The 230,686-nt window shown below is 37.1% G+C and carries 211 protein-coding genes, 5 tRNA genes and 1 pseudogene (1 of these 217 cut by a window edge); 94 read left to right on the forward strand and 123 right to left on the reverse strand.

Annotated features, from left to right (window positions below; genetic code table 11):
- Positions 1-151 precede the first annotated feature (151 nt).
- Entirely contained in the window at positions 152-574 is a 423-nt protein-coding gene (locus tag BUA76_RS04920; RefSeq protein WP_072883713.1) for a hypothetical protein, read from the reverse strand.
- Between the two features lie 2 nt (positions 575-576).
- Positions 577-930, reverse strand: a complete 354-nt coding sequence (locus tag BUA76_RS04925; RefSeq protein WP_072883714.1) for a hypothetical protein — start codon at positions 928-930, stop codon at positions 577-579.
- On the opposite strand from BUA76_RS04925, the gene BUA76_RS04930 reads away from it, so the two are divergent.
- Positions 917-1,291 (forward strand): hypothetical protein, encoded by a 375-nt coding sequence (locus tag BUA76_RS04930; protein ID WP_143149863.1) that lies wholly within the window; start codon positions 917-919, stop codon positions 1,289-1,291. The two genes, BUA76_RS04925 and BUA76_RS04930, sit on opposite strands and share 14 nt — an antisense overlap.
- 23 nt (positions 1,292-1,314) lie before the next feature.
- Here BUA76_RS04930 and BUA76_RS04935 read toward each other — a convergent pair whose 3' ends face one another.
- The 6 genes and pseudogenes from BUA76_RS04935 to BUA76_RS04960 form a co-directional block, all read right to left on the reverse strand.
- Entirely contained in the window at positions 1,315-1,620 is a 306-nt protein-coding gene (locus tag BUA76_RS04935; protein WP_072883716.1) for a hypothetical protein, read from the reverse strand.
- Between the two features lie 11 nt (positions 1,621-1,631).
- The gene (locus tag BUA76_RS04940; protein WP_072883717.1) at positions 1,632-3,809 is read right to left on the reverse strand and encodes a hypothetical protein; all 2,178 of its coding nucleotides are present in this window, start codon (positions 3,807-3,809) and stop codon (positions 1,632-1,634) included.
- On the reverse strand, positions 3,796-4,164 hold the full coding sequence (locus BUA76_RS04945; RefSeq protein WP_072883718.1) for a hypothetical protein: 369 nt from the start codon (positions 4,162-4,164) through the stop codon (positions 3,796-3,798). The genes BUA76_RS04940 and BUA76_RS04945 overlap by 14 nt, the downstream gene beginning before the upstream one ends.
- Positions 4,165-4,202: 38 nt before the next feature.
- Positions 4,203-8,264: a hypothetical protein gene (locus BUA76_RS19175; protein WP_072883719.1), complete on the reverse strand. Its 4,062-nt coding sequence runs from the start codon at positions 8,262-8,264 to the stop codon at positions 4,203-4,205.
- 441 nt (positions 8,265-8,705) lie between these two features.
- Positions 8,706-9,746, reverse strand: a complete 1,041-nt coding sequence (locus BUA76_RS04955; RefSeq protein WP_072883720.1) for a patatin-like phospholipase family protein — start codon at positions 9,744-9,746, stop codon at positions 8,706-8,708.
- A 94-nt stretch (positions 9,747-9,840) separates the two neighbouring features.
- Positions 9,841-10,340: pseudogene (locus BUA76_RS04960) on the reverse strand (M15 family metallopeptidase).
- Between the two features lie 551 nt (positions 10,341-10,891).
- On the opposite strand from BUA76_RS04960, the gene BUA76_RS04970 reads away from it, so the two are divergent.
- Entirely contained in the window at positions 10,892-11,806 is a 915-nt protein-coding gene (locus BUA76_RS04970) for a helix-turn-helix transcriptional regulator (RefSeq protein ID WP_072883722.1), read from the forward strand.
- Positions 11,807-12,055: 249 nt separating this feature from the next.
- Here the strand turns inward: BUA76_RS04970 and BUA76_RS04975 are convergent.
- A tRNA-Asn gene (locus BUA76_RS04975) sits at positions 12,056-12,132 on the reverse strand.
- Between the two features lie 201 nt (positions 12,133-12,333).
- Between BUA76_RS04975 and BUA76_RS04980 the strand changes: the two genes are divergently transcribed.
- Positions 12,334-12,804: a hypothetical protein gene (locus BUA76_RS04980; protein ID WP_072883723.1), complete on the forward strand. Its 471-nt coding sequence runs from the start codon at positions 12,334-12,336 to the stop codon at positions 12,802-12,804.
- Positions 12,805-12,834: 30 nt separating this feature from the next.
- Here BUA76_RS04980 and BUA76_RS04985 read toward each other — a convergent pair.
- From BUA76_RS04985 to BUA76_RS04995, 3 genes are all read right to left on the reverse strand, one after another.
- A tRNA-Asn gene (locus BUA76_RS04985) sits at positions 12,835-12,908 on the reverse strand.
- A gap of 77 nt (positions 12,909-12,985) precedes the next feature.
- Positions 12,986-14,470 carry an RIP metalloprotease RseP gene (rseP, locus tag BUA76_RS04990; protein WP_072883724.1) on the reverse strand — a complete coding sequence of 495 codons (1,485 nt, stop codon included), beginning with the start codon at positions 14,468-14,470 and terminating at the stop codon, positions 12,986-12,988.
- A 104-nt stretch (positions 14,471-14,574) separates the two neighbouring features.
- Positions 14,575-15,015 carry a DUF6646 family protein gene (locus BUA76_RS04995; protein ID WP_072883725.1) on the reverse strand — a complete coding sequence of 147 codons (441 nt, stop codon included), beginning with the start codon at positions 15,013-15,015 and terminating at the stop codon, positions 14,575-14,577.
- Positions 15,016-15,114: 99 nt separating this feature from the next.
- Here BUA76_RS04995 and BUA76_RS05000 point away from each other — a divergent pair, with 99 nt between their 5' ends.
- Entirely contained in the window at positions 15,115-15,867 is a 753-nt protein-coding gene (locus tag BUA76_RS05000; protein ID WP_072883726.1) for a nitrilase family protein, read from the forward strand.
- A gap of 66 nt (positions 15,868-15,933) precedes the next feature.
- On the opposite strand, the gene BUA76_RS05005 is transcribed toward BUA76_RS05000, so the two are convergent.
- From BUA76_RS05005 to BUA76_RS05015, 3 genes are read right to left on the reverse strand one after another with little or no spacing between them, the layout of a single operon-like run.
- Positions 15,934-16,233, reverse strand: coding sequence for a thioredoxin family protein (locus tag BUA76_RS05005; protein ID WP_072883727.1), 300 nt, complete (start codon positions 16,231-16,233; stop codon positions 15,934-15,936).
- 29 nt (positions 16,234-16,262) lie between these two features.
- Positions 16,263-16,625 (reverse strand): rhodanese-like domain-containing protein, encoded by a 363-nt coding sequence (locus BUA76_RS05010; protein ID WP_072883728.1) that lies wholly within the window; start codon positions 16,623-16,625, stop codon positions 16,263-16,265.
- 3 nt (positions 16,626-16,628) lie between these two features.
- Positions 16,629-18,038, reverse strand: coding sequence for an MBL fold metallo-hydrolase (locus BUA76_RS05015; protein WP_072883729.1), 1,410 nt, complete (start codon positions 18,036-18,038; stop codon positions 16,629-16,631).
- Positions 18,039-18,303: 265 nt separating this feature from the next.
- On the opposite strand from BUA76_RS05015, the gene BUA76_RS05020 reads away from it, so the two are divergent.
- The 13 genes from BUA76_RS05020 to BUA76_RS05080 all read left to right on the forward strand — a co-directional run bounded on the left by BUA76_RS05020 (position 18,304) and on the right by BUA76_RS05080 (position 33,202).
- The gene (locus BUA76_RS05020) at positions 18,304-19,830 is read left to right on the forward strand and encodes a helicase HerA-like domain-containing protein (RefSeq protein WP_072884001.1); all 1,527 of its coding nucleotides are present in this window, start codon (positions 18,304-18,306) and stop codon (positions 19,828-19,830) included.
- 179 nt (positions 19,831-20,009) lie between these two features.
- Positions 20,010-21,233, forward strand: a complete 1,224-nt coding sequence (locus BUA76_RS05025; RefSeq protein ID WP_072883730.1) for a 3'-5' exonuclease — start codon at positions 20,010-20,012, stop codon at positions 21,231-21,233.
- A 283-nt stretch (positions 21,234-21,516) separates the two neighbouring features.
- Entirely contained in the window at positions 21,517-22,716 is a 1,200-nt protein-coding gene (lysA, locus tag BUA76_RS05030; RefSeq protein ID WP_178337301.1) for a diaminopimelate decarboxylase, read from the forward strand.
- A gap of 153 nt (positions 22,717-22,869) precedes the next feature.
- A complete protein-coding gene (locus tag BUA76_RS05035) occupies positions 22,870-24,603 on the forward strand; it encodes a thiamine pyrophosphate-dependent enzyme (RefSeq protein ID WP_072883732.1) in 1,734 nt (577 codons plus the stop codon).
- An 83-nt stretch (positions 24,604-24,686) separates the two neighbouring features.
- On the forward strand, positions 24,687-25,172 hold the full coding sequence (locus tag BUA76_RS05040; RefSeq protein ID WP_072883733.1) for an energy transducer TonB: 486 nt from the start codon (positions 24,687-24,689) through the stop codon (positions 25,170-25,172).
- A gap of 13 nt (positions 25,173-25,185) precedes the next feature.
- Positions 25,186-25,905: a hypothetical protein gene (locus tag BUA76_RS05045; RefSeq protein ID WP_143149864.1), complete on the forward strand. Its 720-nt coding sequence runs from the start codon at positions 25,186-25,188 to the stop codon at positions 25,903-25,905.
- A 152-nt stretch (positions 25,906-26,057) separates the two neighbouring features.
- A complete protein-coding gene (gene miaB, locus BUA76_RS05050) occupies positions 26,058-27,494 on the forward strand; it encodes a tRNA (N6-isopentenyl adenosine(37)-C2)-methylthiotransferase MiaB (RefSeq protein WP_072883735.1) in 1,437 nt (478 codons plus the stop codon).
- A gap of 118 nt (positions 27,495-27,612) precedes the next feature.
- A complete protein-coding gene (locus BUA76_RS05055) occupies positions 27,613-28,059 on the forward strand; it encodes a DUF1016 N-terminal domain-containing protein (RefSeq protein WP_072883736.1) in 447 nt (148 codons plus the stop codon).
- Between the two features lie 9 nt (positions 28,060-28,068).
- Positions 28,069-28,500, forward strand: a complete 432-nt coding sequence (locus BUA76_RS05060; protein ID WP_072883737.1) for a hypothetical protein — start codon at positions 28,069-28,071, stop codon at positions 28,498-28,500.
- A gap of 78 nt (positions 28,501-28,578) precedes the next feature.
- The gene (locus BUA76_RS05065; protein WP_072883738.1) at positions 28,579-29,871 is read left to right on the forward strand and encodes a sigma-54 interaction domain-containing protein; all 1,293 of its coding nucleotides are present in this window, start codon (positions 28,579-28,581) and stop codon (positions 29,869-29,871) included.
- Positions 29,872-29,876: 5 nt separating this feature from the next.
- Complete coding sequence (locus BUA76_RS05070) at positions 29,877-30,566, forward strand: hypothetical protein (RefSeq protein WP_072883739.1); 690 nt, start codon at positions 29,877-29,879, stop codon at positions 30,564-30,566.
- A complete protein-coding gene (locus BUA76_RS05075) occupies positions 30,556-31,107 on the forward strand; it encodes an LptE family protein (protein ID WP_072884002.1) in 552 nt (183 codons plus the stop codon). Before BUA76_RS05070 ends, BUA76_RS05075 begins: the two co-directional genes overlap by 11 nt.
- Before the next feature lies 1 nt (position 31,108).
- Positions 31,109-33,202 (forward strand): hypothetical protein, encoded by a 2,094-nt coding sequence (locus BUA76_RS05080; protein ID WP_072883740.1) that lies wholly within the window; start codon positions 31,109-31,111, stop codon positions 33,200-33,202.
- A gap of 255 nt (positions 33,203-33,457) precedes the next feature.
- On the opposite strand, the gene rnpA is transcribed toward BUA76_RS05080, so the two are convergent.
- Genes rnpA through BUA76_RS05100 form a run of 3 tightly spaced genes read right to left on the reverse strand, consistent with a single transcriptional unit; the run spans position 33,458 to position 35,204 of the window.
- Positions 33,458-33,835, reverse strand: coding sequence for a ribonuclease P protein component (gene rnpA, locus BUA76_RS05090; RefSeq protein WP_072883742.1), 378 nt, complete (start codon positions 33,833-33,835; stop codon positions 33,458-33,460).
- Positions 33,836-33,859: 24 nt separating this feature from the next.
- A complete protein-coding gene (locus BUA76_RS05095; protein ID WP_072883743.1) occupies positions 33,860-34,585 on the reverse strand; it encodes a tRNA threonylcarbamoyladenosine dehydratase in 726 nt (241 codons plus the stop codon).
- A complete protein-coding gene (locus BUA76_RS05100) occupies positions 34,578-35,204 on the reverse strand; it encodes a TatD family hydrolase (protein WP_072883744.1) in 627 nt (208 codons plus the stop codon). Before BUA76_RS05100 ends, BUA76_RS05095 begins: the two co-directional genes overlap by 8 nt.
- A 98-nt stretch (positions 35,205-35,302) precedes the next feature.
- Here BUA76_RS05100 and BUA76_RS05105 point away from each other — a divergent pair, with 98 nt between their 5' ends.
- The 9 genes from BUA76_RS05105 (at position 35,303) to BUA76_RS05145 (ending at position 44,836) form a co-directional block, all read left to right on the forward strand.
- Positions 35,303-35,932 carry a TetR/AcrR family transcriptional regulator gene (locus tag BUA76_RS05105; protein ID WP_072883745.1) on the forward strand — a complete coding sequence of 210 codons (630 nt, stop codon included), beginning with the start codon at positions 35,303-35,305 and terminating at the stop codon, positions 35,930-35,932.
- Positions 35,933-36,035: 103 nt separating this feature from the next.
- A complete protein-coding gene (gene bamD, locus BUA76_RS05110) occupies positions 36,036-37,031 on the forward strand; it encodes an outer membrane protein assembly factor BamD (protein ID WP_072883746.1) in 996 nt (331 codons plus the stop codon).
- 41 nt (positions 37,032-37,072) lie between these two features.
- Positions 37,073-37,396: a DNA-directed RNA polymerase subunit omega gene (locus BUA76_RS05115; protein WP_027378789.1), complete on the forward strand. Its 324-nt coding sequence runs from the start codon at positions 37,073-37,075 to the stop codon at positions 37,394-37,396.
- A 120-nt stretch (positions 37,397-37,516) separates the two neighbouring features.
- Positions 37,517-38,719 (forward strand): bifunctional phosphopantothenoylcysteine decarboxylase/phosphopantothenate--cysteine ligase CoaBC, encoded by a 1,203-nt coding sequence (coaBC, locus tag BUA76_RS05120; RefSeq protein WP_072883747.1) that lies wholly within the window; start codon positions 37,517-37,519, stop codon positions 38,717-38,719.
- A 37-nt stretch (positions 38,720-38,756) separates the two neighbouring features.
- Positions 38,757-39,665, forward strand: coding sequence for a type IX secretion system protein PorD (porD, locus tag BUA76_RS05125; RefSeq protein ID WP_072883748.1), 909 nt, complete (start codon positions 38,757-38,759; stop codon positions 39,663-39,665).
- A gap of 65 nt (positions 39,666-39,730) precedes the next feature.
- Entirely contained in the window at positions 39,731-41,380 is a 1,650-nt protein-coding gene (locus tag BUA76_RS05130; protein ID WP_072883749.1) for a DNA repair protein RecN, read from the forward strand.
- A gap of 534 nt (positions 41,381-41,914) precedes the next feature.
- Positions 41,915-43,381 carry a DUF5687 family protein gene (locus BUA76_RS05135; RefSeq protein WP_072883750.1) on the forward strand — a complete coding sequence of 489 codons (1,467 nt, stop codon included), beginning with the start codon at positions 41,915-41,917 and terminating at the stop codon, positions 43,379-43,381.
- Position 43,382: 1 nt separating this feature from the next.
- The gene (locus BUA76_RS05140) at positions 43,383-44,117 is read left to right on the forward strand and encodes an ABC transporter ATP-binding protein (RefSeq protein WP_072883751.1); all 735 of its coding nucleotides are present in this window, start codon (positions 43,383-43,385) and stop codon (positions 44,115-44,117) included.
- A gap of 86 nt (positions 44,118-44,203) precedes the next feature.
- Positions 44,204-44,836: an NAD(P)H-dependent oxidoreductase gene (locus BUA76_RS05145; protein ID WP_072883752.1), complete on the forward strand. Its 633-nt coding sequence runs from the start codon at positions 44,204-44,206 to the stop codon at positions 44,834-44,836.
- Between the two features lie 122 nt (positions 44,837-44,958).
- Here BUA76_RS05145 and hemE read toward each other — a convergent pair whose 3' ends face one another.
- From hemE to hemA, 4 genes are read right to left on the reverse strand one after another with little or no spacing between them, the layout of a single operon-like run.
- Positions 44,959-45,996, reverse strand: coding sequence for a uroporphyrinogen decarboxylase (hemE, locus tag BUA76_RS05150; RefSeq protein WP_072883753.1), 1,038 nt, complete (start codon positions 45,994-45,996; stop codon positions 44,959-44,961).
- Between the two features lie 40 nt (positions 45,997-46,036).
- Complete coding sequence (locus BUA76_RS05155; RefSeq protein WP_072883754.1) at positions 46,037-46,720, reverse strand: uroporphyrinogen-III synthase; 684 nt, start codon at positions 46,718-46,720, stop codon at positions 46,037-46,039.
- A gap of 37 nt (positions 46,721-46,757) precedes the next feature.
- A complete protein-coding gene (gene hemC, locus BUA76_RS05160; protein WP_072883755.1) occupies positions 46,758-47,669 on the reverse strand; it encodes a hydroxymethylbilane synthase in 912 nt (303 codons plus the stop codon).
- Positions 47,656-48,930: a glutamyl-tRNA reductase gene (gene hemA, locus BUA76_RS05165; protein WP_072883756.1), complete on the reverse strand. Its 1,275-nt coding sequence runs from the start codon at positions 48,928-48,930 to the stop codon at positions 47,656-47,658. Before hemA ends, hemC begins: the two co-directional genes overlap by 14 nt.
- 398 nt (positions 48,931-49,328) lie before the next feature.
- Between hemA and BUA76_RS05170 the strand changes: the two genes are divergently transcribed.
- The 6 genes from BUA76_RS05170 (at position 49,329) to BUA76_RS05195 (ending at position 55,690) form a co-directional block, all read left to right on the forward strand.
- On the forward strand, positions 49,329-50,354 hold the full coding sequence (locus BUA76_RS05170) for a rod shape-determining protein (protein ID WP_027381028.1): 1,026 nt from the start codon (positions 49,329-49,331) through the stop codon (positions 50,352-50,354).
- 27 nt (positions 50,355-50,381) lie between these two features.
- Positions 50,382-51,236 (forward strand): rod shape-determining protein MreC, encoded by an 855-nt coding sequence (gene mreC / locus BUA76_RS05175; protein ID WP_066438798.1) that lies wholly within the window; start codon positions 50,382-50,384, stop codon positions 51,234-51,236.
- Positions 51,229-51,735, forward strand: coding sequence for a rod shape-determining protein MreD (locus BUA76_RS05180; RefSeq protein ID WP_072883757.1), 507 nt, complete (start codon positions 51,229-51,231; stop codon positions 51,733-51,735). Before mreC ends, BUA76_RS05180 begins: the two co-directional genes overlap by 8 nt.
- Positions 51,732-53,768 carry a peptidoglycan D,D-transpeptidase FtsI family protein gene (locus BUA76_RS05185; protein WP_072883758.1) on the forward strand — a complete coding sequence of 679 codons (2,037 nt, stop codon included), beginning with the start codon at positions 51,732-51,734 and terminating at the stop codon, positions 53,766-53,768. The genes BUA76_RS05180 and BUA76_RS05185 overlap by 4 nt, the downstream gene beginning before the upstream one ends.
- Positions 53,765-54,994 (forward strand): rod shape-determining protein RodA, encoded by a 1,230-nt coding sequence (rodA, locus tag BUA76_RS05190; protein ID WP_072883759.1) that lies wholly within the window; start codon positions 53,765-53,767, stop codon positions 54,992-54,994. Before BUA76_RS05185 ends, rodA begins: the two co-directional genes overlap by 4 nt.
- Before the next feature lie 114 nt (positions 54,995-55,108).
- Positions 55,109-55,690, forward strand: a complete 582-nt coding sequence (locus BUA76_RS05195) for a pentapeptide repeat-containing protein (RefSeq protein WP_072883760.1) — start codon at positions 55,109-55,111, stop codon at positions 55,688-55,690.
- Between the two features lie 109 nt (positions 55,691-55,799).
- Here BUA76_RS05195 and BUA76_RS05200 read toward each other — a convergent pair whose 3' ends face one another.
- Both BUA76_RS05200 and BUA76_RS05205 read right to left on the reverse strand, forming a co-directional pair.
- Complete coding sequence (locus BUA76_RS05200) at positions 55,800-56,513, reverse strand: C40 family peptidase (RefSeq protein ID WP_072883761.1); 714 nt, start codon at positions 56,511-56,513, stop codon at positions 55,800-55,802.
- A 425-nt stretch (positions 56,514-56,938) separates the two neighbouring features.
- Positions 56,939-59,134 carry a glutamine synthetase III family protein gene (locus BUA76_RS05205; protein WP_072883762.1) on the reverse strand — a complete coding sequence of 732 codons (2,196 nt, stop codon included), beginning with the start codon at positions 59,132-59,134 and terminating at the stop codon, positions 56,939-56,941.
- Between the two features lie 809 nt (positions 59,135-59,943).
- Here BUA76_RS05205 and BUA76_RS05215 point away from each other — a divergent pair.
- From BUA76_RS05215 to BUA76_RS05225, 3 genes are all read left to right on the forward strand, one after another.
- Positions 59,944-61,635: a DUF6909 family protein gene (locus BUA76_RS05215; protein ID WP_072883764.1), complete on the forward strand. Its 1,692-nt coding sequence runs from the start codon at positions 59,944-59,946 to the stop codon at positions 61,633-61,635.
- A gap of 151 nt (positions 61,636-61,786) precedes the next feature.
- Positions 61,787-62,251 (forward strand): DUF1572 domain-containing protein, encoded by a 465-nt coding sequence (locus tag BUA76_RS05220; RefSeq protein WP_072883765.1) that lies wholly within the window; start codon positions 61,787-61,789, stop codon positions 62,249-62,251.
- 179 nt (positions 62,252-62,430) lie between these two features.
- Positions 62,431-64,272, forward strand: a complete 1,842-nt coding sequence (locus BUA76_RS05225) for a M1 family metallopeptidase (RefSeq protein ID WP_072883766.1) — start codon at positions 62,431-62,433, stop codon at positions 64,270-64,272.
- A gap of 284 nt (positions 64,273-64,556) precedes the next feature.
- Here the strand turns inward: BUA76_RS05225 and BUA76_RS05230 are convergent, their stop codons facing one another.
- Positions 64,557-65,159: a hypothetical protein gene (locus BUA76_RS05230; protein WP_072883767.1), complete on the reverse strand. Its 603-nt coding sequence runs from the start codon at positions 65,157-65,159 to the stop codon at positions 64,557-64,559.
- 150 nt (positions 65,160-65,309) lie between these two features.
- Here BUA76_RS05230 and BUA76_RS05235 point away from each other — a divergent pair, with 150 nt between their 5' ends.
- Positions 65,310-66,068, forward strand: a complete 759-nt coding sequence (locus BUA76_RS05235; protein ID WP_072883768.1) for a type III pantothenate kinase — start codon at positions 65,310-65,312, stop codon at positions 66,066-66,068.
- Between the two features lie 87 nt (positions 66,069-66,155).
- Here BUA76_RS05235 and BUA76_RS05240 read toward each other — a convergent pair whose 3' ends face one another.
- From BUA76_RS05240 to BUA76_RS05280, 10 genes are all read right to left on the reverse strand, one after another.
- The gene (locus BUA76_RS05240) at positions 66,156-66,587 is read right to left on the reverse strand and encodes a nucleoside deaminase (RefSeq protein WP_072883769.1); all 432 of its coding nucleotides are present in this window, start codon (positions 66,585-66,587) and stop codon (positions 66,156-66,158) included.
- Between the two features lies 1 nt (position 66,588).
- A complete protein-coding gene (locus BUA76_RS05245; protein ID WP_072883770.1) occupies positions 66,589-67,221 on the reverse strand; it encodes an energy transducer TonB in 633 nt (210 codons plus the stop codon).
- A gap of 45 nt (positions 67,222-67,266) precedes the next feature.
- A complete protein-coding gene (locus BUA76_RS05250; protein WP_072884003.1) occupies positions 67,267-68,187 on the reverse strand; it encodes a helix-turn-helix transcriptional regulator in 921 nt (306 codons plus the stop codon).
- Positions 68,188-68,425: 238 nt separating this feature from the next.
- Complete coding sequence (locus BUA76_RS19180; protein ID WP_178337302.1) at positions 68,426-68,593, reverse strand: hypothetical protein; 168 nt, start codon at positions 68,591-68,593, stop codon at positions 68,426-68,428.
- A gap of 118 nt (positions 68,594-68,711) precedes the next feature.
- A complete protein-coding gene (locus BUA76_RS05255) occupies positions 68,712-68,906 on the reverse strand; it encodes a hypothetical protein (protein ID WP_143149865.1) in 195 nt (64 codons plus the stop codon).
- 11 nt (positions 68,907-68,917) lie between these two features.
- Positions 68,918-69,259, reverse strand: a complete 342-nt coding sequence (locus BUA76_RS05260) for a hypothetical protein (RefSeq protein WP_072883772.1) — start codon at positions 69,257-69,259, stop codon at positions 68,918-68,920.
- Entirely contained in the window at positions 69,259-69,942 is a 684-nt protein-coding gene (locus BUA76_RS05265) for a hypothetical protein (RefSeq protein ID WP_072883773.1), read from the reverse strand. Before BUA76_RS05265 ends, BUA76_RS05260 begins: the two co-directional genes overlap by 1 nt.
- Before the next feature lie 68 nt (positions 69,943-70,010).
- The gene (locus tag BUA76_RS05270; protein WP_072884004.1) at positions 70,011-70,607 is read right to left on the reverse strand and encodes a DUF2589 domain-containing protein; all 597 of its coding nucleotides are present in this window, start codon (positions 70,605-70,607) and stop codon (positions 70,011-70,013) included.
- A gap of 341 nt (positions 70,608-70,948) precedes the next feature.
- The gene (locus tag BUA76_RS05275; protein WP_072884005.1) at positions 70,949-71,986 is read right to left on the reverse strand and encodes a patatin-like phospholipase family protein; all 1,038 of its coding nucleotides are present in this window, start codon (positions 71,984-71,986) and stop codon (positions 70,949-70,951) included.
- Positions 71,987-72,170: 184 nt separating this feature from the next.
- The gene (locus BUA76_RS05280; RefSeq protein WP_072883774.1) at positions 72,171-72,671 is read right to left on the reverse strand and encodes a M15 family metallopeptidase; all 501 of its coding nucleotides are present in this window, start codon (positions 72,669-72,671) and stop codon (positions 72,171-72,173) included.
- 184 nt (positions 72,672-72,855) lie between these two features.
- Between BUA76_RS05280 and BUA76_RS05285 the strand changes: the two genes are divergently transcribed.
- Complete coding sequence (locus BUA76_RS05285; protein ID WP_072883775.1) at positions 72,856-74,127, forward strand: Y-family DNA polymerase; 1,272 nt, start codon at positions 72,856-72,858, stop codon at positions 74,125-74,127.
- Here BUA76_RS05285 and BUA76_RS05290 read toward each other — a convergent pair.
- Both BUA76_RS05290 and BUA76_RS05295 read right to left on the reverse strand, forming a co-directional pair.
- Positions 74,124-75,260 carry a serine hydrolase domain-containing protein gene (locus tag BUA76_RS05290; protein WP_072883776.1) on the reverse strand — a complete coding sequence of 379 codons (1,137 nt, stop codon included), beginning with the start codon at positions 75,258-75,260 and terminating at the stop codon, positions 74,124-74,126. The genes BUA76_RS05285 and BUA76_RS05290 overlap by 4 nt on opposite strands.
- Before the next feature lie 98 nt (positions 75,261-75,358).
- Positions 75,359-76,900, reverse strand: coding sequence for a glycine--tRNA ligase (locus tag BUA76_RS05295; protein ID WP_072883777.1), 1,542 nt, complete (start codon positions 76,898-76,900; stop codon positions 75,359-75,361).
- A 274-nt stretch (positions 76,901-77,174) separates the two neighbouring features.
- On the opposite strand from BUA76_RS05295, the gene BUA76_RS05300 reads away from it, so the two are divergent.
- Both BUA76_RS05300 and BUA76_RS05305 read left to right on the forward strand, forming a co-directional pair.
- Complete coding sequence (locus tag BUA76_RS05300; RefSeq protein ID WP_072883778.1) at positions 77,175-77,870, forward strand: pseudouridine synthase; 696 nt, start codon at positions 77,175-77,177, stop codon at positions 77,868-77,870.
- A gap of 328 nt (positions 77,871-78,198) precedes the next feature.
- A complete protein-coding gene (locus BUA76_RS05305; RefSeq protein WP_072883779.1) occupies positions 78,199-79,236 on the forward strand; it encodes a quinone-dependent dihydroorotate dehydrogenase in 1,038 nt (345 codons plus the stop codon).
- A gap of 42 nt (positions 79,237-79,278) precedes the next feature.
- On the opposite strand, the gene BUA76_RS05310 is transcribed toward BUA76_RS05305, so the two are convergent.
- Positions 79,279-80,523: a DUF445 domain-containing protein gene (locus tag BUA76_RS05310; RefSeq protein WP_072883780.1), complete on the reverse strand. Its 1,245-nt coding sequence runs from the start codon at positions 80,521-80,523 to the stop codon at positions 79,279-79,281.
- A gap of 203 nt (positions 80,524-80,726) precedes the next feature.
- Between BUA76_RS05310 and msrB the strand changes: the two genes are divergently transcribed.
- The 3 genes from msrB to BUA76_RS05325 all read left to right on the forward strand — a co-directional run bounded on the left by msrB (position 80,727) and on the right by BUA76_RS05325 (position 82,444).
- A complete protein-coding gene (gene msrB / locus BUA76_RS05315; RefSeq protein WP_143149866.1) occupies positions 80,727-81,170 on the forward strand; it encodes a peptide-methionine (R)-S-oxide reductase MsrB in 444 nt (147 codons plus the stop codon).
- Between the two features lie 128 nt (positions 81,171-81,298).
- Positions 81,299-82,063 carry a murein L,D-transpeptidase catalytic domain family protein gene (locus BUA76_RS05320; RefSeq protein WP_072883781.1) on the forward strand — a complete coding sequence of 255 codons (765 nt, stop codon included), beginning with the start codon at positions 81,299-81,301 and terminating at the stop codon, positions 82,061-82,063.
- The gene (locus BUA76_RS05325; protein ID WP_072883782.1) at positions 82,064-82,444 is read left to right on the forward strand and encodes a cupin domain-containing protein; all 381 of its coding nucleotides are present in this window, start codon (positions 82,064-82,066) and stop codon (positions 82,442-82,444) included.
- Between the two features lie 73 nt (positions 82,445-82,517).
- Here the strand turns inward: BUA76_RS05325 and fabF are convergent, their stop codons facing one another.
- The 10 genes from fabF to BUA76_RS05375 all read right to left on the reverse strand — a co-directional run bounded on the left by fabF (position 82,518) and on the right by BUA76_RS05375 (position 92,685).
- Positions 82,518-83,759 carry a beta-ketoacyl-ACP synthase II gene (fabF, locus tag BUA76_RS05330; protein ID WP_072884007.1) on the reverse strand — a complete coding sequence of 414 codons (1,242 nt, stop codon included), beginning with the start codon at positions 83,757-83,759 and terminating at the stop codon, positions 82,518-82,520.
- A gap of 55 nt (positions 83,760-83,814) precedes the next feature.
- Positions 83,815-84,240, reverse strand: a complete 426-nt coding sequence (locus BUA76_RS05335) for a PaaI family thioesterase (protein ID WP_072883783.1) — start codon at positions 84,238-84,240, stop codon at positions 83,815-83,817.
- Positions 84,241-84,245: 5 nt separating this feature from the next.
- Positions 84,246-84,851: a TetR/AcrR family transcriptional regulator gene (locus BUA76_RS05340; RefSeq protein WP_072883784.1), complete on the reverse strand. Its 606-nt coding sequence runs from the start codon at positions 84,849-84,851 to the stop codon at positions 84,246-84,248.
- 196 nt (positions 84,852-85,047) lie between these two features.
- A complete protein-coding gene (locus tag BUA76_RS05345; protein WP_072883785.1) occupies positions 85,048-85,467 on the reverse strand; it encodes an OsmC family protein in 420 nt (139 codons plus the stop codon).
- 89 nt (positions 85,468-85,556) lie between these two features.
- Complete coding sequence (locus BUA76_RS05350; protein ID WP_072883786.1) at positions 85,557-86,423, reverse strand: helix-turn-helix domain-containing protein; 867 nt, start codon at positions 86,421-86,423, stop codon at positions 85,557-85,559.
- A 93-nt stretch (positions 86,424-86,516) separates the two neighbouring features.
- Positions 86,517-89,180, reverse strand: a complete 2,664-nt coding sequence (locus BUA76_RS05355) for a TonB-dependent receptor domain-containing protein (protein ID WP_083573165.1) — start codon at positions 89,178-89,180, stop codon at positions 86,517-86,519.
- Between the two features lie 104 nt (positions 89,181-89,284).
- Positions 89,285-89,653, reverse strand: coding sequence for a hypothetical protein (locus tag BUA76_RS05360; protein ID WP_072883787.1), 369 nt, complete (start codon positions 89,651-89,653; stop codon positions 89,285-89,287).
- Positions 89,654-89,672: 19 nt separating this feature from the next.
- Entirely contained in the window at positions 89,673-90,296 is a 624-nt protein-coding gene (locus BUA76_RS05365) for a hypothetical protein (RefSeq protein WP_072883788.1), read from the reverse strand.
- 65 nt (positions 90,297-90,361) lie between these two features.
- The gene (locus BUA76_RS05370; RefSeq protein ID WP_027380477.1) at positions 90,362-91,048 is read right to left on the reverse strand and encodes a response regulator transcription factor; all 687 of its coding nucleotides are present in this window, start codon (positions 91,046-91,048) and stop codon (positions 90,362-90,364) included.
- An 89-nt stretch (positions 91,049-91,137) separates the two neighbouring features.
- Positions 91,138-92,685 carry a sensor histidine kinase gene (locus BUA76_RS05375; RefSeq protein ID WP_072883789.1) on the reverse strand — a complete coding sequence of 516 codons (1,548 nt, stop codon included), beginning with the start codon at positions 92,683-92,685 and terminating at the stop codon, positions 91,138-91,140.
- 197 nt (positions 92,686-92,882) lie between these two features.
- Between BUA76_RS05375 and BUA76_RS05380 the strand changes: the two genes are divergently transcribed.
- On the forward strand, positions 92,883-93,371 hold the full coding sequence (locus BUA76_RS05380) for an SRPBCC family protein (protein ID WP_072883790.1): 489 nt from the start codon (positions 92,883-92,885) through the stop codon (positions 93,369-93,371).
- 140 nt (positions 93,372-93,511) lie between these two features.
- Here BUA76_RS05380 and BUA76_RS05385 read toward each other — a convergent pair whose 3' ends face one another.
- From BUA76_RS05385 to BUA76_RS05405, 5 genes are all read right to left on the reverse strand, one after another.
- On the reverse strand, positions 93,512-93,856 hold the full coding sequence (locus BUA76_RS05385; RefSeq protein ID WP_072883791.1) for a hypothetical protein: 345 nt from the start codon (positions 93,854-93,856) through the stop codon (positions 93,512-93,514).
- Positions 93,857-93,865: 9 nt separating this feature from the next.
- Positions 93,866-94,069 carry a hypothetical protein gene (locus BUA76_RS05390; protein WP_072883792.1) on the reverse strand — a complete coding sequence of 68 codons (204 nt, stop codon included), beginning with the start codon at positions 94,067-94,069 and terminating at the stop codon, positions 93,866-93,868.
- Between the two features lie 20 nt (positions 94,070-94,089).
- Positions 94,090-96,132, reverse strand: a complete 2,043-nt coding sequence (locus tag BUA76_RS05395) for a S9 family peptidase (protein WP_072883793.1) — start codon at positions 96,130-96,132, stop codon at positions 94,090-94,092.
- Between the two features lie 87 nt (positions 96,133-96,219).
- Positions 96,220-96,960, reverse strand: a complete 741-nt coding sequence (locus tag BUA76_RS05400; protein ID WP_072883794.1) for a uroporphyrinogen-III synthase — start codon at positions 96,958-96,960, stop codon at positions 96,220-96,222.
- A gap of 12 nt (positions 96,961-96,972) precedes the next feature.
- The gene (locus BUA76_RS05405; protein ID WP_317041286.1) at positions 96,973-97,542 is read right to left on the reverse strand and encodes a DUF4271 domain-containing protein; all 570 of its coding nucleotides are present in this window, start codon (positions 97,540-97,542) and stop codon (positions 96,973-96,975) included.
- Positions 97,543-97,718: 176 nt separating this feature from the next.
- Between BUA76_RS05405 and BUA76_RS05410 the strand changes: the two genes are divergently transcribed.
- From BUA76_RS05410 to BUA76_RS05425, 4 genes are all read left to right on the forward strand, one after another.
- Positions 97,719-98,435: a polyprenol monophosphomannose synthase gene (locus BUA76_RS05410; RefSeq protein ID WP_072883795.1), complete on the forward strand. Its 717-nt coding sequence runs from the start codon at positions 97,719-97,721 to the stop codon at positions 98,433-98,435.
- Between the two features lie 71 nt (positions 98,436-98,506).
- Positions 98,507-98,884, forward strand: a complete 378-nt coding sequence (locus BUA76_RS05415; protein ID WP_072884010.1) for a DUF4296 domain-containing protein — start codon at positions 98,507-98,509, stop codon at positions 98,882-98,884.
- Between the two features lie 8 nt (positions 98,885-98,892).
- Positions 98,893-100,026, forward strand: coding sequence for a tRNA guanosine(34) transglycosylase Tgt (gene tgt, locus BUA76_RS05420; protein ID WP_072883796.1), 1,134 nt, complete (start codon positions 98,893-98,895; stop codon positions 100,024-100,026).
- A gap of 174 nt (positions 100,027-100,200) precedes the next feature.
- Positions 100,201-101,310 (forward strand): LptF/LptG family permease, encoded by a 1,110-nt coding sequence (locus tag BUA76_RS05425; RefSeq protein ID WP_072884011.1) that lies wholly within the window; start codon positions 100,201-100,203, stop codon positions 101,308-101,310.
- Here the strand turns inward: BUA76_RS05425 and BUA76_RS05430 are convergent.
- Entirely contained in the window at positions 101,304-102,020 is a 717-nt protein-coding gene (locus BUA76_RS05430; protein WP_072883797.1) for a biotin--[acetyl-CoA-carboxylase] ligase, read from the reverse strand. The genes BUA76_RS05425 and BUA76_RS05430 overlap by 7 nt on opposite strands.
- 86 nt (positions 102,021-102,106) lie before the next feature.
- Between BUA76_RS05430 and rsfS the strand changes: the two genes are divergently transcribed.
- The 6 genes from rsfS to BUA76_RS05460 all read left to right on the forward strand — a co-directional run bounded on the left by rsfS (position 102,107) and on the right by BUA76_RS05460 (position 108,283).
- The gene (rsfS, locus tag BUA76_RS05435) at positions 102,107-102,475 is read left to right on the forward strand and encodes a ribosome silencing factor (RefSeq protein ID WP_029298073.1); all 369 of its coding nucleotides are present in this window, start codon (positions 102,107-102,109) and stop codon (positions 102,473-102,475) included.
- A 15-nt stretch (positions 102,476-102,490) separates the two neighbouring features.
- Complete coding sequence (gene ftsH / locus BUA76_RS05440; RefSeq protein ID WP_072883798.1) at positions 102,491-104,503, forward strand: ATP-dependent zinc metalloprotease FtsH; 2,013 nt, start codon at positions 102,491-102,493, stop codon at positions 104,501-104,503.
- Between the two features lie 133 nt (positions 104,504-104,636).
- Positions 104,637-105,215 carry an LUD domain-containing protein gene (locus BUA76_RS05445; protein ID WP_072883799.1) on the forward strand — a complete coding sequence of 193 codons (579 nt, stop codon included), beginning with the start codon at positions 104,637-104,639 and terminating at the stop codon, positions 105,213-105,215.
- Positions 105,216-105,242: 27 nt separating this feature from the next.
- The gene (locus tag BUA76_RS05450; protein ID WP_072883800.1) at positions 105,243-106,115 is read left to right on the forward strand and encodes a phosphatidate cytidylyltransferase; all 873 of its coding nucleotides are present in this window, start codon (positions 105,243-105,245) and stop codon (positions 106,113-106,115) included.
- Positions 106,116-106,119: 4 nt separating this feature from the next.
- The gene (locus BUA76_RS05455) at positions 106,120-106,773 is read left to right on the forward strand and encodes a phosphatidylserine decarboxylase family protein (protein WP_029298067.1); all 654 of its coding nucleotides are present in this window, start codon (positions 106,120-106,122) and stop codon (positions 106,771-106,773) included.
- Between the two features lie 181 nt (positions 106,774-106,954).
- On the forward strand, positions 106,955-108,283 hold the full coding sequence (locus BUA76_RS05460) for a peptide-N-glycosidase F-related protein (protein ID WP_072883801.1): 1,329 nt from the start codon (positions 106,955-106,957) through the stop codon (positions 108,281-108,283).
- 105 nt (positions 108,284-108,388) lie between these two features.
- Here BUA76_RS05460 and BUA76_RS05465 read toward each other — a convergent pair whose 3' ends face one another.
- The 4 genes from BUA76_RS05465 to BUA76_RS05480 all read right to left on the reverse strand — a co-directional run bounded on the left by BUA76_RS05465 (position 108,389) and on the right by BUA76_RS05480 (position 112,210).
- The gene (locus BUA76_RS05465; RefSeq protein ID WP_072883802.1) at positions 108,389-108,733 is read right to left on the reverse strand and encodes a DUF1801 domain-containing protein; all 345 of its coding nucleotides are present in this window, start codon (positions 108,731-108,733) and stop codon (positions 108,389-108,391) included.
- An 11-nt stretch (positions 108,734-108,744) separates the two neighbouring features.
- Positions 108,745-110,574: an ABC transporter ATP-binding protein gene (locus BUA76_RS05470; RefSeq protein WP_072883803.1), complete on the reverse strand. Its 1,830-nt coding sequence runs from the start codon at positions 110,572-110,574 to the stop codon at positions 108,745-108,747.
- Between the two features lie 153 nt (positions 110,575-110,727).
- Positions 110,728-111,648, reverse strand: a complete 921-nt coding sequence (locus BUA76_RS05475) for a M28 family peptidase (protein WP_072883804.1) — start codon at positions 111,646-111,648, stop codon at positions 110,728-110,730.
- Between the two features lie 172 nt (positions 111,649-111,820).
- Positions 111,821-112,210 carry a DUF4293 family protein gene (locus tag BUA76_RS05480; RefSeq protein ID WP_072883805.1) on the reverse strand — a complete coding sequence of 130 codons (390 nt, stop codon included), beginning with the start codon at positions 112,208-112,210 and terminating at the stop codon, positions 111,821-111,823.
- A 145-nt stretch (positions 112,211-112,355) separates the two neighbouring features.
- Between BUA76_RS05480 and rho the strand changes: the two genes are divergently transcribed.
- Both rho and BUA76_RS05490 read left to right on the forward strand, forming a co-directional pair.
- On the forward strand, positions 112,356-114,158 hold the full coding sequence (gene rho / locus BUA76_RS05485) for a transcription termination factor Rho (protein ID WP_072883806.1): 1,803 nt from the start codon (positions 112,356-112,358) through the stop codon (positions 114,156-114,158).
- Between the two features lie 257 nt (positions 114,159-114,415).
- Complete coding sequence (locus BUA76_RS05490; RefSeq protein ID WP_072883807.1) at positions 114,416-115,012, forward strand: superoxide dismutase; 597 nt, start codon at positions 114,416-114,418, stop codon at positions 115,010-115,012.
- A 51-nt stretch (positions 115,013-115,063) separates the two neighbouring features.
- Here BUA76_RS05490 and BUA76_RS05495 read toward each other — a convergent pair whose 3' ends face one another.
- Together BUA76_RS05495 and BUA76_RS05500 are read right to left on the reverse strand one after the other, a co-directional pair.
- Positions 115,064-115,486, reverse strand: coding sequence for a DUF6146 family protein (locus BUA76_RS05495; RefSeq protein ID WP_072884012.1), 423 nt, complete (start codon positions 115,484-115,486; stop codon positions 115,064-115,066).
- 45 nt (positions 115,487-115,531) lie between these two features.
- Entirely contained in the window at positions 115,532-116,722 is a 1,191-nt protein-coding gene (locus BUA76_RS05500) for an endonuclease/exonuclease/phosphatase family protein (RefSeq protein WP_072883808.1), read from the reverse strand.
- A gap of 248 nt (positions 116,723-116,970) precedes the next feature.
- On the opposite strand from BUA76_RS05500, the gene BUA76_RS05505 reads away from it, so the two are divergent.
- Both BUA76_RS05505 and BUA76_RS05510 read left to right on the forward strand, forming a co-directional pair.
- Complete coding sequence (locus BUA76_RS05505; RefSeq protein WP_072883809.1) at positions 116,971-119,850, forward strand: carboxypeptidase-like regulatory domain-containing protein; 2,880 nt, start codon at positions 116,971-116,973, stop codon at positions 119,848-119,850.
- A 16-nt stretch (positions 119,851-119,866) separates the two neighbouring features.
- On the forward strand, positions 119,867-121,264 hold the full coding sequence (locus BUA76_RS05510; RefSeq protein ID WP_072884013.1) for a M949_1556 family lipoprotein: 1,398 nt from the start codon (positions 119,867-119,869) through the stop codon (positions 121,262-121,264).
- 90 nt (positions 121,265-121,354) lie between these two features.
- Here BUA76_RS05510 and BUA76_RS05515 read toward each other — a convergent pair whose 3' ends face one another.
- From BUA76_RS05515 to BUA76_RS05540, 6 genes are all read right to left on the reverse strand, one after another.
- Complete coding sequence (locus BUA76_RS05515) at positions 121,355-121,903, reverse strand: inclusion body family protein (protein WP_072883810.1); 549 nt, start codon at positions 121,901-121,903, stop codon at positions 121,355-121,357.
- Positions 121,904-122,177: 274 nt separating this feature from the next.
- On the reverse strand, positions 122,178-122,591 hold the full coding sequence (locus BUA76_RS05520) for a DUF6702 family protein (RefSeq protein ID WP_317041287.1): 414 nt from the start codon (positions 122,589-122,591) through the stop codon (positions 122,178-122,180).
- 115 nt (positions 122,592-122,706) lie between these two features.
- Entirely contained in the window at positions 122,707-123,459 is a 753-nt protein-coding gene (locus BUA76_RS05525) for an LOG family protein (protein ID WP_072883812.1), read from the reverse strand.
- A 6-nt stretch (positions 123,460-123,465) separates the two neighbouring features.
- Positions 123,466-124,179 carry a nucleotidyltransferase family protein gene (locus BUA76_RS05530; RefSeq protein ID WP_072883813.1) on the reverse strand — a complete coding sequence of 238 codons (714 nt, stop codon included), beginning with the start codon at positions 124,177-124,179 and terminating at the stop codon, positions 123,466-123,468.
- Positions 124,180-124,260: 81 nt separating this feature from the next.
- Positions 124,261-124,668 (reverse strand): RapZ C-terminal domain-containing protein, encoded by a 408-nt coding sequence (locus BUA76_RS05535; protein WP_072883814.1) that lies wholly within the window; start codon positions 124,666-124,668, stop codon positions 124,261-124,263.
- Between the two features lie 174 nt (positions 124,669-124,842).
- Positions 124,843-125,856 carry an aminoglycoside phosphotransferase family protein gene (locus BUA76_RS05540; protein WP_072883815.1) on the reverse strand — a complete coding sequence of 338 codons (1,014 nt, stop codon included), beginning with the start codon at positions 125,854-125,856 and terminating at the stop codon, positions 124,843-124,845.
- A gap of 48 nt (positions 125,857-125,904) precedes the next feature.
- Between BUA76_RS05540 and xrtF the strand changes: the two genes are divergently transcribed.
- Both xrtF and BUA76_RS05550 read left to right on the forward strand, forming a co-directional pair.
- Positions 125,905-126,426 carry an exosortase family protein XrtF gene (gene xrtF, locus BUA76_RS05545; RefSeq protein ID WP_072883816.1) on the forward strand — a complete coding sequence of 174 codons (522 nt, stop codon included), beginning with the start codon at positions 125,905-125,907 and terminating at the stop codon, positions 126,424-126,426.
- The gene (locus BUA76_RS05550; protein WP_072883817.1) at positions 126,423-126,857 is read left to right on the forward strand and encodes an exosortase F system-associated membrane protein; all 435 of its coding nucleotides are present in this window, start codon (positions 126,423-126,425) and stop codon (positions 126,855-126,857) included. Before xrtF ends, BUA76_RS05550 begins: the two co-directional genes overlap by 4 nt.
- Positions 126,858-126,936: 79 nt before the next feature.
- Here BUA76_RS05550 and BUA76_RS05555 read toward each other — a convergent pair whose 3' ends face one another.
- The 19 genes from BUA76_RS05555 to BUA76_RS05645 all read right to left on the reverse strand — a co-directional run bounded on the left by BUA76_RS05555 (position 126,937) and on the right by BUA76_RS05645 (position 152,379).
- A complete protein-coding gene (locus tag BUA76_RS05555) occupies positions 126,937-127,935 on the reverse strand; it encodes a cation diffusion facilitator family transporter (protein ID WP_072883818.1) in 999 nt (332 codons plus the stop codon).
- A gap of 54 nt (positions 127,936-127,989) precedes the next feature.
- Complete coding sequence (locus BUA76_RS05560) at positions 127,990-128,982, reverse strand: aspartate-semialdehyde dehydrogenase (protein WP_072883819.1); 993 nt, start codon at positions 128,980-128,982, stop codon at positions 127,990-127,992.
- 32 nt (positions 128,983-129,014) lie between these two features.
- Positions 129,015-129,455, reverse strand: coding sequence for a hypothetical protein (locus tag BUA76_RS05565; protein WP_072883820.1), 441 nt, complete (start codon positions 129,453-129,455; stop codon positions 129,015-129,017).
- A gap of 86 nt (positions 129,456-129,541) precedes the next feature.
- Positions 129,542-132,187: a TonB-dependent receptor gene (locus tag BUA76_RS05570; protein WP_394332939.1), complete on the reverse strand. Its 2,646-nt coding sequence runs from the start codon at positions 132,185-132,187 to the stop codon at positions 129,542-129,544.
- Between the two features lie 231 nt (positions 132,188-132,418).
- A complete protein-coding gene (gene nadC / locus BUA76_RS05575; RefSeq protein ID WP_072883822.1) occupies positions 132,419-133,279 on the reverse strand; it encodes a carboxylating nicotinate-nucleotide diphosphorylase in 861 nt (286 codons plus the stop codon).
- A 97-nt stretch (positions 133,280-133,376) separates the two neighbouring features.
- Positions 133,377-134,948, reverse strand: coding sequence for an L-aspartate oxidase (nadB, locus tag BUA76_RS05580; RefSeq protein WP_072883823.1), 1,572 nt, complete (start codon positions 134,946-134,948; stop codon positions 133,377-133,379).
- Positions 134,949-134,978: 30 nt separating this feature from the next.
- Positions 134,979-135,605: an NAD(P)H-dependent oxidoreductase gene (locus BUA76_RS05585; protein ID WP_072883824.1), complete on the reverse strand. Its 627-nt coding sequence runs from the start codon at positions 135,603-135,605 to the stop codon at positions 134,979-134,981.
- A gap of 184 nt (positions 135,606-135,789) precedes the next feature.
- Entirely contained in the window at positions 135,790-138,048 is a 2,259-nt protein-coding gene (locus BUA76_RS05590; protein ID WP_072883825.1) for a T9SS type B sorting domain-containing protein, read from the reverse strand.
- A 112-nt stretch (positions 138,049-138,160) separates the two neighbouring features.
- On the reverse strand, positions 138,161-140,410 hold the full coding sequence (locus tag BUA76_RS05595; protein ID WP_072883826.1) for a T9SS type B sorting domain-containing protein: 2,250 nt from the start codon (positions 140,408-140,410) through the stop codon (positions 138,161-138,163).
- A gap of 163 nt (positions 140,411-140,573) precedes the next feature.
- Positions 140,574-141,050 (reverse strand): ribonuclease HI, encoded by a 477-nt coding sequence (gene rnhA, locus BUA76_RS05600; RefSeq protein ID WP_072883827.1) that lies wholly within the window; start codon positions 141,048-141,050, stop codon positions 140,574-140,576.
- A 66-nt stretch (positions 141,051-141,116) separates the two neighbouring features.
- Positions 141,117-142,709 (reverse strand): replicative DNA helicase, encoded by a 1,593-nt coding sequence (dnaB, locus tag BUA76_RS05605; protein ID WP_072883828.1) that lies wholly within the window; start codon positions 142,707-142,709, stop codon positions 141,117-141,119.
- Between the two features lie 166 nt (positions 142,710-142,875).
- Entirely contained in the window at positions 142,876-145,266 is a 2,391-nt protein-coding gene (locus tag BUA76_RS05610) for a T9SS type B sorting domain-containing protein (RefSeq protein ID WP_072883829.1), read from the reverse strand.
- Positions 145,267-145,349: 83 nt separating this feature from the next.
- Positions 145,350-147,419: a T9SS type B sorting domain-containing protein gene (locus tag BUA76_RS05615; protein ID WP_072883830.1), complete on the reverse strand. Its 2,070-nt coding sequence runs from the start codon at positions 147,417-147,419 to the stop codon at positions 145,350-145,352.
- A 30-nt stretch (positions 147,420-147,449) separates the two neighbouring features.
- Positions 147,450-148,058, reverse strand: coding sequence for a tetratricopeptide repeat protein (locus BUA76_RS05620; RefSeq protein WP_072883831.1), 609 nt, complete (start codon positions 148,056-148,058; stop codon positions 147,450-147,452).
- 87 nt (positions 148,059-148,145) lie between these two features.
- A complete protein-coding gene (locus tag BUA76_RS05625; RefSeq protein WP_072883832.1) occupies positions 148,146-149,381 on the reverse strand; it encodes an MFS transporter in 1,236 nt (411 codons plus the stop codon).
- Between the two features lie 93 nt (positions 149,382-149,474).
- Positions 149,475-149,840: a hypothetical protein gene (locus BUA76_RS05630; protein ID WP_072883833.1), complete on the reverse strand. Its 366-nt coding sequence runs from the start codon at positions 149,838-149,840 to the stop codon at positions 149,475-149,477.
- A 69-nt stretch (positions 149,841-149,909) separates the two neighbouring features.
- Entirely contained in the window at positions 149,910-151,409 is a 1,500-nt protein-coding gene (locus BUA76_RS05635; RefSeq protein WP_072883834.1) for a GH3 auxin-responsive promoter family protein, read from the reverse strand.
- A gap of 126 nt (positions 151,410-151,535) precedes the next feature.
- Positions 151,536-151,790, reverse strand: a complete 255-nt coding sequence (locus tag BUA76_RS05640; RefSeq protein WP_072884014.1) for a hypothetical protein — start codon at positions 151,788-151,790, stop codon at positions 151,536-151,538.
- A 196-nt stretch (positions 151,791-151,986) separates the two neighbouring features.
- Positions 151,987-152,379 (reverse strand): hypothetical protein, encoded by a 393-nt coding sequence (locus tag BUA76_RS05645; RefSeq protein WP_072883835.1) that lies wholly within the window; start codon positions 152,377-152,379, stop codon positions 151,987-151,989.
- Between the two features lie 238 nt (positions 152,380-152,617).
- Between BUA76_RS05645 and mfd the strand changes: the two genes are divergently transcribed.
- The 7 genes from mfd to pth all read left to right on the forward strand — a co-directional run bounded on the left by mfd (position 152,618) and on the right by pth (position 161,128).
- On the forward strand, positions 152,618-155,986 hold the full coding sequence (gene mfd, locus BUA76_RS05650) for a transcription-repair coupling factor (protein ID WP_072883836.1): 3,369 nt from the start codon (positions 152,618-152,620) through the stop codon (positions 155,984-155,986).
- A gap of 91 nt (positions 155,987-156,077) precedes the next feature.
- Entirely contained in the window at positions 156,078-156,893 is an 816-nt protein-coding gene (locus BUA76_RS05655; RefSeq protein ID WP_072883837.1) for a hypothetical protein, read from the forward strand.
- Positions 156,894-156,901: 8 nt separating this feature from the next.
- Positions 156,902-157,714: a hypothetical protein gene (locus BUA76_RS05660; protein ID WP_072883838.1), complete on the forward strand. Its 813-nt coding sequence runs from the start codon at positions 156,902-156,904 to the stop codon at positions 157,712-157,714.
- Positions 157,715-157,717: 3 nt separating this feature from the next.
- Positions 157,718-158,461, forward strand: a complete 744-nt coding sequence (locus tag BUA76_RS05665; RefSeq protein WP_072883839.1) for a hypothetical protein — start codon at positions 157,718-157,720, stop codon at positions 158,459-158,461.
- A 129-nt stretch (positions 158,462-158,590) separates the two neighbouring features.
- Entirely contained in the window at positions 158,591-159,442 is an 852-nt protein-coding gene (locus BUA76_RS05670) for a hypothetical protein (protein WP_072883840.1), read from the forward strand.
- Positions 159,443-159,544: 102 nt separating this feature from the next.
- A complete protein-coding gene (locus BUA76_RS05675; protein WP_072883841.1) occupies positions 159,545-160,477 on the forward strand; it encodes a hypothetical protein in 933 nt (310 codons plus the stop codon).
- Positions 160,478-160,564: 87 nt separating this feature from the next.
- Positions 160,565-161,128, forward strand: a complete 564-nt coding sequence (pth, locus tag BUA76_RS05680) for an aminoacyl-tRNA hydrolase (protein WP_072883842.1) — start codon at positions 160,565-160,567, stop codon at positions 161,126-161,128.
- 25 nt (positions 161,129-161,153) lie between these two features.
- Here the strand turns inward: pth and BUA76_RS05685 are convergent, their stop codons facing one another.
- The 9 genes from BUA76_RS05685 to BUA76_RS05725 form a co-directional block, all read right to left on the reverse strand.
- Complete coding sequence (locus BUA76_RS05685) at positions 161,154-161,594, reverse strand: hypothetical protein (protein WP_072883843.1); 441 nt, start codon at positions 161,592-161,594, stop codon at positions 161,154-161,156.
- Positions 161,595-161,816: 222 nt separating this feature from the next.
- On the reverse strand, positions 161,817-162,452 hold the full coding sequence (locus BUA76_RS05690) for a carbonic anhydrase family protein (protein ID WP_072883844.1): 636 nt from the start codon (positions 162,450-162,452) through the stop codon (positions 161,817-161,819).
- A gap of 47 nt (positions 162,453-162,499) precedes the next feature.
- Positions 162,500-164,092 carry a SulP family inorganic anion transporter gene (locus tag BUA76_RS05695; protein WP_072883845.1) on the reverse strand — a complete coding sequence of 531 codons (1,593 nt, stop codon included), beginning with the start codon at positions 164,090-164,092 and terminating at the stop codon, positions 162,500-162,502.
- A 145-nt stretch (positions 164,093-164,237) separates the two neighbouring features.
- On the reverse strand, positions 164,238-164,537 hold the full coding sequence (locus BUA76_RS05700) for a hypothetical protein (RefSeq protein WP_072883846.1): 300 nt from the start codon (positions 164,535-164,537) through the stop codon (positions 164,238-164,240).
- Between the two features lie 21 nt (positions 164,538-164,558).
- Positions 164,559-165,227 (reverse strand): carbonic anhydrase, encoded by a 669-nt coding sequence (locus tag BUA76_RS05705; RefSeq protein ID WP_072883847.1) that lies wholly within the window; start codon positions 165,225-165,227, stop codon positions 164,559-164,561.
- 276 nt (positions 165,228-165,503) lie between these two features.
- Positions 165,504-166,997 carry a phosphoethanolamine transferase gene (locus BUA76_RS05710; protein ID WP_083573169.1) on the reverse strand — a complete coding sequence of 498 codons (1,494 nt, stop codon included), beginning with the start codon at positions 166,995-166,997 and terminating at the stop codon, positions 165,504-165,506.
- Positions 166,998-167,028: 31 nt separating this feature from the next.
- Positions 167,029-167,583: a serine O-acetyltransferase gene (locus tag BUA76_RS05715; RefSeq protein ID WP_072883848.1), complete on the reverse strand. Its 555-nt coding sequence runs from the start codon at positions 167,581-167,583 to the stop codon at positions 167,029-167,031.
- 13 nt (positions 167,584-167,596) lie between these two features.
- Complete coding sequence (locus BUA76_RS05720; protein ID WP_072884016.1) at positions 167,597-168,745, reverse strand: glycosyltransferase; 1,149 nt, start codon at positions 168,743-168,745, stop codon at positions 167,597-167,599.
- Positions 168,746-168,779: 34 nt separating this feature from the next.
- Complete coding sequence (locus BUA76_RS05725; protein WP_072883849.1) at positions 168,780-169,349, reverse strand: acyltransferase; 570 nt, start codon at positions 169,347-169,349, stop codon at positions 168,780-168,782.
- A gap of 52 nt (positions 169,350-169,401) precedes the next feature.
- On the opposite strand from BUA76_RS05725, the gene BUA76_RS05730 reads away from it, so the two are divergent.
- From BUA76_RS05730 to BUA76_RS05740, 3 genes are read left to right on the forward strand one after another with little or no spacing between them, the layout of a single operon-like run.
- Positions 169,402-170,376 carry a 3-oxoacyl-ACP synthase III family protein gene (locus BUA76_RS05730; protein WP_083573170.1) on the forward strand — a complete coding sequence of 325 codons (975 nt, stop codon included), beginning with the start codon at positions 169,402-169,404 and terminating at the stop codon, positions 170,374-170,376.
- Positions 170,377-170,398: 22 nt separating this feature from the next.
- A complete protein-coding gene (locus tag BUA76_RS05735; RefSeq protein ID WP_072883850.1) occupies positions 170,399-170,632 on the forward strand; it encodes a phosphopantetheine-binding protein in 234 nt (77 codons plus the stop codon).
- Complete coding sequence (locus BUA76_RS05740; RefSeq protein WP_072883851.1) at positions 170,632-171,390, forward strand: SDR family NAD(P)-dependent oxidoreductase; 759 nt, start codon at positions 170,632-170,634, stop codon at positions 171,388-171,390. The genes BUA76_RS05735 and BUA76_RS05740 overlap by 1 nt, the downstream gene beginning before the upstream one ends.
- On the opposite strand, the gene BUA76_RS05745 is transcribed toward BUA76_RS05740, so the two are convergent.
- From BUA76_RS05745 to BUA76_RS05755, 3 genes are read right to left on the reverse strand one after another with little or no spacing between them, the layout of a single operon-like run.
- A complete protein-coding gene (locus tag BUA76_RS05745; RefSeq protein ID WP_072883852.1) occupies positions 171,391-172,545 on the reverse strand; it encodes a glycosyltransferase in 1,155 nt (384 codons plus the stop codon).
- On the reverse strand, positions 172,545-173,384 hold the full coding sequence (locus tag BUA76_RS05750) for a glycosyltransferase family 2 protein (protein ID WP_072883853.1): 840 nt from the start codon (positions 173,382-173,384) through the stop codon (positions 172,545-172,547). Before BUA76_RS05750 ends, BUA76_RS05745 begins: the two co-directional genes overlap by 1 nt.
- Positions 173,381-173,926 carry an acyltransferase gene (locus BUA76_RS05755; protein WP_072883854.1) on the reverse strand — a complete coding sequence of 182 codons (546 nt, stop codon included), beginning with the start codon at positions 173,924-173,926 and terminating at the stop codon, positions 173,381-173,383. Before BUA76_RS05755 ends, BUA76_RS05750 begins: the two co-directional genes overlap by 4 nt.
- Before the next feature lie 152 nt (positions 173,927-174,078).
- On the opposite strand from BUA76_RS05755, the gene BUA76_RS05760 reads away from it, so the two are divergent.
- Positions 174,079-175,113, forward strand: coding sequence for an acyltransferase family protein (locus BUA76_RS05760; RefSeq protein WP_143149867.1), 1,035 nt, complete (start codon positions 174,079-174,081; stop codon positions 175,111-175,113).
- Positions 175,114-175,160: 47 nt separating this feature from the next.
- Here the strand turns inward: BUA76_RS05760 and BUA76_RS05765 are convergent, their stop codons facing one another.
- From BUA76_RS05765 to BUA76_RS05850, 18 genes are all read right to left on the reverse strand, one after another.
- Complete coding sequence (locus BUA76_RS05765; protein ID WP_072883856.1) at positions 175,161-176,099, reverse strand: glycosyltransferase family 2 protein; 939 nt, start codon at positions 176,097-176,099, stop codon at positions 175,161-175,163.
- Positions 176,100-176,143: 44 nt separating this feature from the next.
- On the reverse strand, positions 176,144-176,812 hold the full coding sequence (locus BUA76_RS05770; RefSeq protein ID WP_072883857.1) for an NAD-dependent epimerase/dehydratase family protein: 669 nt from the start codon (positions 176,810-176,812) through the stop codon (positions 176,144-176,146).
- Between the two features lie 143 nt (positions 176,813-176,955).
- Positions 176,956-177,867, reverse strand: coding sequence for a glycosyltransferase family 2 protein (locus BUA76_RS05775; protein ID WP_072883858.1), 912 nt, complete (start codon positions 177,865-177,867; stop codon positions 176,956-176,958).
- Positions 177,868-177,959: 92 nt separating this feature from the next.
- Positions 177,960-178,781: a glycosyltransferase family 2 protein gene (locus BUA76_RS05780; protein ID WP_083573172.1), complete on the reverse strand. Its 822-nt coding sequence runs from the start codon at positions 178,779-178,781 to the stop codon at positions 177,960-177,962.
- A 65-nt stretch (positions 178,782-178,846) separates the two neighbouring features.
- On the reverse strand, positions 178,847-179,968 hold the full coding sequence (locus BUA76_RS05785) for a glycosyltransferase WbsX family protein (RefSeq protein WP_178337305.1): 1,122 nt from the start codon (positions 179,966-179,968) through the stop codon (positions 178,847-178,849).
- On the reverse strand, positions 179,965-181,077 hold the full coding sequence (locus BUA76_RS05790; RefSeq protein WP_072883860.1) for a glycosyltransferase WbsX family protein: 1,113 nt from the start codon (positions 181,075-181,077) through the stop codon (positions 179,965-179,967). Before BUA76_RS05790 ends, BUA76_RS05785 begins: the two co-directional genes overlap by 4 nt.
- A gap of 134 nt (positions 181,078-181,211) precedes the next feature.
- Positions 181,212-182,711, reverse strand: coding sequence for a glycosyltransferase family 4 protein (locus tag BUA76_RS05795; protein ID WP_072883861.1), 1,500 nt, complete (start codon positions 182,709-182,711; stop codon positions 181,212-181,214).
- Between the two features lie 3 nt (positions 182,712-182,714).
- Positions 182,715-183,815 (reverse strand): DegT/DnrJ/EryC1/StrS family aminotransferase, encoded by a 1,101-nt coding sequence (locus BUA76_RS05800; RefSeq protein ID WP_072883862.1) that lies wholly within the window; start codon positions 183,813-183,815, stop codon positions 182,715-182,717.
- Positions 183,816-183,818: 3 nt separating this feature from the next.
- Positions 183,819-184,751 (reverse strand): GNAT family N-acetyltransferase, encoded by a 933-nt coding sequence (locus BUA76_RS05805; protein ID WP_072883863.1) that lies wholly within the window; start codon positions 184,749-184,751, stop codon positions 183,819-183,821.
- Positions 184,741-185,229, reverse strand: coding sequence for an acyltransferase (locus BUA76_RS05810; protein ID WP_072883864.1), 489 nt, complete (start codon positions 185,227-185,229; stop codon positions 184,741-184,743). The genes BUA76_RS05805 and BUA76_RS05810 overlap by 11 nt, the downstream gene beginning before the upstream one ends.
- The gene (locus tag BUA76_RS05815) at positions 185,216-186,142 is read right to left on the reverse strand and encodes a DegT/DnrJ/EryC1/StrS family aminotransferase (RefSeq protein ID WP_072883865.1); all 927 of its coding nucleotides are present in this window, start codon (positions 186,140-186,142) and stop codon (positions 185,216-185,218) included. Before BUA76_RS05815 ends, BUA76_RS05810 begins: the two co-directional genes overlap by 14 nt.
- Positions 186,139-186,558 carry a sugar 3,4-ketoisomerase gene (locus tag BUA76_RS05820; protein WP_072883866.1) on the reverse strand — a complete coding sequence of 140 codons (420 nt, stop codon included), beginning with the start codon at positions 186,556-186,558 and terminating at the stop codon, positions 186,139-186,141. Before BUA76_RS05820 ends, BUA76_RS05815 begins: the two co-directional genes overlap by 4 nt.
- Positions 186,530-186,949, reverse strand: coding sequence for a sugar 3,4-ketoisomerase (locus BUA76_RS05825; RefSeq protein WP_072883867.1), 420 nt, complete (start codon positions 186,947-186,949; stop codon positions 186,530-186,532). Before BUA76_RS05825 ends, BUA76_RS05820 begins: the two co-directional genes overlap by 29 nt.
- Positions 186,946-188,205: an ABC transporter ATP-binding protein gene (locus BUA76_RS05830; RefSeq protein ID WP_072883868.1), complete on the reverse strand. Its 1,260-nt coding sequence runs from the start codon at positions 188,203-188,205 to the stop codon at positions 186,946-186,948. Before BUA76_RS05830 ends, BUA76_RS05825 begins: the two co-directional genes overlap by 4 nt.
- Positions 188,206-188,238: 33 nt before the next feature.
- Entirely contained in the window at positions 188,239-189,087 is an 849-nt protein-coding gene (locus BUA76_RS05835; RefSeq protein ID WP_072883869.1) for an ABC transporter permease, read from the reverse strand.
- 158 nt (positions 189,088-189,245) lie between these two features.
- Complete coding sequence (rfbA, locus tag BUA76_RS05840; protein WP_072883870.1) at positions 189,246-190,109, reverse strand: glucose-1-phosphate thymidylyltransferase RfbA; 864 nt, start codon at positions 190,107-190,109, stop codon at positions 189,246-189,248.
- Positions 190,110-190,121: 12 nt separating this feature from the next.
- Positions 190,122-191,201 (reverse strand): dTDP-glucose 4,6-dehydratase, encoded by a 1,080-nt coding sequence (gene rfbB / locus BUA76_RS05845; protein ID WP_072884019.1) that lies wholly within the window; start codon positions 191,199-191,201, stop codon positions 190,122-190,124.
- Between the two features lie 47 nt (positions 191,202-191,248).
- The gene (locus BUA76_RS05850; RefSeq protein WP_072883871.1) at positions 191,249-192,571 is read right to left on the reverse strand and encodes a UDP-glucose dehydrogenase family protein; all 1,323 of its coding nucleotides are present in this window, start codon (positions 192,569-192,571) and stop codon (positions 191,249-191,251) included.
- A 209-nt stretch (positions 192,572-192,780) separates the two neighbouring features.
- Between BUA76_RS05850 and rimP the strand changes: the two genes are divergently transcribed.
- The 6 genes from rimP (at position 192,781) to BUA76_RS05880 (ending at position 203,161) form a co-directional block, all read left to right on the forward strand.
- Positions 192,781-193,248 carry a ribosome assembly cofactor RimP gene (rimP, locus tag BUA76_RS05855; RefSeq protein WP_072883872.1) on the forward strand — a complete coding sequence of 156 codons (468 nt, stop codon included), beginning with the start codon at positions 192,781-192,783 and terminating at the stop codon, positions 193,246-193,248.
- A gap of 15 nt (positions 193,249-193,263) precedes the next feature.
- Complete coding sequence (gene nusA / locus BUA76_RS05860; RefSeq protein ID WP_072883873.1) at positions 193,264-194,499, forward strand: transcription termination factor NusA; 1,236 nt, start codon at positions 193,264-193,266, stop codon at positions 194,497-194,499.
- Between the two features lie 78 nt (positions 194,500-194,577).
- Positions 194,578-197,589: a translation initiation factor IF-2 gene (gene infB, locus BUA76_RS05865; RefSeq protein WP_072883874.1), complete on the forward strand. Its 3,012-nt coding sequence runs from the start codon at positions 194,578-194,580 to the stop codon at positions 197,587-197,589.
- 304 nt (positions 197,590-197,893) lie between these two features.
- Positions 197,894-200,767: a SusC/RagA family TonB-linked outer membrane protein gene (locus BUA76_RS05870; RefSeq protein WP_072883875.1), complete on the forward strand. Its 2,874-nt coding sequence runs from the start codon at positions 197,894-197,896 to the stop codon at positions 200,765-200,767.
- 24 nt (positions 200,768-200,791) lie between these two features.
- Complete coding sequence (locus BUA76_RS05875; RefSeq protein WP_072883876.1) at positions 200,792-202,333, forward strand: RagB/SusD family nutrient uptake outer membrane protein; 1,542 nt, start codon at positions 200,792-200,794, stop codon at positions 202,331-202,333.
- An 18-nt stretch (positions 202,334-202,351) separates the two neighbouring features.
- Positions 202,352-203,161 (forward strand): hypothetical protein, encoded by an 810-nt coding sequence (locus BUA76_RS05880; RefSeq protein ID WP_072883877.1) that lies wholly within the window; start codon positions 202,352-202,354, stop codon positions 203,159-203,161.
- A gap of 573 nt (positions 203,162-203,734) precedes the next feature.
- On the opposite strand, the gene BUA76_RS05885 is transcribed toward BUA76_RS05880, so the two are convergent.
- Positions 203,735-205,651 (reverse strand): S8 family serine peptidase, encoded by a 1,917-nt coding sequence (locus BUA76_RS05885; protein ID WP_072883878.1) that lies wholly within the window; start codon positions 205,649-205,651, stop codon positions 203,735-203,737.
- Positions 205,652-206,233: 582 nt separating this feature from the next.
- Between BUA76_RS05885 and BUA76_RS05890 the strand changes: the two genes are divergently transcribed.
- The 8 genes from BUA76_RS05890 (at position 206,234) to pckA (ending at position 219,814) form a co-directional block, all read left to right on the forward strand.
- Positions 206,234-209,095 carry a SusC/RagA family TonB-linked outer membrane protein gene (locus BUA76_RS05890; protein WP_072883879.1) on the forward strand — a complete coding sequence of 954 codons (2,862 nt, stop codon included), beginning with the start codon at positions 206,234-206,236 and terminating at the stop codon, positions 209,093-209,095.
- 11 nt (positions 209,096-209,106) lie between these two features.
- Complete coding sequence (locus BUA76_RS05895) at positions 209,107-210,570, forward strand: RagB/SusD family nutrient uptake outer membrane protein (RefSeq protein ID WP_072883880.1); 1,464 nt, start codon at positions 209,107-209,109, stop codon at positions 210,568-210,570.
- A gap of 122 nt (positions 210,571-210,692) precedes the next feature.
- On the forward strand, positions 210,693-212,630 hold the full coding sequence (locus tag BUA76_RS05900) for a putative porin (RefSeq protein WP_072883881.1): 1,938 nt from the start codon (positions 210,693-210,695) through the stop codon (positions 212,628-212,630).
- A gap of 12 nt (positions 212,631-212,642) precedes the next feature.
- Entirely contained in the window at positions 212,643-214,229 is a 1,587-nt protein-coding gene (gene bshC / locus BUA76_RS05905; RefSeq protein ID WP_072883882.1) for a bacillithiol biosynthesis cysteine-adding enzyme BshC, read from the forward strand.
- A 37-nt stretch (positions 214,230-214,266) separates the two neighbouring features.
- Entirely contained in the window at positions 214,267-216,204 is a 1,938-nt protein-coding gene (locus BUA76_RS05910) for a LysM peptidoglycan-binding domain-containing protein (RefSeq protein WP_072883883.1), read from the forward strand.
- Positions 216,205-216,274: 70 nt separating this feature from the next.
- Positions 216,275-217,150 (forward strand): ACP S-malonyltransferase, encoded by an 876-nt coding sequence (gene fabD, locus BUA76_RS05915; protein ID WP_072883884.1) that lies wholly within the window; start codon positions 216,275-216,277, stop codon positions 217,148-217,150.
- Positions 217,151-217,161: 11 nt separating this feature from the next.
- On the forward strand, positions 217,162-218,067 hold the full coding sequence (locus tag BUA76_RS05920) for a GYDIA family GHMP kinase (protein ID WP_072883885.1): 906 nt from the start codon (positions 217,162-217,164) through the stop codon (positions 218,065-218,067).
- 127 nt (positions 218,068-218,194) lie between these two features.
- Positions 218,195-219,814 carry a phosphoenolpyruvate carboxykinase (ATP) gene (gene pckA / locus BUA76_RS05925; protein WP_072883886.1) on the forward strand — a complete coding sequence of 540 codons (1,620 nt, stop codon included), beginning with the start codon at positions 218,195-218,197 and terminating at the stop codon, positions 219,812-219,814.
- Between the two features lie 133 nt (positions 219,815-219,947).
- Here pckA and BUA76_RS05930 read toward each other — a convergent pair whose 3' ends face one another.
- Positions 219,948-220,355: a type II 3-dehydroquinate dehydratase gene (locus BUA76_RS05930; protein ID WP_072883887.1), complete on the reverse strand. Its 408-nt coding sequence runs from the start codon at positions 220,353-220,355 to the stop codon at positions 219,948-219,950.
- A gap of 188 nt (positions 220,356-220,543) precedes the next feature.
- Between BUA76_RS05930 and BUA76_RS05935 the strand changes: the two genes are divergently transcribed.
- The 10 genes from BUA76_RS05935 to BUA76_RS05980 all read left to right on the forward strand — a co-directional run bounded on the left by BUA76_RS05935 (position 220,544) and on the right by BUA76_RS05980 (position 229,052).
- Positions 220,544-220,963: a Fur family transcriptional regulator gene (locus tag BUA76_RS05935; protein ID WP_072883888.1), complete on the forward strand. Its 420-nt coding sequence runs from the start codon at positions 220,544-220,546 to the stop codon at positions 220,961-220,963.
- A 42-nt stretch (positions 220,964-221,005) separates the two neighbouring features.
- Positions 221,006-222,955, forward strand: coding sequence for a heavy metal translocating P-type ATPase (locus BUA76_RS05940; protein WP_072883889.1), 1,950 nt, complete (start codon positions 221,006-221,008; stop codon positions 222,953-222,955).
- Between the two features lie 366 nt (positions 222,956-223,321).
- Complete coding sequence (locus BUA76_RS05945) at positions 223,322-223,684, forward strand: hypothetical protein (RefSeq protein ID WP_072883890.1); 363 nt, start codon at positions 223,322-223,324, stop codon at positions 223,682-223,684.
- Between the two features lie 229 nt (positions 223,685-223,913).
- On the forward strand, positions 223,914-224,189 hold the full coding sequence (locus tag BUA76_RS05950) for a YHS domain-containing protein (RefSeq protein WP_072883891.1): 276 nt from the start codon (positions 223,914-223,916) through the stop codon (positions 224,187-224,189).
- The gene (locus tag BUA76_RS05955) at positions 224,176-224,856 is read left to right on the forward strand and encodes an SCO family protein (RefSeq protein ID WP_178337308.1); all 681 of its coding nucleotides are present in this window, start codon (positions 224,176-224,178) and stop codon (positions 224,854-224,856) included. Before BUA76_RS05950 ends, BUA76_RS05955 begins: the two co-directional genes overlap by 14 nt.
- A 120-nt stretch (positions 224,857-224,976) precedes the next feature.
- A complete protein-coding gene (locus BUA76_RS05960) occupies positions 224,977-225,651 on the forward strand; it encodes a superoxide dismutase (RefSeq protein WP_072883892.1) in 675 nt (224 codons plus the stop codon).
- Between the two features lie 4 nt (positions 225,652-225,655).
- On the forward strand, positions 225,656-226,024 hold the full coding sequence (locus tag BUA76_RS05965; RefSeq protein WP_083573173.1) for a hypothetical protein: 369 nt from the start codon (positions 225,656-225,658) through the stop codon (positions 226,022-226,024).
- 182 nt (positions 226,025-226,206) lie between these two features.
- Positions 226,207-227,034: an MbnP family protein gene (locus BUA76_RS05970; RefSeq protein WP_072884022.1), complete on the forward strand. Its 828-nt coding sequence runs from the start codon at positions 226,207-226,209 to the stop codon at positions 227,032-227,034.
- Positions 227,027-228,103 carry a cytochrome-c peroxidase gene (locus BUA76_RS05975; RefSeq protein ID WP_083573174.1) on the forward strand — a complete coding sequence of 359 codons (1,077 nt, stop codon included), beginning with the start codon at positions 227,027-227,029 and terminating at the stop codon, positions 228,101-228,103. Before BUA76_RS05970 ends, BUA76_RS05975 begins: the two co-directional genes overlap by 8 nt.
- Before the next feature lie 7 nt (positions 228,104-228,110).
- Positions 228,111-229,052 carry a transporter gene (locus BUA76_RS05980; RefSeq protein WP_072883894.1) on the forward strand — a complete coding sequence of 314 codons (942 nt, stop codon included), beginning with the start codon at positions 228,111-228,113 and terminating at the stop codon, positions 229,050-229,052.
- A gap of 125 nt (positions 229,053-229,177) precedes the next feature.
- On the opposite strand, the gene BUA76_RS05985 is transcribed toward BUA76_RS05980, so the two are convergent.
- The 6 genes from BUA76_RS05985 to BUA76_RS06010 all read right to left on the reverse strand — a co-directional run.
- Positions 229,178-229,249, reverse strand: a tRNA-Glu gene (locus tag BUA76_RS05985).
- Positions 229,250-229,341: 92 nt separating this feature from the next.
- Positions 229,342-229,413: transfer RNA gene (locus tag BUA76_RS05990), tRNA-Glu, on the reverse strand.
- 11 nt (positions 229,414-229,424) lie between these two features.
- Positions 229,425-229,679, reverse strand: coding sequence for a 30S ribosomal protein S20 (gene rpsT, locus BUA76_RS05995; protein ID WP_072883895.1), 255 nt, complete (start codon positions 229,677-229,679; stop codon positions 229,425-229,427).
- Between the two features lie 68 nt (positions 229,680-229,747).
- Complete coding sequence (locus BUA76_RS06000) at positions 229,748-230,068, reverse strand: hypothetical protein (RefSeq protein ID WP_072884023.1); 321 nt, start codon at positions 230,066-230,068, stop codon at positions 229,748-229,750.
- A 286-nt stretch (positions 230,069-230,354) separates the two neighbouring features.
- A tRNA-Glu gene (locus tag BUA76_RS06005) sits at positions 230,355-230,426 on the reverse strand.
- 56 nt (positions 230,427-230,482) lie between these two features.
- A protein-coding gene (locus tag BUA76_RS06010) for an N-acetylmuramoyl-L-alanine amidase family protein (protein WP_072883896.1) crosses the window boundary here: on the reverse strand, positions 230,483-230,686 show its end. It continues 1,083 nt past the right edge of the window; the window shows 204 of its 1,287 coding nt (coding positions 1,084-1,287); the start codon falls outside the window, past its right edge; it ends in the stop codon at positions 230,483-230,485.

Consider the following 230,686-nt stretch of genomic DNA (forward strand, 5'->3'; position numbering starts at 1 on the left):
ATATATGACTGATTACCAGATAAATATACAAAATACTCGCTAATATTACAACTTTTTTTAATAAAAAAAACCGCCTCAGTTGTGAGACGGCTTCTATTATTTTGAGCGCCACCAAAGAAACACGCATATTTCTTTTTTATTTGCTCTTCTTTCATAATAAAGAATTTAATCGTTTTTCTTTTCCTGTTATAAAATCTTGAAAATAAACGTGAATTATTTTTATGGTATCCCAAATATTAGCTTCTGTAGCTTCTGGGGAGGCATATACAGAAGTGTCGTTATTTAAGCCTAGTTCTTTAAAAACATTAGCTTTCTTACCATAATCCTGAACTATTTTTTCTAATGCCGTGCTTTCATCAATGTTACAATCTCTGCCATTAAAAGATAACAATGTAAAAGAAACATCATTTTCATAACCATTTTCTATATATATTTCAGATTTAGGGAATATAATACTCACGCCATCAGCATCTTCCTCTAATATATATTCTGCGGGCCAACTAAATTCTTTCATTACTTTTTCGACTATTGAAATACTAAAATAGTTTTTTGGTATGTACATTTTATTTTCCATAATTATTTAATTTTTGTTGCTAAATGTCCTTCTATTTTGTAACCGTTTTGTGATAAATATTCTACTTCTCTGCTAAAGATAGTAGGTATCTTATTTCCTTTATTATCAAGGACAAATTCTTTTCCTACTTTAACATATTTTCCAGCATCAGAAATCGGATCGGTTACAAAACGTATTGGATCTCCTCTTTTTATAGCTTCGTCTAGCCAAGGTTTATTGGCTTGTTCCCAAAATTCATCAGTTACTTTTCTATAATATTTGTTTTTATCAATGCTCTCCAAATATTTATATTTTTCTAGCAACTCACCCCATTTGAAAGACCGAAGAATATTAATTCCCCCTTTGTTTACACCCATCTTGGTAACTCCTTCTAAAACTTCACCTCTTCTTGCAACGCTATTTACATCAGAAAGAATTCCTGTTACAGTAGTTGTTCCCTCTGCTGATAAAACTATAGTATTTCCACCAAATAATACGCTTTTTTTGCTTCCTATTAACTCTAAATACTTCCCTTTTAAAAACGTCCCAAACTCTTTTCCTGTCTCTGGGTTTATAATTTTTTGGGGAGAAGATATTCTAACTTCATCAAAAGGCGCTTTTTCTTCTATTTTCTTCTCTGCTTCTTTTACAGCCTGCTCTTTTGCTTCCTTGGTTTTTCCTGTTTCCAGAGCTTCTTTGGCAGATATGGTAATAACAAAGAGGCTATCTCAAAAGTGAAATAGCCTCTTATTCTAAAAAAATTATTCTGTTAATAACTTTTTTTCATTTTCCATAAATTTTTTGAACTTCGCTAAGTATTCATATATCTCTGAATTGGAAAAAGAAAGCTCTCCAACTACAGGAGCATTTTGCAAAACAGATTTAAATTCAAAATCTGCATTATTTGCTGCCCAAGTCAAGGCTTTATAAATTGCCTTTCTATCCGATAAGGCTTTTCTAGTCATAAGTTTATCTACCACTTTTTCATTGAAAATAACTTCTTCCAAAGTTTTAACGTGATACAGTTCAAATAAAAGACCTGCTATGTAAAATTTATTTTTATCCATTATAATTTAATTTAAAATCCGTCACTTAATTTAATATTTTTAGTATTTACACCTTTTTCTTCCAAGACTTTAATAAGTTGTTTATTAATATCTTCAGGAGGTCTATAATGTCCACTCTTTCTTGTTACTTCTTCAATAACACCTTTCGTTACCTTTAATTCACCTGCACTTGCTACAGGATTGCCTGATAAAAAACTAGAATGATGAAACTCACCAAACTCTTGATATTTGGATGCAAAAATTTGTCCGTTTTCATCCATTACAAAAATTGCTTTTCCATCACCGAATAAATTTCCAGCATCAGTTGTATCAAACAAATTTCCGGAATTATCATAAATCTTTCCTTCTTTTACAGACAGTTTAAACTCTATTCGTTCATATTTATTTAAATATTTCACTGCTTTTGGAGCACACCAACCTTTGCCAGTTTCTTCTTTTAGAAACATTTTATCCATTTCTTTGAGTTTTAATCTAAAAGGCAGCTTATGTTTTTTTATTTCTACCTCCTCAATCTCTTCATAAAGAGGTGTTTTTTCTTCTAACTTCTGCTCTGCTTCTTTTACCGCTTTCTCCGTTGCTTCTTTGGTTTTGCCAGATTCTAAAGCTTCTTTGGCAGATTGGGAGATGTGTTTTCCTTCTTCTTCTGTTAGTTCCTCTACCGTTTCTTTCACCAACTTTTCTTCGGTTTCTTCTATGATTTCCTCTACCGCTTCTTTTTCTACTACTGTTCCTATTTTTGCTGCTTTTGAGCCTTTTAAAACAGGAACAAGAAACGTAAGAATATCCGGAACTAATTCTCCCAACTCTTTCAGAAAAAAGTAGCTTTTCCCTTCATACGTTAAATACCATTTCCCAAAATCTAACAATATTTTGTAGAGCTTTTTGTAAATTTTACTTAACAATTCAAATGTATTATAAAAAAGAGCATTAACAAAATTTTCAAATTGTTCGGTGAGTTTATCCGTCATTCTGAAGCCTATTTCATCTCTTAATATAAGGATAACTATCGCAACCAAATCACACAACCCAGCCACAAATTCTAATATTCCGTTATAAAGCCCCACATAAAAAGCATGATAGTGTTTTATAATGGTTTGGAAACTTCCGTCAGGAATATAAATTTCAGCAAGATTTTCAAGATAGCTATCTGTTATCTTCTGGCATTTGTCTATATTTTGCTCAAGCCATTTTTTTACCACTTTGGAAACGGGATCGTCATGAGTAATTTTCTTATCAATCTCTGATTTCAAAGCGTCATAAGGTTTATTAAAATATTCTTTCAATGATTTCACCCGATCTTCCTTCTTGTCATAAAAAATATAATTAGGTAAAAAAGCGGGAGTATATTCTTTTTCGGGCAAATCGCCATTCCAATATTTAGCTTCTTTGTATTTTTTAGTTCTTAGCCAGTGTCCAATTCCAAAAGCCCAATCGTGTAATTTAAAATCTAAATATTCTCCTCCTTTTACAATAAGCATAAACCAAGAAAAGTCATCAAACTTGTGATTATTATATTCATACTGAATCGCTTTAATCATTAGATCTTTAAAATCTGGTGTACTCTGTTCTTGTTCCACCGCTTGTACTGTTTGTGCTGATACACTAGCTTCCCATGCTCTTTTAATAAATTCTTCTGCAATATCTTTAGGATCATTATCATTCCATGGCAGCTCTCTAAAATACTTATCCTTTAAATCATCTAATACGGCTGGTCCAAATTTTACCCTTACAATTTTCCCAAAATCAAATTTACCATCGTCTGTTTCTATGAAAACTAAGACTTCAAAAGGTCTATTAGAATTAGGTAGATTCTGTGGGTCTTCATACATTTTTATGACTTCTTCTCCATCAGGATGAGCATATACTATAAAATTATACTTTGATGTATCTGAAAAAGCACCATAAGCATCTGCTTGGCTATATGAAACCCTTTTTGAAATATCAGCAATCGTAAGATTTCTTTTCTCTATTATTTTTGAAGCTCCAAAAATATCTTTTGCCCATTCATGAATATTTTTTTCCCAGTATTGCCCAAAAGGACTATTCTTGAAAGAACTCATTTCCTCAAAAGATTTATTAGCAATCTCCTGCAATGGATTTTTATTTCCTTCAAACCCTTGTGTTACTTCTTCAAAAGGCAGTATTTTATATCCGGATAAATCTCCGAATTCGTCATCAAATTTTTCCATTTTCTTTGTTTTTAGTTGTTAGGCATTCTAATTCATTGATGGGAAAAAGTTCTTTGGTGGTCATATTTTCGATGAATTTTTTGGCTTGGCTTTCGTCCAACACCAAAAGATCCAGGTGATACTCTTCATCTAACAGAACTCTTGCATTTTTAAGCTTACATTGTGCCTGTACCAATACATCCCAGTCTTTCCCTTCCAGTTCGTTCCAGCGCTCCACAGGAAGCCTTCCCCTGCTCCCGAAAAGTAGTATCTTTTCTACGGCAGTAATCTCGCTAATCTTGTCTTTCAGACGCGTGAGGATATAAGGCAGCACTTTATCGTGCTGCCAAATAGCCTCGGGTTTTACCCGACTCATTTCTAGAAATTTTAGATTTTTAAGTTCTAAATTTTAGATTACACCAAGAATTTGCTCAAAGGAACTTTATCCAAATATTCCGCTTTTGGAATAACCTGTCCGTCCTTATCCAGAATTCTTTCGTATCCATATCGATCATATTCTGGAGATGCCATCTTCAAATAAGCATTATGTAAATCCACAGAGAATTTTAACAGTTCGTGTCCTCCCAGAGAATCATCTCCACCCGGTTTTGTGAACGTAAAGTTTTTAATTTTACTTACGTTGATTTTGAAAGTGATTCCATTGTTTCCGGTAGAGCGTGCTTCAACTCCTTCTATTTGAGAAATTTCCTCAGCCAAAGTCTTTAATACAATTTCTGACGATTGAGTTCCTAACCAAGATGCATCCCTGTCAATGTTAATGATATTGCCTAAACATTCGTATTTTCTTGGAAACACTTGGTAATTATCCATATCTTTTATGGTATTAAGATAATTATTCAATCCTCCCTGAAAACTAATCTCCATCCACTTGTCTCCGGATTGCCCGATTTGGTTTTGGTTCAGTTCAAAATTGCTTCCGCACATTTCGCCCAGATTATCATCGAACTTCACGCCCGGTTCGCAATTGCAAGGCAATGCTTTTTCTACTCTCAAACCGATAGAATCTGCCTGAAGAATGGTAAGCGATGTTGGTATTTTCTCTCTCCATGGTTCTCCTTCTTTGGTTGCTTTCGGAGATCTCATTTCATCTACAATAGACAAGAATAATGGATCGTCAATTACTGGAACTTCTCCACCATTCCAGATTTGTCCTGTTGCAAGGAAATGTCTTACTGCTTCTTCAAAGCCCGGTCTTACAGTTACAATCACTCTTGCCATCCCTGACTGCATAAATGCTCTGAATGTAGGATCATTATCATCAAACTGATACAAATCTGCCCACGATTTTCTCTCTCCCCAATAATATGGATAGAAATAGTAGCTCATGATTTCCCACTCAAAGGCCTGCTCCATAAACTTCACAAACGCAGCATACTGATCCAGTTTCCCGTCTACTTTAATATCTGTATTCAGGAAGGTTTCTTCTCCGGAAGAATATCCGTTGTTATAGTATTTCCCTCTACCGAATGTAAGGTCTACGTTAGGATTTTGTTCCAGCATATACGAAATACAGTTTCTTCTTAAGATCGTGTTTTCTATTTTTCTGTAGAAGCCCGGATTTGAACCTTTGATCTGTACTCCCATTGCTTTTGCGTCTGCTAATGCTTGTTCATACTTGGATAACTCTGCCTGATAGGCCTCAATAATTTTGTTGAAAGCTTTTTGTAACCAGGCATTTTTAAATTCCAACGTAGGAGTACATTCAGCAATTACAGTTAATGCAAATGTTCCACAGTCAAATGCTTTATAGGAAACTGCCATATTCTCTCTGATTCCTCCCAATCCGCTAAAAGCAATATCCTGCTGATTAAAGTGTCTTTCCCATTGTCTGTTATAGTATTTATTACCAATACAAACAGAAACTCCGGATCCTTCCATTCCATCAGGGTGGAAATCGAAAGCAACACTTGCTCTTGCTGTATGAACTTCATATCCTTCAGGTACAACAATATTATCACTTCCTGTTGTAAAATATCCCGGACTTGTATAATTTCCATGAAAACCTTTCGAAACATTAAATTTTGCAGATGGTTTCTCATCTATTTCTACATTATAACGCCCTAACCAATACTTTAGAATAGTTTCTCCTGAAGTCCCATCCAAAGACATGAAGTTTTCCATTTTATGGATGGTTGATTCTCTTGGATCTACCGGCTTTATTAATTGGTTTTCCGTATTTTTGGAAATCTTCATTCCTAAACTGTGAAGTTTCGCCGGTTCGGGAATCATAAATTCAAACATCATACGTTTGCCATAGTTGTAGATTTGGTTTTTCACTACCTTATCTATCCAACGGTAAACTCCAACTACGTGATTGCTCCCTTTGGTATTGTCAAATCCGTGCTTATTGTTTTCTTCATATTCTTCCAGAATTTTATCAATTCGCTCTTCTTTTACCTTGGTAATAATTCTGTCCAACGCTCTTGCAGTGATATCCTTGGCTTCAGTCACCGCCTGTCTGTTACTTTCTTCTTTCGAGTTGTGGGTAGCATAATTGGCACTTACGTTTAATCCAAACTCTGCAGGCGATGTCCTCCATTTCGCATAGAATCCTGCCTGAACTCCGAAATCTCTGGATTCCTGTAGAATTTTAGCCACTTCACTCTGCATTTCATGTCTTTCTGTAGAGGTAGTATCAGTCAGTTTTTCTTTTTCTGATTCTGAGGATTTTGTAGTTTGAGATTCGTTACGTTTTAATCTTCTTGTCGCTCTTTCCTTATACTCCCTTGCCATAATGTTTTCGATGTGCGCCACATCTCCTTCCACATAACAGTAGGTAGATTGTTCTACTTTTTTGTAATCGGTAATTCCGATGTTTTTCATCCCGAATCCTGATGGAATAAATGCTCCTGCAGAAGTAACTGTCGGATTTTCCGGGTTCTCAGGATTTTCCGAGTCGACAGGTTGCACAGGAGTAAATGCTGCACTTCCCTTGAAAACACCTTGCTTAAGCACTCGGTCAATATCAGAATTATCTCTGATCAAAGTAACATCCAGATTATAGGTTTTACCATCATCTAAAACCATTTCACCCTTTAGGATAAACCCACCTGTATTAGCCGTTTGTAAAGCAGGTATTCCCGTTCCGTTATAAAAAAGGAAATTCACTCCGTTTACTGCCTGAAATATATTGGTGGAGGTAATCTCCGTTCCGTTAATGGTTACTTTATAAGATCCGGAAACAATATTGTGGGTATAATTATCCACCGTAAGCATGATAAACCATTCTGAAGTTCCTCTGCTATACGTTTTTACACTATATGGGATCCACCCATTGGTGTTGGCAGAATTGGTTACCGGAATAACTACACCTCCTACCGTTGTAGAAACCTGCTGATTAAGCATCGTATTGTCTAAAATGGTTTGCTGTAATAGCTGATTATTCTGTGTAATACTTTGGGAAAGATCAGCAAAAGAAGAGATATCGGACAAAGCTGAACCGGGCTCTGAACTTCCTAAAACTCTGTTTAATGCAGAAATGTGTTCTTCATTTAAGTTTCTTAGTAATTCTTCTTCCTGTATTTCAGGTCTGAATTGAAAATCAAATTCAGGAAGCTCAGGAGCTGGAACATAAGGAAGTTTTGTCAATTCTTCTTTATTTCCCGCTTCAAGAATTAACTTCTTTTGATATTCTAATTCTGCTAAACGTGCTTGATATTCTTTTCTCACAGGTTTTACTTCTCTTTCGTAAGAACTTAAAGCCTCTTCATGAGCCGTTTGGTATTCTTTTTTGTAAGCTTTTTCCAGCTTTTCTAAAGCGGCAGATAAATTTTGATTTTCCTGAAGCTGAATTTTAGCTTCTGCAAACTTCATGCTTTTATCATTATATGCTACCTTTGGAGTGCTTTGTGCTACTTTAGAAGCTGTTCCGGATGACACGGAAGATCCCTTTACTACTTTGAATAGCTCTTTTGGAAGGACTACTTTTGCCTTGATTATATCATTATATGTTTCTTCATCCCCATGGGTATAAAAAGAGAGAATATGATTAAGATGTAAAAACTGCATTAAGGTTTCTTTTGCATAAAAATCTTTTTGGGTCACTACCTGATAAACCAAGTTGTCCCAAAGGCTCGAGTCTATCGCAAGCATTGATTTTTTAGTTGTTAGCAGATAGTTTCTGTATTCCGAAATTTTTGCATCAAATTCAACTTTAGTTGCTGTTGCTTTATTTCTCGCTACCCAAACGGCCAAGTCATAAAATACAGTATCTTTTACTTTTAATGTTTGTTCTGTTTCTATTTTTAAAGGAAGAGATGACGGAGTTTCGCAAAGCTTTTGTAAAGTCGTTGATGAATTAAGTTTAGCATCAAATATTCCTTTTTGGGCATCTTTTCTAAAGATAAACCTTCTTTCTAAATTTTTAGGATCAGATAATTCTACGTTTCTACTGGTTGCGAATCTGAATAATGTCTGCGACGCGTTATTATTGGTGTTTAAATTGTTTGTTGACATTTTTTTGTAAATTTGTTTAGTTATTGATTGGTAAAACCAATGCTTTTTTGCAGATCGATATTGGTTTTACGCTCGTTAAAGTTTTTAAAGGGCACTTTTTAGTAGTGTGATCTTTGAAAATTTAGCTTTATTTTTTAAGGTGGTTTCCGGCTAATGGATGTCCACCTTACTTTTTAATCGGGAGCATATTTTTAGTTGTTAATGATTAATTGTTAATTTTTTTTCTGTTTCTTTATTGTTTATGTTGCAAACCTAACGGAGTGGTTCGCCGATTTCTATGAGACAAAGAAATGTACTGTTGTATCAAATTGACGTTTTGAAAAAAAGGTTAAATTTTTTTTCTGCTTTTCAATTTTATTTCTTTTGCACTTTTTCTATTTGGTTTTACTTCATCGTATATAAGCTATCATGCTAATTTTTTGTATTTATAAGGTTTATCACTTATATTTCGTTTTTTGTGAGTTTCTGTACAATTTGATTCAGTTGTTCCTTGTTTTCGTCTATATAGGAAAGTCCTGCCTGTATCAGTTCTTCAATATTTTTTTCGCTTGCGTTATCCATTTCGGGAGAGGCTTTTCTCAGGGAAGGATTGATGCGAAAATAATTCTTTTGGTTTCTTGCTCCCAATGTTTGAAACATCTGATCCAGTTGATAATCCACCGTTTCGGCATTGGCTGACATCAGAATATCAATCACGGGAGAGATCCAACCGAGTTTTCCAGCTTTGTTCAATTTTTGAAAGGAATAGGATTTTGACTCCGTTCCTGTCCCTATAGAAACCATCATCATATCGTTTACAGAAGGATAATTGGGCTTCTGGTGGTTTTTAAAGAGTTCGGCAAAAGGCATCTTCCGAGCTTCTGCATAAGCACACAATGCCGGATTATTGGCAAACATTCCTCCGTCTATCAAACTGAAGTATTGTCCGTACATCGACTGTATTCTTGCAGGAGCAAAGTAGGTTGGTGCTGCTGAAGTTGCCCTGCAAATATCTTTTACCAAAAAATTATCGGTACTTTGCCTGGATGCTTCCACGGAATTAAAAAGTTTGGCTCTTCGGTTTTCGATATCGTAACTGGTAATTAGGCAGGGTTTTATCAGTTCCCTGAGTTCTATGTTTCCAAAAAAAACGGTGAGGTTTTTCTCCAGGGCTTCCTGTGAAATTTTCTCGCTAAACAATCCAAAAGGGTTGATGAGTTTTTGCCAAAAAGAAACCTGAAAAATGTCTTCTCCTTTTTCGGAATAGAGCTCCAATCCTCTTTTTATGGAATGCTTGGCTTTGCTGTTTTCTCCGGGACATAGGATAATTGCTGTAATCAATCCTCCGGTGCTGCTTCCGGCGACCATATCAAAATAATCCCCGAGCCTGGCTTCTGCACCTTCTTGCTTCTGAAGCTGTTCTTCAATATACTTGAGGACAATACAGGAAATAATTCCCCGGATTCCTCCGCCGTCTAATGATAAGATGCATATTTTTTTCATTGTGAATGGTTTTAGATATTGAGATCAAGTTGCCGAACCGAGTTTTTTGTTTTGATATTTAATCTCCTGATTTTTCAGCGTTTCAATTCTTTAGTCAAATAATTACATATCCCTGTTTGTCTTTTGGAAGTTTGAACAGGATTCTCCAATTGCAGAGTATTGTTCCTTTTTTTGAAGGCAGACTTCGTTTTTCAAAATGAGGAAGGTCTTTAAACCTGATCCAGTTTCCTCCCCAGTTCCAGCCATATTTGGCAAAGATTTTTACACACTCGTACCAATCCGCGATGGTATCGTTATCCCAATCTTTTACAGTATCCCAGCTAACGGTCTTTCCGTCAATGAGCATGCATATATCGACTGCCAATCCGTAATTGTGGATGCTTTGTCCTGCTTTGGCATTGGTTACTTTTTTTTCTTTATTGAGTCTGCCTTTTGCATAAAGTAATTCTTGTTCTTCAAAGGTTCTGAGCCCTTGTGTGATTCTTACTTTTGCTTTTCCAGTAAGGGATTCGTTGCATTCTTCGATTATTTTTTTACTTCTTCTCTTACTATAGGATAAAGTTTTTCTATTCGTTTTTGAGTGATGGTGTCCATATTTTAATTGTTAATTTTAAATTTTCTTTTCAAAACTTCTTTTTACAATGTTTCTGTTGCAAACCTGAGGGAGTCGTTTGCTGATTTCTATGAGGCAAAGAAAATGTACCGTTACGTCAAAAATCGACGTTTCGAGAAAAAAGTTTAATTTTTTTAAAAATTCACATAACTCATTTATAATCAGTGGGAAAAAATTAATTTCAGGCTCGTAACTCATTGATAATAGTTTCGTCTGAAAAAATGCTCATTTTTGGCGTTACGAAAACTGTTACGACATTGACTTTTGTGTTTTTTCAATATTGTGTTTTGTTTTTTGATAAATTCATACTGAAATAGAGGTTTCCTCAATGTTGTTTATAGATATCTCAATTTTTGAACAAAAAAGGAGTGATTTTTCTGATGTTTTGCCTTTTTCTATTTTGCAGTCATTTACTTTTCTTATTATTTTTTTGTCCAAACAGAATGGTCTGTTGCATTCTTGCGTGTCATAACAATTTGTATTTTTGCTTTAATTTTTCGGTAGGTTTTACTTACATCAACACAAACACCCCATGAAAAAAGATTTTTACCTGATGCGTTATGCACTCATCATCCGGAGACTGGAAAAGTCTCCTGCAACCTATAAGCAGTTGAAAAATTACTTGCTCAATTCTTTTGAATTTCAGGATGCAGGAATCAAGGAGTATTCTATCCGCACATTGCAAAGGGATCTTTTGGAAATTGATAAATTGTTTGGTCTCACGGTATCCAACCGAAGAAATGGAGACAACTGTTACTATATTGAAAGCCGTCCGGAAATGGAGATTGACGAGTATAATCAGAAATTATTAGAAACCTATCAAATGGGAAACGCTCTGAATGTCAGTCATTCCCATTCAGACGCTATTTTTTTTGATAACAGGAAACCGGGTGGGCTTAATCATATTTATAATCTATTTTTTGCTATCCGTAACCTAAGAATCAGCAAATTTCATTATTATAATTACCAGACCCGAAAAATTACACCAAGAAAAGTGCATCCTTTGGCATTGAAGGAGTCCAGAGACCGATGGTATCTCATTGCGGTGGATCGTAAGGATAAAAAACTAAAATCATTTGGGCTGGACAGAATCAGTAATTTATCGGTTACCGAAGCGATGTACGTCAATGAATATGATTATAATTTTCGGGAATATTTTAAAAATGCCTTTGGAGTAATGAAGCTAGAAGACCAGTCTCCCGAGAAAATTGTCATCGAGTGCTCCCGGCAACAGGGCGAATACATTATGGGATTTCCTCTGCATCATTCCCAGAAAGTGGTTGGCAAAATTGACAAAAACATTGTTTTTGAGTTTTTCCTGCATCCAACCTACGACTTTCTGCAGGAGATTCTTTCTTATGGCAAAGAGGTAAAAGTATTGGAGCCTCAAAGCCTGATTAACGAGATTAAAGTCCATCTCATGGAATCTATGAAGAATTATTTCTGAAACAGAATTGAATTTTTTGATACTATGATTTAATACTTTAAGGAATAATGCTTCTATTAGACTGATTGATTTTGAAGTATTTACAAGTTAAGGTCTTAACTTTTATATATTAATAACGGGTTCGAGAATTGTCCCCAAAAATTCCATAATTTTATTTTATACTTCTCGAACCGTTTGTAAGCGGGTATGTGAATTTGTTTATCAAAGGTTACAAACAAAAAAAGTCGCCAATTTGGCGACTTGTCAGTATGGCTCCTCCTGCTGGGCTCGAACCAGCGACCCTCTGATTAACAGTCAGATGCTCTAACCAACTGAGCTAAGGAGGAATTTCCTATTGTTTTAGTGGTGCAAATATAATATCATTTTCAATACCAAACAAATTTTTGGTTTGAAAAAATTTAAATTTTCCCTTTACTAGTGGGGCTTAAGATTTATTTTATTGTTTTTCAGTATCTTTATTAAATAGTAAAAATATAATGGTTTTATGATTTATTTAAAAAAATTAAATTTGAATAAAGTTAAATTTTATGAAAGAAGAGACAAATGAAAATCTTGATGAAGAAACAGAAAGATTATTAAAGGAAATTGAACAATCAAGAATAGAACTTGAAGAAACGTTTTTAGATATTGATAAAACAATGGCTTCTTTAGAAAAGAAATCTTATGATGGTGTTCGAGATATTTTTAAATATTTTGATAGGATTAATGATAAGCTTTTCAATTTTAATAATATTCTAATCGCTGGTTTTTTTGCAATAAGTAAACTTAAAGATGATGTTCCAATGTGGATGATTATTTTTCCAATAGTCAATTTAGGTGTTTTTATATTTATTGAATATATGATTATGGAAAAGAGTAGAATGGAAGCTTATATATTGGAAAATTTTAATGAGGAAAGATATCGGAAAAACATCAATAAAACAAATTTATATGTATTAATAGCCATAACTACAACATCAGTTGTTACTTTAGTTTTCCTGTATAATTTATTGAAATAAAAAAGACCTACATTTCTGTAAGTCTTTTTGCTCCTCCTGCTGGGCTCGAACCAGCGACCCTCTGATTAACAGTCAGATGCTCTAACCAACTGAGCTAAGGAGGAATGTCCTTTGTTTTAAGTGGTGCAAATATAGGACGAATATTTATACCCTGCAAATATTTTTTTAAAAAATTTAAATATTACAATTTCCCTGCAAATATCTTGAATATATCGCTTCCGAAAATCAGGATCATCAGCCCTAAAAGAAAGACCACACCGATCATCTGGGCATTTTCAAGAACTTTTTGAGGCACCGGTTTTCCAACAATGATTTCATATAAAGTGAAAAGAACGTGGCCGCCATCCAGTCCCGGAATCGGAATTAAATTCAGGAAGGCTAACCAAACTGAGAACATTGCCGTAAAGCCCCAAAATGCAGCCCAGTTCACAGAAAAATTACCATTTGCATCTTTGTCAACAGGCATGTTTTTCACGATGGCAATCGGTCCGCCCACATTTTTATATCCCTGGATTTTGGAATTAAACATGATTTTAAACTGCTTTACCTGCATTGTAAGCGCTTCAATCGTTCTTACAAAACCTCTCGGAATCGCTTCCCCGAAAGAATATTTTTTATTGGTAACGACACTTAAAAGACTTTTCTGGTCAACTGCGATTCCTAGTTTCCCATTTTTATCAACCGCTGCAGAAACCGTTTCCGGTTTACCGTTTCTCAGAACATAAATAGTTACTGTTTTTCCTTTATTCTGATTTAAAACAGTTCCTACTTCATCAAAATATTGCGTCGGCTGTCCGTTGATGGCAATTACTTTGTCGCCTTTCGCCAGCCCGGAAGCTTTTGCCGATGGACTTGACAAAGAATCTACGATCATCGGGAATCTCGGTGTAATGTATAATCTGGCTTCTTTCTGCTTTAGAACGTCTGCAACACCGTCTTTATTAATAGGGAAAGTGGTTTCTTTTCCGTTTCTGAGAACCGTTACATGATCTCCCAGTAAAATATTAATGGAAGCATTTTCCAGCCTTTCGGCAGGTTTGCCGTCGATGTTAACGATTTTATCACCATTCTGGAAGCCCATTTTTTTACCAGCCTCCGTTACCCCGATTCCACTGTCAAATTTCGTAAGGTCGGTATAGGTTTCACCATTAAATAAGGAAAGACAAGTGTAGATGAGCCAGGCCAGGAAGAAATTCACGGTAACCCCTCCCAACATGATAATCAGTCTTTGCCAAGCCGGTTTCGATCTGAATTCCCAAGGCTGTGCAGGCTTTTTCAGCTGCTCGATGTCCATGCTTTCATCAACCATTCCGGCGATTTTCACATAGCCGCCGAAAGGAAGCCACCCGATTCCGTATTTGGTCTGTTCGGGATGCTTTCTCCAGTCGTTATCCGGAAGTTTTGAAATATCGATTGGAACTTCTTTCTTTTCGCCGTTCACTTCAATGACTTCCGTATCCGGAAGGTTCTGGGAAAGAAATTTATACTCCCACTTTCCGTTGATTTTTTTCATTGAAAAAATAGAGAACCAGGGATCAAAAAACAGGAAAAATTTCTCTGCTCTGGTTTTGAACCACTTTGCGGGTAAGAAATGCCCAAGCTCATGAAGAAGGACTAAGATAGAAATGCTCAATATAAATTGAAACAGTTTAATTGCTATTTCCATTAATGCTTTTGTATGTTAATTTGCAAAGGTAACAATTCTCAAAACTATGCCAAATAAAAAAGCCTCCCGAAACGAGAAGCTTTGTCATATAATATGATGATTTATTATAAATTAATAGAAACACCAAGACTGCCATTGTTGCCGACTTCCGCAAAAACTCCGATTCTCTCCGTAAAAAAGTATCTTGCTCCGATATGCGCTCCGAGACCGAAATCTCTTCCGACAACACCAACGTCAATTCCGGGATAAATGTCCAGCTTCTCCGGAAGCTGCAATGCATCCTTTAAGTGAAAGTTCAGCCTTCCGAAAATAAAAACACTGTTGTCATTATCATTGTCTTTGTAGTTGCTGAAATAGCCGTTAAGCCCTGCTCCCACAGAAATAAGCTGATTCAGTCCGTAATCATACGTTCCTGTAATTCCGGTTCCGTATCCCCATGCACTCAGTCCGGCGTTGATTTTCTGATCTCCTTTGCCTGTCCACGCCTGTGCGCTTATTGTAGTTCCTGCAAAAATAAGCATCAGCATAAAAACCAATTTCTTCATAAAGTATACTTTTATGTTATTGTTAAAAAATATCTGCAACAAAGATAGAACTGAAATCATCTGAAAATCGTATTTTTAATGAAGTTTTTAACATAGTTTATGAAAATCACAGGATTGAATTTAGATATCATCTGGAAAGATAAAGGAAAGAATTTTCAAATAATTAAAAAAGAACTGCATCTTCAGGAAGCAGATCTTTTTCTTTTACCGGAAATGTTTTCCACGGGATTTTGTATGGATGCTTCGGAAGTAGCGGACAGGGATCAGGAATCTCTGGAATTTTTGAAACAAATGGCTAAAGATAAGAACGCTGCTTTTTGTGGGAGTGCTCCGGTGGAAGAAGGCGGTAAGTTTTACAACAGGATGTATTTTGTTCATCCGGACGGAAATGTGGAATTTTACGACAAACGCCATCTGTTTTCCTTTTCGGGTGAAGATAACGTGTATACACCCGGGAAAAATAGGATTATTGTTAATTATAAAGGCTTTAGAATTTTACTCCAGGTTTGCTACGATCTCCGGTTTCCCGTTTTTGCGAGAAATAATGACGATTATGATATGATACTGTATGTTGCCAACTGGCCGGAAAAAAGAGTAGGTGCTTGGGAACATCTGTTGAAAGCAAGAGCTATTGAAAACCTATCTTTTGTTTTCGGGCTCAATAGAATAGGAACCGATGGAAATAATCTTTTCTATCAGGAAAGCTCTCATTGTTTTTTCGCGGATGGAAAGGAAATTTCTAAAAAAGAAGCAAATCTCGTTACTGCAGAATTGAATTTAGAAGAATTAAAAGATTTCAGGAATCATTTTCAGTTTCTGAATGACCGGGATTCTTTTAAAATTGAGATGTAACTAAGATTGAGGCTAAGGTTTTATATGAAGGTTTCTTACCTCAGCCTTAGTCTCAACCTGTTGTTATTAAGCATATTGTTTTAAAAGCCGGGTCAGTGTATTGACATCATGGACACCGCTTTCCTTCCAGAGCATTTCTCCGTTTTTGAAGACTGCCAGCGTCGGTACACCGCGCACTCCGTACTGTGCTGCTAATGCAGGGTATTGGTCTACATCTACTTTGATGATTCTTGCGCTTTCGCCAACATTTTCTTTTACGGTATTGAGAACCGAAGACTGTACTTTGCAGGGTTGGCACCACGTTGCAAAAAAGTCGATTAAAACAGGTCTTTCAGAATTGATGATTTCCTGGAATTTTTGTGACATAGTTGGTTTATTTAAATTAAAATTCTGAATTATTTTTCGTCCTGAATGGCTTTTACATTCTTCCAGGTTGTTCCGTCGTAAGCTTCAATACCTTTTTTCTTTAAAATTTCCATGGCCTGATCCGCCTGGATTCCCTTATTACAGAAAACAACTACTTTTTTTCCTTTCAGTGATTCCGTTTTTTCCGAAAGTTCAGCTAAAGGAATATTGACGGCATTTTTTGCCGTACCTTCTGCATACTGCTCCGGAATTCTTACATCAACAAGAACTACATCCGCACTGTTCACTACTTCTTTGATATTTGTGTCAGGAAGTGTTGTTGATGAATGGATTTTGCATGAATTAAGCATCAGTACTAAAGCAATAAAAAGTCCGTAAAAAATTTTAGTCATTATTTATATTGTTTTAGACTGGCAGACAAAATCAGAAGTAGGGAGTTTTCCTGTTTTTTTAATTCCGTTAAAACCGCCTTCTACTTCAGTAAAGTTTCTGATTCCGTGGGAATTAAGGATGCTTGCGGCGATCATGCTTCGGTATCCTCCCGCGCAATGCAGGAAAAAATGCTCTGAATCATCAATGGTATTTACCCATTCGCTGATTTCATCCAAAGGTCTGTTGTAAGCGTTGTCAATATGTTCTGCAGAATATTCCGAAATTTTACGGACGTCGATCACTTTAGAGGTTTTATCAAACTGCTCTGCAAATTCTTCAGGAGAAATTCTTTTTATTTCGTCGGTTTCTTTACCGCCGTTTTTCCATGCCCCGAAACCTCCTTTCAGATATCCAACCACATGGTCAAATCCTACTCTGCTTAATCGGGTAATGGTTTCTTCTTCAGTACCTTCGTCTGTTACCAGCAATAAAGGATGCTTTACATCAACGATCAATGCTCCCACCCATGGTGCAAAATCTCCTTTCAAACCGATGTTAATGGAATTAGGAATAAATCCTTTATGAAATTCTGCGGGACTTCTCGTATCTAAAATCAACGCACCGGTATCTTCGGCGTAAGCTTCGAAATCTTCTGCGGAAATTGCGGTAAGCCCTTTATCCATCACCACGTCGAGGCTTTCGTAACCGCCTTTATTCATGGCAACATTCATCCCGAAATATTTAGGAGGCGCTGTGAGTCCGTCCAGCACTTCTTTTACGAAAGATTCCTTATCCGGCTGATTCAGCGCATAATTTGTTTTTTTCTGATTTCCTAATAGATCAACGGTTTCTTTCTGCATATTTTTTCCACAGGCAGAACCTGCTCCGTGTGCCGGATACACGGTAATGCTGTCGTCAAGCGGCATGATCTTCGTTTGTAGGCTGTCATATAAAATTCCTGCAAGATCTTCCTGAGTAAGGTTGGTTGCTTTTTGGGCGAGATCCGGTCTTCCGACATCTCCCAAAAATAAAGTGTCTCCGGTGAAAATAGCAGTTTCAACCCCGTTTTCGTCAATAAGAAGATAAGTTGTGCTTTCCATCGTATGACCCGGTGTGTGAAGCACTTTTATTTTTACTTTTCCAATCTCAAAAATCTGATGGTCTTCCGCAATAATAGCGTCGAATTCCGGTTGTGCAGTAGGCCCGTAAATGATAGGGGCGCCTGTTTTTTTACTCAGGTCCAGGTGGCCCGAAACAAAATCTGCGTGGAAATGCGTTTCAAAAATATATTTTAGCGTTACATTGTCTTTTTCCAGGCGATCAAGATAAGGCTTTACTTCTCTTAGAGGATCAATAATTGCTGCCTCGTTTTCGGATACGATATAATAGGCACCCTGAGCCAGACATCCGGTATATATTTGTTCGACTTTCATTATGTGGTGTAACTGTTTTAAGTTTTTTTTAATATCTGCAAAAATCGTGTTTATTTTCTGAAAAAAAGCAAAATAAAAAAATCTATGACAATAGAATAAATCTATAAAGTTCGGACCCTCTCATAATGCGGCAATTATCATACTTATCCATGATTTTGTGGTACTAAGTTAGGTATATTTGTTAATATGTGAGGCTGAAATTAATCATGATAAAAACTTAACCACTTCATATTTTAAAAAAAATTATATTTATGTAAAAAATCAAATGGCAGACAAAATACAATTTATTGAACAACTTAATGCGAAGTATGCTTCAAAGGGCGAATGTATTATTTTAGGCAAAGGCATGCTGGACGGAGAAGTTATTCCCGAAGTAAATGTTACGGTTCCTTTAAAGACTATTAACCGCCACGGACTGATCGCCGGAGCTACGGGAACCGGGAAAACCAAAACCCTGCAGGTATTTGCGGAACAGCTTTCCCACAAAGGAATCCCTTCTCTTGTATTAGATATTAAAGGGGATTTCTCCGGAATTGCAGAGGCGGGCAAAGAAAATCCGGCAATTGAGGAGCGTTACGCCAAAACACAGCTTCCGTATAATCCGCAGGCTTTCCCGGTGGAATTAATGACCATTTCCGGAGAACGAGGCGTGAAATTACGGGCAACGGTGACGGAGTTCGGGCCGGTTCTGCTAAGCAAAATCTTACAGCTGAACGAAACCCAGCAAAGCATCATGTCTATTATTTTCAAATATTGTGATGATAAAGGACTGCCTTTGATTGATTTGAATGATCTAAAAAAAGTCCTCCAGTACGTCACGGAAAATCCTCAGGGCAAAGCGGAACTTTCGGCAGATTACGGCTCAATAGCTTCTTCTTCGTTAGGTGCAATTCTGAGGTCTATTGTAGCGCTGGAACAACAGGGAGCATCTGAATTTTTTGGAGAATTAAGTTTTGATGTACATGATTTGCTGCAAACCAGAGACGGAAAAGGCGTGGTTAATATTTTAAGGGTAGCGGATATTCAGAGCAAGCCTCAATTGTTTTCTACTTTTATGCTTTCATTATTCGCTGAGATTTATATGACGTTTCCTGAAGAAGGCGATAGCGGCAAACCGAAACTGGTATTGTTTATAGATGAGGCGCATCTTATTTTCGATGAATCTTCCAAAGCTCTGGTTTCCCAAATCGAAACAATGGTAAAACTGATCCGTTCCAAAGGGGTAGGAATTTATTTTATCACGCAGATACCCGGAGATGTCCCGGAGGCCGTGCTCTCTCAATTAGGTTTAAAAATTCAGCATGCGCTGCGAGGTTTTACCGCAAAAGATAAAAAAGAAATTACAAAGGCGGTAGAAAATTATCCGACTACAGAACTTTATGATGCTCCTGCTTTAATCCAGAATCTGGGAATAGGTGAGGCTTTTGTAACGGCACTGGACGAAAAAGGAATTCCTACGCCTTTGGTGCATACCTATTTGATTTCTCCTGAATCCAGAATGGATGTTCTCAACGATGCGGAAATTTCCGAACTGACTGGCAAATCTGCTTTAGTCGCTAAATATGAGAAAGTTGTGGATCGTGATTCGGCATATGAAATGCTGGTAAGAAGAATGGAACAGGCTGCGGCGGAAGCGCCTGCAAATCAAAAAACAAAACCCGTAAAAGAAGAGCCGGGAATGTTTGAGCAGATTCTGCAGAGTAAAGCAGCGCGTACCTTCACCGGAACACTGATGCGGGAAGGGGCAAAAGCCGTCTTAGGGATGCTGGGACTTGGCGGCAGGAGAAGATAATCAATGTTTTTTATAATATTATGGTTGGGTATTCATGGATAATTTTGGTAAGATTGATAGAATTTTTCCTATTTTAGCAGGATTGTCTTAATGAAGATATGGCATGCGTTATGTTATTTAAGATAAGTACAGTCTGTACACGTTATAATTTAATCTAAAAGAAGTTGTATAAAGTTTAAATGTATTCAATTATTGATATAGAAAGCAATGGTGCAGGTTACAGGAAAGAATGCATTATAGATATTGCTATTTACAGGTACGACGGGCAGAAAATTATCGACCAGTTCATCTCGCTTGTAAATCCTGAAAGTGATATCACGCCTTTTGTGCAGAAACTCACCAATATTACCCCAAAGATGGTAAAAACAGCTCCGAAATTCCACGAAATTGCGCGCAGAATTGTGGAAATTACGGCCAATACTACTTTGGTGGGACACAATATCGATTTTGATTACAGAATGCTTCGCCAGTCATTTCAAAGATTAGGTTATGATTTTAAAATCAATACTTTAGATACTATTCCGCTGGCTAAAAAACTCATTCCGGATGAGGTGAGCTATTCACTTGGGAAGCTGGTAAAATCTCTTGGGATTCCTCTTACGAACCACCACAGAGCGGATGGAGATGCCCGTGCAACGCTTGAGCTTTTTAAGCTGTTGATTTCAAAAGATACCGAAAATGAAATTATTCAGAAACAGCATGAAGAATCCAATGCAAAAACCTATATCAATAAGATAAAGATTCTTACCCAGGATCTCCCGAACGAAAAAGGCTTCGTTTATTTCCAGAATAAGGAAGGGGAAATTATCTTTTCAGATCATGTACAGGATATCAATAAGTTTTCGAAAAAGGTTTTCAACTCCAAATCCAAAAGATGGGAAGAAATTCAGAAAGCGGTTGAACAGATCAATTATGAACTCACCGGAACCGATATTATTGCCAAACTGATCCTGAACTCAAAAGGCATCAGAAAGAAGGAGATATTGCCTTTCGGACTTTATCACAGAAATCAAAAATACCTGGTTGAAAAAAATAAACTGAACAAAGCAGAAAAGCCGATCCTGAAATTCAGGTCATTTACCCAGGGTTCAAAGGCTGTTGAGTTTATCAGTAAGCTGGAAGAATATGCAGATGTTGAGTTTTTTAAAAAGAAAATTGAATTTAAAAAAAGAAATGAGCTTTGGCTCGGACAAGGAAGGAAGCTCGGAGAAAAACTTTTCCTTATTGTAGAAAACGGGAAGGTGGTTTCGTATGGGTTCTACGAGCTTTTTACCCAAATACAGACACTGAGTAAAATTTCCAAATTAAAAATCGATTTGCAATACCAGTCCGGAGATTTGGTGAATGAGCTTCAGCTTGCCCTTCTTCGGGGTGATTTTGAAACACTGCCATTGCCTAAGTAACTGATTTTTACTAATCAAGATATTTGGTGCTATTCCTAAAAAGTAGCCAACCCTCTTTTATCCTGATAGAGCAGGTTTCAGACGTATGGTTAATTTCTGTTGTCCGATTTTCAAACTGTTATAAAGGTAAAAAATGCTTTTTTATGAGGTTTTAAAAGTTTTTTATTCTTTTAGATCCGAAATAAAAGAATAATCTTCCATGTAATTGATTTTAAATGATAAAGAATTTCTTCTTACCTTTGTGCTTTAATAATAAACACAAATACGTTTACTTAATTTAATTATGAATCCAAAAGAATTACTGAAGATTGCCAATGAGTTTGGTACACCGGTGTACGTTTACGATGCTGAATCGATTAAAACCCAATACGAAAAACTTACATCATCTTTTCTTAAACACACAAAGTTCTTCTATGCTGCGAAGGCGTTGACTAATATCAATATCCTGAAGTATGTCAAGAACCTGGGTGCTTCTTTGGATTGCGTATCGATTAATGAAGTGAAGCTGGGCCTAAAGGCCGGATTTACCAAAGAAAAAATATTATTCACGCCGAATTGTGTGGATCTTGCAGAAATTGAAGAAGCCATGACTTTCGGGGTGCATATTAATATCGATAACATCTCCATTCTTGAGCAGTTTGGAAATAAATATGGCAATACCTATCCGATTTTAGTAAGAATCAACCCGCATATTTTTGCGGGAGGAAACTATAAAATTTCAACAGGACATATCGACAGCAAGTTCGGGATTTCCATTCACCAGGTTCGCCACATCGAAAGGGTAATGAAATCTACCAATCTGAATGTGGAAGGCCTTCACATGCATACGGGAAGCGAGATCAAAGATCCGGATGTTTTCCTGCAGGCTTTGGAGATCATGCTTGAATTGTCTGAACATTTCCCGAATCTGAAATACCTGGATATGGGAAGCGGCTTCAAAATTCCATATCAGGATACCGAAGAAGAAACGGATGTAAAAACACTGGGCAAAAAAGTAGAAAAAGTAATTGCCGAATTCTCAAAATCCACAGGGAAAAAGTTTGAGCTTTGGTTTGAACCAGGAAAATTTTTAGTGGGGAAGAGCGGTTATCTTTTGGTGAAAGCGAATGTCATCAAGCAGACGACGGCAACGGTTTTTGTGGGAGTGAATTCCGGTTTTAACCACCTGATTCGTCCGATGTTCTATGATTCGTATCATGTTATTGAAAATTTATCCAATCCAAAAGGTGCGGAAAGAATTTATACCGTAGTGGGAAATATCTGTGAAACCGATACTTTTGCCTGGGACAGAAAACTAAATGAAGTGCGAGAAGGTGATATTCTGGCATTCCACAATGCAGGAGCTTACGGTTTTGAAATGAGTTCTAATTTTAATTCAAGACTAAAACCTGCTGAAGTATTATTCTTAGACGGAAAAGCACACCTCATCAGAAAAAGGGATGAATTTGAAGATCTTCTGAAAAATCAGATTGAAGTAATTTAATAATAACAAGGCTCCGCATTTTTTGCGGAGTTTTTTATTTTCAATTTTTATTTTGAATCTGATAATCTTACATTTGTTAATGGCATAATCTTTACAACATTAAGTTGACCAATTCCATAGTCACATTAAAAATAACACCAAAAAATATTAGTTATGGCCAAAAACATAGCAGAGCAGATTGTAGAAATGCTCGAAAACGCCAATGTTAAAAGAATTTACGCCGTTACCGGAGACAGTCTCAATCACTTAAATATCGCTGTTAAAAAAAGCAGTATCGAATGGATTCATGTAAGGCATGAAGAAGCCGGCGCATATGCCGCTGCCGCAGAAGCTGAACTGGACGGTTTTGCTGTATGTGCAGGAAGTTGTGGCCCGGGACATGTGCATCTCATCAACGGAGTGTATGAAGCCCATCGTTCCCATGTTCCAATGCTGGTTATTGCCTCCACAATTCCAAGTAATGAAATGGGAATGGATTATTTTCAGGAAACCAATACCATCAAACTTTTTGACGATTGCAGCCATTACAATCAGATGATTACAAGACCGGAGCAGGTGCAGAGAACGGTGCAGACTGCCATTCAGCATGCCGTTTCTAAAAAGGGAGTGGCGGTGATCGGTCTTCCGGGCGATGTCTCTGAACTGGATGCGGAAGAAGCGACCACATCAAACAAAATTTTTAAAACAAATCCGGTGATACGTCCGTCTGATGAAGAATTAAACCAATTGGCCGGGCTGATCAACGAAAGTAAAAAAGTCACAATCTATTGTGGAATTGGCGCAGAAAATGCCAATCCGGAAGTGGTAGAATTATCAAAACATCTGAAAGCACCGGTGGGATATTCTTTTCGGGGCAAAATGGCGATTCAGCCTAATAACCCAAATGAGGTAGGACTTACCGGGCTTTTAGGATTGCCTTCTGCCTATCATGCCATGCATGAAGCGGATCTCTTACTTCTTTTAGGCACCGATTTCCCCTATGAGAAATTCATGCCTGTTAAAAATAAAATTGTTCAGATTGATGAAAGTCCGGAACGATTGGGAAGAAGAGCAAAGCTGGAATTGGGACTTACAGGTGATGTGAAAGAAACCATTAAGGCATTACTTCCGTTACTAAAAGAAAAAACAGATACGGATTTCCTTAAACAGCAATTGGAATTTTATGATAAGGTGAAAGAAAATCAGTTGACTTATGTAAAAGATCCCGGAACGGAAAATGGTATTCAACCCGAATTTGTAACCTATACTTTAGATAAATTAGCAAAAAAAGATACAGTTTTTACGGTAGATACGGGAATGTGCTGCGTCTGGGGAGCAAGATATATTACCGGAACCGGGCAGAGAAAAATGCTGGGCTCCTTTAATCACGGTTCTATGGCGAATGCCATGCCGATGGCAATTGGTGCCTCCCTGGCTTATCCCGGAAGACAGGTCATTGCGATGTGTGGCGATGGCGGGCTTTCGATGCTTTTGGGAGATATGGCAACCATCTTTCAGTATAAACTTCCCATAAAACTTATTGTTTTTAACAACAGATCGTTGGGAATGGTAAAACTGGAAATGGAAGTGGGAGGCATGCCTGATAATGAAACGGATATGGTAAACCCGGATTTTGCAATGATTGCCCATGCTATGGGATATCCCGGAAAAAATGTTCATAAACCCGAAGACGTAGAAACAGCTATTAAAGAATGTCTCGATTACAATGGGCCTTATCTACTGAATATTTTTACCAATCCTAACGCTTTAGCTTTACCTCCAAAGATTGAATTTGACCAGGTTCTCGGAATGACGAAATCAATGGCTCAGCTGATGCTCGGCGGAAAAATGGAAGAAGCGCTGGATACCGTGAAAAGTAATTTTAAGCACATTAAAGATATTTTGTAAAGAAGCAGCTTCATACTTTGTATGGAGCTTTTTCTTTAAGCAGGATAAATAGTATCTTTGTTATATTAAATTGTAAATATCCTATGAAAACTATTTTGTTTTTATCAGCACTTCTAACGTCTGGCTTTGTATCTGCTCAGTTTGATGTAGAAGACAGGGACGATGATTTTATTACGGAAAATAACAGGAGCATTTTAAAAATAGAAATTAAAGAACCATTGCTGCAGGTGGCCGTAAAAAATTGTAATGACTTCAAAGCTGCTTCTTTTGAAGGAGGAATTCCTGCCTATAAAGAAATCCTCAGAAAATACATGTATGTCTATCTCAATACCGATTTTTATGTTCTGAACGGAGAGTTTACATTTACCATTACGGTAGACCAAAATGGGAAAGTTACCGATATTGAAGGATCTCCTAAAGTTGCCAACAGCCGTGTATTCTTTGATGATATGAAATATATTGTAAGAAGAATTAAAAAAAGCTGGATTCCTGCAACCTGCAATGGAAAGCCGGTAACATCGCAAATCAAAATTAAAATGAATTTATCTACCATCGCAACAGATGTGTAACTCAACTTTAACCATGAATAAATTTTTTCTATTAATTGGGCTCATTATTACCGCATGTATTAACGGCCAGGTTTTATATGAATATCCTAAAGATCAGGATTTTTATGAAGGAGGAAGACAAGGCTTTTACGGTGATCTTCAGCAAGTTGTTAAAAAAAACAATTACAAGGCTTGCGAGAAAACTGAAGTTCTGTTCATGAGATTTATCGTGTATCCTGATAATACCGTAAAGTATGTTTCTGATCCGGACACAAAAGCAGTGGAAAATAACAAATGCATGAAAGACAAAGTTCTGAATGCAATTAAACAAACAACAAAATGGAAAGCAGCCGAAGTAGACGGGAAAAAGACAGCTGCCATGTTTCTTGGGATCTTCTACGACGATCTTCTATTCAAAAATCCAGTGAACGAATCCGATTTTACAATGCCTGTTTATATGTACAAAGATAAAGAGAGCAACATTATGAAGTTTAGGGAAAATTTCACCAAATGTTTCGACATAAATGGATATAATCCTATTGGAGACTATTCATTTATCATCAATTTCGATGTAGATACCAATGGTGAAGCAGGCTTTTTTTATATTGAAAACCAATCTAATCTGGATCAGTTTAATGATATGGTTGTGAAATGTGCATCAAATACAAAAAAATCTTACTGGAAACCGGGCTTATATAAAGGGATTCCTGTGAAACGATACTTTAGATTTCCAATCAGATTCAATGCACAATAGACAATCTATTTTTTACATTAAAGAAAATTGATCTCCTGACATTCTGTCACAATATTTTGTATCTTTGCAAATTCATTGGTTTAGAGTTTTATGTTTAGAGTTCAAAGTAATGTGCTCTAAACCTTAAATTTAAAACCTCAAATTCGATTATCGTGCAGGAAAAATATATAGACGAAACAAAACAGGGGGAAGCTTTTGCCATTGCCGAAAAAGACGGCAATTCTAAGAAATTATTTCTGGAAAGCTATGGGTGTCAGATGAATTTCTCTGACTCCGAGATTGTTGCATCCATCCTCAATGAACAGGGATACAATACAACCCTTAAAGTTGAAGAAGCGGATCTTATTCTTCTCAATACATGTTCTATCCGTGAAAAAGCAGAGCAGACGGTAAGAATGCGTCTTTCCCAATTCAAAAACCTGAAAAAAGAAAAACCCAATATGACAGTTGGTGTTTTAGGATGCATGGCGGAAAGGCTGAAAACAAAATTCCTGGAAGAAGAACAATTGGTAGACCTTGTTGTGGGGCCTGATGCATATCGTGATTTGCCTAACTTGTTGAAAGAAACCGAAGATGGTAGAGATGCCATCAACGTGATTCTTTCCAAGGAAGAAACGTATGCGGATATCAATCCTGTTCGTCTCGGAGGGAACGGGGTTACGGCTTATGTGACTATTACCAGAGGCTGCGATAATATGTGTACTTTCTGTGTGGTTCCTTTCACCAGAGGTCGCGAAAGAAGCCGTGATCCGCATTCAATTTTAGAAGAATGTAAAAGTCTTTGGGAGAGCGGATATAAGGAAATAACACTTTTGGGACAGAATGTAGACTCTTACCTTTGGTACGGGGGCGGCCCGAAAAAAGACTTCGCCAAAGCATCTGAAATGCAGAAAGCTACGGCTGTGAATTTTGCCCAATTATTAGATTGGGTTGCAAAGGCGGTACCTCAGATGAGAATCCGTTTTTCAACTTCAAATCCTCAGGATATGAGTCTTGATGTTTTCAGAATGATGGCAAAGCATGAAAATATCTGCAAATATGTTCATTTACCGGTTCAGAGCGGAAGCAATAATATGCTTGCAGCGATGAACAGGCAACATACCCGCGAAGAATATTTGGATTTAATTAAAAAAGCCAAAGAAATCGTTCCTGAAGTTGCTTTTTCTCAGGATATGATCGTTGGTTTCTGCAATGAAACGGAGGAAGATCACCAGGATACCTTAAGCCTGATGAAAGAAGTAGAATACGACTACGGTTATATGTTTGCCTACTCGGAAAGACCGGGAACCCCTGCTCACAAAAAAATGGAAGACAATATTCCGGCTGATGTTAAACAGAGACGTTTGGCGGAAGTCATTGCTTTACAGGGAGAATTGTCCAGGAAAAGAATGAAGTCCTATGTAGGAAGAGTGCATCAGATTTTAATTGAAGGAACTTCCAAAAAGAACGAAAACCAATGGAAAGGAAGAAATTCCCAGAATGCAGTTTGTGTATTCGATAAACTGGAAGGTCAGAAAATTGGTGACCTGGTGGATGTTTTTGTTTTTGATAACACACAGGGCACACTTTTAGGAGAAACGGTAAAATAGATTATTTGGGCAGCTTCAGAGTTTATCCTAAGCTTGTCGAAGGACTATCTTTTTAGTCACTCAAGTCGTGCTGCGTGCAATTCAATGATAAAATAAAATTTAGAATATATTCTTTCAGATGAAAGATTTACAAAATACACAACTTTTACAAAATATTTCTTCATTACTCGATAATGCAAGAAAAAAAGTTGCTGTGGCTGTAAATCAAACCATCGTGCTTACCTATTATGAAATAGGAAGAATGATTGTGGAGGATGAACAGAATGGGGAAAATAGAGCAGAATATGGAAAAGCTGTTTTTAAAGATTTGTCTTTGCACCTTACCGATAAGAGGTTTGGAAGAGGTTTCTCAGTAGAAAACCTTGATAGAATGCGGTTTTTCTATAAAACTTATTCTGAACAAATTTCGTTAACACTGTTGACGAAATCATCAAATATAATTCAACAGACAACTTCTGTTAATTTCAATCTTTCATGGTCTCACTATTTAAAATTAATGAGGATAAAAGATCCTAATGAAAGAAAATTCTATGAAATTGAAAACCGGATTTTATTAACATTTTAAACTCAGACAATGGAAAAGCTTCATAAATATTGCCTAAGTGTATTGTTGGTAATCATCTGTACTAACATCTCGGCGCAGGTCAACAATAGTTCTGTGGAAAACGACGATTGTCAGCAGTTGTACAGGCTTTACAGCCAGATTTTGCAGCAGGACCATGAAGCTTCTAAAGGATTTGGTGTTCATAAAAGATCCGTAAGGAATTTTACAATCAGCCACAAAGAAAATGCTGTTGATCTTATTGGACGAAGCCATCCTGGTCAGGAACAAAAATTTTCTTTTAAAAATAAATACGGAGCAGATATTGCCGAAAAGCAAAAACATCAGCTGCTCCTTTACAATTTCGAAAAAAGCAGTAAAGAAAACCTCTTTGCTATTAATTTATATTTTAAAACTAAGGTTTCAAAAGTCAGAAATAAGGATTATTTAAGGGTAATAGGTTAATTCATTCAGACAAAAGTCAAATATTTTAACTTACATCTTACAGTAAAACTGTAAAAAAATAATCTAAAAACTTTACTTATGAGCAACGAGCTTCAAAATATAAAAAACCGTTTCGGAATTATCGGAAATTTTCCGGCTTTAAACCGTGCTTTGGAAAAAGCTATTCAGGTAGCACCAACAGACATATCCGTTCTTGTGATCGGGGAAAGTGGTGTCGGGAAAGAATTTATTCCTAAAATTATTCATTCAGAATCCAAAAGAAAACACCAGCCATATATTGTTGTCAACTGTGGAGCAATTCCGGAAGGAACCATCGATTCGGAATTATTCGGGCACGAAAAAGGAGCGTTTACAGGCGCCACGGCAACCAGAAAAGGATATTTCGAGGTGGCAGACGGAGGAACCATTTTCCTTGATGAGGTAGGAGAATTGCCATTACAAACACAAGTGCGTCTTTTAAGAGTGCTGGAGAGCGGGGAATTCATGAAAGTGGGCTCTTCACAGGTTCAAAAAACGAATGTAAGAATTGTTGCCGCAACCAATGTCAATATGATGAAGGCTATCCAGGACGGAAGATTCCGGGAAGATTTGTATTATCGTTTAAATACGGTTCAGATCGATATGCCGCCTTTACGAGAAAGAAAAGGAGATATTCATCTGTTATTCAGGAAATTTGCCATCGATTTTGCCGAAAAATACAGAATGCCGGAACTGGAACTGGAACCGGGAGCGGTGCATTATATTGAAAATTATACATTCCCCGGAAATGTGCGTCAGCTAAGAAATCTTGTTGAGCAGATGACCGTTGTCGAAAGGAACAGACACGTTACACCCGAAAAGCTGGCAGAATATATTCCCATGGAATCTCATCTTCCAATGGTTGTAAATACGCCTAATACCCAAAAGCAAAGTGATTTTGGAAGCGAAAGGGAAATTATGTACAAAATTCTCTTTGATATGAGAAACGATATTAATGATTTAAAATCCTTAACTTCGGAATTGATAAAAAACCGTGGCGCATCTGATCTGAGCAATCATGAGAAAAATCTCATCAACAGGATTTACACTCCTGAAAGTCAGCAGAATATAGCGCCGAATTCATTGCTGTATTTTGAAAACAAAAATAATGACACACCGGTAATTCAGAATCCTACCATCATTTCCGGGCAGGACGACAGCTATGAAGATGTGGAGGATATAGAAATTGAAGACCAAAAACCGGAATCCTTATCACTTCAGAACAATGAAAAGGATCTCATTATTAAAGCATTAGAAAAACATAAAGGAAGAAGAAACAAAGCGGCAGATGAATTGGGAATTTCCCAAAGAACCCTGTACAGAAAAATAAAACAATATAACTTAGAAGAATAATAATCATGATTAGACTTAACGCAAAGCCTGTCAATTTCAAATTAGGAGAATACATCAGTAACGGATATGAGTTTTACAAAGCAAATTTTGGAAGCTTGCTGGGAGCTTTTCTGCTTGCGATGATCATGTCCATCATCCCTTTTTGTGGTCTTTTGGCAATAGGCAATTTTTATAAATATTGTCGTGATTTGAGGGCAGGAAGAAATGTAAGCGCAGGAGATATTTTTAATTTTGATGATTTCACACCTTATTTTCTGATACAATTGGTTTTATTAGGCGGAATGATGGTAATCTATATCCCGATGCTGTTCATGATCCCAATGATGGCAGACAGAGACCCTTCTGCAGGTCCGCCCGCGTTATTTGTAATTTATATGATATTCGTTTATATAGCGATATTAATTGTTTGTCTGAAAGGATTCTATATGCCTGCTTTAATTTCTCTAGGGAGAATCATAGATATTAAAGAAGCATGGAAAATCTCTTCCGTAATGACTAAAGGAAATCTATTGTCAATCTTTTTATACTCTTTGGCGGTAGGATTTTTATCGCAATTAGGAGTGATCGCCTGTGTTATCGGGGTGATTTTTACCATACCTTTCGCTTATGCTTCTCATTACTTTGCCTATGAAGATGCATTGAAGCAGGTTACCTATGATGAAATTCAGGAAATTGGAATTAAAAATGAGCTTTAAAATTAAAAATAGTAAAATCGGGCGGCCAAAATTCTGGCTTTTGCTGTTGTGTTTGTCGGTGCTGAATTCGTGCTACACATTCACGGGGTCATCTCTTAAAGATGAAAAGACCATTCAGATTAATGAGTTCCCGAACAACGCCCCTTTGGTAAATCCTACGCTTTCGCAGCAGTTCTCAACAGACATTCAGAACAGGTTTTTACAAAGGACAACATTAAAAGGAACAAAAGAAAATCCGGATATTCTGGTGGAAGGTGAGATTACGGATTATTCCATCACGCCTACAACCATCAGCTCCAATACCGTAACCAATCAAAATACGGGAGGAGTAATTCAGGAGTCTCAGAATAAACTCACCATTACGGTAAAAGTACATTATGAAAACAGGCTCCACCCTGAGCTGAGCTTTGACAGGTCATATTCTGATGAAGCGGTATTCAACAGTAATTTATCGCAATCTGATATCGAAAGTTCTCAGGTGAAAATTGCGACCGACAGGATTATTAACAAGATATTTAACGACATTGTAGCGAACTGGTAAGATGAATCATAGAGTTTTAGAATTATTAAAGACCCCGAAAAGCATTCAATCCGAAGATCTCAATCTTCTGAAAGAGGAAATTAATTCTTTTCCCTATATTCAAAATATCAGAGCATTGTACTTGTATGGAGTTCATTTGTACGATAAAGAAAACTATCAGAAAGTGCTCTCCACCACAGCGGCCTATACAACCGATAAAAAAATCCTTTATCAGCTGATTAACGGTAAAATTCAACAGAAACCCAAAGCAGAAACTCCTGCGGAAACGATACGAGAAAAAATCATCCCCGCAGAAAATCCGCTTCAGCTTTTGTTGCGTTCTAAAGCTTCTGTTTTTCCTTTAAAAAGAGAAGAAGAACCCGTTTCAAAAAATCGGTCTGAAACGGTTGAAGAGACGGCAGAAGAAGTTATCGAAAATGAAAACAGTTTTGGAATTCCTCCGGAACCTAAACCTGAAGCCAAAGAAGTTTTTGTAAACGGAGAAAGAAACAGGATTTTATTTGAAGGGGAAGAAAATTTTCTTGAAGATGAAAGTGTTGAGGTGATTGATCTGGAATCTACCTTGGAATCCGGCTCTATCATTACCCATAAATTGGATAAAAAAGAAGAAGTATCTGTAGAAAATCAGGACAATATTCAGGAAAATGAAGAGGCTGAAAATTTCACGCCGGAAACCATTATTGAAGAAGAGAAAATATATTCCGAATCCGAAAAAGATGAGGTTTTAGATAATGCTGAATTAAGTTTCCATGAAACCGGATCATTTCTTCCGGAAGTTCAGATTGCTCAAAATGAAACTGAAGAAGAAAATAAAGAAGCGCACAAACCAGATGATTTTTTAAACAAAACGGAAGAAGTTGCCTACTTCACGCCGGAAACCATTATTAATGAAGATAAAATTTCTTCTGAAGAAAAAGAAACGCTTCATGATGATTCCGAATTAAGCTTTCATGGAATGGATTCCTTCCTGCCTGAAGTAAAAATACAGCCGAACACGGGTGAAAAAATAACGGAAATTTCCCAGCCGAATTTAAGTAAGCATGAAGATGAAATGCGCAGACTGATTGAAGAGGTTGAGAAAAAAATGAAAGAGAAAGCAGTCTCCGTAATATCTAAAAAAGAAGAACCGGAAGAAACAGGATACGATATCAGCTTTTCGGAAACACAAAGCTTTGAGGTAAAGCCTGAAGAGCCAAAATCGGAGCAAGCAACTAAAGAATCAGTTATTGAAATCAATGTTCGGTCCGAGTCTTCTGAAACGGCGGCAAAAGAAGTGTCAGAAGAAAAAATAACGGACGTTGAAGAAAGTCCGGAAGTCAATACTGCATGGAAGCCAATGTCATTCGAGTCCAATCTTCCTGATTCTTTATTAAATAAACCCGTAGAAACGATTCAGCCACAGCCGGAAATTTCTACCGAAGCCAAAGCAGAAGCTGTTCAAAGAGAAATTCCTGAAGAAACGGTTTCAGTAGAGACAACGGAAATTATCAAACCTGCTGAAAGTGTCTCTGCGGAGCCGGAAGAGCTTACAGAATCTACAGAAGATACAGCTGTTGAAATAGAGAAGGAGAATAAGGAGGAAGCACCGGTGATGAATGTGTCATTTTTTAGCTCCGGATGGACGATTCCTCAACCGGAAAAGAAAGAGCAAAAAGCAGAAATACAGCAGGAAAATAAACAGCAGGCAGCAGAGGCAAACTCTTCTGTCGAAAATGTAGTGGAAGACAGGAAATCCAATCTTCTTGACAGCAATGTTCCGGGATTCATCAATACCTGGCAAAGCTGGCTGAAAATTGACAGATCTTCGGAAACAAAGCAAGATAAAATAGAAGTTAAAAATAAGGTCATTGAGACTTTTATTGAGAATAATCCCAAAATCAGCCAGCTGAAGGAGGAAAGTAATTTTATCGTAAAAGAAAAAGGAGACGATATTTCTCATCTGATGACGGAGACCCTTGCTAACCTTTATTTTGAACAAAAACTTTATACAAAAGCGATTAAAGCTTTCGAAACTCTTATTAAGAAAACCCCTGAAAAGAAAGAGTATTACGAAAACAGAATTCAGGAAATAAAAGATTTCAGAACCAAAGGATAAATCTATGAATATATTATCCATAAACGCTTTTCAGATACTCACTGTTTTGATATTCATCGCTGTATTATATGCAGCAGCAATAGTGGTTCTTTTTAAAAACAGATCCGGTATATTGCCTTATTTGGCATTAATTTTTTTTCCTGTAATCGGTCCTTTAGGAATTATAATAGGGAACTATACAAAGAAATAAAATAATTGGGGCGGAAATTTTCCGCCCCAATTATTTATGCTGATAATGATTTTAAATCACAATTGTTAAGAACCTTTTTTCATAGACTGGCAAAGTTTGACAAACTGCTCTTCAACATCCTGAAACTTCTCAGGCATTTCAGGACATACCCAGAAAAGCATGGCCATTGTTTTTTCCCCGAAGCTTTCCTTGAAAAGATCTTTATTCAGCCGGTAACATTCTCGGAGCAGCCTTTTCACCCGGTTTCTGTGTACCGCTCTTTTAAAATATCTTTTTGAAACCGATACCGCAAACTTCGGATGTTCAACAGGTGCGGCAGGCTTATCTTTCAGGATAATAATTCTCAGGTTCCCATTGCTTCGCCATTTACCTTTTTCAAAAAGTAAAGAAATCTCTGTGTTTTTTTTAAGCTTTTCAGCTCTGGGATATTTAAAGTTTGTCATTTACAGCGTAAATATAAGAGAATTTTAATCTTTTTTCACCAGGTAATTAATTACCTCTGCTGCTGCATACAATCCGAAAATTGCAGGAATAAAGCTGATGGTTCCGTAAAAAGATCTCTTATAATTAGTTCCGTCAGTCATCTTTAAACTTTCTTCATTCTGGATTTCATTGGAAAAAACACAGCGGATTCCTTTGTTGATTTTTTCTTTTTTAAGTCTTTTCCGTACCTGTTTTGCAAGGTAGCAGTTATGGGTTTTACTGATATCCCGTACCATCACTTTACTCGGATCGGTTTTTCCGCCCGCTCCCATTGAGCTTACCACTTTTATTTTTCTTCTTCGGGCGGCAATTAACAAGGTTAGTTTTGGAGTTACACTGTCAATACAATCAAGAATGTAGTCAAATTTCCCTTCATCAAGAACCTGATCCATCCTTTCCGGGTTCAGGAATTCATTGATTTTGGTTAAATGAAGCCTGGGATTGATATCTAAAAGTCTTTCTGCCACTACTTCCACTTTATGTTTTCCTACGGTTGAATGCAAAGCAGGCAATTGTCGGTTGATATTCGTGATGTCTACCGTATCACCGTCTACAATCGTCATATTGCCGACTCCGGCCCTTGCAAGAAACTCTGCGGCAAAAGAACCGACACCCCCTAAACCTACAACCAGTACATTCGCATTTGTTAGTTTTTCAAGTCCTTCTTCCTTGATCAAAAGCTCCGTTCTTTCCAGCCAGTATTTATCCATTTTTTATTGTCTCTAAATTTTCTAAAATTTGTTGATGTAATTCCTCTGCCGAAATATTCTTTATTCCGGCAACCTTAAGATACAGATCTTCGATATTGAAATCATCATTATCGGTCTCTAAAAATATTTTGTTTAAAGGAGTAATTTTCAAAGTATTTTGCAAAGATAAATTATACAAAACCGCTTTTCCAAAACTCAGGTAAAAATTATTGTTCAGCAGATCTTCCGCAATACGTTCTTTTTTATTAAAACCATGAATAATCATCGGCTGTTCGGCATATTTCTTAAAAGAAATCACTTCATAAAATTTTCGCACACAATGAATGATGACAGGTTTTTTAATACTGTTGGAAATCCTGATCTGTCTCAGAAAAACATCTTCCTGTGTTTTCAGATCGGCTTCTGCAAAAGAATCCAATCCGCATTCTCCAACAGCAATACAGTTTTCTGTAATATTAGATTCAATCCACTGAAACTGCTTTTCAAGCATTCTGATGTTAATAGCTTTAGGGTGGATTCCAATGGAGTACGGAATATCAGTCGGTAAGCTATTCAGGTCCAGATTATAAATTCCGAAAGAAATATCTTTCTTATGATGATGAAAATCAAAAAATTCCATATTCAAAAATACTATTAATTTACATCTTGCGTAAATTCTTAAACGAACGTTTATAAAATCTGTTAAAAATTTCTTAACTTTACTTCAAAGTGCATTGCATGAAGAAAAAATTTACAGAAAAACAAATACATATTTTAGACATTGCCGAAGAGCTGATTGCAAAAAAAGGCTACGAGGGTACCTCCGTAAGAGATATCTGCTCCAAAGCAAACATCAACGTTGCCATGATCTCCTATTATTTCGGGTCTAAAGAAAAAATGATGTCTTATCTTTATCAGTATCGGGTGCTGAAAACAAGAGAAAATTTTTCCGAATTTGCAGATACTATTAAAGACGGGAAACCGGAAATGCAAATGAAAGAAATCATCAAGTATATTGTCGCACAGTTGTTTAGGTATAATTACTTTCACGGATTTGTTACCCAGGAACTCCGTCATACGGAAAATCTCAAAGATGAGTTAATGGATTTCTATCAGCTGTTTGTCAAAAAACTGGATGAAGTGATTAAAAAAGGAGTTACTTCCGGCGTTTTCACCTTTACCCCAAAACCAGAAGATATTCTCACCACCATTATTGGTTCTACTTTATTTGTAATCCGGAATAGAAATTTTTATGAACTTTATGTTCCTAATAAAAGTGAGGAAACCTATTCCAAAGAAGCCGAAAAAAAAGTAAGAATGAATCTCTTAATGAGTGTTTTTGCAATTTTGGGATACGCTGCAGACTAAAATTACGTTAAATAATCATAAAAAAAAATCTATTGACAAAAAAGTTATATTTTTGCAAATTAGTAAATCGGCTGTATCATCCGAAAACTGTTGAATTTTTTATATGAAAAAATATATTTTAGGTCTTTTTGCTGTAGCGGTAGTAGCATCATGCGTAAGCAATCAGGAAAGAGCAATGAAAAGTGCGGATAAAAATCTCATCTTAAAAACCGCCAATGATAATTTTGCCAAAAAGAAATGGAAAAATGCATTGGCTCTTTATGACAGGCTTGCCAATTTAGTGGCAGGAACGGATGACTTTCCAAATGTTGCATTTAATACAGCTTATGCCAATTATTACGATAAAAATTTCAGATTAGCAGGAAATCAGTTTAAAAATTTCGCAGTGAATTTCCCGAAAGATCCGAGAGCTGAAGAAGCAGCATATATGGCCGCTCTCTGTTATTATGAAGGTTCTATGGATTATAACCTGGATCAGTCTACTACACAGTCTGCCATCACAGAGCTTCAGGAATTCCTGAATAATTACCCGAATTCGGAAAGATCCAAAAATATCAATACTCTGATTGATGAGCTGTCTTATAAGCTTGAATTCAAAGCGTATGAAAATGCCAGACAGTACTTCAAAATGGGAGAATACAAAGCAGCTAATGTAGCACTGGAAAATGTTCTGGAGGACTTCCCGAGTACAAAGCTTCGTCCGCAGATTTATGATTATATCATCAAATCAAGGTATGAGCTGGCTACAAAATCAGTTTATGATCTGAAAGATGAACGAATTGAAAGCGCATTGGCCTTTACAAGGCAGATCGAAAAAGAAATGCCGAATACGGAACTTGCCAAAACGGCACTTGATATCAGAGAAAAGCTCGAAAAAGAAAAGAAAGATTTTGTAGTTGTTAAAAAGCAAACCGAAGCCAAAATTGCCGCATTAACCGAAAGACAGAAAAGACTGCAGGCACAAACTGATGAGAAGCTTAAAACAGAGCAGCAGATGAAAGATCAGGTAGAGGCGGAAAAGAAAGCAATGCAGATCCAGAGGGATAGTGCAGCAATTAATACACCTCCTCCGGCAGCCACTTTCAAAATTCAAAGATAATTCGTAAATTTGCGAACTTAAATAAAAATAATATTCTCAAAATGAGTGTAAAAGATACAAAAGCAGAAGTAAATACCATTACTTACGATAAGGATAAGATTGAAGACAAAGTAGGCTCAATCTACGAAGCGATTGTTATCATGGGAAAAAGGGCAGAGCAGATCAATGCTGAAATCCGTACGGAACTTCACAATAAGCTTGATGAGTTTGCTGTTCACAATTCTACATTGGAAGAAGTATTCGAAAACAGAGAGCAGATCGAAATCTCTAAACATTACGAAAAGCTTCCGAAGCCAACTTCCATTGCTATTGAAGAATGGCTGAACGAAGATATTTACTTCAGAAAGACTGAAGAAAGAAAATAAGAATCAGCGTATTTTTTATAAATGAAGGTCATAAAGGAAATCTTTTCTTTATGACCTTTGTTGTTCGAACAGGTTTGTAAGAAAAAATAAGTAATTTAGTATTCTTAAAATTTAAATTGAATGAGCCTTTCCGGGAAAAAAATTCTCATCGCGGTCTCTGGAGGAATTGCTGCGTACAAAATTCACTTTCTGATCAGGGATTTTATTAAAAAAGGAGCAGAAGTACAGGTTATTATGACACCTGATGCGGAACATTTTGTAACCAAGCTGAGTATTTCCACCCTCTCTAAGAAACCGGTATATTCAGATTTCTACAGTGACAACGGCACCTGGAACAGCCATGTGGAAATGGCACTTTGGGCAGATGTGATGATTGTTGCGCCTTGTACAGCAGGTACGCTTTCCAAAATGGTTCATGGGATGTGTGATAATCTTGTTATTGCAACTTATATGTCAGCGAAATGTCCTGTTTTTATTGCTCCCGCAATGGACCTCGATATGTATGCGCATCCTTCAACCAAAAGAAATCTCGAACTGGCGGAAAGCTTCGGGCATATTGTAATTCCTGCCGAAACCGGCGAACTGGCAAGTGGACTGAGCGGACAGGGAAGAATGTCTGAACCCGCAACCATTGCTCAAACCATTGAAGATTTTTTTGATGTAAATACTAAGAAAACACTCGAAGGGAAAACTATTTTAATTACGGCGGGTCCTACTTATGAAGCCATTGATCCTGTACGATTCATCGGGAATCATTCTTCGGGAAAAATGGGATTTTCTCTTGCGGAGGAAGCTTCAAAAAGAGGGGCAAAGGTCATTTTGATTTCGGGACCAAGTTCTGAGAAACCGATCGGTAAGAATATAGAACTGCATAAAGTGACTTCGGCAAAAGAAATGCTGGCAAAAGTTTTTGAATTCTATGATACCGTTGATATCGGAATTGCAAGTGCAGCAGTTGCAGATTATGCTCCTAAGGAAGTTGCGAAGGAAAAAATTAAGAAGAGTGACGACAGCTTAACCATCGAACTGGTTAAAAACCCGGATATTCTTAAAACCATGGGCGAGAAGAAAACGCGGCAGTTTTTAGTTGGTTTTGCCCTTGAAACCCAGAATGAAGAAGAAAACGCCAAAGCAAAATTCGAAAAGAAAAATCTGGATATGATTGTTTTGAATTCCTTGCGTGATGAAGGTGCCGGATTTAAGAACGATACCAATAAAATAAAAATATTTACCAGCACGGAGAAGAAAGAGTTTGATCTGAAATCTAAAGAAGATGTCGCTAAAGATATTCTGGATTGTATTGAAGCTCAGATTTTAAAATAATTTTAATAAATTTCCGTTCTCAATCTTTACTATAAAAATGAAAAAATTTTTAAGCATATTTTTAATTCTGTTTTTATTCAGCCAAAGTTTCTCCCAGGAATTGCTGGCTACCGTGCAGGTGAATGCCCAACAACTGGGCGGAAGTAACCAATCTGCATACAAAGCACTGGAAAAAAGTCTGCGAGACTTTATCAACAATACAAGCTGGACAGGAAAAAGACTTCAGAACTTTGAAAAGATAAAATCAAATTTTGCGATCGTCATCAGCGAGAGAGACGGAAACCGGTTCAGAGGAAGCATCGTGGTACAGGCGGTTCGCCCGGTATATAACACCACTTATGAATCTCCGCTTCTCAATCTTCAGGATCAGCGTTTTTCCTTCGATTATGTGGAAAATGAAAATCTTATTTTCAACGAAAGACAGTTTTCGGGGAAAAATCTTATTGATGTGATCAGCTTTTATGTTTATGTGATCTTAGGAGTTGATGCAGACAGTTTTCAGTCGATGGCAGGAACGCAATGGTTTCAGAAAGCCCAGCAAATTGCCCAGAACGGAGAATCTCAGAATACGTACGATGGATGGAAGCAGATTAATGAACCGAGAAGCCGTTCTATTTTAATTAAAGAAATCATGAGCCCGAACTGGAGCCAGCTGCGCGCAACCATCTATTCTTATCACAGAGCAGGACTTGATAATCTTTTTAATCAGGATCAGACTGCGGCCAAAAAAGTGATTTTTGATGCTTTAATGCAGTTAAGACAATACGAAAACTCTTTCCAGCAGGCTTATTTCTTTAACCTTTTTATGGATACGAAGGCCGATGAGATCTTTAATATCTTTAATTCCGGGAACAACGGAGGGATCGTTTTGGCAGATCTGAAAAATGAATTGATCATACTTTCTCCTAAAAGCACAGAATCCCGCTGGAACAAATGGAAACAATAATCTTCACTTGAATCCTGAAATCTAATGTTCTATATTTGCAATAGCTAAAGTAACCGCTATTATCAATGCTTTCGAGAATATATATTAAAAATTTTGCCCTTATTGATACCCTTGAAGTATCAATACACAACGGTCTTCAGGTGATCACCGGGGAAACCGGTGCCGGGAAATCTATTATTTTGGGGGCTTTGCGACTGATCCTCGGAGAGAGGGCAGATGTAAAATCGATCTCAAAAGCAGAAGAAAAAAGCATCGTTGAGACCGAATTTGCTTTAAATAATCAGTTCAAAAAATTCTTTATCGAAAATGATCTGGATTATGAGCATCAGACCATCATCCGGAGAGAAATTTTGCCATCCGGAAAATCAAGGGCATTTATTAATGATGTTCCGGTCACCCTGGATGTTTTAAAAGAATTATCTTCTCAGCTGATTGATATTCATTCTCAGTTTGAGACTTCCAACCTTTTTACCGCAGAATACCAATTCAAAATTATTGACGGACTTTCTGAAAACAAACAGATCATTCACGATTATCAGAATGAATTTTCGGATTTTCAAAGTCTGAAAATACAACTTAGAAAACTTCAGACACAGCTTTCGGAAACCAATAAGGAAAGCGATTATAAAACCTTTTTGCTGAATGAGCTCGAAGAGCTCCACCTGGACGATGTAGATTATGAAGAACTGCAGAACCAGCTTTCCATTCAGGAAAATGCAGAGATGATTTCCGATAATCTGGCTCAGGTATTGTCAAGGTTTCATCAGGAAGAGGTAGGGATTTTTTCATTTTTTAACGAAGCTAAAAACAAACTCTCCAGAATTGCAGAAGTATCTGCTAGCTTTGCAGAGCTTGATGAAAGACTGGAAGCTTCTTTTGTTGAGCTGAAAGATATCATTTCCGAACTGGAAGATGAGGCAGAAAATATTGAAGTCAACCCGGAAAATCTATTTTTATTAATCGAATTAAATAACAGAATCAACAGTCTCTTTGTAAAGCATAATGTTGCTGATGTTTCGGGATTAAAAGAAATCAGGGATCAGCTGTCAGGAGAGCAGCAGGGTGCATCTGAGCTGGAATCTCAGATTGAAGAGATTCAAACGAATATTGCTAAAAAAGAAAAGACGCTTCAGGCTTTAGCCGGTACCTTATCAAAAAACAGAAAAAAACACATTCCTGTCTTTATTCAAAAAGCAGAAGCTTTACTCAAAAAATTAGGTCTTGAGAAAGCCAGAGTAGATATTGAATTGCAGGATGCTGCAGATTTTAATCAGTTCGGGAAAGAAAATATCCAGCTCTTGTTTCAGGCGAATTCCGGTTTTCCTTTAAAACCTATTCAGACTGCTATTTCGGGAGGTGAAAGATCGAGGGTGATGCTGGCTGTGAAAAAGATTATTGCCGAAAGTGATGAGCTTCCAACTTTAATTTTAGACGAAATCGATACCGGAGTTTCCGGGAAGGTAGCCGAAGAGATCGGAAATCTGATGCGTGAAATGTCTGCCGATATGCAGCTGATCGTCATTTCTCATCTCGCACAGGTTGCCGCAAAAGGAAATAACAACTATAAAGTGGTAAAGCAGGATGTGGCCGGAAGAACACAATCCACCATCGTTCCTTTAAGTGAAGAAGAGAAACTCAACGAAATAGCACAGCTTCTTTCCGGAAGTAAGATCACAGAAGCTGCCTTGGCGCAGGCTAAAGAATTAATAGGGTAATTTTTTAATACATAGAATAGAAGACTTTCGGATTTTCGGAAGTCTTTTTTTCAACTTGATTTGTCAATCCTGAAAGGATTTGAATTATCCCGCTGATTACACAGATTTCACTTATTACAAATTACATAGGTCAGCTTTGCGATGACAATAGTTAATAATAACTTTCTTTCAGTCAGTCTTAAAATGAATTTAAATCTACTCAGATGTTAAGTAATTTAAAACAGGTTTGCTTTGACGAAAGCAAAACGACAGCTCTTTAAAGCCCTGTTTACATTTAAAATTTATTTTTACCATTAAGGCATTAAGCTCCTAAAGATTAAACTTAATAAATATCAATTTATTGATTGCTTAATTATTATCAGTTTAACTCACTTACATTCTTAATGTTAATTTTAAGAATAAACTAAGTTTATTTTAATCTAAAAATTAAGAAAGAAGTTATAAAAATGTATTAAGTAAAATTTAAAAGCGCTCTTAAAGTTAAAAACTGTAACAATTGTATCTTTATACAAACTAATGTAATAAAAGATAACTATGTTTATAAAATTCCTGAAATTAGAGTTCAAAAGTTTTTTTCGAGGAAGTTCTTTAGGAATCAACCTTGCGATGAAAATTCTTCGCTTTATCGGAATTCTCTATTTTATGGCATGCCTTGTGGGAGGAGCATTTGGCGCATTCTTTTACATTCAGGAGGAAATGCATCAGAACCCGATACAAGTGGTTTCAAGATTTATGATCGCAGCCTGGGCGGTTGATTTGATTGTGAAATACATCTGGCAGGAATTGCCCACCCAAAACATTAAGCCTTTTCTTACCCTTAATATTCCTAAGAAGACGCTGGTGAATTATATGATGGGGAAAACTTTTCTATCTGCATTCAGCTGGCTGAATTCCCTGTTTCTGATCACCTTTGCCATAATCGCCCTATTCAATGGATACAATGCAACGGGTGTTATAGCATGGATGGTAGGAATTTCCCTGTTGTTTTATTTGAATAATTTTATCAATATCCTTTTCAACGATAAAGAAATTGTTGCCATTGTTGTTGGCTGTATCTTTACGGGAGTGGCAGCATTAGCGTATTATAATATTGTTCCTGTTCTGGATTATTCTGAGAAATTCTTCTATAGCTTTTATGAGAGACCCTATTTTGTAGTAATTTCCGTTATATTATTTTCCGCTTTATGGAAAATCTGTTTCAGTCATATCCGAAAGGTATTTTATCTGGATCAGGGACTGGAAGCTAAAAAAGAAGTCGGGAAAACAGAAAATATTACGTTCCTGAATAAATACGGAGCCATTGGAACATTCATCAACAATGATATTAAATTGCTGAAGCGGAATAAAGTTACCAAAGGAATTGTATGGGGAAGCTTCCTGTTTCTTTTTTACGGATTACTGATGTTCTCTTCACCTATTTATAAAACACCGGCCATGATGATGTTCATGGGATTGTTTGTAACGGGAGGCTTTCAGTTTATGTTCGGACAGCGGGTTCCCGCTTTCGACAGTTCTTATTATCCGTTAATGATGACCCTTAATGTGCCTTACAAAGAATATCTGAAAGCAAAATGGTGGCTGATGAATATTGTAACAGGTTTTTCGATCATTCTGGCGTTGTGTTATGTCTATTTCGGATGGGATATGTACCTTACCTTTTTTGCAGCGGGAATTTATAACATTGGCGTTAATTCTCAGTTTACACTCTGGTCTGGTGCATTCAACAAAATGCAGATTGACCTGAATGCCAAAGAAAAAAGATTCGGGCAGAAAAACAGCTTTAATATGAAATCCCTGCTGCTGCTGATTCCTAAATTGTTCTTACCGATGGCCGTGTTTGCGATCGTAAAATATTCTCTTGGAATTGAGGCCGGCGTGATAAGTATTGCTGTTTTGGGATTAATAGGATTTTTACTGAGAGAAAAAATATTCGAGATTATCGTGAAACATTATAAGGTAGAAAAATACAGTACATTAGAAGCATTCAAAAATAAAGATTAATATGATCACAATTAATAATTTAACAAAAACATACGGCAAAGCAACCGTTTTAAATATAGAACATCTTGAAATTCCGAATGGTGAAACATTTGGCCTGGTAGGAAACAACGGTGCCGGAAAAACCACGCTGTTCAGTCTGATGCTGGATCTCATTCAGGCAACAACAGGATATGTAAGCATCGATGGCATCAAAGTACACGAATCTGAAGCTTGGAAAAATAAAGTTTCTGCTTTTGTAGACGATTCTTTCCTGATCGGTTATCTTACGCCGGAAGAGTATTTCTACTTTATCGGAGAGCTAAGAGGCCAAAACAAAGCTTCTGTTGATGAGTTTTTAAAACAGTTTCATGATCTTTTCAGCGGTGAAATTTTAAACTCCGGGAAATATGTCCGTGACCTTTCTAAAGGAAACCAGAAAAAAGTGGGAATTGTTGGAGCCATTATCGGAAATCCTGAAATTATCATTCTGGATGAGCCTTTTGCCAATCTTGATCCTTCCACGCAGATCAAGCTTAAAAACCTCATCAAAGAACTATCAAAACAGGAGGGCGTTACGTTCCTCATCTCCAGTCACGATCTTTCGCACACAACGGAAGTGTGTAACAGAATTGTTGTTGTAAATAAAGGCCAGCTGGTGAAAGATATCCAAACCAATCCTGAAACGCTGAAAGATTTGGAACAATATTTTGCGGATCAGATTTCGAGTCCGGCTGAAAGTATAAATAATCCGGTTTAATAGATATTAGCAATATCTCAGATTTAAAAATTATTTGCCTGTATTTGTGGTACATGAATTAATTTTGTTCTGCTAAAATTTAATGTATGGAATTAATTGAAAAACTGAACTGGAGATATGCTACCAAAGCAATGAACGGTCAGAAAGTACCACAGGAAAAAGTGGATAAAATAGTAGAAGCGGCAAGATTGGCTCCTACATCAAGCGGTCTGCAGCCTTTCGAAATTATTGTCATTACCAATCAGGAAATTAAGGAACAGATAAAACCTCACGCCTGGAACCAGCCGCAAATTACGGATTGCTCACATCTTTTGGTTTTTGCTGCCTGGGATAATTATACCGAAGATAGAATCAACAGGATGTTTGATCTGACAAACGAAATCAGAGGTTTTGAAAACGAAGGGTGGGAAAACTACAGACAGATGCTATTAGGAATGTATCCGCAGAGACCTGCTGAAGAAAACTTCACTCATGCTGCGAAACAGGCTTATATTGGATTTGGTGCAGCGATAATCGCAGCGGCTTTCGAGGAGGTAGATTCTACCCCGATGGAAGGTTTTGTTCCGGAAGAAGTTGATAAAATTTTGAATCTACAGGAAAAAGGATTAAAAAGTGTTCTCCTGCTGCCTTTAGGGTATAGAGATGCTTCCAACGACTGGCTGGTAAACCTTACCAAAATAAGAAAACCGAAAGAAGATTTCGTTACAGAGATCAACTAATTATTGATATTTTACTCATAGAAACACCCTTTCAATTGCTGAAAGGGTGTTTTGTTTTATTAATTTGAATTTCTTTAGATAGCACGATAAAAATGTTTTAATCAGCGAGATCTGTGGGAGTGCTAAAACTCAGCACTCGGTTTCCAATCCACCACCGCTCTGATGAATGCTTCTGCATTTTCCACAGGAATATTCGGTAAAATCCCGTGTCCTAAATTGGCGATGTATCGGTCTTTCCCGAAACGGTTGATCATTTCAGTCACCATTTTTTTGATCGTTTCCGGGGTTGAATGCAGTCTTGCAGGATCAAAATTTCCCTGAAGCGTCATCGTATGGTTGGTCAACGTTCTTGCGAACTCAGGCTTAATCGTCCAGTCTACGCCTAAAGCAGAAACCGGAGATTGTGTCATTTCTTCCAGTGCAAACCAACATCCTTTTCCGAAAACAACAACATGCGTCAGCGGACTTAATGCTTCCACAATCTGGTTGATATATTTCCATGAAAATTCCTGATAATCTTCCGGAGAAAGCATTCCGCCCCAGGAATCGAAAACCTGAACGGCAGACACTCCTTTTTCCACTTTTCTTTTCAGATATGCAATCGTAGTGTCTGTAATTTTCTGAAGTAATAAATGGGCTGCTTCCGGTTGTGTAAAACAGAAAGATTTGGCAATATCAAAAGCTTTGCTTCCTTTTCCTTCCACACAGTAGCAAAGGATGGTCCAGGGAGAGCCTGCGAAACCGATCAACGGAATCTCGTTGTCTAATTTCTGTAAAGTTAATTCAATAGCATCAAAAACGTACCCTAATGTATCATTCACATCCGGAACGGCAACATTTTGAACCTGTTCCATCGTTCTGATCGGTGTATCAAGCCACGGACCAACCGATTCCTTCATTTTAAAATCGATTCCCATCGCCTGCGGAACCACCAGAATATCCGAAAACAAAATGGCTGCATCCAGCGGAAATCTTCGGATCGGCTGTACGGTGATTTCGGAAGCCAGCTCGGGAGTCTGGCATCTTGTGAAGAAATCATATTTGTCGCGAAGGGCAATAAATTCTGGCAAATATCTTCCTGCCTGCCTCATCATCCATACGGGAGGTCTTTCTACGGTTTCTCCGCGAAGTGCTTTTAAATATAGGTCGTTTTTAATCATAATCTATTAAATAGCATTGTCGCCAATGGACAATTGTATATCAGTTTTTGTTTGCAATTTCTTTTCGTATCAGCTTAAAAACAGATAATAAGGTATTCCCTTCTGCTGTTAAAACAGGTACTGAACTGTGTTTTCTGATTTCACGGGAAGTAGTTTCTCCAATGGATATCAGCGTTATATTTTCCAGTGAATTCTGCTTTGCAAAACTACGAACTCCGCTTGGACTAAAAAATACGACAGCATGATATTTTTCAGTTATTACCGGATTAATTTCTTCCGTGTTGTAAACGATAACTTTTTTGTATTTAATATTTTGCAGCGGAAGTTCATTATCCAGAACGCTTATGGCCAGATTACCACAAAAGTGGAGAAAGTTTTCATGCTGACATTTTGCGGTAATAAATTTTGAAAGGGCGTCTGCATTTTTCATCACCTTAAAAGTTCCGAAACCATATTTGCGTACTGCTTTTTTTGTCTTTTCGCCGACACAGTAGATCTTGTTGTAATTTTTGGCGGTAAAATCTTCATCCGGCTTGAAACCATTTTTGAAAAAAGAATTTACGCCGTTCACGCTGGTAAAAATAAGGGAATAATTTTTCAGGTCAAAAGGTTGAACTGCCAAAGGAGTCGTTCTTATTACCTCAATACAATCAGCCACAATATTGTCTCCTAATTCTTTGGATATAATCGTTCGGTCTATATTTTTGGTAAATAAGATTTTCATTTTTTTGCCTTTAAGCCTGAACTTGAATAATGGAATTTTAAATCTGATCTTTAATTTCTGCCATCAGTTCTTTTCCCCCGTTTTCCAAAACAACCTTAGCGAACTTTTTGCCGAAGTTTTCTTCCTTGTTGTATACGAAGTTTTCATCGGTTGAAATACAATTTTTGCCATCCAAAGAACATAGTGCCGCTTTAAAACGGATCTGATCGTCAAAGATTTCAGCGAAAGCGCCAATGGGAGCCGTACAGCCTCCTTCTAGTGTATTCAGGAAACTTCTTTCCATTTCCACGCAGATCTGGGTGTTGGTATGGTTGGTAAATTTTCTTACGATTTCGTTGATTTCTGTTTTGTCCGAATGCCCTGCAACAGCAATCACTCCCTGTGAAGGTGCCGGAATTAAAAACGGGATCATTTCATAATCGATGTCCATTTTCATTCTCTTGATTCCAGCTAAAGATAAAATGGTAGCATCAAAATCACCTTCTTCCAGTTTCTGAAGCCGGGTTTGTATATTTCCGCGAATGTCTGAAAATTCAGCCTGAGGAAAGTTTTTTAACCAAAAAGCTCTTCTTCTCAGACTGCTTGTTGCCAGTTTAAGTTCGTGAAGTTCCTTATTTTTTGCAGATTCTTTACGGATCAGAACATCCTGAGGAAAATCCCTTTCCAGGTAAGAAACAATTTCCAGCTTTTCGGGAAGATTCGTTGGAACGTCTTTTAAAGAATGTACAGCAATATCAATCTCATCATTTAATAAAGCGATATCAAGGTCTCTTGTAAAAACGCCGGTAATTCCCAAAGCATACAGCGGCTGCGTAAGATTTTTGTCGCCGGATGATACAATAGGAACGATTTCCGTTAAATAATTGTTGTTCTGAAGGTGTCTCGCAACTTCTCTTGCCTGCCAAAGTGCCAATGCGGAATTTCTGGTTCCGATTCTAATGCTTTTCATTGAATTCGTTGTTTGGTTGTTCAACTAATATTTCGTGCATTAATTTACTAATTTCTTCGGCTTTTAACGGATTATCGATGATATATTTTGCAAAACGGTTGGTAATTTTCTGAATCATTTTGTCAGAAAGTTCCATATCCGTGATGTTTATGTATTTGTTTTTTTTGTAAAAATTATGCATTTCATTGCGTTCCATGTTCTTGAGAACGGCTTTGAAATGATGGATGTTCGGAGCCAGCTTTCTCTTTTTTTCCCACTCAAGGAAGTCTTTCATCAGCTCTTTGATGATTTTTTCAGCTTTCGGAATTTCTTTTTCCCGCTGCTGAATAGTTTCCTGAATCTGTTTTGAAAGTTCATCAACATCAATCAGGGTCACATTTTTATTTTCCGTAACATCCTTATTTACATTATTCGGAATGGAGAGGTCAATCACCAGCGTTTCTTTTCCGTTAGGAAAATGAGATTTATTGACAATAGGATGTCTTGCGCCGGTAGCCACAATCAGAATGTCTGTTTGCTTCAGCTCCTGATCAAATTCAGCATAATCAATCTGAGGAATATGATATTTTTCTGAAATCTTTTCAGCCGTTTCCTGGGTTCTGTTGGCGATTTTAATTTTTGGCTGATACACATGCTTTACTAGATTTTCCACTGTATTCTGACCTATTTCTCCAACTCCGAGAAGAAGAATATTCTTTTCCGTAAGTCTTTTCTGGTTGTTAAGAATATAATGAACTGCCGCATATGATACGGAAGCCGCACCATTGGAAATTCCAGTCTCGTTTTTAATCCTTTTTGAAATCTGAATGGCCGCATTGATAGCCCTCTCAAGATAAGGATTGGAATTCTGTCTTTCTTTCCTGAATCTGCTGTATGCCTTTTTAATCTGGCCGATAATTTCGAAATCACCGATAATTTGGCTTTCCAAGCCAGCGGCCACTCTGAAAAGATGGGCTAAAGCTTCTTCTTTGGTAAGAATATTGGCATATTGAAGAAAATCCATCAGATTAACCCCGATTGTTTTACAATATTCTTCAGCAACCAACAGATAATTAGGCGTGGTAGTGTAAATTTCAGTTCTGTTACAGGTAGAGACAACAAATGCGTCCCCTAAATTTTCATCATGAATCCGGGTGACAAAATTTTTAATATTTTCGTCAAAGAATGCAAATTTGCCTCTCGTTTCTACATCAGCCTTTTCATAACTAATGGAAAGTACAGCAAAATTAGATGTCTGATGTATGTTGGAATACTGTAACATAAGCGTGGCAAATTTACATATTTTTTGATAAAATGCTTTCTTATAATGTATATGATAATTATCGTAAAAAACTATTTTGGGATGATTCTAAATAATCAAAGAAATAATAATTGTTTATAAAAAAATAATTAATAAGAGTTCAGAATTTAAAAATTAATCATTACAAGTCAAATCACATCTGTGTGCAATAAAAAAAATAATCCGACTCCGGTGATGCCTTATTAGGCATGTGTTATCTTAAATCTGGTTTAAATTATAGTCTGTAAATACTTAAAGTAAAAGTTAATAAGGGATTGTAAATTTTAATAAAATTTTAACCAAATTATCTGCTTGTTAAATTTCTTTGGACGTCTTAAATTTATATCTTTGTAACTCTTTAAAAAATCAGAAGTAAAAGTATGAGTTTATTCGATATGTTTACGCAAGAGATTGCGATAGACCTGGGTACCGCCAACACCCTTATCATCCATAATAATAAAATTGTTATAGATCAGCCTTCGATTGTTGCTATTGAACGTTCAACAGGAAGACCGATTGCTGTCGGTGAACAGGCGAAACATATGCAGGGTAAAACTCATGAGGATATTAAGACGATCCGTCCACTTAAAGATGGGGTGATTGCTGATTTCCACGCTTCTGAGCACATGATTAAAGAATTTATCAAAAAGATTCCGGGAATTAAGGGTAAATTCATCCAACCCGCATTAAGAATCGTAATCTGTATTCCTTCAGGGATTACGGAAGTTGAAAAAAGAGCGGTAAGAGACTCGGCACAAAAAGTAAACGCTAAAGAAGTACGTCTGATTTATGAGCCAATGGCAGCTGCAATTGGAGTAGGAATCGATGTTCAGAAGCCGGAAGGAAATATGATTATCGATATAGGTGGCGGTACTACGGAGATTGCGGTGGTGGCATTGGGTGGTATTGTGTGCGACAAATCTGTAAAAATTGCAGGTGACGTATTTACCAATGATATTGCCTACTATTTAAGAACACATCATAATCTTTATATTGGTGAAAGAACCGCCGAAAGAATCAAAATTGAAGTGGGTTCTGCTGTTGAAGATCTTGATGTGGATATCGAAGATATTCCGGTACAGGGAAGAGACCTTATTACAGGAAAGCCAAAAGAAATCATGGTTGGTTATAAAGAAATTGCGAGAGCATTGGATAAATCGATCATCAGAATTGAAGATGCGGTAATGGAAACGCTTTCTTTAACACCGCCGGAATTGGCTGCGGATATCTATAAAACAGGTATTTATCTGGCCGGAGGTGGTGCTTTGTTGAGAGGGCTTGCAGACAGATTGCACAAAAAGACGGGTCTTCCTGTTTTTGTAGCAGAAGATCCTTTAAGAGCTGTAGTTCGCGGAACAGGTATCGCCCTTAAGAATATGGATAAATTCAATTTCTTAATAAAATAATTCTAACTTTTTACGACATATATCTGAATGGGATTTTTGCTGAGATTATTTTCGAAGAATGCGCTTTTCGTCTTCTTTATATTTCTGCAAATTATTGCTCTGATTCTGATATTCTCTAAAAACGCCATGCAGAAATCCTGGATTGCTGGACAGTCAGCTGCATTGAATTCCTGGGTTTCCGGATACATTGACGAAGGGGTTTCCTATTTGAAACTTAAACAGATCAATGAAGATCTCGTTACTCAGAATAAAGCTCTGATGATGGAGCTTTACGGAAAGCAAGGCGCAAAAAATCCTCAGTTCAGAAAGGTTCACGATACGCTGGGTGGGGGACAGATATACACATTCGTGGATGGTGAGATTGTTTTCAATAGTATTAACAGAAGAAACAATTATTTTACCATCAACCGCGGAAGAAGAGACGGTGTATTTCCGCAAATGGGGGTTATGGCTCCCAAAGGTATTGCCGGAATCGTAATTAACTCTACAGACAGCTATGCTTTGGTACAGTCGGTATTGAGTGTAAATAAAATCAGGATTAATGCCGCGCTGAAAAACTCAGGGTACTTCGGGACGCTTACGTGGAACGGAGATAATTCCAGGGTGATGCACCTTGCCGATATTCCGAAATATGTAGCTTTGAAAATTGGAGATACAGTAGTAACGGACGGAAAGTCTGCTATCTTTCCTAAAGGGGTAATGATCGGTACTATTGCAGGATATTCTGTTGATAATAAAACAGGATTTTGGGATATTTCGGTTGAGCTTAGTGAGAAAATGGGTGCTCTAAGTAAAGTCTATGTCGTTAAAAACCTTAAAAAAGCGGAAGTACAAAAAATTCAGGATACGATGCAATCTGTAATAAAAAAGGAAGATGATTAGCAGGACTTTATTTACGGACATATTAATCATGATTTTTCTGGTTGCATTACAAATTTTTGTTTTGAACAGGATCACTATTTTCGGAAAGTATACTCCGGTGCTTTATCCGGTATTTGTCATGTTTTACCCTTTCTTCAGAAATAAATTCCAGTTTTTAGCATTAAGTTTTTTGATCGGCCTGTCGGTTGATGCCTTCCTTTATTCATGGGGAATCAATGCTTTTGCAACGACTCTGATTGCTTATTTCAGAACCTTGATTTTCAGAACATCTACGGATACTTCCACCGATTTCTTCTCTTTCCAATCCCTTCAGTGGGCGCAGTTTTTGCTGTTTTTATTCACGAGTATCTTTTTACATCAGCTTTTAGTACAGTATATAGAATTCTTTAAGCTGAGCAGATTTTTTGAAATATTATTTAATGTATTGGTAACTAGTGTAATTTCGTTTATATTTATAGTTATTTATGCATTAATATTTAAAATCAAACAAAAAGTTTGAACACACGTTATTTAAAAATCTTTTCCGTTCTTCTGGTAGTCGCTGTAATTTTTATAGCGAGATTGTCTTATTTACAGCTTTTTACCGATCGGTATGCCCTGAATGCCGCCAACACCTCTATTAAAATAGAATATGTAATCCCTCAAAGAGGTGTTATTTTTGACAGGAATGGTAAAATTATGGTGGGAAACCAGCCTGCCTATGAAATTTCCTTTACACAGGCGCTGATGAGACCTGATTTTGATACAATCGCCTTCTGCAACCTGATGAAAATTTCAAAAAATGATTTTGTCAGAACCATCGAAGCCATTAAAAAAGAAAAATACTATTCCAAACTGACGCCGATGACCTTCATGAAAAATCTCAGCAGAGAAGATATTGCAAGGGTTCAGGAGATTATATTTAAATATCCGGCATTTAGCATTGTTTCAAGACCGCAGCGTCAGTATGAAGTTTCAACGTCCGGAAATCTTTTGGGATATACCAGTGAAGTTAATGAGAGGGAAATTAAAAAGGATTCTACTTATTATCTGCCCGGAGATTTCATCGGTAAAACAGGAATTGAGAAAGCTTATGAAAAAGAGCTCCGCGGTATAAAAGGGATGAAATACATTCAGAAAGATATAAAGCTGCGGAATGTAGGTCCTTATAAAAACGGTTCCTTGGACAAGGATGTAGTTACCGGAAAAGATATTACCCTTACCATCGATTATGATCTGCAGCGAATTGCAGAGGAAATGCTGGTCAACAAACACGGTGCGATTGTAGCCATTGATCCTAATAATGGCGAAGTCCTGGTTGCTGCAACAGGTCCGGATATTGATCCCAACCTTTTTACAGGCCCGAATAAATCCAGGAATCTGTATGCGCTTTCAAAAGATACCATTTACGAAAATAAGCCAACGTTTGACAGGTCACTTCAGGCTGCTTATCCGCCGGGCTCCACCTTCAAATTGTTAACTGCACTGGCGGCAATGCAGATGGGCGTAATGGATGAAAAAACTATTTTTCCCTGTGGTGGCGGGTTTTATTATAAAGGAAAAAGAATTAAAGGCCACGGAGGCGCAGATCCTTTAATTCCTTCCATTCAGGTTTCCAGCAACTGTTTCTTTACATATGCTTTTATTGCGATCATTAAAAAATATCCGGGAAATCCTTCCAGAGGTGTAGATGAGTGGAAAAAAATTATGAGCAGTTTCGGGGTTGGTGAATTTTTAAATAACGATTTTGCGGTAGGAGCCAAAGGCAGAATTCCTTCTGGTGATTTCTATGAAAACAGATTTAAAGCCATTATGAAAGCCAGTGGCTCTAAAAGGACGGATTTTAAAAACTGGGACGAAATGTCCACCGGTGCCATTTATAACGGAATGGGACAAGGAGATGTTCTGGTAACGCCGCTTCAGCTTGCCAATTACGTTTCCGCTATTGCCAACAAAGGCTGGTATTATACTCCTCATATTGTAAAAGCAATTGATGGGAAGCCGAATCCCGATCCGAGATTCAAAAAGAAACATCAGACCTTAGTCGATAAAAAACATTTTGATCCGGTGCTTAAAGGTATGGAAGCGGTTGTATTGAATGGTACAGCACGCGGTTTAAAGTCAAGCGATTTTACACAGCTTGCCAAAACGGGTACGGCACAGGTGCCTCAGGGAAAAGATAATTCGATTTTTGTATTGATTGCTCCTGCAGATAAACCGAAGATCGTAGTGGCAGCGGTTATGGAACATGCAGGATTCGGGGCAACCTGGGCGGGTCCGGCGGCTACGATTATTGCAGAAAAATATATTACCGGAGATATCAAGCGTGAACATCTTTATAAAAAAATGATCACCTCCAGTTTTATGCCGGAATACAAGAGACAATGGATTGCCGATCTTAAACGTAAGGGTCTTTATAAACCCAGTGAAGATTCTATAAAACAAAAAAAGATTGAGGATAGTTTAAAACTCGTTAAAGAGCGAAAGGCTAAAATGCAAAAAGCGGAGCAAGCAAAAAGGAATGTAAATAAAACAAAACCGGCTAAGCAATGAAATGGGCAGAAGGAATAGATAAATTGGGTCTCGGGCTGTATTTTCTGCTTTGTGCTTTTGCCATTGCAAATATTTACAGTGTAGATCAGAAATTAGGAGAAAAACAATTGATTTTCTTTGGTATTTCCCTTTTTGTAGGACTGGTAATTTTCGTGGGAAGAAGTAAGTTCTTTGAAAACATGTCGGGAATTATTTACATAGGCGGGGTTTTGCTCCTGATTGGGTTATTTCCTTTCGGTAAAGAAATTCTTGGGCAGAAAAACTGGTATAAGTTCGGGAGTTTTACGATGCAGCCGGTGGAGTTTGCCAAAATCGGGACTGCATTAATGCTTGCCAATTATGTTTCCGGTCCTGAATTTAATTTAAAGAATAAAAAATCGTTTTGGACTACATTAGCCATTATCGGAATTCCTGCAGCTGTGGTTCTGGCTATTCCTGATGTGGGTTCTATGTTGGTTTTTATTGCATTTTTCATTGCGTTATACAGAGAAGGACTGAGCGGGTTATTATTCGGAATAGGGTTTCTTTTTGCTGCAGTTTTCCTGATTTCCCTGGCCGTTAATCCTATATGGGTGGCTATTACCATTATTCTTATTATTGGAGGCTGGATTGCCATGAATTACTACAAAATGTCATGGAACATTATTTCCATTTCAGGAATTGTGGGATCGGTTGTTCTACTTTGTGGACTGGCGTTCGGTTCGCCCTACATTTTAGAGAAACTTCCAAAGCACCAGAGGGAAAGAATTGAAGTTCTTTATAAAGGTGAAAAAGCGTTCAGAGATACATCAGGGTATAATTTGCTGTATTCAAAAACAGCAATTGGATCGGGCGGACTTTGGGGAAAAGGATATCGTGAAGGTTCTGTTACACAGGGAAAATTCGTTCCTGAACAGGAGACCGATTATATTTTCTGCACCGTTGGCGAAGAGTGGGGCTTTGCAGGAAGTGCTTTATTGATCCTTTGTTACATGGTTTATATTGGAAGAATCTATTATCTGGCAGAACAGCAGAAATCGGGGTTTAACCGTGTTTTTGGATATTGCTTTGCCTCGATACTTTTAATGCACTTTACCATTAATTTAGGCATGGTTATGGGGCTGTTTCCTACGGTTGGAATTCCTTTGCCTTATTTCAGTTATGGAGGAAGTTCCCTGCTTGCCTTTTCGATGATGACTTTTATTTTCTTTAAATTAAATTATTCGGATAAGAATAGTTTGGTTTAAAAGGTTTGAAGTTGGAAGCGGGGTGATGGAAGTTACACCATTCTGTTTAAGTTTTACATTGAAAATTTGCGCAATCTGCTAAATCCACGAGACAAAAAATATCATCAAAATTCAATGAAACAATCATATTTCTCAGATCAAAATTTCGAGAACACAGATTTCGCACAACAATCTTTAGATAAAGGCGAATATGAAGACTGTACGTTTACAAACTGCAATTTAGAGTACGCAGATCTTTCAGGTTTTAATTTCAATGATTGTGAATTCATCGGATGCAACCTGAGCATGGCAAAAATTGTTTCCACAGCTTTCCGTGATGTGAGTTTTAAAGAATGCAAAATGTTCGGTGTTCAGTTTAATGAATGCAATGAATTTGGAATGGATTTCAGTTTTGATGGCTGCCTGCTGAATAATTCTGTGTTTTACAAAACGGTAATTAAACGAACTGTTTTTAAAAACTGTACTTTAACAGAAGTTGATTTTTCAGAATGTAATTTGTCAAATGCTGTGTTCAAAGAGTGTAATCTGTCCGGCGCTGTTTTCGATCATACAAACCTGGAAAATACAGACTTCAGAACATCGGTAGGATATGTGCTGGATCCTTCTCAAAACAGACTTAAAAAGGCTAAATTCTCCCTTTCTCAAATTGACGGGCTATTGCACAAATTTAATATTGAAATCGATAAAAGCAGCTAAGCTTAAAGCTACCAATAATATCCTTCGTTGCTGGCTTATTTAAAAACATTAAACAAATAAAAAAACCATCATTGCTGATGGTTTCATTATTTAAATCAATTATTTAAAATTAAAAATTTGTTCCGTTTGATGCGGGAGTTGTTGCAGCCAGATTGTTGATGGCTTCTCCGTTCTCATTGATGATTCTTTTTCCGAATCTGTACTTAGGACCCCAGTAAGAGTCGTTCAGTGAAGAAACCATTACACCTTTTGAGGTGGCAGCGTGAATGAATTTCACTTCACCATCTTCAGATACACTTTCTACAATACCTACGTGAGAAATTCTTCTTCCGTGAGAAAAGAAGATTAAGTCTCCTTTCTGAAGGTTTTCTTTCTCTACTCTTTCTCCTTCCTGAGACTGGGAAGCTGCTACTCTTGGTAAGCTAAGTCCTGCAGCTGCTCCGAAAACAGAAAGAACAAAAGCCGAACAGTCTATCCCGTTTCTGGTCATCCCTCCGTATCGGTAAGGAGTTCCCAGGTACGTCTGAGCTTCTGTTAAAATATTGTCGATGGTTTTATTATGCATGATTGCTTTTGCAATCTCAGAATTTTTAATAGAATTTTTAGCGTTTGCTAAAGAAGCTGCCTTTTCTGCAAGAAACGAATTAATCAATTGTTGCTTGTCCTGCTCCATTTTGTGAGTGTCAATAGAAGCTAGTTTGGCATCTGTTTTGTATTCTTTAGCGTAAGTTGCTGGTTTTGAAACTACATAATTTGTAACACATGATTGTAACGATACTGTAGAAATTAAAGCAACTAAATAAAACAAAACTCTTTTCTTCATATATATTTGATTACCGTGTTAAAGGAATAAGTATTTTTCAAAAGCAATACAAAAATATGTATTCCTTATAAAAGGGCTTTGATATGAATATTATCATGTTCTTTTTTTAACACATTTTAACATATTATTTCAGTATGTTAAAGAAAAATAAACCGCAACAGCCTATTTTGGGTATGTCAGCGGTTTTTTTTATTAAGATTCTTTAACAAAATAAAAACGTATATGCTTCAAAATCTGTGGTATCAACAGGATAACTCTAATTTTGACATTGTTATATATGGTTTATTTAAGACTGATTTTTTAAATGGTATCAGGTTGAAATTCAGCTTAATGATTAATAAATTAAATGGACTTGTTAAGACTGATTAATAAAAAAACTCTCCGGGAAATACCGGAGAGTTTACTAATATGGAACTTTACAAATGTTACTTTGTAAATAACATTTCTCTATATTTCGTCATTGGCCAAAGCTCATCATCCACCATCATTTCAAGAGCGTCTGATGCCTCTCTGATATCGTCAAATAGCGGCTTCACTTTATTACAGTAATCTTCCGCCTGTTTTTGGCTTTCAGAAACTGCTTTAGCCTCTTCTCTCGCCTTAATAAGATCTTCAACGCCCAGTTTGATCTTAGATACGTTCTCAGAAATGCTTTTGATTAAGCTCATCTGTTCTTTCGCTAAAGACTTGAACTCATTGTCTCCGAAGATTTCCTTAAGACCTTTTACATTTTCAATCAGTCTGTTCTGATAATTTAATGCCGAAGGAATAATGTGGTTTCTTGCGATATCACTTAATACTCTTGCTTCAATATCAATAACGGTTGAGTATTTTTCTAATTTGATTTCGTTTCTTGCTTCAACTTCTCTGTGAGTAAAAATTCCCAATTCTTCATAAAGCGATAAAAACTTCTCATCCATTTCCTGCTTAAGAGCTTCCGGAGTAGTTTTAAGGTTGTTTAATCCTCTCTTTTCAGCTTCTTTTGCCCAGTCGTCAGAATATCCGTCACCTTCAAACATGATATTTTTACACTGCTTGATGTATTCTCTTAATACGTTGAAGATGGCTTCATCTTTCTTAAGGCCTTTTTCAATTAATGCATCCACTTCTTTTTTGAAATCACGAAGCTGTTTTGCTGCGATAGTATTCATTACCGTCATAGATTCTGCACAGTTTGCAGAAGATCCAACCGCTCTGATCTCGAATTTATTTCCTGTGAATGCGAATGGAGAAGTTCTGTTTCTGTCGGTATTATCCAACAAAATTTCAGGTATTTTTCCTACTACATTCAGTTTTAAATCTGTTTTTTCGTCCGGAGAAAGTTTTCCTTCTGTTACTTTTTCAAGCTCTTCCAATACTCTGAAAAGCTGACTTCCGATGAATACGGAAATAATTGCAGGCGGTGCTTCGTTGGCTCCTAATCGGTGATCATTGCTTGCGGAGGCGATACTTGCTCTTAAAAGGTCTGCATATTCATGAACCGCTTTAATAGTATTCACGAAGAAAGTTAAGAATTGTAAGTTCTTCTTAGGGTTTTTTCCCGGGCTTAAAAGGTTTTCGCCCGTATCTGTAGCCAAAGACCAGTTGTTGTGCTTTCCGCTTCCATTTACACCTGCGAATGGCTTTTCGTGGAATAAAATATGGAAATGGTGTCTGTGGGCAACTCTTGCCATTACATCCATCAACAAAGAATTGTGGTCTACTGCAACGTTTACTTCCTCGAACATTGGAGCAAGTTCGAACTGGTTAGGCGCTACCTCGTTATGTCTCGTTGTTACGGGGATTCCCAGTTTCATACATTCAACTTCTAATTCCATCATGAAGTTCATTACTCTGGTAGGAATAGAACCAAAATAATGATCGTCCAATTGCTGTCCTTTTGCAGGTGAATGTCCTAATAAAGTTTTACCGGTTAAAACCAAATCCGGACGAGACTGGTATAATGCTGAATCTACCAGAAAATATTCCTGTTCCCATCCTAAAGTAGGTGTCACTTTGGTAACATTTTTGTCAAAATACTGCATTACATTGGTTGCAGCTTCATCTACAGCGTTAAGCGCTCTTAAAAGAGGTGCTTTATAATCTAAAGTTTCTCCTGTATAAGAGATGAAAATAGAAGGAATACATAAAGTAGTTCCCATGATGAATGCAGGAGATGTAGGATCCCATGCTGTATAACCTCTTGCTTCAAAAGTGTTTCTGATACCACCGTTCGGGAAAGAAGATGCATCCGGCTCCTGCTGGATCAATAAATTTCCGCTGAATCTTTCTATGGCTCTTCCACCTTCAATCGGGGTGAAGAAAGAATCGTGTTTTTCAGCAGTGCTCCCTGTTAATGGCTGGAACCAGTGCGTGTAATGGGTTACGCCTTTGCTCATGGCCCAGTCTTTCATGGCTACAGCTACCTGATCTGCAATGTGTCTCTGGATTTTAGTTCCTTTTTTTACGGCATCCATAATAGAATTGAATGCTTCTTTCGTTAAATATTCTCTCATCGTCTCTTCTGAGAAAACATTTTGGCAAAACAATTCGGATAGTTTTACAGGAACTTCTACAGAATTATCTCTTCTAAAGTCCTTAAATGGTAAAGTTTCTAACGCTTTGAATCTTAAAGTTGACATATTAGGTTTGATTTTTACGGGGCAAATTTACGAAAAAAATAAAACAAAAATATTTTTACCCTAAAAAAAGAGGGGTATTCTGAAAATTAATAAAAATTTAAACAAAAATTTAATTTTTTAAAGGGGTGTCTTAAAAATAGAGTTATAAAAAGCAAAAGTAATGGAACTGTAGAATTGCTCGCGTTCCCAGAATTATTATCTAAGCACAATTTATAAATTATAATCATAAGAATAGCAAATTATTTTTTCATTTATTCTTAATTTCTGACTTTATTTTATTAATACTGTCATTTTACGGGATTTGCTTCATGCAAAGAATAAGATTTGTCATTCCGATGAAACAAAGCAAAATGAGAGTATATGTTATTTTATATGCTGGATTACGGGTTTAGTCGACAATGTATAATTCTAATGATATATTTATAATAGACTTAAAGAACTTCAGCTATCAATTTTAATAAGGATATACTTAACCTGAATTCCCCTCTTTTGGAGGGGTGGCAAAATTTCAAAGAAATTTTGACGGGGGTGGTCTTACACAATCATTTCTCAGCCCCGATTGCCACGGCATCCTTTTTGGTTTCGGGGCGGCGGAGCCGCCGCCCCGAAACCAAAAGCTACAGCAGAAACGGGGAAAAGCTCCTGATCAATTTGCGATATTGATAGGGATAAGATATTTTTTTTTGGAACACTTCTTCATTTTAAAAAGCAAATAAATAGTATTACATTATATTATGTTAAGCCATTTATTAAAAGACACTTAAAATAATTTAGACGGAGATTTTGTATATTTGTGTGAAATTTATTTTATGACAAATTCTAGAGCAAGAGAAACAACGGAAGCAATTGAAAGATTGTATATTTCTATGAGACACCTCTTTTATAGAGGTTTTTTTAAACCTGCCGGTGTTTCGGGGGAGACGATCAGAAGTTTGTTAAAGACCATCAATCCGGAAATATACGGAAGTATGAATGTACCGAGTAAACTCGAACTGAACGGTTTGATGTATGTGCTGGACAGGCTTCCGGAAGGTATTGAAGAATGTGCTTTTATTCATCTTACCTCGGATGAAGGGTTTGATAAAGGAAGTTTCGAACCGATTGTTCCCAAAAAGAGAAGAAGAAACTGCTACAGGATCGATGAACATCAGATGAATATCGAGGTGCTTCTCGGCCGTTCCGAGATTTATGATATTCTTACCCATTTAACATTTTTATTTATAGAAGCGGATAAAGTAAGAAATCTGGCTTTCATTCAGGATGAAAACTGGAAGCCTACACGCGCCTTTAAAATTATTGAGGAAGTAGTAAAAGGAGAGAAAAAATTCAGCAGAAAGGAAAAAGAAGTGGCACTGATTCACCTGTCTTCTCTTATCGGAAGGACCTTTGATGAAACGCTTAATGCTTACAACACTTTCGGCGAAGACAGCAATCCGGACCGTCTTTTCAAAATTATCTATAATCTCGCTAAAGTGAGTCTTGAAGACGCCAAACAAACCAGAGAGCGTGAAATCCATTTCAGTGCAATATTAAAAGAAAGAGTAGGACATCATTATTTCGGTGAAAAATGGGCTCAAAAAGTGAAAGAGGTTTTGTATGAAAATGACCTTCACATGCGCCCGCTTCATATTATTTCGGCTAATATGCATTCGGTGAAAAATATGCTGTATGCCAATGAAGCCTTAAAGAAAAAAGATCATAAAGAAGTAGATTACAAACTCTACGGAGAAATTTCTGATAAAAAAGAGCTTCGCGACAAAGTTTCAAAATATGCTTTGGAGCAGGGAATGGTCTATATAAATGATAAGAGTGGGAGTAATATTGATGTTCAGATCATCGACCTCAGCAAAACCGAACTTAAAAATACACCATTCCAGGATATTAAATTCGGGGGCGATGATGTGATTATGGTTTTCGATTATGCTTTCGGAGAGCAGGCTTTTGAAGTAATGGATGAGCTACTGAGACCTTTTGAACATAAAGGGGAAGTCTACATGATGAAAGTGAAATCCGTTTCCATTATGGGAAAAGCCGGAATTCTTGCCGGCGGAAAAGGAGATATTATGATCCCGACTTCTCATATTTTTGAAGGAACAGCCGATAATTATCCTTTTGAAAACGCCTTAAAAGCAGAAGATTTTCGAGATGATGAATTGCAGGCTTTTGAAGGACCAATGATTACCGTATTGGGAACTTCGCTTCAGAACAGGGATATTCTCTCTTATTTTATGAATACTTCATGGAAAGCAATTGGTCTTGAAATGGAAGGTGCGCATTACCAAAAAGCCATTCAGGTAGCTTCCAAAATCAGGCATCATATAACCCCGGATCTTTTTGTAATGTATGCTTACTATGCTTCTGATAATCCGTTGGAAACAGGAAGTACCCTTTCTTCGGGTGGATTGGGATTAACGGGTGTTAAACCGACTTATCTGATTACGTTAAGAATCCTTGAAAAGATTTTACAAAGCGGAAAGAAAGAAATTCCGGCTAAAAAATAATTTTTATTATAAAATCTAAATCCTTCAAGGCTTCAAAAACCTTGAAGGATTTTTTGATTTATCACGAATTGCAAAATTTTTGTGTTTAAAATTGTAATTTTCATTTAAACAATTTGTGTTTAGAAAACTTATCTTTAAAAAAATTAAAACAATGAGCTCAACATCACAATTAGCTAAAAGATTCAGAGAAGTATTACTGGATGGTCTCTGGATTGCCAATACCAATTTTAAAGATCAGTTATCAAATGTAAATATGGAAGAGGCTACAGCTAAAATAGGTTCTCTGAATACTATTGCCATGCTTACTTTTCACATTGATTATTATATTGCCGGACTGATTCATGTTTTTGAGGGTGGAGAACTGGAAATCAGGGATCAGTACAGCTTTGATCTTCCGCCGCTTGAATCTGAAGAGCAGTGGGAAAATCTGAAGAGCAAATTATGGAATGACGCTGAAAGATTTGCGATATTATTGGAACAGATGCCGGATTCTAAAATGAACGAGGTTTTTGTCGATGAAAAATACGGAACCTATCTCAGGAATATTGACGGAATGATTGAACATTGCTATTACCACTTAGGGCAAATAACTTTAATTAAAAAGCTTTTGAACTAAACATAGATCAGGATATTATTTGTTGCATTGTATAAAGATTTGTGATATTGTGTTTAAATATTTAACAACTCAAATAATTGTAATCTAAAAGATATTAACAAAACAAAACCTCAACAATAATTACTTATTTGAGGTTTTTTATTTTAAATACTTACCTTTAGAAAAAATATATTTTATACATGAAAAGATCTTTTGTAATCCTGTTTGCGTTTATCATTTCTCAGTTTCAGGCACAGCAGGGCCCTTATTATCAGCAGAGTGCAAAATACAAAATGGACATTGATGTTAATGCTGAAAAATTTACTTATGAAGGCAAACAGACACTGGATTATAAAAATAACTCGCCAGACGAACTTAATGTTGTCTATTTTCATTTGTACTGGAATGCTTTTAAACCCAATTCTATGATGGATCAAAGAGTTGCCGGACAAGGAAAAAACGGTGATTCAAGATTGCAGAAAGACGGGATTTCAAGGCTTGCTTCCATCCCGAAAGACCAGGAAGGAGCCCAGAACATTCACTGGATTAAACAAAATGGCAAAACCCTGAAATTTGAAATTCAGGAAACGGTAATGAAAGTATATCTGGCCGAGTCTATTAAGCCAAATTCTTCAACAACCTTTACGTTAGAATGGGATGCTGTGATTCCGCAGCAGATCCGAAGAAGCGGAAGAAATAACCGGGAAGGGGTAGATATGACCATGACCCAGTGGTACCCGAAAATTGCAGAATATGATTATGACGGTTGGGCAACATTCGACTATATCGGAAGGGAATTCCATGCCCCGTTCGCAGATTTTGAAGTTAATATTAAAATTAATAAAGACTATATAATAGGAGCAGGAGGAATCCTTGAAAACCCCACAGAAGTAAAAGGATATGATCCGAATGCAAAAATTAAAGCGGATAAAAATAAAGTTACCTGGAAATGGACGGCAAAAAATATTTTAGATTTCGCATGGGCGGCAGACAAAGATTATATCGTAAAAAGTTTTGATGTGCCGCAAGGCCCGAAAGTTTTCCTGGTGTACCAGAATAATGATAAAACAAAAGTCTGGGAAGAGGCACAGTCTTATCTTACCAAATACTATCAGCTGATGAATGCCCGTTTCGGGAAATATGTATACCCAACATATGCTTTCATTCAGGGAGGTGATGGCGGAATGGAATACGGAATGTGTACCATGATTTTAGGTGAAGCTCAGGATATTGAAGGATTGATGGGATTAATGGCTCACGAAGGGGCTCATTCTTGGTACCAGCAGATGTTGGCTACCAATGAACCGATGCGTCCGTGGATGGACGAAGGTTTCACCAGTTATGCGGAAGGCTATGTAATGAATCAGCTGTTTCCGCCTGCGCAGGAGCTGCCGAATTCATTTGTAAATTCAGTCAATGCTTACAGAAATTTTATCAAAAGAGGAATTGAAGAACCTGCAGTGTGGTTGGGGGATCATCACGACAACGGTACTTCCTACACGTATGCTTCTTATGTAAAGGGAGAACTGTATCTTGTCCAGCTTGGTTATATTATGGGTGAGCAGAATTTAACGGAAACCCTGAAACAATATTATGATCAATGGGTGCTTAAACATCCTTCCGACAGAGATTTTCTACACATTGCCCAGAAAGTTTCGGGGATGGATCTGAAGTGGTTCCATCATTACTGGATCAATACGACAAAAACAATTGATTATGCTATCAAAGAGGTAAAATACGATGCGAAATCTACCACCATTACGCTGGTGAATAATGGTCAGGTACCAATGCCGGTTGATTTTAGCATCATAACATCTGATAAAAAAATGATCACCTATCAGATCCCGATGAATATGACCCATACCTGGAAAGAAAAGGATGAGTATGGTGAATTTAAAACAATGCCCTATTGGCCATGGACCCAAAAAGAATACTCCATTACCGTTCCCTATACAAAATCACAGTTATCTGTTTTAGGAATAGATTTCAGTGAAAGAATGGCTGATGTGAATATGAAAGACAATTTTGTTGAAGTAAAATAATTCTTTAATAAAATACAAAGATCCTGGAAGAAAATCCGGGATCTTTTAGTTTTTGTTAAGATAAAGTCATTTAATTTGATAAATGTTAATAAACTGCGGAATTCTTTTGTTTCCTGAAATTTTGTTTGAAACTTCAGAAGATCGCATGTGATTACACGCAACTTGCAGGAAATCTCCGGCGAGCATATTTTGTTTCAAACAACTTTGCATGTAATCTTTGTAGCTGTTAGTTGGTTACAAACGGAATTGGATAAAACAAAATGGGATCTATTTTATCCTCAGCACTATTGCATTATAAATTCCTTTACCATCCAGTGATTGGAATGCTTATTCAGCAAATCACTTTTTAGGGTTTCATCTTTTGTGGTTAAGTAAGTATATATTTTTAGAGGTACTGAATCAGGATATTCTTTCAGTCCCTGAATAGCAGTCGCTTTAGCTTCCTCAGCTTTATTTGCGCTGTCCAGGGCTTCATATTTGTAAATGTAAATGATAGCAGGTGTTTTTTTATAAATCATTTGGGTCTCCTCCTCCAGTAAACGGGTTGCTTCTACCTGAAACTCGGGATTTGGCTGTTTGCCTACCATAGCTGTCTGGCTGATGTGTTGCTGATACATCAGGAACAGCATTAAAATATGAATGTTTTTCGTGGAAGGATCAGAGGCCAGCTTCTGAAATTTTTCAATCGTCTCCCGGGTCATCTCATCATTTTCTGCCTGAAGGTTTTTCTCGTAAAACTCATCCAGAATATTATACACTGATCTGTCATCGCTGTCAATGGCTGTTTCTTTTTTGATTTTTTCAAATACCTCCTTCGCCGCGGCGGCTGTTTGTGAGAAAGCATGGATTCCGCTTAAAAGGAGCATTAAAAAGGCGATTTTTTTCATGAAAATTAAGTTTGAGTAATTGTGGTTTAAATATAATTAAATTGTTTTAATATATCCTTTCATCTCATCCGCAAGGATTAATGGTATTTTTATGAAAATCATTACATTTAACAATTCAAAAAATTAGAGATTCCATTTTATAGTTAATCAATGAATTCAATCGTAATCAACGTAGGAAACAGCAATATCAGGTTCGGGCTTTTTAATGACGACAATTGTGATATCTCATGGGTTATTAATACCAAACCTTACCGCACGGCAGATGAATTATATGCTCAGATGATGATGCTGTATCAGACCTATAAAATTCAGCCAAAAGAAATTGATAAGGTGGTAATTGGCTCTGTGGTTCCTCAGCTTACCAAAGTGATGAGCTCGGCAATCAGGAAGATCCACGGTATCAGCCCTGTTATTGTTGACCGTAATACGCCTTCTGGCGTTCAGGCAAAATCCAAGCAGATGGGAACTGATATTTATGCCAATCTCGTAGCGGCTCACAATATGTATCCGGACCGGAAGAAGATTGTGCTGGATTTCGGGACAGCGCTTACGGCAAGCTGTGTTGCAGAAGATGGCGAAACCCTGGGGGTGATTATTGCTCCGGGAATTATTACCGCCCTCAATTCACTCATCAGCCAGACTGCACAGCTTCCTGAAATTGAGCTTGTGAAACCAAAAACCGTTTTAGGATTGGATACGGTTACCTGTATGCAGAGCGGGATGGTGTATGGATTTCTAGGAATGGTAGAAGGTTTTGTCGATAGGATTAATGATGAGGTCCAGGATAATTGTTTTGTAGTAGCCACAGGCGGAGTTTCTCATGTTTATAAGCCTCTGACTGATAAAATCCACGTGATGGACCGCCTTCATACGCTGAAAGGACTTTACTTTTTAGGAAAAGACTTGTAGAGTGAGGTTAAGATTAAGACTTAAATAATTTCACATGCAAGTTTTGTTAATCTCAAATCCTCTTAGCCTAATCTCAGCATTATATAATCATCTTTTTGATTTAAAAAATTCTTTTACAACAGAAGAACATTCGTTTTCCATAATTCCTGTTACGATTTCTGTTTTAGGATGAAGGGAAAGCTGTTTGTTGATGAAACCGCGCTGCTCATCTCTTGCGCCGATCACAACTTTCGAAATTTGTGCCCAGGAAAGGGCTCCGGAACACATAACACAGGGTTCCAGGGTGACATACAGTGTACAGTTTTTAAGATATTTTCCACCAAGAAAATGAGCGGCCGAAGTAATGGCCTGCATTTCTGCATGAGCAGTAACATCATTCAATGTTTCGGTGAGGTTATGTGCTCTTGCAATGACCCGGTTGTTGGAGATTACCACGCAGCCAATAGGAACTTCATCTTTTTCAAGGGCAAGATGCGCTTCGCTGAGTGCTATTTTCATAAAATATTCGTCGGTAAACATATTAATCTTCAAGTTTCATCGTTAATGGAAGCCGGAAACGGTACCGCACGGGATTTCCATTGATAACAGCCGGGGAAAATCTCTTCGGGACAGAATATATTGCAATTTCAGCCTGTCTGTTGAACGTAAAATTCTCTCCCTGGGCTTCAACGTTGGTTATCGTGCCGTCAATTTCTACAATGAATGCTACAATAGCTTTAACTGTTTTAACTTCGGAATAGACACCTCCAAGATAAAACAGATTGGAAACCTCTTTTCTGAGCTCATTAATACCTCCGGGATAGTCTGCTGCTTTGTCAGTAATTACACTGGGCACAGCAGAAGCTTGGGAAGCTGTATTCGTTTTTATGAGATTTAATCTTCCAAGGTCTTCCAGATTTTTTGTTTTTAATAAAACGGCAGTGAGTGCAACATTTTCTAGGCTGTCCATTTTCTGCATGAAAAGCAGATAATCATTTCTTATGGAAGCTTTATGAAAGTTGTTTTTTTCGGCATCAAATTTTTTCTTGAACTCCTGTCCCAGCATAGAGCGATGCTGATTGTAGTATTGTTTAACAAGCCTGAAATCTTCAGTCTGCTGGGAAAAACAAAAAGAAGAAATAAAGCATAAAAAATATGGAAGCAGGAATTTCACTATGATATATTTATGTAAATGTAATCAAAAAATACAATACAGTGTTTACTCTTTCAGATAGCTGTTCAGGGACTCCTGCAGATGGTTGCGTATTTCATCAACTAAAATCTTCGGTTCCAGAACCTGGACTTCTTTTCCGTACGATAAAATTTCCTGCATAAAATCATAGGTAGGATGAAGAAAGAATTCAAAATAGATCTCATCCGGGGTTTCTTTTGTTTCTTTCTGGGATTGGTGAAGCGGAAAACTTTTGATGTATTCGCCCTGATGCCTGCTGCATTTCAGAACAATTTTCTGGGGATTCTGTGCACTAAGATTCATGACACCGAAGGCATTTTTAAAATGTTCCCTGAAGTTATACTTGTATTTTTCTTTAAACTGTTTATCATTCACATCAAGATAATTAATCCTATCCAGCCCGAAAGATTTCAGCATTTTATCCTTTGTGTCAATAGCAATAAGGTACCACCGGTCTTTGGATTCTTTTAATGCCAACGGATGTACCTTTCTTGAAGTCATCAGTTTGTTTTTATAATTATAATGCTCAAAAGAAACGATTCTTTTATTTCTGATGGCGAAAAACAGATCATAAAAATGTTCAACACCTGTAGGTTTCCTGCTTTCAAAAAAGATAAAATCTGAAAAATCCGGATGAAGATTCAGGGCGTTGCTTACCTGGAAAGATTCAAGTAATTTCTGATTGTATTCATCTACTTCCATAATCGGGCGGCTCTCAATATAATACCTGTTGTCTCCTTTCTTCTTGTTGTGAATGGAAAGGTTAAAAAGATCGGAGATTTCTCTTATATCCCGCTGCAGAGTCCGTATCGAGTAGCTTTTGATCCCTGCATCCTGAAATTCAAAAGAATTGAGCAGATAATCTTCCAGCTGCGGATATGTGGCAGGAGAACTTTCTAATCTTTTAATGATCAAAGCATATCTTGTCAGGTAAAAATCTTTTTTCATTCCGATATAATTTATGATGCAGTTTCTACGGTTCTTAAATTTCATGGAACGGTTGCGTTTCATAGTTCCATTATCTGAGACAAATATAAATGCTTAATGCGACAAAATGTGTCGTGTTTTATTTTTGTGGATAAGTTTTTCTAAGATCAATTTCCACTATAATCCTAAAAATATAAAACTCCACATCATAGAAACTGTGGAGTTTATAAAATATTTATGTGAAAGGTTGGTTAGTTTTTTATAGTTCATCTTCAAGAATGTCGTTTTCAAAATCATCCCTGAAAAAGGTTTCAATATCATCAAGATAGTTTTCATAATCGTTTTCTATATTCTCAACGTCACTCCAGTTAATAGTGTAAGGGTGATCATCAGAAACAGTATCGTAATGTTGATTTGGTGTTTCCATAATATGCATGAAGATGGTTATGGTTAAAGGTGAAAATTTCCGATTGATCAGATGTTGATAATTTGGATTTTCATGGTTATTAGAATTACCCTGGATTATAATTCAGAATAACTAAGTTTTAGGAGAAATCACTTAGTTCAATCTCATCGCCTATGAGCATAAGAATGTCCATTTCAGAAAGTATTGACTTGAGTTTTACAGCCCCCATTTTAAGATTGTTTTCAGACAGCATATACAACCACACGCTGCGGATAAAATCTTCGAAAGGAATGCTTTGGTTGTAATTCAAAGCATTTGCCTGAGCTGTAAGCACCAACAGCTGCTTTACAATTTCGCGGCAGTCATTCTTTCAAAAGGAGTCAGCACGGTAAGTATGGTGTTTTGGATATCATAAAGCGCATCTGCTGCTGCTTTTGTTTGATTCTTTTTAATATTCGCTCCTCTTCCCTCAATTATTTTTGCGGCTAATATTTTACTTCTGAAACCTGCTATTTCTGAGACTTCGCTGATATTGTAAGTCGATAAAATGTCTTCCGACGCTTTCAGCCATAGCATGATTTTCTCAACAAAATGATGATCTTTTTTTTCAAGCGAAGAAACGATGCCCGGGAATTTCTGAAGTTGTTCCTTAAGCTGGCTTACTAAAATATATTGCGATTTTCTCATTATTCCGGAATTAAGGTTTCAATGATATTTCCATTAATGTCTTCATATCTTGACCATTCCATTCCGGATTCGCTCACGCTCATTTTGGCATAAATTAGATATTTGGGATCAATGTCCATAAGCTTGCCGGCTTCTACAATGATATCATGTTCTTCTGCATTTTCAAGCACTTTTTTGGCTTCAAGAAGTGTACGGTTTTTGATGCTGTTTTTGAGCGTTTCCGACTTTACTTCTCCCCAGGTAAAGTTGGGAAGCGTTAAACAATAATCTGTAATATAGTCGGGAATGATATAAAAGTCTTTTTCTTTTTCGGGAGTGATGACCTGTATGTTGTCTTTTTTCATTTGATAAATAAGATCATCATAATAAATCTCCATGTCTGCCAAGAAAACTTTAAGTTTTTGATCACTTGAAGTATCGGCAGCGTTGTAACCTGTTTTCATAACTTTGGTAATTTCGTCATAAGCGAAATCTCTAAGTTTGAGAATGGGCAGCTTTCCTCCCTGCGCAAAAGGAATGGTAAGGTCTACTGTTCCTATTTTCATTCTTGGGATTGAAAAATTTTTCAGCATTTCATCCTGTGCATATTCTTTTGCGATCTGCAAGGTCTGAAGATCGGCCAGCTTTCGGGAATTGGCAATTTCGGAGACAATGCCTCCCAGGTATTCATTTAATTTTGGCATGATGCTATTTTGTTTAAGTTATTATGAGGATAAAAAAGGATGGCCACCATAGCAGCCATCCGGAAAAATTACTCGTTAACTGCTGAAATGCTGTCTTCCAACATGTCCATAATCCTTGCAAGGCCTGCTGGCAATTCGTCATTTACAGCTCTTACATGAACTCCCAGAGTATAGGTTCTTTCGGTTGTAGAAGTACTGGATGAAGTCTTTTTATATGATGCGGATGCATTAAACTTCACTTTCCAGAATTTAGCGCTTATGCTTGCGGAGCCGCTGAATTCACTGGAAGTGTTTTGGGTTTCCACAGAGTTTAGTTTTGCATTAAAATCAATGGTCATTTCATCGATTCTTAAAGCAGGAATCGTAAGCATTGTAAGAAATGGGACCTTCAGGTTAACTTCTGCATCAATAAATCGGCTGACTGCTGTTTCAGGAGTAGCATTTGGATCATACTCTGGGTTAGGAACCGATTTTTTGTAATTAAAATCCACATATCTTAAAGCTGCGGGTTCCTCCTCTTCATCAGAAGGAACGAAACCTACTTCTTTAATAAAATTCACCTGTGAAATAGATGCGTCGTGCTGTGCCTTTACTGCAGCTTGTAATGGACCGCCAATGTAAACGCTGAAATCTAAACTGTTTAATTCTTGTACTAAATTTGCCATAATGTTTAATGGTTTTAAATGGTTAATAAATTGATTATATAGCAGTGCTAGCAAACTGATATTCATGTGTAGTACATATCCTGTTCAGAGGGAAGCTGAATACAAAATGCTGTCGGATATGTTTAAAGCTGTAGTCCCGGAATCGGGCTATTGAAATTTCAAATCAAACTACATTTTTTGTAGAATGTTTTTCATGATATTTAGGTTTTTGGTTATTGTTTTTAATCATAAATCAAAAATACCCTGTGAAAGCGACAAAACTTGACGTATAAAAATTAATTTTAAAATATATTTTGATATAAGGTATATAGCTTATATTTTATTTTTATAAGTTAAAAAGCTTATGTTTTATTGCTAATCAGTTTCTGAACAATTTCATTAAGCGTATTGCGGTTATCATCGATGAAGCAGAGTCCTGCCTGTATCAGGTTCTCAATATTGGATCTCCTCACATTATCCATTGCCGGAGAAGCATTTTTTAATGAGGGATTAAGCCGGTAATAATTTTTCTGGTTTTGCTGTCGCAATGTATCAAACATCTGGCAAAGCTGATAATCTACTGTTTCTGCATTGGCAGACATTAAAATATCAATGATAGGATTTACCCAGCTTATCTTTCCTGCCTTCTCCAATTTCCTGAAGGAATAGGATCTTGACTCAATACCTGTCCCAATGGAGATGACAATCATGTCATTTACCGCAGGATGATCGGTTTTCTGCTGATCCTTTAAAATCTCTGCAAAAGGAATTTTCCGGGCTTCAGCATAAGCGCAGAGTGATGGATTATTCGCAAACATGCCACCGTCGATTAGGCTAAAAATCTGTCCATATAACGATTTGATCTGAACCGGTGAAAAATAGGTTGGCGCCGCTGAAGTTGCCCTGCAGACATCTTTTACATAAAAATTATCTGTATTAATCCGGGCTTTCCAGGAGTTAAAAAGCTTGGCTCTTCTGTTCTCAATATCATAGCTGGTTATTAAACACGGTTTTATCAGTTCCTTTAATTCTAAATTTCCAAAAAAGTCATTCAGATTTTTTTCAAGGGCTTCCTGGGAGATTTTTTCATTAATCAATCCAAAGGGATTGACCAGTCTTTCCCAAAAAGAAACCTGGAATATGTCGCCACCTTTTTCAGCATAAAGCTCCAGTCCTTTTTGGATGGAATACTTTGCTTTTCGGTGTTCATTGGGACATAGAATAATAGATGCAATCAGACCTCCTGTACTGCTTCCGGCAACAAAATCAAAATAATCACCGAGTTTTGCTCCCGGCTTATCATAAATCTGCAGCTGTTCTTCTATGTAACGCAGAATAATGCAGGTGATAATTCCCCTGATTCCGCCCCCGTCCAAAGAAAGAATGGTTGTCTTTTTCATTTTTTTTGCTTTTTCAGAGAAAATCCTCACAACCAGAGACAATAAAAACCAATAGATTTTGGAAAAATAACTATTGGTTTTTTATTTTATATAGAGTTTGCTTTGGTGTTTCTCTAAAGCAAAAGTAGGACAGGAAAGCGACAGAACTTGTCGTGTTTAAAATAATTTTTCAAACAAAGGAGAATTAAAATACCACATAGTCCTCTTTATCGCGCTTCATTTTAATGAGTTTTCGCCAGCTTATCTTTATCGCTTCTTTCTCTGTAAGAATTTCTTTCTTTTCAAAATGAGGAAGATCTTTAAAGGTTTTCCAGTTCCCGCCCCAGTCCCAGCCGTATTTAGCGAAAATTTTCACACATTCGTACCAGTCGGCTACCTGGTCATTATCCCAGTCTTTGGCGGTGTCCCAGCTGGCTGTTTTACCATCAATCATCATACAGATATCAACGGCCAATCCGTAATTATGAATGCTCTGGCCGGCTTTGGCATTGGTCACTTTTTTCCCTGAAGTAATTCTTCCGATAGCATATAGCTTTTCCTGTTCTTCAAAGCTTCTCAGCCCTTGCGTGATTCTTACTTTTGCTCTTCCGCTTAAAGCTTCATCGCAATCTTTAATAATCTGTTGTACTTCTTCCCGCACGAGCGGATGGAGCTTTTCAATTCTTTGTAATGTTACTTTATCCATATCAATAATTTAGCGTTTTGGAAAACAAAATTATAGATCTATAACGACAAAACTTGACGTATTAAAATAAATTTAAATCACTGTTTATCAGTGTTTTAAATTTAATGTTAAAATTTGTATTAAACATAATATTATAATTTAAAAGTTATAATTTTGCGTATTAAAATGTCCCGTTTTTTAAATCATGTACGCTCTCGTAGATTGTAATAATTTCTTTGTTTCCTGCGAACGGACCCTGGATCCTGCGCTTGAAAATAAACCCGTTGTTGTGCTTTCCAACAACGACGGATGCGTGGTGTCCCGAAGCAGAGAAGCCAAGGATCTGGGCATTCCTATGGCTGCGCCTGCCTTTAAATATAAAGCGCTGTTCAAAGAACATGATGTTAAAAGTTTCTCCGCAAAATTCGAATTGTATAATTTTAAAAGCCAACAGGTTATAGAAATTGCAAAATCGTATGTGCTGGATTATGAAGTTTACAGTATTGATGAGCTGTTTCTGGATTTTACAGGTTTTAAATATATTAATATCCACGATTACTGCATTGAAATCAAGAACAGGATAGGAAAGGAAGCGAATATTCCCGTAAGTATCGGTATTGCTCCTACAAAGACCCTGTGTAAGGTTGCCAACAGAATTGTAAAAAAATATCCGGATAATTTTGACGGCGTATTTATACTGGATACACCGGATAAAATTGAGAAAGCTTTAAAGTGGTTAGACATCGGTGATGTGTGGGGAATCGGCCGCCGGCTTGCCATAAAAATGAATGACAACGGTGTTCATAAAGCCTGGGATCTGCTGCAGAAACCTGAAATGTGGGTGCGTAAGATAATGGGAATTCACGGCATAAGAATGATCAACGAGCTTAAAGGAATCCGCCAGCTGGAACTGGACGCTCCCTCACCGAAAAAATCTATTGCCGTAACAAGAAGTTTTATGGAAATGCTTACCAAAAAAGAAGACGTGCGCGAAAGGGTAGAAACTTTCGGGATGTACTGTTCGGAACGATTGAGAAAGCAGAATACCTGCTGTAAAATGGTAACGGTTTTTGTACAGACCAACCGTTTTAGGAAAGATTTACCGGAATATAAAAATGCCGTTACACAAATTCTTCCGAATCCCACCAATTCTTCCATACTGATAGGAAGAGTAGTGAATGAACTATTCGAGGCGGTTTTCAAAGAAGGCTTTCATTATAAAAAAGCCGGAGTGATCGTTAATGATTTTGTTCCTGAAGATCAAAGGCTGATTAATCTTTTCGAAGAAGATACGCAGAATCAGCACCTTCCTGTCATGAAAGCTATGGATGCATTAAATAAAAAATTCGGGAAAGATAAAGTACGCCTGGGAAGTATGAGCGGAGAAAATACGTACGGACGGAAGCAATTATCCCCGGAATATGAAGCTTTCCTTAAGAATAATACTTTTACGGAAGCCAATTTCAGATTCCATTAATCAGCGAATAATGGTACCGTTTCATTCACCAGGAACTTTACTTGGTCGGGTCTTCCCCGGTCATTTTTCGGAAGATTGTTGAAACTTCCTGTTCTTACAATAACTATACTGTGTTCAGGAACCATAATGATGTATTGTCCTTGTAATCCTAAAAAATAATAGTGTTTAATTGGATTATCATAATTGATCCAGAATCCCATTCCGTAGATTTCTTCGGATTTTTCTGTCGGAGTCCGCATTTGGTTAATAAAATCAAGATTCAGGATTTGTTGGTCTCCTGCTTTTCCGTCATTCAGAAACAGCTGTCCGAGCTTTGCAAAATCCCGGGTTGTGGAGTGGATGCAGCAATACGTTTTTTCCATTCCGCTTTCGTCGGTGCTCCATTCTGCATCTTGTTCCATTCCGAGCGGAGTCCATATTTTTTCCGATAAATAGCTCGAAAGAGTCTGATTAACCGCTTTTTTCACAGCAAAACCCAACAGCTGGGTAGAACCGCTCTGATATTCAAATCTTTCTCCCGGATGTTGCTTGAACTTCCTTGAAAAAGTAGCTTTTATGAGACTTTTTCCGTAGTAGGCTTTAGCGTTCGGTAAAAAAGGATTTTTATAGTTTTCTTGCCATTTCAGCCCGGATTCCATCTGCGCCAGATTTTTCAATGTTAGCTTTTCCGCAAATTCTTTGCTTTTAAATTCCGGGAAATAATCGGCAAAACGATCATCCACACTGGAGATTTTTCCTTCTTCAATCGCCTTTCCCAGGAGCATTACCGTAACAGCTTTTGCCATGGAGAAAGAATTGGTCTTTGACCGCTCATTGTAGCCGTTCCAGTATTGCTCGTGAATGAGTTTACCGTTTTTTATGACAAGAAAAGAAGCGGTATTGGAATGGCTCAGGTTTTCAACGATCTTTTTCGGTAATGAAGTTGTATTGTATTCCTGATCTTTTTCCCACGGAATCGGGTTTCCGGCAGCAATTACGTTATGGGAGAAAAACTTTCCGTCATCAATATGGGCACTCATTTTTCCTTTCAGGTAGGTTTTTGATATTCCGCTGAACAAATAGCTGTATCCGAAAAGATAAAAAAGTACTGCTGCAATTACAATGAATGTAACAAAATAAATAAGAATGGTCATATCAATAGATCTTAAACAAATGTAAGCTAAATTTTAAAACATCAGAAGAATGACCTTTTTTAACAAAAATAAAGCCCTGATTTCTCAAGGCTTTTAATCTATATTTTTGAAAGTAAATTTCTGAAATTCGTCTTTTCATCAATGATTCTTCTCAATTCGGAAACCGGAACTCTTTCCTGCTGCATGGTGTCTCTGTCCCTGATCGTTACCGTATGATCTGTTAAAGAATCGTGATCGATCGTGATACAGTACGGTGTTCCGATGGCGTCCTGTCTTCTGTAACGCTTTCCGATGGCATCTTTTTCTTCGTAGAATAAATTGAAATCGTATTTAAGGTCGTTGAAAATTTTCTCAGCGTATTCCGCTAAACCATCTCTCTTCATCAACGGAAGGATTGCTGCTTTAATCGGTGCTAAAGCAGGAGGCAATGATAAAACCGTTCTTTCGGAGCCGTCTTCCAGTACTTCATCTCTCAGGCAATGAGAAAATAGGGCAAGGAATAAACGGTCTAAACCAACTGAAGTTTCCACCACATACGGAACATAATTTTCGTTTCTTTCCGGATCGAAGAATTGTAATTTTCTTCCGGAGAATTTTTCATGAGCCTTCAAATCGAAATCCGTTCTTGAGTGAATTCCTTCTAATTCCTTAAATCCGAACGGGAAATTAAACTCAATATCAGCAGCAGCATTCGCATAGTGCGCCAGCTTTTCGTGGTCGTGGAATCTGTAGTTTTCATCCCCTAAACCTAAAGCTTTATGCCAGCTGAGTCGTTTTTGCTTCCACTGTTCGTAGAATTCCAGTTCTGTTCCCGGAGCTACGAAGAACTGCATTTCCATCTGTTCAAATTCACGCATTCTGAAGATAAACTGTCTTGCAACAATCTCATTTCTGAATGCCTTACCGATTTGTGCAATACCGAAAGGAAGCTTATGGCGTGAGGTTTTCTGTACATTTAAAAAGTTAACGAAAATCCCCTGCGCAGTTTCCGGTCTTAGGTAAAGGTCCATCGCAGAATCTGCAGAAGCTCCCAGCTTGGTTCCGAACATCAGGTTGAATTGTCTTACCTCCGTCCAGTTTTTAGAACCGGTATCTGGATCAGCAATTTCCAGCTCTTCAATTAGTGCTTTTACATCCGCAAGGTCTTCATTTTCCAGCGATTTTGCCAGTCTGGAAAGAATAGTTTCTCTTTTGGCTCTGTATTCCAGTACTTTCGGATTGGTGGCCACAAACTGGTCTTTATCAAAAGCTTCCCCGAATCTTTTCGCGGCCTTCTCAATTTCCTTGTTTTCCTTGTCTTCAATTTTGGCGCAGTAATCCTCTACCAAGACGTCTGCTCTGAAACGTTTTTTGGAATCTTTATTATCAATCAATGGATCGTTGAAAGCGTCTACGTGGCCCGATGCCTTCCAGGTTGTAGGATGCATCAGTATTGCAGAATCAATGCCGACAATATTTTCGTTAAGCTGTACCATGGCTTTCCACCAGTACTGCTTGATATTATTTTTAAGTTCGGCACCGTTTTGACCATAATCGTAAACAGCGGATAAACCATCGTAGATCTCACTCGAAGGGAAAATAAAACCATATTCTTTAGCGTGAGAAATCACTTTCTTGAAAACATCTTCTTGCTTTGCCATAATTTTTTTAACGTCTGAAGTTGCAAAAATAGTGAAAAACCGGGAAGTTAGAAGTTTTTATAATACAGAATTTCAGGAGTCGGGAACCTGCTTTCGCTACTCGCTATTTTCGGGGATTTCGGGGGCGCGGCGAAGCCGCGCCCCCGAAATCCCCGAAAATGAGCTCAGACATGCCGCTCAATCAGGACTAGTGATAACAAACTTCAAAATAAACCTCATAGGTTTTTAAAATGAGGTTTGAAAAAATCATTTAGAAATTCTCTACTTTTGCCGGATGTTAGAAATTCTTTATCGCGACGAACATCTTATTGCCATCAATAAACCCGCTGGATTATTGGTTCATAAATCTTTTTATTCCGGGGAAGCAGATACCTATGCGATTCAGGAGCTTAAAAAGCAGATTGGGCAGAAAGTGTATCCGGTACATCGTTTAGACCGGAAAACTTCGGGTGTTCTGTTGTTTACTTTAGATAAAGAAATGCTTAAAACGATGAGCGATCTTTTTGCTGCAAGAGCTGTAGAGAAAAGGTATATTGCGATTCTGCGCGGTTGGGCTAAAGAAGAGGAGACCATCGATTATGATCTGATTAATGAAAATGAAGTAAAGCAAAATGCAATTACGCGATACCGCCGTTTACAGACTTCGGAAATCGATTTGCCTTTTCTAAAACATCAGACTTCCAGATATTGCCTGGTGGAGGCCATCCCTGAAACGGGAAGGTTTCACCAGTTGAGAAAGCATTTTAAACATATTTTACATCCCATTTTAGGATGCAGGAAACATGGTTGCAATAAACAGAACAAATTGTGGGTTCAGACCTTTGGGATTAATAAAATGACACTTCATGCGCATCAGCTGATGTTTAATCATCCGCTTTCTAATGAAAAAATTACATTAAATGCTGCAATAGATAAAGAATTCAAGATGGTAGGCGATATTCTGAATTTTGACTTGAGTGCTTACTCTTAACATACACTTTGTCATTCTGGAAGGATCTAAACAAAGTATTGATAATAATTTCAGTTCTATAGAATCACAAAATTGGGTTTATTTTCAGACTATTGAATAAGCGACTGCAACCTAGCCCCGATTGCAATGAAAATCCTTTTTGCAAAAAAGATTGCAATGGAAAGCGGGAAACAGCTTTTAAAATATTATCCTTCAATATTACAGGTATCTTACAGATTATGTTCATCTCTGTGTTATAGACGGTGTATATAATACATTTTTTTCATTCATATCATAGGTTAACAGATCATTAATTTTAAAATGAGTATTTTTGTAAAACTTTTTTTCAATGTACAAATCGATTATTCGCCCGATTTTTTTCAAATTTGATCCTGAAGAAGTCCATCATTTTACTTTTTCAATGCTGAAAAACTTCGGATTTCTTACGAAATTATTTTTCCCGAAACCTATTGCAGACAAACGCCTGGAAAGAGAAGTCTTCGGACTGAAATTTAAAAATCCTGTAGGTCTTGCTGCCGGTTTTGATAAAAATGCGGTTTTGTTTAATGAGCTGGGAGATCTGGGTTTCGGATTTGTGGAAATCGGTACGGTTACCCCAAGAGCACAAGCCGGAAATCCAAAAAAAAGGCTTTTCCGTTTGATTGAAGACGGCGGAATCATCAACAGAATGGGCTTCAACAATGATGGTCTTGAAGAGGCTATTGAAAAGCTGAAAGGCAATAAAGGAAAAATCATCATTGGCGGAAACATCGGAAAAAATACGGATACAGCGCCGGAAAACTATACCCGGGATTATCTGGAATGTTTTGAAGGCCTTCATCCTTATGTAGATTATTTCGTATTGAATGTAAGCTGTCCGAACGTGGGAAGCCACGCCAAGCTGGAAGATGTGGAATATCTGAGAGAATTGATAACGGAAGTAAAAAAAATCAATCAGTCTAAGGCGGTACAAAAACCGATCCTTTTGAAAATTGCTCCGGATCTTAATAACCATCAGCTAGACGAGATTATAGAACTGATCGCAGAAACAAAAATTGACGGAATTGTAGTTTCCAATACGTCTGTTAACAGAGAAGGACTGAAAACTTCTCCGGAAGTGCTGGCGCAGATTGGAAACGGCGGTCTCAGCGGAAAACCTATTCGTGAAAGAAGCACGAAAATGATTAAATATCTTTCCGACAAAAGCAACAGATCTTTCCCGATTATTGGAGTGGGCGGAATTCATTCTGCAAAAGATGCCTTGGAAAAACTGGATGCCGGAGCAACTTTGGTTCAGCTGTATACCGGTTTTATCTACGAGGGGCCGGAATTGATCAATGATATTAATAAGGAAATTTTAATGAGAGCAGGCAGAATTTCACGATAAAATAGAAAGAGAGTTTAAACTGAACTCTCTTTTTTTAATATTTTAAAGGAAAAAATGCGCGATCGTGTAAATGATCAAACCTACCAGTCCGCCCACTAAAGTTCCGTTGACGCGGATGAACTGAAGGTCTTTCCCCACTTCCAGTTCCAGTTTTTCGCTGAGCTCTTTTCCCTGCCAGTTTCCAACAGTTGAACTGATAAGATTTCCAAACTGATGCGTATTTCTGAGAATATATTTGTAAGCCGTCACCCGAATCCATTCATCGATTTTATTCTGAAGATTTTCATCTGTTTTTAAATTTTCAGAAAATTCATTCAGGTTTTTAGAAATGTATTTTTTTAAAGATGATTCTTCTTCCTGAAGTTCGCTTTTCAAGGTGTTTTTGATGGAAATCCAGATATCATTGGAGTATTCGTTCAGCTTATCGCCTTTCAGGAGGTCATTTTTAATGTTTTTAAATTCTTCATCCCACTTCGGATCTTCTTTCAGATCAACAGAAAATTCCTGGATTTTTTGTGTGATCAACCCTCTGATTTCATGTTTCGGATCTTCTTCTATTTCCCTGAAAAAGTCTGATAGCCCGTTGGCGATTTTATCGGCAATTTTATTATCAACAAAAGAAGGAATAAAAGTATAGCTTCCTTTTTTTACCCGCTCTTTGATCATTTCATCATTCTCAAGGATATAATTTTTGATTTGTGAAGAAAGATTGGTGACTATCCTCTGATGATCATTTTTCTCAATAATATAACTAATTCCGTTTCCTACGATTTTGTTGAGCTTGATATCATCGGTCATTTCCTGAACTTTTTTACTGATAAACAGGCTTACAGCATTATCATCAAGCTTATTTAAAATATCCAGAACGATATCTGAAAGATTTTTAATCAAAATATCCTGGTTTTTTTCTTTTGCCAGCCATTCTCCCACAAATCCGGAAATCTTCAGTTTCATTATATAAGGGCGGATATTCTGAGGGGAAAGAAAATTGCTCACCACAAAACTTCCCAGATTATCTCCCAGTTTCTGCTTGCTGTTTTCAATAAGGTTGGTATGAGGAATGGGTAATCCCAACGGATGACGAAAAAGAGCGGTAACAGCAAACCAATCGGCGAGAGCGCCTACCATTGCTGCTTCAGAAAAAGCGCGTACGTAACCTACCCAGTGAGATTCTACATTTTTCTGGAGGAGAGTTGTTGCGATAAACAGGACTGTCATTAAAAGGAATAATCCTGTGGCAAATGCTTTGTATTTTCTTAACTGTTTTCTTTTAGCCTCATCATTCATATGCTCAAATTTAGTACATTTGGTATATATTTTTTACCACAAAAGTCACAAAGAATTTACAAGATAGGTAAACTCTAATATTCTACTAAAAAGCACACATTAGATTTTACAACGTGAACTTTTTACCAGGATCAATTTAAGCTTAAACTTTTATGACTGTTGTGGTTAATTTTTATTTAACTAAATCTTTTAAAGTAAATCTTATGCAAAACGAAGCAAAAAACAATCCATACTACTCACGAACAGACAGAACAGCGGTGAATATTTCCAACGAAGAATGGAAAAAAATACTTTCGCCGGAACTGTACGCCGTAGCAAGAGAAGCGGCAACCGAAAGGGCCTTTACCGGAAAATACAATGAATTTGATGAATTGGGAGAGTATTTCTGTGCCGTATGCGGAAATCATCTGTTCAGGTCTACTGAAAAATTTTCCAGCAGCTGCGGCTGGCCAAGCTTTTTTGAAGCAGATAAAGAAGGCGTTTATTATAAAAGGGATTTAACGTACGGAATGGATAGGGTAGAAGTGCTTTGTAAAAGATGTGATTCCCACCTTGGGCATGTTTTTGATGATGGCCCGAAACCGACAGGATTAAGATACTGCATGAATTCCGTAAGCCTGGAATTTGTTCCCGATGAGCATATATAAAATAGGTTTTATTCACAAAATCAGGAAGTTAAAGTTTCTTAAATTTGAGTTAAATTAGTAGAGTTATTCTTTCAGATAAGGATGTTTTTATACATTTGCTGACTCAATTGGATTTAACATAATATTGAATGAAAGGATTTTATAGCTTATTAAGTATTGTTTACATGGTCACTACTTCATTCTACTTGTCGCCGGAAAAAAAAGTGACAAAGAATGAAATCAGTACAAAAAAGATTGAAAAAGCAGCCGATAAAAAATCGGAGAGCACCACAGTGAAAACAGTATCATCCTCAGCAGAGTTATACAAGTCTATCGCATTTGAACCGGGACATGAACTTAACGAAGAAGTTTTCTTCAAAGCCTTAACAGGGTTTGAGAATTTGAAGAAAGCTGGTTTGCTTAATCAGGATTCGCATTTACTTACCGTATGCGATTTTTCCATGTCCTCCAATACGAAAAGGCTTTGGGTAATTGATATGAATGAGGGGAAAGTACTGTTCAACTCACTGGTAGCACACGGTAAAAATACCGGAGAAGAGTTTGCCACCAATTTTTCAAATACCGAAAGCTCGCTTCAGAGCAGCTTAGGTTTTTATATTACGGATGCAACGTACAACGGGGACAACGGATTTTCCCTGAGATTACTGGGAATGGATAAAGGGTTTAATGATGCGGCTTACAGAAGAGCAATCGTAATGCACGGAGCGGATTATGTAAGTGAAGAATTTGCAGCAATGCACAAGAGAATCGGGAGAAGCTGGGGCTGCCCGGCGGTACCGAGAGATCTTACCCAGCCGATTATCAATACGATCAAAGGAAGAAACCTTCTGTTTATCTATTATCCTGACCAGAATTATCTTTCCAAATCGGAATGGCTGAAAACATCAGTGTAAATGAATGAAACACCGGAATTTATTCCAGCAATACGATTAATGAATACTCCTGACGGTAGAAGTACTTTCGAAACGGGAAAGCTTCCTGTTCTGAAAACAATCAGTACCTCTTCTTTTCGCATCAGCAATACCGTTGAAGAATGGGAAAAATCTGATCATCCCGCACCAAGAAAACAATATGTGGTAACGGTGAAAGGGAAAATCAGGTTTAAAGTGAGCAGTGGAAAAACATTTCTTATTGAACCCGGAATTATTCTTTTAGCAGAAGATGTAGAAGGAAAAGGGCACAGCTGGGAATTTGAAGAAGGAGAAACATGGGAACGGCTTTATATTCCTATTCCTGATCACGGGGAAAGTTTTTTTATCCCTGATTATAAGTAAATATTTTAATTGATTAAATACAAATAGGCTGTTCTTTTTGGGACAGCCTATTTTGTGCTTTGAAGAAATCTTGTTATGAAAATTTCTTGAAAATCAATGTCGCATTATGGCCTCCGAACCCGAAGGCATTACTCAACGCATAATTGATGGTTTTCTCTTTAGCTTCGCCAAAAACAATATTGATATCTTTAGGAATATTTTCGTCAATGGAATGAAGGTTAATGGTAGGCGGAATAATTCCTGTCTCAATAGCTTTTATGGAAAGAATCGCTTCAGCTGCCCCTGCAGCACCCAGCAAATGGCCGGTCATTGATTTTGTGGCACTGATATCCAGGTTTTTACTTCCTTTAAACAATTTGTTTATTCCGTTGAGTTCCACCAAATCACCCATTGGAGTGGAGGTTGCGTGAGGGTTAATATAACCAATATCTTCCGTATTAATTTCTGCTTCTTTTAATGCCAACTGCATTGCCTTTATAGCTCCGACACCGTCCGGATGAGGTGCGGTCATGTGATACGCATCTGCAGTCATGGCTGCCCCTACCAATTCTGCGTAGATTTTTGCGCCTCTTGCTTTTGCATGCTCGTATTCTTCAAGGATTAAAGCACCTGCACCTTCTCCCATCACAAAGCCGTCTCTGTCTGCATCGTAAGGCCGGCTTGCCGTAGCAAAATCATTATTTCTTGTAGACATCGCTTTCATAATGGAAAATCCTCCGATGGAAGCCGGCGTAATGGCCGCTTCAGAACCTCCGCTTACAATAACTTTTGCCTTTCCGAGCCTGATATAATTGAAAGCATCCATCAATGCCGTATTTCCCGTGGCGCATGCTGAAATCGTTGTATAGTTGATTCCCTGTAGCCCGAACTTCATGGAGATCATCCCTGAAGCCATATTGGCAATGAACTTCGGAACGAAAAAAGGATTAAATCTTGGAGTACCATCCCCTTTTGTAAATTCCATCACTTCGCTTTCAAACGTCCACATTCCGCCCTGGCCGGTTCCCCAGATCACGCCAGTATCAAATGGATCCATATTTTCCAGCTCCAGCCCGGAATCTTTTAGCGCTTCGGCTGTTGAATACATGGCATATTGTGAAAAAAGATCACTCCTTTTAATTTCATTGTGGGTTAAATGCGCTTTCGGATCAAAGTTTTTCACTTCGCAGGCAAAATGCACTTTGAATTTTTCCGTATTAAAATGGGTAATTGTGTTGGCTCCGCTTACTCCGTTAATGCTGTTTTCCCAAAATTCTCCGACGTTGTTTCCCAAAGGTGTTACCGCGCCGAGACCTGTAATGACCACTCTTTTCATAAGTACATATTTATCTTTTATTTGATCTGTATCATCAATGTATAAAGGATGATTTTTAATTGTTGATTTTGAATAAATTGGAGGTTCCTCTTGCAATAAGGCGTGTTTTGTCTCCATTCCAGATTTCACACTGGGCATTTACAAATTGCTTTCCTCTTTTAATAATTTTAGTTTCTGCCACAATACTATCATTTTCTTTGGCAGTGGAAAAATAATCGATGGTGTTATTCACTGTTACGATAAAACTTTTTTCGTTTAGAGAAAACATTGTGGCTCCGATAATATCATCCATTATTGCAGCGGTAACTCCACCGTGAAGATTTCCCATCGGATTGAGCCATTCTTCTCTTACGGTGTATTGAAATTCTATCTGGCCTTCTTCTGCGGAAATTACTATGGGATTCAGCCATCTCATAAAAGGGGAGGGTGATGCCGTAAATTCTTTTCCGATGAAAGATTGGAGGATCTTTAGTTTATCCATATATTTTATGTGATATTTTGCTTTAATTCTTCGTTAATGATCATGAGAATTCTGTCTAAAGCCTGGTTTAAAAATTTTTCTTCTCCTGTTGTTTTGGATAATAAAATTCCGCCTTCAATCAGCATGATAAAAAGGGATGCGTATTCTTCGGCATCAGCATTGGCTGACAACTCTCTGTTTTTCTGACCTTCTACAATTACTTGAGAAATTTTAGAAATCCATTCCTGGAAAGAGATGGTAACCTGCCTTTTAAGTAAAGGAGAAGTGTCATCCGCTTCGGTAGCGGCATTCATCAGCGGGCAGCCTCCATTTAAAAATACAGACGGCCAGTTTTTTCTGTAGAATGCAACAAAGGCATGCAGTTTATCTAAGGTTGTAGGAAACTCATCACCAAAAGACCGGGACATGCTTTGCTTTAAAAGTTGGGCGTTGTATTTGTAGACTTCCAGTGCGACCTGATCTTTATTTTCAAAATTTCCGTAAATGCTTCCTTTTGTTAGTCCGGTAGCTTCTGTAATGTCTGAAAGTGATGTAGCAGTATATCCTTTAGTGTTAAAAAGAGATGCCGTTTTTTCAATGATGAACTGTCTTGTTTTTTCAGCTTTAGACATATAGAGTTAAAAATTTCTACAAATATACAAAATATACCGATTGGTATATTTTATTTTTAAAATTTTATCTGTTTTAATTGCTGAGAATGTAAGTGGTTTCATTGTTATATTTTGGCTAAAGCCGTATGATTTTTTAAAACAAAAGCGGGCTTTAGCCCGCTCCTATTGATTTAAACAAGATTAATGTGATGCTTTTTTAGTTTTCCAAAGTAGCATTCAAAGTAATTTCAAAATTAAATGCCGCACTTACGGGACATCCTTCTTCTGCAATTTTAGCGTATTTCTGAAATTCTTCTTCTGAAATTCCCGGAACTTTTGCCGTTAAGGTAAGCTCTGATTTTGTAATTTTCCCTACACTTGGATCAAGAGTAATTACAGAAGTTGTTTTTAATTCTTCCGGCGTAAATCCTGCCTGGGAAAGCTCTGCACTCAATTTCATGGTGAAACATCCTGCATGGGCTGCAGCCAGCAATTCTTCAGGGTTTGTTCCCACCCCGTCTGCGAATCTGCTGTTGAATGAATACTGAGTCTGGTTTAGCGTTGTGCTTTGAGTAGTTAAATGTCCGTTACCTTCTTTGATGTTACCGTTCCAAACGGCTGTTGCATTACGTCTCATAATACTTTAATTTTTTTGTTGTTAGTATTGTTGTTTTTGATGTTACAAAGATATGCTGAGTTTCTGTCTGAGTAAATAGATAAAAGGATCTAAATATTGTACTTTTTTCCCGGAATGTAATTTTTCTTGAAATTCGAAGGCGTGCTTCCCGTTTTGTTGGTAAAAAGACGGTTAAAATAAGCAGGATCTTCATATCCTAAATTATAAGCAATTTCTTTTACAGGTTTCTCCGTATATACGAGAAGTCTTTTTGCTTCCAGAATTATCCTGTTGATGATAAGCTGATTGGGAGGTTCCAGGTGTAAGCTTTTAAATTTATGGGTTAATGTTTTAGGAGCTATATGCAGAAGTTCGGCATATTCAGAAACATTATGTTTTTCCCTGAAATGAATTTCCAGATGCCTGCTGAAATCGCGGAAGATATCAACTTCATTGCTGGGAATTTTCAGAGACTCGTTATCAAGATTCTGTTTCTTCCATTTTCTGGTAGCCCGAATGATGATCTGCTTCACATACGTCCGGATCATTTCTTCTGCAGAAGAATCTTTCAATTTAAGCTCATGCTCAATATTTTGAAAGAGATGCTGAATGACGCTGTTTTCTTCATGATCAAGCTCTACGAAAGGAATTTCGAAAATATTATGAAATAAAAGTCCATCGCATGCTACTTCCTTATCATGAATTTGAATACAGTAAAAATCACGATTATAGTATAACAATTTCGCCTGTTCCTGCGCTTTTATAATTTTTACATGCTGATTGGTTAAGAAAAAAAGACTTGGCTTTTCAACTTCAAAGTGATTAAAATCTACCGATATTTCGAAGCCGGCCGGAATATACATGACTTTAATATCATAACGAAACTTATTTCCATGAATGGCTTCGAGATTATTCTCCGAGAAATTTTCAATACCGAGTCTTTTGTACTGATCTTCAAAAATAAGCGTATGAGGCATGATTTAACTTTACCTTAAAGATACAAAAAAGCATGGTTTCTTTTATTGCTGTTGAAACCATGCTGTTTAAGTTTTAGTTAAATATTGTCCCGTTTAGAATGTTAGGTCCAGTCCTACATAAAAATTGGCTTTCATGATAGGAGCATAAACCATTCCGCCATCAAAATAATTTCCGAAAGGATTTTTAAAATCAACAATCGCATTGCTTTGTGAGTATGAAGTTAAATTCTCACCACCCAGATAAGCTCTTATTTTCTGGTTGAAATTTCTTGAAATCTGTGCATTCAGGACCGCATACGATGGTGAATAAGCAGGCAATTGAAATTCCAAAGGATTGGATGAAGTATCCGGAAGTCTTTGTTTTCCTACGATATTTAAAGTCGTGTCAAAGCTCCAGAACCCGCCTTTATCGTTTTTATTGGTTGAATAGGCTGCATTTACAAAGCCTCTGTGTTTTGCCATAAAAGGAACAGCCCTTCTCCCGCTCAGGTAATCGGCCTGTACATCATAATATTTATAGGCAAATCTTAATTCAAAGTTTTTAAAAGGTATAAGATCCCACTGAGTCTGGAATGAATTGGCGAAGGATTTTCCCTCCAGATTGTAAAATGTAAGCAGTTGAGGAGAACGGTCAAGATCTACCATCACCTGATCCCGGAAATCCGTTCTGAAGAAATCTGCGACAATGCTGGATTTCCTTCCAAATATTTTGAATTCCTGCTGGAGGCTGGCTCCGTAATTCCACGCAATTTCTGGTTTCAGGCCATAAATGTTACCACCATTCTCAAGAATCTGAGCCGTTCTGTTGGAAGCAAAATACTGCTGGCTTTCCGCAAAAATATTTGCTGTTCTGAAACCTCTTCCGGCCGAAAGTCTTAAGATCGTTTGCGGAGTAAGGTCATATTTGAAATTCAATCTCGGTGTAAACTGGGTGCCTGCCAGATTATGAAAATCAACTCTCGCTCCTGCGACCAATGTATATTTTAATCCTGTTAATGTATATTCTGCAAATGCTCCCGGAACAATTTCATTTCTTTTAAAATTTCCTGCCAAATAATTTTCGTCATATCCGTCATACATGAAGCTGGCGCCTGCTTTGTATTTATGATTCGTATTGCCAAGAATACTTTCAAAAATCAAATTTGAATAATAGGTATGCTGTTTTCCGGAATAATTTCTCAATCCGAAGAAGCTGTCCTGCTGATGAAATGTGTACTGGTTCATCCAGCCCAGGCTCTGGTAAGGTTTTCCTTTAAAAACATAACCTGTTTTATTCCATACCTGAAATCTTGAAATATCGATCCCCACTCCGTAAAGAGATTGTAGAGCCTGCGGAATTTTTTTATCAAATCCTATCTGACCTGCCGTTCTTTCGTCTTTAATAAAGTTGATCCCGAAATGAGATCCAAAACCTGATTTTTCCAGATCGTTATAATTCAGTAAGTAAGCGGCATTCAGCTGAGTGCCTTTCGGTCTGTCCAAGAAGCTGTCGTCATTCATATCCGTATCGCCGAAAGTTCCGTTCCCATGAAGAAGAAAGGTTTGCGACCATTTGTCGTCGATATTGGAAACGCTTGTAATGTTGGCTTCTGTTCTTCCGTTGAAATCGGCAAAAAGGTTCAGTGATGTTTCCGGCTTTTCGGAATGTTTCAGCAATTCGGTATTGATTTGCCCCGTGATGCTTTCATAACCATTCGTTACAGTACTTCCTCCTTTGGTAAGCTGAATGCTTTCAATCCATCTTCCGGGGATAAAATTCAGTCCGTAAGCAGAAGCCAGTCCTCTGATTTCAGGCAGCAGCTCTTTGGTTAAACTTGTGTATTTCTGATCAAGACCCAGCATTTTCAACTGTTTTGTACCTGTAACAGCATTGCTGAAAGAGACATCTACGGTTGCATTGGTTTCAAAACTTTCGGATAAGTTACAGCATGCCGCTTTCAACAACTCTTTTTTATCGATATTGAAAATTAATCCGGCTTCTTTTTTATTCAATGATGTGGATGCTTTTGATGCGGTTACGGTAACGCCTTCAATGCTTTTTTCCTGGTGGTTATTTGAGGCAGCATGATCATGTCCGGATTCTTTAGCTTCTTCAATATGAACTTTAGGATTAGCTTCTCCAAACTGAGTTTCCCTGTCGTATAAACAGCATGACGGAAGGTTTTTGTATGTTTGATCTTCGGCTTTATACTTTTCATTGTCGTGTCCCACTTCAGCAATTTTCCTGAGGATTTTATCGGCTGAGGTTTTTTGAGCATTAAAATTTAAGGTGACGCTTTGTTTTTCTGCGCTCCATTCTGCTGAATCGGCTCCGGCATCTTTTGCAGCCTTTTCAATCCTTGCTTTGCAGGATTCGCAGTTTCCTTTCACGTAAAACTCATTTTCTGCTTTTGAACGAACAGGGTGTTCTTTGGCAGTCAGCGTACTGTCTCTTTCATAATGGCAGCAAGCAGGAAGCGACTGGTAAGTAGCTTCATCTGCCTGAAATTTTTCGTTGTCGTGACCGGCTTTTGCAACTTCTTTTAAAATATTGTCTGCTGAAACATCAGGTTCTGTTTCTACTGTTAAAATCTGTGAATCTACGGAATATTTTGCTGTTTTTGCGCCGGCTTTTTTGGCAGCTGTCTCAATTCTTTCTTTACACAGGTTACAGTTTCCTTTTACTTTAAACTGATTTTGAGAAAGTTGCTGTGCAAATATAAAAGAGGAACATAATAAGAATACACCAAGAATAGTCTTGGAAATATATAATTTCATTGTTGGTTAAAATTTAGATTAATTAAATTAATGGTAGCCATTAACAATGTAATTTTCAATCATTGCTAGACTGATAAATAGGTACATTGTTGCACTTTTCTTAATTAACCTAATTTAGGAGGTTGCCAGATTTCTCTCAGGCGTCCTGAAATATAAGGATCTGAGTACTGGAAATTTAAATTCTTATTGGATTTGTAGTATGAAATATCTAGTTTCAGGCTTCTGGAAAAAGGAGTTTCTATAAAGCTGAAACATGTTGCGCAATAAGAGCAGCAATCGTCATTACAAGAAGATTTTTTTTGTTTACCGTCGTGATTTTGTTTAGAATTCTCAGACTTCTGCTTTTCGCAGCAGGATTTTACAGAACCTTCTTTGCAGCATTTCTCCTGCATGTTTTGAGCATAAAAATTGTCTTTAGGAATCAGGAAAATCCCTAAACAAAATACAATTGTTATGATCTGAACGAGTTTCATCACTGCAAAAATACAAAAATTATGGTAAAGGCTCACCAACTTTTACGCTGCAATTATGCCAGGCTTCACCATGGGCAGGATTCAGAGCAGGTTTCGGGCCTGTTGGTGCAGGTGTTGGAGCGGGAGCAGGCGTGTTTTGGGCAATATTCTGCTGTACCGGTTGCGGAGTCGGTTTGCTGTTTAAAGGCTGTCCTACAGGAATATCACATCTGTGGCCCGGCTCACCATGTGGCGGATTCATTCCTTTTGCTGTTTTGATATTTTGAGCTTTTCCGTTTTCCACAGAGAATTTTCCGGGTTGTAAAGAATTAGGATCTATCTGGATGGTTTGTGCCTGATTGGTTGTTGTTGCAGTCTGTGCCGGCTTGCTGTTCAGAGGCTGTCCTACAGGAATATCACATCTGTGACCCGGCTGTCCGTGCGGAGGGTTCATTCCGGGTGCGGTAGCTGCTCCTGCTGCAGAAGGATTTTGTGCGGGCTGAACTCCTGCCTGATCCAACAGTGAAGCTTTGGGAACCTGGTTTACAGCAACGGCTGGCTGCTGAACACCTGCTTCTTCCTTGATATAAGTGGCTCTTTCGTCTTTTTTACATGAGACGGTTACTATAGCGATGGCAAATAAGCCAAAAAATGTATTCTTCATATAAAACAAAATTAGCAAAACATTTTGAATTGCTTTGCCAATTTTATAGTTGATGCTGATATGTATTAATTTTTTACCAAAAGTCTGAATCCTTCACCGTGTACATTGATGATTTCCAATCCTTCGTCATCCTTCAGCAGCTTACGCAGTTTTGCAATATAAACGTCCATACTTCTTGCGGTAAAATAGTTTTCTTTTTTCCAGATTTTTCTTAATGCAAGATCTCTCGGCATAAAATCGTTTCTGTGGATGCAGAGAAGTTTAAGCAGCTCGTTTTCTTTTGGTGAAAGTTTATATTCGTTATCTCCCACTCTGAGCTGTCTCAGCATCGAATCAAAGAAAATATTGCTGATCTTGAATTGTTCCTGCTCTTCATTTTCCAGGGTTGAACTTCTCTGAAGAATCGCTTTTATTTTATACAAAAGCAACTCCGTATCAAAAGGTTTAGTGATATAATCATCTGCTCCCAACTGATACCCTTTCAGAATATCTTCCCTCATATTTCTTGCTGTCAGGAAAATAATAGGTGTATTTTTATCAATTTTTTTTACGTCTTCCGCTAGTGAAAATCCGTCTTTTTTCGGCATCATCACATCGAAAATACAGATATCGAATTCATTTTCGGTGAACTCTTTTAATCCCTGCTCTCCATCTGTGGCCAGAGTAACTTCAAAGTTATTGATGGTTAAATAATCTTTCAGTACTGCTCCGAAACTCTGATCGTCTTCTACTAATAATATTCTGTTGCTCATAGTTTTTGACTTTAATAATTAATAACTAGAATGAACATTTCACTCTCTCCTTCTTATATTTTGTTTATTTGGTTGATTTTATTTTATTTTTAACTCATCGGCAGCTTAATGGTAAATGTACTTCCTTTTCCTTTATGGGAATCTACCAGAATCTGACCTTTATGAAGTTCTACAATTTTTTTTACGTAGGAAAGTCCTAACCCCTGACCTTTTACATTATGAATATTCCCTGTTTCTTCTCTAAAGAATTTTTCAAAAATTTTCGTTTTATTCTGGGTTTCCATACCCATTCCCTTATCTGAAACTTCTATCACATACCAATGTCCTTCATTTTTTGTTTTTATAGAAATTTCCGGTGCTTCGGGAGAATACTTATTCGCATTATCCAGAAGGTTTACCAGCATATTGGAAATGTGAAATTCATCAATTTTAAAATTATATTCTGTTGCATTGAATTCCTGAATCAAGGTTCCGTTTCTTTGCTGAATAATGAGGTTAAAGGATTCTGTTGTCTTTTTAATAAGCTCTCTTACATTGGTTTCTTTTAGGAATAGCTTTACTTCATTTCGTTCAAGCTTTGACATGTTCAATACATTCTCCACCTGTTTTTTCATTCGCAGGTTTTCCTGTTTTATCAATTCGGAATAGTATTTTACTTTATCCGGATTGGTTGCGATTTTATCATTTGCAAGAGAGTCGGTGGCAACGGAAATGGTTGCCAGCGGCGTTTTAAACTCATGCGACATATTGTTGATAAAATCCGTTTTTACTTCTGCCAGTTTTTTCTGCCTCATCATGTAGTTGATGGAAATAATATAAATTCCCAGAATCGTAAGCAATGACAGGAAAGTTCCCAGCAGCATCGGCCAGTTATTCATTGCCAGCGAATATTCTTTTTTAGGAAAAACCAGCGCCAGTGTGTATAACGTTCTTTCTTTAGAATCGGTAAACAATGGGTAGCTGTATGTATTATTGTTATTTTTTTCTTTGTACAGCTTGTTGACAACACTCGTAAGTTTATTGTTTTTATCGGTAATCCCATATCCGAAAGTTGCTGAAATTCCTCTTATTCTCAACTCTTTGGTAATCACGGAATCCAGTGTTTTTTCATCTACCCTTTTGGTAATCGGCAGGTTATTACCGGTTACTCTTACAAATTCTTTCATGGCATAATCCCCATTTTCAATATCACGGTTGATATCTGCGGTGAGGAGTTCACGGTTGGTAGTGTCTCTTTTTATTTTGTAGGATGCTTCGTCCGAATACAGTTTGGTAAGATTCAGGGAGTCTCCTTTAGGCGAAATCGGAAGCTGGTTTTTTTCAATAATACTTTTGGAGTAGACAATTTGTCTCTGTGTACCGGAGTCTTCTACCTGCTGTATTGTGGTAAGAGAAGGCAGATTATTGTTCGCAAGAATGGTGTTTCTGAAATCTTTATTTTCAACATTCAGATATTTATCCACTTCAGCTTCACCAATAATTTTTGATGTATTTTCCAGTGCAGAATAAACCTTAGAAGAAAAATCCTGATCCAATGCACCATAATATCTTTTCAGCCAATAAAACTGGAGCGTGACGAACACAATCAGTGAAATCGTCATAAACACCGATATTATTGGGATGAATTTATTATTCATTACTTAATTAATTTAAAAAACAGAATGTTAAAATTAAATATTTTATGAGATCATAAACAAAAAACGAGCCATAAAATTGTGTAATTTTTCTTAAAAATGTGTTTTTTAACATTTATTTATAAATTTTAAATTCATTATCATAGGAAAAGAGCTTTCATAAAATAAAAAAGTAGATTTGTGTACATAATATTATTAATATGAAATCTGAAATTATTTTTAAAAGAGATGCGGAATCTGCCGGTATTTATGTCATGAAAATTTATAATGCTGAAGTTTCTGTTATTTGGGATCATTTCACAAAATCTGAATTGCTTGACAAATGGTGGGCTCCGAAACCCTGGAAGTGTGAAACCAAAAGTCAGGAATTTAAAAACGGGGGAACATGGCTTTATTCCATGGTCGGACCAGAAGGTGAGAGACATTATGCTCAGGTGAAGTACGGAGAAATTACAGAACACCGGAGCTTCGACAGCACAGATTCTTTCTGCGATGAAAACGGAAATGTAAACCCTGATTTTCCGGAAGCTAAATGGTTGTTCGGATTTACAGGAGTGGAAGTAGGCACGAAAATAACGATCAATATTCATTTTGCGTCTGAACAAGCAATGAATCAACTTTTGGAAATGGGATTTGAACAAGGCTTCAAAGCAGGTTTGGATCAATTGGAGGAGATTTTGAGTCAATAATTTTTACAGGAATATTTATACGATCAATAGTAGCGTGCTAAAGCCCGTTTTTTGATGAAAAAATCACCGGCTTTAGCCAATACTTAAAAATAAAAATGGAAAGTAAAAAATTACTCTCCATTTTATTCGTACACTTTAATTTAAATTATTTCTTCATCCTGAAAATACTGAATGATGGCTTTTTTCATTAAAAGCTGTTGCTCATTGGGTTTCAGCTCAGGAAGATCTTCCAGTTTTTCAAAATGCGGATAGCCGTCATCATCATAATGAGAAAATTTATAATACCCGAAGGGCTCCAGTAATCTGCACACCGCAATATGAATGAGATTTACCTTGTCATCTTTTGTATATTTCTGCTGACCGCTGCCCAATTCCTGAAGGCCAATCAGAAACAGATAGGTTTCTATCGGTGCATTCTTTTCCGTATCAAAATTTTCAACGAAAAATTGTTCTATCTTTTGCCAGTATTCTGCTTCGTTAATCATAACTATAAATCAATTCTGCGATTGTTTATTTTTAGTTTCATTTTCTGCTTCGGATCTTGTAACATCCTGTTTTCTTGCGAGATCAAGAAGCTGTTCAAATTTCTCATTCTTCTTTTCTCGCATATATTCCTGCTTTTCAATTCTGTCAATCTTGTTTTTCTGAAAAAGATAATAGGCAACAGCAATACATAAAAAAATAATCACTAATGTCATAAGGTCAAATCAATTATAATTTATTTTTTTTCAATCATAAGTAAAAACGCATATTCCAGCGCGTCTTCCTTTAAAGATTCAAATCTTCCGCTTGCTCCGCCATGTCCGGCGCTCATGTCCGTTTTGAAAATAAGAATGTTATCATCGGTTTTAAGCTCGCGTAACTTTGCTGTCCATTTCGCAGGTTCCCAATATTGCACCTGTGAATCATGTAATCCTGTTGTAATCAAAAGATTAGGATAGTTTTTCGCTTCAACATTATCGTACGGCGAATATTCTTTCATATAGTAATAATATTCTTCATCATTCGGATTTCCCCATTCATCGTATTCTCCGGTTGTTAAAGGAATGGTTTCGTCCAGCATGGTAGTAACCACATCCACGAAAGGAACCTGCGCTAAAATGCCGTTGAATAAAGATGGTTCGTAATTCATAACCGCACCTACAAGCAATCCTCCCGCACTTCCGCCCATCGCGTACAAATGTTTTGGTGAAGTATAATTTTCTTTAACTAGAAACTTAGCAGCATCAATAAAGTCGAAAAAAGTATTCTTCTTAAACAGCATTTTTCCTTCTTCATACCACTCTCTGCCAAGATATTCTCCTCCTCTGATGTGGGCAATCGCATAAATAAAGCCTCTGTCTAAAATGGAAAGTCTCACGTTTGAAAAACTAGCATCAACAGTATGTCCGTAACTTCCGTAGCCGTACAGAAGTAAAGGGGTGTCTTTAGATTTTGGGGTGTCCTTATGGTAAACCAGAGAGATTGGAACCTTAGAACTGCCATCTCTTGAGTCTGCCCAGATGCGTTCGGAAATATAATTTTCAGCAAAGAACTTTCCTCCCAAAACTTCCTGTTGCTTCAGGAGTTTGGTGGTTTTTTCCTTCATATTATACTCGTACGTGGAGCTTGGCTGTGTCAAAGAAGTATAGCCGTAGCGCAACACTTCTGTGTCAAATTCAAGATTCACGCCGATATAGGCCGTATATGTTGGGTCTGAAAAAGGAAGATAATGAGATTCTTGTGTTTTTTCATCAATGATTTTAATCTGCAGCAATCCTTCTTCTCTTTCTTCCAGAACAAGATAGTTTTTAAAAATTTCGAAGCCTTCAAGGAGAACTTCCGGACGGTGCGGAATAACATCTACCCAGTTTTCTATGCCACAGTTATTGATCTTTGCTTTAACAATTTTAAAATTAAATGCATCATCCGCATTGGTGATGATATAAAATTCGTCTTCATAATGTTCCACGGAATATTCCAGGTCGTCAATTCTCGGCTGAATGATCGTCCAGTCTGCAAAAACATTATCTGATGGAATAAACCTATGCTCATCCGAAATGGTGCTGGAGCTTGCGATAAAGATATATTCTAAAGATTTTGTTTTAAAAACATTTACATCAAAAGTATCATCTTTTTCATGGAAAATTAAAGCATCTTCAGAAGTATCAGTTCCAAGTTTATGCCTGAATACCTGAAAAGCTCTTAAGCTTTCGTCCTTTCTGATGTAGAAAACATGTTCGTTGTCATTTGCCCAGACTGCTTTTCCGGTGGTGTTTTCAATTTTGTCAGGCAGAATTTCTCCCGTTTTTAAATCTTTGAAATTAATGCTGTAGATTCTGCGGCTTACATTGTCCGTTGAAAAAGAAGCAAGCGCATTATTCGGGGAAACGGCAACGCTTCCCACCTCAAAATAGTTTTCACCCTCCGCCAGAATATTAACGTCGAGAATAATTTCTTCGTCGTTCTCTAAACTTTGATGTTTTCTGCAGAAAATAGGATATTCTTTTCCTTCTTCATAGCGAACGATATACCAATACCCGTTGAAAAAATAAGGTAAAGATTCATCATCTTTTTTATAACGGGCTTTCATTTCTTCAAAAAGTTCCTCCTGCAGAGGTTCCGTATCCTTCATTACGAAATCGGCATAGGTATTTTCTTCCTCAAGATATTGCATAACATCCGGATTATCCCTTTCATTAAGCCAGAAATAATGGTCAATTCTTTTATCACCGTGTGTTTCAAGGATTTTTTCTATTTTTTTTGCCTTTGGAGCTTCCATTCAATATTAATTCTTGTTCAAATTTAGTTAAAAAAAAACCATCTTTCCTGTATGAAAAGACGGTTACTTTATATTTTGCAGTAAAACTTACTTATGTAAAGCTTTAATAAACTTTTCCAACGCCATGGTCATAGACGGAGTTTCCTTTGTAGGAGCCATAAGATCTACTTTCAATCCTGCTTCTTCAGCGGCTGCCAATGTTGTGGTCCCGAAAACGCCAATTTTTGTTTCTTCCTGCTTGAAATCCGGGAAATTCTGCTGTAATGATTTAATCCCTTGCGGACTGAAGAATATCAGCATGTCGTAATCTTTTACATTGATATCGGTAAGATCGCTGCATACCGTTCTGTACATGATGGCTCTTTTCCAGTCTACGTTGGAAGCTTCCATTGTTTTCACAATATCCGGGCTTAATACATCCGAAGATGGCAAAAGATATTTTTCTGTCGGGAATTTTTTGAATAAAGGAAGAAGATCCGAGAAATTCTTTTCTCCGAAGCTGATCTTTCTTTTTCTGTACACAATATGTTTCTGAAGATAATTGGCAATTGCTTCAGACTGACAGATATATCTCATGGTGTCAGGAACCGCAAAACGCAGCTCTTCTGCTAATCTGAAATAATGATCAATCGCATTCTTACTCGTGAAAATAATTCCGGTATATTGCGTAAGATCGATCTTCTGTGTTCTCAATTCTTTATTGTCAACTCCTTCTACGTGGATGAAAGGGCGGAAATCTATCTTTATCTTTTCCTTCTTTGCAATATCCAGGTACGGAGACGACTCACTTGGCGCTGGTTGAGAAACCAATATTGACTTTATTCTCATCATTGACAGTTATTAAAAAAATAATAATTTCCAAAGCAACAAAAGAGGTGCAATTTGGAGGGTGCAAATATACAAAAATTTATAATACCATTTTTCAGGTAGGATATTATTCTTGTGAAATAAATAGAAAAAAACCTTGAAAATGAATACGAAAGAAAAAAACCATAAGTAATACAAAAACATTTTATTTCTGTCCAGCGGGAAATAATAGTGGGTTACACATAAAGCAATGAGCATAAAAGACAGGATAAAATAAAATTTTGTTGCAGTAAAATAAAAAACGGTCCACTTTTTTCCGTCGCCCGTACTCTGAAAAAATAAAAATCCCAAACCGGATTTAATCATATAAAAAAAGATAACCGCCAGTAGACAGTACCCGAATTTATTCAGCTGGTAATCCAAAACCTGAAGATCGGCAATGTATTTTGGGACAGTGGGAATATACTGCGATATCAGGACGGATAAAGTAAGAGCGGTAACGCAGGAAGTGATGACCCAGCTCGGAAGATTGTTACTTGCATCAAAATATTTCTGTAACAGAAAGTCTTTTAAATTTGCTCCCCTCTCGACGATATTCATCATGAAAAGATACAAAAAGATGCAGCCCAACAATATAAAGATTACCCAATCGTTGTTCTCAGGTATTCTTATGTGATTTGTAAAATGTTGTGATAACGGCAAAGGAGTATTTTTTTGCAAAATTATAGATTATTTTGTATAAAATAAAAAGGTTAAATAAACTATCTTTGCAAACTGAAATGAAAAAGCTCGTCATCATTCCCACGTATAACGAAAAGGAAAATATTGAAAATATTATTTCCGCAGTTTTTGCATTGGAAGACGATTTTCATATTCTGGTAGTAGATGATTCATCTCCCGATGGCACCGCAGAGCTGGTAAAGGAACTGCAGAAAAAACATCTCCACTTTTTGCATTTATCGGTAAGAAGAGTGAAAGACGGATTAGGAAAAGCATATATTCATGGGTTTAAATGGGCCATTGAAAATAAATACGATTATATTTTTGAGATGGACGCCGATTTTTCGCACAATCCGGCTGATCTTCCGAAACTTTTTGTAGCGTGTCTGAATGCCGATATGGCAATAGGATCGCGGTATTCCAAAGGTGTAAATGTTGTCAACTGGCCAATGGGAAGGGTTTTGCTTTCTTATTTTGCATCAAAATACGTGCGGTTCGTTTTGGGGCTGCCAATTCATGATACAACAGCAGGTTTTGTCTGTTTTTCAAGAAAAGTATTGGAAGAAATCGGATTGGATAATGTGAGATTAAAAGGATACGGATTTCAGATCGAAATGAAATTCCGGACTTTTAAAAAAGGATTCAAAATTGTAGAAGTACCTATTATTTTTACCAACAGAATCCTGGGAGAAAGCAAAATGAACGGCGGGATCATTCATGAAGCGGTTTTTGGAGTTTTAAACTTAAAATGGAAATCAATCATCAACAGGTTATGAAAATGATGCAGTATAAATGTCCGTTCAGAATATATGTGCGCAATTTCATCGAAACATATAAAAATTCGCTGATGAAAAAATTGATCTTCTTCTTCGTACTGATATCTTTATTCTCATGCGGAGATTATATTGATAAACCAAAAAATCTTGTTTCACAGGATAAAATGGCTGAAATTATGGCAGATCTGGCCATCAACGATCAGGCAACTTTCATGTACCCAAATTCAAATCTTGAAGCTGGAACAAGATATGTTCTCAAAACGCATAATGTAAAATCGGAAGACTATATCGAAAGCTTTAAATATTATGTAGTGAAGGAGAAAATGAACGGGATTGTTGAGGATGCACAGCAAATATTGTTGAAAAAAGATCCGAAGGCAGAAAAATATGTAAAGGATAAAATGAGCAAAACAGGAAATACAGAAAATCTTCCTCTTTTGTCAAGATAATTATAAAAATGCAAAAGTTTTTTACCATAGAAAAAACCTCTCAGGGAAAGGCAAGAGCAGGAGAACTTACTACAGACCACGGTAAGATCCAAACGCCGATTTTTATGCCTGTTGGAACGGTAGCAAGTGTAAAAACGGTTCACCAGAGAGAACTAAAAGAAGATATAAAAGCCCAGATTATCCTGGGAAATACTTATCATTTGTACCTTCGTCCGGGAATGGATACCATGCAGGAAGCGGGAGGTCTTCATCAATTCATGAACTGGGATCTTCCGATCTTAACGGATTCCGGAGGCTTCCAGGTGTTTTCATTGGCAAGCAGCAGAAAGATGTCTGAAGAAGGCGCAAGATTTAAATCCCACATTGACGGAAGTTACCACATGTTTTCTCCTGAAAAATCTATGGAAATTCAAAGACAGATCGGGGCAGATATTTTTATGGCTTTTGATGAGTGTGTGGCGTATCCATGCGAATACAACCAGGCCAAATCATCCATGGAGCTTACGCACCGCTGGCTGAAAAGATGTATAGACTGGACAGAAAATAATCCCGAATTATACGGACACAAACAAAGGTTATTTCCGATCGTTCAGGGTTCAACCTATTCTGATTTAAGGAAAATATCCGCACAGGTAATTGCGGAAGCCGGGGCAGAGGGAAATGCTATCGGCGGACTTTCCGTAGGTGAGCCTGAGGAAGAAATGTACAGAATTACCGATGAGGTTACAGACATTTTACCAAAAGAGAAACCAAGATACCTTATGGGAGTAGGAACACCTTGGAATATCCTTGAATCAATCGGATTAGGAATTGATATGATGGACTGTGTGATGCCGACAAGAAATGCCAGAAATGCCATGCTTTTCACCTGGAAAGGGGTCATGAACATGAAAAATGAGAAGTGGAAAAAGGACTTCTCGCCGCTGGATGAGTTTGGAACAAGTTTCGTAGACAGAGAATATTCAAAAGCCTATGTGAGACATTTGTTTGTTTCCAAAGAATATCTGGCTAAGCAGATTGCTTCTATTCATAACTTAGCTTTTTATTTGGATTTGGTGAAAGTTGCTAGAGAACATATCTTAGCAGGAGATTTCTACGAATGGAAAAATTCTGTGGTTCCGATTCTTCGCCAACGATTATAAACTGAAAATATCAATGGGAGTCCCGAAGGGACGACCTAAATAAGGATAGGATGAAATCCTATTTAATTTAACGCAAATGATATAGAAGTCCCGAAGGGACGACCTAAATCATAATAGGATGCAAATCCTATCAAACATAAAACAAATTTATAACGCATTAAAAATAAAGTAATGCTGAAAATTATAGACAGATATATTGTAAGAAAGTACCTTGGAACCTTTAGTTTCATGCTGATATTGCTGTCTGTAGTTGTTCTGGTGATTGATGTTCAGCAGAAAATTCCCAGAATTGAAAACGCTACCGCCATTGATCCGAAACTGAACCTTACCTACTTCCTAGTTCATTTTTATCCCTTCTGGATCGTCAATCTGGTAATGACATTTCTTTCTATTCTGGTATTTATTTCAGTGATCTATTTCACTTCCAGAATGGCAAATAACACGGAAATTGTCGCCATTATCAGTAGTGGGGCAAGTTTCCACAGGTTTGCAAGGCCTTATTTGCTCACATCGCTTTTTATCGCTGTAATTTCCTTAGGCATTAACCATTTTGTATTACCCTGGGCAAATATTCAGAAAAATCAGCTGGAAGCGTATACCTATAATGCCGCCAATAAAGAAAAAGTGTTGGGGACGGCTCCGGTTTCCGCACAGCTCAGCAAAACGGAGTATATTTTTATCAACTCGTGGAATAAACGTGAAAAAAGAGGGTCAGGATTTGTGTACCAGAAGTTTGATAAAAACAGAAAAATGGTGTACGAACTTAAATCTTCTGATGCTTCATGGGATAAAGATAAAAAGGTTTTTGTACTGAATTCTTATACTGAAAAAGCCATCAATAAAGATGATACCGAAAAATTATCAAACGGCTTTGATATAAAGAAAAGTTTCGGGCATGATCCGGAAGAGCTTTTCCCCAATGAATTGTTAGGCCAAAATAAAACAACTCCGGAGCTGCTGAAATTTATCCAGCGGGAAACGGAAAAAGGAAACAGCAACCTGAATGCCCACCTGAATGAGCTTTACCAGAGAACTTCCATGCCTGTCTCTATCGTGATTCTTACCTTTCTGGCGCTTTCGCTTTCTTCACAAAAAAAACGTGGAGGATTGGGGATCAACCTCGCCGTAGGGATCTCGCTTGCCTTTGTATTTGTATTCTCATTTGAAGCCCTTAAAGTGGTTTCAGAAAACAAAAGTATGTCGCCAATACTTGCGATGTGGTTTCCTAACATTGTTTTTTCTCCACTCGCCTTATACTTGTATCTGAAAAGAGCCAATCAGTAAAGCAGTTTTATTTCTTTGTGATAAAAGGAATGTAAGCCGTCATTTTCAAGTTCAATCCACAGATTGCCATTTCTGTCAGCATTTTTAATAATGCCATTTTGTCTCTTTTCGTTGAGCTCAAACACAGAAATTTCATCTTTTCTAAACAGGCTGTTGTTGAAAAGGTGCATGATTTCCTCTTCAGAAGGAAATTTATTAAAGTTTTCAACAAGAAAATCATGAAGAGCTACCGTAAAGTCATTAAGGTTGAAAGATTGCCCTGTTTGTGTTAAAATTGAGCCTGCGTTTGATATTTCATCAAATTTTTCCTGAAGGATATTAAAGCCTGCACCAACGATAAAATAATTATTTTGATTAATTTTTTTCTTTTCAATCAGAATTCCGACGATTTTTTTATTTTTAAGGATGATATCATTAGGCCATTTTATTTTTACGGTATTTCCAGTCAAATTGGCCAGGAAATTACGAATAAGAATTGCGGTATAATAATTGAACATGAAATCGGACAACGGAAAATGTTCCGCCTTTACCGCAAGAGTATAGGCTAAATTTTTTTCTGCGGCTGAAGACCATGTATTTCCATACTGTCCCCTGCCCCGGGTTTGGTTAAAAGTGTGAAGCGCAACAAAATCAGAATTTTCATAAAGTAAAAACTTTGAAATTTCGTCATTAGTAGAAGAGCATTCTTTTAAATAGTAGAGTTGACTCATTTAAGAAAACTTTAAGACTTTCGGGGGCTAAAAGTAAGGCTAAAGTGAAAGAAAAACAATAAATTTGCAGATTATAGTATTTTTTAATGAATAAAACAGCAGAAAAACAAGAATTATTAGATAAAATCGTTGAGGCAATTCAGGATGTAAAAGGAGAAGATATCATGATCTTCGATCTTTCAAACATTGAAAACTCTGTCGCTGAGACCTTTGTCATATGCAGCGGAAACTCCAATACACAGGTAGCTGCACTGGCAGGAAGTGTTGAAAAGAAAGTGAGAAACGAGCTAAAAGAAAGACCTTGGCATGTAGAAGGGACTGAAAATGCAATGTGGGTGCTGGTAGACTATGTTTCAGTAGTTGTCCATATTTTCCAGAAACAGGTACGTGAGTATTACGATATAGAGGAGCTCTGGGGTGACGCGGTCATTACCAGAATCGAAAATGAATTTTAATTTTAAAAAGTATCAATGAACAATAAAGGATTTAACTGGTTTTTTCCTATCATGATTGTAGCACTCGTGATGTTTTTTGTGGTCAATTCCATGGGCGACAGTGGGGCAAAGACAATTGATGAAGACGGTTTCTTTAAAGAAATGCAGGCAGGAAAAATCCAGAGAGTTTTAATAGATAAACAAGCCCAAAAGGCTGATGTGTTTTTAACACAGGCTGCGAAGACAGCTACCGTAAAAAAAGATGATAAGGCAAACCCTTTTTCAAGCCTCTCAATGGCCCCGAAAGCAGACTACACGCTTAAATACGGAGACCTGAGATTATTTCTTGAAAAATTCGATGCTTTGAAACAGCAGAATCCACAGATAACCACATCTAAAGACTATGCAGAAGGGGAAAGCCCGTTGATGAGTATTCTTATCCAGGCATTAATATGGATCGCTATTTTGGGATTATTTTATTTCCTTCTTTTCAGAAGAATGGGAAGTGGAGGCGGCCCCGGAGGACAGATTTTCTCCATCGGTAAGTCTAAAGCTAAACTTTTTGATGAGAAAGAAAGAATTCAGGTGACATTCAAAGATGTTGCAGGATTGGAAGGAGCGAAAGAAGAAGTACAGGAAGTTGTAGATTTCCTTAAAAATTCAGAAAAATATACGAAACTGGGAGGTAAAATCCCTAAAGGGGTACTTTTGGTAGGGCCTCCGGGAACCGGTAAAACACTATTGGCGAAAGCGGTAGCAGGGGAAGCTAAAGTTCCTTTCTTTTCTCTTTCTGGTTCGGATTTCGTGGAAATGTTTGTAGGTGTGGGAGCTTCCAGGGTAAGAGATTTATTTGCCCAGGCTAAAGCAAAATCACCGGCCATTATTTTTATTGACGAGATTGATGCGATCGGACGAGCCAGAGGGAAAAATAACTTTTCAGGCGGAAATGACGAAAGAGAAAATACATTAAACCAGCTTCTTACGGAAATGGATGGTTTCGGAACAGATACCAATGTCATCGTGATGGCTGCCACCAACAGAGCGGATATTCTTGATAAGGCATTAATGAGAGCAGGACGTTTCGACCGTTCCATCTATGTTGATCTTCCTGAATTGCATGAAAGAAGACAGATCTTTGACGTGCATTTGAAGAAAATCAAGCTTGATGATACTGTAGACCGAGAGTTTTTAGCAAAACAAACCCCTGGTTTCAGCGGAGCAGATATTGCCAATGTATGTAATGAAGCAGCTTTAATTGCAGCAAGAAACAACCATACTTCAGTTACAAAACAGGATTTCCTGGATGCGGTAGACCGTATTATCGGCGGTCTCGAAAAGAAGAATAAGGCGATCAAACCTTCTGAAAAGAAAAGAGTAGCTTATCACGAAGCAGGGCACGCTACGATTTCATGGCTGGTAGAACACGCTTCACCGCTATTAAAGGTAACCATCGTTCCGAGAGGGCGTTCCTTAGGAGCAGCATGGTACTTACCGGAAGAAAGACAGCTTACAACCACTGAGCAGATGCTTGATGAAATGTGTGCTACCTTAGGAGGAAGAGCTGCAGAGCAGGTGATCTTCAATAATATCTCAACAGGAGCTCTTTCTGATTTGGAAAGTGTTACGAAAAGGGCACAGGCAATGGTTACGATCTACGGATTAAGCCCAAACATTGGTAATATTTCTTATTATGACAGTTCAGGTCAGTCCGAATACAATTTCGGAAAACCATATTCTGAGGAGACAGCAAAAAAAATCGATATAGAAATCAAAGGCATTATTGAAACTCAGTATGACCGTGCTGTTCAGATTCTGACTGAAAATAAAGATAAGCTTGATGCGCTTGCCAATAAACTTCTGGAAAAAGAAGTGATTTTCAGAGAAGATCTCGAAGAAGTATTCGGGAAAAGAGCATGGGATCCGGAATTAACGGAAAAACCGGTTACCAATACAATTCCTGCATCACAGCAGCCGAATGAAGAAATCATCATCAAAGATAAAGAGGAAGATAGTGAAATTCAGGCACCTGAAAGTCCTACACAAATCTAAAAATCTTTTGAAATAGATTAGAAAAACCTGACAGTCTCTGATTTGTCAGGTTTTTTCATATTTATCGGCACGTTTTTAGATTTCTACATGATAATTTTATATTTTTGTATAAGTGTCTAAAAAATAAATTAAATTGAATTTATTCAAAAGGATTGTAAGCAAACTTACCAACCAGCCTGAAGAAGAAAAGCCAAGTCTGGAAAAGCTCGGGGATTCGCTTAAAAATGCGGATCTTGACTATAAATTTGCCCAATTGTTTACGCATTCAGGAGGATTTTTCAATTACTGCGCGGATGAGGCAGAGGCATTAAAAACGCTCAATCAGATTATCAAAATAGAGGGAATCAGCAATGTTTTCTGCTGGGATAAAGATCTCCAGAATTTTTTAAATGTTGTAAAAACTCCTTACACTGAAGAACTTCAGAGTGACAATGACGCAAGTTTTATTACCTGCGAATATCTTATTGCTTATGATGGAAGAATTATGCTTTCTCATAATAATATCTTACATTACCACTCCTCAAGACTGCCCAACAAGATTATCGTAATGGCTAATGTTTCACAGATTGTGAACAACCTTAATGATGCAATGGGAAAAATCAAGAGAAACGGAAATATCAAAAACCTTACTTCCATCAGCGGAGCACAGTCGAAACTGGATACTTCTTCCAACAGCAACACCAAACTTTTTTTATTGTTGCTTGAAGATTAGGCATCAACCGTATAAATTTTTAACATTTTGGACAAAAACCTTATTCAAAGAACTCTCTCAGGAATTGTTTATGTAGCAATCATCATTCTTTGTACAACTCCACTTGGAGCGGAGCTCATCAATGGCATAAGTCCCGATCTTATTAAGCAGGAATATCTTTATTACGGACTAATCACATTTCTTTTGGGCGTAAGTTCATGGGAATGTTTTAAAATCATGAAATTCGGCAACGGATACGAGAGATGGGTGGTTCTCCCATTGATCATCTTTATTTTTTATATTTTTTCTAAAAGATATTTCAGCTTTGATTTTTATTTTGATTTCAGATTTAGTGAAATTCTGGCTCTGGCTCTAATAATCATCGCTGTGGTCACTTTATTCAAATATCCGAATGAATTGTATTATGACAGCGGAAAGCTTATTTTTACGGTTATTTATGTAGCGCTGCCGTTTAGTTTTGCATTAGGTCTTCCAAAATTTTCGAGATTTGATGATCGATTTACGCTGGAAGTTTTTTTCCTGTTCGTTTTAATATGGAGCAGTGATACCTTTGCCTATCTAACGGGAAAATTCTTTGGGAAACATAAAATGGCACCTAAAATTTCTCCTAAAAAAACCTGGGAAGGATATATCGGAGGGGTTGTACTTACGTTAATATTATCGTATTTTATTGAATACTACCATCCTGATCTTCGCGGAAACTGGATGATGGTAGGATTTCTGGTGGCCGCATTTGCTCCTGTAGGAGATTTGGTGGAAAGCCAGCTGAAAAGAAATTTCGGTGTTAAAGACAGCGGAAACATCATTCCGGGACACGGCGGAGTATTAGATCGGCTGGATAGTTTTTTAATCTGCGTTCCTGTCGTATATTTGTACTTTATATTAGAAAAATTTATTTAATCTCATGAAATTACACAGAGAATCAAAAGGAACAATCACCGTTGCCTCCTTATTGTTTATCATTTTGAGTGCGTTGGCCATTTATTTTCTTGAAATGTGGTCGCTGGTGATCATTCTGCCTTTACTGGTCGTTTACAGTCTTGTATTTTGGTTCTTCAGGGTGCCAAACCGTGATATTCTTGATCATAGGGAAAATGTAATTGCTCCGGTTGACGGAAAAGTAGTAATGATAAAAGAAGTGGAAGAAGATGAATTTATAAAAGGAAAAGCAATCCAGGTTTCTATATTCATGTCTCCGCTTAACGTTCATATCTGCAGATATCCGGTTTCAGGAAAAGTAATTTACAAAAAATACCACCCCGGAAAATATCTTGTAGCCTGGCATGAGAAATCTTCTACGGAAAACGAAAGAACTACTGTTGCGGTGGAAAGTCTTACCAATCATCAGGTGGTTTTCCGTCAGATTGCAGGATATGTAGCCAGAAGAATTGTTTTCTACTGTAATGAAGGGGATGATGCTAAAGCAGGGCACGAGTTCGGCTTTATTAAATTTGGGTCACGGATGGATGTTTTTCTTCCTCTGGATACTGAGATTATCTGTAAGATCGGCGATATTACAAAAGGAGGACTGGATGTGATCGCAAGAATGAAAGAATAATTAAGTATTATAAATACGATAAGGCCGTTTCTATGAAGCGGCCTTCTTTATTTTATTACTAAATTCATTAGTAAATTTGCATCAATATAGTATTATAATAATTATTTTGATACTTATTTAATATTTTGTGGTATATAGTGGTGGCTAAAGTTGTATTTTTGATGAAATAATTTTAATATTCATGAAAAAATATTTACTTTCTTTATTAATCTTTGCAGGACTTTGCAAAACTGCGGCTCAAACTTCAGTGGATGTATTTTCACAAATTGTATTTTATGACGGCTATGCTTCTAATGTGTTTGTGCCTGTATCGGCAAATATTATTAAGCTTGCTAATTTCAGATATGCAAAAAAATTGTCAGATGCAGAACTGAATTCATTTCAGAATAAGATTCAAATGAACGTGACTATCGGAGCACTTTGTGATAATTATGACAGAATCGGAGGCGTTCACCTGGCACTGGTTCCGAAAGGCCAGAATTCTTATACTTTAAACGATACTTCTGTGAAGAGACTGGAAATAGCAAGATATATTACTCCTTTTATGAACAAAAATCTCTCTCCAACAGAAGTTCCTTATTCTTATCAGGTGGATAATCTTTATTCTATATTCAGCAATGTGGCAATCCGGAATGCATATGATATTTGGGTGGAACTGGATGTTTTCGGGGTTCCTTATGCAGCCAATACCCAAGTTGCAGGTTGTGCAGGAAGAAATGATGTATTTTCAGGAACTCTTAGCTTTGTTACCTATAATGATCCTTCCGTTACGGCAACATTCAATAGCTTGCTCCCACTTTTGGATTCTAATGAACTCAATAATTACAATAGCACAGATGAGCCAGGTGAAACCGTAAGGCTTATTAATTTCAATCTTACACAAAACGTAAGCAATGCCAAGTTCTTTATTGTTTCAACACCTCACGGAGCCAATACCAACGGAGAAGAATATGTGAGAAGACAAAACTTTATATCCCTCGACAATAGCCAGGTTTTGACCTTCACTCCCGGCGGGACTTCCTGTGAGCCTTACCGAATGTATAATACTCAGGGAAATGGGATCTATGGAAGCAGTCCGAAGCCGGATTCATGGTGGACTTCCTGGAACAACTGGTGTCCGGGTGATGCGGTTCCTATCAGAAGCTTTACCGCTGCTTCTTTATCAGCAGGAAATCATACAATAAAATACGAAGTGCCCACAGCTGTTTTTTATGGGCAGGATGGAAGAATTGTCCTCTCAATGTATATGCAGGGCAATAGCCAGCAATTATCTGTAAAGGATGTCTCTACGGTGGATGTCTCTGTTTTTCCCAATCCGACAGCGGATCTTGTGAATATCCGTTCAGATAATAATGTAAGAAGTATCACTGTTTATTCTACGGAAGGAAGAAAATTAAATGAGGTAAAAGATTCAAAAGCAGATCTTTCAGCTTATCCTGCGGGAGTTTATATACTGGATATTATTCTTGAAGGCGGGATTCAGTTTAAGCATAAAGTGATAAAAAAATAAAGTTCAGCTTTTATATTGTGAGAACATATTATTATAAGCGTTAAAAAACCAAAAAGTTCCGATGTTATTTAAATATTGGGACTTTTTTTGTCTAAATGAGAAGCTTCAATAAACCTTTTTAACATCATCAATAAGATCTAAAATTAATTCTAATGGTAAATCTTCATCCATATCAATCAGCAGTATTTTAAACTTCTTTCTGCCTTCCTGGAGAAGTTTCGGATGATTAATTCTGTCACCGTGGTAAAAGCTGATATAATATTTCTTGTGTTTTTTGCTGAAATTAAAATAACACAGCATTTTTTTCCTGTATTTGAAAAAAGGCAATCCGAAGCTGAAGGTTTCCGTGATGTTTTCCGTGTCGGATTTCAGGATTTTTTCGCGTAAAAAAAGAAGAGTACTTCTTGCAGGCTCTTCCAGTCTGTAGAAATACTCTTGTATGGGATTCATTTATATTAAATTTAATCGAAATTTTGAAGTTCCACCAGCTTATTGTACATGCCTTTTTTGGCGATAAGATCATGGTGGGTTCCCTGTTCTATAATTTTTCCTTTTTCCATCACTACAATCCAGTCGGCTTTCTGGATCGTTGAAAGACGGTGCGCAATAACGAGAGAAGTTCTGTTTTGCATCATTTTTTCAAGGGCATCCTGCACAAATCTTTCAGATTCGGTATCCAATGCGGAAGTTGCCTCATCAAGAATCATGATCGGCGGATTTTTCAGAACCGCACGTGCAATAGAAATCCTCTGTTTCTGTCCTCCTGATAGCTTTCCTCCGGCTTCACCAATGCTCGTATCGTATTGCTTTGGAAGATCCATAATAAAATCGTGGGCATTGGCAATTTTTGCCGCAGCCTGAATTTCCTCTAACGTAGCATCAGGTTTCCCTAAAGAAATATTGTTCCGGATAGAATCATTAAATAATATATTATCCTGTGTTACAAGCCCGAATAATTTTCTGTAACTGGATAATTTGATATTGGTAATATTTTCTCCGTCAATAAGAACTTCGCCTTTGTTAACATCATAGAAACGGGTTATAAGATTCGCCAATGTGCTTTTCCCACTGCCGCTCTGTCCTACCAGAGCAACGGTTTTACCTTTCGGAATAGATAACGAAAAATCTTTTAATACTTCACGGTCCTCATATCCGAATGTAATATTTCTGAACTCTACATTTCTTTCAAAATCCTTAATTTCTTTAGCATCTTTCAGCTCTTTAATATGATAGTCGGCATCAAGAATTTCAAAAATTCTTTTGGCAGAAACTTCTCCTTTCTGAATATTGGAGATGGCTGAAGATAAAGCCTTCAAAGGCTGCAGAATGGTGTAAAATAAAGCAATATAGGTAATAAATTCACTTCCGGAGAGACCTTTTCCCTGAATGGCAAGCCTTCCTCCGAAATAAACGATCATACCAATAGTAATAGCACCCAGAAGTTCACTCACCGGCGACGCAAGTGCTTTCTTTTTAAAAAGTTTTAAGGAAAGCCTTCTGATATTATTGAGAACGTCATCAAACCTTTTCTTAATCTGAGGTGAAGCGTCAAAAATTTTAATAATTTTTAGCCCTACCAGTGTTTCATCGACAAAAGAATACATTTTTCCCAATTCGTTTTGAGCTTCCCCGGTATCTTTTTTCAGGCTTTTCCCGATCATTGAAATTAACGTCCCCATAATCGGGAAAACGATCAGTGTAAAAATAGTAAGCTCAAAATTAGAATACAAAAGGTATCCCATGGTAATGATGATAACGATAGGAGAACGGATAAGGTCGATTAAGCTGTTCAGAATATTGCCTTCCACCTCGCTTACATCAGAAGTTATTCTGGCAAAGACATCACCTTTTCTGGAATTTGTAAAAAACGATACGGGTAAATCTAAAATTTTATCATGCAGCTTTATTCTGAAGTCCCTGGAAACCCCGGTCCTTGAAAAGGTAAGGTAAAATTCTGATAAATAACTGAAAATATTTCTCAGGAAAAACATGGATATGAACAGAATACAAGTGATAAGAAGAATATATTCCGGTCCTTTCTCAATCTGCATCTGCTGAATCTGGTAATTGAAGCTTTCCTTTAAAAATGTTCCTGCTTTTGAAATGCCTTCATAAGTTGGTTGCCGGTCAATCTTCTCTGTTTCTTTATCAAAAAGAATATTCAGAACGGGCATGAAGAACAGCATGGCAATAATATTGAACAGTGCATATAAAACGTTAAAGAGAATGCCGGCCGCAATTGATTTTTTATAGGGGAGTATGTTATCTATCGCTCGTTTATAGTAACTCATTAAATATTTAGATTAATTTACAAAAATAAGGAAATTAAATAACAAGACGTTTTTAAAGACCTTTTACTTTCCTTAATATGTTTTCAAAGCTCCGGTTTTGTTACAAATATTTTCGGAAATTAAAAAACCACCTTTTCCGGTGGCTCTATATGATTAAAACTTTACAGAATTGTTGTATTTCGGAGTGAAATTTTCCGGAGATAATTTCTCAAGTGTTTTCCCGAAATTATTGATGATTTCTGTAAGGTTATCAAAATCCACAACGGTGATATCATCGCTTTCATTATGGTAATGGTGTGCTTTTGTCATATCAACTGTTGAAAAAGAGTGGGCGATAATTTTCTTTTTTACGAAGCTTACGTTATCAGAACGGTAAAACAGCTGCTGTGCCGCATAAGGATCCGGATTGATTTTAAGCCCGTTTGCCGCATTTTCGTTGAAAAGTTCATCAAGATCGGAAAATTCATCACCGGTCATGAAAAGTGCATTTTTTCCAAAGGCCGATTCTGTAGCTACCATTTCAAAATTGAAAAGAGCGGTAAGGTTATTGTAAATTTTATCCAGATTTTTATCAGTAGAAATAGCTTTCGATCCAAGCATTCCTTTCTCTTCGCCGTTGAAGGCTATAAATACCATTGAAAATTTTGGATCTTTATTCTTAAAATAATCTGCAATGCCTACAAGTGTTGTGATTCCGCTGGCATCATCATCCGCTCCGTTATAAATATTATCTTTGGAGTTATTGCTGGTTCCGATATGATCAAAGTGGCCTGAAAAGCCTAAAAATTTATCTGTTTTGCCTTTTTTGATTCCGCAAACATTATACGCTGTTTTACCTTTGTAAGTGAAAGGTACGAGGTAGGAGTTTCCTGTACAGTATTCAAGATTATTTTCCTTAAAAAGTGTTGCAATATAGTGGGCAGCATTTTCATTTTCCGGAGTTCCGATTTCGCGTCCCTTCATTTCGTCTGAGGCCAGCGTTGAAAGGATGGTCTGAATTCTTTCTTTCGAAACTTCCTGGGCAAAGGAAAATACCGAGAACAGTGAAAAGGTAAGGTAGGTAAGTTTTTTCATGTAATACAATTTATAGATAATCTGTCGCAATTTAAATAAAAATGTTGCATGTAATGATTGAAATTATCTGTTTAAAACTTGAAACGGTAATCTGGTGTAAAAAAAATTATTTAAAATAAAAAAAACAGCTCCTGTAAAAGAAGCTGTTCTCACTCAAAAAATCGTTGTACGGTTATCGAAGTCTGTCTACAGATTTTACGAGCCTCTCATCTTTTTTGATGTATATGTTTGCAATAAACAGACATATCATCGCAATGAATGGAAATATGGGCTCAATACCCTTCTCAGGAAACTGAATTCCTCCGGATAAGTTGAGCAGCCAGTAAATCAATACACCAACCAACAAAGCGTTTATAATGATGCTGATGTTATTCAGCAAAATTTGTCTTTTTCTTTTTTTGTAACTGAATACACTTAATAATCCGATCAAAACAAGGATTATGCAGGCTCCGTCAAGCACAGGCGCACTCTCTGAAATGATTACATCCTGACCTGTAATGAACAGAAATACAGCAGCTAAAACTGCCAGAAATGTCCATATTGTCTGTATCCTTTGTATCATTATAATTAAATTGCTTGCAAAAATAGCATAAATTTTGCACAATTCAAAAATAAGTGTAGATTTGCATTATACAAATGTACTTGAAAACCAAAGTCACCGGACTTACTTTTCTTACTCACAATTAATTACATTTTTTACATTAAATATGTTTAACATTGAAACGTTAAGGTCAAAATCCGTAACGGAGCTGACTAAAATCTTAAAGGATTTGGGCGTTAAAGTTGCAAGAAACAGCACTGAAAATGACAAAATCTTTGCAATTCTTGACTTTCAGGCATCGAATCCCAAAGTGGCAAAAGAATATTTCAACGCCACAGAAAGCAGTATAGCTGCTGAAGAGAAAGCCACTGAAAAACCTGCGAAAGCACCTGCAAGAAAAGCAGCCCCGAAAAAAACGGCAGCCAAGCCCAAAACAGAGGCTAAAGCGGAACAAAACCAAAAAGCTGAAGAAAAAACGGAAGCAGAAGAGAAACCTTTACAGGAGCCTGCCCAGGAAGAGGTAAAAGCAGAATCGGCAGAAATAACAGAAGATACTTCAGCACCGGCTGCAAAGAAAAAAAGGAAAAGAGTTTCCACAGCAAATGCACCTGTAACAGAAACACCGCAGGAAAAACCGGAAGCCCATAAAAACACAGAATCTCCAGAACCTGCTCCGGCAGAAGAAAGGCCAAACAATCCTCAGACTCAGGCCAGATCCCAAAAAGGACAACACAACAATCCGCACAACAACGGAAATCAGAATAAAAACCAGAACCATAATCAGAATAAGCAGCAACAACAGCAGCATTCTGAAAGAAATGATGAACACCCGGAACAAAAAAAGGAGTTCAGTTTCGACGGAATGGTAAGTATTGAAGGGGTACTGGAAATTTTACCGGATAACTACGGCTTCCTTCGTTCATCAGATTTCAGCTATATTTCTTCACCGGATGATGTGTATGTTTCTACAGCGCAGATCAGGAATTTCGGATTAAAAACAGGAGATACCGTAAAAGGGATTGTAAGATTACCAAAAGAAGGTGAAAAGTATTTCTCTTTATTAAAGCCAACAGAAGTTAACGGACGTGATTTAGCGTTCATTAAGGATCGTGTTGCTTTTGAATATTTAACACCGCTTTTCCCGGAAGAAAAATTTAATCTGGCAGGAAAAGGGTCTACAATTTCTACAAGAGTAGTAGATTTGTTTGCGCCTATCGGAAAAGGACAAAGAGCAATGATTGTTGCCCAGCCGAAAACCGGTAAAACCATGCTTTTGAAAGATATTGCCAACTCTATTGCAGCCAATCATCCTGAAGTTTATATGATGGTGCTTCTTATCGACGAAAGGCCTGAAGAGGTAACCGATATGGAAAGAAGCGTCAATGCGGAAGTAATTGCATCAACCTTTGATGAAGCGGCAGAGAAACATGTAAAAGTAGCCAATCTCGTGTTGGCAAAAGCTCAGAGAATGGTAGAATGTGGTCATGATGTTGTTATTCTGTTAGATTCCATCACAAGATTAGCAAGAGCATATAATACCGTAACACCGGCTTCAGGAAAAGTGCTTTCCGGAGGGGTGGATGCCAATGCGCTGCACAGGCCGAAAAGATTCTTCGGGGCGGCAAGAAAAATTGAAGGCGGAGGCTCTTTAACGATTATTGCAACGGCACTTATTGATACAGGTTCTAAAATGGATGAGGTAATCTTTGAGGAATTCAAAGGGACAGGAAATATGGAGCTTCAGCTGGACAGAAAAATTGCCAACAGAAGAATTTATCCTGCGATCGATCTTGTGGCTTCAAGCACCCGTAGAGACGATTTGCTTCTTGATGAGGTTACGTCACAGAGAATGTGGATTTTAAGAAAATATCTTTCTGAAATGAATCCTATTGAAGCAATGGAATTTGTGGATAAAAACATCAAAGGAACTCTTAACAATGAGGAATTCCTGATGTCAATGAATAAATAATAATTAATTTATTTGTTAATTAGAAAGCACGGATCAATTGGTTCGTGCTTTTTTTATTTTAATCCATATCATTAACTTCTCACCTCTCACCTCTCACTTCTCACTTCTCACTTCTTACATCTTACTTCTCACTTTTACTAATACAATTCATTCCAACTCAATATATCAATGTTAAAGATTTATTAAAGTAATGCCTGTTTTTTGAATGTAGGCTTATTTATGGTTAAATTTGGGTTAATAACATTAAAAATAAAAATATGTCATTTGAATTACCAAAACTAGGATATGCTTACGACGCATTGGAGCCCACAATTGATGCAAAAACAATGGAAATTCACCATACAAAACATCATCAGGCATATATCGATAATTTGAACAATGCCATCAAAGGAACTGATCTTGAAGGGAAATCAATCGAAGAAATCTGCCAGGCAGGAACTGATAAGCCGGCGGTTAGAAATAACGGAGGAGGACATTTCAACCATACTTTATTCTGGGAAATTTTAACCCCGGGAGGAAGCAAAGAACCTGTGGGAAATGTAAAAGCTGCTATTGAAACTTACGGAGGTTTTGATAAATTCAAAACTGATTTTTCCGATGCTGCTAAAACAAGATTCGGTTCAGGATGGGCATGGTTGGTAAAAAATACTGACGGTTCTGTTTCTGTAACCTCTACACCAAACCAGGACAATCCTTTAATGCCAGTTGCAGATGTGAAAGGAACTCCGGTGTTAGGTCTTGATGTTTGGGAACATGCTTATTACCTAAACTATCAGAACAGAAGACCAGACTATGTAGCTGCATTTTTCGATGTGGTAAACTGGGATAAAGTGGAGGAATTATTCAACAAATAATTAAAACTATTCATAAAAACAAGAAAGGTTCAGAATTGCTCTGAACCTTTTTTAATATCTCGTAGTATCGCTTCCTGAAAGCCCATTCATCCTCAATCCGTACCTCCAATTAACATAGGCGAAAACCTGGTATAATTTATATTCAAACTTTATCCCGTAATTTTCCTTAGGATCATAATCGATGGAAGATTCTATAATATTTCGATATCTTCCTGAAAAAAAGTAGGAATTCCATTCACTTACCAACAGCGTATTTTTTGTTTTAAGATAAGATTCCGAATATTGGGTGATAGGTTTTGCAACCGCGCTCATGAAATAATCAAACTGCGTGTCAATTACCGTAAGATCCCACTCGCCATCGTCGTTTTTAGATGGTTTCATTTCGGATTTTTCCTTGTTGTTTTTAGGATTATCCTGAACCATGCAGCTGAATGGCAGGAGAATAGTGATTATGATAAGGATTAAATTTTTCATATACATAAAGGTACACAAAAAAAGCACTCAAAATGAGTGCTTATTCTATGGTTCTTTCTGAAGAACTACAAACGCCGGAAAATGGTCGCTGTATCCTCCTGTAAACTGATCGCCATTCCAGGACCTGAAGGGATATCCTTTATAATTCCCTTCCTTATTCACAAGATAAGGTGGCGCGAAGATTTCTGCTTTGTACACTGAATATTCTTTTGTTACCTGATCTGAGATTAAATTTTTAGAAACAATAATCTGGTCAAATAAATTCGGGGCATCCTGATAAGCCAGTGATGCAACTCCTTTTTTGTACAAAGGATACATCAAATTGAGATATGGTGTTGTTTCATTTAAATCTTTCGGACTTGGCTGGGCTTTCAGGTAATTTTTTAAGCTTGAACTTACCGGATCATCATTAAAGTCGCCCATCGCAAAAAGTTTTGTAGAAGGATCTGCTGCCCTTACGCTGTCCATTTGTTGTTTCAATAAAGCGGCTGCGGCATTTCTTTTAGGAAGGGAAGCTGCTTCACCACCTCTTCTTGAAGGCCAGTGGTTCATGAAAAATGCTACTTTTTCGTTATCGAGAAAACCGGTAACAACCAGGATGTCTCTTGTGTATTCTCTTTTTCCATTATCACCGAAAACTTTCAGCTCTTTTTTTAACGAATTGGTAGGCGTAAATCTTCTTTTCTGATAGATAAGTGCCACATCAATTCCTCTGTAATCATAGGAATTATAATGGATGATACCGTAATCGTATTTCTTTAAGGCCGGTTCTTTGATAAGATCTTCAATTACCTGTCTGTTTTCAACCTCGATAAGTCCGACAACTGCAGGAGCGGTTTTAGTATATTGTGCGCCCATTTCGGAGATTACCTTTGCTTCATTGGCAAGCTTGGCCTTATAAATTTTAGTATTGTAATTTTTGGGGCTCTGAGGCGTAAATTCTTCCGAACCGCTTTGGTATCTTACTGCTTTTTTACCCGCTAATGCACCATCACTCCATACGCCGTCATATTTTTCGGCTTCTAAAAATTTGATAGAATCCAAGGGAATACTTCTGTGGAATGCAGGGTTTTTAATGTCCTTTGTTCCGTCGATATAATCTGCCGAACGTATAGTGTCCCAGAGGTTTTCTACATTCAGAAATCCCACTGTTGCTACCTTTCTCAGTTTTCCCTGTTGTTGAGAGAATGCCATCACTGATAGAAAGATGGCCAGGAAACTTGAAAATCTCTTCATTATCTTAGAGTTATTATTAATATTATTTAATCTGCAAATTTACTTTTTTTTAATTGATGATATTTTAAATATTTGTAAATTTCAGATGTTACGGTTATGTTTTTACTTATAATCATTCTTAAAAGTTTGCAATGTTAAGAAAAAATAACCTGAAAAACATTGTAGATTATAAATTTTGACTAAATTTGCCTCCCCAACTTTTAAACTGTTGAGAATTAATAAGAAAAGTATTTAAAATAAATATACTCATGATTAAAAAACTATCATTAGTCTCTTTATTTACTCTGCTTCCAGCTTCATATTATTTTGCGCAAACAACTGTCTCTGCGTATCTGAAAGATGCTGATGGAAAGCCTGTTGAAAGGGCAGAAGTAGATCTAAAAGGGAAGGACAATGATGTAACGGCAGACAAAATAGGATATTTCCAGTTTGTAGATCTTATGCCGGGACATTACCAAATTGTGATTACCAAACCGAATTATGAAACAAAAGTAATGGAGTTTGATGTAATGGACAGTGAGAGGAAAAAGGATTTGGGAGTAATTACTCTTTATTCTACACTTACAAACGCGGATCAGGGTTTAGCAATTATTGACAGTGATGATGAAAGTGATGAAAGCAGCAACCAGGTTTCCACGGTAGGCCTGCTGCAGTCTTCGCAGGATGTGTTCAACAGAATTGCAGCGTTTGATTTAGGTTTTTACTGGTTCCGTCCGAGAGGCATTGATGGCAGAACGGGAGAAACGATGATGAATGGGGTGTCCATGGTAAAATCAGATAATGGTAATGTAGATTTCAGCAACTGGGGAGGCCTCAATGAAATTACAAGATATCCTGAAATCGCAACCAACCATTCTCCGTCAGAATATGCATTCGGTGGAAACAGCGGGGTTATTTATAAAAATACGAAAGCCAGTGAGTACAGAAAAGGTTTTCAGTTTACGCAATCGTTAACCAACAGAAACTATAGAAACAGAACATCCCTTCGATACAGCTCAGGAATGGGCAAAAGCGGTTGGGCGTTCACTTTGATGGGAGCGAGAAGATGGGCTGAAGAAGGCATCCAGGAAGGAACATTCTATGATGCCTACGGAACGTATCTGGGCGTTGAGAAAAAATTCAGTGATAAACATACGATGACTTTCAATTTCATCGGTTCTCCATACAGAAGATCTACTGCAAGTCCGAGTACTCAGGAAGTTTATGATTATAGGGGTGTGCATTACAATTCTTACTGGGGATGGCAGGATGGAGAAAAGAGAAGCGAAAGGGTAAGAAAAGGTTTCCAGCCAATCTTCCAGTTACAGGATTTCTGGAAGATCAATAAAAACTCAAGTCTTTGGACTACGGTTTCTTATCAGCTTGGTAAAGACAGAGGTTCCCGCTTAGACTGGAATGGTGTAACCAATCCGTCTCCAACATACTATAGAAATCTACCGAGCTACTATCTCAACAGTATTATTTATAATGCAACCAATAATCCGCAGTTTACACCAAGTCAGTTTACTTCTTTAATTGACGGGTACAATACAAGCATGAACAGCTGGGTAAACGGAGATCCGGAAGTTACGCAGATTAATTGGGACAGAATTTATAGAAATAATATGAAGACTGATGTTGTAGATCAGGCTGAAATGTCCAGACTTTACGGATTAAACGGAAAACGATCAAAAGTTTATCTGGTTGATGATGTAAGCGATGATAAAATATTTAATGCCGGAACGCACTATACCTACAACTTCAATGACCGTACGAAATTTATTTTAAACGTTTCTTATCAAAACTACAGATCTGAACTTTACCGTGAAGTGAAGGACCTTTTAGGAGGAGATTATGCGATTAACGTAGATCCTTTTAAAGAAACGGCAAAACCGGGATCTACAGGATTCTACAATACGCTGGATTCTAATGTTGAGGTGAAGGTTGGAGACCGTATGATGTACAACTATATTCTCAGAAGACAGGAGGCAAAAGTGAATCCTGGGCTTAAATTTTCGACTGGAAATTTTGATGTTTTTGTTTCTGCGTTGGCAGGTTATTCTTCTTCAAGCAGAGAAGGGTTGTTTAAGCACTATCTATATGAAAATTCTTACGGGAAAAGCAAGGATTATAATTTCTGGAATTTTGGTCTGAAAGGACAGGTTATTTACCGAATCAATGGTAGAAACTTCCTGGTATATAACGGAGCAATGTTCAATCAGGCGCCGTTCCTTGAAGATTTGTTTATTAATCCGAGAATTAATGCTCTTGTAAATCCTACCATCAGAAGTACGGTATACACAGCAAATGATTTAAGTTATGTTATAAGTACACCTTTTCTGAAAGTAAGAGCTACAGCTTATTTGGTTGGTACTCAAAATGAAACAAATGTACAGCGATTCTTTGCCGATGGTATTCAGTTAAATAACACAAATCCGGATGGGACCGTTTCTCAGGTTCAGAGTGCTTTTGTAACACAGGTAATGTCTAATGTTGAGAAAAGAAACATGGGCGCCGAATTGGGGGTTGATGTTAAAGTATTACCAACCTTATCCTTACAAGGATTAGCAAGCTACGGACAGTTCGTGTACAGAAACAATCCGGATGTTTATTTGGTATCTGATGCCTCGGGAAGCAGTGTTACTTCATTCGGAAAAGCTTATATTAAAAACTATAAGCAGGGAGGTACGCCTCAGCAGGCTTTCTCTTTAGGCTTCCGTTACAACAGCCCGAAATACTGGTGGATAGGTGCCAACTGGAATTATCTGGATGATAATTATCTGGATCCGGCCCCGGCATTAAGAACCAATAATTTTATTCAGAATGCATATTCAAGCACGCCGTATTTAGGTCTTACAAATGATGACGTACGAGATTTGCTTAAGCCGGTAAAACTTCCTTCTGCATTTTTCTTAAATGCCAATGTCGGAAAATCTTTTGTATTCGGAAAATATTATCTTTTAATCACGGCATCTGTTAATAATATTTTAGATAATAAAAAATACATTACAGGTGGCTTTGAGCAGACAAGGGAGACTAAAGCTGTTGATTTTGCTACAGATTATCTTAGTCCAACCCCTTCTTTCGGACCAAAATACTGGTACAATCAGGGACGTTCTTATTTTGTTAATTTACAATTCAGATTCTAATAAAAATAAAACAATTATGAATAATATCACTAATTTTTTAAAAACGGCATTTCTGGCAGTAGGAGTATTGTCTGTTGTGTCCTCTTGCGTGAAGAATGACGAGTGGGAAACACCTCCAATCGAATGTTCAAATAAATTTCCGGAGCCTACTATTGCAATGGCTGACTTCGTTGCTCAAACTCCTTCTTCAGGATATAAATTGATTACTACGGATCAAATTTTCGACGGTTATATCGTTTCATCCGATGAGCAGGGAAATTTCTATAAAACCATTTCCTTTCAGGATAAAACTTCAAACCCTACTGTTGGGCTACAGATTGAAGTAGATAAGTCAAGTAATTTTGCAGATTTCCCGGTGGGAGCACACATCAGAATTAATGCTAAAGGATTACGTCTGGGTACAGACCGAGGCACAATCAAATTAGGTTCTGAAGATCCTGTATATGCAATCGGAAGAGTTCCTCAGGCTCTTGTCGGAAGATATATGTCCGGCGTTTGTAACGGAAACGGACTGGATATCCAGACGATTGTTCCTAAGCAGCTTGCATCGTTGGCTGAAGCTAAAAACCCTGCTTTAATCAATACTTTGGTTACTGTACCGGATGTTCAGTTTAATATTGCTGAAATTTATCCTACTGTGAAAAAATATATCGATTACGATGCGGGAGGCCAGGGATTAGATACCGACAGAAATATTGAGGATAAATTAGGAAACTCTGCGGTGATCAGAAATTCGGGCTTCTTTAAAACCGGAGGAGAGCTTCTTCCTACAGGAAATGGAAATATCACTTTCGTAGTAAGCCGTTATAATTCAACCTGGCAGATGCTTATCAGAAGTATTTCGGATATTAAGTTTACAGGAACAAGAGTAGATGCTACACCGCCAAAAGGAGGTACGGCCATCACTTATTCAGGATCTTTCCTTGAAAATTTTGAAAGTTATCCTACTAATCCTACCAATCTTGAAGTATATCCTAAATATGTAAACGATCCTGTTTTAGGAAACAGATATTGGCAGCTGAAAACCTTCAGTAACAATAAATATATTCAGCTTGGAGCAAATTCAGGTTCAGGACCATATGTCACCTATTTTGCGGTGCCTGTTGATTTTACGGCTGCAAATAATTTGAAGTTTGATGTAAACGTAGGATTCTTCAACGGGAATGCTTTAAAAGTATATTACACGACAAACTATACTCCGCTGGGAGATATTACACAGGCTACCAAAACAGATATTACTTCTGCATTTACAATTCCTGTACTTCCTACAAGCGGATACGGAACTTTAACACCTGCAGGTACTTACAGTTTCCCAGCTACCTTAACGGGTAACGGATTTATTTTATTCGAATATTCCGGAAACGGAAGTGGTGTTACTACTACCATTCAGCTGGATAATATTCAGGTTCAGTAAGATTTATGTTTAAATATTATAAAGACTGTCCAATAAGGACAGTCTTTTTTATTTCAATGATTTTAAATTCATAAAAGGATCAAGTTTGCCTTATTTTACTGTAATCGTTGGATCCCAGTAATAATAACCAAATAATATCTGATTATTACTATTATTTGGATCTAGCTGATAGAGTGCAAATTGTACATAGAAATTCTCAGTTCCGGTATTTCTTACTTTAGAATCGAAGCTTGAGAATGTAATATTGGCAGTATTTGCAGGTAGCCCGTTTGCCGAATTATAATTGGGAACCACAGCCTGTTGTCTCGTTACAGCATCATATACAAATGTGTTAAATACCTGATCGCCGGACCAGTATTTAATATTGTATATAATTACTGCATCATCTGAATTCTGAGATATTGAAGTGCTTCTGAAAGACACTTCATCCCCTGCCTTTGCACTGAAATTTAGATCTGCGGTACCCTGTCCTGAAAGTGCATTTGTGTTTGATACAATCATATGCTGACTGTTGTGATCAATTCCTGTCGGGTTGTTGGGATCCTGACTTGGATTCGGATAATTTGACTTTACATAGTCGGTGTCAATTACTACCAAGACATCAATCTCCTGGCTCGATGAGTTTAATTCTAAGTCCATTGTATTATTTTGTTTTTGGTTTTCCTACTCGTTTGGCTTTTCGGAAACCGCCTCGTTATTTATAGTGGTTTCTGATCTCCACTTTTGGTTGTGTAATATTACATAGCAAATTTATATGTTTGTAAATGAGAATGATAGAGTATAAATGCTGAAATTTTATTTGCGTATTTTTACGCAATAAATCCCTGTATGATGATATTTTAGGATGATTTATATTAAATGAAAATAAAAGCCACCGCATCTGCAGTGGCTATATAATATTATATTTTTAAAATTAAAAGGAAACCTCATTCACTTCTTTCCCCCGCTGGAAATTCATTGTCTTCTGACTGCCTTTGTACGCAATATTCACAAGGTTAATCTGCTTAGGAAAAGCACTGAGGAGTATGGTATTCTTAATTCTTAAGGTATTGATGTCTGAAACGCCTCCCGTTTCAAAATATACCCATACTGTTTCTCCACTTACCTGGCTTCCGGTGAACGTTATTGTTTTAGGAGCGCCATTGACATACACATCAAAATTATTATTTACATATTTTTTTACTTCTGCTTCAAATGCTGCCGTATTAGGGTTTATTTTAATAGCGTCGGAAATATGGTTTGTATTCATTTTCGTGGTGAACTTCAGGGTTTTGCTTCCCTCGATATAGTCCACTTTTGTCATTGAAGAGAAAAAGTCTACATTCATGAAACTCATTAACACAAAAAGTGTTAATATTCCTGATATATAAAAATAATTTTTCATCTTAGATAATCGCTTTACAATCATGATTGTTTATTAAAAGTGACAAATAATATGCCAATTAAAAGTTTACATTAACAGAGTATTTGTCATAAAATGCCTTAATATGTGCTACTGCTTCATCTGCTGTATCTACCACCCGGTAAAGATCCAGATCTGCTTCATTGATCATTTTTTCTTTCAGTAAAGTGGCTTTAAACCAATCCAGCAAGCCGCTCCAGAATTCAGATCCTACTAAAACAATCGGAAATTTTCCGATTTTATTGGTCTGAATTAATGTTAATGCTTCCGTAAGCTCATCCAGGGTACCAAATCCTCCCGGCATTACAACGAAACCCTGTGAATATTTTACGAACATTACTTTTCTTACAAAGAAATAATCGAAGTTCATGGAATATAATCTATTAATGTAAGGATTGAAATGCTGCTCAAAAGGAAGATCGATATTAAGTCCGATTGATTTGCCCTGCGCATTGAAAGCGCCTTTATTTCCGGCTTCCATAATGCCGGGTCCGCCTCCGGTAATGATCCCGAAACCAAGCTTTGTGATTTTTTCTGCAATTTCCACCGCCATTTTATAATATTTGCTCTGCGGTTTTAATCTTGCTGACCCGAAAATAGAAACGCACGGACCAATTTTGGCCAGTTTTTCATAGCCGTCCACAAATTCAGCCATAACTTTAAAGACCATCCAACTATCCTTGGTAATGGTTTCGTCCCATGTTTTCTGTCGCAGACTGTTCTGAAGCTTTACATCATTGCTGTCAAGTTCAGGATTTACCAAACTCTCATCTCTGGTTCCTTCAATTCCCATTTCAACTTATTTAAAATATTTTTCGGCTTGTTTTATTGATTCCGGCTTTCCTACATCAATCAATATGCTGTCATGTACAAATCCATGAATTTGCTCCGTCTGCATAAGGTCAAGATATTCCTCCATCACGGAAAACTTGCCCGTTCTTTTTATTTTGTCAAACATCAGAGGATTAATACAGTGAATTCCGCTGAAAGCTAATGCTTTGAAGCCTTTGTTGAACTCTGCAAGCCTTTGTTCACCGGTCTGTACATTAAGCCAGCCTCTTAAAATCATCTCATCATTGAAAAGCAATTTACGGGAGCTTTCTCTGTCCGAAACGGCTAATGTAGCAAAATCTTTTATCTTTTTATGATATTCTACAAATTCTGTGATATTCATATCAGTAAGAATATCAGCATTCATAATCAAAAAATCTTCTCCATGATCGAGGAATTTTCTAGCAAAAATTAAGCCGCCTCCCGTCTCCAGCAATTCTTCAGATTCATTTGAAATTTCAATTTTACACCCGAAATTGTTATTCCTGTTTAAAAAATCAACGATTTGATTTCCAAAATGATGAATGTTTATGACAAAATCATTTATCCCGAAATTTTTTAAATATTTAATATTTCTTTCCAAAAGCGGAATATCATTCACTTTTGCCAATGCTTTCGGGTGATGTTCGGTAAATGGTTTCAGTCTTGTGCCTTTGCCGGCAGCGAAAATTAACGCTTTCATTGTTTAGAATTGATAAGTGATGAATGATGATTGATATCTATAAAAAAGGGTTAAAATCATTTATAAATTATCGCTTATCATTTATGAATTAAGTTGATGCTGTTCGTCATGGTGAAGGCTTATTTCTACTTTATCACCATATTTTTCCTCAATAAAATGGGCTATTTTTATGGCGGAATATACGGACCTGTGCTGTCCTCCGGTACACCCGAAATTGATCTGAAGGTTCTCAAATCCTCTTTCCAGGTAATTGTCTATGTTGATGGAAATAAGGTTTTTGATAAGATCTAAAAATTTAGGCATATCGGTTTTTGTTTCGAGAAATTCCTGAACACCGATATCATTGCCGGTCTGGATTTTATATTCTTCAATTCTCCCGGGATTCACGATACCGCGGCAGTCGAATGTAAAACCGCCTCCGTTGCCTGTTGTGTCTTTGGGAATTCCACCTTTTTTATAGGAAAAACTGTGTATGTCGATGTGTAGCATTTCTATTTTATTTAATTTATTTAACCATTAAGGTTTTGTTTATTTTTTTTGTCATTCCGTAGGAATCTAAGTTCTACCTTAAAAGATCCTTCGACTGCTTCGCGCTCAGGATGACATCGTCAATTTTCAAATAATTTCAATTAATGTCAATCTGAACTTGTCAAAGGCTATTTTTTATTTTAATAGCCCTTCAATTTTTAACCGGGTTTTCGGCAGGTTGAGCTGTCCTATTACTTTTTTCAGTTCGGGATAATTTTTCATATTCTCCCAACTGTCTGCAAATGTTGTAATATTTTCAATTCCTTTTTCAATACTTGATATGAAATGTGTCTTTCTTTGGATCAAACCTCTGAAGCCATATGCTCCGAGTACCTGTAGAAAACGCATTAATTGAAGTGGTTTTATGGATTTTTTTAAATCCTGTTTTGTAGTTTCGCTCTCAAATTGATGGATGTAAAAATTCAGCATCTCATTTTTAAAGTCTTCCGGAAAATTGGCTTTTGCCTGAAACAAAAATGAGATTACATCATACATGAAAGGTCCTTTCATAGCAGATTGATAATCAATGAATGAAACCTTATTCAGTTTATTCACCATTATATTTCTGGACTGAAAATCGCGGATCATCAAACCTTTGGGTTCAAGACTTTCTATCAATACGGCTATTTTTTTAAACTCTTTCAGCAAAGCAGATTTGTGATATTCCAGTTCGAGAACATCGGCCACAAAATTTTTAAAATAATAAAGATCATGAATGACGGGAAGCTCATCATAGCTTTCGTATTCAAAGGCTTTTTTAAAGTTGATTTTATCCTGCGTGGCTATCTGCAGCTGATAAAGCTTTTCCAAGGACTGCTGAACTAAGTTTTTTACATTTTCAGACAAACCTTCTTTGGTGATGATATCAGAAAGGGTGTTTTCTCCCAGATATTCCTGGATATACATTTTCCGGTCTTCAGAAACAGCAAAAATCGCAGGTGTATTGAGTTTTAGATCCGAAAATATTTTCGAATAATACAGAAAACTTTCATTTTCTGCAATATTTTCATTGTAAGTAATTATAAACTTTTTGTCGGCTTTAGCGAAAAAATTTACTCTCGAGGAGCCACTTTGAGCTAGCATGATAAACTCAGAAGACTTTTTTTCTGTAATATTTTCAAAAAACCGTTTAGCGTTCTCAACATTCATAAGCAAAACAAATATAGTAAATTACAGCTTAATTTCTATCTTTGTTACATGTTAAAGGATTTTAAACCGGTGCTAAACATTTTGTTGCGCTTCGTCATTGTGTACGTGGTGTTGCTCCTTGCTTACCAGTATTACCTGAATAGTTTCCGCTATCAAGGTCTTGATCCTTTCTCGCGTCTCATTACGGAACAGGTAAAAGATGTTCAGAATTATCTAGGGTATCCTACTCAGCTTTATGATGATATAAAGGGAGAGCAGGTTTATTTTTATGTAAAAAATTTTTATCCTACCCGAATGGTGGAAGGATGCAATGCAATATCAGTCATGATTCTTTTTACAGCATTTATCTTTGCTTTCTATAAAGGTTTTAAAACTTTTGTTTTCATGCTGGCAGGACTGATGGTGCTTTACATAATGAACCTGTTCCGGATTGTAGCTCTGAATATTGTAATGACTGATTACAAGCAGTACGGTAAAGCCTTTCATGATTTTGTTTTCCCGGCGGTTATTTACGGAACTGTTGTCCTCCTCTGGCTGGTCTGGATAAAATTCTTTGCTTTAAAAAAATGAAAATTCTTAGCTGGTTTGTCGTTATTTTAGGTGTTTTCGGTCTTATCGCCGTACGGGTTTTGGAGGACAGGCTTTTTTATGACCCTTTCCTTGATTATTTTCGCGAAGTCAATAAAAACCAGCATTTTCCTGATTTTGAATGGGGGAAGCTGATAGCCGGTAATCTGTTCAGGTTTTTTCTAAATCTTTTCTTCTCCTGTTTAATTATTCATTTCTGGTTCAATAATAAACGGTGGACTATACAGGGAGCTTTTTTAATGGTCATTGTTTTTGCCATTACTTTTCCAATTTATCTCTATTGTATTTCTGATCGGTTTGAGTCGGGTTATCTCTTTTCTTTCTATATGAGAAGGTTTGTGATCCAGCCTTTGATTTTATTACTCATTATTCCTTTGTTTTATTATCGAAAAAGGGTAATGGAGCAGAGATAGAAGTATAACTAATTTAAATTCTTACTAGAAATACAGTCTTCGACAAACCAAGAATTGTGATGATTGATAATTACAAATATCATTCTGCCGTATGCTTATCAACGCAGGTTACATTTTCCGGAGTCCAGGTTACTCTTTTTACAAAATCCCGTTCTCGAACGGGGCAGTCGGCAATCTGGCAAATAGGGCATGAGATAGGCTTACAGTCGTCCATATGAAAATTAAACTCCACGCTTCTTTTGGTATTTTTTGCCAGAAGAATAATCATTTTTTCCATTTCATTGTGCGCATCGCGAAGGCTGTAATACCAGGGTAATGTAATATGGGCGTCGATGTGGAGATTGGCACCAAACTGCTGGATTTTCATGTTGTGAACATCGATCCATTCCGTGCGGCGGTTTTCTTCCAGAACTTTAATAATCTGATTCAGAAGATCTGGATCCTGCTCGTCCATAATCCCGCTTAGCGATTTACGAATAATTTTATAGCCTATAATGATGATGTAAAAACCGAAGAATAGTGCAACAACGGAATCCAGCCAATAAATTTTGGTAAAATAGACCACAATCAAACTAACCACTACACCCAATGTGGTAATGGTATCGGATTGAAGATGTTTTCCGGATGAAATAAGAACATGTGAATTTTCGTGCTTGCCTTTTTTAATGGAAATATATCCTAAAAGATAATTGATGATTGCGGTCGCGGCGATAATGGCAATTCCCCAGTCGAGTTTTTGAAGGACTTTTCCAACAATCAAGCTATTGATTCCCTCATAAATGATCATAATACCTGCGATGGCGATCAGGGCGCCCTCGATTCCTGATGTTACAAACTCTACTTTTCCATGTCCGTAGGGATGGTCTTCGTCCTTAGGTTTCGCTGCTAAATATAAAGAATACAGTCCCATAAATGCACTGATAACATTGACAATGCTTTCCATGGCGTCGGAAAATACGGCATCTGAACTGGTGAGCTTCCAGGCTATGATTTTCGCTATAAAAAGAATGACTCCAAAAGCGGCAATAAGCTTCTGAAAGGCCAATTTATCTTTATTATTACTTTTCTGAATGTTCATAGGTTTGATAAAAAAAAGAATCTCAATTCTGAGACTCTTTTTATGTTTGTTAGTTTATACTAAGTTGTTGGCTGCAAGATATTCTGCGATCTGTACTGCGTTGGTTGCAGCGCCTTTCCGCAGATTGTCTGCCACAATCCAGAGATTCAGGGTCTTGGGTTGTGAGAGATCCCGTCTTATCCTTCCTACAAAAACTTCATCTTTTCCTTCGGAATAAAGAGGCATCGGATATTCGTTGTTTTTCACGTTGTCCACCACTACAACACCCGGAGTTTCGGATAAGATTTTTCTTACTTCATCAAGGTCAAACTCATTTTCAAACTCAATGTTCACACTTTCCGAGTGGCCTCCCTGAACGGGAACACGTACTGCGGTTGCTGTAAGGTTAAAAGTATCGTCCCCTAAAATTTTCTTAGGTTCCTTCATCAGCTTAATCTCTTCTTTGGTATAATCATCATCTGCAAAAACGTCGCAGTGAGGAAGAGCATTTTTGAAGATCTGATAAGGATATACTTTGGCAATGGTTTCATCTCCGCTGATCTCGGAATTCAGCTGGTCTACAGCTGCTTTACCGGTACCTGTTACAGACTGGTAGGTAGAAACGATTACTCTTTTCAGATCATATTTTTTATTTAACGGTCCTAAAACCATCACCAGCTGAATGGTAGAACAGTTTGGGTTGGCAATGATTTTATCTTCTTTTGTCAATACATCTGCATTGATTTCCGGAACGACAAGCTTTTTATCAGGATCCATTCTCCATGCGGAAGAGTTGTCGATCACGGTTGTTCCTGCTTCGGCAAAAAGCGGCGCAAACTCGAGTGATGTAGAACCTCCGGCGGAAAAAATGGCAATATCAGGTTTGGCAGCTATAGCGTCTTTCATGCTTACAATCGTAAATTCTTCCTGTTTATACTTCACCTTCTTACCAACAGATTTTTCGGATGCTACCGGGATTAATTCTGTGACAGGGAAGTTTCTCTCCTCGAGAACTTTAAGCATAACTTGTCCAACCATTCCTGTTGAACCTACTACAGCTACTTTCATTGATTTGTTTAAAAATTATTTATGTTAATATATTATGCCCCGAAGACTCTTGTCCACGGGAACGCGAATGCAAATAAACCTACCGCGATCAGTCCCATAATCACCACTCCTAAAGAGATGGTAGGGTTGGCTTTTACTTTTTTGTTGACGATCGTCATTAAAACGGCCGCAATCAGCATAGAAAACGGATGTTCTACATATTGGAACCTTGCGTAAGAATCACTCATTAAGGTTCCTGAATCCAGAGCTGCTTTAAAGCCTGGTGAAAAAATTAACAGCAAGCAAATTCCCACTAAAAACTGAACGTGAAAGAAAATCATCGTGAAAAGTGTTGTTTTCTTCAAGAATTTGTTCACTTTACCGCTGAAACCAAACATAACCGTTAAAAGGGCAACGGTAAATAAAGCGACTAAAACTAATTCTAAATACCCGAAGCCTTTGTGGGCGCTAAGGAAAATTTTGTAAAAATCCATATCCTAATTTTTTCTTTTTTAAAGTACACAAATATAACAAAAATCCCGGCGAAAAGCCGGGATTGATATTGAGAAAATCTAATTTATTAAAATGTGAAAGTTACATTAGCAGCCCATGTTCTTCCGAATCCGAAATAAACTGTATTTTGCTGGCTAACACCATTCCACTGCCCTGCATTAACATAAGAGTTGTACGCAGCATCAGAAGTAAAGTTTCTTCTTGATTGATTTGCGTGTACGTTTGATGTTGATTCAGAGATATATGTTGTATCAAACAAATTGTAAACATTTGCACCAATTGTGAAGCTTTGCCCACCTTTTATATTGAATCTATAAGAAGCTCCAAGATCAAACAAATGGTAATCAGGCAATTCTAGAGCACCAAATTCTGTAGCTGGAGCTGTATAAGTTGCATTGTTTCTGGAATTGTCAAAATCATTTACGTTGAAACCAGCATATAGTTTGTCATAATATCTCCAGTTAGCAAAGATTCTTAATCCTTCTATTGGCTTTACAATCGCTACTAATGAAGTAGTAAATTGTGCAGCATCACCAACTTTTACACCATCTAAAGCAAGTGTTGATACATTAGATCCTGAAGATAAGTTAATTGGGTTGTTGTTTTCATCATATGCTGTACTTGTTGCATCTTTAGTGTATTTCCAATCTCCTATTGATACAGCACCTTCCAATTCTAAAAATTTACCAACTTTATAGAATCCTTCAAATTCGATACCTGAGTGAACTTCAGTAATACCATTTACTTCAGCGTATGCATTTAAGAAAGAGTTATTCGTCGCAGGGTTGTTATCTGGGTCAATGGTTAAACCTGTTCTTCTTTGGAATCTGTCTGCCCAAGATGTTCTGTATAAATTAACGTTTGCTTTAAAGTCTGAAGATCTGAAACCATATCCTAATTCTGCAGAAAATATTTTCTCATTAGTTAAGTTTGGATTTAGAACTTGCTGATTGTTTGGATATACTGCCGTTAAGAAAGGTTGTCTTGAATAATAACCGACATTAGCAAATACGTTATGCATTTCATCGATATTATAGTTAACACCTCCTTTTGCATTATATCCTAAAATATTTTTAAATCCTGTTTTTCTTTGAACAACTTCTCCCGTTACAGCATTTGGCTGTCTGGTTACTCCGTCAACTACCCAGTTATCAATTCTTTGGAATCCTTGATTAGAGGCAGACCCCTGAATAAATGCTGAGATTTTGTCCTTTGAATATTCAACCTGACCAAATACTCCGTACCATAATACTTCTCCATCATAATTTCTACTTGCGATCTGAGAGTCATCTTTGATTGCTTTTACAAATGGATTTGCAGAAGGCTTTGCTTTGTAGGCTTCTGTAACAGTGTAATATGGTTGTTGGTTTAGGTTCTGATTTTCTCTATATTCTCTATTTCCTAAGAAATCTGTAATTACACCAGGATGGTAACCGTAATAGTATCTACCGTCAAAACCAGCCGAGAAATTCCAGTTTTCATTAATTTTATGCTGGAAATTAGTTAATATTCCGTACCAGTTATGAGAATTCACGTGCGCTCTTCTTACAATACCGTTATTTCTTGTAGCAATTCCAGGAGTTGCATTGGCAGGAGCAGCTGTACCGGCATTATTAGTGAAGTCAGCAATTACAGCACCTTGATTCCATCTTACGATATCATCCCATCTCATTTGACCGTCTGCGGTTTTTGCTACGTTGAAAATAGATTTACCGTTGATGCTTCCCAAGAAACCGGTTCCTCCACCTCTACCAAAAGAAGCATATCCAACTGTTGATAATTTTGATTTTTCAGAAATTTTCCAATCCCAATTCAATGACATGATTGGCTTGGAATAATAATTAGTATTTGTTGAGAATTCTTCTCCATTTAATAGTCCCCAATTGGAGTTGTATCTTCTATTTGGATCTGCAGCTTTTTTACCATCTAATAATCCATCACCCATATCTAAGAAAGTCGCAATGGAATTTGTGAAGTTTTGATTATGCCACTGAGGAGCTCCTGTGAAGGTAAACTGGAAATCATGTTTTTCGTTTGGTTGGTAGCCTAAAGCAAAATAGTAGTTGTATGCCTCAAATTCCGAACCTTCAAAATACATTGATCCTGCAGTTCTACCTAATAGAAAAGATGTTGACCATCCTTTTGCTGACTTGCCAGTGTTATATGCAAATGAAGTTTTTAAATATCCATCATTACCTAAACCTACGGTTACATTTCCCTGTCTTTTCATATCTGCAGCTCTTGTAATGTAGTTCATTGTTCCTCCAACAGAAGCAATGGCTAATTTAGAAGATCCAAGCCCTCTCTGCATTTGGATTGCAGAAGTTACATCTGAAAGACCAGCCCAGTTAGACCAATAAACGGCTCCGTTTTCCATATCGTTAACAGGAATACCGTTAATCATCACTGCGATATTTGAATTACCAAAACCTCTTACTCTGATAGAAGCGTCTCCGAAACCTCCACCTCCCTTTGTAACGTATACAGAAGGGGTTGTGTTTAAGATTTCAGGAAGTTCCTGGTTTCCTAATCTTTCAGCAATCTGTGCGGCTTTGATTGTTGAAACTGCAACAGGAGTCTTTCTATCTTTAGCGATATCGGCAACACCTGTTAATACTACCTCCTCAATGTCTTTGGATTTTGATGCCGTATCCTGAACCTGTTGAGCGTAATAAACACTAGCTGTAGATAAGGTAATTATCGCAGTTAGCATTGATTTGTTGATTAATTTCATAATCGTTAGTAATAGTTAGATTTAAATTTTCTGCAAAATTCGGGAAATAAATTTTAACTAATATTAACTTTATGTTAATTTTTACTCAATCTTAATAAGCTCTATATTTCTGATTTACAATGTATTGAATAATAATCGAATTTTCACATGAAAAAAATCACATTATTGAATTTTTAACAAAAGGCTGTGGTTTTTATTAAAAATTCAACTTTATTTTACGGCTTTAAGGCTAAGATCCATATTCTCGGCGGAGTGTGTCAGAGCTCCTGCGGATATGTAGGTAACCCCGGTAGAAGCTATCTCTTTCAGTTGGTCACGGGTAATTCCGCCTGATGCTTCGGTTTCGCATGAGCCATTGATCATCTTCACTGCCTCCTTCATCATTTTAACATCCATATTGTCAAGCATGATTCTGTCAACTTTCGCATTGATTGCTTCACGAACTTCTTCAAGGTTTCTGGTCTCAACTTCAATTTTGAGTTTTTTCTTATTTTTTTTGATATAATCTTTTGCCATTTTTACAGCATTGGTAATGCTTCCGTTATAATCAATATGGTTATCCTTCAGCATGATCATATCATAAAGGCCATAGCGGTGATTGGTTCCGCCGCCTATTGCGACCGCCCATTTCTCACAAATCCTGAAATTAGGAGTTGTTTTTCTGGTATCAAGAAGTTTTGTTTTAGTGCCGACAAGACGGGTATCCCAGTCATGTGTAAGGGTAGCAATCCCGCTCATTCTCTGCATGCAGTTTAATACCAGCCTTTCCGTTGAAAGAATAGATCTTGCACTTCCTGTTACGATGAAAGCGACATCACCAATTTTAACGGCATCGCCATCTTTCACAAAAGTCTCAATTTTTAAATTTTTATCAAAAATTTTAAAGATAATTTTTGCCAGTTCTACTCCTGCAATAATGCAATCCTGTTTTACCAGAAGTTTGGCGCTTTGTTCGAGGTCTTTAGGAATAGTAGAAAGGGTAGAGTGGTCTCCGTCCTGGATATCTTCTTCCAAAGCATTTTTTATGAATTGTTTTAAGGCTTTATCAGTAACGTATGGTGGTTTTTTCATATTTCATATTTTATTAATAAAGCAAGATCTTTTTCCAAATGAAAGATCATGATTTATAAAAAGTAAAAAATTTATTTTTCTTAATAATTTTAAAATATTAAGCCAGGTCCTTATTATAAAACGCCCCTTTATTCTCTTTCATTTCCATAGATTGGGTGATGATGAGGTGGGCCACGGTCGTTAAATTTCTTAGTTCTGAAAGCTGTGGAGATAAAATAGAATAGTGATAAATTTCATCTACGGCAGCGGCAATTTCCTGATGTTTTTGAAGTGCCATATTCAGACGGCGGTTGCTGCGTACAATTCCTACAAGATCGCTCATCATTTCCTGAAGCTGTTTTCGGAGATAAGAAACGATCACCATTTCATCCATGATTTTCATTCCTTCTTCATTCCATTCCGGAACAGCCTTGAGGTCATCGAAATTAAAATGGTTTTCATTTAAAAGATCAACCGTTTTAATGGCTGCGTTATGCCCGAATACCAATCCTTCAAGCAATGAATTGGATGCTAGCCTGTTTGCCCCGTGAAGTCCCGAATTGGTGCATTCTCCTACCGCAAAAAGATTTCTTATAGAAGATTGTCCGTCCTTGTCCACTTCAATTCCTCCCATGAGGTAATGGCAGGCAGGAACTACTGGAATAAGCTGTGTAAAGGGGTCAATTCCTTCATCTTTACATTTTTTGTAGATGTTCGGGAAGTGCTCAAGAAATTTTTCATGATTCATTTTACGACAGTCCAGTCCTACATATTCGTCTCCGGTAATTTTCATCTCGGCGTCAATAGCTCTTGCGACAATATCCCTGGAAGCCAGCTCTTCACGCTCATCATATTTGTGCATGAACTTTTCTCCTCTTTTTGTTCTTAATTTTGCTCCGTCTCCACGCACAGCTTCGGAAATCAGGAACAGCATTCCATCAATCTTGCTGTATAAAGCAGTAGGATGAAACTGGTAATACTGCATATTGGAAACCTTTCCTTTTGCTCTGGCTACGAAGGCAATTCCGTCTCCTGTAGCGATGGTGGGATTGGTGGTGTTTTTATAAACATGTCCGGCTCCTCCTGTGGCTACCAAGGTTATTTTTGAGGTGATTTTTTTAATTTTTTTAGATTTTTCGTCTAAAATATAAGCGCCATAGCAGTGGATGTCACCTTCGTTCAGTTCTTTTCCGGGAACATGGTGTTGAGTAATAATGTCAATGACATAATGATGGTCAAGGATTTCAATATTTTCGCTTTTATTGGCTGTTTCCAACAGAGCTCTTTCAATCTCAAAACCTGTAATGTCTTTATGGTGTACAATTCGGTTTTCCGTGTGGCCGCCTTCTCTTCCTAGAGCAAATTCTCCGTTTTTCATATCGAAGTTGGCGCCCCATTCCACAATTTCATTGAATCTTGCAGGAGCTTCCGTTACCACCATTTTTACAACATCGCGTTTGTTTTCACCGTCTCCGGCACGCATGGTATCTTCAATATGCTTGTCGAAATTATCATTTTTAGAATCCGTTACTACGGCAAGTCCGCCCTGTGCATATTTGGTATTGCTTTCGTCCTCATCGGATTTTGTTACAATAATTATTTTGGCATCAGGAAGTTGCTCAGAAACTTTAATAGCATAGGAAAGCCCCGAAATCCCGGAACCGATTACTAGTACATCCGCTTTTATCATATCCTTAGTTTAAGACAATCGTCTAAATAATTAAATAAATTTAAACAATTTTTCGTTTGGTTTTCTTACTTTTTTCATGTGCTGGAAATGATCTTCTTCCGAACGGTAGCCTAAAGCGAGGGTAACGGTTACCTTTTCCGATTCCGGGTTTATTTCTAAAATTTCCTCAATAAGATCCTGGCGGAAGCCTTCCATGGGGCAAGTGTCTATGCTTTCAATAGCTGCAGCATACATGAGGTTTGCCAATACAATGTAAGACTGCTTTTCTGCCCAGTTGAAAATTTCATCGTGAGTTTTTTGATTAATATGCTGATTGATGCTTTTTCGGAAGAGATCCAGTTTTTCTTCCGGAGTTTCCCTCACTTCCGAAATGTGTCTGAAATATCCGTTGACGTAGCTTTCGTCTAATGTCTTTTTGGAAATAATAACCATCAGATGTGAGCATGTGGAAATCTGTGAAGGATTGTAAAATGCCGGAATTAGTTTTTCCTTCATCTCTTTACTTTCCACAACAAGAATTTTATAAGGCTGAAGTCCCAGAGAGCTTGCAGATAATTTTCCTGATTCCAGAATATTATGCAGTATTTCCCGGGGAATAATTTCGTTGTTAAATTTTTTCACAGAATATCTTCTGCTTAAAGCTTCCAAATAATTCATATCACAAATTTAAGGATTGAAGGTGAATTAATTGGATTTAATATAAAATATATCGTTTTAAATTGTAATTAATCAATCTATTTTAGATGAAACCTTCAAGGTTCAAAACCTTGAAGGTTTGCCCAGAAAAACAACTTCCGGCGGCCTGAAAGGCCGCCGGAAGTTTTAAAATAAGGTTGATAATTTAATCCCTGTTTTTTACAAGAACCCATCCTGAGTAGGTGACAGGTGTATTTTTCTTGTCATTTTCATTCCAGGAAACGGAATACCAATAGCTTCCCGTGGAAACTTTTCTTCCTCCCATGGTTCCGTCCCATCGGTATTGGTTGGTTTTATCTGCTTTATGGATCAATGCTCCGTATCGGTCAAAAACATTGAATAGGAGATTCTGTTTTCCTGAAAGAGCAGAATAGTCAATAACGTCATTGATGCCGTCTCCATTCGGTGTTATTACATTGATGATATTTGGAACTACAATATTGATTTCAATAGGATTGCAGTCGTATGCATCTTTTACATATATATGGTTGTCACCTCTAGGTATATTGTTGAATTCATTAGAATCCTGCCATTTAATTCCGTCTGTAGAATACTGATACGGTGCGGTTCCGCCCGTAACATATACTGTAACGGTCGTGTTTGAAATATCAACATTTGAGATAACAGGCTGGTCAGATGCATAGACTTTTACGGTCTGGGTTACCTCACAGTCTCCTGTCTTTAGTTTTACCCAATAGGTACCCACCCCAATATTTGAAATTGTTTGGGTTGTTGCACCTGTACTCCATTGATATGATGTGAATCCGGGGCCTGCATCAAGAGTTGTTGTGTCCTCCATGCAAATAATCTTGTCTTCAAGAGTGTTTGAGAAAACCTGGGGAATAACGATAAGATTAACCTTGGCGATGGCATAGCAGCCATTTCCATTAATAACTTTGATGTAAATCACTCCGTTCGGAGAGATATAAGAATTAAATGTTAAAATTGAATTGGTTCCGTTCTGAGCATCAGTTAAAGATGGATAATATTCTTTCACAACTCCGTTTTGAGTTGTCACAGGGGCTGTTGTAAGATTAAATAATCCTGTTGCAGGATTGCTTTCAATAGCACACGCTCTTAAAGTAGCTTCCTGAACTTCCACTACAGGATATAACGCTAATGTAATCTGAGCTACATCAGTACATCCTTGCGGAGTAGTGACCTGAGCATAAATAGTAGCTGCGGGAGAAAGAAAAGCAGAAGAATTGGTAATCGGGTTGATATGATTATTAAGGTCATACATTGTATTATAAAATACAGCGGTACTTCCCGGAACAGATGATAGCGTTGCTGATGTAAGATCAAACACTGCTCCTCCTGCGTTATTGTTGTTGCATCCGGTAAGCGTTACATCGTTCGCGGCAAAAGGGCTTGGTGTGAGCACAATGGTTCCGTCGCCGTTGTCGCACAGTGTGGAGGAAGGGTCTTTCACTACCACGGTAATCGTAGTTGTACCGGCAGAATATTGATAATCAGCAGGATTGGTAATTGGCGTTCCCCCTGGTCCGAAATAAGAGAATGTATAATTGGCCGGATTTGTTACAAACTGGTTCTGGAATGAAGTTAGATCCACAGTTCCGTTTCCTGTTGCTGGATTTACGCATACAAAAGGATTGATTGTATTCGTCAAGATCGGAACTTTGTCAATATAGATTTTTGCATTTTTAATGGAATGCCTTGCGCTCGCACCGCCGGTTGCAGCAGAGAACCCGAAATAGCCTGTCGTCATGCCTACGGCTCCTCCGGAAGGGGCAAAAGACTGGTCAACAATCAGTACGCCATCTATTCTTATTTTGATAAGCCAGTTGGCAGGATTGGCCGGGTCTGTTTCTCCATTTACCTCCACATGTTTATAAGTTGATCCCACAAAAGGCTGTGTAGGATTAAGATCTGGTGAATGAAAAGTGCTTCCTGCGGTATTGTTGTATTCGATATTGTTATTTAAGCCATTATTGGTTCCGTACAGAACATGGATTTTACTCATCTGACCTTCTGTAGAATTATTAAAAATATCAAATCCTACCATAAGCCCGCTCGCATTAGCAGGGATTCCGAGGCCTCCTCCCGAAACAAATCCTGTGGGAGGATTAGCCAGGTACCAAAAAGTAAATCCGTCACCTCTTCCATATTGTGCAGTTCCGTTTCCGTCTATCCTGAAATCAAATTCAACTTTCCATTTGTCGCAATATTTCAGGTTGATTGGATCCTGAAGCTTTATCGCTCCATATTGATTTCCGATATCCTGGGTGAGTTGTATGAAATCCGTATTGATAGATGCGCTGGAAACCAGGTCCCACCCGGAAGTATTTACAGGATTACCCGTAAGTTGATAGGTCTGCGCTGAAATTTTGCCGGAAAGGCAGATTAAAATCAGGAAAAAATAAGAAAGCAGATTGTTTTTCATGAAGTGATTGGTTATTAATTATTGAGTTTTTAGTTGGTCATTTATGTTTTTGGTTTTTTAGTATCGATTAAAAAGATCACTCCGCAAACCGAAGTGATCTTAATGTAAATTATTATTCTCTGTTCTTTACCAATACCCAGCCATTGTAAGTAGTTTGCGTATTGTTTTTGTCATTTTCATTCCAGGTAATAGTGTACCAGTAGGTACCTGTGATTACTTTTTTACCGCCGGTTGTTCCGTCCCATTTATAATTTCTGATTTTGTCAGCTTGATAAAGCTTATTTCCGTATCTGTCAAAGATGGTGAAAACAAGATTTTTCTTATATGCAAGCGAAGAATAATCAATTACATCGTTTACATTATCACCGTTAGGAGTGATGGCGTTAATAAGATTCGGAACCGTAATCTGTATCTGAATCGGTGTGCAGTCATAAGCATCTTTTACGTATACTTTTACTTCACCTCTCGCGAGTCCTGTGAATACATTAGAATTCTGCCAGTTTACACCGTCAAGGGAATATTGATAAGGACCTTTTCCTCCTTTCACGTTTACGGTAATGGTATTGTTCATAATGTCGATCGTAGCAATAACGGGTTGAGGTGAAGGATTTACCCTTACCATCTGCTTGGTTATACATCTTCCCGTTTTTAGCTGTACCCAATACAAGCCTGGTGTAATATCCTGAATAGATGGTGTCGTGGCACCCGTGCTCCACAGGTAGGTATCAAATCCTGTTCCTGCATCCAATGTTGTTTTATCATCAATACAGATGGTTTGATCTTTCAGTATAGAAGAATAAACTGGAGGTAAAACTTTAAGTGTTATTTTAACAATCACAAAACAGCCGGCAAGATTGGTGATTCTTACATACACTGTAGACGATGTCGCAATATAATTGTTTGCCGGCACAATTTCATTGGTATCAGCAAGTGCATCAGTTTCGGTTTTATAATATTTTTTTGTAATGCCTGATGCTGAAGTTACATTTGCCTGTGTAAGATCGAATGATGCTGTTGCAGGGGCATTTTCTATAAAACATGATTCTATCGTGGCATCATTTGATACAATCGGTGGGAAAAATGCCAGCGTAATTGGTGCTGAACCCACACATCCTAACGGTGTGGTTACTTTTACATATACCGTGCCCGCTGCAGAGACATAATTTGCAGGATTTGAAATTTCAAGACCGGCAGTAAGGTCTGCTAATGTTTTATAGTATTTTTTTGTGGAACCTGCGGGTTCATTTACATTTGCTGAAGTAAGGTTAAAGGTTGCTGTTCCGGCGTTATTGTTATTACATGCAGTAAGCGTGGCCGGAGTTGCTGTAAATGGTGATAAATTGAGCTGTATTTTACCATCCGGATTATCACAGAGTAATCCTGAATTATCTTTAACCAATACCGAAACAGTGGTATTGGCACTGAACTGGTAATTCGTAGGGTTTGTAATGGGTGTCCCTGATACACTGTATGAGAAAGTATAGTTTGAAGGATTGGCTACAAACTGATTCTGGTAACTCGTTAAGTTCACCGTTCCCTGTCCTGTATTCGGGTTTGGACAGAATGTGTCGGTTACTGTTGTCTGATTAAGGGCTACTTTATCAATATAAACCTTTACATTTTTAATAGAATGTCTTGACCTGTTTCCTCCGGTGGATGCTGAAAATCCGAAATAACCCACCGTCATTGCCGCTGCTGTCCCTGATGGAGCAAAGGACTGATTACATATTTGATTTCCATCAATGGTAATTTTTACGATCCAGTTGGCAGGAGCTGCCGGATCTACCTGTGCGGTTACTTCAACATGCTTATAGGTTGTTCCCTGAAAAGGCAGAGTAGTGTTCATATCCGGTGAGTGAAAAGAACTTCCCGGAATGTTAAAAAATTCAACATTATTATTGTCGGTAGTATTGGCAACCTGTCCGTAGGCAACGTGCACTTTGCTCATTACGGCCGTAGTGGTGTTGTTGTAGGTGTCGAATCCTACGATAAATCCTACCGCATTCTGCGATACACCAAGTCCCGAACCTAAAACGCTGGCCACCGGTGGGTTGGCAAGATACCAGAAAGCGATGCCGTCTCCATTGGCAGTCTGGTTGGAATCCATTCTGAAATCAAAGTCCACGCGCCATTTATCACAGTATTTAAGGTTAATTGGATCGTTTAAGCGGATTGATCCGGACTGGTTATTGGTATCGGGAGTCAGTTGTACAAAATCTGTATTGACCACAGTGGGGGCTACCATCGTCCATCCTGTTGTATTCACGGGATTTCCTGTTAGCTGATAAGTTTGGGATAAAGCATATTTCGGAAAAAGAAGCAATGCATTTACCAATAAAAACAGGTAGATTTTTTTACTCATTTATTAGACACTTAGATTTAGACGTGTCAAAGATATTAAATCCTAACCAATAAATATATAATTAATGTTAATTTTACTGAAAATAATGGTTATTTTATAATAAATGATAAGTTATGTCAGTAAATACTGAAAGGTTTTAACTTGTATTTAGTTTGAATATAAATTAAAAAAGAGAATTCTTCTCCATGTTTTCAAAATAAGTGTCAATGGCTAAATCTGTTGATGCAGCAGCAGTTACAGCGAGTTTATCGCATAGTTCATTTTCAAAATGTCCGGCATGGCCTTTAATCCAGTGCAACTTTGGCCTATGCAGATTGTATAATACCACAAACCTTTGCCAAAGATCAGGATTTTTCACATTTTTCCAGCCTCTTTTGATCCATCCGGCAAGCCAGTTTTGATTGATGGCATCGGCAACATACTTGCTGTCAGTGTAAATATGGATATCGTTTTCGGGAGATTTTAGCTTTTCCAGAGCAGTAATCACGGCGAGAAGCTCCATCCTGTTATTGGTAGTTTTCCTGAAACCTTTTGAGAATGTTTTCTGGTAGTTTTTTTCGGGGACCCGCATGAGAATTCCATACCCGCCTTTTCCGGGATTTCCGCTGCATGCGCCGTCGGTGTATATTTCAATTCTCATATCAGATTGAGGCTGAGGCTAAGATTTAGTTTAAAAAAATCAAGAATGATCTAACCTTTAATTATTTTAAAAAGGGAAATCATCATCATCATCAAAATCATTCATCGAAGATCCCGATACCTGGGAATTGTTCGGAAGATCAAAGGCTGCTCCGGGCTGGATGGTTGTTTTAATTTTATCAAAACCACTGGTCTCGCTAGGTCCAAAATTAGATGGATATCCGCCACCCATTCCTCCGTCGAAAGCGGCTTCAATATCCCCGAATTTTGCAAAATGTTTCAGGAAGGATAAACGAACATCTGCCGTTGCACCGTTTCTGTGTTTTGCAATAATAAGCTCAGCCTGATTTTCCGTTGAGGTTTCCTGGCCTTCTTCATCATTATCCCAAACCGTAATCTTGTAATATTCCGGCCTGAAGATAAAGGATACAATATCTGCATCCTGCTCAATTGCTCCGGATTCCCTAAGGTCGGAAAGCTGAGGTCTTTTTCCGGGACGTGTTTCCACACTACGTGAAAGCTGTGAAAGGGCAATCACAGGAACGTTGAGTTCTTTTGCTATGGCTTTTAGTGATCTTGAAATCATGGAAATTTCCTGCTCCCGGTTTCCGGTTCCTTTTCCACCGCCACCGGCTGTCATCAGCTGAAGATAATCGACCATGATGAGTCTTACACCATGCTGCATTACAAGTCTTCGGCATTTTGCTCGGAAATCGAAGATAGAAAGGGAAGGGGTTTCATCAATATACAAAGGTGCATTTTCCAATTCTGATACGTTGGAAAAAAGCCTCTGCCATTCTTCATCGTCCAGCGTTCCTTTTCTTAATTTTTCAGATGAAATTCTTGTTTCGGAGGCAATCATTCTGGTGATAAGCTGTACGGAAGCCATCTCCAGGGAAAACAATGCCATTGGAATTTTGTGTCCTACGGCGATATTTCTTGCCATGGAAAGTAGAAATGCCGTTTTTCCCATCGCGGGACGTGCCGCAATAATGATAAGGTCGGAATTCTGCCATCCTCCGGTTTCTTTATCCACATCACGGAATCCTGAAGGAACTCCGGAAAGTCCTTCTTTGTCTTTTAAAGATTTGATGGTATCAATAGCCTGCTTTACCAATGAATTGGCAGTGTCGAATCCTTTCTTAATGGTTCCGTTGGTGATTTCGAAAAATGACTGTTCGGCTTTATCCAGCAATTCAAAAACATCGGTTGATTCTTTATAGGCGGCGTCAATAACGTTGGCCGATACATTAATTAAGCTTCGTAAAATATATTTTTCGAGAATAACACGAACGTGGTATTCAATGTGAGCCGATGAGCTAACGCCCATGGTAAGGTCAATGATATAGCTGTCTCCTCCGGCGAGATTCAGTCTGCCATCTTTCTTCAGATCCTGGATGATGGTCATTAAGTCAACCGGCTGGTTTCCTTCATACAGTTTTAAAATGGTAGAAAAAATTACCTGATGTCTCGGATCATAAAAAACTTCGGGGGTCAGTAAGTCAATAGAATGGTCCAGACCCTTTTTGTCAATTAAAAAGGTTCCGATCACCAGCCTTTCGAAATCCAGAGCGTTTGGCGGCATTTTTCCGTCAGCAATGGAGAGTTCTTTTGCAAAGTTTCCGTTCGTCAATGAAGATAATGTTTCTTTCTGCGCCATAGTTCTGCAAAGATAGTTTTTTTGAAAAGCAATTAAAAAATAGTATTCAACAATTTATGAACACAACATTGTTAAAATATAATGATAATGAGGTTTTGTGTTGATGTGCATAAAAAAATCACCCCTTAACAGAGGTGATTTAAATATGTGATTATTAAATGATTAATTAATCGATGTTTTTTACCAATACCCAGCCGCTGTATTTGGTTTCGGTATTGTTTTTATCATTTTCAGTCCATGTTATGGTGTACCAGTACGTACCGGTTACAATTTTCTTACCGTTGGAAGTTCCGTCCCATGTATAGTTTCTGATTTTATCGGCACGGTAGAGCATGTTTCCGTATCTGTCATACACGGTGAAAACTACATTTTTCTTATAAGACAATGCTGAATAGTCTATATAATCATTTTTGTTGTCTCCATTCGGTGTAATGGCATTAATCAGATTAGGAACCGTTACCTGAACACTGATCGGATTACAATCGTAAGAATCTTTTACGTATACTTTGTTCTCTCCTCTCGGTAGCCCGGTGAATACGTTTGAGTCCTGCCATTTTACGCCATCAAGTGAGTATTGATAAGGACCTTTTCCTCCGTTTACTGTTACGGTAAATGAATCATTTGTAATTTCTATATTGGTAATAACCGGCTGTACGGAAGCGCTTACTTTTACAGGTTGTAATGTCCAGCATTTTCCTGTTTTTAATTTAACCCAGTAAATACCTGCGGACACATCGGAAATGGATTGTGTGGTAGCACCTGTGCTCCATTCATAGGCATCAAAGCCAGGGCCTGCATCTAACGTGGTTTTATCCTCTATACAGATGATCTTATCTTTAAGAACGGTAGATGTTACCGGAGGTAAAACTTTCAGATTGATTTTTGCAATAGCGTAGCAATTCGTGTCATTGATTACTCTTACATATACAACGCTTGTTGTTGCAATATAAGCTGCAGGGTTTAATATTTCATTTGTTCCTGCTATAGCATCCGATTCTGTTTTAAAATATTTTTTGGAAGTTCCTGTCTGAGATGTTACTACTGCTTGTGTTAAATCAAACGAAGCTGTTGTCACATTTGTGGCTATATAACATTCTTCAATAGAGGCATCATTCACTACAACAACAGGATTGAATTGTAAAGCAATCTGATTATATCCTGTACATCCCTGTGGCGTTCTTACTCTTACATATACTGTTTTTGGAGCAACAGAGGTGTATGCCGAAGGGGTTGTTATTTCATTGGTTCCTGCATTGAGGTCTGCAAGAGTAGGATAGTATTTTTTGGTTACATTCGTTGAAGTAGGATAAGAATTTGCAGTTGTCAAATTAAAAACTCCGGTTCCTGCATTATTGTTATTACAAGCTTTTACCGTAGTAGGAACTACGTCAAGAGCAGGTAAGAATTGCAGTGTTATCTGGGCAGTTCCCACACATCCTTCTGAAGTGGTAACTTTTACGAATACTGTTTTCGGAGCAGCAGACGAATAGGCAGAAGCGTTAGTAATTTCATTGGTTCCTGCATTCAGATCGGCCATGGTAGGATAATACTTTTTAGTAACATTGGTAGGGCCGTAGACAGGAGCAGAATTTAAATCAAAGTACCCGATGCCGGTATTATCAAAATTACATGAAGAAATCGTTGCATCCTGTACTACAATATTACCTGACCTGAATTTGAATTTACCAACCTGGAAACATCCGTTTATAGGATTGTTCGGGTTTGCCGGATCGGTATATTTTAATCTGTAATAATAAATTGTCGTTGCATTCACCATAATAGGTGTTGTAATTGGTGCATTTCCTGTGATGGCATCATTACTTGTTAAATGGTAAGATACCGTAAAGTTCGGGTTACCGTTGATGATCCCTGTTGATAGTGTACTGAAATCAAACATCGTAGGCAGAGCACACTTTAAAATTTCATTCGGATCGGCAGGATTTGCAGCCGGCGAACCTGGTGCAATGAACGGATTCGGTGTTAATGCAGGGTCTGTAAATGCAGAAGTAAGGGTGGCCGTTCCTCCCCAGGTTAAAGAAAATCCTAAAGAATTATGACTGAAGTTATCTACCAATAAAACATAAGTTTGTCCGGCAGTTACATTCATCGGTGGATTATAGCCTGCATTCGGTGCATTTGGCGGGTTGGCCGATAATCCGGTTGGATTTGGCCAGGTTCCCGTCATTCCTGCATAATTACAGGTAACGGGCGTTCCTAAGTTTCCGCATGTAGGGCTTGGTCCCCATACTGCCCAGTCGTAATCGGCTGAGTTTCCCGGTGCGGTAGCAGGAAGGGTTAAATCCACATTAGGTGTTATTTCGAAAGTGAGTGTGCCCGAAGTTGCTACTGTGAAGCTGTACCATACAGAGTAGTGTTCTCCACCTTTTAGGCAAAGCCAGTCCGGGGCTGGGTTGGGGATATCAGTAACTGTTCCGGGGCCCGTAGGATCATAGGAAATATTTGAATTTCCACATACAGGAATAGCAGTAATACAATCCGACTGTGAAAAAAATAATTGTGAGAAAAATAAAACAATCAGCAATAGTACTTTCTTCATTAGAAATTGATTTTATAATTTATAATTTATTACATGTGAAAAAAACCGCTTAAGAAAGCGGTTTTTCTTTATTATTTATTACTTTATTCTCTATTTTTCACCATTACCCATCCGGAGAATTTGAATGGTGTATTCTTCTTGTCATTTTCATTCCATGTTACGGTGTACCAATAAGTTCCGGTAGGTACTTTCTTGCCACCTGTGGTTCCGTCCCATTTATATCCGTTGAATTTATCGGCCTGGCCTACTTTTACGCCGTATCTGTCAAAAATACTTAGTATCAGATTTTGCTTGCTTGCCAATGCAGAATAATCAATTACATCATTCACGCCGTCTCCGTTAGGAGTAATAACATTTACAAGATTCGGGACCACTACAGTGATTACAATAGGATCACAGTCATACCCGTCTTTTACATATACTGAATTATCTCCTCTTGGAATATTTGTAAAAATGTTAGAATCCTGCCAGTTGATTCCGTCAAGAGAATATTTGTAAGGTGCGGTTCCACCTACAACATTCACGGTTACGCTATTATTGGCAATATCAATACCGGAGATGACAGGTTGGTCAGAAGGATATACTTTTACGGTTTGTCTTGTAACACAATCTCCTGTTTTCAGTTCTACCCAATAAGTACCTACGGTTACATTATTGATGGTCTGTGTGGTAGCACCCGTGCTCCATTTGTATCCTGTAAATCCTGGGCCTGCATCCAGTGTTGTTGTATCTTCTATACAAATAATCTTATCATCCAGCGTATTTGAATATACCGGTGGCAGAACAACAAGGTTTACTTTAGCAACTCCATAACATCCGTTTCCATCCGTTACTTTTATAAATACCACGCCGTTTGGAGAGATATAGGTACCCGGATTGGCAATCTGGTTGGTTCCTGCTACCGCATCAGCCATAGATGGATAATACGTTTTGATTCCTGTTTGTGTAGTAACCGGTGCTACGGTAAGATCGAATGAAGCTGTAGCCGGATTTGTTTCGATGAAACAGGATCTAAGCGTTGCTTCTGTTACCGTTACTACCGGGAAGAAAGCTAATGTAATTATTGCAGTTGCCTTACAGCCAAATGGTGAAGTCAGCAATACATAAACGTTACCGCCAGCAGAAACATATTGATAAGGATTGGTAATTTCGTTGGTTCCTGCATTAAGATCAGCCAATGTCGGATAATATTTTCGGGTCACGGTAGGATCAGCATTAACGTTCGCTGTTGTAAGATCAAAAACAGCAGTACCTTGATTATTATTGTTGCACTTTGTTAATGTTACATTGGTTCCGGTTATCGCTTTTTGTATAAATTTAAATTTACCGGGAATTCTACATCTGTTGATTGCGGTAGCCGGAGCGCCAGGCTCCGTATAGGTAATTGCATAATAATAAGTATCTGTTGTATTTACCGTAATAGGTGCTATAATCGGATTATTTCCTGAGATTGCATCATTTTGAGTATAATAATACGATACGTTAAAGTTAGGATTGTTGTTCACGATACCAGCAGTAAGGGTTGTAAAATCAAATACAGCAGGATTTGAACATACAATAACTTCTCTTGGAGAGTTCGGTGTAGGTCCAGGGGTTCCAGGTTCTATGAAAGGATGCGGCTGAAATGCGCTGTTAAATGGTGAAACCAGCGTAGCAGTCCCTCCCCAGGACAATACGAAACCGTTTGCACTTGATGAGAAGTTGTCTACAATCAGATAATAGGTTTGTCCGGCTACTACGTTCATAACAGAACAAAAAGGAGAGCCTCCTGCTCCTGCCGTCGTATTGGTTGCCGTTGTATTAAGTCCCGTAGGTCCGTCTGCTGCGGAATAATTACATCTGATAGGTCCTCCTAAATTTCCACAAGTAACATTGGGCCCATATACAGCCCAGTCATAATCGTCAGTAAAATTATTTGGATCAATAACAAAAGTTAATGTCCCGGAAGTAGCAATGGTAAACGTGTACCAAATGGAGAAGTGTTCGGTACCTAAACATCCGCCAAGTGTTTCCATGACGTTTCCAGGTCCCGTTGGTGTAAAAGATATCGGAGTGTTTCCGCAAACCTGTACGTTTCCGCCGCAATCTGAACTGGATTGTGCGAAAATGGTCTGGGAAATTAAAATTAAAAAAATATATAGAGCTTTTTTCATTTTAGTCGTTTTAAAGTTTGCAATGCAAGATTAATTCATGGATGGAATCAGTGCTCTGCCCCATGTTGCTGAGCCAGAAGAAGCATTATTTTCAAATGCTTTCAATGCGTTCTGAAACTGTTTTTCGGCGTTTGCTTTATTACCGGATCTTTCCTGAAATTTGGCTTTCAATAGAGCCAGCCTGGGATTGTTCTGTGCATTGGGTTCAGCTTTAGTAATGAATTGCGAAGCCGCTTCCAGGTCGTTTTTAGCATCTGTCCCACCGATCTGGGATCTCTGAAGCGCAATCAGCCCCAGCAGTATATCTGCTTCTGCATTATTCTGCTTGTCTGAATAAGCTGCTTTTCCATATTTTCTGGCAAGAGCATTGGTTTCAGAAACATCTTGGGAAGGAGCTTTTTTAAGCTGCAGTTCTGCTTTTAAATACATGGCAACCGCCGCATAATAATATGCTTCCCATTTTTCCGTGGGTTTTGTAGAAGTGTACCTGGAGAGCTTTTGAAAAGCATTGTCAAAATCGTTTTCTGTTTTAGCATTATTTATCTGCGAAACAGTTTGTTTGAAGTCTTTTTCGGTATAGTTCTGAGCATTTAGGCAAAAACCAATTACCAAAAAACAAATAAGTAGAGTTTTTTTCATGTAAGGGAATTTTATCACAAATATAAAAAATTATTAAATTTAAATTAAAGTTTTTAAAATTAATTTAATAAATTGATCCTTATTGTTTTAATATTGCATTTTTCTCAATTTTTTATTCGTGGTTCCTACAGTTAAAGCAACTAGAACGGTCATTGTTCCGCCAAACACCACAGAGCGCACAACTCCTAGCATTTTTGCCATCAGCCCGCTTTCAAATTGTCCCATTTCATTACTAGACATAATGAAAATTGAATTCACACTAAGCACCCTTCCTCTTATATTATCCGGGGTTTTCAGCTGTACAATAGTTCCTCTGATCACAACGGAAATGCCATCCAGCATTCCGCTTATCATTAAAAAGAAAAAAGAAAGCCAGTATAATCTTGATAATCCGAAACCGATAATGCACAATCCGAATCCCGTAACTACTGCCAGCAGAATTTTACCCTGATTCTTTCTGAGCGGAACTACGGACAAAATGGTAATGATGCACATAGAACCAATGTCCGAAGCTGCATTCAGCAGGCCGAAACCTTCAGCACCTACTTTAAGAATGTCGGTAGCGTACACCGGTATCATGGCAACGGCGCCACCAAAGAGCACGGCAAACATATCAAGACAAAGAGCGCCAAGAATTTCTTTTGTTTTTAATATATAAGAAATTCCTTCCTTCATACTTTCTATAACGTTAATATTCTCTTTTTTGTATTCGGAATGTTGTTTATTTAGCTGGAAAAAAAATAATGATGCCAACAGGATGAGTGAAATAATTACAACCAAAGTCCATTTTACTCCAAAATAGCCAATCAGAAATCCTCCTGCTGCATGACCGCAAACAGAGGAAATAAGGAATGTTGCCTGATTTAAAGTAACGGCGTTCGGAAGATTGTCTTTTTTTACAATTTTAGGAATCATAGATGGTACGATAGGTCCTATAAAAGCTCTTGCAATACCGGTGAAAAAAATTACACTATAGATGAAATAAGTAATCTGATGTCCTGTAAAATGCATTTCTACATTAAAAAAGGCAGGAATCAATAACAGACCGATTAAAAAAATATAAGCATAATTGCAAATCAATAATAATCTTTTCTTTTCATTCATATCAATCACATGACCGGCGTAAAGTGCGCAGCTTACTGCGGGAATTACTTCCGAGAGGCCAATAAGACCAATTGAAAAAGGATCTTTTGTTAGTTGATATACCCACCATCCCAATAAAGTGGCAAGCATTCTGAAGGCAAGAACAATAAAAAATCTTCCCGTAAGAAGGTTTCTGAACTCAACATTTTTCAATGTCTGTAACGGGGTAAAAGAAATCATTCCACAAAAATAGCCTCAAATATGGATTTAAGGCTATGGATACGGTAAATTTTTAAATGAAAAATTGTATGACTCCTAAAAGATAAAATCTATTTAGTTGTCTGCACGTGATGCGCTGATTACTAAAGCTGCAACACCAGCGGCTCCGATAATTGAAGCTCCTATCACTGTTTTTGCTTTTCTGCTGTCTCTCACTGCAGCTACATTAGCCTTCGGTATTGTTACAACTGTACTGTCTTTTTTGCCGGCAGTTCCAATGATATTATCTCCTTCTACATTTCGGAATAATATTTTTTGATTTTCTGAACCGTCTCTCATCATTACAGTATACGTTCTTCCTGCTTCCAGATTAGAATAATCATTTTTAGCAGTATCCATACTATATTTTGTGGTTGCACAAGATGAAATTACAAATAACGACGTTAATAAAGATGATTTTAAAAGTACAGATGCTTTCATTATTATTTTTTAGTTTTCCAAATTTATAATTTTTTTCGAATATATGTTTCCGGAATTGAAAAAATGTGCTTAAAGTTTATATATTTTCAATAAATCTGCAATTTTTCTGTCATTGGCAAGTCGCGGGATTTTGTTTTGCCCGCCCAGTTTTCCCTGTGATTTTGCATATTCCTGAAAAGCGTTTTTCTTTAAAACTGCAATACAAAGCTTCTGAAGAATATTTCCTGAAATAAGGTCATCATAATAGGTGTTGCGTTTCCTGAGTTGATTGTCTAGTTCATCCCGGAACAGCTCAAGGTTTTCAGGTTGTTTTTCAAATTCAATAAACCATTCATGATAAGGGAGGTCTTGTTCAGGATTCACCTGCGGGGCAAGATGGAATTCAGTAATCTGTGCAGGATATTTTTCTAAGGTGGCTTTCATCGCTTCTTCTACTTCAAATGCGATGACATGTTCTCCAAAAGCAGACGTGAAATGTTTCGTTCTGCCGCTTACCACTATCCGGTGCGGATTTTTTCCGGTAAATCTCACGACATCACCTATGGAATATGCCCATAATCCTGAATTTGTGGTTAAAATCAAAGCATAATCTTTATTCAACTCAATATCTTTTAAGGTAAGTCTTGTGGCATCCGGCTTACCATATTCTTCCAGCGGGACAAATTCGTAGAATATTCCATGATCCGTCAGAAGTAATAATCCTTCTTTTGTATAATCATCCTGAAAGGCAAAAAAACCTTCAGAAGCCGGAAATGTCTGTACAATATCTACCTTTCCTCCTAAAAGCTCTTCCATCTTGTCACGGTAAGGTTCGTAATTGACTCCTCCGGTTACAATCAGCTGAAGATTAGGAAAGATTTGTTTGATTTTTTTACCATGCTTTTCGATAAGTTTTTCGAAATACATAATGAGCCATGGCGGAATTCCGGAAATCAGAGTCATATTTTCCTTTTCCGTTTCTTCTACAATCTTGTCAACCTTGGCTTCCCAGTCTTCCATGATATTGGTTTCCCAGCTTGGGAGTCTGTTTTTTTGCAGGTATTTAGGGATATGGTGGGCTACAATTCCTGAAAGACGGCCGGTTTTAATCCCGAAAACTTCTTCAAGCTCAGGGCTTCCCTGAAGAAAGATCATTTTGCCATTTACAAAATCAGCATTATTTTTCTTAGCGATGTAATGAAAAAGAGCGCTTTGGGCACCTTTCACCTGAAACGGCATTCCCTCTTTTGAAATAGGGATGTATTTTGACCCTGAAGTTGTACCGGATGTCTTTGCGAAATATACAGGAACATCAGTCCAAAGGATATTTGCCTGCCCTTTTTTTACTCTTTCAATATAAGGTTTTAGATCTTCGTAATCCGAAATTTTCACCTTATCCTGAAAATCTTTTACAGAACTGATGGTTTCAAAATTATGTTCTCTTCCGAAAAGTGTTTTTTTTGCAGTATCAACAAGGGAAAGTAATAATTTCTCCTGGTTTTGTTCAGCATTTTTTTTGAATTCTTCAGCTTTGTGCACATGTTTTTTTGCCCACAGTAACGCGATATTTTTCTTAAGGAAGTTTACCATTCTTCAAATTTATAAATAACTGAAGAATCTTTGAAACTTTATGAGCAATATCCAACAAAAAACCGATGAATGAGTGGTCATCGGTTCTCGAAATTTGATTATGAAAATAACAACTATTGTTGAGTATTACTTGTTTTCTTTGTACCTCTTATCCGGGGTGCCGTCTTTTTTCATTTTTTTGTTTTCCTTATAACGTTTGTCCGGCGTTCCGTCCTTTTTCATTTTCGCGGCAGCCGGAGCTGCTTCAGCTTTGGCTGATGTAGCCGTTGCTGCAGGTTTTGCTGTTTTGTGATGATTGGCAGCAGTTGCCGGAGCAGTTTGCTGAGCGGTTGCAAGGCCAAGTCCAAGTGCGATTGACATTGCGGATAAGAATTTTTTCATAAGAATTTTTTTTCTTGTTTCTTGAATCAAAGGTAGATAAAATTCTAACTGAAAAAACTCAATTCCAGAACCTTAACTAAAGTTTATCACAGCTTAAAAAAATATTAAACACACTTTCAGGTAACCCTATTGTAAAATAAAACCTGCTTCCCTTTAAAAAGAAAAGCAGGTCCTAACATAATGTATGAAAAGTTGGTTATCGGGTACAGTTAGCTGTCCACGATTTCCCGTCCTTTAAATATAGTATTCTAAGTTCGTTATTATCGATTCTGATGTAAGATGTTGCTGTAGATCCTACCATTACCAAGGTGTTGTCTCCCTGTTGGTTAAATTCTACCCCGTTAAGATCAGGAATTCCGTTTGAGAAAGCGAAGTTGTATTTGGTTCCGCTTGCAATTTTGGTTACGAATACACTTCCGTCATTCGAGCTGATGTTGTTGTCTCCGTCTGTATAGCCTACGCTACCCTTGTAAGTTCCTGCAAAAAAGTCATTGTTGGCAGGATCGTCATCGTCGCTGCATGATGTAATTGTCGTGACTACAAAAAATAGTAAAACGAACATTCCTAAAATTCTGATTGCTTTTTTCATAATAATATTTCTTTTAATTTTGGTAGTCTTGAATTTCCAAACAATGTGCCATTTAGAGAATGATTATTTATTTTAACTTTTTGTTTGAAAGTTTAATAAAAAATTAAGATTTTAAGCTTAAAACAGTGAGTTTATAAAGAATTGGCCTGATTCTGGAATGGAAATAAGTCGTATCTTTGTAAAGATCAAACGGTTTCGGAAAACTCCCGAAATCGCTTTTGTCGTTTATACTTTTTTTATGCAATTAAAAACCATTAATGAAAAATTCCTTCCGGATCTCCTTCAGAAGGAATTTGGGAAAGAAATTTTCATACAACTGGAAAAACACCAACATATATCCGTAAAAGGCAGTGCAGGATCCGCCGTTTCCATATTGGTAGCCGAACTTTTTCTCACCCGTAAAAAGAATATTCTTTATATCGTTGATGATAAAGAAGATGCACTGTATGCCAATACAGAGATGGAAGACCTTCTGGGAAAAGATAAGGTGCTGTACTTTCCGGCAACTCATCTTGAGCCTTATCAGGTGGAGAAAACCCAAAATGCAAATCTTGTTTTAAGAACAGAAGCTATTAATAAAATGACTTCGGGGAAATCTCCGAAAGTAATTGTAGCCTACGCTGGAGCGCTTTCGGAAAAGGTGCTGAAAAAGGAGGATTTTAAAGCTATTTCCCATCATATAAAAGTGGGTGATCAGCTTGATTTTGATTTTGTGGATGAACTTCTGAATCATTATAATTTTCAGCAGACTGATTTTGTTTCGGAGCCGGGAGAATTTTCCGTAAGAGGAGGGATTGTAGATGTTTTCTCTTTCTCCAATGAAAAGCCTTACCGTATTACCTTTTTCGGAAATGAAATTGAAGGCATCAAAACGTTCGATATCGAAACACAGCTTTCTGTAGATAAAGTTGAGGATTTTCAGTTGGTTTCCAATATGAATTTTACGGTTACCGGAACCCGGGTTTCTCTTCTTCAGCTCTTGCCACAGGAAAGTATGGTGGTTTCCAAAAACGGGATTATCGGAATGCAGAAACTCAAAACATTCTACGAGAAGGCACTGGAAAAATATGATAATTTAAATAAAGATATCGCTCACAGAACGCCTCAGGAACTTTTTATCTCCGATCAGGAATTTTTATTTGATTATAAAAAATTTAATACGGTAGATTTTGGAGGTGCTTCCATTGAAGGTCTTATTGATCTAAAGGAAATTAAAATATATCAGATTCCGCAGCCATCGTTTCATAAAAATTTTGAATTGCTGATAGAAGATCTTGAAGAAAAACAAAGTAACGGTTTTGATACCTGGATTTCATTTACGGGAGAAAAGCAGAAAGAAAGGCTTGAATCTATATTTGAAGAACTGGAGCATGAGCTTCCTTTCAAAAGCTTTAAATCTGAACTCCACGAAGGATTTGTAGATCATGATCATAAATTGCTGGTATATACGGATCATCAGATTTTCGACCGTTATCAGCGGTACAAGGCAAAAAATACATTTGCAAAATCAGAACAGCTAACCCTGAAAGATTTAATGTCTCTGAAAATAGGAGATTATATTGCCCATATTGACCACGGTATAGGAAAGTTTATGGGGCTGGTAAAGGTAAATAATGACGGTAAGATTCAGGAATGTTTTAAACTTACTTATAAAAATGGGGATCTCTTATATGTAAGTATTCATTCGCTTCACAAAATTTCAAAATACAATGGTCCTGAAGGACGTGAAGTGGTTTTGAGTAAGCTCGGATCGCCAACCTGGAAATCTTTAAAACAGAAAACAAAAGCAAAAGTAAAGCAGATTGCTTTTGACCTTATAAAACTCTATGCTCAAAGAAAAACGGCAAAGGGTTTTGCTTACAGCCCGGATTCATATCTGCAAAATGAACTGGAAGCGAGCTTTATATATGAAGATACGCCGGATCAGGAGAAAGCTACCATTGATGTGAAAAAAGATATGGAGGCAGATACGGTAATGGACAGGCTGGTTTGCGGGGATGTAGGTTTCGGAAAAACGGAAGTGGCAATCAGAGCAGCATTTAAAGCGGCAACAGATGGAAAACAGGTTGCTGTATTGGTTCCAACCACCATTCTGGCTTTTCAGCATTACAGAAGTTTTAAAGAAAGACTTAAGGATTTTCCTGTGAATGTATCTTACATTAACCGTTTCAGAACGGCCAAGCAAAAATCCGAGACTCTGGAGGCGCTTAAAAACGGGAAAGTTGATATCGTTATCGGAACGCATCAGCTGGCGGGCAGTTCCGTCAAGTTTAAAGATCTGGGATTGCTGATTATTGATGAAGAACATAAATTCGGAGTTTCCGTAAAAGATAAATTGAAAACGCTTAAAAGCAATGTTGATACGCTTACGCTTACGGCTACACCTATTCCGAGAACATTACAGTTTTCAATAATGGCGGCAAGAGATCTTTCGGTAATCAAGACGCCGCCTCCGAACAGGCAGCCTGTGGAAACACAATTGGTAGGCTTTAATGAAGAAATAATCCGGGATGCTGTTTCATATGAGCTCCAGCGTGACGGACAGGTGTATTTTATCAATAACAGAGTTGAAAACCTGAAAGAAATTGCAGGATTAATACAGCGTCTTGTGCCGGATGCAAGGGTGATTACGGGACATGGACAGATGGAAGGGAAGCAGCTTGAGAAAAACGTCCTCGACTTTATGGAAGGAAAGTATGATGTGCTGGTTTCTACAACGATTGTTGAAAGTGGAGTGGATGTTCCTAATGCGAATACTATTTTCATTAATGATGCACAGCGTTTCGGTATGGCAGATTTGCATCAGATGAGAGGGAGAGTAGGACGAAGCAACAGAAAAGCATTCTGTTACCTCATTACACCGCCTTATGATATGATGACTTCCGATGCCAGAAAAAGGCTGGAAGCCATCGAGCAGTTTTCTGATTTGGGAAGCGGTTTCCAGATTGCTATGAAAGATCTTGAAATCCGTGGTGCAGGAGATTTATTAGGAGCTGAACAAAGTGGATTTATTAATGAGATGGGCTTTGAAACCTATCAAAAGCTGATGCAGGAAGCACTGGAGGAACTGAAAGATGACCAGGAATTTGAAAATTTATTCGAAAACGAGGAAGAAAGAAACAAGCTCTTTAAAACAACAAAAGATATTAATATTGATACGGATCTTGAGCTGATGCTGCCAGATTCCTACATTTCCAATACGGAAGAAAGATTACTGCTCTACCAGAAGCTCGCCGATATTGATAACGAAAAAAGCCTTGAGCAATTTGAATCTGAATTGAAAGACCGCTTCGGTAATCTGCCTGAAGAAGCAAAGAACTTACTTAAAAGTGTCAGTTTAAAATGGCTTGCCTCGGAAATCGGTTTCGAGAAAATTGTTATGAAAAACGGGATATTTCTGGGATATTTCCCGGGTAATCCTCAGGATAAGTTTTATCAGACGGAAAAATTCAGACATATCATCAGCTACCTTACGCAAAACCCGGCAGAAGCACAATTGAAAGAGAAAACCGGAAAAGAAGGCAACCAGCTGATGATGCGTAAAGATAAAATCAGGAATGTTGATGAGGTAAATTCTCTTTTAATATCTATGCTTAAAGCTTATTAAACCAAGGAAAGTGATAAATTTTATATAGTTTATTTTTTATATTTTTTTTAAAGTATATCAACTCGGTGTGATTTTTTTTATATTTGTATCTATGAAGAAAAATAGACACAAATGTATAGCCGGGTTGTTTTTTTATATGACATTCAATGCACAGGTTGGTATTAAAACAAATAATCCAAATGCTACGCTGGATGTTAACGGAACAGCTTCATTAAGGAAAGAACTCAGAGTTGGTGGCACTGCGACTCAGGTGGGCAATGCCGGACTTAATGGCCAGGTTTTGGTTTCTCAGGGCGAGGGCCTGCCTCCGGTTTGGAAATCTTTGAATGTATCCTTTGTGGAGGAAGGACAATATAAATTAATCAATTCCTATTTGTCAACAGATCAGGTGGGTATAACAAGTCTTTCTGCCAACGTTGCTGCTGATGGGATATATCAAAGCAATATAGGAGATGATATTACAGATATTACCAAAGGCAAATGGGTCAAAATTGCAGCTCATGAAAGTAACTTTGTTATTAAAAACAGTAAAAATAAGCTGAATTACCAATTTCAGACCGGAGTAGAATTGAGAGCGCCGGCTGCAACAACCCCGCAGAATATTACTTTTACATGTGGTGTTTTCAGAAACGGAAAATTGGTAGCAGTAAGACCTGACAAAATTTCTTCGAATAATAATAGCGCCAAACTAGGATTTCAGGATTATATCTTTACACTTAACTACACGGAACAGGATGTTCCCGCAGGTAATCAGAAAATAGAAATAGCCTGTCGTAAGATAGATTCTTCCAGTCTGACTACTGAATTCACAATAGGTAGGAATATTTCTAATAGCAATACAATTTCCAATGCCTTTACTCTAGAATCTGTATTTAAATTAGATATCATTGAATTTGTAACTTACTAAATATAATTATGAAAAAACTATTAGTAATATTATTATCAGTAACCCAAATTTATCTTTGTGCTCAGGTGGGGATCAATACAAGTTCTCCCAAATCTATTCTTGATGTAAACGGAGATATGAATCTAAGAGGAAAATTATCGGTATTGAATACCAGCAACAATCAGATCACTACGGGGATTAATGATCAGATACTTGTTTCTCAGGGGGAAGGATATCCTCCTGTCTGGAAAACTCTACGTATCCCAGATTATGAGCAGAATAAGTTTTATCTTATTTTCAGCAGCTCATTTGCAGACAGGACGGGAGTAAAATTTACTTCTTCGGAAGAATCGTCGAATGCTGCAACAATATCCACCACACTTGTAAAAAATGCAAACATCAGTTCATTAAATTTGTTCAGAAAAATTTCATCATTATCTCAGCCTTTTACTTTATATAGTGCTACAAGTAAAATGTATTTTCAGTTTGAAACCGTAGTGCAGGCAGATTTCCCTTCAAATGGGAATCCGGATATTGCCATAGATTATGCTTGCGGAATTTTTGTTGACGATAAATTGGTTAATTTAAGACAAAGAAATATTAAAGCAAGCTCCGGAACAAATACGTTTATTACTCACAATCAGATAGGTATAGCAGAAAATCTTTCAAAAGGTAACCATACGGTAAGCGTAGCCTGTGCGAGATTGAAATCCTACAATTCTACGGCGACCCTTGGAATAGGAATTAATGTAGCCTCCAATATTGACAGCTTTATCGCCCAATCATCTCTTAAAGTGGATGCTTATGAAGTTCCCGAAGTATTTAATCCAGTAACAAACTAAATCATGAAGAAAATATTTATCATTCTAATTTCGCTATTTTCATGTGGCACATATGCGCAGGTGGGTATAAATACGGCTACTCCGGTGGGTACCTTGGATATTAACGGAGATCTAAACGTACGAAATGAGTTGAGAATAGGGGGAACAAATACTGTAAAAGGAAATGCAGGCACAGCAGGGATGATTTTTCATAATAGTTCCGATCTTACTGTAAACGACTGGAAAAATATAAAAGTTGCTGACGGACAAGGCAGCATGTCTATTTTCTTCATCAATACTTTAATAGATCAATCTGGGGCAACATTTAGCGGATCCAACGGAGCTACCATTCCGTATGCGGAAGACTCTGCAATTGATAATACATGGATTGTATTATCCGGAACACAGGATACCTTTTCAATCAGTAAACCTACTAACAAAGTGGTCTTTTCATTTCAGACAACCGCACAAAAAACAGGAAATGGTAATTCTTCATCAGGATTTGCTTGTGGTGTTTTTCTGGATGATAAACTAAAGGCTGTAAGAACAGATGTAGTGCTGGGTGCGGATGGGAGTTATAAAATTTTCAATCTGAATGCAACACTCACTAATATTGTTCCTAAAAATAATTATTCAGTAAAAGTAGCGTGTACAAAAAGAAATCTAAATTCAGGAACGCTGGGAATAGGTTTTCCAGTTAATACTTCTTTTCTTAATGCTGCAATGGCACAATCTGTCTTTACAACTTCAGTATTACAACCTTATTAGATGTGTGAAATATTATATTAAATCTAAAAAAAATAGTGTTTTTAGATTTTTATTTTAATATTTATCTCAAAATTTAGTTTTTCGATCAAAGAAATCAATTATATTTGAGAGCTTTAAAATTAATAACGTATGATAAAGAAATACTTCATTTCATCTCTTGCTCTTTTGGCATTAAGTTTTTCTGTTTCCTGTGATAATACTACAGAAGATCCTCCTAACCAAAATAATAATAATTCGGGCGGAACAACCATTACAGGGCCAAGAATTTTAAGCAAAATTACAAACGGAAATATTGACCAGGAAGAGTATGTTACGAATGCAGGAATTCTTTCGCAAGCTTTTATCAGAGATGCAGGCAGCAACAATACCATTACTGCTACGGTTACTTATTCCGGCGACAAGATTTCGAAAATCAAATATCTGGATAATGTAACGCCTCATGTTATTAATCATCTTTATACACTCTCATATACCGGAGATAAATTATCTGAAATATCAATGGATCAAACATTGGTTTCTTCCTCAAATCACAGTGACTTCACAATTTATTATGATGCAAACGGACAGTTATACAGAATTGTAGAAAAGAAAAAAATGGGAGGCAGTTCCAATTATACCCATTATGTGGAAAATAAATTTACTTTCGCTGCAGGTAATGTAGCAAAGCTTGATTATACAACCATGCTCATGAATGGAGGCAATCCGGATCCTTCAACCTCAACTACCGTGTCATATGCTTATGATAACTATGATAACAAAATAAATCCCTATACCACTTTACCGAAAGAATATTTCATGATAACGGGTACTTTATTCCCGATTAACTTTAATGCATTATCATCTAATAATACCGGAAAAATTACTTTAGTCAGTTCGGGTGCGCCGCAAACCACAGTGCCGAAATCTTACCTGTATGATTCTCAGAATTATCCGGTTTCAGATCCCGGGCAGGTTATTAAATATGTATATAAAGCTTTATAACTATATTTTATCTTTATTAGTTTTGTTTGAAAAGGAATAAAAATATGATTTTTATTCAAAAAAAAACTATATTTGTGAAAAAATAAATAATCCCACCTTGGAATGAAAAGACTTTTTTATTTTGTTTTGCTTTTAGTAGGTATTTCTGCAGTTCATTCTTGTAAAGATCTGGCAGATGAAGACGGAAATCCGCTGCTGGATATTAACAATAATACCGGACTTATCGGTGCACGTGCACTTTACAGAGAAATTACAGATGCTGATACACTGGCTACATATCATTATAATGGCCTCCAATTGTCCAGAGTGGATACAAGAAAGGCTTCCGTAACAAATGTACAGTATAGTGGGGATAAGATAAGCAGGATAACCTTTAGAGGTTTTCTTGATGCTGATAATAATGGTACACCTGATGCAGACAGTACTTCATATGAACAACAGTTCACTTATGGCAATACGGGAAGACTGGAAATTATTTCCGAAACACGTTCCGTATACAACAGAACAGCGCCGGTTCCGCCATCAACAACTCCGGGGCCTTGGACGATTCTTAGAAAATCAAAAACCCTTTATAACCTTACATACAATTCTACAACTTCAAAGCTTGCTAAGATTGTTATGCAGACAGGGAACGAAACAATAGGTGTTCCTTTTGCGTACAGTAATTTTTCTGAAACAACCTATGAATATTCAGGGGATAATGTAACTAAAGTAATAAGAGGTTACGGACCTATCGCAGGAGGTGTATTCGGTGCAGTAAATACAAAATATGGCTATGAGTACTCCAATTATGATGCCCAGATCAATCCATTTACGTTACTGCCGATGGCTTATAAAATTTCCAGATTATTATCTACTGAGCAAAATGACATGGAAAGCTGGATTCTTTCTCCAAACAGCCCTAAAAGAAAATCTGTATCTGATCTGATGCAGCCGGTACCGGTACCAGTAGTTGTATCTACAGATTACAATTATGACGCCCAAACGTATATGCGAAAAGGATATGGCATAAACTACATTTACAAACCGCTATAAGAATAATCTTCACATAATATTAAACTCAATCTATTACAGATTGAGTTTTTTTGTTCCTAATACCTTAATTTTGCAAAAAATTTCTCAATGAAATATTTGATAGTAGGCCTCGGAAATAAAGGCTCGGAGTATGAAAATACACGCCACAATATAGGTTTTAAAGTCGCGGATAAAATTGCTGAAACATTGGAAGTCCCTTTTAACAGTACCAACTTCGGATGGATGGCAGACGGAAAGTACAAAGGAAGAAGAGTGTTGGTTCTAAAACCGGATACCTATATGAACCTTTCGGGAAATGCCGTAAGATACTGGATGCAAAAAGAAAATATTCCTTTGGAAAATATATTGATCATAACCGATGATCTTGCTCTTCCTTTCGGAACGTTAAGAATGAAAGGAAAAGGATCTGATGCAGGGCATAACGGACTGAAAAATATCAATGAAATCCTTCAGACACAAAATTACGCAAGACTTCGCTTTGGGATCTCGGCAGACTTTTCCGAAGGCAGACAAGTAGATTATGTTCTCGGAACATGGAATGATGAAGAAAATGCAGCACTTCCCGAAAGAATTGAAAAATTCTCGAAAGCAAGTTTGTCATTTGTATTTGCAGGAATTAATAACACCATGTCTGCTTTCAACGGGAAATGATGTACACAACAGGATTTTTTAACAATTAACGCTTATATACCGTAATGTCCATAACAATTTTTTTCTCAAGAAAATTCTTTTCATTGGGTGTAAACTGGTAATTGTGTTCCTGCTCAAAAAATTCCAACGGAGTAGTTGCGGTATCATCCGCCTTCCATTTGATGATCATTATAACATCGCTTCCAGAATTGATATCTTTTTTATCCGAAAATGAAAAAGAAGTGCTCGGAAGAGGATTATTCATATCTTCTCTAAACTCAGATTTAGCTTTTTTAGGCTGCATCTGGGTCATATCCTTTAAGAGCAGTGAAAAAGGTTTCCCGATGTATTTTTCTTTATTAATTTCAAATTTTTTAGCATAAGAAAGCGTATCCGTTACCGCCTTTTTCCCGGAAGTTTGAGATTTAACGAAACCATTGAGGAAGAAGAGAAATATAGAAAAAAGCAATTTTATTGATACTGGCATGGTTGATATTCATGATTTTGCTGTTCAAAAGTAAGCATTTCCGGAATAAATCATCTGATCTATTTATGTTTTTATCATTAAAGATATGTACTTCATGTAATCCAAAAAAGGCCATCGATCTTGATGGCCTTCTGATGTACTTTTAAATTTAATTTCCAATCTATCTAACTATAACATATTTATTGATTGTCTTTTCGTAGTTGACTGATAGATAAGAGTTGATTACAACCAGCTTACGGCTCCGGTTTCCACATCATAGTTAGCGCCTACAATTTTAATCTTGCCTTCTTCCTCAAGTTTTCTGAGTGTTGAACTCTGCTTGCGGATATCTTCAATAGCACTTTTTACATTTTGATGGTTTAATCTTTCTAAAAGATCGCTGTTTTTCGAAGAACGCTCTTCGCCGTCTTCTATTACTTGTTTGATGATCGGGTCGAAGTGATTGATAAGATGATTCAGGTTATCCATTCCAAGGCCTTCAATCTGCGCGGCATCAAGTCCGCCTTTCAATGCGCCGCATTTGGTGTGCCCCAATACAACTACCAGTTTGGAACCTGCTACGTTACATCCGAACTCCATAGAACCCAGAATATCCTGATTTACAAAATTTCCTGCGATTCTGATGCTGAAAATATCACCAAGACCCTGATCGAAAATAAGTTCTGCGGAAGTACGGCTGTCTATGCAGCTTAGTACTACGGCAAATGGCCACTGTCCCTCACGGGTAGCATTTACCTGCTCCAAAAGGTCTCTGTTGGCTTTAAGGTTATTTACAAATCTCTGGTTTCCTTCCTTTAAAAACTCTAATGCTTTTTCAGGGGTAATGGTAGACTGAGTTTCGTGAGTGTGTGCTTTCATATAATCTATTTATATTTTTAAAGTTAAAAAATTATTAAACAAAGAGCTTACATTGCTCTTTTATGAGTGACTACAATATGAGAATTTTCATCTCTTTCGTAGTCTCTGTATGATGTTTTGAATCCTAACAATTCTACATTAATGTCTTCTTCTTTGGCTCTGATATTAGCAAAATCCTGGATCATCTCCAAAACATCGGTGGCAATATAAGAAGTTCCTCTGGCGTCGATGGTAACGGTAGAGTTCGGTTTTATATTTTTCAATGTTTTTTTTATGGCGGCTTTATTCAGAAATGAAACTTCTTCAGCCAGTTTAATCGTTATTTCGTCTGCATCATCAAGCTTTTCCCTGCTCAGATAATATGCTCTTTTCATGTTTCCCTGCAGAATATAGAAAACCGAGATCGCAAGACCTATTCCTACTCCTTTCAGCAAATCCGTTGCCACAACGGCAATTACGGTTGCCACAAACGGAATAAACTGGAATTTTCCCAATTGCCAAAAATGTCTGAAAGTGGCCGGTTTTGCAAGCTTGTATCCCACCATAATCAATACTGCCGCCAATGTTGATAAAGGAATAAGATTCAAAATAACAGGAATTGATAAAACACAAATTAACAGAAGGATTCCGTGGATGATTGTTGACATTTTTGATGTAGCTCCGGCATTTGCATTCGCCGAGCTTCGGACAACTACCGAAGTCATGGGAAGCCCGCCGATAAATGAACTTACCAGATTTCCTATTCCCTGGGCTTTTAATTCCAGATTGGTGTCTGTAATTCTTCTTTGAACATCCAGCCTGTCGGAAGCTTCAATACAAAGCAGCGTTTCGATTGAAGCTACAATAGCAATTGTTGCTCCGGCAATCCATACTTTCGGATTTAGAAAGCCATTGAAATCGGGAGTGGTAATAAGGTTTTTAAAATCGTCCAGCGACTGTGGTACCGGAAGAGATACCAAATGTTGCGTTTGTATCGCCAGTGAGCTGCCGGACATTTTAAAAATTTCATTCAGAACGATACCTGCAACTACTGCTACAAGGGCGCCGGGCAGCATTTTTATTCTTTTCAGAAAATGAACCCTGTCCCAGGTGATTAATATAGATATAGAAACAAGCGTTACAATAATTGCTCCCGGATGTATGGCTCCGGATAATTCTGAAAAATATCCGAAGTTCAGTCCGTTATCAAAAATCGACTGGTGTCCTTCATAATCTTTATCGAACCCCAAAGCATGCGGAATCTGTTTTAAAATAATAATAATCCCGATGGCTGCAAGCATTCCTTCAATAACATTATTGGGAAAATAATTGGAAATGCTTCCTGCTCTTACGAAGCCTAAAACCAATTGAATAATTCCGGCAATAATTCCGGCACAAAGAAAAATATTGAATGCGCCAAGATCTGTAATTGCTGTAAGTACAATGGCTGTTAATCCAGCCGCCGGACCCGATACGGAAATATTGGAATTACTGATTGAACCTATGACCAAGCCTCCTACGATACCCGCGATAACTCCGGATAACGGTGGGGCGCCCGAGGCAAGTGCAATTCCTAAACACAAAGGAAGCGCTACTAAAAATACAACGAGTCCTGAAGGGAAATTCTCCTTTATTCCTCCTATTAATGATGTTTTTTTCATGATGATAAACTGCTGTGAATAGAACTGATTTATTATTCTTTTAATAAAATCAATTACAAAAAATTGGAAATTTAATTTTATAAATAGTACATCGTATCCAATACCAAAAATGATATGAATAATGATTAAAAAATCTGACTAAGAATTAAGCTTCCGGAGGCGGAGAAAATATGGATAATAAAGGAGACAGATGAAAGGAATCATCTACCGGTACAAAAGATTTTTCTTCCAGAGAGGGCTCGAAAAACTTCAGATAATCAAAAACATCCAGAGTTTTGGGAAGGGTCTTTTCGTAAACAATAAAAGAGGATGGGTGAGAGTGTGGTTCTTCTTCATTAATTACAACATTGGTTCTCGTGAGATCCCAGCCCAATACCGAAGCAATACCCGGTAAAGCCGTGAAGTTCAGGAAAAACAGTAATGTAATAATACTCCAGAGTTTCATTTCACTTTTTTTTAAGAAAAACTATTTGGTTTTTCTGCTCATAACCCAATCGGAACCCGTAAGGTTGTAAATTTTCTGGATGTCTTTAAGGATTTTCTCAAAATCAATTTCCAGATCAATAATCTTACCTGTCCTGAGGTCAAACACCCAGCCGTGGACAACAGGATATTCCTCAAGGATGTATCTTTCCTGTACACAGGCCATTTTAATGACGTTGATGCATTGCTCCTGAACATTAAGTTCAACCAGCCTGTCATAACGTCGGCCTTCATCTTCAATAGAATCCAGCTCGCTTTGATGAAGTCTGTAAACATCGCGGATGTTTCTAAGCCATGGATTCAGAAGTCCCAAATCTTCGGGCGTCATGGCTGCTTTTACACCGCCGCAGTTGTAATGACCGCAGACAATAATGTGTTTTACTTTCAGATGTTCTACAGCGTATTGAATAACCGCTGTGGAACTCATATCCAATGTATTAACAATATTGGCAATATTTCTGTGGACAAAAACTTCGCCGGGTTTTGCGCCCATCAGTTCTTCTGCGGTTGCCCTGCTGTCGGAACATCCGATGTATAGATAATCTGGATTCTGGGTCTTTGCAAGATCATGAAAGAATTCCGGATTGTCTGCCAGTTTAGACGCTACCCATTTTCTGTTGTTTTCAAAAATAACTTCGTACGATTGTGACATAATTTTATTGGTATAATTATTTATTTCGTGTAAATTATTTTTAAAATCAATAGACTAAATCAATAATGCTACAAAAATAGAATTTTTAGTGAAAAATCAATGTTTTTTAACAAAGTTTAATATTAAAATATGCTTAAAATCACATGACATTACCACGATTCATACAAATAATTTAGATTAAATAAAATTACAAAGTAAAATTAAAAAAATTAGGATTAATTTAAAAAATGCTGCAACTAAATGATTTTTGAAATTCAAATTGTAAAATGCATTTTACTACTCTGGAAGTTGGCTGTAATTTATACTTTCCATTTTCAGGTTTAAATATTTATTTTCTTGGTTTTTATAAACGGAAGGTGCTTCCAATCCCATATATTTCATAATTAGCGGATAAATATAGGTGGTCTGTGTCTGCAAGGTTTCCCGGCCTGTGATTTTATAAACAGAAGGTACTTTATCACCGAACCAGACAAAAAACGGAACCTGGGTAGACTCTTTAGAGTCAATATGCAGCAGCTTATTTCCCTGTATTTTTAACCCGTGATCGGCAACATAAATAACTACTGAATTTGTATTTTTTAGCATGTTGAAAATACTTCCCATAACGTAGTCCGTATATTTTACAGAGCTGTCATAGCAGTCCAATCCTTCGGAATTCCAGGTTGAAGGTAATCTGTTGCATGGATTCGGGTGGCTCCCCATGATATGCAGAACCACAAATTTATCTTCTTTATTTGTGATAACATTTTTAAGTTCAGGAACAATTACCTCATCATATCCGTTAATCCATTTCTTATTTTTTGAGAGTGAAGCCATTGCCGTTATTCCTCTGGAACTGGCCTGTGTACTAAGCCAGAAAGAATTGTACCCGCTTTGATTGGCAAGATTAATAACATTATATGAAAGCTTGTCATACCGCTGTTTAAATTCATCCGGATGAATACTGGAGAGCATCAGCGGAACGCTAAGATTGGTTATTCCTGCGGGGGAAACGGCATGGTCAAAAATCATCATATTTTTGGCTTGCCGGTCTGCATTGGGAGTCGTTCTTTTTCCGTAGCCATATAAGGACATATTCTGTTTTCTTTCGGATTCTCCGATAATGAGAATTACATTTTTTACTCCCGGCTGTATTTTTTTGATATTGAATACCGGTACATTCTTTTTAATGGCATCAATATCTTTCTGTACTTTCATAGCCATATTAAAATCAGATAGATGATAATATACGTTTTTAATCATTTTTCCGCCTCCTTTATTGCTTATGTATCGGTGTTTAAGATAAAAAGCACATGGCATTATAATCCATAACGAAGCAATAAAAACAAATTTACCGTTGAATCTGATGATATTGTTTTTAAGATAAATGGCAGAATACAATAGCAATCCAAAAAAAACTAAAAACAGAAGTGTTGGCAAAATAAACATATAAGACATACTGAAAGCCTCATTCGTATTCGTCTCCAGAATACTTATAGCCATTCCCACATTAAATCCGGAATGATAAACAAAAAAACAGGATACGGAAATAAGAAAATTGATACTTAGCAGCAAACATAATATGACTGATAGTACAGTGGTATATCTATTTTTAAAAAGGAGTGCATTAAAAACAAGAAAAGAAAAGAACATGATCCCGTATTCCAGAATATTTCGGACGCTTTCAAACCATTCTTTATCGAAAAGTTTCTGAAAAATAAACTGAAAAGAAAGCAAAAGACCTGTAAGGTAAAGTAAAATGATAAGTGCGGGAATTATTTTTTTTAGCATGATATTGTGTTTTTTGGTAAGTTTTCAAATACTATACTTTCCGGTTGATATATCCTTTTGTGGCATTTTCTGCCGGAATTATTTTAGCAGGATTTCCAAGAACTACGGAATTGGGGGGAACATCAAAATTCACATAAGAATTGGGAACAATCAATACATTATTTCCTATTGTCACAGCTCCTACAATAACCGCATTAGTTCCGATCCATACTTCATCACCGATAACAGGAGAGCCTTCATTTTTGCCACGGTTCTGCTGCCCGATAGTCACTCCCTGGGCAATATTGCAGTTTTTTCCGATAATCGTATCCGGATTGATGACCAGGCTTCCCCAATGACCAAGATAAAAACCTTCCCCAATTTGTGTTTCAGGATAAATCTGAAAACCATATTTAATCTGGTAATGCCGTAAAACGATTCTCCAAAATATATTTAAAAGTCTTATTTTGTGATGTTTCTGAGCCATCCTCAAAATATAAACAAAATGAAGATTGGGATTGATGCATTTTTTCCAGATTTCAATTCTGGAGAGCCATTTTCCGCTTTCCCGGTAAAAATCTTTTTGAATAATAGAATAATCTGACATAATGCGTGTTTTTTTAAACTTCGTCAATAATTTTTTGAAGATGTTCCACCGATTTTTCCAAAACAAACGGAAGCTCAGTCTTTGCAATTCTATTTTTATATTCTTCAGCAATATTTGTATCGGTAAGAAATTTTTTCATTCCCTCATAAATTCCTTCTTCGGAGTTGGGAGTGATGGTTCCCAGCCTTCCGTCCTCAAGAAGATCCCGTATTCCTGAAATATCGGTTGCTGAAACCGGTTTGTTGAGGATAAGCGCTTCTGCAATAATGGTGGGAAAACCTTCATGCCTCGATGACATAATATAAAAATCTGCTTTTTTCAGGTAAGGATAAGGGTTGCTGCTGAAACCATACATTTTTGCCGTCTCCTGAAGACCAAGCCTGTTAAGCTGATCCTGAATGTTATTGAAATCATAGCCATCTCCAATGATTAGCAGCTGATGTTTGAATCCCTCATCAATCAGTTTTTTATGCACATTCAGCAGTCGGTCATAGCCTTTCTGAGGATATACCGTACCTACTGTAACAAAAGTGGGGAGATTGTCGGTAAAAGGGTAGTCATGGATTTCGGCGTCTGCTTTTTTCAGCGTATCATTCCTGTCGATGGGATTGAATATTTTGATAACGGAAGCTTTCTCTGCTTCGTTCTTTGCCAGGTCGTATATCCCGTCACGGAGTTTATTGGAAATTACAAGAATTCTGTCAAACCTGAAAAATTCACGGATTACCTTTGGTGTATAGCCTTTTACGTTGAAAATATCATTCTGCACCCAAATAATTTTCTTTGAATTTTTCTGCGGACTTGAAAGTATTTCCCGGTACATTGCATGAATGGCTGCAATTTCCACATCGTATTTTTTATTTTTTAAAATAAATCTGTAGAGCAGAAAAGGAAACCAAAGGAACATTTTCTCATAAAGTACCCTGAATGCTTTTACGGGAATATCTTTCGGCCTGTTGGTGGTGATCATTTCTCCTTTTATGAGGTAATGCAGCGTTATCCAGGAAGGAATTTCCTGTAGGTACAGCCCGGAGTAGAGATTCAGGAGAAGATCAATTTCGTATTTATCCGGGGGAAGGTTTTTCAGGAAATTAACCAATACTTTTTCTGCGCCGCCATGACGCAGCGAACCTATTCGAATGAGGATTTTTTTCTTTTTCAATTTGTTTTTTTCTTTTGTGTTTACGAGAACTAAGTTATTTAATTTTTCTCGCTTTCTTGTACTTATGAGGAAGATTTTCTTTGATATAAGCATCAAGTTTTTTTCTGTCCTTTTCCAGTTCCCTGGGATATTCAGGATTATTTTTTAAAACGATGTCTCCGTAATCTTCTATTGTACAGAGAAACTGTGCAGGATTTCCGATAAAAACCGTATTATCAGGCATTGATTGCGACAATACGGAATGGGCTCCCAGAATACAATTGTTCCCGATTTGCACATCCTGCATAATCACACAGTTCAGGCCGATGGTGCAATTGTTTCCTATTTTTATCCTTCCCAGGATTCTGGCATCTTCGTAGCCGGGAAGTTTTCTCAGCAAAGTAGTGGTTCCGCCATGATTTACAAACCTGACGCCGGCAGCAATATTTACATCGTCTCCAATTTCAATAAGGTAGGGTTCGGTTCCGAAAAAAACTTTATCGGGCATGTTAAAATTTCTGCCTACCTTCATGCCTTTATATCTGGCAACCGCAAGGCTGGCTCTATTAAGGAGGGAATGATAGAATGCGTGCGTTTTTATTAAAACTCTAAATAAAAAAATCATCAAAAGTGTACATTTGTTTTGTTACTTTTGCAAAGAAAGAAAATTTTTTAACATGATGAAAATTTCTAAAATAGAATATTATCTTCCTCAGTCTGTGCTCACTAATGATGATCTTGAAAAATTATTTCCGGAATGGAGCTCAGAAAGAATCCACGAAAAAGTAGGGATTTCCCAGCGCCACATTTCTTCTGATAATGAAACGGTTTTGGATATGGCTGTAAAGTCTTCTGAAAAAGTTTTTGAAAGCTACGACCGCAGTAAGGTAGATTTTATTTTATTCTGTACCCAAAGCCCTGATTATTTTCTTCCGACAACCGCCTGCCTTCTTCAGGACCGCCTGAAACTGAGAAAAAATATTGGCGCTATTGATTTTAATCTCGGCTGCTCTGGTTTTGTGTACGGATTGGCTTTTGCCAAAGGTCTGATTTCTGCAGGAATTGCCAAAAGTATTCTCCTGGTAACTTCAGAAACCTACAGTAAACATATTCATCCGGAAGATAAGGGGAATCGCAGCATCTTCGGGGACGCCTCCGCATCTGTTATTGTGGAAAAGGCAGAAAATTACCGCGATTATCAGTTTTGCCTCGGCACGGACGGAAGCGGGGCAGAAAATCTTATCGTGAAAAAAGGAGCTTTTAAAAAAGATTTTGAACCTAATCCCGAACATGAATTTAATCCTGAAAATATATACATGAATGGTCCTGAAATTTTTAATTTTACGATTGAAAATATCCCTGGGCTGGTAAAAGAGACCTTGATGGTGAACGGAATGGATATGGATGATATTGACCATTTTGTTTTTCATCAGGCGAATTCTTTTATGCTGAATTATTTACGGAAAAAAACGAAAATTCCGGCAGATAAATTCTACATTGATATGGAAAAAACAGGAAACACCGTATCTGCAACTATTCCCATTGCCCTGAAAAATATGATGGATAAAGGAATCTTACAAGAAGGAGATAAGATCCTTATGGCTGGTTTCGGTGTAGGATATTCCTGGGGCGCAACGGTTATGGAAATGTAAAACAAATTTTAAATTATATTAAATGAAAACATCTGTTTTTTTAGAAAAACTACAGGAGGAACTCGAAGAAGATGAAACCTTAACTACAGAAACCAATCTGAAATCTTTGGAAAGCTACGATTCAATAAGCCTGCTTTCCATTATTGCTTTTGTGGATGAAAATTTCAATAAGAAAATCGACACCAAACATTTTAAAGATATAGAAACGGTTTCGGATCTTATGAATGTTATCGGGAAAGAAAATTTTGAAGAGTAATGGATCCCTTTTCATTAAAAAACAAAGTAATTCTTATTACAGGAGCTTCTTCCGGCATTGGAAGAAGCTGCTCTGTGGAATGCAGCAAAAGAGGAGCGAATCTTATTCTTGTGGGAAGAAACCATAACGAACTGATGATAACCGTATCCCTGCTTGCTCCCGGAACTAAAGCCGAGATTATTGCTGCAGATATTACACAAACTGAAAATCTGGAAGCGATGATAGCAGATAAGGTTGCGGACTTAGGCAAAATATCAGGATTTATACATTGCGCGGGGATTGAAAAGACATTGCCGCTAAAAAAACATAGTCCGGCACTATACCGCGATATATTTGAGATTAACGTTATCGCAGGCTTTGAAATTGCTAAAATTTTATCCCTAAAAAAGTATAAAGATGAAACTTCCAGCTTTGTATTTATTGCTTCGGCTGCCGGCCTAGTGGGAGAGCCGGGAAAAGCAGCCTATTCGGCAAGCAAGGGAGCGGTGATTTCCGGTGTACGTTCTTTGGCGATGGAGCTTTGCAGAAACAATATACGTGTTAACAGCATAAGTCCGGCGATGGTAAACACCCCGATTTTAGAAAAGATGTTTGAAGAGATTGGCGAAGAAGCTTCTTCTGAAATTATCAGGAAACACCCTCTGGGAATAGGAAATCCTGAAGACGTGGCAAACGCCTGTATTTTCCTGCTTTCTGATGCTTCAAAGTGGGTCACCGGAACAAATATGGTGGTTGACGGCGGATATTCTGCACAGTAATCAGCTTTTACACACCGTGATGATCATTTCTTCAATCCTGTTAAATATTCTTTGATTATCAAACTGGCTTTCAATATCTGTAAGGTTTTCTCTGATCTTAGCAACCAGCTCGGGATCAGTCAGGAAAGTTTTTATTGCAGAATACATTTCATCTGTTTCATACCTGATAAGATATCCTGTTTTGCGGTCTTTGATCATGAGTCCTACATCTCCAACATTGGTAGCAATAATAGGTTTCCGGAGGATTAATGCTTCTGCAATTACCAAAGGCCAGGCTTCAGATTCTGAGGGAAGAATAAAATAATCTGCTTTCCTGATGTAAGGATAAGGATTCATCTGATTTCCTTTTAAAATAAAGGTTTTTTCAACATTGTATTTTACTGCCTGTGAAGTCAGGTTCTTCATTTCATCGCCGTCACCTATGATAATGATACTGTGGTGAAATCCTTCATTGATAAGTTTTTTATGGGCTTCAATAAGTTTATGGTACCCTTTCCTGGAATGAAGCCTTCCGATGGAAACAAAAACGGGTCCTTCAGGGAAGTGTTCCGGTTCCTCTTTTGCCTTAAGTTTAATTTCCTCAACAGGAATAGGGTTGATAATTACACTTTCTGGCGGGTAATTAAGATCAGGATAGTAATGATGCATCATGTCCTTGATTTTATGGGAACAATAGACCATATGGTCAAACTTGGGAAAACTTTTTAAAATTCCCGGTACCAAAGGCTGAAATTTAGGAACATTGATTTCGGAATGAAACCATCCTATTTTCTTCGAATTTTTGTTGGTAGAATTAAGTATTGCATCATAATCTCTGTAATCCATGCCGATTTCCACGTCAAAACTATCATTGATAATGCTGTCTGCAATAGAGGGGTTATTTTTCAGCTTCTTCAGTTTTAATCTTCTTCCTGCAAGCTGGATTTTTTTCAGCAGAGAATTGCTGGAGAAATCTTCTTTTCCCGGAGTAAGATGTATTTTCCTTATGTGTCTAGGGATTTCATCACGCAGTTTACCCTGGTTGAGCGTAAGACATACAGTCATTTCAAATTGATCAGGATTAAGATTGTTAAGTAAGCTAAGCAATACTTTTTCTACCCCTCCCATTTCCATAGAACGGTGTCTGAACAATATTTTAATTTTTTTTTCTGACATTATCCGAAGATTGATTGTAAAGTTATCTGTATTTTTTTTCTGATTCTGAAAGGCATTTGATGCTGATATTGAAGCAGGTCAAATATTTCGTCAGCACTTGTGTAAAATTCAGGGATTTTTTTTCCGTTGATGATCTTAAGATTTCTTCGTTTCATCGTATTGAAGATCACTTGGGCAAAATACTCATGGGATTTCTTTTTGTTCTCATTTTGTGAGATTCCTCCCTCATGGGTTCTGTAAAGATAATTGGTTTCATCAATGAACCGCACCTTTCCTTTTTCATACATTTTCAGGTAGAGATCCTGATCTTCACCTATTTTTAATTCAGGATTCATTTTCTCTGTTTTGTCATACACAGCCTTCCTGAATCCTACAAAATGTGCAATCTGAATAGGAAAATTAAAAAAATAAAGGTTGCCGTTCGGTATCTGCATGGCAGACCTGAAGGGTGCAATTGGTTTAAGATGATGATCACAGATCATAAATCTGGAATAAGTAAGTACGGTATCTTGTTTCGACTGAAACAATTCTATCGATCTTTGGATGGCGGTGGGAGTAATGGCATCATCAGGATCTACAAATCCGCAGATTTCTCCTTCAGCCAACTCAATAAGCTTACTTTTAGTGACGCCTACGCCGGAATTTTTATCATTTTCAAAAAACTTAAATCTGGAATCTCCTGAAATGATTTCCCGTATTTTATTTTTCTCGTTTTCAGAGGAAGCATCATCCAGAATAATGGCTTCCCAATCCGTATGTGTCTGCTCAAGTATACTTTCATAACAATCCCTGAAGAAATGAGAATTGTTGTAGTGTGCAATAAGAATAGAAAACTTCATGACTGTTCTTTTAACATTAAACCCTGATGATTGACTACAGTTGTATTGGACGGAATATCCCTGTAAATAACACATCCTGCTCCAATAATGCAGTTGTCGCCGATGGTAACTCCCTTTAATACCGTAACATTACTGCCGAGCCAGCAATTGCTGCCGATTCTGATCGGCGCTTTAGTAAAATCTGAATGAAACAGTTTAAATTCCGGTTGAGTCTGGTAGAGATGGTTGTGATCATACAGCTTTACATTCTCCCCGAACAATGTATGATCTCCAATGGAAATATGTTCCAGGCAATTGATGGAACAGAAGTTGTTCATGAAAAAATGATTCCCGATTTCTAAGGTGGAATTCTTTTCTACAAGGATATGTACATAATTTCTAAAATTAGCATGGTTTCCTATGGTAACTTTATTTAAATTTTCATGCAGGATGAAATGGTCACTGGTTCCCAGTCTTATTTCTTGAAAATAAACGTTAGGATGTCTTTTGAGGAGAGAAATCTGATTCCTTCTCTGGACTTTTGCTAAAAATTCATTAAGCATAGTATTTTTTTTCTCATTTGTATCATACAAATATAATTTGTTTTACATAATTATAAGAATAAATCTTATTTTTGTGCCTTAAAATTAATACTTTATGCTAAAAGTCTCCGATCCGGAGTGCTTTTGAATAAAGTAAAGCATGTTGCGATTCTGTGAAGATTAGTCAGATTACATTTACCCGGTTTGTCGCTGCAATGGCGATTGTTATTTCTCATTTTAATAAAGATTTGTTTTTATACAAGATCAGGTTTATTTCGGATATTTTTCTCCGGGCCAACGTGGGAGTGAGCTATTTTTTCATTCTTTCCGGCTTTATCATGATTATTGCTTATCACAAAAAAGAAAAGATAGGGTATCTGGATTTTTACCGGAACAGGGTAGCCAGGATTTATCCTTTGTATATTGTCGGCTTGCTGCTTTATTTTTTTACCAGATATTCGGATATCAGTTTTTATAAAAGTTTTTTATATCTTTTAGGGATCCAGAGCTGGATTCCCGGAAAAGCGCTCATTCTGAATTTTCCGGGCTGGTCTATTTCTGTAGAATTTTTGTTTTATCTGGTTTTTCCCTGGCTCTACAATTATTTATATTCTAAAGGAAACAAAAGTATTTGGATTATTGCCGTTTTGATCTGGATCGGAACTCAGGTATTCTCCAATTTATACGTTCATTCACCTGCCTATAAAGGTCCGCACACTGAGAGTCATGAATTCAGTCATTATTTCCCGCTTTGGCACATCAACGAGTTCTTAATAGGAAATATTGCAGGCTTGCTCTTTGTGAAAAACCGTAAAGAAAAGAACTATGACCTGGCAGTTGTTGTATTTTTTATGGCAATTCTCCTGTCTTTAATTTTTATTCCACTGAATTTTCATAATGGGTTAATGGCTGTTTTCTTTGTTCCTGTAATTTATTTAATTTCCTGTAATAACGGTCTTATCACTAAAATTTTCGCCATTAAGCCGCTGGAATTTCTCGGAGAAATCAGCTATGCTGTTTATATCATCCATATTCCTGTTCTGTATATTGTAAGATCATTTTTATGGGATTATTTCCAAATGTCTGAAAGCAATACATTGTTTTGGATCTATATGCCGGTTTTAATGATTGTTTCGGCTGCCCTTTATCAATTTGTTGAAAAACCGATGCGTGATTATCTGAGGAAAGTAAATTTTTTAAGGCGATAAATCAGGCTTACCGATAAATTTAGTTTAAATAATTTTAAATTAAAATATTAAAAAAGATCTTTCCGGAAATTTATATTGTACAGTCCGGAACGGATGCTTTGGTAATCTGTAAAGAGGTACTTTACAATCATTCCCCATTTTTTCAGAAAATGAGCATTGGCAATACGGAAGCTTCGGTATACTCTTTTAATATGTAGTTTGACCTCATCGGGAATGCTGCTTTCGTTCTTCGCCCAATGATTAACTTCCTCCCAAAAAATAACCCTTGTTGAGGCAGGCTTGATTTCTCTGGCATCTACTTTGGTGATTCTGTTGTTCTCGTGAACACCGCGTACAGCAACTGCCTTGTCGAGTATTCCAGGATACAGATCAAGATAATAGGAGAGACGGAATAAAAATTCCGTGTCCTGGTGAAGCTTTAAATGGGTTTTAAAAAAACAATCTACCTTTTGCAGAGCACTTTTCCGTATAGTAAGGGCATCAATGCTGAACAATCCAAATGTTCCCTTCATGTTCAGCAGCCCGGGGAAAACATGTTCCGGCGGATGTTGTTGGTAAACGGTGGTCAGCCTGTCACCGAATATTTTATAATATTGTTTTTTTGCTTTTTCCGAATAATAATGAACACCTATTGCTCCATAAACTCCTTCTACATTTTCGTTCATAAATAGCTTCTTTTCTGCTTCAAAACGATTGGGGAGATAATAATCATCCGCATCGAGAAAAGCAATAAAATCACCTTCTGCCATCGTTATTCCTACGTTTCTGGTGGCTCCTGCACCATGATTTCCTTTGTCGAGATGCTGATAAAGTTTTACCCGGCTGTATTTTTTAGTGAGTTCCCGGCATACCTGCAGTGCATTATCAGGAGACTTATCTTCTACCAATATGACTTCAAATACTTCTTCAAACTGAAGAGCAGATTCTACTGCCTGGGAAACATATTTCTCTGCGTTGTAGACGGGAATAATAACTGAAATTTTCATTTGATATGTGTTTTAGTTAGATGAAAGAGTTATCTGCAATTCATTTATAGGTACGATGAACATAGTTTTTTTAAATATTCTTCTGGTGGTATTTCTGAGAAAAAATCTTCAGTGTAGCTGTTGAACTCTATTGTATAAAAGGAACCTTCCTCAATTATTTCATAATATGCTTTTCTGCCCAGATGTTTCTCCAGTTGTGATAAAATTTCATATAATGTAAATTGATAGGGATATGCCAGATTAACAATCTCATTACTGAAGTTTTTCAAATACCGATTGATAAATGATGCAATGTCATCTGTACCGATCAGGATTCGTCTTGCATTGTTGTGCAGCATCAGCTTATTTTCCGAAAGGATTGATTTTTTCAGAAAATTGATTAATGTATTAGGATTCCCGCCACGTCCTACCGCATTTCCCACTCTGAAGATGATAAAGTTTCTGCAGCGTTCTGCAATCAGTTTTTCAATATTTAATTTGTGAATTACATAATGACTTTCAGTTTTCGTAGGATCATAAATACTGCAGGTAGAAAAATAGACAAGCTTTTTGTCAGGATTATGGCTGATAACAGATTTCAGAAGCGAAGTTTCTCTCTCAAATTCAGAAAGTTTATTTTCAAGAGAATTGGAAACTCCCGATGCAAAGAAAACAATGTCTTCTTTGTCATAAAATTGTAAGGCATTTGCCATAATTCCATTACCTATAATCATAAATTATTTTTTCATCATTTGTTATTTAAAACTTAGAAACGGCAGGATATTTTTAAAAATAATCCAGGTCTTTTCCCGGCTCTGTTCATCGCTCAAGATATCACACCAGATCATCTGATGACACCTTCCGGATAGTCTGATGGTTATAAAAAACTTTTTCCTTCTTTTAGAGATTGTTTTTTGTTATAAAGAATCCTTTTCCAGTCCAACGAATAACAGATTTTACTTTTGATATAATGCTCTTTAAGGGATTTCAGCCTGAATGTTAATAGAGATTTTATCATCATTTTACAGGAATTCATATATATTTCCCTTATTGACTGTTTATTATTAAAAGGATCTGAAAGCGTCATAATTAATTTTCTTTCATACAACAGAGCGGTATTATCAAAATACTTATTTTCGGTTCTCTTTTCTCTGTCATGGAAGATCACAGCTTCCGGTACAATACCTATTTTCAGGCTATGAAATAATACCCTCTGACAATAATTATCATCTTCTCCATAATGGTAAAATGAAGGGCTGAAACCGCCAACCTTTTCAATACACTTTCTTGTCAATAACCAGGCAGCGGCATTGACAAAAGGCAATTCATACAGTGGCGCTAAATTTTGTAAAAATATATCTGAATATAATTTTTCACATTTTAAAGGAACTATGTAATTTGAAAAACCAAAATCCAGCTCGGAACCATTTCCGTTGAGGTGTATTGGGCTCAGAATACCGAAGTCAGGATTTTTTTTTGCAATTTTAACCAATTGGTTAATCGTTTCGGGGGTTATATAAACATCCTGATTCATTAAAAATACATAATCGGCCCCTTGTTCGTACGCTTTTTTAATCCCGATATTATTTGCCTGTCCGAAACCTAAGTTAGTATAAAGTTTAATAAGCTGAACTTTAGGAAACCTCTGTTCGATAAAAAGAACACTATTATCGGTAGATGCGTTGTCTACGATAACCGTATGTTCTATTAATCCTGCCTGGTCAATAGAATAAAGACAGCGATCAATCCACTTGTCGGAATTATAATTTACAATAATTATTTTAACCATTTTTCAACTTTGAGGGCTTTGTATTTTTAATGTAATTCTTCAATATACCTTTACAAAATTCATTAGATGTAGTCACTTTGCATGTACCTGATTTATCTGAATAAATGAATTAAAAAGTTATATATTCTGTAAAGCTTACTGTTGTAAATATGCTCTAGTTTTTTTTCATAAAAGGTTATTCTTTTTAAAAGTGAGAGGTAGCTTGGGTAAAACTCATGAAAAAGCGCTTTGTGCTTTTCGTAAATCATATGATAGATAATTTCTTTTTTATGATCATCTTTAAAAACATCATTATTTCTTGAACTGCCGTAATGAGATCTGTAATTGAAAACCGGATACTCTATTTTGGTAACGGGCAGATTGCGATGAGAAGAAATAAGCTGTATCCAAAACTCCCAGTCTTCAAGACCATGTGTAAGTTTTTCGTCATACTTTATCCCCTGATCGAAATATTTTTTTGGAAACATGGAGGTACAAAATAATTTGTTTTGCAGTAATAATTCTTTAATACTGAATTTTTCCTCCATTGTTAATTTATTATTGATATGGCCAAACGTCACCGTATCAGAAAAAACAATCATTGTTTCTTTATTTTTAGCAAAAACTTCTAACATTTTCTCTAATGCTAATGGGTTTAGGGTATCATCTGCATCAAGAGGTAAAATATAGTCTCCTGTCGCTTGCTTTATTCCATGGTTTCGGGCAGAGGATACTCCTTTGTTTTCCTGATAGATATAACGTATTTTATGATTGATCAGTTTTTGAGCTACCTCTGATGTATTGTCTGTGGAGCCATCGTCTATAATAATGCATTCCCAATGTGTATAGGATTGAGCTATAATAGACTGTATGCATTCTTCTAAATACAGAGCATGATTAAAACAGGGAATTATAATGGAAACTTTACTCATCATTCATTATGTGTTTTTATTTATACATAATTAATCAGACCTAAATAAGTACGATTATTTAGCTGCTCTTATTTATTGTATTTATCTAGTATTCTTTTTAATGTATCCAGGTATCCGAAGCCATACTTTCTATCAGGCTCCAGAATATTACCTTCTGCCCATTCATTCCATGATTTTATAATCAATAAGTGTTCGGGATAATCATTTTTATCTTCAAGATAAGCAATCGCTTTTTCAATCTGCTTTTCAAATAGTTCCGGTGATGTATTGGTAAGTACAACTCCTCTGTATCCGCTTCTTGGAGTGTTGTCCCAGTTAGGCAGAAGACATGGAAAAGTAGGAACATTGCTTTCTACAAACTGCAGATCATTAACAATAGCTTGGGCATCCTGAGTCAGTACTTTTGGTTTGTTTTTTTTCTTATATCCGAGTAGTTCTGTTATTCTGTTTTTATAATATTGATAATGGGAAATATATTCCCCTTTTTTAATATAAGGAATCCATGCTTTCTGGAATGCATTGGATATTTTGCCGTCGTACCCCATTGATTTTAAATCAATATCATCACGGAGCTTATTAGACGCCATGACATATAAATCATCAAATCCGTTCTCTTTTGCCAGCGCCCTGAATTTTGAAATATAGTGGGGGGCTCCTTCATTTAAATGATTCGGGTGGTAGATGATGAAAAGAGGCTTATTATCTACCTTGATATACCTTTCGTCTTTAAAGAATGGGAGCAGGTAGTTGAAATGATCTATTAAATCTTGATCATTCGGATATACTTGCTCTGCCAGAATCTTTTCTGCAAGCCCATGCCATATCCCGGACCAGGTTTCGTTTGCCCAGCAGAAACAGAAGGGGAAATCTGGTTTTCCGGATGTAAGGACATCATTTGCAATTCTTTCCAGCAATTGTTTTCTATTGCCAAACCAATAATGGTAATAGATAAATCCATGGATTCCGTACTCTTTTGCCATCTGAGCCTGCTGTTCTCTAACTTCCGGAACACGAAGGTCATAATATCCCAGATCAGCAGGGTATATAGGTTGGTCATGTCCTTCAAAAAGAGGCTTTGCTTTTGTTACATTGGTCCATTCTGTAAAACCTTTTCCCCACCATTCGTCATTTTCGGGAACAGGGTGGTATTGAGGGAGGTAGAATGCAAGGGGTTTTATTTTCTTCATCATTGATTTAAAAATAATTTTTTAACGACTTCCAGATATTGTCTTCCAAACTTTTGGTCAGGCTCCAGATGGTTGCCTTCTGCCCATTCATTCCATGCATTAATAAAAATGAAGTTCTCTTCGTCAGAATATGGTTTAAAATCCAACTTAATATTTGAAAGCCATTTTTCAAAATATTCCGGTGACGAATCTTTGAGTATCAGGGTTGGGTTTTTTCCTCTTCTGGAAGTGTTGTCCCAGCCGGGCACAATAGATGGAAAGATTTTACAATGAAAATCCTTCTGAGGGGTTAAATTTTCTCCCATCCACTGGTAGGGAACGCAATTGTATGTATTCTCTGTTATTTTTTTACCAAGCCGTCTTTTAATTTTGTGTATAATCCCTTTTTTAGGTTTCCTTTTTCTGTCATGAGCTTCTTTCAAAACACTTTTTCTGCGTATTCCGAAAGGTTCAAAATCAATCACGGCATCAAACCCATCTACTAACTGATCCCATCCTTCCAAGTATGAAAATCCCATATGGCATAAATACAATTCCATCCCGGCTGCTTTGGCTTTTTCCCGCCAGCATTTAATGGTTTCCTGGATATTAGGAAGGATATTAGGCTTGTAAATGACGATAATGGGTTTATTATTTATTTTGATATATCTTGGATCACTCATAATAGGCAGCAGAAAATCAATATGATCTTCGTCATCCTTGACGGAGTATCTTTGTTCAAGAAGTATTTCATGATCACTGCCATCCCAACGTCTGGTCCAGTTTTCATTGGCCCAGCACAGCATAAATGGCAGATCTTCTTTCGGATTTTTTAATTTCCTGTCAATAGGCTCATGCATTAATCTTTTCCCGTTAAACCAGTAGTGATAATAACAGAATCCGTAAATTCCGTATTCTTTGGCCAGAAGTTCCTGCGCCATTCTTGCTTCTTCCAGCCTTAAGTCATAAAATCCTAAGTCTGCGGGAAGATGGGGCTGATAATGGTCTTCAAATAATGGTTTTGCCTTTGTTACATTAGTCCATTCTGTAAAACCTTTACCCCACCATTCGTCATTTTCTGGGAAAGGATGGTATTGAGGGAGATGAATGGCAATAGGTCTTATTTTTTTCATGTGTATGTATTTATTTTTTGAGTGTAATTTAATTACGTATTTTAATTTGCTTTCACCATATTCTTTTTTGTACGTCTATCAATGGTAGTATGAAATAGGCTGCTTGGCAATTGGTCTAACTTCATATTCATCTGCTAATTATTGAATAAATATTTGATCGTTTGTTTACAAGGTAAAACTTTCACCCATAACGGATTATTAATGGAAAGTTTTATGACTTTTAATTTTGAAAAAAATCCTAGACTGGTGGTGTAGGAGTAATGATCGGTTGGTTTTGACTCAATAACTGATACCAGTTCTTCATCTATTCCCTTTACAAATTTTTCTTCGTTAGAAACAGAACGAATTTTATGTTGTTTATCTCTAGAAAAGTCCTTGATTCTTTTCAGTTTCAAATTCCATCCTTGTGAGGAATAATTTTCTTGTAAATATGTTAGTTGTAAATTATTGATAAAGTTCCTGTAATTTTCATCTGTGATCATCCTGTCTACTTCAATTTGCCAGTTTTTCAGGTCTTTAGGATAGAATATTCCCTTTTCTTCATGATCCTCAAAAACTTTATAGACGCTTGCCGGATTATAGTGTAATACAAAAGGAACTCCAGCCATTGCCGGTTCCAGAAGAGAGGTGAAAGAGGGGATAGGGAAGCCCTCTAAATATAAATCTGCATTTTCAATATATAAATTAATATCTCTTGTAGGATGGATGAAAATTAAACTTTCGTGCTGATAAGTTTTTCTGTTAGGATTATTTGATTCAATTCCCACGATGGTAAAGACAACATATTCAAATTTTTTAACAATTCTCAGCGCCTCTTCATAAAAATTATATTCCTGATTGGGTTCATACTTCGATTCTCTGCCAATCGAAATAATGTTGAATGTTTGTTTTTCTAATTTTTTCACCGAATATGATTGACGTACAGGTATTGGTAAAAAAAACTGATCTTGTACGGGGATATTTCTGTTTTTCGAATCTTTTAAAATATTTGATTCTCTGATTTGTAAAAGGAAATCCGCAACAGGTGCTCCTAACCAGTACGTATGTTCAGCATGATTAAGAAAAAAAACAGGGCTTTTTATTTTTTTAGATGAAAAAATCATTGATGGGATCAAATCATGTGGATGAATGTGCAAAATAATTCTGCTGAACTGATTTTTCTTTAAGGTATCTACTATTTTTTGTGCTTTCTCAATAATGCTCAGGTTTTGATCGTAAACAAATAAGTTATTGTTGATTTTGTAGAGATACGATTCTGCTATTTCAGAAACTTCCTGAAAATTTTGCCATGTACTCATCAGATAATGTTTACTGGTTGTATCATTCTCAATCCAGCTGAAAATAAGCCTTGAATGTCCTCCTATATTACAGATTTCGGAAAAAAGATGTAATGTTGTATCCTGCGTATGCATATTGTTTTCTTCATTATCGAAATCTAAACTTTTAAGAGCTATTTTTCTAATGATTGATTCAAAACAATTAGAGGTGTAATATCCGGGGAAATTATACCACGCTGAATATGAAATTTTCTCTATATACATCAAACAATCATCATACTTCTTTTCTTTAAAAAGAAGCTTAGCAATCTTTAATGTTTTAAGAAAATATTTCTTATTCTCTAAAAGTCTTGACATGGATTAAAACGTATTAATAGTCCTAATAATCATATTTATTTGCTCATCATCCATCACAGGAGAAATAGGAAGGCTTAATACTTCTGCGTGAATTTTTTCACTTAAAGGATATGACAGCTCATTCCATTCTTTATACGCCTGCTGTTTGTGAGGAGCAACCGGGTAATGGATTAAAGTCTGAATCTTATTATCAGTCAGGTAACTCTGCAGAGCATTCCTATCGGAGGTTCTGATGACGAACAAGTGCCATACATGTTCTTTTTCATGCTCAGGATATTCAGGAACTACAATTTCAGGCGATTTAATTTCTGAAATATATCGTTTTGCAATCTTTCTTCTCAAGGTGTTTTCATGATCAAGATATTTTAATTTTACATTCAGAACTGCGGCCTGCATTTCATCCAGCCTTGAATTGAGTCCTTTATAAATGTTTAAATACTTCTGATTTGACCCATAATTGGCCAAGGCCCTTATCGTCGCTGCTAAGGTATCGTCATTGGTAGTAACTGCGCCGGCGTCACCAATTGCCCCCAGATTTTTTCCGGGATAAAAGCTGAATCCGGCGGCATGACCAAGATTTCCTGTTTTTATGCCATTCCATTCTGCTCCGATAGCCTGAGCATTATCTTCAATAATTTTTAAATTGTATTTTTCGGATAAATCTTTAAGCTTTTGAGAAAAAATAACACGCCCATATAAATGAACAATGAGAATTCCCTTTGTTTTTGCACTGATCTTTTCTTCAATATGGGTAAGATTAATATTGTAAGTATCAATATCAGGTTCTATCAGTACAGGTATCAGCCCGTTATCTGAAATAGCGAGAATAGAAGCAATATATGTATTCGAAGGGACGAGAATTTCATCACCGGGATTCATGACTCCTAATTCGATATAGGCACGCAGTATAAGACGCAGCGCATCCAGTCCGTTTGCGACACCTATAGTATGTTTTACCCCGATATAATGAGAAAGATTTGCTTCAAATGAAGCTAGCTCCTGTCCCATTAAATACCAACCTGATTGGAAAACCTGCAATAGTTTTGCTTCAATTTCAGTATGATGCTGTAAGTTTATTTGCTGTAGATCTAAGAATTTAATCATATTTTAAAGTTTTATAGAGTAAAAATCCAGCACAATACCTCTGGCTCCCATATTTTCTTTCTGCTGAATAAGACCTTCGTTCAATAACATGCCTTGTTTTTCTGTCGAAATACCAAAGCTGTAATATTTGCGTTCCTTGTATTTATTGATGAGTATATAATTGATAAAATCTAAAGCACCGAGTTTCCTTCCTTCCTGAGAAGCTGCCATGTATTGTGTATGTATCACATTCCCAAAATCAAAAATGACAATTCCGGCCAAGAGTGTATTGCCTTTCCGGGCTTCAAAAAGCTTGATTTGGTCCGGAAATTTTTCTTGTAATAATGAAATCTCTTTTATTGTATGCACGGGTTTCACACCAAATTTTTGCAGGACTTCCGAGAGCAGTTTCCAGTATTCATTAAAATCTTTATTTTCGGATACAACAATTTCTTTTTCTTTACATTTTTTCACCAACTGTCTTTTTGTTTCTGAAAAGCGGATGGGCTCCGAAAGATTGATGACCGAAGAAATATCTCTTCTTAACAGAATGGCATTGTGGCGGAAAAGAGCATATAAATCTTCTTCTGAAGGATATTTGTGGAAAATATGCGGAACCGTTTTATAGATCATCCGGCTAAAAGAAAGTTCCTGATAATATTTTATTATTTCACTGAAAATTTCCAGAACTTCAGCAGCTTTCACATATTTTGACATAATTAATGACCCAAAGGTAAGCCCTGCATGAGATATTATATCTTTTCCGTCTTCATTAGCAGGAAATACAGCCTGAATTGTGTTTTTATTGAAGATAAGCAGAGAATGGTCCGTAAAGCGATCAGAATGATATTCCATAAATTCCCTTTCAAAAAAGAAAAGTCCGTTTTTTGAAGTTGAGATAAAGGCATTCCAATCCTTTTTGAGGGTATTATTATATTTTACTATTTCAAATTTCATCTGGCTGCGGAAGTTTTTTTATAAGTTTTGCAGGATTTCCACCGATCATAGAGTAATCCGGGAAGCTTTTGTTTACGAAACTATTAGCTGCTACAACACAAAATTTCCCAAGATGTACTCCGGGCATTATGACCACATTGGCCCCAATCCAACTGTGATCACCAACGGATACTTCATCTTCAGTAACCGGAAATATCTTTTGCATTTCTTCACTTGCATTAGGACCGGAATCTGTCATGATATTTACATTTTGGGCTATAGAAACAGATTCGCCTATCCTGAGTTTTTTTCTATAGCCATTAAGGATAGAAAACATCCCTATATAAGATCTTTTTCCGATCTCCAGCTGATGGGTTTCAGATCCGTATATACTGCAGAATTTTGCAATTTTTACGTGATCTGCTATTTTCACGTTATTTATTGTTGTGCTGGGATCAATCACAACATTTTCTCCTAAAGAAATATTACTTGTTTTCATGGATAAAGAATTCAATAAGGTTAAGAATGTAATCCATCTCGAAGACTCCTAAAGCCTGATGCACCGGTAGGAAAAAAGCATCTTTTCCGTAAAAAACACTGCATTCAATCCCATGCTGCTGTAGAAATACCTTCAGCTTTACAATATCGCAGCCGTTGTTTTCAAACATACATACTGACGGCGTTTCAAACTCCGAATACTCAAAATAGGAAGTAAAACCAAGCTTCGTTAATCCTGCTATCATGTAGCAGTTATTATTTTTTCTTTGGTTAATGATATGTTCCGTATCCTGAAAATAATGAAGCACTAATTTTTGAAGATAATCCTTATAAATTTTGGTGTGGGTAATAGAGTAGTTTTCGCAGTTTATTTTCAGAATTCCTCCAAACTGTACGGGGAAAAACTTGGGGATGCTGTAAATGGTAAAGTCTCCGTGGGTTCCAATCAGGTTATTCTCATCATTAGAGAACATGCTCATGGCACAATCTTCAATAATGGGCAGATTAAATTTTTTGACGGTTTCCATATCATTATAAATTTTACCGAATTCATGAATGATGAAAACCACTTTGGTTTTGTCCGTTTTTTGTCTGGACCATGTGCAAAATTTTTCAATCTCTTTCGTAACGCAACTGCTCACATAAGAGTTTGCGGTTGTTGTAAGAATAAGTACTTCATCTTCTTTTTGAAGGAGGTAATGGCTTAAAGCTTTATTGATCGCTTCTTTTCCGCTTAAGAAATATTCATGTTTACCAAAAAATGAATTATACTTTTTTATTGTATTTTCGTTGCAAGAGCAGTCTTTTACAATCATGGCATTTTTTTCCAGATCCGCAGTGGAAAATGGACTGATAAAAAAGGAAGGCTGTCTGAAGCTTTCGGGATAGATGATCTGCTCTTTGTAAAAAATCATTTTCTTAATTTTTGGAAATCTTCATAATTTCTTATATAATCATTTTCATTATAATGATGTGATGCCAGTACCAGGCAGATTGCACCGGATGAAAAATTAATTTCCGATGCCCAGATTCCAGGAGGAATATGCAATCCTATATTCGGACGGTTTAAAAAAACCTGTCTTTTGAATTTGCCGTCATCCAGAGAAATCTCAAAGCTTCCGCTTGCCGCAATTAAAAACTGATGGCATTCTTTGTGGGAGTGTGCTCCTCTGCTTTCACCACCCATAATATCATAGAGATAGAACACTCTTTTTACATTAAATGGAAATGGAGAATTGTTTTCTACAACAGTGAGATTGCCTTCATCGAAAGTAATTTTATTTAAATCAATCACGCTGCAGTCAAATATTGAAAAGCTGCTGTTTTTCATGAACCAATATTTTAAATTCTTCAAAATCTCTTATATAGTCATTTTCATTATAGGGTTTATCAGATACAATAAGGGCAAGGGAATTGGTGGAGAAATTTTCTAATCTTCGCCAGTACATTTCGGGAATGTATAACCCATAATAAGATCTGTTCAATGAGAATCTCTGCTCATCTTTTCCATCATGCACAACAACATCAAAACTTCCGGACAAGGCAATTATAAATTCCTGCTGTTCTCTGAACGCGTGGCTTCCCCTTACTTCTCCCCCGGGTACATCATAAATCCAATAGGTTCTGTTAATATCAAAAGGTAGTTGATTAGGATATTCAAAAAAAGAAAGATTTCCCCTTTTGTCATAAATCTTAGGGAGTTGAATTATCTGAGGGATCATGGCGTTATTATTTTATAATCAAATGTGGGTCTTGTAATGCCTGGATAAACATGCAGCATTTTTCCTACTTTTACATTTTCTATTTCAAATCCGATAAAATTGTCAACTCCAAAGAGAAGAACTCTCTGATCTTTTCCGAAGTACAATTTAAAATAGTAATTTCCTGCATTCAAAAACCCAGCAGGAATATCAAATTCCACGGTATATTCTCCTATTTGCGAATCATTATTTTCAGAAACAAATTTTCCTACGTGAAAGATGACGAGCTCTTCATAATTTTTCAGCTCAAATGTCGTATCAAGAGTTATATTCGGGCAGTAGTTATGAAAAACGAGTTTCACATGTACACCTGATTCGATGTCTAGTAGCTTCCCTTTTATAGGGGATACGGCAAACGTTTTGATCCTTATATTTTCATTGCCTATGGCTTCTTCCAGATTTCCATCATAATGATAAGAACTTTCTGCTTCATTATTTTTCTGATACTCGATTACGGTACTGAGGATATCTCCCTGATAGCTTATCTGTCCCTGATTAAGAAGAATTCCGTTATTACAAAGCTCTTTTATGGCGGTCATATTATGGCTTACAAAAAGTATTGTCCTGCCTTCTCCTTTCGTAACATCACCCATTTTGCCCAGGCATTTTTTTTGAAACTCTGCATCGCCCACTGCCAACACCTCATCTACAATCAGAATTTCAGATTCCAGATGTGCAGCTACGGCAAACGCCAGACGTACATACATCCCGGAAGAATACCTTTTTACGGGAGTGTCAATATATCTTTCTACTCCTGAGAAATCCACAATTTCATCAAATTTCCTTTTGATCTCTTTCCGGGTCATCCCGAGGATGGCGCCGTTCAGAAATACATTCTCTCTGCCTGTCATTTCAGGATGGAAACCTGTTCCTACTTCTAGCAGCGATGCAATTCGTCCACGGGTATATATTTTTCCTGTTGTAGGTTTGGTGACTTTGCTTAATAATTTCAACAGAGTAGATTTCCCGGCTCCGTTTCTTCCGATAATGCCTACAGCATCGCCCTGTTCGATTTCGAAATTGATGTCCCGCAGAGACCATACATATTCGGATTCACCTTGTACCGTTCTGTCATTGGCTTCACCAATCTTCAGATAAGGATCTTCTTTTCCCCTCATTCTGTACCATATACGGTTGAGATCATGAGAAAGGGTTCCGGTGCCTACCTGTCCTAATCTGTATTGCTTTGATATATTTTCTGCTTTTAAGACCAGCATAATAATAGTATTGGGAATGTTAATAAATTTTTTTTAAACGGTATCCATAAAAGTTTTCTCAACTTTATTGAATATAAGCGTTCCCGTCATTAAAAGTAAAAGAATGATGCATGTGCTTACTGCAAGCATTACAGGAGAAAAATCTCCTACGCCCAGCCATGCATATTTAAAACATTCGAAAATTCCTGTTAATGGATTATAAAAAGCCAGCTTTTTAAAAAATCCGGGTAAGGATGACGTAGGATAGATAACGGGAGTTGCGTACATATACAGGTTTACTCCGAATACCAGAAGCATGCTGAGGTCTTTGTATTTTGTGGTTAGGGAGGAAAATATCATTCCTGTACCTAATGCAAAAAACGCCATAAGAATAATAAGGAATGGTGTTGCCAGCATCCATAAATTAGGATGAATTTCTCCCTTAAACAGGTAATACATCCAGACCAACAGGAATAAAAGAAACTGTACACCGAAACGCATGAGATTTGAAATAACAATAGATACAGGTGTTACAAGTCTTGGGAAATATACTTTTCCGAAAATGCCTGCGTTTCCTACGAATGTGGAAGAAGTGCCCAGAAGGCACGAAGAAAAATAATTCCAGAGAGTAACCCCCGAAAGATAGAATAACAAAGGCGGTGCTCCATCTGTAGGCAGCCTTGCTATTTTGCCAAAAACAATGAGAAAGGTAATTGTCGTAAAGATCGGGTTTATAAAAAACCAGGTGGGACCTAAAATTGTCTGTTTAAAACCAGATATGAAATCTCTTTTTACAAACATGTAAACGAGATCTTTATAATTCCATACCTCTTTTAATTTTAAATCGAGCAAAGAATGCCGGGCTTCAATTATTTCGGTCCACTTTTCTTGTGGTTCATTCATTTGTGTTATGTTTACTGCAAATTTATATTATTTTCTTATATGTAGTATATTTATTCTTAAAAATTTGTTATTTAGTTAAAAAAATTAAAGGTTATCTCCAATATGGGAGCATATATTGTGAAAACCGGTAAAATGCTGTTAAGTTAATTTGACCTAGTTTATTTATTTACCAGCTTTTTTAAATACTCGCCGTAGCCACTTTTTCCATATTTTACTGCAGTTTCCAACAGTTTTTCTTCATTGATGAATTTATTTCTGAAGGCAATTTCTTCAATACACCCGATTTTGAATCCCTGCCTTTTTTCAATCACCCGTACAAATTCCGAAGCATCATTAAGAGATTCAAATGTTCCGGTATCTAGCCATGCAGTGCCTCTGTCTAAAACACCTACTTCAAGTTTTCCTTTGTTAAGATAAACGTTATTTACATCGGTAATTTCAAGCTCGCCTCTTGTGGAAGGCTGTATGTTTTTTGCAATTTCAACAACCTCGTTATCATAAAAATATAATCCCGGAACGGCATAATTGGACTTTGGCTTCAGTGGTTTTTCTTCAATGGAAACCGCTTTAAAATCATCATCAAATTCTACAACTCCATATCTTTCGGGATCTGAAACGTGGTATGCGAAAACAACTCCGCCTTCCGGGTTGGTTTTATTTTTAAGCAATGTCCCCATCTCGGAGCCATAGAAAATATTATCACCTAAAACCAACGCAGCAGCGTCGTTTCCAATGAACTGATCTCCTAGAATAAATGCCTGTGCCAGTCCGTCCGGGCTTGGCTGCACAACATATTGGATGTTGCATCCTATTTGGGAGCCGTCACCCAGAAGCTTGACAAAGCCTTCCTGATCATGCGGTGTTGTGATAACAAGAATATCCTTAATTCCTGCCAATAGTAAAGTTGACAGCGGATAATAAATCATCGGTTTGTCATAAATAGGCATCAGTTGTTTACTGACTGCAATGGTAAGAGGATAAAGTCTGGTTCCTGAACCTCCTGCTAAAATAATTCCTTTCATTGTATTGTGTTTTTAATGATATTGTTTTTCGTAGTACTTCTGGTAATCTCCGCTTGTTACATTTTCCAGCCATTCTTTGTTTTCCAGATACCAGTCGATGGTTTTTGCCAATCCTTGCTCAAATGTTACAGAAGGCTTCCATCCGAGATCTGTATTAAGCTTGGTAGCATCGATAGCGTAGCGTTTATCGTGGCCAGGTCTGTCTTTTACAAAAGTGATCAGTTTTTCAGAATAGCCTTCCGGTCTGCCCAGTTTTGCATCCATCTGTTTGATAAGCTCTTTTACCAGATCAATATTCTGCCATTCATTAAATCCTCCGATATTGTAGGTTTCACCTGTTTTGGCCTCATTGAAAATCTGGTGGATTGCTTTTGCGTGATCAATAACAAATAGCCAGTCTCTTGTATATTTACCGTCACCGTAAATTGGCAAAGGTTTTTCGTTGATAATGTTGGATATGCAAAGAGGAATTAATTTTTCAGGAAAATGGTTCGGACCATAATTATTTGAGCAGTTAGAAACGATGAAAGGCATACCGTAGGTATTTCCGTAAGCTCTCACCAAGTGATCAGACGCTGCCTTTGAAGCAGAATAAGGCGACTGTGGGTCGTATGGTGTTGTTTCTAAAAAGAATCCGGTTTCACCCAAACTTCCATACACCTCGTCGGTAGAAATATGGTAGAACAGGTTTTTTCTTTCTTCATCCGGGAATCTCCCATGGGTATGATCAGGATTAAGCGTCCAGAATTCTTTACATAAATTTAAAAGATTCGCCGTACCGTTGACATTGGTATTGATAAATGCCATAGGGTCCGTGATGCTTCTGTCTACATGGCTTTCTGCAGCCAAATGTACAACGGCATCAGGATTATATTTTTCAAAAACTGTTCTTAATTCTTCAGGATGGGTAATGTCTGCTTTCTCGAAAACATAATTTGGCTCATTTTCAATGTCCTTTAAGTTTTCAAGATTTCCTGCGTAGGTAAGAGCATCCAGGTTGATGATGGTAATTTCAGGATTGTTTTTTACAAATTCTCTTACCACATGCGAGCCGATGAATCCGGCGCCACCGGTAATAATTATATTTTTCATATGATATGTGCTATTGGCCATCGGCTTTTGGCTTTTGGCATTTACTTTTAAGTTAAATTTTGTTCAATGGTTCTTCTGCCAATGCTTTTATAATAGAATCCGTTTTGCTCTGGAATTTCCAGAGGATACATATTTCTTCCATCAAAAACAGCTTTGTTTTTCATTTTTTTAGCCATCAGTTCAAAATTAGGATTTTTGAATTCCGGCCATTCAGTTGCGATGAATAAGGCATCTGCATTTTCTACTGCCTCATACATGGTTTTGGCAAAATGAATTTTATCCCCCAGAAGTTTTCTTACATTATTTTCTGCAACGGAGTCATACGCAATAATTTTTGCGCCTTTTTGCAATAAAATAGAAATATTATCAAGGGATGATGCCTCGCGGATGTCATCGGTATTTGCTTTAAAAGCCAATCCCCACATCGCAATTGTTTTTCCTTCAATACTTCCGCCGAAATACTTTTCAATTTCACCTACAAGAATTACTTTTTGAGCGGCATTCACTTTTTCAGTTGCTTCCAGGATCTGAAAATCAAATTCTTCATTTTTTCCTGATTTTATCAAAGCCTTTACATCTTTTGGGAAACAGCTGCCACCATACCCGATTCCCGGAAACAGAAACCTGTGGCCTATTCTGTCATCACTTCCCATTCCCAGACGAACTTTATCTACATCTGCTCCTACTTTTTCACAGTAGTTGGCAATTTCATTCATGAAGGTGATTTTTACGGCAAGAAATGAATTGGCCGCATATTTTGTAAGCTCAGACGATTTTTCATCCATAAATATAATAGGAATCCCGGTATTGGTAAATGGCTGATAGATTTTTGCCATAATGTCTTTTGCTTTTTCCGAACTGGAACCTACCACCACTCTTGAAGGATTCATAGAATCTTCAACGGCAAAACCTTCTCTCAGGAATTCGGGATTTGAAACCACATCAAAAGGAATTGTTGTTTTGGATTCAATGACTTCCCTTACTTTGTCGGCTGTACCTACAGGAACAGTACTTTTATTGACGATAACTTTATAATCGGTCATCATCTCTCCGATATCGCTAGCAACCTTCAGAACATAAGAAAGGTCTGCAGATCCGTCTTCTCCCGGCGGGGTCGGTAAAGCGAGATATATAACTTCGCTTTTATCTAATGCTTCTTTTAAATCGGTTGTGAAAAATAATCTTTCAGACTGGATATTTCTTAGAAACATCTCCTCAAGATTCGGCTCATAAATGGGAACTATGCCGTTTTTCATCCCCTCAACTTTTTTTTCATCAATATCTACACAGTATACTGAATTTCCAAGTTCTGCTAAAGTCGTTCCTGTGACTAATCCTACATAACCTGTTCCTACAATAGTAATATTCAAAGTAAATGAATTTTTAAAATTAGTACAAAAGTAATAAAAATACCATCATGGTAATATTTTAAATAATAATTAACTTATTGTATTGATACTAAGATATTTTGCATTTCCGAGAAATATTCGTATATTTGCATTGGATTTACGGAAAAACATGGGAAGGCCTTCGGAAGAAAGCCTTTTTTCGTACGATAAATCATCATTTTAAATAACATATGGAGTTTAGAAAAAAAATTGAAGAATTATTAAATGATTTTCTGGAGACCAGAAAAGATTTATTCCTTATAGATCTGAAGATTTCTGCCGGAGATGACATTACAGTGATTTTGGATGGTGATAACGGGGTGTCTCTTCAGGATTGTCTTGATGCAAGCCGTGCCATAGAATTCAATATGGATCGTGAAGAGCATGATTTCAGTCTTCAGGTAATGTCTGCGGGTTTGAGCGAGCCTCTTGCCACTCAAAGACAGTTTGCTAAAAATATCGGAAGAGAGATTGAAGTTTTAATGAATGACTCTTCAAAAATTGAAGGGGAGCTGGCGAAAGCAGACGAAGAAAAGATTAAACTTATCCTAAGGTATCGCAAACCAAAAGATATTGGTAAAGGTAAAGTAGATGTGGAGGAGGAAAAGGAAATTCCGTACTCTGACATTAAAAAAGCATTAGTAACAATTAAATTTTAAAAGAAAAAAGAATACATGGACAATATAGCGTTGATTGAATCCTTTGGTGATTTTAAAGACGAAAAGGGAATCAGTAAGATTGATCTTATGGCAATTATTGAAGATTCACTGAAAACTCTTTTAAGAAAGAGATACGATTCAGATGATCATTTTGATGTGATTGTAAACCCTGACAAAGGAGATTTTCAGATATTTTTAAATAAAACCATTGTAGAAGACGAAATGTCTGAAGACGATGATCTTGAAATAGAAATTTCCGAGGCTAAAAAGATTGATCCAACCTTTGAAGTAGGAGAAGATTTTACTATGGAAATTCCTGTTGCACAGCTGGGAAGAAGAAATATTCTTACCCTGAAGCAGATTTTGGCTACGAAATTGCAGGAGCACAACAATGCTATGTTGTATGAGCAGTTTAAAGACAGAATCGGGGAGATTGTTGTAGGAGAAATTCACCATATTCGTCACAAGCACGTAATTCTGCTTGATGATGAAGGAAATGAATTTATTCTTCCTAAAGAAAATCAGATTCCTTCAGACTTCTTTAAAAAAGGAGAAAATATCAGAGCTATTGTAGAAACAGTAGATTTCAAAGGTTCAAAACCACAGATTATTATTTCCAGAACTGCACCTAAATTCCTTGAGAAATTATTGGAGCTGGAAATTCCTGAAATCCAGGATGGAACAATTATTTTGAAAAAAGTAGTGAGAATTCCTGGTGAGAAGGCTAAGATTGCAGTAGATGCTTACGACGACAGAATTGATCCGGTAGGAGCTTGTGTAGGAGTGAAGGGGTCAAGAATTCACGGTGTGGTAAGAGAATTGAGAAATGAAAACATCGATGTAATCCAGTGGTCTAAAAACCCTGAAATTTTGGTGAAGAGAGCTTTAGGAAATGTTACCATTAATAAAATTGATATCAACGAAGAACAACAGTATGCATTGGTATACACTCCGGTTGAAGAGATTTCCAAAGTAATCGGAAAACAGGGCCAGAATATCAGACTTGCTTCTTGGTTGACAGGTTATGAGATCGATGTACACAGAGAAGCCAGCGAAGATGATGATGTTGAACTGAAAGAATTCAATGATGATATCGATCAGTGGATTATTGATGAGTTCAATAAAGTAGGTCTTACAACTGCAAAATCTGTTTTGGATAAAGAAACCGAAAGTTTATTGAATATGGTAGATCTTGAAGAGGAAACCATTGAAGAAGTGAAGCGTATTCTGAGAGAAGAATTCGAAGATTAAGATTTGTAAATAAATTTTAATAAACAGTAAAAAAGAAATACTTTAATTTTAAGAATTAAAAAACAGTAAATAATATAGATGCCAAAAATTAGATTAAATAAAGCGGTTAAGGAATTCAACATTTCCATGTCCAGATTAGTAGAATTTTTACAGTCAAAAGGCATTGAGGTTGAAAGCAATCCTAACGCTCAATTAGAAGAAGCGGCATATTCTGCATTGGAGGCTGAGTTTGCCAAGGACGGCGAACAGCGAAAGGCTTCCCATGAGGTGGTGATCACAAAAGTTCCGGAAGAAAAACTGGAAATTGAAGAAAAGAAAACCCCTGAAGTAATAAGAGCTAAAGCTAATAAACCGGAAACTAAAATTTTAGGGAAAATAGACCTAGAGGCTAAAAAACCTGAAGTGGAAGAAACTCCTGCTCCAAAGCCGGAACCTGTGGCTGAAGAGAAAAAAGAAGTTGCTCCTGAAGTAAAAGCAACCCCTGAAAAACAGGAATTCAAAGTTCTGGATAAAATAGATTTGTCTCAGATCGAGTCCCGAAACAGACCCGTGAAAAAAGACAAACCAAAAACAGAAGATAAAAAAGAAGAGGAAAGACCTGTGGAGAAAGCACCTGAAGCTGTAAAAGAAACGCCTAAGCCAGCTGAAGAAATTGCTCCGAAGCCTGCGGAAACGAAAGTGGAAACTCCAAAACAGGAGGATGATCAACAGGAGCCTCAGAAAATTGAAACCGTTTATCAGAAGCTTGACGGGCCCAAAATTGTTGGGGAAAAAATCGACTTAACGCAGTTTGCTCCTAAACAGGGCGCAGGTGCTAAAAAGAAGAGAAAGAGAATTGAAAAGCCGGGACAAAACCCACAAGGTGGAAACAATAATCAGCAGGGAGGTAATAACCAGGGTCAAGGAAACCGTCCACAAGGTCAGGGCCAAGGTCAAGGTGGAAACCGTAATCAGGGTCAGGGCGGACAAGGCGGTAACCGTTTTGGAAACAATAACCAGGGTGGCGGACAAGGAAACCGTCCTCAAGGTCAGGGCGGACAAGGTGGAAATCGTTTTGGAAACAATAATCAAGGTGGTCAAAACCGTCCTCAAGGGCAAGGAGGTCAGGGCGGAAACAGAGGTGGATTCAATAGAGGCGGACAAGGCGGAAACAGACCGGGTCAAAGAACAATGCCTGTTGAATTGACTGATGAACAAGTAAAAAACCAGATCAAGGAAACCCTTGAAAAATTAACCAATAAAGGGGGTAAATCCAAATCTGCAAAACACAGAAAAGACAAAAGAAATTTCCGTAGAGAACAGGACGAACGTCAGCAGGAAATCGATGCGGCAGACAGAACATTAAAGGTAACAGAATTCATCACGGTTGGTGAATTGGCAAGTTTAATGAATGTGTCTCCTACAGAAGTAATCTCTGCATGTTTCTCATTAGGAGTAATGGTTACTATGAACCAGAGACTGGAAGCAGATACCTTATTATTAGTAGCAGACGAATTCGGTTATAAAATTGAATTCTCCGATGCTGATCTTGGAGAATCTGATGCAGAAGAAGAAATCGACTCTGAGGAAGATCTTCTTCCAAGAGCTCCGATCGTAACCGTAATGGGTCACGTGGACCACGGTAAAACATCGTTACTTGACTATATCAGAAAGACGAACGTAATCGCCGGTGAATCCGGAGGAATTACGCAGCATATCGGTGCATATAATGTGAAATTGGAAAACGGACAAAGAATTACATTCTTAGATACACCTGGTCACGAAGCCTTTACGGCAATGAGGGCGAGAGGTGCTCAGGTTACCGATATTGCTATTATCGTAATTGCTGCTGATGATGATGTAATGCCTCAGACAAAAGAAGCAATCTCCCACGCACAGGCTGCAGGGGTACCGATGATTATTGCCATCAACAAAGTTGATAAACCGAATGCAAATCCTGATAATATCCGTCAACAACTTTCCGGGATGAATATCCTGGTAGAAGAGTGGGGTGGAAATGTTCAGGCGCAGGAAATCTCGGCTAAATTTGGTAATAATGTAGATGTATTGCTTGAGAAAGTTTTATTACAGGCCGAATTACTTGAACTAAAAGCAAATCCTGATCGTTCAGCAAACGGAGTTGTTATTGAAGCTTCTCTCGATAAAGGCAGAGGTTATGTGGCGACAATGTTGGTGCAAACCGGAACTTTGAGAGTCGGAGATTATGTAGTAGCAGGTAAAAATCACGGTAAAGTTAAAGCTCTGCTTGATGAAAGAGGGAAAAACCTTTCTGAAGCAGGACCTTCAATTCCTGCAACTATTTTAGGTCTGGATGGAGCGCCTACAGCAGGTGATAAATTCCGGGTTTATGCAGATGAAAGTGAAGGTAAGGCCATTGCCAATAAGAGAGAACAACTACAGAGAGAACTTTCAATCAGAACTAAAAAGCACACAACACTTGAGGAATTGGGCAGACGTATTGCTTTAGGAGAGTTCAAAGAATTGAACATTATCCTGAAAGGTGACGTTGACGGTTCGGTAGAAGCACTTTCTGATCAGTTACAAAGATTATCTACAGAAGAAATCAGTGTTAAAATTCTTCACTCAGGAGTTGGTCAGATCACAGAATCTGATATTAACCTGGCGGCAGCGTCTGATGCGATTATTATCGGATTCAATGTAAGAGCCGGTGCTAATGCCAAAGATCTTGCAGACAGAGAGGAAATCGAAATCAGAACATATTCTGTAATCTATAAAGCAATCGATGAGGTAAAAGAAGCGATGGAAGGAATGCTTTCTCCTGAAATTCAGGAACAGGTAATCGGTAATGTTGAAATCCGTGAAGTATTCAAAATTTCCAAAGTGGGAACTATTGCAGGTTGTATGGTTCTTACAGGAAAAGTTACACGACAATCCAAAGTACGTTTACTAAGAGACGGTATTGTGAAATTTGACGGTGAACTTGAAAGTTTAAAACGTTTCAAAGATGATGTTAAAGAAGTCACAAAAGGTTATGAATGTGGATTAAATCTTAAAGGATATAATGACATAGAAACTGGTGATATTCTGGAAGTTTACGAAGAAGTAGCTGTTAAAAAGAAGCTAAAATAAAAATCACCTGATAGAGATAAAAAGCCCGCTTTTGAAAAAGAGCGGGTCTTTTTTTATGCAAAATAAAATTTAGAATAATTCTAAATAATTTTATTTCCCTTATCCCCGTTATGTTAAATTTCATTATAATAATGTTCATTTATTTTTAATTAGTAATCAATTATGTATTATTATCATTTATGTTAATAAGTTGTTATCTTTGCGATATATGTAAAGATATTTAAAAAAAATATTAAATATTAAAATATTGCAGTTGTTAAAATTTATTAACATATTTGCAACCATAATATAAATATTGTTAATAATGAATGGTAAACTAAAAGTGCTAAGTGCAGGAGTATTGTTCTTCATAGGAGGACAACTAACAATGGCACAATCAACCAAAAAGGTAACTGATACTGTTCCAAAGACTTCGGATATTGAAGAAGTAGTAGTATTAGGGTATAGTAAAACACAAACTAAACCGCTAAACTCAACCGCTACGGTAACGATTTCTGGAGAAAGATTGGAAAACAGACCCAATGTTTCTTTTCTACAATCAATGCAGGGGGAGGTTGCTGGTCTTAGTGTAAGCTCTACTTCAGGATCTCCGGGTTCTGCAAAAATGGATCTTATTATTAGAGGGGTAAGTTCTATTACATCTCAATCTGATCCATTATATGTTATTGATGGTATGATTTCCAATGCAACTCAATTCCGTAACTTAAATCCTAATGATATTGAGAGTTCTTCTGTTCTTAAAGATGCTGCTGCAACATCAATCTATGGTAACAGAGGTGCGAATGGGGTAGTTATTATCAATACTAAAAGAGGAAGATACGGAAGCAGATTCGATATTTCATATAATACAACAATTGGAACAAGCTTCCTGCCGCAAACAAAATACGATATGGCAAGCTCTCAGGAGTTGCTAACGATTCAGAATCGTGCAGGAATCGGAATGGGTGCCGGTATGACGCCTCAAGAGATTGCTAATTACGGAGTCAACACCAACTGGAGAAAGCAGTTCTTCAGAACAGGTATTACTCAGAGTCATGACGTTCAGATCTCTGCAGGAGGACAAAACCTAAGCAACTATACCTCTGTTGGATACATGCAGCAGGATGGTATTGTGCCTACAACTGATTTCCAAAGATTTACATTAAGAAACAACTTGATGGGTAAATCAAAAGATAACAGATTTAACTACTCAGTAAATATTGGTTTAGGATATTCAAGAAGACATCAGTTGGAAGAAGAAACAAGAACTGATATTGTTTCTAACGTAATCCAGAACCCATTATTAGGTTCTATCGTAGGACTACCAACGTTAGCACCGGGTCTTTATGCCAATGGTCAGGAACTTTTAAATGGTATCGGGTCAGATTTCAGTAATGGTAACAACGTATACGTTTTACAGGATATCTTGAAAGGGACACTTCCGAATAAACTTACAGAGACCAGTATTATAACCAACGCTTCAGTATCTTATAAATTAACTGATGATTTAACAGTTAGTAACAGAACAGGGGTTGATTACAAATATAACCAGAGAATTTTCGCAAGAGCACCTTGGTCTTACCTGGCATTAGTTGTTGCAAACAGTAACGGTACTGAATTCGGAGGGGTTGAAGATAATATCAAATCAACAGACTTCACGATCAGTTCAATTACCAATTTGAATTATAAAAAAGCATTTGGAGATCATACGATTGAAGTAGGTGCTTATTTAGATTACATGAAGGTTCACTATGAAGCAACATCTTTACGTCAGAACGGATTAAACCCACTAAACTGGTCATTCGGAGCAGGTACAGGATGGGTAGCATTTAACCCGGCAACACCAAATATTTACAATCCTTCTAACAGTGCTTCTAAAATCACTGCCGGAGCTTTGGCTTATTTTGGTACTTTCGATTATGACTATGCAAGCAAGTATGGTGTATCCGGAACAGTAAGAAGAGATGGTAGCTACCGTTTCGTAGGAGATAACAAATGGGCGACTTTCTGGTCAGTAGCAGGACGTTGGAATATTGATAAAGAAAACTTCATGCAAGGTTCTAACATCGATATGTTGAAGTTAAGAGCTTCTTACGGTACCAACGGTAATGCTAACGTAATTGCTGCTACTTATGGATCAAACCCATTACTTGTTGGAACTAACCTTGTTAGAGATACAAATACAATTGGTTTAGGATATAACAACGTTAATGCGGTATACTACACAGGAACAATTGCAAACCCTGATATCCAGTGGGAAGAAATCAGCCAGTTCAACGTTGGTTTAGACTACATGTTCTTAAACAGAAGATTGGAAGGTAGTGTAGATTACTATAAGAAAATGACTGATAAGCTTTTCAACCCAATTAATATTTCTGCGATCACCAGTTTATATTCTATCAACGGTAATAATGGTAAACTTCAAAACGAAGGGGTTGAATTCAGTGTAAAATATCATTTATTAAGAAACTCAGATTTCAAATTGTCAGTATATGCTAACACTGCATATAACAAGAGTAAATTTACTGATTTGTTAAAAGATGACACTACAGGAACTATTAGAAACGTTGTAGGAGGACAACTTAGCGAGTGGTATATGGTTCCTTACGTAGGGGTAAACCAAAGTAATGGTAACTTATTGTTCTTAGATATCAACGGGAACGTAACTGAAACTCCTGATATCAACAGAGATGCAAGAGCAACCGGTAAAAACTATTTACCAAAATGGATCGGAGGGTTCGGTGTAAATTCATCTTATAAAGGATTTACTTTAGATGTACACTTCTCTTATCAGCAGGGAGCATACAAGTATGACAACCAGTTAGACTATGTATATGATGCAACTACTGTTGACGGATATAACGTATCCAGAGATCTATTGAATGCATGGACAGCTACAAACACCAATACAAATGTACCTTCTTTATTTGCAACAAACTTTGCTTATAACGGAAACTCAGACAGATTCCTTAAAGATGCTTCATTTGTTAGATTGAAAAATGTTGTGTTAGGCTACAAAGTTCCTAGTGAAATGTTTACTAATAGCGGAATCAGAGGGGTTAGAGTATTCTTACAGGCTGAAAACTTGTTAACACTTACAAAATGGAAAGGATTTGATCCGGAACCAACTTTCGCAACTTCAACGTCAGTTTATCCTAACATGAAAACCGTTTCTTTAGGAGCTAATATTGACTTTTAATTAACAGTAATTAATAAAATTAAAATGAAAAATATTTTTTATAAATTTTTAACAGTATGTTTCGCTTGCACTGTTTTAGTATCATGTAACGATGCTATTGACATTGTACAGGAAGGGGAGCTTAATGATGCGACTGTTTTTAAAACTACAGGAGATCTGGAAAAGTATTTACTGGGATCGGTATATACGAGTGTGGATATCACCAACCAGATTAAATTTTCTTCTGTTTTTACAGACGAATTAAAAGTAGGACCTAGTAATACAGGGCAAGACCAGGGACTTTACAGATATGTATTGACTCCGGGAGACGGATATGCAACAGCTATCTGGCAACAAAATTATACAAGCATCAACAGAGTAAACCGTTTAATAGAAGCTGCGCAGAAAATCACTCCTGCTGCTTCAGAAACGGCTCAGTATAATAACATCCTTGCAGAAGCAAGAACATTAAGAGCACTTGCTTATTTGAACCTGGAGGCTTATTTTTCTCCAAATATGGCTGATAATAATGCTACAGGGGTAATTTTGATTGACAGAGTTCCTGCAATTCAGGAGCAGTTACCAAGAAGCAACAATGGTGCTATCTGGGCTTTTGTTGAAAGTGATTTACAGTTCGCTGAAGCTAATTTAGCTCCGCCTTCATCACACAATTTCCCTTTCTTTGTAAGCAAAACATTGGTTAACGCGATCAGAGCGAGAATGTATTTATACAGAAAGAACTATACATTGGCTAAGCAATATGCTCAAAATGTATTGTCAACTTCAGGGGTTACATTAACACCTTCTACTCCTGTACCATCAGGTACTCCTGGAAGTGCAACTTGGAATACTGCATTTTATGCAGCCGCTCCTACCAACCCTTACAGAAGATTGTGGGCAGATCTTAATAACGGAGAAAACCTGTTCACATTAAGCAGACCGGTAAACGGAACAGGAGGAAATATTGCGGGTATTTATACTACCAATACTACGAACTTATCAGGTTCTCCACTATGGACTGTAGGATTAAATTTATTCAATGTACTGAATGTACCAAACCCTGCAATTGCCGGAACTTCAGCTGATATCAGAAGATATGCATTTATCGATCCTACATCAGTACCTGCACAAGGAGTTTATATTATTGACAAATATCCTGGTAAAACCAACGCGCCTTTGAGAAACGATATCAAAGTGTTCAGATTATCAGAAATGTATTTCATCCTTGCTGAATGTGAAGCACAGACACCTACAGGTTATGTAGCAGCTGCGAATTACATCAAAGCGGTGAGAGATGCAAGAAGATTTAATACTACTGCACCACTTCCGGTATATGCTACAAAGGTGGATGCTCTTAGAGATATCTTAACAGAAAGACGTGCAGAACTTGCTTTTGAAGGTCACCGTTATATTGACTTAAAAAGACTTGGAGGTGAAGCAGGTGTAAGTATTGATAGAAATCCTAATGACGATTTCAATCCTAATACTCCACTTACTTTAAATATCACAGACTACAGATTTACATTGCCTATCCCGTCTGCTGAACTTTTAGGTAATCCATCTATTCAGCAAAACCCTGGGTATTAATCTTTAAATAATAATGTTATGAAAAATCTTTCAAAAATAATATTTCTTTTTATAGCGGTCCTTTTTGCTTCTTGTAAAGAAGAAGAAGAGATGTACTATGACGGAGATTCATTTGTACAGTTTAATAAAGGGACAAGTTCAAATGCTTTCGTAGTAGCAGGGACTAATTCATTGAACTATGATATCAACTACGGGGTTCTTAAAGGTGTTGAAGGAAGCCATCAGGTAAAACTAGTATTTGATCAGTCTAAATCAACTGCAGTATTAGGAACAGATTTCCAGATTGTAACTGGAACTGATGAGATTTCAAACGGGGAAACAATGGGTAAATTCGTTGTTAAACTTTTAGAAACAGGAGCTACTCAAAGCGGTAAGAAAGCTGTTTTCAGATTAGAGTCTTCATCTCTTCCAATTGCAGCATTTAATAATGAATTCACATTAAATGTTTCATTAACTTGCCCTATCTCTTATTTCGTTGGAGATTTCTCAAACACGGCAACATGGTGGAATGCTGGACCTGGTGGAGCATATGAGATTGTAGAAAATCCGGCAGTGCCTAACCAGCTTTTGGTTAAAGATTTCTGGGATTTCGGAATCGATTTAGTTCTAAACTATAACCCAACTACCTATGTTGTTTCCGTTCCGGATCAGAATACAGGAGCTTTTGTTGCACAGTATAACGGATATATATTCGCAAAACCATCTACTGATGCTACACAAGTTTCTACATTCAATCCTTGTACAAGACAGATGACATTGTATATTAATTACTATATCCAAGGAGTTGGATCTTATGGTAACCAAACAGAGAAATTTTCAGGATTATAAAATTTCTTCCTAATTAATTAGGTAAATAAAATAATTTAAAAATCATTTCCGGTTCGTCCGGGAATGATTTTTTTTGTTTGAAAGTATTTTCTTCGTCTGTTTATATAGATTGATTTCAATTATGAGTATTCAACTTATATTATGTAGATAATCGTTTAATAGCTTCTCACAATCTCATTGAATGATGTGGATCTGTGTAATTTTTGCATACAGCCGTAGATGCATTTTTCTTCAATATGCTGAAATTACACATATTAAAATGATCACCTTAGTCTTTATCCGCTGAATGTTTTTACCGAAATTTTTCTATCGCTGTAAGCTAATCCGAGTTACTTTTTTTAGAATATATTGCGTCTTTTCTAATCAATCTTCATGAAAACTGAATCAAGATATTCAGTCTAATTGTATGGGTTTTTATATTCTTTTAATGATGGCTGATTGTTTAGGTTGATAAATATCCTGAATCCATTATTGGGAGCTGTATGTGGTATGTAGCCGAATTATTGATTGGGGGGTTCTCAAAACAAAAAAGACCGCCCTGAAGGCAGTCTTTTATAAATATAAAAATTATATTTATTCTTTTATAAACTTGAAACTTTTCTTTGTGCCGCTCTTAGTTGAATACGTCACAATATAATTTCCGGTTGTTAAACTGCTGATGTTTAGCTTATTATTTACCAAAGCAGATCTCGATACAATTTTTCCGGATATATCATGGATAGTTACCATTATATTGTTTTCCTTTTCATTGATGTAAATGTAATCTTTGGCCGGATTTGGATAAAAGTTCACTTTTTCACCTTCTTTAATTTCTCCTGTGCCTAAAGTAGAAAGGGCAGGTGCCGTTGCAATTAAAGAAAAATTCTGGCTTCCATTCACAAGACTACCTTTATGGGTAACCGTAATGGTATAGGTTCCTGATGGATTGTTAATATCAATTCTCTCGAAATTATCGGCGTTATTAGTACCGTTGTTGGTCGCAACGTCCGAAGGTGCAGACATCCCCTGCATTTTCCAAGGATAATAGGTAACACCGTCTTTAGTGATTTTTATATCCAAGTCATTTACCAGGTATTTTGTAGTTGGATCCACAGTATTGGTATTAATCAACGTTGATTGAGGATCTGTCCAGGATATGGAAACCTTTAGTGGCCCTGTGCCACTTGCTGTGATGCTTTTGGTATAAGTGCCCCCATTATTTAGAGAAAGCTCTTCTATTACACTTTTTGTAGAAGTGGTAGAGTTTTTGTCTCGTATGGCAATGGCTGCCTTTTCCGCATTTATTAAGCCCCATCCGTACTCATAATCTGGCCCTGGCCATGCTCCTGCTTCGTCTGCAGTGTGCAAGATCAGTCCTTTTACGGTAGCAGATTTCATATAGCTTGAATACAGTTGGTTATAATATTGTTGTAATAATAATACCACGCCTGTAACTCCGGGAGAAGCCATTGATGTCCCTGATTCAATACCTATGGAAGTATCAGATGTATGTAGGGTTGATCTTACATTAACCCCTTTCATAGAGATGTCAGGTTTTATTCTGCCATCATCTGATGGTCCATAACTGCTAAATGTTGACATAATGATACTACCTGCATCAACATAATTTGTTACCTGTCCAACAGCTGCAACGGTCATAACATTTTTTGCATTTCCATGGCCAAAAATCATATCATATCCCCCTTTTAGTCCAAGCTGCGTTGAACCTGGAGCAGTAGTTGCATTTCGACTGTTTCCAGCTGAGACAACAGGTAAGTAATAAGGGTTGTTAAAACAGATTTCATCAAAGGCTCGAGCCCGTGAATCGTAAGCTCCAAAGAACCATAGACTGCTTAAAGGTCCCATACCATATGAATGATTTGACGTGAGCAGACCACCGGATGCTTCGGAAAGCATTTCATCAATATCATTATTCCAATCATAATTACGAACTGAAGCATTGAATGCTATTCCACGAACTTCCGGAACAATCCCTTGTGCGCAAATTGTCCCTGTAACATGGGTGCCGTGATATGAAACAGAAGATCCGTCCATATTTATGAGTTTTGAATTTCCACCTACCATAAATTCTTGATGAGTGGCTCTAGCACTTCCTTCATCCCAAACAGCGGCAATCATATTCTGTCCCTGAATATTAAGTCCAAGGCTTCCACCGCTATAAAGCCTGGTAGCTCTGGCTGTTGTAGCAGCACCGGCATTATCTGTTTGAGCGTAAATGAATTCTCCATTTGGTAAAACATCAATCAGTTCTTTGATTCCATTGTTAGGCAGACTGATTTTTTTTGAAACTCCGGGATTCTGGCTTAAGTACCTTGACAGTCTAAGATCACGCTGACTTTTCTCCTCTTTTATTTTTTTCTCTAATAAGACGTTAGCCTCTTTATTAGAATAAGTTGCAATTTTTTCTCGTTCTTCTGTACTTTGAGCATGTACTAAAAAGAACGATGCTGTGGAAAATACACAAGCAAATAATAGTTTTCTACTTTTCATAGATTATGAAATTAAATTAAATGAGCTAATATATAATAAATTATGAAATTAATTTGCAATTTTTATAAAAAAGTGCGCATATATTATTTTTATAGATATCAATATGTCAATTTATTTCAGTTATACATGGTAAATGTATATTATGGTCATAAATGAAATTATTCTCCATGTTAAAATACATTCAATATACAATGCTAAATTAATTCTACTATAAACAGACGAACAAAGCATACATCTATAAACAGTATATACGACAAATAGTAAACTAAAGTTTTTATATAGCAATGATTTCAGGAGCTGTAAAGTATCTATGATGTGCTGTTTTAGGTAAGTTGATTTTTTAAAATTTTTAAAATTTAGAATAATTCTAAATAAAATTTTACTAACTAAAAAAATATATTCATAAACGGTTTTTGTATCAAATATTTTTTTCAAAAAAAATTATGAGTTGATAATATTAATTAAATGTAAACTTTTGCTTAATTTATATTATTGATTTTCAATGAATTATGGTTGTTTTTGGTTTGGTGATTTTAATATTTATTAACATATTTGTCCCATTAAATATTAAAATTTGTTAATATGAATGTGAAATTACGTGTATTAAGTGCTGGTGTTTTGTTCTTTATGGGAGGGCAGATGTTAGCGCAAAAAACTAATCAAAAGAAAGACACAGCAACCAACGTTAAAGATATTGAAGAGGTTGTTGTTGTAGGGTATACCAAAAAAAATAAGGATGTTGTTACCTCTGCAGTTTCAAGTATTAAATCTGAAACATTGGAAAGGTTTTCTCCAATTACTACTGTAGCAAATATTTTACAAGGGAAAAGTCCTGGTGTTGATATTACAGCTTATTCAGGAAAACCGGGGTCTGGAGCTAATATTAATATAAGGGGGTTAGGAAATGTTACTACTACGTCAGGTGCCAGTTCACCTTTAATTGTTATTGATGGAAATGTTGTAGGAAATAATGATACAGCACAGTTTCTTTTGAATTCAATACCTCCTGGTGATATTGAAGATATTACGATACTTAAAGATGCGGCATCAGCGGCTATATATGGATCGCAGGGGGCTAATGGGGTTATAGTTGTTACAACCAAAAATGGTAAAGGAAAAACAACTGTTTTTTACTCTGCTCAATTTGGTTTTTCTGAAAAGATTAAAGATATAAATTTCACCATGATGAATGCTGCAGAAAAAATCGCTTATGAGCAGAAAGTTGCAGCTTTAGGAACTGTTGCCGGCTATTATTCTTGGCCTGATCAACAGGAAATAAATGATGCTTTAAGCCTGGATCACGATTGGCAAAGAGATATTCTTAGAAGGTCATTTATTGAAAGCCACAATCTTGGTATCAGAGGGGGTAATGATAAAAGTAATTACTCTTTAATATTAACATATGATAACGATAATGGTATAGTTCAGTATTTGAATGCTTTCAGAAGATATTCTGGTAGATTTAAGTATAACGGACAGGTAAATGAAAAACTTGATTTTGGAGTTGGAGTAGGAGCATCGTATAGAAGAACACAGGATCCTAGAGATAGAAACAATGTTCAGAACCCTTTTAGAGCGATGTATGGTTATAATTCTTATGAGCCTGTTTATAATCCTGATGGAAGTTTTAACAACACATTTCAGGGGTTTCCTATATTGGAAGCCTTAAAGAATAATCCAGAGTATAACTCTGATGTTATTATTGATGCTAATATTTTTGCCCAGTATAAAATATTACCATACTTGGCATATAAAATACAAGGTTCCGGAGTCTTTGATGCAAATACTTATGATTACAGGATTTTTAGAGGGTCAGTATTAGATCAGATCTTAGGAATTGGTGGACAAGCTTCAAAAACACTTGAGAATTCTTTTAATTATACATTTACAAATTTATTAACTTTTAGTAAAACCTTCGGTGAAGTGCATAATGTTGAAGCAACTGCACTTGCTGAATATGTTAATTTTAAATTAGATAGATTGAATGCGGTGGGAAGGAATTTTTCGTCTCCAAGCTTATCAGAAGTATCGAACACATCTACGCCTTTTTCTGCAACAGGATTTAGTAGAGGTAGAAGGTTATTTGGATATGGTATTTTGGCAAGTTATGATTATATGAAAAAGTATATTGTAACTGGATCAGCCAGAAGAGATGCGGATTCTAGATTTGGTGCGAATAATGTATGGTCAGATGTATTCTGGTCTGCCAGTGTAGCTTGGAATATTACAAGAGAAAACTTTTTAAAAGATAACAGCTATATCAATAACTTTAAATTAAGAGCTTCTTGGGGAACCAGAGGGTATAATAATATTCCTCTTTTCATAAATCAACCTTTAGTATCAGGAGGGGCTTATGGTGGGTTGAATACGCCAAACAATTTTACTACATTATCACCGTCTACTACTCAAGGGAATCCCGATTTGAAATGGGAAGTCACAAAGTCACAAAATTATGGAGCAGAGTTTTCGATATTGAAAAATAGGATAAGTGGTACTGTTGACTACTTTATAGATAGTAAAAAGGACTTTATATTATCAATACCTAATGTAGGAGACTCAGGAGGAGGATATGCAACTTCTATCAATGCAGGGGATATGAGAAACAGAGGTTGGGAATTTTCTTTAAATGGGGATGTGATAAAGACATCGGATCTCAATTGGTCTTTAAGAGCAAATATTTCGCTTTTAGATTATAAACTTAACAAGCTGAGGGGGGATCTTGAAAGTCAAAGGGTTGTAGGGACTATCAATATGTTGAAAGAAGGAGAAGAACCATTTATTTTTTATCTTGTAAGAAGTGCAGGGGTTAACCCTTTAAATGGAAACGAACAATATTATGATATTAATGGAAACATAACAGAGAATTACAGCCCGGCCGATCAGGTTGCTTTGTCCGGAAAATCACCTTTACCTAAAGGTTATGGAGGTTTCGGCACAACATTCAGATATAAAAACTTTGATATAAATGCAGATTTTAATTTCAAGTATGGAAATTATATATACAATTACATGGCTTTAAATATGCTGAATTCAAATAATGGAGCTAATAATAATCTTAGAACAGATGCGATCGATTTCTGGACTCCGGAAAATCCAAATGCAAATTTACCAAAACCTGGAGCTGCTCCTAACGGTTTAACTGGTCTTCAAACTTCCGATAGATTTTTACAGGATGGTTCATATATCAGATTTAGAAACTTAACCATAGGATATACTTTTGATAGAAAATTCTTAGGAGAAAATAATCCGCTTAAGAAATTAAGGTTGTCAATAACTGGGCAAAATTTAGCGACATGGACTAAGTTTGAAGGAGATCCTGAAGTATCAATTGGTTCTGCAGAGTCTCAAACTGGAGCTGGACAAACATTTATAAGTGGGGCTTTTGCTTTATATAGTTATCCTCAGGTAAAAACATTTTTATTTGGAATTGATGTAGAATTTTAAAAAATTATAAAATGAAAAATATATTTAAAATAGGTGCTTTTTCGTGTTTATTGTTATTGGTATCATGTAGTGAAGAACACTTTGATGTAGAACCAAATTACTTGGATAATCCAAATTCTGTAACGCAGTCAGAAGCATCATTCAGATCACTTACTGATGGTGCTTATGATGCGATGAAAAATATTTTTGATGGCGATAATGGAAATGCCTTAATATTAGCTGATGTTTTAGCAGATAATTTGATACTAAATCCTCAAGGCAGATTAACAAATACCGATCAGTATCAGTGGAGTTATAATGGTACCACTGGCGGTGCAACTGCACTCTTTAGTGATTCTTATTTTGCAATTTCAAGAGCAAACTTTGTACTTGATAATTTAAACAAAATACCTTACACGGCTTTTATGAAAAATATTGAGGCTGAAGCTAAAGCAATAAGAGGAGCTATGCACTTTGAGGTATTGAGAGCCTATAGCAAAATTCCCACCCAAGATGGTAGTGCATCAAATTCTATGGGGATACCATATGTTACAGTATTTGATCCTTTTCAAAAACCTACTAGAGATGCCACTGTAACAGATTCTTATAATAAAGTAATTTCAGATTTGTTATTCGCCTATAATAATATCAATACAACTAATGGCAGCATTGGTAGATTTAATAAAACTTCTGTTGCAGCTCTTCTCAACAGAGTGTATTTATACATGGGAGATTATGCAAACGCAATTACTTACGGTGAATTTGTTATAACAAACTCTTCATCTGTTGGCGCAAGAACAAATTTTGCTGGGATTTGGACAGATGCCAGTACAGATGGAGTGCTACTCTCTTTACTTAATGGTAACGTAAACACAGATAATACTACAGTTGGTGTATGTTATAATCAAAATGCATCTGGTATTAGATCTGAATATAATGTTAATTATGATTTATTTCTAAAATACTCACCAACTGGAATTGCTGATATAAGAAGGACAGGATATCTTCTAACAGCAAATTATGCAGGAACGCCTTATAATCATGTAATAAAATATAGAACCAGAACAGGATCTATTACAGCTCAGGTTGTTAATGTTAAATTTATAAGAACAGCGGAAGTATATTTAAATACAGCAGAAGCATATATGAAGTCATCCACACCAAATTCTACAAGGGCATTGCAATTGTTGAATACTTTAAGAGAACAAAGATATTTACCATATACTGCTGGAACAGAAACTGGAACAGCTTTATTGGATGCTGTTTATTCTGAAAGAAGATTAGAACTTGCTTTCGAAAATGATAGATTTTGGACACTGAAGAGATTAGGACTCCCTGTTAACAGATCTTCATTCGGACCAAATGTAGATGGTACTGGAACTGGTCCTGGAGCAAGTATAGTTACTTTGCAATCATCAGATTACAGATGGCAGTTACCAATTCCTCAATCTGAAATAAACTTAAATCCTAATATGAAACAAAACCCCGGCTATTAATATCAATTTAATACGATTATTCTTTTTTAACCCGTACTTAAAGTGCGGGTTTTTTATTCCCCATTATTTCTTATTTTTGCCTTACCAAATCTGCACTTGCATTTTTGTATAAAAATCAGCACATGAAGTATATACTTTCAATCATACTCTTCTTCAGCCTTACTATAAACGCTCAGGTCAAAAATAAGACCGATTCAAATCAGCTTCCTAAGAACGGAGAAGATACTCTGGTCATTGATTCAGGAACAAAAGATTCCTTAAAAATCTTTAAACCTACCATCAATGATTATTTATATCAGACACAATTTGCAGAGAAAAAAGTATTTGATACGGTAATGACTTTCGACAAAACCTATATCTTTTCGCAATACAACAACAGGGACAACTTCGGGAGGGTTCAGGTTGCCAATATTGGTGCGGGGTTTAACCCACTCTCTTATGAGCTAAATGCTGAACAAAACCTGTCACTTTTGCCAACCAACAAATCCTATGGCATACTCGGTGTTAATGATATTCACTATTACGATGTAAAGACTCCTACGGCAACATTCATTTACCATAATGCCATGAAAAACGGGGCGGCTCTAAGGTCTACCTACACCCAGAATATCGGAAAACGATTTAATTTTTCTTTAGAATATAGTGGATTGAGATCTCAGGGAGTATACAGGAATTCCCTCGCTTCCAATAACAATACTCTGTTTACCGGACACTATGTATCCAAAAGCGGAAATTATGAATTGTTTGCCCATTATCTCCATCAGAATGTTAATAACCAGGAAAACGGGGGAATTGCAGTAGACAGCCTTTTCCAGAATGGCAACAGTGATTCCAGAAACAGGCAGAATATGCAGGTCAATCTGGCATCTTCCAGTTCTCAGTTTTCGTACCGCAGATATTATCTGACGCATCAGTTTGCCCCTTTTAATTCAGACAACATTCCTTTTAAAATAAGACATACCATTTCTCATCAGGGAAATAAATATTACTATACTCAGGAATCACCGGAGGCATTTTGGTACGAAGCGCCACAACAGCTTGTCGCAGACGCTCCTTTGTCTTCCAAAAAATATTCAGATAATTTCAGCAATACCGTAAGCTTGGTTTGGGATAATGAAAAATTTAAGCTTGATGCGGGAGTCCGGTATCAAATGCTGAAGTTAGGTTCAAGCCAGGTCGTTCTGCCTTTGCTCGAAATTCCTACGGAAATCAAAGAAAACAGGATTGGGGCTGTAGGAAATTTACAGATCAGGTTATTTAATAAATTTCAGCTCAATTCATTTTTGGAATTCTCCAACGGAAGCCGGTTTGGAAGTTATCTGAGAACAGCAAACAATCTGAAATTCGAGCCGGTAAAAGATTACTTTGTTAATGCGAAACTGAATTTTCAGACTGCTTATCCTTCATTCAATTATCTTCTGAATACTTCAATTTATAATAATTTCAATTACTATTTTCAGGATGCAAAAAACCAGACGGTAATGGAAGCCGGCGGAAGCCTTAATCTGAAATGGTTCAAAACTGAATTGTTTGCCAATTATTTCAGAATTGAAAACTATACCTATTTTGATATGGCAGCAATGCCTAAGCAAAGCGGAAACTCCGTGAATATTTCCCAGATTGGAGGTGATGCCACTTTCAGCTATCGAAATTTTCATTTGAATACAAGATTACAGTTCCAGAATGTACTCACGAACAAAGATCTTCTGCCGTTGCCGGGATTTATCGGACGTGCCAATTTCTTTTACCAGTCAAAAGCATTTAAAAATGCAGCCGAAATACAAACCGGTATCAAAGTCTATTATTTCTCAAAATTTGCGTCCAGAGAATATTTCCCGATTCTTAATGAATATATTCTGCCGGGAACAGACTCTTTTTCAATTGGTGGACAGCCGATTGCGGATGTTTACTTTAATATGAAAATTAAAAAAATGTTCTTCTTCATTGAAGGGCAACAGATCGGAACCGTTATTTCACACAATAAAGCGTATGCATTTCCAAGTTATCCTACCTATGATTTCAGGTTGAATATCGGGATTGTATGGTATTTATTCAACTAAAATTCAGTCAGGTTGAAAACAATTAAAAAAATATCTTTTCAGGATATCGTCAGTATTCCGCAATTGATAAAGGATTTTTTAAATCACAACATTGAAGGTTTTGAAGAGAATACATTTTCTTTACCACACTTTGAAAAGAAAATCCCGGAAAAACAAAACTCTTTCACTTCAGAGCAAAGAGAAATTCTTGTTGCAGTGTTGCAAAGACAGCTTTCAGGTCTTACGCTTTCTCCAAAGCAAAAGCAAAATCTGGAAGATCTGAAGCTTACAAATACATTTACCATTACTACAGGGCATCAGCTGAATCTTTTTTCGGGGCCGGTTTTTTTTGTGTATAAAATTTTACAGACCATTAAAACCTGTTCTTATTTAAAAGATCACTTTCCGGAGTTCAATTTCGTCCCGGTATACTGGATGGCTTCAGAAGATCACGATTTTGCGGAAATCAATCATTTTAAAACCGAAAATAACTATTACGAAATCAATGAAAAATCCGGCGGAGCGGTAGGAAGAATTCCTTTAAGTGATACGTTTTTCATTTCAGAATTTGAAAAAGAATTTAAAGATTTTGTTTTCGGAACCGAATTGATTTTAATGCTGAAGGAAGCCTATAAAGCAGGCAATACTTTAACTCAGGCTATTCAGATGTTGGTCAGTCGACTGTTTTCAGAATTTGGCTTGCTGATCCTCGACGGAGACTCGACGGAATTGAAAGCACAAATGAAAGAAACATTCAAAGACGAACTTTTGAATTTCAGTTTGTATAAAGAATCAAAAGGAAAAATAGATTTCTTAACTGAAAAATACGGTAAAGTTCAGGTCAATCCACGTGAAATCAATCTATTTTATCTTACGGAAACCAGAGACCGAATTGATTTTAACGGGAATCAGTATGTTATTGTTGATAAAAATAGAACGTTTACAAAAGAAGGAATTCTGGAAAAACTGGAAAGTAACCCGGAGAAATTCAGCCCGAATGCATTAATGCGCCCTGTTTATCAGGAAACGATTTTGCCCAATCTTGCTTATATCGGAGGTAATGCTGAAATCATGTACTGGCTGGAACTGAAAGATTATTTCAAAAAAAATAATCTGCCTTTCCCGCTTCTTATTCCAAGGAATTCCATGTTATTTCTTAACCAAAAAACATTAGGAAAAATTGAAAATCTGCAATTAAAAATTGAAGATTTTTTTCAGAATTTTACAGTAATTACCAATAATAAGATCTTAGATAATAATGAAATCTTAAGATTGCTGGAAGAAAAAGAACTTCAGTTAGCACATCAGTTTGCAGAACTAAAAACAGTTGCGGAAACCACCGAAAAATCTTTCGGAAATATGATAAAAGCGGAAGAGGTGCGGCAGATGAAATCTTTTAAAAGAATGAAAAAAAGACTTCTCCATGCCGAAAAAATTAAACAGAAAGAAATGCTTGAAAGGCTAGAAAATCTGTTTCTGGATGTGCATCCTTCTAAAAACTGGCAGGAAAGAGTATACAATTTCAGTGTCTTTTTTGCAGACCACGGAAACGCATGGCTTGAGACTTGTTTAGAAGAAATGCAAATTGACGAGTCTAAATTAATAATCCTTGCCATTTAATTTTAAAGAAGTATTTTTGTAAATATAATGATCCAATATGATAAAGAGGTTTTTTATTCTGTCCAGTTTATGTATGGTTTTGGGGGTGTCTGCTCAGAAATCGCACACCGTTGTAAAAGGCGATACTCCTTATAATATTGCTAAAAAATACGGCCTTACTGTAGACGAATTGCTGAAGCTTAATCCTTCTGTAAAAGACGGGAAACTGGCAATCGGAGAAGTTTTAACGGTTAAAAACGATAAAGCGGTATCTTCGTCAAAAGTGAATATTACTACAAAACCTGCCGCTGGCGGGAAGCTGGGGAAAATTGTCCTACAACCGAAACAGACCATTTACGGAATTACAAAGCAATACAGGATTTCGGAAACGGATCTCAGAAAACTCAATCCCGACCTTGAATCTCATATGAAGATCGGTGATGAGATTACTCTGCCTCTTGAAAGTATTAAAAAATATGGAGCCGGCCAGCAAACTTCAGTGACAGCTTCAACGGCGAAACCCGAGGAAAAGATAGTGGAAATGCCTGCTGTTACAGCTTCCGAGGGAGAATATATTGTTCAGCAGAAGGATAATTATTACAAAATTTCAAAACAATTCAATCTTACCAGAGAAGAACTTTTTGCCTTAAATCCGGGACTTGAAGAAAGGGGTCTTAAACCTGGCGATAAAATTTCAGTTAAAAAATCAGGAAACGGAAACGAATCCGGTGCAGATGTCTTTGAAGAAATAAAAACTTCAAAAGCAAAAGTAGATTCCGGAAACGAAAGCTCTTCAAAAAATAACAATACTGCCGCTGATGATTATGTTACCTATACTGTTCAGCAGGGAGATACGGTATTTTCCATTGTCAATAAGTTCGGAATTTCTATTGATGAATTAATTGCATTAAACCCGGAATTATCAAAAGGATTAAAAGCAGGAATGGTTTTAAAAATCAAAAAGCTTGATCCTGCGTATGTAAAGAAAAATGGAGATGCATTAAGTGTTGTTGTAATGTTACCTTTCGGGTACAGTACCGGAGAAACACAATACAGAACAATGGCGCTGGATTTCCTTACCGGAGCAAAACTTGCCATTGAAAGAAATGCGAGAAACGGACAAAAACTGGATGTGAAAATTGTGGACTCCGGAAATGAAGCATCGTTCAGGAATTCATTGACCCAGATCAACCCGGATAATACCGACCTCATCATCGGACCGTTCTTTAAATCGAATGTGGTGGACGTTCTTGATTTTACAAAAAACCAAAAAATCCCGATCGTAGCGCCTTTTGCCAATTCTCCGGAATTATACGGTTACAGCAATCTTATCATCGTTGAAACAAACGATCAAACCTATGCTGATAAAATTGTAGAAGAAGTAAAAGCGGCTTATTCTGATCAGAAGATATATATTCTTGCTGATGCTAAAAAGGAAAATGCCAATTACATCAAAGCAGGACTTGAAAAAATATTGAAAAATCCAAACGTTACCATTGTAAGCTCCGCTTCGGATATCCAGCTGGATCAGAATATGATGACGGGACAATCTGCTCCCGTAATGGCCATTCTTGCAAGTGACAACGATGCGACAGGAGAAGCTTTTGCCAACAGGGTTATTGCATTGTCTAAAGAAGTTCAGGGCGTAAAAGCGTTCAGCATGCATTATGTTCCGGCATTTGAGAAAAAAGTAGATGATCTTGCTCAGGCCAACCTGGTTTATCTCATGGACAGGAAAATCAATACAGATGGAAGTTTTGAAAAAGAAATTCTTGCCGCTTATAAAAGTAAATACTGTAAGACACCTCCGAAATATGCCATCATCGGTTTTGACGTCGTTAACGATATGCTGACCCGTGAAAACAAAAAAGGAGAGATTTTTAAACAAATAAATAAAGTTCAGACACAGCTGGCTACCAAATTTGAGTTTGTGAAATCAAAAGCAAACGGAGCTTATGTGAATACGGGATATCGTGTCATCAGACTGGTTCCGTAAATCATCTGATTACTTCTGGAGAATATTATTAACATTATATTTATATTTGCAAAAATATTTAAATTAATAGATGAAAGCACTTGTGTTTCCCGGGCAGGGTTCTCAGTTCGTAGGAATGGGAAAAGAATTGTATGATTCTAGAAAAGACATCAAAGATCTGATGGAATCTGCCAACGAAATTTTAGGATTCGATATCCTTTCTATCATGTTCAGCGGAACGGATGATGATCTTAAGAAAACCGAAGTTACCCAACCCTCAATTTTTATACATTCGGTGGCTGCATTAAAAGCAGTGAACGGTCTTGGAGCTGAAATGGTTGCAGGGCATTCATTAGGAGAGTTTTCTGCATTGGTTGCCAATGGTGTTTTATCTTTTGACGACGGGCTGAAACTGGTTTCTGAAAGAGCAAAAGCCATGCAGGCAGCTTGTGATGCCAACCCGAGTTCTATGGCTGCAATCCTTGGCCTTGAAGATGCAAAAGTGGAAGAAATATGCTCCCAGATTAACGGAATCGTTGTGCCTGCTAATTACAATTGCCCTGGGCAGTTGGTGATCTCAGGTGAAACAGCAGCCGTTGAAGAAGCATGTGCAAAATTAAAAGAAGCAGGAGCAAAAAGAGCACTGGTATTGCCTGTAAACGGAGCTTTCCACTCTCCTTTGATGCAGCCTGCACAAGAAAGGCTTGCTGCTGCCATTGAGCAGACTAAGTTCAGAAAAGCCACCATTCCGGTGTACCAGAATATTACCACAACAGCAGTTTCTGATCCGGATGAAATTAAGAAAAATCTGATTGCACAGCTTACCGGTCCTGTAAAATGGACACAGTCAGTACAGCATATGATTAAAGACGGCGCTACCAATTTCGTGGAAGTAGGACCTGGAAAAACGTTACAGGGACTGATCAAAAAAATTGACAGTACTGTTGACGCGGCGTCTGCAATCTAAAATTTACAATCATGGGCGAGATATTTTCACCGGGAAAGCTGATGCTTACTTCAGAATATTTCGCAATGGACGGAGCTCTTGTCTTAGCGGTACCTACCAGGCTGGGACAAGAGTTTTCTTTTAAAGAAGAGCTAGACGGAAAATCTCTTATTTTCTGGGAAGCATATCATCAGAACAGACATTGGTTAAAAGCTGTCATCGATTATAAAAGCTGGCAGATTGTGGAAACCAATATTCCCGCAAGCGCTAAATTCATTTTAAAAACACTAAAAAATGTTCAGTTGCTTTCCCAAACTAAATTTAAAAGCAATTATACCTATTACCTTACCACCAATCTTCAGTTTCCCGCAGATTACGGATTGGGGAGCAGTTCTACCTTAATGAATAATCTTGCCGAATGGGCAGATATTGATCCCTTCTATTTAAATACGATAAGTCTCGGTGGCAGCGGATACGATATTGCGGTAGCAAAAGAGAAATCTGCCGTACTTTATCAGAGTAAACCAGAGATAAAATATGAAAAGGTAGATTTCAATCCACCATTCAAAAATGAACTGATATTTATTCACCTAAATCAGAAGCAGGACAGCCGGGAAGGAATCAATTTATACAGGTCGAAAAATAAGTCCCAAAAATTGGTTGATGAATTTTCGGATCTCACAAGAAAAATTTTGTTATGCAGAGAATTGGAAAATTTTTCTGAACTAATGTTGATTCATGAGCAAAAAATATCAAATTTTATTGAAATTCCTGCAGTTAAGGCCCGTTTTTTCGCAGATTGTCCTGTTTTTGTTAAAAGTTTGGGCGCATGGGGCGGAGATTTTGTCATGAGCTCAAAATTTGATGGCTTTAAGGACTATTTTTGGGGAAAAGATTTTAACACAATTTTAGAATGGAAGGATATAATTGATTTATAATCAGTGAATTATAAACTTGTTTTTTTATTTGCTATTTTGACTTATATCATTATATTTAAACCACTTTTAACAATTAATTAATATTAATTTTGTTAGACCCAAAAAAGAAATAGAAAATATAAGTAAAATGAAAAACGCTAAAATCATCCAGGATTTAGAAAAATTAGGGATTAAAGGAAACTATGAAGTCGTTTATAATCCTTCTTACGAAGAATTGTATCAGGCGGAAGTTTCTCCTGAAAATCAGGGCTTTGAGAAAGCTGAGCTTACGGAATCTGGTGCAGTATCAGTAAAAACAGGAATTTTCACAGGTCGTTCACCTAAAGACAGATATATTGTTCAGGATGATGTTACGAAAGATACAATTTTCTGGGATGGTAAAGTAAACCTGCCAACAACACCGGAAATTTTCCAGTCTTGTAAAGAATTGGTGCTCGATCAGCTTTCAACCTCCAAAAAAGTCTATGTGGTGGATGCTTTTTGCGGTACCAATACAGATACCAGGCTAAAAGTGAGATTCATTATGGAAGTAGCTTGGCAGGCGCATTTCGTTACGAATATGTTCATCCGTCCTTCTCATTATGAACTGCAAAACTTCGGAGAACCGGATTTCACGGTAATCAACGGATCGAAAACAACAAACCCGAATTGGGAAGAGCAAGGGTTACATTCTGAAAACTTTATCATGTTTAACCTTACCGAAAAACTTCAGATCATCGGAGGAACCTGGTATGGCGGCGAGATGAAAAAGGGAATGTTTGCCATGATGAATTACTATCTTCCGTTAAAAGGAATGGCTTCTATGCACTGCTCTGCAAACGTAGGTGAAGAAGGAGACGTAGCCCTTTTCTTCGGACTTTCAGGGACAGGGAAAACAACGTTATCTGCTGATCCGAAAAGATACCTTATCGGAGATGATGAGCACGGCTGGGACAACAATGGCGTTTTCAACTATGAAGGCGGTTGTTATGCAAAAGTGATTGACCTTTCTGAAGAAAAGGAACCGGATATTTTTGCGGCTATTAAAAGAGATGCACTTCTTGAGAATGTAGTGGTGAACAACGGTATTTCAGATTATACGGATAATTCTATTACGGAAAATACAAGAGTATCATATCCTATATACCATATCAATAAGATTGTTTTGCCTTCAAAAGCAGGACATGCCAGTAAAATCGTTTATCTTTCTGCTGATGCGTTTGGAGTATTGCCTCCGGTTTCAGTATTGGATGAAGATCAGGCACAGTACCATTTCCTTTGCGGGTATACCTCAAAATTAGCCGGGACGGAAAGAGGAATTACAGAACCGGAACCATCATTCTCACCGGCATTCGGAGAAGCGTTCTTAACATTGCATCCTACCATGTATTCTAAAACGCTCATCGGGAAAATGAAAGAACACGGTGCTAAAGCTTATCTGGTAAACACAGGATGGAACGGAACCGGAAAAAGAATCTCCCTAAAAGATACAAGAGCAATTATTGATGCCATTATCGATGGTTCCATCGAAGATGCTCCAAAGACAAGAATCCCGATTATGAACCTGGAAGTGCCTACATCATTGCCAAATGTTTCCGAGGGAATCCTTGACCCGAGAGATACTTACAGCAATGTTGAAGAATGGGAAGAAAAAGCAAAAGATCTTGCTGCAAAATACATCAAAAACTTTGAACAATACTGCAATTCTGAAGAAGCTAAAAAATTAGTCACTTCAGGTCCTCAGTTGCAGACACAAACAATTAAATAAATGTAAAAATCCTCATCAAACGATGAGGATTTTTTTATTTGTAAATACTTAGGCGTTAAAACTCATATTAAATAACACATTTAGTATCAGAGTATGTCATGCTGAGCCTGTCAACGCATCTTCATTTTTTTAATCATTTTAAACTTAAAATGGCCAGTCTATATCCGTCCATTCCGAAACCTGACAGTACCGCATCGGTATTAGCGGCTGTTACAGATTTTTGCCGGAATTCTTCCCTTTTATAAATATTGCTGATGTGGACTTCCACTTTGGGCTGCTGAATATTTTTTAAGCAATCCGCAATCGCATAAGAATAATGCGTAAAAGCTCCCGGATTAATCACCAATGCATCAAAATCATCTTCCTGAAGCCTGTTGATAAGTTCTCCTTCAATATTCGACTGGTAATATTCTATTTCGTAAGCTGTAAATTCTGACCTTAATTTTTCCAAAAAAACATCCATAGTTGTGGTTCCGTAAATTTCGGGTTCACGGGTTCCCAACAAATTCAGGTTCGGGCCATTGACAATTAAAACTTTCATGTTATAAAATTAAAGGTTTTTACAGTAAGATCTGATAACTGAGCTTATTTTTTTAACAAAATATCTAATACCATTTGCAGGGAAAGACATACAAAATGATCCTATTATCTATTTTAAAACCATTAACTTTGATAATCAATTCTGTAAATGACGTCCATTACAGGCTATAGATAAAATGATTCAGCACCATGAGAAAAGATATCGAAAACAAATTGATAGACAAAAACACAAAGCCTACCAGCATGAGAATCCTGGTGTATGATTTTTTGAGTTCTCAGGAGGCTGCTTTATCATTATCTGAAATTGAAAATTATTTTGAAAGCGCAGATCGCACCACCATTTACAGAACATTGAAAACATTCGAAGAAAAAGGAATTGTCCACAGCATTCAGGAAAATACCACTACCAAATATAAACTCTGTCACGACGGATGTAACGAAAATACACACAAAGACTGGCATCTTCACTTCTACTGTAAAATCTGTAAACAGACCACCTGCAAAGAAGATATTTCTTTTCCTGAAAATCTTCAAACCAATTTCAGGATCGATGAAATAAGGCTGTTTGCCAAAGGAATCTGTGAGGGCTGCATGGAAAGTTTGCAATAGTGTTGCACTGGTTTTGTCTGTATTTTTGAAAAAAAATTAGTTATGGAAGAATGCTGCAGCGCAAAGCCTAAAAAAGAATACCAACGCCATGAAGGTCACAATCACGATCATTCTCATAAGACCGGAGATCAGTCTTTATTCCGGATGTTTCTTCCTGCAATCATCTCTTTTGGATTATTATTAATAGGAATTGTTATAGCAAATTTCATTAAAGCTGAATGGTTTACCGGCTGGATTCGCCTGGTTTGGTACTTCATCGCTTATATTCCTGTTGGTCTTCCGGTTTTGAAAGAAGCGTTCGAAAGCATAAAAAACGGCGATGTGTTTTCTGAGTTTTTCTTAATGGAAATCGCCACTGTCGGCGCTTTTGCGATAGGAGAATATCCGGAAGGAGTTGCGGTAATGCTTTTTTATTCCATTGGTGAAGTCTTTCAGGGTATGGCCGTAACCAAAGCAAAAACCAATATTAAGTTGTTGCTGGATCAAAGACCTGATGAAGTTGCGGTTTTAAAAAATGGAAAGCCGGAGACGGTAAAAGCAGAAAAAGTAAACATCGGGGAAATCATTCAGCTAAAATCCGGAGAAAAATTGGGTTTGGATGGCGAACTGCTCTCTGAAACAGCATCGTTCAATACGGCTGCTTTAACGGGAGAAAGCAAGCCTGATACGAAAATGAAAGGAGATCCTGTATGGGCAGGAATGATTAATCTGAACACCATAAGCCAGGTAAAAGTTACCGCCGCTTACAAAGATAGCAAGCTGAGTAAAATTCTTGAACTGGTGCAACATGCGACGGCTCAAAAAGCTCCGACTGAACTATTCATCCGCAAATTTGCCAGAATTTATACCCCGATTGTGGCCTTTCTTGCTATAGGAATTACTTTTCTTCCTTACTTTTTTGTTGAAAGTTATCAATTCAGGGACTGGCTGTACAGAGCTCTGATATTCCTGGTGATTTCCTGTCCGTGTGCATTGGTAATCTCCATTCCGTTGGGATATTTCGGAGGAATCGGCGCCGGAAGCCGAAACGGAATTTTATTTAAAGGAAGTAATTTCCTCGATCTGCTGGCCAATATTCAGCATGTGGTAATGGACAAAACCGGAACGTTAACGGAAGGTGTTTTTAAAGTTCAGGAAATTCACTTTAATGATGAATTTAATAAGAAGGAAATTTTAAATCTCGTAAATGCATTAGAAAGTAAAAGTTCACACCCTGTGGCAACTGCTATCCACGAATATGTGGGAGAAGTTGATCATTCTCTTCAGCTGGATAACGTAGAAGAAATTGCCGGACATGGCCTGAAAGCTACCGTTAATGGGAAACAACTCCTGGTCGGAAATCTGAAGCTGATGGATACATTTAATATCAGCTATGATATCAATGGTGAGAACATCGTGTATACGCTTATCGCAGTAGCGTATAATAAGAAGTTTGCAGGATACCTTACGATTGCAGATACGATAAAGGCTGATGCGCAGTTGGCGGTCAACAAATTGAAAGCTCTGCATGTAAAAACGACAATGCTCAGTGGTGATAAAGCTTCAGTGGTGATGCATGTGGCAAACCAGTTAGGAATTGCTAATGCATACGGTGATCTGCTGCCGGAAGATAAAGTCAACAAAGTCAAAGATATAAAAGCAAGGAAAGAAACCGTTGCTTTTGTAGGCGACGGCGTAAATGATGCTCCCGTTATCGCATTAAGCGATGTCGGAATTGCGATGGGCGGATTGGGAAGTGATGCGACGATTGAAACTGCGGATATCGTTATCCAGGATGATATGCCGGGTAAAATCCCGATGGCCATTAACATTGGAAAACAGACAAAGAAAATCGTGTGGCAAAATATTATTCTGGCATTTTCCATTAAAGCAGTTGTTCTTATTCTCGGAGCAGGAGGTTTGGCAACCATGTGGGAAGCCGTTTTCGCCGACGTCGGAGTCGCTTTACTCGCTATTCTGAATGCGGTAAGAATCCAGAGAATGAAATTCTAAAAATAATTATCTGTGAAAATCGATGGTTTCATGATCAAATAATAATCAGCTTTATCAGCAAAATCTGCGGGAGATAAAGTTTCCCGCAGATTTTCACAAATTACACAGATTCTTTTAAGTTTCATAATAACTATTTTTATTCATCTGGGAAATCAGTGCAATCCGTGTTTAAGAATATAAAAACTCCCATAGCTTTCACAATTTCCGTAGGTTTTTAATGCTTTAAATTATTTATCCTAAGCATTATTATTTGAGAAATCTGTGCGAAACTAAAGCGTACAGTTAACAGTTGCCACAACTGACTTTCATCATAATCTATCCTAAATACAAAATTTCATTAGTATATTTGTAACACAGAATATATCATTGAAGTTTCTTATTTCCATATTTATCATTTTTACGATTGCATTACGTCCTGTTTTGCCTTTGATTAATTATGCCGTTAATTATGAGTACATCGTAAAAAACCTTTGTGAAAACAGAAATATCCCTCAGTCTACCTGTAAAGGAAAATGTTATGTCGCCAAAGAAATGGCAAAAACGGAAAAGCAGTCCAATACCAATCAGACGATAAAGATTTCAGGATTGGATGTTTTTATTTCTCATGAAGTTCTTTCCTTTTCAGATAACAATCTGTTTGACGTTTTAAACAAAAAATCAGAATCGGATTACCTTAATTTCCATACTTCAGAATATTTTTCCAAAATATTCCATCCACCTTTAGCATAAACGGTTAAACAAATTTATATTCACTTTAACCCTTAAGAATTAATTTAGTTTTAAGACTGTTAGGAAATCGCTTACATTTAAGCTGAAGGCTTACAAATCTGTATGATTTCTTAATTAAACTTAACTCCTTCAATATTCTTAATGGTTCAGAAGCTCTTTATAATATTAAATTTAGTTTAAAAATCAACCTTTTTTTTCTAATACAAGTATTAATTTCAATTTAAATAAAATGAAATCAAAAGTTATTTTAACGGCATTATTGTCTGTTTCCCTTATGGCCTGTGCCCAGGAAACGCCTAAAGTAAAGCATAAAAAAGCAAAGACCGCGGCAAAGGCTGATGCAAAACCGGTAAAATTTGCCAATGCGGTAGACCCGATCTGCAATATGCCCACCGAAGCCGATATGAAGGATACGGCAGTGTATAAAAATAAAACGTACGGTTTTTGCAGTGCGTATTGCAAAGATGAATTCAAAAAGAACCCTGAGAAATATGTCCAGAAATAAAAAGCCCCATAACTCCAAAAGCAAAGTAATTGTTCCGATTGCGGTTCTTGCTTTACTTTTCCTGGGGATCGGTGTTGGAATGGGCTATTTCAAAAAAAATCTGTATACGGTGATGAAGGTTCCGGATTTTCAGCTGACCGATCAGAATAATAAAAAAATCACCAATAAGGATATGTTGGGTAAAGTATATCTGGTGGAATTTTTCTTCAGCAAATGTCCTACGATTTGTCCGGTTATGAATACCAATATGAGAGCCATTGAAGATGAAATCAACAGTCCCGATTTCGGAATCATCTCCATAAGCATTGATCCTGAAAATGATACGCCGCAAACTTTGAAAGAGCACGCCGACAGAATCGGGGCAAAATCTCCGAACTGGCATTTTCTTACGGGAGACAGAGATTACATCGGGAAACTGGCAGATCAGTTCAATATTTATGTCGGAGATAAAGAAGACGAAAGCGAAAGCCTGAACCACAGCGGAATGATTGCCCTCGTAGATAAAGAAGGAAACCTCCGTTGCCGATATAATAAAGACAACATACCGATTTTATATTATTCAGGATTAAATTATGAAGATCCGGAAGGAAAAATACCCAAACTCAATGGGAAATACCATCCCGACAGAGAAATATTAATCGAAGATATTAAAAAATTGTTGAAATAGAGGTTTGGAAGATGGAAGATGGAAGTTAGAGGCTGGAGGTTTTATGCAGCATGTAAAAGAACTTCAACCTTCCATCACCCATCTCCCAGCCAAAATAAAAACCACATAAAATAAAAAAGTATGAAAATTATGAAAATTGCTGCTTTAAGTGCAGTATTTGCGGCGCAGTTTGCGATAGCTCAGTTTAAACAGACTCCACTTCCGTATGCTTACAATGCGTTGGAAGGAAACATCGATGCGCAGACCATGGAAATCCACTATTCCAAGCATGCGGCAGCGTATGTTGCGAATTTGAATAAGGCAATTGCAGGAACGCCTCAGGAAAAACAGACCTTATTCGAGATCATGTCCAATGCTTCAAAATTACCGGCTGCTGTAAGAAATAATGCAGGAGGTCATTACAACCATGAATTGTTCTGGACTGTTTTAACACCTGAAAAAAACACACAACCTTCAGCAAAACTGACAAAAGCAATTAATGATGCTTTTGGAAGCATGGATGCTTTTAAAGCAAAGATGGCAAAAGCCGGAGCCAACCGTTTCGGATCAGGATGGGCATGGCTTTCTGTGGATAAGAGCGGAAAATTATTTGTTTCTTCAACACCCAATCAGGATAATCCTTTAATGGATGTGGTAGAAGAAAAAGGAACGCCTATTTTCGGGATCGATGTCTGGGAACACGCGTATTATCTGAAATATCAGAATAAAAGAGCAGATTATTTAACGGCGATCTGGAATGTAACCAACTGGAAAGAAATCAGCAGAAGATACGAAGAAGCCATCAGCAAAAAATAATCCAATGAACTTAATTTGCAGCATATTTCTCACCTTATTTGTGGTATTCAGACCTCTGGTGCCATTGGTGGAATATGCTGTAAATTATGATTACATCTCCGAAGTATTGTGTGTCAACAAAAGCAATCCCGAAATTCACTGTAACGGAAAATGTTACCTGAGTAAAGAAATTGCCAAAACCAATGACACGGATTCTTCCCCTTTAAACAAAACAAAAAATTCAGGACAGAAACTTCTTGATATATACGTACTCCCTGAAATCACCAAAATCCATACAACAGAAAACGTATTCTTTTCAAACGCTCATTTTCTGTACGAAACCGCGTATTCCTTTCTGTTTTTAAAATCTATTTTCAGACCACCGGTTTTTTAGTGCATCATTTTATCATTTTGGGCGATCCCCTTTCCCTGGCTTTTCCGGCTGCACGGGTCGGGCTGTCCGCTCATATCTTTTTTTTAGATTCTTCCTTACGTCAGAATCCAAAAAAAAGGATAACCGCTTCCATCCCTATCGCGATGGGGCACATCAATATATTTATCACTAAAAAATCAACAATGAAAATTTATAAATTTTTATCATTATTCTTTATTGCATTTACTTTATTCACCCTTTCATCATGCGGAACCAGCGACGATGATGAAGCTACAGATTCCATTCCCGGAAACCTTCAGCTAAAATTCGAAAACGGATTCAATAATTTGGGAGACATTGTGCTGAACCAAATCACACAAACTTCCGTTAACGGACAAAAACATCAGTTTTCCACCCTGAAATATGTAATCAGCAACATCACTTTAATTGATGAAAACGGAAGAGAGTTCAAATACCATTACAACGACCCGGATAAAGGTGCTTACATCGTAGATCAGGCAGAAGCCGTTGCCGGAATTAATTACATCAACCTGAAAGAAATTCCTAAAAACAATTACAAAAAAGTAAGAATCGGTTTAGGAATCAGTCAGTCAGCTTATCTTTTGGGACAGAACGGGCAGGGAATTTTCTGGCAGAAAGCAAAAACCGCAGGAATGGCCTGGTCCTGGGCTGCCGGATATATCTTTATAAAGTTGGAAGGCAGATACGGAACGTCTTCAGCCACAACAGAATTCATGAATCACTGCGGAAATATGGGCAATACTTCAGCCAACAATACTCCGGATCTGTACCGGGAAATTACCCTTGATTTTCCTACAACGGCGAGAGTTTCAAAAGAAATTACCCCATCCGTTCATATTCTGGCAGATTTTAACCAATATCTGAGCGGACAAACTGCTTTAACATTGGACAGTTCCAACGATATGGCAATGGGGTCGAGCCCGCATCTGGTGAATGTGACGAACAATATTTCACAAATGTTTAAAGTAGATCACGTTCACAATGATTAATTTTTTCCTACAATCCAAAAGAGGGCAATTCTACTTTCTATGGATTTTCCTGTTTTTTGCTGCTGTTGTAATAGTGTCATGCACCGACGATGAGGTTATTGAACCTTTGCCCAGAGATGAAGCATATCGTCTTGACAAACCATCCGGATTTCCGGAAATAACTTTTGATAGTACAGGAAACCCCATTACTGTAAATGGAGTGGCATTGGGGAAAAAACTTTTCTATGAAGGAAAATTATCGAGAAATAATACCATTTCATGCGGATTTTGTCACATTCAGGAATTTGCTTTTACCCATCACGGTCATACCGTAAGTCATGGAATTGATGACCGGTTGGGAATGCGTAACGCACCGCCGATACAGAATATGGCGTTTCTTAAAAATTATACTTGGGACGGGGTCAGCCACAATTTGGACGAAAGATCCTTGGTTCCTATTACAACCGATTTTGAGATGGACAGCTCTCTTCCTGAAGCGGTAGGGAAACTGAAGACAGATACAAATTATAAGAAAATGTTTAAAGCAGCATTCGGCGACGAAAACATTACCGGGGAAAGAATTCTCAAAGCCATTTCCCAGTTTATGGCCACCATGGTTTCCGCGGATTCAAAATATGACCGGATGAAAAAAGGAAATGCTGTTTTCACTGCGGAAGAAAATCAGGGAATGGCTCTGTTTCAGAATAAATGTGCATCTTGTCATTCGGGAGACTTATTTACTGATGAAAGCTACCGAAACACGGGAATGTATTACAATCCGCAGTTGGACGACAGAGGAAGATACCGGGTAACGCTGGATTGGAATGACAATATGAAATTCCGGGTTCCAAGTTTAAGAAATATAGAATATACTGCACCGTATATGCACGATGGAAGATTTTACAGCTTAGAAGCGGTGATGAATTTTTATTCTGAAAATGTAGAAAACCAACACAATCTGGATCCGTTGCTAAAACAAAACGGACACCTCGGAATTCCAATGACAACCTCGGAAAAACAGAATATCATCGCATTTCTGAAAACGCTAAGCGATAAAACTTTTATAACCAACCCAAAATTTGCAGAATAATAAAGTTATGAAGAAGATATTTTTAGCATTGGGTTTAGCAGGGTGTTTTTGTAGTCAGGCAAGAGAAATCCATGACAGTTTATTTATTACTAAAGAAATCACTCCAATGTTCTTTGATGATTGTGACGCTTGTGGCTGCGCCGCAGGAAACGGTTCTTCCGGTTTTGAATCTTTACTGAATCCTCAGTTTATCGGCGTTAAATATTTTGCACAGCATTACAGAGCGAAAGAAAACTTATTTGTCAGGGATCTTACTCAGGATCAGTATTTCAATACGGTTCAGCTTTGGGGAAAAATTCCGGTTACTAAAAATGTAAGTGTGTATGCCAATATTCCGTTTCAGTTCCACACCAAGAAAACGTTACAGGGAGATATCAGGATTGAAGGAATCGGGGATGCGAATGTGATGGGAATCTACCAAATCATCGATTCCAAAGGTTCTTCTCACCAACTGAACGGTGGTTTCGGAGTGAAGATCCCGATCGGAAAATTCGATGAAAAAGGAATCACCGGAGTAAATCCGAGTTTTCAGCTCGGAACAGGAAGCTGGGATTATCAAATGGTTTTGAATTATAAATTTCAGAAAGATAAACTGGCGGTGCTGCTGAACACAGATTATACTTTGAAAACTGAAAACAAAAAGCATTACCGTTTCGGAAACCAGTGGAATTATGCGGCAGCAGGTTTTTACAGGTTCTGGAAAAACGAAAACAGCATTCTTTCCGGGAAATTCGGAATGCAGGGTGAAGTTTACAACTGGAACAGGCAGTTTGGAGAAGTAATGCCCAAAACCGCAGGAAGTGCTTTGTACGGAAAGCTTGGTTTTGAAGCTTCTTATAAAAGATTCAGTTTGGGAAGTGAAGTAATGCTTCCTGCTTATACGAATCTTGCCGGAGGAGACATCGAAGCCAGATCACGGTTCAGTATTTTTGTGAATTTTGGAATTTAATTAAAATATTAATTTACATAAAACCTTCATCGCATGGTGAAGGTTTTATTATATCGTAACTCAATAAATAAAACCGGTTATCAAGTAAATAAAAAAAGAGACTCAAAACCGAATCTCTTTTAAAGTAGCCCGTAGGGGAATCGAACCCCTCTTACCAGAATGAAAATCTGAGGTCCTAACCGATAGACGAACGGGCCAGCTATCTTCTACTGTTACCAGTATGTTAGTTTTTGTTTTTATAAGTTTCAACTCTTATTAATTACCAGGTTAGAGTAGTAATTAAGTTTTGTAGCCCGTAGGGGAATCGAACCCCTCTTACCAGAATGAAAATCTGAGGTCCTAACCGATAGACGAACGGGCCAACTATACTTATTAAGCTAGTTTATTAACGTGCTTAGTTAATTTGCTTTTTAAGTTAGCAGCTTTGTTTTTGTGGATAATATTTTTCTTAGCTAATTTATCCAACAAAGCGATAACTTTTGGCAATTGCTCTGTAGCAGCAGCTTTGTTTTCTTCATTTCTTAACACCTTCATTGCTGTTCTAGCAGTCTTGTGGTAGTATCTGTTACGAAGTCTTCTTACTTCGTTTTGTCTAATTCTTTTTAATGCTGATTTATGATTTGCCATATCGTTCAAATGTGAGTGCAAAAGTAAAAACTTTTTTTTTATCTACCAAATTTTATTTTCAAAAATTTTTAATTTTCTTCTGATAAATATTTTCGGAGTTTATCAATTGCCTGTTCTATTTTAATATTCTCTTCTTCTCTTTCTAATTTTTTGATGGTTGCGGTAAGCATGGCCATCGCATTGTTCCATTCTCCAGTGGTGTTGGTGAAGGTAAGTCCGTCAATCGTTACTGCAAAATCGACTCTTTCTCCTGTCCTGTAAAGTCTGAAACTTATTTCATCATCACTGCCTGTAATCCCGTCTTCATTGATTCTTAAATCGTAACTTTTTGGGTTAGAGTGGATTTTTTTAAAAAGCATTTTAGCTTCCTGTATTTTTAAATCCGGCATGATATACATTTGTGGCTTTAGTAGAATAATAACTCTACTTTAAAGCGGGGCAAAGATACTATTTTTTTCTTTTCAAGAAAATACTTCTGGTCGCTTTTGAGTATTTTTTATGATAAACTGTTCACAATGTGTGTGATTTTTTTTAACATAATATTCTAAAAAACCAGTAGCAACACAAAATCAATTGTTTGGCAAAACAAACTTCTAAATAGACAGGTATTCTCAATTCATTATTAAAACAAAAATCTCCAACCTTTCCAGATCAGAGATTAATTGCTGTATTTCGTAGCCTATAGGGGAATCGAACCCCTGTTGCAAGAATGAAAATCTTGAGTCCTGACCACTAGACGAATAGGCCAAATTTTGAGGTTGCAAAAGTAGTTATTAACTTTTTAACTTCAAAATTATATTGCTTTATTTAGCTACTTTTTGAATGACCGTATTCTTAATGCCTTTAGCTTCAAGATCTTTCTGAAGTTTCACCGCATCTTCCAGTGTCTGTACTTTTCCATACGTGTAGTAGAACACACCGTTTTCTTTATTTCGTTCTACATCCTTGAGGTTCTGCAGGATAAATGAATTTCCGTTCAGTTTATCACCTGTATACACTTCTATAGT

The organism is Chryseobacterium takakiae, from assembly GCF_900129385.1.
In the GTDB taxonomy this organism is placed as follows: domain Bacteria; phylum Bacteroidota; class Bacteroidia; order Flavobacteriales; family Weeksellaceae; genus Chryseobacterium; species Chryseobacterium takakiae.

Bases quoted from the DNA above. Each gene is read 5' to 3' on its own strand.
- BUA76_RS04920 (WP_072883713.1), bottom strand. From the start codon at position 574: ATGGAAAATAAAATGTACATACCAAAAAACTATTTTAGTATTTCAATA.
- BUA76_RS04925 (WP_072883714.1), bottom strand. From the start codon at position 930: ATGGGTGTAAACAAAGGGGGAATTAATATTCTTCGGTCTTTCAAATGG.
- BUA76_RS04935 (WP_072883716.1), bottom strand. From the start codon at position 1,620: ATGGATAAAAATAAATTTTACATAGCAGGTCTTTTATTTGAACTGTAT.
- BUA76_RS04940 (WP_072883717.1), bottom strand. From the start codon at position 3,809: ATGGAAAAATTTGATGACGAATTCGGAGATTTATCCGGATATAAAATA.
- BUA76_RS04945 (WP_072883718.1), bottom strand. From the start codon at position 4,164: ATGAGTCGGGTAAAACCCGAGGCTATTTGGCAGCACGATAAAGTGCTG.
- BUA76_RS19175 (WP_072883719.1), bottom strand. From the start codon at position 8,264: ATGTCAACAAACAATTTAAACACCAATAATAACGCGTCGCAGACATTA.
- BUA76_RS04955 (WP_072883720.1), bottom strand. From the start codon at position 9,746: ATGAAAAAAATATGCATCTTATCATTAGACGGCGGAGGAATCCGGGGA.
- BUA76_RS04970 (WP_072883722.1), top strand. From the start codon at position 10,892: ATGAAAAAAGATTTTTACCTGATGCGTTATGCACTCATCATCCGGAGA.
- BUA76_RS04980 (WP_072883723.1), top strand. From the start codon at position 12,334: ATGAAAGAAGAGACAAATGAAAATCTTGATGAAGAAACAGAAAGATTA.
- rseP (WP_072883724.1), bottom strand. From the start codon at position 14,470: ATGGAAATAGCAATTAAACTGTTTCAATTTATATTGAGCATTTCTATC.
- BUA76_RS04995 (WP_072883725.1), bottom strand. From the start codon at position 15,015: ATGAAGAAATTGGTTTTTATGCTGATGCTTATTTTTGCAGGAACTACA.
- BUA76_RS05000 (WP_072883726.1), top strand. From the start codon at position 15,115: ATGAAAATCACAGGATTGAATTTAGATATCATCTGGAAAGATAAAGGA.
- BUA76_RS05005 (WP_072883727.1), bottom strand. From the start codon at position 16,233: ATGTCACAAAAATTCCAGGAAATCATCAATTCTGAAAGACCTGTTTTA.
- BUA76_RS05010 (WP_072883728.1), bottom strand. From the start codon at position 16,625: ATGACTAAAATTTTTTACGGACTTTTTATTGCTTTAGTACTGATGCTT.
- BUA76_RS05015 (WP_072883729.1), bottom strand. From the start codon at position 18,038: ATGAAAGTCGAACAAATATATACCGGATGTCTGGCTCAGGGTGCCTAT.
- BUA76_RS05020 (WP_072884001.1), top strand. From the start codon at position 18,304: ATGGCAGACAAAATACAATTTATTGAACAACTTAATGCGAAGTATGCT.
- BUA76_RS05025 (WP_072883730.1), top strand. From the start codon at position 20,010: ATGTATTCAATTATTGATATAGAAAGCAATGGTGCAGGTTACAGGAAA.
- lysA (WP_178337301.1), top strand. From the start codon at position 21,517: ATGAATCCAAAAGAATTACTGAAGATTGCCAATGAGTTTGGTACACCG.
- BUA76_RS05035 (WP_072883732.1), top strand. From the start codon at position 22,870: ATGGCCAAAAACATAGCAGAGCAGATTGTAGAAATGCTCGAAAACGCC.
- BUA76_RS05040 (WP_072883733.1), top strand. From the start codon at position 24,687: ATGAAAACTATTTTGTTTTTATCAGCACTTCTAACGTCTGGCTTTGTA.
- BUA76_RS05045 (WP_143149864.1), top strand. From the start codon at position 25,186: ATGAATAAATTTTTTCTATTAATTGGGCTCATTATTACCGCATGTATT.
- BUA76_RS05055 (WP_072883736.1), top strand. From the start codon at position 27,613: ATGAAAGATTTACAAAATACACAACTTTTACAAAATATTTCTTCATTA.
- BUA76_RS05060 (WP_072883737.1), top strand. From the start codon at position 28,069: ATGGAAAAGCTTCATAAATATTGCCTAAGTGTATTGTTGGTAATCATC.
- BUA76_RS05065 (WP_072883738.1), top strand. From the start codon at position 28,579: ATGAGCAACGAGCTTCAAAATATAAAAAACCGTTTCGGAATTATCGGA.
- BUA76_RS05070 (WP_072883739.1), top strand. From the start codon at position 29,877: ATGATTAGACTTAACGCAAAGCCTGTCAATTTCAAATTAGGAGAATAC.
- BUA76_RS05075 (WP_072884002.1), top strand. From the start codon at position 30,556: ATGAGCTTTAAAATTAAAAATAGTAAAATCGGGCGGCCAAAATTCTGG.
- BUA76_RS05080 (WP_072883740.1), top strand. From the start codon at position 31,109: ATGAATCATAGAGTTTTAGAATTATTAAAGACCCCGAAAAGCATTCAA.
- rnpA (WP_072883742.1), bottom strand. From the start codon at position 33,835: ATGACAAACTTTAAATATCCCAGAGCTGAAAAGCTTAAAAAAAACACA.
- BUA76_RS05095 (WP_072883743.1), bottom strand. From the start codon at position 34,585: ATGGATAAATACTGGCTGGAAAGAACGGAGCTTTTGATCAAGGAAGAA.
- BUA76_RS05100 (WP_072883744.1), bottom strand. From the start codon at position 35,204: ATGGAATTTTTTGATTTTCATCATCATAAGAAAGATATTTCTTTCGGA.
- BUA76_RS05105 (WP_072883745.1), top strand. From the start codon at position 35,303: ATGAAGAAAAAATTTACAGAAAAACAAATACATATTTTAGACATTGCC.
- bamD (WP_072883746.1), top strand. From the start codon at position 36,036: ATGAAAAAATATATTTTAGGTCTTTTTGCTGTAGCGGTAGTAGCATCA.
- BUA76_RS05115 (WP_027378789.1), top strand. From the start codon at position 37,073: ATGAGTGTAAAAGATACAAAAGCAGAAGTAAATACCATTACTTACGAT.
- coaBC (WP_072883747.1), top strand. From the start codon at position 37,517: ATGAGCCTTTCCGGGAAAAAAATTCTCATCGCGGTCTCTGGAGGAATT.
- porD (WP_072883748.1), top strand. From the start codon at position 38,757: ATGAAAAAATTTTTAAGCATATTTTTAATTCTGTTTTTATTCAGCCAA.
- BUA76_RS05130 (WP_072883749.1), top strand. From the start codon at position 39,731: ATGCTTTCGAGAATATATATTAAAAATTTTGCCCTTATTGATACCCTT.
- BUA76_RS05135 (WP_072883750.1), top strand. From the start codon at position 41,915: ATGTTTATAAAATTCCTGAAATTAGAGTTCAAAAGTTTTTTTCGAGGA.
- BUA76_RS05140 (WP_072883751.1), top strand. From the start codon at position 43,383: ATGATCACAATTAATAATTTAACAAAAACATACGGCAAAGCAACCGTT.
- BUA76_RS05145 (WP_072883752.1), top strand. From the start codon at position 44,204: ATGGAATTAATTGAAAAACTGAACTGGAGATATGCTACCAAAGCAATG.
- hemE (WP_072883753.1), bottom strand. From the start codon at position 45,996: ATGATTAAAAACGACCTATATTTAAAAGCACTTCGCGGAGAAACCGTA.
- BUA76_RS05155 (WP_072883754.1), bottom strand. From the start codon at position 46,720: ATGAAAATCTTATTTACCAAAAATATAGACCGAACGATTATATCCAAA.
- hemC (WP_072883755.1), bottom strand. From the start codon at position 47,669: ATGAAAAGCATTAGAATCGGAACCAGAAATTCCGCATTGGCACTTTGG.
- hemA (WP_072883756.1), bottom strand. From the start codon at position 48,930: ATGTTACAGTATTCCAACATACATCAGACATCTAATTTTGCTGTACTT.
- BUA76_RS05170 (WP_027381028.1), top strand. From the start codon at position 49,329: ATGAGTTTATTCGATATGTTTACGCAAGAGATTGCGATAGACCTGGGT.
- mreC (WP_066438798.1), top strand. From the start codon at position 50,382: ATGGGATTTTTGCTGAGATTATTTTCGAAGAATGCGCTTTTCGTCTTC.
- BUA76_RS05180 (WP_072883757.1), top strand. From the start codon at position 51,229: ATGATTAGCAGGACTTTATTTACGGACATATTAATCATGATTTTTCTG.
- rodA (WP_072883759.1), top strand. From the start codon at position 53,765: ATGAAATGGGCAGAAGGAATAGATAAATTGGGTCTCGGGCTGTATTTT.
- BUA76_RS05195 (WP_072883760.1), top strand. From the start codon at position 55,109: ATGAAACAATCATATTTCTCAGATCAAAATTTCGAGAACACAGATTTC.
- BUA76_RS05200 (WP_072883761.1), bottom strand. From the start codon at position 56,513: ATGAAGAAAAGAGTTTTGTTTTATTTAGTTGCTTTAATTTCTACAGTA.
- BUA76_RS05205 (WP_072883762.1), bottom strand. From the start codon at position 59,134: ATGTCAACTTTAAGATTCAAAGCGTTAGAAACTTTACCATTTAAGGAC.
- BUA76_RS05215 (WP_072883764.1), top strand. From the start codon at position 59,944: ATGACAAATTCTAGAGCAAGAGAAACAACGGAAGCAATTGAAAGATTG.
- BUA76_RS05220 (WP_072883765.1), top strand. From the start codon at position 61,787: ATGAGCTCAACATCACAATTAGCTAAAAGATTCAGAGAAGTATTACTG.
- BUA76_RS05225 (WP_072883766.1), top strand. From the start codon at position 62,431: ATGAAAAGATCTTTTGTAATCCTGTTTGCGTTTATCATTTCTCAGTTT.
- BUA76_RS05230 (WP_072883767.1), bottom strand. From the start codon at position 65,159: ATGAAAAAAATCGCCTTTTTAATGCTCCTTTTAAGCGGAATCCATGCT.
- BUA76_RS05235 (WP_072883768.1), top strand. From the start codon at position 65,310: ATGAATTCAATCGTAATCAACGTAGGAAACAGCAATATCAGGTTCGGG.
- BUA76_RS05240 (WP_072883769.1), bottom strand. From the start codon at position 66,587: ATGTTTACCGACGAATATTTTATGAAAATAGCACTCAGCGAAGCGCAT.
- BUA76_RS05250 (WP_072884003.1), bottom strand. From the start codon at position 68,187: ATGAAAAAAGATTTTTACCTGACAAGATATGCTTTGATCATTAAAAGA.
- BUA76_RS19180 (WP_178337302.1), bottom strand. From the start codon at position 68,593: ATGGAAACACCAAATCAACATTACGATACTGTTTCTGATGATCACCCT.
- BUA76_RS05260 (WP_072883772.1), bottom strand. From the start codon at position 69,259: ATGAGAAAATCGCAATATATTTTAGTAAGCCAGCTTAAGGAACAACTT.
- BUA76_RS05265 (WP_072883773.1), bottom strand. From the start codon at position 69,942: ATGCCAAAATTAAATGAATACCTGGGAGGCATTGTCTCCGAAATTGCC.
- BUA76_RS05270 (WP_072884004.1), bottom strand. From the start codon at position 70,607: ATGGCAAATTTAGTACAAGAATTAAACAGTTTAGATTTCAGCGTTTAC.
- BUA76_RS05275 (WP_072884005.1), bottom strand. From the start codon at position 71,986: ATGAAAAAGACAACCATTCTTTCTTTGGACGGGGGCGGAATCAGGGGA.
- BUA76_RS05280 (WP_072883774.1), bottom strand. From the start codon at position 72,671: ATGGATAAAGTAACATTACAAAGAATTGAAAAGCTCCATCCGCTCGTG.
- BUA76_RS05285 (WP_072883775.1), top strand. From the start codon at position 72,856: ATGTACGCTCTCGTAGATTGTAATAATTTCTTTGTTTCCTGCGAACGG.
- BUA76_RS05290 (WP_072883776.1), bottom strand. From the start codon at position 75,260: ATGACCATTCTTATTTATTTTGTTACATTCATTGTAATTGCAGCAGTA.
- BUA76_RS05295 (WP_072883777.1), bottom strand. From the start codon at position 76,900: ATGGCAAAGCAAGAAGATGTTTTCAAGAAAGTGATTTCTCACGCTAAA.
- BUA76_RS05300 (WP_072883778.1), top strand. From the start codon at position 77,175: ATGTTAGAAATTCTTTATCGCGACGAACATCTTATTGCCATCAATAAA.
- BUA76_RS05305 (WP_072883779.1), top strand. From the start codon at position 78,199: ATGTACAAATCGATTATTCGCCCGATTTTTTTCAAATTTGATCCTGAA.
- BUA76_RS05310 (WP_072883780.1), bottom strand. From the start codon at position 80,523: ATGAATGATGAGGCTAAAAGAAAACAGTTAAGAAAATACAAAGCATTT.
- msrB (WP_143149866.1), top strand. From the start codon at position 80,727: ATGCAAAACGAAGCAAAAAACAATCCATACTACTCACGAACAGACAGA.
- BUA76_RS05320 (WP_072883781.1), top strand. From the start codon at position 81,299: ATGAAAGGATTTTATAGCTTATTAAGTATTGTTTACATGGTCACTACT.
- BUA76_RS05325 (WP_072883782.1), top strand. From the start codon at position 82,064: ATGAATGAAACACCGGAATTTATTCCAGCAATACGATTAATGAATACT.
- fabF (WP_072884007.1), bottom strand. From the start codon at position 83,759: ATGAAAAGAGTGGTCATTACAGGTCTCGGCGCGGTAACACCTTTGGGA.
- BUA76_RS05335 (WP_072883783.1), bottom strand. From the start codon at position 84,240: ATGGATAAACTAAAGATCCTCCAATCTTTCATCGGAAAAGAATTTACG.
- BUA76_RS05340 (WP_072883784.1), bottom strand. From the start codon at position 84,851: ATGTCTAAAGCTGAAAAAACAAGACAGTTCATCATTGAAAAAACGGCA.
- BUA76_RS05345 (WP_072883785.1), bottom strand. From the start codon at position 85,467: ATGAGACGTAATGCAACAGCCGTTTGGAACGGTAACATCAAAGAAGGT.
- BUA76_RS05350 (WP_072883786.1), bottom strand. From the start codon at position 86,423: ATGCCTCATACGCTTATTTTTGAAGATCAGTACAAAAGACTCGGTATT.
- BUA76_RS05355 (WP_083573165.1), bottom strand. From the start codon at position 89,180: ATGAAATTATATATTTCCAAGACTATTCTTGGTGTATTCTTATTATGT.
- BUA76_RS05360 (WP_072883787.1), bottom strand. From the start codon at position 89,653: ATGAAACTCGTTCAGATCATAACAATTGTATTTTGTTTAGGGATTTTC.
- BUA76_RS05365 (WP_072883788.1), bottom strand. From the start codon at position 90,296: ATGAAGAATACATTTTTTGGCTTATTTGCCATCGCTATAGTAACCGTC.
- BUA76_RS05370 (WP_027380477.1), bottom strand. From the start codon at position 91,048: ATGAGCAACAGAATATTATTAGTAGAAGACGATCAGAGTTTCGGAGCA.
- BUA76_RS05375 (WP_072883789.1), bottom strand. From the start codon at position 92,685: ATGAATAATAAATTCATCCCAATAATATCGGTGTTTATGACGATTTCA.
- BUA76_RS05380 (WP_072883790.1), top strand. From the start codon at position 92,883: ATGAAATCTGAAATTATTTTTAAAAGAGATGCGGAATCTGCCGGTATT.
- BUA76_RS05385 (WP_072883791.1), bottom strand. From the start codon at position 93,856: ATGATTAACGAAGCAGAATACTGGCAAAAGATAGAACAATTTTTCGTT.
- BUA76_RS05390 (WP_072883792.1), bottom strand. From the start codon at position 94,069: ATGACATTAGTGATTATTTTTTTATGTATTGCTGTTGCCTATTATCTT.
- BUA76_RS05395 (WP_072883793.1), bottom strand. From the start codon at position 96,132: ATGGAAGCTCCAAAGGCAAAAAAAATAGAAAAAATCCTTGAAACACAC.
- BUA76_RS05400 (WP_072883794.1), bottom strand. From the start codon at position 96,960: ATGAGAATAAAGTCAATATTGGTTTCTCAACCAGCGCCAAGTGAGTCG.
- BUA76_RS05405 (WP_317041286.1), bottom strand. From the start codon at position 97,542: ATGATGAATATCGTCGAGAGGGGAGCAAATTTAAAAGACTTTCTGTTA.
- BUA76_RS05410 (WP_072883795.1), top strand. From the start codon at position 97,719: ATGAAAAAGCTCGTCATCATTCCCACGTATAACGAAAAGGAAAATATT.
- BUA76_RS05415 (WP_072884010.1), top strand. From the start codon at position 98,507: ATGAAAAAATTGATCTTCTTCTTCGTACTGATATCTTTATTCTCATGC.
- tgt (WP_072883796.1), top strand. From the start codon at position 98,893: ATGCAAAAGTTTTTTACCATAGAAAAAACCTCTCAGGGAAAGGCAAGA.
- BUA76_RS05430 (WP_072883797.1), bottom strand. From the start codon at position 102,020: ATGAGTCAACTCTACTATTTAAAAGAATGCTCTTCTACTAATGACGAA.
- rsfS (WP_029298073.1), top strand. From the start codon at position 102,107: ATGAATAAAACAGCAGAAAAACAAGAATTATTAGATAAAATCGTTGAG.
- ftsH (WP_072883798.1), top strand. From the start codon at position 102,491: ATGAACAATAAAGGATTTAACTGGTTTTTTCCTATCATGATTGTAGCA.
- BUA76_RS05455 (WP_029298067.1), top strand. From the start codon at position 106,120: ATGAAATTACACAGAGAATCAAAAGGAACAATCACCGTTGCCTCCTTA.
- BUA76_RS05460 (WP_072883801.1), top strand. From the start codon at position 106,955: ATGAAAAAATATTTACTTTCTTTATTAATCTTTGCAGGACTTTGCAAA.
- BUA76_RS05465 (WP_072883802.1), bottom strand. From the start codon at position 108,733: ATGAATCCCATACAAGAGTATTTCTACAGACTGGAAGAGCCTGCAAGA.
- BUA76_RS05470 (WP_072883803.1), bottom strand. From the start codon at position 110,574: ATGAGTTACTATAAACGAGCGATAGATAACATACTCCCCTATAAAAAA.
- BUA76_RS05475 (WP_072883804.1), bottom strand. From the start codon at position 111,648: ATGAAAAAACTTACCTACCTTACCTTTTCACTGTTCTCGGTATTTTCC.
- BUA76_RS05480 (WP_072883805.1), bottom strand. From the start codon at position 112,210: ATGATACAAAGGATACAGACAATATGGACATTTCTGGCAGTTTTAGCT.
- rho (WP_072883806.1), top strand. From the start codon at position 112,356: ATGTTTAACATTGAAACGTTAAGGTCAAAATCCGTAACGGAGCTGACT.
- BUA76_RS05490 (WP_072883807.1), top strand. From the start codon at position 114,416: ATGTCATTTGAATTACCAAAACTAGGATATGCTTACGACGCATTGGAG.
- BUA76_RS05495 (WP_072884012.1), bottom strand. From the start codon at position 115,486: ATGAAAAATTTAATCCTTATCATAATCACTATTCTCCTGCCATTCAGC.
- BUA76_RS05500 (WP_072883808.1), bottom strand. From the start codon at position 116,722: ATGAAGAGATTTTCAAGTTTCCTGGCCATCTTTCTATCAGTGATGGCA.
- BUA76_RS05505 (WP_072883809.1), top strand. From the start codon at position 116,971: ATGATTAAAAAACTATCATTAGTCTCTTTATTTACTCTGCTTCCAGCT.
- BUA76_RS05510 (WP_072884013.1), top strand. From the start codon at position 119,867: ATGAATAATATCACTAATTTTTTAAAAACGGCATTTCTGGCAGTAGGA.
- BUA76_RS05515 (WP_072883810.1), bottom strand. From the start codon at position 121,903: ATGGACTTAGAATTAAACTCATCGAGCCAGGAGATTGATGTCTTGGTA.
- BUA76_RS05520 (WP_317041287.1), bottom strand. From the start codon at position 122,591: ATGAATGTAGACTTTTTCTCTTCAATGACAAAAGTGGACTATATCGAG.
- BUA76_RS05525 (WP_072883812.1), bottom strand. From the start codon at position 123,459: ATGGGAATTGAAGGAACCAGAGATGAGAGTTTGGTAAATCCTGAACTT.
- BUA76_RS05530 (WP_072883813.1), bottom strand. From the start codon at position 124,179: ATGAAAGCGTTAATTTTCGCTGCCGGCAAAGGCACAAGACTGAAACCA.
- BUA76_RS05535 (WP_072883814.1), bottom strand. From the start codon at position 124,668: ATGCTACACATCGACATACACAGTTTTTCCTATAAAAAAGGTGGAATT.
- BUA76_RS05540 (WP_072883815.1), bottom strand. From the start codon at position 125,856: ATGAATGTTGAGAACGCTAAACGGTTTTTTGAAAATATTACAGAAAAA.
- xrtF (WP_072883816.1), top strand. From the start codon at position 125,905: ATGTTAAAGGATTTTAAACCGGTGCTAAACATTTTGTTGCGCTTCGTC.
- BUA76_RS05550 (WP_072883817.1), top strand. From the start codon at position 126,423: ATGAAAATTCTTAGCTGGTTTGTCGTTATTTTAGGTGTTTTCGGTCTT.
- BUA76_RS05555 (WP_072883818.1), bottom strand. From the start codon at position 127,935: ATGAACATTCAGAAAAGTAATAATAAAGATAAATTGGCCTTTCAGAAG.
- BUA76_RS05560 (WP_072883819.1), bottom strand. From the start codon at position 128,982: ATGAAAGTAGCTGTAGTAGGTTCAACAGGAATGGTTGGACAAGTTATG.
- BUA76_RS05565 (WP_072883820.1), bottom strand. From the start codon at position 129,455: ATGGATTTTTACAAAATTTTCCTTAGCGCCCACAAAGGCTTCGGGTAT.
- BUA76_RS05570 (WP_394332939.1), bottom strand. From the start codon at position 132,187: ATGCTAACTGCGATAATTACCTTATCTACAGCTAGTGTTTATTACGCT.
- nadC (WP_072883822.1), bottom strand. From the start codon at position 133,279: ATGAAAAAACCACCATACGTTACTGATAAAGCCTTAAAACAATTCATA.
- nadB (WP_072883823.1), bottom strand. From the start codon at position 134,948: ATGATAAAAGCGGATGTACTAGTAATCGGTTCCGGGATTTCGGGGCTT.
- BUA76_RS05585 (WP_072883824.1), bottom strand. From the start codon at position 135,605: ATGAATTATTTGGAAGCTTTAAGCAGAAGATATTCTGTGAAAAAATTT.
- BUA76_RS05590 (WP_072883825.1), bottom strand. From the start codon at position 138,048: ATGAAAAACAATCTGCTTTCTTATTTTTTCCTGATTTTAATCTGCCTT.
- BUA76_RS05595 (WP_072883826.1), bottom strand. From the start codon at position 140,410: ATGAGTAAAAAAATCTACCTGTTTTTATTGGTAAATGCATTGCTTCTT.
- rnhA (WP_072883827.1), bottom strand. From the start codon at position 141,050: ATGAGAATTGAAATATACACCGACGGCGCATGCAGCGGAAATCCCGGA.
- dnaB (WP_072883828.1), bottom strand. From the start codon at position 142,709: ATGGCGCAGAAAGAAACATTATCTTCATTGACGAACGGAAACTTTGCA.
- BUA76_RS05610 (WP_072883829.1), bottom strand. From the start codon at position 145,266: ATGAAGAAAGTACTATTGCTGATTGTTTTATTTTTCTCACAATTATTT.
- BUA76_RS05615 (WP_072883830.1), bottom strand. From the start codon at position 147,419: ATGAAAAAAGCTCTATATATTTTTTTAATTTTAATTTCCCAGACCATT.
- BUA76_RS05620 (WP_072883831.1), bottom strand. From the start codon at position 148,058: ATGAAAAAAACTCTACTTATTTGTTTTTTGGTAATTGGTTTTTGCCTA.
- BUA76_RS05625 (WP_072883832.1), bottom strand. From the start codon at position 149,381: ATGATTTCTTTTACCCCGTTACAGACATTGAAAAATGTTGAGTTCAGA.
- BUA76_RS05630 (WP_072883833.1), bottom strand. From the start codon at position 149,840: ATGAAAGCATCTGTACTTTTAAAATCATCTTTATTAACGTCGTTATTT.
- BUA76_RS05635 (WP_072883834.1), bottom strand. From the start codon at position 151,409: ATGGTAAACTTCCTTAAGAAAAATATCGCGTTACTGTGGGCAAAAAAA.
- BUA76_RS05640 (WP_072884014.1), bottom strand. From the start codon at position 151,790: ATGAAAAAATTCTTATCCGCAATGTCAATCGCACTTGGACTTGGCCTT.
- BUA76_RS05645 (WP_072883835.1), bottom strand. From the start codon at position 152,379: ATGAAAAAAGCAATCAGAATTTTAGGAATGTTCGTTTTACTATTTTTT.
- mfd (WP_072883836.1), top strand. From the start codon at position 152,618: ATGCAATTAAAAACCATTAATGAAAAATTCCTTCCGGATCTCCTTCAG.
- BUA76_RS05655 (WP_072883837.1), top strand. From the start codon at position 156,078: ATGAAGAAAAATAGACACAAATGTATAGCCGGGTTGTTTTTTTATATG.
- BUA76_RS05660 (WP_072883838.1), top strand. From the start codon at position 156,902: ATGAAAAAACTATTAGTAATATTATTATCAGTAACCCAAATTTATCTT.
- BUA76_RS05665 (WP_072883839.1), top strand. From the start codon at position 157,718: ATGAAGAAAATATTTATCATTCTAATTTCGCTATTTTCATGTGGCACA.
- BUA76_RS05670 (WP_072883840.1), top strand. From the start codon at position 158,591: ATGATAAAGAAATACTTCATTTCATCTCTTGCTCTTTTGGCATTAAGT.
- BUA76_RS05675 (WP_072883841.1), top strand. From the start codon at position 159,545: ATGAAAAGACTTTTTTATTTTGTTTTGCTTTTAGTAGGTATTTCTGCA.
- pth (WP_072883842.1), top strand. From the start codon at position 160,565: ATGAAATATTTGATAGTAGGCCTCGGAAATAAAGGCTCGGAGTATGAA.
- BUA76_RS05685 (WP_072883843.1), bottom strand. From the start codon at position 161,594: ATGCCAGTATCAATAAAATTGCTTTTTTCTATATTTCTCTTCTTCCTC.
- BUA76_RS05690 (WP_072883844.1), bottom strand. From the start codon at position 162,452: ATGAAAGCACACACTCACGAAACTCAGTCTACCATTACCCCTGAAAAA.
- BUA76_RS05695 (WP_072883845.1), bottom strand. From the start codon at position 164,092: ATGAAAAAAACATCATTAATAGGAGGAATAAAGGAGAATTTCCCTTCA.
- BUA76_RS05700 (WP_072883846.1), bottom strand. From the start codon at position 164,537: ATGAAACTCTGGAGTATTATTACATTACTGTTTTTCCTGAACTTCACG.
- BUA76_RS05705 (WP_072883847.1), bottom strand. From the start codon at position 165,227: ATGTCACAATCGTACGAAGTTATTTTTGAAAACAACAGAAAATGGGTA.
- BUA76_RS05710 (WP_083573169.1), bottom strand. From the start codon at position 166,997: ATGCTAAAAAAAATAATTCCCGCACTTATCATTTTACTTTACCTTACA.
- BUA76_RS05715 (WP_072883848.1), bottom strand. From the start codon at position 167,583: ATGTCAGATTATTCTATTATTCAAAAAGATTTTTACCGGGAAAGCGGA.
- BUA76_RS05725 (WP_072883849.1), bottom strand. From the start codon at position 169,349: ATGATTTTTTTATTTAGAGTTTTAATAAAAACGCACGCATTCTATCAT.
- BUA76_RS05730 (WP_083573170.1), top strand. From the start codon at position 169,402: ATGATGAAAATTTCTAAAATAGAATATTATCTTCCTCAGTCTGTGCTC.
- BUA76_RS05735 (WP_072883850.1), top strand. From the start codon at position 170,399: ATGAAAACATCTGTTTTTTTAGAAAAACTACAGGAGGAACTCGAAGAA.
- BUA76_RS05740 (WP_072883851.1), top strand. From the start codon at position 170,632: ATGGATCCCTTTTCATTAAAAAACAAAGTAATTCTTATTACAGGAGCT.
- BUA76_RS05745 (WP_072883852.1), bottom strand. From the start codon at position 172,545: ATGTCAGAAAAAAAAATTAAAATATTGTTCAGACACCGTTCTATGGAA.
- BUA76_RS05750 (WP_072883853.1), bottom strand. From the start codon at position 173,384: ATGAAGTTTTCTATTCTTATTGCACACTACAACAATTCTCATTTCTTC.
- BUA76_RS05755 (WP_072883854.1), bottom strand. From the start codon at position 173,926: ATGCTTAATGAATTTTTAGCAAAAGTCCAGAGAAGGAATCAGATTTCT.
- BUA76_RS05765 (WP_072883856.1), bottom strand. From the start codon at position 176,099: ATGAAAATTTCAGTTATTATTCCCGTCTACAACGCAGAGAAATATGTT.
- BUA76_RS05770 (WP_072883857.1), bottom strand. From the start codon at position 176,812: ATGATTATAGGTAATGGAATTATGGCAAATGCCTTACAATTTTATGAC.
- BUA76_RS05775 (WP_072883858.1), bottom strand. From the start codon at position 177,867: ATGGTTAAAATAATTATTGTAAATTATAATTCCGACAAGTGGATTGAT.
- BUA76_RS05780 (WP_083573172.1), bottom strand. From the start codon at position 178,781: ATGATGAGTAAAGTTTCCATTATAATTCCCTGTTTTAATCATGCTCTG.
- BUA76_RS05785 (WP_178337305.1), bottom strand. From the start codon at position 179,968: ATGATGAAGAAAATAAAACCCCTTGCATTCTACCTCCCTCAATACCAC.
- BUA76_RS05790 (WP_072883860.1), bottom strand. From the start codon at position 181,077: ATGAAAAAAATAAGACCTATTGCCATTCATCTCCCTCAATACCATCCT.
- BUA76_RS05795 (WP_072883861.1), bottom strand. From the start codon at position 182,711: ATGTCAAGACTTTTAGAGAATAAGAAATATTTTCTTAAAACATTAAAG.
- BUA76_RS05800 (WP_072883862.1), bottom strand. From the start codon at position 183,815: ATGATTAAATTCTTAGATCTACAGCAAATAAACTTACAGCATCATACT.
- BUA76_RS05805 (WP_072883863.1), bottom strand. From the start codon at position 184,751: ATGAAATTTGAAATAGTAAAATATAATAATACCCTCAAAAAGGATTGG.
- BUA76_RS05810 (WP_072883864.1), bottom strand. From the start codon at position 185,229: ATGAAAACAAGTAATATTTCTTTAGGAGAAAATGTTGTGATTGATCCC.
- BUA76_RS05815 (WP_072883865.1), bottom strand. From the start codon at position 186,142: ATGATTTTTTACAAAGAGCAGATCATCTATCCCGAAAGCTTCAGACAG.
- BUA76_RS05820 (WP_072883866.1), bottom strand. From the start codon at position 186,558: ATGAAAAACAGCAGCTTTTCAATATTTGACTGCAGCGTGATTGATTTA.
- BUA76_RS05825 (WP_072883867.1), bottom strand. From the start codon at position 186,949: ATGATCCCTCAGATAATTCAACTCCCTAAGATTTATGACAAAAGGGGA.
- BUA76_RS05830 (WP_072883868.1), bottom strand. From the start codon at position 188,205: ATGCTGGTCTTAAAAGCAGAAAATATATCAAAGCAATACAGATTAGGA.
- BUA76_RS05835 (WP_072883869.1), bottom strand. From the start codon at position 189,087: ATGAATGAACCACAAGAAAAGTGGACCGAAATAATTGAAGCCCGGCAT.
- rfbA (WP_072883870.1), bottom strand. From the start codon at position 190,109: ATGAAAGGAATTATTTTAGCAGGAGGTTCAGGAACCAGACTTTATCCT.
- rfbB (WP_072884019.1), bottom strand. From the start codon at position 191,201: ATGAAAAATATAATTATTACCGGTGGCGCCGGATTCATCGGCTCGCAT.
- rimP (WP_072883872.1), top strand. From the start codon at position 192,781: ATGGAGTTTAGAAAAAAAATTGAAGAATTATTAAATGATTTTCTGGAG.
- nusA (WP_072883873.1), top strand. From the start codon at position 193,264: ATGGACAATATAGCGTTGATTGAATCCTTTGGTGATTTTAAAGACGAA.
- infB (WP_072883874.1), top strand. From the start codon at position 194,578: ATGCCAAAAATTAGATTAAATAAAGCGGTTAAGGAATTCAACATTTCC.
- BUA76_RS05870 (WP_072883875.1), top strand. From the start codon at position 197,894: ATGAATGGTAAACTAAAAGTGCTAAGTGCAGGAGTATTGTTCTTCATA.
- BUA76_RS05875 (WP_072883876.1), top strand. From the start codon at position 200,792: ATGAAAAATATTTTTTATAAATTTTTAACAGTATGTTTCGCTTGCACT.
- BUA76_RS05880 (WP_072883877.1), top strand. From the start codon at position 202,352: ATGAAAAATCTTTCAAAAATAATATTTCTTTTTATAGCGGTCCTTTTT.
- BUA76_RS05885 (WP_072883878.1), bottom strand. From the start codon at position 205,651: ATGAAAAGTAGAAAACTATTATTTGCTTGTGTATTTTCCACAGCATCG.
- BUA76_RS05890 (WP_072883879.1), top strand. From the start codon at position 206,234: ATGAATGTGAAATTACGTGTATTAAGTGCTGGTGTTTTGTTCTTTATG.
- BUA76_RS05895 (WP_072883880.1), top strand. From the start codon at position 209,107: ATGAAAAATATATTTAAAATAGGTGCTTTTTCGTGTTTATTGTTATTG.
- BUA76_RS05900 (WP_072883881.1), top strand. From the start codon at position 210,693: ATGAAGTATATACTTTCAATCATACTCTTCTTCAGCCTTACTATAAAC.
- BUA76_RS05910 (WP_072883883.1), top strand. From the start codon at position 214,267: ATGATAAAGAGGTTTTTTATTCTGTCCAGTTTATGTATGGTTTTGGGG.
- fabD (WP_072883884.1), top strand. From the start codon at position 216,275: ATGAAAGCACTTGTGTTTCCCGGGCAGGGTTCTCAGTTCGTAGGAATG.
- BUA76_RS05920 (WP_072883885.1), top strand. From the start codon at position 217,162: ATGGGCGAGATATTTTCACCGGGAAAGCTGATGCTTACTTCAGAATAT.
- pckA (WP_072883886.1), top strand. From the start codon at position 218,195: ATGAAAAACGCTAAAATCATCCAGGATTTAGAAAAATTAGGGATTAAA.
- BUA76_RS05930 (WP_072883887.1), bottom strand. From the start codon at position 220,355: ATGAAAGTTTTAATTGTCAATGGCCCGAACCTGAATTTGTTGGGAACC.
- BUA76_RS05935 (WP_072883888.1), top strand. From the start codon at position 220,544: ATGAGAAAAGATATCGAAAACAAATTGATAGACAAAAACACAAAGCCT.
- BUA76_RS05940 (WP_072883889.1), top strand. From the start codon at position 221,006: ATGGAAGAATGCTGCAGCGCAAAGCCTAAAAAAGAATACCAACGCCAT.
- BUA76_RS05950 (WP_072883891.1), top strand. From the start codon at position 223,914: ATGAAATCAAAAGTTATTTTAACGGCATTATTGTCTGTTTCCCTTATG.
- BUA76_RS05955 (WP_178337308.1), top strand. From the start codon at position 224,176: ATGTCCAGAAATAAAAAGCCCCATAACTCCAAAAGCAAAGTAATTGTT.
- BUA76_RS05960 (WP_072883892.1), top strand. From the start codon at position 224,977: ATGAAAATTATGAAAATTGCTGCTTTAAGTGCAGTATTTGCGGCGCAG.
- BUA76_RS05965 (WP_083573173.1), top strand. From the start codon at position 225,656: ATGAACTTAATTTGCAGCATATTTCTCACCTTATTTGTGGTATTCAGA.
- BUA76_RS05970 (WP_072884022.1), top strand. From the start codon at position 226,207: ATGAAAATTTATAAATTTTTATCATTATTCTTTATTGCATTTACTTTA.
- BUA76_RS05975 (WP_083573174.1), top strand. From the start codon at position 227,027: ATGATTAATTTTTTCCTACAATCCAAAAGAGGGCAATTCTACTTTCTA.
- BUA76_RS05980 (WP_072883894.1), top strand. From the start codon at position 228,111: ATGAAGAAGATATTTTTAGCATTGGGTTTAGCAGGGTGTTTTTGTAGT.
- rpsT (WP_072883895.1), bottom strand. From the start codon at position 229,679: ATGGCAAATCATAAATCAGCATTAAAAAGAATTAGACAAAACGAAGTA.
- BUA76_RS06000 (WP_072884023.1), bottom strand. From the start codon at position 230,068: ATGCCGGATTTAAAAATACAGGAAGCTAAAATGCTTTTTAAAAAAATC.